216 protein-coding genes, 1 tRNA gene, 11 pseudogenes, 1 riboswitch and 3 other annotated features (2 of these 232 cut by a window edge) are annotated in these 230,686 nt (G+C 36.0%); of the genes and pseudogenes, 71 read left to right on the top strand and 157 right to left on the bottom strand.

The annotated features are described in order from the left end of the window. The 6 genes from potD to inhA1 all read right to left on the bottom strand — a co-directional run. A protein-coding gene (gene potD / locus AC1Q8N_RS15815; protein ID WP_000772499.1) for a spermidine/putrescine ABC transporter substrate-binding protein PotD crosses the window boundary here: on the bottom strand, positions 1 to 125 show its 5' end (the start). The gene continues 925 nt to the left of window position 1, outside the view; 125 of the gene's 1,050 nt are visible here — the first part of the coding sequence; it begins with the start codon at positions 123 to 125; the stop codon falls past the left edge of the window. Positions 126 to 163: 38 nt separating this feature from the next. Then, positions 164 to 964 (bottom strand): spermidine/putrescine ABC transporter permease PotC, encoded by an 801-nt coding sequence (gene potC, locus AC1Q8N_RS15810; RefSeq protein ID WP_046958247.1) that lies wholly within the window; start codon positions 962 to 964, stop codon positions 164 to 166. Positions 965 to 970: 6 nt separating this feature from the next. Beyond that, positions 971 to 1,819, bottom strand: a complete 849-nt coding sequence (gene potB, locus AC1Q8N_RS15805; protein ID WP_000715495.1) for a spermidine/putrescine ABC transporter permease PotB — start codon at positions 1,817 to 1,819, stop codon at positions 971 to 973. Then, positions 1,816 to 2,799, bottom strand: a complete 984-nt coding sequence (potA, locus tag AC1Q8N_RS15800; RefSeq protein ID WP_000720323.1) for a spermidine/putrescine ABC transporter ATP-binding protein PotA — start codon at positions 2,797 to 2,799, stop codon at positions 1,816 to 1,818. The genes potB and potA overlap by 4 nt, the downstream gene beginning before the upstream one ends. 233 nt (positions 2,800 to 3,032) lie before the next feature. Further along, entirely contained in the window at positions 3,033 to 4,400 is a 1,368-nt protein-coding gene (locus AC1Q8N_RS15795; RefSeq protein ID WP_048545054.1) for an aldehyde dehydrogenase, read from the bottom strand. A gap of 172 nt (positions 4,401 to 4,572) precedes the next feature. Then, positions 4,573 to 6,960 carry a M6 family metalloprotease immune inhibitor InhA1 gene (gene inhA1, locus AC1Q8N_RS15790; protein WP_001035922.1) on the bottom strand — a complete coding sequence of 796 codons (2,388 nt, stop codon included), beginning with the start codon at positions 6,958 to 6,960 and terminating at the stop codon, positions 4,573 to 4,575. A gap of 341 nt (positions 6,961 to 7,301) precedes the next feature. Between inhA1 and AC1Q8N_RS15785 the strand changes: the two genes are divergently transcribed. Then, positions 7,302 to 7,436, top strand: a complete 135-nt coding sequence (locus AC1Q8N_RS15785) for an anti-repressor SinI family protein (protein ID WP_000276217.1) — start codon at positions 7,302 to 7,304, stop codon at positions 7,434 to 7,436. Between the two features lie 79 nt (positions 7,437 to 7,515). Further along, a complete protein-coding gene (locus tag AC1Q8N_RS15780) occupies positions 7,516 to 7,839 on the top strand; it encodes a helix-turn-helix domain-containing protein (RefSeq protein WP_000578885.1) in 324 nt (107 codons plus the stop codon). 72 nt (positions 7,840 to 7,911) lie between these two features. On the opposite strand, the gene calY is transcribed toward AC1Q8N_RS15780, so the two are convergent. The 6 genes from calY to AC1Q8N_RS15750 form a co-directional block, all read right to left on the bottom strand. After that, positions 7,912 to 8,505, bottom strand: a complete 594-nt coding sequence (calY, locus tag AC1Q8N_RS15775) for a biofilm matrix protein CalY (RefSeq protein WP_000053728.1) — start codon at positions 8,503 to 8,505, stop codon at positions 7,912 to 7,914. 296 nt (positions 8,506 to 8,801) lie between these two features. Continuing rightward, positions 8,802 to 9,587, bottom strand: a complete 786-nt coding sequence (locus tag AC1Q8N_RS15770) for a DUF4047 domain-containing protein (protein WP_493521276.1) — start codon at positions 9,585 to 9,587, stop codon at positions 8,802 to 8,804. Between the two features lie 134 nt (positions 9,588 to 9,721). Continuing rightward, positions 9,722 to 10,309 (bottom strand): CalY family protein, encoded by a 588-nt coding sequence (locus AC1Q8N_RS15765; protein ID WP_098068926.1) that lies wholly within the window; start codon positions 10,307 to 10,309, stop codon positions 9,722 to 9,724. A 62-nt stretch (positions 10,310 to 10,371) separates the two neighbouring features. Then, the gene (gene sipW / locus AC1Q8N_RS15760) at positions 10,372 to 10,941 is read right to left on the bottom strand and encodes a signal peptidase I SipW (protein ID WP_048545063.1); all 570 of its coding nucleotides are present in this window, start codon (positions 10,939 to 10,941) and stop codon (positions 10,372 to 10,374) included. Between the two features lie 191 nt (positions 10,942 to 11,132). Next, the gene (locus AC1Q8N_RS15755) at positions 11,133 to 12,419 is read right to left on the bottom strand and encodes a D-alanyl-D-alanine carboxypeptidase family protein (RefSeq protein WP_493521275.1); all 1,287 of its coding nucleotides are present in this window, start codon (positions 12,417 to 12,419) and stop codon (positions 11,133 to 11,135) included. A gap of 155 nt (positions 12,420 to 12,574) precedes the next feature. After that, entirely contained in the window at positions 12,575 to 12,802 is a 228-nt protein-coding gene (locus AC1Q8N_RS15750) for a hypothetical protein (RefSeq protein ID WP_000251864.1), read from the bottom strand. A gap of 405 nt (positions 12,803 to 13,207) precedes the next feature. On the opposite strand from AC1Q8N_RS15750, the gene AC1Q8N_RS15745 reads away from it, so the two are divergent. Both AC1Q8N_RS15745 and AC1Q8N_RS15740 read left to right on the top strand, forming a co-directional pair. Beyond that, a complete protein-coding gene (locus tag AC1Q8N_RS15745) occupies positions 13,208 to 13,432 on the top strand; it encodes a hypothetical protein (protein ID WP_063260295.1) in 225 nt (74 codons plus the stop codon). 187 nt (positions 13,433 to 13,619) lie between these two features. Next, positions 13,620 to 13,692: transfer RNA gene (locus tag AC1Q8N_RS15740), tRNA-Val, on the top strand. A 62-nt stretch (positions 13,693 to 13,754) separates the two neighbouring features. On the opposite strand, the pseudogene AC1Q8N_RS15735 reads toward AC1Q8N_RS15740, so the two are convergent. The 7 genes and pseudogenes from AC1Q8N_RS15735 to AC1Q8N_RS15705 all read right to left on the bottom strand — a co-directional run bounded on the left by AC1Q8N_RS15735 (position 13,755) and on the right by AC1Q8N_RS15705 (position 16,714). Beyond that, positions 13,755 to 14,350, bottom strand: a pseudogene (locus AC1Q8N_RS15735) (hypothetical protein). A gap of 157 nt (positions 14,351 to 14,507) precedes the next feature. After that, positions 14,508 to 15,053 carry a hypothetical protein gene (locus AC1Q8N_RS15730; protein WP_493521274.1) on the bottom strand — a complete coding sequence of 182 codons (546 nt, stop codon included), beginning with the start codon at positions 15,051 to 15,053 and terminating at the stop codon, positions 14,508 to 14,510. An 81-nt stretch (positions 15,054 to 15,134) separates the two neighbouring features. After that, positions 15,135 to 15,404: a hypothetical protein gene (locus AC1Q8N_RS15725; protein ID WP_098047518.1), complete on the bottom strand. Its 270-nt coding sequence runs from the start codon at positions 15,402 to 15,404 to the stop codon at positions 15,135 to 15,137. Between the two features lie 18 nt (positions 15,405 to 15,422). Next, positions 15,423 to 15,779, bottom strand: coding sequence for a hypothetical protein (locus tag AC1Q8N_RS15720; RefSeq protein ID WP_098077802.1), 357 nt, complete (start codon positions 15,777 to 15,779; stop codon positions 15,423 to 15,425). Positions 15,780 to 15,913: 134 nt separating this feature from the next. Further along, on the bottom strand, positions 15,914 to 16,096 hold the full coding sequence (locus tag AC1Q8N_RS15715; RefSeq protein ID WP_001178300.1) for a DUF3976 domain-containing protein: 183 nt from the start codon (positions 16,094 to 16,096) through the stop codon (positions 15,914 to 15,916). A 28-nt stretch (positions 16,097 to 16,124) separates the two neighbouring features. Continuing rightward, on the bottom strand, positions 16,125 to 16,502 hold the full coding sequence (locus AC1Q8N_RS15710; RefSeq protein WP_064476765.1) for a hypothetical protein: 378 nt from the start codon (positions 16,500 to 16,502) through the stop codon (positions 16,125 to 16,127). Between the two features lie 2 nt (positions 16,503 to 16,504). Next, positions 16,505 to 16,714, bottom strand: coding sequence for a helix-turn-helix transcriptional regulator (locus AC1Q8N_RS15705; protein WP_000428506.1), 210 nt, complete (start codon positions 16,712 to 16,714; stop codon positions 16,505 to 16,507). Between the two features lie 823 nt (positions 16,715 to 17,537). Here AC1Q8N_RS15705 and odhA point away from each other — a divergent pair. From odhA to AC1Q8N_RS15680, 5 genes are all read left to right on the top strand, one after another. Next, positions 17,538 to 20,405: a 2-oxoglutarate dehydrogenase E1 component gene (gene odhA / locus AC1Q8N_RS15700; protein WP_048545078.1), complete on the top strand. Its 2,868-nt coding sequence runs from the start codon at positions 17,538 to 17,540 to the stop codon at positions 20,403 to 20,405. A gap of 132 nt (positions 20,406 to 20,537) precedes the next feature. Continuing rightward, positions 20,538 to 21,797, top strand: a complete 1,260-nt coding sequence (gene odhB / locus AC1Q8N_RS15695; RefSeq protein WP_000569906.1) for a 2-oxoglutarate dehydrogenase complex dihydrolipoyllysine-residue succinyltransferase — start codon at positions 20,538 to 20,540, stop codon at positions 21,795 to 21,797. A 125-nt stretch (positions 21,798 to 21,922) separates the two neighbouring features. Then, on the top strand, positions 21,923 to 23,842 hold the full coding sequence (locus AC1Q8N_RS15690) for a putative thiazole-containing bacteriocin maturation protein (protein WP_048545080.1): 1,920 nt from the start codon (positions 21,923 to 21,925) through the stop codon (positions 23,840 to 23,842). Continuing rightward, positions 23,839 to 25,788, top strand: coding sequence for a TOMM precursor leader peptide-binding protein (locus AC1Q8N_RS15685; protein ID WP_262720978.1), 1,950 nt, complete (start codon positions 23,839 to 23,841; stop codon positions 25,786 to 25,788). Before AC1Q8N_RS15690 ends, AC1Q8N_RS15685 begins: the two co-directional genes overlap by 4 nt. Before the next feature lie 16 nt (positions 25,789 to 25,804). Then, positions 25,805 to 27,346, top strand: a complete 1,542-nt coding sequence (locus AC1Q8N_RS15680; RefSeq protein WP_493521273.1) for a SagB family peptide dehydrogenase — start codon at positions 25,805 to 25,807, stop codon at positions 27,344 to 27,346. Positions 27,347 to 27,376: 30 nt separating this feature from the next. On the opposite strand, the gene AC1Q8N_RS15675 is transcribed toward AC1Q8N_RS15680, so the two are convergent. The 3 genes from AC1Q8N_RS15675 to AC1Q8N_RS15665 form a co-directional block, all read right to left on the bottom strand. Continuing rightward, complete coding sequence (locus AC1Q8N_RS15675) at positions 27,377 to 27,787, bottom strand: DUF3908 family protein (RefSeq protein WP_000996802.1); 411 nt, start codon at positions 27,785 to 27,787, stop codon at positions 27,377 to 27,379. 239 nt (positions 27,788 to 28,026) lie between these two features. After that, the gene (locus AC1Q8N_RS15670; protein ID WP_262720980.1) at positions 28,027 to 28,515 is read right to left on the bottom strand and encodes a GNAT family N-acetyltransferase; all 489 of its coding nucleotides are present in this window, start codon (positions 28,513 to 28,515) and stop codon (positions 28,027 to 28,029) included. A 100-nt stretch (positions 28,516 to 28,615) separates the two neighbouring features. Beyond that, positions 28,616 to 29,950 carry an FAD-dependent oxidoreductase gene (locus AC1Q8N_RS15665; protein ID WP_079245213.1) on the bottom strand — a complete coding sequence of 445 codons (1,335 nt, stop codon included), beginning with the start codon at positions 29,948 to 29,950 and terminating at the stop codon, positions 28,616 to 28,618. A 199-nt stretch (positions 29,951 to 30,149) separates the two neighbouring features. Here AC1Q8N_RS15665 and AC1Q8N_RS15660 point away from each other — a divergent pair, with 199 nt between their 5' ends. Next, on the top strand, positions 30,150 to 30,578 hold the full coding sequence (locus AC1Q8N_RS15660; protein ID WP_048545089.1) for a hypothetical protein: 429 nt from the start codon (positions 30,150 to 30,152) through the stop codon (positions 30,576 to 30,578). Positions 30,579 to 30,718: 140 nt separating this feature from the next. Here the strand turns inward: AC1Q8N_RS15660 and AC1Q8N_RS15655 are convergent, their stop codons facing one another. After that, on the bottom strand, positions 30,719 to 31,501 hold the full coding sequence (locus AC1Q8N_RS15655; protein ID WP_048545090.1) for a zinc ribbon domain-containing protein: 783 nt from the start codon (positions 31,499 to 31,501) through the stop codon (positions 30,719 to 30,721). A 196-nt stretch (positions 31,502 to 31,697) separates the two neighbouring features. Between AC1Q8N_RS15655 and AC1Q8N_RS15650 the strand changes: the two genes are divergently transcribed. Continuing rightward, a complete protein-coding gene (locus AC1Q8N_RS15650; RefSeq protein WP_493521272.1) occupies positions 31,698 to 32,531 on the top strand; it encodes a hypothetical protein in 834 nt (277 codons plus the stop codon). A gap of 14 nt (positions 32,532 to 32,545) precedes the next feature. Here AC1Q8N_RS15650 and AC1Q8N_RS15645 read toward each other — a convergent pair whose 3' ends face one another. The 10 genes from AC1Q8N_RS15645 to trpE all read right to left on the bottom strand — a co-directional run bounded on the left by AC1Q8N_RS15645 (position 32,546) and on the right by trpE (position 41,738). After that, the gene (locus tag AC1Q8N_RS15645) at positions 32,546 to 33,229 is read right to left on the bottom strand and encodes a DUF2278 family protein (protein WP_098077788.1); all 684 of its coding nucleotides are present in this window, start codon (positions 33,227 to 33,229) and stop codon (positions 32,546 to 32,548) included. Positions 33,230 to 33,319: 90 nt separating this feature from the next. Next, positions 33,320 to 34,819: an L-lactate permease gene (locus AC1Q8N_RS15640; RefSeq protein ID WP_098077786.1), complete on the bottom strand. Its 1,500-nt coding sequence runs from the start codon at positions 34,817 to 34,819 to the stop codon at positions 33,320 to 33,322. A 116-nt stretch (positions 34,820 to 34,935) separates the two neighbouring features. Further along, on the bottom strand, positions 34,936 to 35,295 hold the full coding sequence (locus AC1Q8N_RS15635) for a DUF4029 domain-containing protein (RefSeq protein WP_087984759.1): 360 nt from the start codon (positions 35,293 to 35,295) through the stop codon (positions 34,936 to 34,938). A 74-nt stretch (positions 35,296 to 35,369) separates the two neighbouring features. Then, on the bottom strand, positions 35,370 to 36,146 hold the full coding sequence (gene trpA / locus AC1Q8N_RS15630; protein ID WP_098077783.1) for a tryptophan synthase subunit alpha: 777 nt from the start codon (positions 36,144 to 36,146) through the stop codon (positions 35,370 to 35,372). Between the two features lie 3 nt (positions 36,147 to 36,149). After that, entirely contained in the window at positions 36,150 to 37,343 is a 1,194-nt protein-coding gene (gene trpB / locus AC1Q8N_RS15625) for a tryptophan synthase subunit beta (protein ID WP_048545101.1), read from the bottom strand. After that, entirely contained in the window at positions 37,340 to 37,954 is a 615-nt protein-coding gene (locus AC1Q8N_RS15620) for a phosphoribosylanthranilate isomerase (protein WP_098077780.1), read from the bottom strand. Before AC1Q8N_RS15620 ends, trpB begins: the two co-directional genes overlap by 4 nt. Then, complete coding sequence (trpC, locus tag AC1Q8N_RS15615; RefSeq protein ID WP_098847086.1) at positions 37,951 to 38,712, bottom strand: indole-3-glycerol phosphate synthase TrpC; 762 nt, start codon at positions 38,710 to 38,712, stop codon at positions 37,951 to 37,953. The genes AC1Q8N_RS15620 and trpC overlap by 4 nt, the downstream gene beginning before the upstream one ends. Position 38,713: 1 nt before the next feature. Further along, entirely contained in the window at positions 38,714 to 39,739 is a 1,026-nt protein-coding gene (gene trpD / locus AC1Q8N_RS15610; RefSeq protein WP_098077774.1) for an anthranilate phosphoribosyltransferase, read from the bottom strand. Further along, the gene (locus tag AC1Q8N_RS15605) at positions 39,736 to 40,323 is read right to left on the bottom strand and encodes an aminodeoxychorismate/anthranilate synthase component II (protein ID WP_098077772.1); all 588 of its coding nucleotides are present in this window, start codon (positions 40,321 to 40,323) and stop codon (positions 39,736 to 39,738) included. The genes trpD and AC1Q8N_RS15605 overlap by 4 nt, the downstream gene beginning before the upstream one ends. Further along, a complete protein-coding gene (trpE, locus tag AC1Q8N_RS15600) occupies positions 40,320 to 41,738 on the bottom strand; it encodes an anthranilate synthase component I (protein ID WP_142346254.1) in 1,419 nt (472 codons plus the stop codon). Before trpE ends, AC1Q8N_RS15605 begins: the two co-directional genes overlap by 4 nt. Before the next feature lie 52 nt (positions 41,739 to 41,790). Next, positions 41,791 to 42,035: a binding site (T-box leader), on the bottom strand. A 42-nt stretch (positions 42,036 to 42,077) separates the two neighbouring features. Then, positions 42,078 to 42,315, bottom strand: a binding site (T-box leader). A 306-nt stretch (positions 42,316 to 42,621) separates the two neighbouring features. Here trpE and putP point away from each other — a divergent pair. Together putP and AC1Q8N_RS15590 are read left to right on the top strand one after the other, a co-directional pair. Beyond that, on the top strand, positions 42,622 to 44,100 hold the full coding sequence (gene putP, locus AC1Q8N_RS15595; protein WP_098077766.1) for a sodium/proline symporter PutP: 1,479 nt from the start codon (positions 42,622 to 42,624) through the stop codon (positions 44,098 to 44,100). 162 nt (positions 44,101 to 44,262) lie between these two features. Further along, positions 44,263 to 44,661: an Ig-like domain-containing protein gene (locus AC1Q8N_RS15590; protein ID WP_098077763.1), complete on the top strand. Its 399-nt coding sequence runs from the start codon at positions 44,263 to 44,265 to the stop codon at positions 44,659 to 44,661. Positions 44,662 to 44,685: 24 nt separating this feature from the next. Here AC1Q8N_RS15590 and AC1Q8N_RS15585 read toward each other — a convergent pair whose 3' ends face one another. After that, positions 44,686 to 45,081, bottom strand: a complete 396-nt coding sequence (locus AC1Q8N_RS15585; RefSeq protein WP_098847083.1) for a PH domain-containing protein — start codon at positions 45,079 to 45,081, stop codon at positions 44,686 to 44,688. 75 nt (positions 45,082 to 45,156) lie between these two features. Next, on the bottom strand, positions 45,157 to 46,068 hold the full coding sequence (locus tag AC1Q8N_RS15580) for a DMT family transporter (protein ID WP_000808244.1): 912 nt from the start codon (positions 46,066 to 46,068) through the stop codon (positions 45,157 to 45,159). Between the two features lie 203 nt (positions 46,069 to 46,271). Between AC1Q8N_RS15580 and AC1Q8N_RS15575 the strand changes: the two genes are divergently transcribed. From AC1Q8N_RS15575 to exsF, 6 genes are all read left to right on the top strand, one after another. After that, entirely contained in the window at positions 46,272 to 47,003 is a 732-nt protein-coding gene (locus AC1Q8N_RS15575; protein WP_060489369.1) for an alpha/beta hydrolase, read from the top strand. A 92-nt stretch (positions 47,004 to 47,095) separates the two neighbouring features. After that, positions 47,096 to 47,614, top strand: coding sequence for a YjcG family protein (locus tag AC1Q8N_RS15570; protein ID WP_000765870.1), 519 nt, complete (start codon positions 47,096 to 47,098; stop codon positions 47,612 to 47,614). Position 47,615: 1 nt separating this feature from the next. Further along, positions 47,616 to 48,038, top strand: coding sequence for a GNAT family N-acetyltransferase (locus AC1Q8N_RS15565; protein ID WP_493521271.1), 423 nt, complete (start codon positions 47,616 to 47,618; stop codon positions 48,036 to 48,038). A 99-nt stretch (positions 48,039 to 48,137) separates the two neighbouring features. After that, entirely contained in the window at positions 48,138 to 50,204 is a 2,067-nt protein-coding gene (locus AC1Q8N_RS15560) for an ATP-dependent helicase (protein ID WP_098077761.1), read from the top strand. Between the two features lie 142 nt (positions 50,205 to 50,346). Further along, positions 50,347 to 50,817 (top strand): spore coat protein CotY, encoded by a 471-nt coding sequence (gene cotY / locus AC1Q8N_RS15555; protein ID WP_048545119.1) that lies wholly within the window; start codon positions 50,347 to 50,349, stop codon positions 50,815 to 50,817. 167 nt (positions 50,818 to 50,984) lie between these two features. Beyond that, positions 50,985 to 51,488, top strand: a complete 504-nt coding sequence (gene exsF / locus AC1Q8N_RS15550; protein WP_000492942.1) for an exosporium protein ExsF — start codon at positions 50,985 to 50,987, stop codon at positions 51,486 to 51,488. 77 nt (positions 51,489 to 51,565) lie between these two features. Here exsF and AC1Q8N_RS15545 read toward each other — a convergent pair whose 3' ends face one another. After that, positions 51,566 to 51,751, bottom strand: coding sequence for a hypothetical protein (locus AC1Q8N_RS15545; RefSeq protein WP_048545121.1), 186 nt, complete (start codon positions 51,749 to 51,751; stop codon positions 51,566 to 51,568). 101 nt (positions 51,752 to 51,852) lie between these two features. Further along, complete coding sequence (locus AC1Q8N_RS15540; RefSeq protein ID WP_000899655.1) at positions 51,853 to 52,212, bottom strand: DUF1360 domain-containing protein; 360 nt, start codon at positions 52,210 to 52,212, stop codon at positions 51,853 to 51,855. A gap of 125 nt (positions 52,213 to 52,337) precedes the next feature. Here AC1Q8N_RS15540 and exsY point away from each other — a divergent pair, with 125 nt between their 5' ends. Beyond that, a complete protein-coding gene (gene exsY, locus AC1Q8N_RS15535; RefSeq protein ID WP_001277740.1) occupies positions 52,338 to 52,802 on the top strand; it encodes an exosporium assembly protein ExsY in 465 nt (154 codons plus the stop codon). Positions 52,803 to 52,850: 48 nt separating this feature from the next. Here exsY and AC1Q8N_RS15530 read toward each other — a convergent pair whose 3' ends face one another. The 10 genes from AC1Q8N_RS15530 to AC1Q8N_RS15485 all read right to left on the bottom strand — a co-directional run bounded on the left by AC1Q8N_RS15530 (position 52,851) and on the right by AC1Q8N_RS15485 (position 60,876). Continuing rightward, entirely contained in the window at positions 52,851 to 53,390 is a 540-nt protein-coding gene (locus AC1Q8N_RS15530) for a spore coat CotO family protein (protein WP_493521270.1), read from the bottom strand. Positions 53,391 to 53,531: 141 nt separating this feature from the next. Beyond that, positions 53,532 to 54,302, bottom strand: coding sequence for an enoyl-ACP reductase FabI (gene fabI, locus AC1Q8N_RS15525; protein ID WP_000421885.1), 771 nt, complete (start codon positions 54,300 to 54,302; stop codon positions 53,532 to 53,534). A 109-nt stretch (positions 54,303 to 54,411) separates the two neighbouring features. Beyond that, entirely contained in the window at positions 54,412 to 55,266 is an 855-nt protein-coding gene (rfbD, locus tag AC1Q8N_RS15520; protein ID WP_493521269.1) for a dTDP-4-dehydrorhamnose reductase, read from the bottom strand. Positions 55,267 to 55,277: 11 nt separating this feature from the next. Next, complete coding sequence (rfbB, locus tag AC1Q8N_RS15515; RefSeq protein WP_098047544.1) at positions 55,278 to 56,249, bottom strand: dTDP-glucose 4,6-dehydratase; 972 nt, start codon at positions 56,247 to 56,249, stop codon at positions 55,278 to 55,280. 15 nt (positions 56,250 to 56,264) lie between these two features. Further along, positions 56,265 to 56,810, bottom strand: a complete 546-nt coding sequence (rfbC, locus tag AC1Q8N_RS15510) for a dTDP-4-dehydrorhamnose 3,5-epimerase (protein WP_048545130.1) — start codon at positions 56,808 to 56,810, stop codon at positions 56,265 to 56,267. Positions 56,811 to 56,818: 8 nt separating this feature from the next. After that, the gene (locus AC1Q8N_RS15505; protein WP_098077755.1) at positions 56,819 to 57,556 is read right to left on the bottom strand and encodes a sugar phosphate nucleotidyltransferase; all 738 of its coding nucleotides are present in this window, start codon (positions 57,554 to 57,556) and stop codon (positions 56,819 to 56,821) included. Positions 57,557 to 57,570: 14 nt separating this feature from the next. Continuing rightward, positions 57,571 to 58,251, bottom strand: coding sequence for a glycosyltransferase family protein (locus AC1Q8N_RS15500; protein ID WP_098077752.1), 681 nt, complete (start codon positions 58,249 to 58,251; stop codon positions 57,571 to 57,573). Positions 58,252 to 58,263: 12 nt separating this feature from the next. After that, positions 58,264 to 58,950 (bottom strand): glycosyltransferase family protein, encoded by a 687-nt coding sequence (locus tag AC1Q8N_RS15495; protein WP_048545136.1) that lies wholly within the window; start codon positions 58,948 to 58,950, stop codon positions 58,264 to 58,266. Continuing rightward, entirely contained in the window at positions 58,947 to 59,636 is a 690-nt protein-coding gene (locus AC1Q8N_RS15490; protein ID WP_098047546.1) for a class I SAM-dependent methyltransferase, read from the bottom strand. Before AC1Q8N_RS15490 ends, AC1Q8N_RS15495 begins: the two co-directional genes overlap by 4 nt. Before the next feature lie 139 nt (positions 59,637 to 59,775). Then, positions 59,776 to 60,876, bottom strand: a complete 1,101-nt coding sequence (locus AC1Q8N_RS15485) for a glycosyltransferase (RefSeq protein WP_098047547.1) — start codon at positions 60,874 to 60,876, stop codon at positions 59,776 to 59,778. Between the two features lie 165 nt (positions 60,877 to 61,041). On the opposite strand from AC1Q8N_RS15485, the gene AC1Q8N_RS15480 reads away from it, so the two are divergent. The 7 genes from AC1Q8N_RS15480 (at position 61,042) to AC1Q8N_RS15450 (ending at position 68,358) form a co-directional block, all read left to right on the top strand. Beyond that, positions 61,042 to 61,884 (top strand): BclA C-terminal domain-containing protein, encoded by an 843-nt coding sequence (locus AC1Q8N_RS15480; protein ID WP_493521268.1) that lies wholly within the window; start codon positions 61,042 to 61,044, stop codon positions 61,882 to 61,884. Between the two features lie 122 nt (positions 61,885 to 62,006). Further along, positions 62,007 to 62,852, top strand: a complete 846-nt coding sequence (locus AC1Q8N_RS15475; protein ID WP_493521267.1) for a TylF/MycF family methyltransferase — start codon at positions 62,007 to 62,009, stop codon at positions 62,850 to 62,852. 140 nt (positions 62,853 to 62,992) lie between these two features. After that, a complete protein-coding gene (locus AC1Q8N_RS15470; RefSeq protein ID WP_098077744.1) occupies positions 62,993 to 63,751 on the top strand; it encodes a class I SAM-dependent methyltransferase in 759 nt (252 codons plus the stop codon). A 6-nt stretch (positions 63,752 to 63,757) separates the two neighbouring features. Further along, positions 63,758 to 64,693: a glycosyltransferase family 2 protein gene (locus tag AC1Q8N_RS15465; protein WP_098642672.1), complete on the top strand. Its 936-nt coding sequence runs from the start codon at positions 63,758 to 63,760 to the stop codon at positions 64,691 to 64,693. Positions 64,694 to 64,839: 146 nt separating this feature from the next. Continuing rightward, the gene (locus tag AC1Q8N_RS15460) at positions 64,840 to 66,000 is read left to right on the top strand and encodes an FtsW/RodA/SpoVE family cell cycle protein (protein ID WP_000654715.1); all 1,161 of its coding nucleotides are present in this window, start codon (positions 64,840 to 64,842) and stop codon (positions 65,998 to 66,000) included. A 74-nt stretch (positions 66,001 to 66,074) separates the two neighbouring features. Beyond that, entirely contained in the window at positions 66,075 to 66,815 is a 741-nt protein-coding gene (gene prpE / locus AC1Q8N_RS15455; protein ID WP_098077738.1) for a bis(5'-nucleosyl)-tetraphosphatase PrpE, read from the top strand. A 154-nt stretch (positions 66,816 to 66,969) separates the two neighbouring features. After that, on the top strand, positions 66,970 to 68,358 hold the full coding sequence (locus AC1Q8N_RS15450; protein ID WP_048545151.1) for a peptidase G2 autoproteolytic cleavage domain-containing protein: 1,389 nt from the start codon (positions 66,970 to 66,972) through the stop codon (positions 68,356 to 68,358). 48 nt (positions 68,359 to 68,406) lie between these two features. Here the strand turns inward: AC1Q8N_RS15450 and AC1Q8N_RS15445 are convergent, their stop codons facing one another. Genes AC1Q8N_RS15445 through AC1Q8N_RS15430 form a run of 4 tightly spaced genes read right to left on the bottom strand, consistent with a single transcriptional unit; the run spans position 68,407 to position 71,172 of the window. Further along, positions 68,407 to 69,300, bottom strand: a complete 894-nt coding sequence (locus AC1Q8N_RS15445; RefSeq protein WP_001079117.1) for an RluA family pseudouridine synthase — start codon at positions 69,298 to 69,300, stop codon at positions 68,407 to 68,409. Positions 69,301 to 69,315: 15 nt separating this feature from the next. Then, positions 69,316 to 70,113, bottom strand: coding sequence for an NAD kinase (locus AC1Q8N_RS15440; RefSeq protein ID WP_000673190.1), 798 nt, complete (start codon positions 70,111 to 70,113; stop codon positions 69,316 to 69,318). 18 nt (positions 70,114 to 70,131) lie between these two features. Next, the gene (gene yjbM, locus AC1Q8N_RS15435; RefSeq protein WP_001081480.1) at positions 70,132 to 70,770 is read right to left on the bottom strand and encodes a GTP diphosphokinase; all 639 of its coding nucleotides are present in this window, start codon (positions 70,768 to 70,770) and stop codon (positions 70,132 to 70,134) included. 30 nt (positions 70,771 to 70,800) lie between these two features. Continuing rightward, entirely contained in the window at positions 70,801 to 71,172 is a 372-nt protein-coding gene (locus AC1Q8N_RS15430; RefSeq protein ID WP_001179996.1) for a UPF0738 family protein, read from the bottom strand. 146 nt (positions 71,173 to 71,318) lie between these two features. On the opposite strand from AC1Q8N_RS15430, the gene AC1Q8N_RS15425 reads away from it, so the two are divergent. The 4 genes from AC1Q8N_RS15425 to AC1Q8N_RS15410 all read left to right on the top strand — a co-directional run bounded on the left by AC1Q8N_RS15425 (position 71,319) and on the right by AC1Q8N_RS15410 (position 73,773). Continuing rightward, on the top strand, positions 71,319 to 71,897 hold the full coding sequence (locus AC1Q8N_RS15425; protein WP_098077730.1) for a CYTH domain-containing protein: 579 nt from the start codon (positions 71,319 to 71,321) through the stop codon (positions 71,895 to 71,897). A gap of 180 nt (positions 71,898 to 72,077) precedes the next feature. After that, a complete protein-coding gene (locus AC1Q8N_RS15420) occupies positions 72,078 to 72,476 on the top strand; it encodes a globin domain-containing protein (RefSeq protein ID WP_000043382.1) in 399 nt (132 codons plus the stop codon). Next, positions 72,476 to 73,369, top strand: coding sequence for a ClpXP adapter SpxH family protein (locus AC1Q8N_RS15415; RefSeq protein WP_000360672.1), 894 nt, complete (start codon positions 72,476 to 72,478; stop codon positions 73,367 to 73,369). Before AC1Q8N_RS15420 ends, AC1Q8N_RS15415 begins: the two co-directional genes overlap by 1 nt. Before the next feature lie 230 nt (positions 73,370 to 73,599). Further along, complete coding sequence (locus tag AC1Q8N_RS15410; protein WP_046957017.1) at positions 73,600 to 73,773, top strand: hypothetical protein; 174 nt, start codon at positions 73,600 to 73,602, stop codon at positions 73,771 to 73,773. 129 nt (positions 73,774 to 73,902) lie between these two features. Here AC1Q8N_RS15410 and pepF read toward each other — a convergent pair whose 3' ends face one another. The 4 genes from pepF to mecA all read right to left on the bottom strand — a co-directional run bounded on the left by pepF (position 73,903) and on the right by mecA (position 79,405). Next, the gene (pepF, locus tag AC1Q8N_RS15405; RefSeq protein ID WP_097917812.1) at positions 73,903 to 75,729 is read right to left on the bottom strand and encodes an oligoendopeptidase F; all 1,827 of its coding nucleotides are present in this window, start codon (positions 75,727 to 75,729) and stop codon (positions 73,903 to 73,905) included. Between the two features lie 50 nt (positions 75,730 to 75,779). Continuing rightward, on the bottom strand, positions 75,780 to 77,024 hold the full coding sequence (locus AC1Q8N_RS15400) for a competence protein CoiA (RefSeq protein WP_098630547.1): 1,245 nt from the start codon (positions 77,022 to 77,024) through the stop codon (positions 75,780 to 75,782). 80 nt (positions 77,025 to 77,104) lie between these two features. After that, complete coding sequence (locus AC1Q8N_RS15395) at positions 77,105 to 78,649, bottom strand: cardiolipin synthase (RefSeq protein ID WP_000799209.1); 1,545 nt, start codon at positions 78,647 to 78,649, stop codon at positions 77,105 to 77,107. Positions 78,650 to 78,721: 72 nt separating this feature from the next. Further along, complete coding sequence (mecA, locus tag AC1Q8N_RS15390; RefSeq protein WP_000350711.1) at positions 78,722 to 79,405, bottom strand: adaptor protein MecA; 684 nt, start codon at positions 79,403 to 79,405, stop codon at positions 78,722 to 78,724. Between the two features lie 342 nt (positions 79,406 to 79,747). On the opposite strand from mecA, the gene AC1Q8N_RS15385 reads away from it, so the two are divergent. Further along, positions 79,748 to 80,422, top strand: a complete 675-nt coding sequence (locus AC1Q8N_RS15385) for a TerC family protein (protein ID WP_000362605.1) — start codon at positions 79,748 to 79,750, stop codon at positions 80,420 to 80,422. Between the two features lie 49 nt (positions 80,423 to 80,471). Here AC1Q8N_RS15385 and spx read toward each other — a convergent pair whose 3' ends face one another. Then, a complete protein-coding gene (gene spx / locus AC1Q8N_RS15380) occupies positions 80,472 to 80,867 on the bottom strand; it encodes a transcriptional regulator Spx (protein WP_000258267.1) in 396 nt (131 codons plus the stop codon). 595 nt (positions 80,868 to 81,462) lie between these two features. Between spx and AC1Q8N_RS15375 the strand changes: the two genes are divergently transcribed. Next, positions 81,463 to 81,666: a hypothetical protein gene (locus AC1Q8N_RS15375; RefSeq protein WP_000559978.1), complete on the top strand. Its 204-nt coding sequence runs from the start codon at positions 81,463 to 81,465 to the stop codon at positions 81,664 to 81,666. 30 nt (positions 81,667 to 81,696) lie between these two features. Here the strand turns inward: AC1Q8N_RS15375 and AC1Q8N_RS15370 are convergent, their stop codons facing one another. Next, positions 81,697 to 83,343, bottom strand: a complete 1,647-nt coding sequence (locus AC1Q8N_RS15370) for a peptide ABC transporter substrate-binding protein (protein ID WP_048545164.1) — start codon at positions 83,341 to 83,343, stop codon at positions 81,697 to 81,699. 352 nt (positions 83,344 to 83,695) lie between these two features. Between AC1Q8N_RS15370 and AC1Q8N_RS15365 the strand changes: the two genes are divergently transcribed. After that, positions 83,696 to 85,141, top strand: coding sequence for an MATE family efflux transporter (locus AC1Q8N_RS15365; RefSeq protein WP_046957012.1), 1,446 nt, complete (start codon positions 83,696 to 83,698; stop codon positions 85,139 to 85,141). Between the two features lie 144 nt (positions 85,142 to 85,285). Here AC1Q8N_RS15365 and AC1Q8N_RS15360 read toward each other — a convergent pair whose 3' ends face one another. The 5 genes from AC1Q8N_RS15360 to AC1Q8N_RS15340 form a co-directional block, all read right to left on the bottom strand. Beyond that, positions 85,286 to 86,221 (bottom strand): ABC transporter ATP-binding protein, encoded by a 936-nt coding sequence (locus AC1Q8N_RS15360; protein ID WP_000166340.1) that lies wholly within the window; start codon positions 86,219 to 86,221, stop codon positions 85,286 to 85,288. Then, entirely contained in the window at positions 86,214 to 87,257 is a 1,044-nt protein-coding gene (locus AC1Q8N_RS15355; RefSeq protein ID WP_000854346.1) for an ABC transporter ATP-binding protein, read from the bottom strand. The genes AC1Q8N_RS15360 and AC1Q8N_RS15355 overlap by 8 nt, the downstream gene beginning before the upstream one ends. 18 nt (positions 87,258 to 87,275) lie before the next feature. Then, a complete protein-coding gene (gene opp3C / locus AC1Q8N_RS15350; protein WP_000974096.1) occupies positions 87,276 to 88,292 on the bottom strand; it encodes an oligopeptide ABC transporter permease in 1,017 nt (338 codons plus the stop codon). Beyond that, the gene (gene opp3b / locus AC1Q8N_RS15345) at positions 88,289 to 89,218 is read right to left on the bottom strand and encodes an oligopeptide ABC transporter permease (protein ID WP_000534165.1); all 930 of its coding nucleotides are present in this window, start codon (positions 89,216 to 89,218) and stop codon (positions 88,289 to 88,291) included. The genes opp3C and opp3b overlap by 4 nt, the downstream gene beginning before the upstream one ends. Positions 89,219 to 89,345: 127 nt before the next feature. After that, positions 89,346 to 90,977 (bottom strand): peptide ABC transporter substrate-binding protein, encoded by a 1,632-nt coding sequence (locus AC1Q8N_RS15340; RefSeq protein WP_046958314.1) that lies wholly within the window; start codon positions 90,975 to 90,977, stop codon positions 89,346 to 89,348. Between the two features lie 319 nt (positions 90,978 to 91,296). Between AC1Q8N_RS15340 and AC1Q8N_RS15335 the strand changes: the two genes are divergently transcribed. Then, positions 91,297 to 91,677: a DUF3899 domain-containing protein gene (locus tag AC1Q8N_RS15335; RefSeq protein WP_001044992.1), complete on the top strand. Its 381-nt coding sequence runs from the start codon at positions 91,297 to 91,299 to the stop codon at positions 91,675 to 91,677. Positions 91,678 to 91,782: 105 nt separating this feature from the next. Beyond that, positions 91,783 to 91,999: a binding site (T-box leader), on the top strand. A gap of 74 nt (positions 92,000 to 92,073) precedes the next feature. Continuing rightward, positions 92,074 to 93,063: a tryptophan--tRNA ligase gene (gene trpS / locus AC1Q8N_RS15330; RefSeq protein WP_000110998.1), complete on the top strand. Its 990-nt coding sequence runs from the start codon at positions 92,074 to 92,076 to the stop codon at positions 93,061 to 93,063. Between the two features lie 281 nt (positions 93,064 to 93,344). Here trpS and AC1Q8N_RS15325 read toward each other — a convergent pair whose 3' ends face one another. The 7 genes from AC1Q8N_RS15325 to AC1Q8N_RS15295 form a co-directional block, all read right to left on the bottom strand. Next, positions 93,345 to 94,091 (bottom strand): YjbA family protein, encoded by a 747-nt coding sequence (locus AC1Q8N_RS15325; protein ID WP_000966116.1) that lies wholly within the window; start codon positions 94,089 to 94,091, stop codon positions 93,345 to 93,347. A gap of 143 nt (positions 94,092 to 94,234) precedes the next feature. After that, positions 94,235 to 95,023, bottom strand: a complete 789-nt coding sequence (locus AC1Q8N_RS15320) for a DUF2268 domain-containing putative Zn-dependent protease (protein WP_048545170.1) — start codon at positions 95,021 to 95,023, stop codon at positions 94,235 to 94,237. Positions 95,024 to 95,129: 106 nt separating this feature from the next. Beyond that, positions 95,130 to 96,368 (bottom strand): beta-ketoacyl-ACP synthase II, encoded by a 1,239-nt coding sequence (gene fabF, locus AC1Q8N_RS15315; protein WP_000412643.1) that lies wholly within the window; start codon positions 96,366 to 96,368, stop codon positions 95,130 to 95,132. 31 nt (positions 96,369 to 96,399) lie between these two features. Further along, complete coding sequence (gene fabH, locus AC1Q8N_RS15310) at positions 96,400 to 97,332, bottom strand: beta-ketoacyl-ACP synthase III (protein WP_001100551.1); 933 nt, start codon at positions 97,330 to 97,332, stop codon at positions 96,400 to 96,402. Positions 97,333 to 97,563: 231 nt separating this feature from the next. Next, positions 97,564 to 97,740 (bottom strand): ComZ family protein, encoded by a 177-nt coding sequence (locus AC1Q8N_RS15305; RefSeq protein WP_001003337.1) that lies wholly within the window; start codon positions 97,738 to 97,740, stop codon positions 97,564 to 97,566. A gap of 53 nt (positions 97,741 to 97,793) precedes the next feature. Next, entirely contained in the window at positions 97,794 to 98,666 is an 873-nt protein-coding gene (locus AC1Q8N_RS15300; RefSeq protein ID WP_141519986.1) for an NAD-dependent epimerase/dehydratase family protein, read from the bottom strand. Positions 98,667 to 98,695: 29 nt separating this feature from the next. Beyond that, a complete protein-coding gene (locus tag AC1Q8N_RS15295; RefSeq protein WP_048545174.1) occupies positions 98,696 to 99,430 on the bottom strand; it encodes a lipase family protein in 735 nt (244 codons plus the stop codon). Between the two features lie 156 nt (positions 99,431 to 99,586). Between AC1Q8N_RS15295 and AC1Q8N_RS15290 the strand changes: the two genes are divergently transcribed. Further along, on the top strand, positions 99,587 to 99,769 hold the full coding sequence (locus tag AC1Q8N_RS15290; RefSeq protein WP_001211113.1) for a YjzD family protein: 183 nt from the start codon (positions 99,587 to 99,589) through the stop codon (positions 99,767 to 99,769). Between the two features lie 37 nt (positions 99,770 to 99,806). On the opposite strand, the gene clpB is transcribed toward AC1Q8N_RS15290, so the two are convergent. Together clpB and AC1Q8N_RS15280 are read right to left on the bottom strand one after the other, a co-directional pair. After that, complete coding sequence (clpB, locus tag AC1Q8N_RS15285) at positions 99,807 to 102,407, bottom strand: ATP-dependent chaperone ClpB (RefSeq protein ID WP_048545176.1); 2,601 nt, start codon at positions 102,405 to 102,407, stop codon at positions 99,807 to 99,809. A 199-nt stretch (positions 102,408 to 102,606) separates the two neighbouring features. After that, positions 102,607 to 102,786, bottom strand: a complete 180-nt coding sequence (locus AC1Q8N_RS15280; protein WP_000531420.1) for a YjzC family protein — start codon at positions 102,784 to 102,786, stop codon at positions 102,607 to 102,609. A gap of 491 nt (positions 102,787 to 103,277) precedes the next feature. Between AC1Q8N_RS15280 and AC1Q8N_RS15275 the strand changes: the two genes are divergently transcribed. The 3 genes from AC1Q8N_RS15275 (at position 103,278) to AC1Q8N_RS15265 (ending at position 104,530) form a co-directional block, all read left to right on the top strand. Continuing rightward, positions 103,278 to 104,087: a Cof-type HAD-IIB family hydrolase gene (locus AC1Q8N_RS15275; RefSeq protein ID WP_001041227.1), complete on the top strand. Its 810-nt coding sequence runs from the start codon at positions 103,278 to 103,280 to the stop codon at positions 104,085 to 104,087. Between the two features lie 104 nt (positions 104,088 to 104,191). Further along, positions 104,192 to 104,332, top strand: a complete 141-nt coding sequence (locus AC1Q8N_RS15270; protein WP_000516816.1) for a hypothetical protein — start codon at positions 104,192 to 104,194, stop codon at positions 104,330 to 104,332. After that, positions 104,333 to 104,530, top strand: coding sequence for a DUF3813 domain-containing protein (locus tag AC1Q8N_RS15265; protein ID WP_046957006.1), 198 nt, complete (start codon positions 104,333 to 104,335; stop codon positions 104,528 to 104,530). A 25-nt stretch (positions 104,531 to 104,555) separates the two neighbouring features. Here the strand turns inward: AC1Q8N_RS15265 and AC1Q8N_RS15260 are convergent, their stop codons facing one another. Beyond that, positions 104,556 to 105,413 carry a YitT family protein gene (locus tag AC1Q8N_RS15260; RefSeq protein WP_048545180.1) on the bottom strand — a complete coding sequence of 286 codons (858 nt, stop codon included), beginning with the start codon at positions 105,411 to 105,413 and terminating at the stop codon, positions 104,556 to 104,558. Between the two features lie 100 nt (positions 105,414 to 105,513). On the opposite strand from AC1Q8N_RS15260, the gene AC1Q8N_RS15255 reads away from it, so the two are divergent. Together AC1Q8N_RS15255 and prsA are read left to right on the top strand one after the other, a co-directional pair. Continuing rightward, a complete protein-coding gene (locus tag AC1Q8N_RS15255) occupies positions 105,514 to 105,645 on the top strand; it encodes a DUF3941 domain-containing protein (RefSeq protein WP_001120851.1) in 132 nt (43 codons plus the stop codon). A gap of 129 nt (positions 105,646 to 105,774) precedes the next feature. After that, on the top strand, positions 105,775 to 106,632 hold the full coding sequence (gene prsA, locus AC1Q8N_RS15250) for a peptidylprolyl isomerase PrsA (RefSeq protein WP_048545182.1): 858 nt from the start codon (positions 105,775 to 105,777) through the stop codon (positions 106,630 to 106,632). Positions 106,633 to 106,644: 12 nt separating this feature from the next. On the opposite strand, the gene AC1Q8N_RS15245 is transcribed toward prsA, so the two are convergent. The 10 genes and pseudogenes from AC1Q8N_RS15245 to AC1Q8N_RS15200 all read right to left on the bottom strand — a co-directional run bounded on the left by AC1Q8N_RS15245 (position 106,645) and on the right by AC1Q8N_RS15200 (position 119,957). After that, positions 106,645 to 106,935: a hypothetical protein gene (locus AC1Q8N_RS15245; protein ID WP_493521316.1), complete on the bottom strand. Its 291-nt coding sequence runs from the start codon at positions 106,933 to 106,935 to the stop codon at positions 106,645 to 106,647. 392 nt (positions 106,936 to 107,327) lie between these two features. Further along, the gene (locus tag AC1Q8N_RS15240) at positions 107,328 to 107,804 is read right to left on the bottom strand and encodes a hypothetical protein (protein ID WP_048545187.1); all 477 of its coding nucleotides are present in this window, start codon (positions 107,802 to 107,804) and stop codon (positions 107,328 to 107,330) included. A gap of 270 nt (positions 107,805 to 108,074) precedes the next feature. Further along, a pseudogene (locus AC1Q8N_RS15235) lies at positions 108,075 to 108,773 on the bottom strand (RHS repeat-associated core domain-containing protein); the annotation flags it as partial. Between the two features lie 47 nt (positions 108,774 to 108,820). Next, positions 108,821 to 109,138, bottom strand: coding sequence for a hypothetical protein (locus AC1Q8N_RS15230; protein WP_257146647.1), 318 nt, complete (start codon positions 109,136 to 109,138; stop codon positions 108,821 to 108,823). A 205-nt stretch (positions 109,139 to 109,343) separates the two neighbouring features. Next, positions 109,344 to 109,586, bottom strand: a complete 243-nt coding sequence (locus tag AC1Q8N_RS15225; protein WP_048545189.1) for a hypothetical protein — start codon at positions 109,584 to 109,586, stop codon at positions 109,344 to 109,346. A gap of 9 nt (positions 109,587 to 109,595) precedes the next feature. Next, positions 109,596 to 110,555: pseudogene (locus AC1Q8N_RS15220) on the bottom strand (RHS repeat domain-containing protein); the annotation flags it as partial. Positions 110,556 to 111,321: 766 nt separating this feature from the next. Continuing rightward, positions 111,322 to 111,590 (bottom strand): annotated as a pseudogene (locus tag AC1Q8N_RS15215) (RHS repeat-associated core domain-containing protein); the annotation flags it as partial. Positions 111,591 to 111,775: 185 nt separating this feature from the next. After that, a complete protein-coding gene (locus AC1Q8N_RS15210; protein ID WP_493521266.1) occupies positions 111,776 to 112,138 on the bottom strand; it encodes a hypothetical protein in 363 nt (120 codons plus the stop codon). A 16-nt stretch (positions 112,139 to 112,154) separates the two neighbouring features. After that, a complete protein-coding gene (locus AC1Q8N_RS15205) occupies positions 112,155 to 118,817 on the bottom strand; it encodes a DNRLRE domain-containing protein (protein ID WP_493521265.1) in 6,663 nt (2,220 codons plus the stop codon). 285 nt (positions 118,818 to 119,102) lie between these two features. Further along, positions 119,103 to 119,957, bottom strand: a complete 855-nt coding sequence (locus tag AC1Q8N_RS15200) for a CvfB family protein (protein ID WP_048545203.1) — start codon at positions 119,955 to 119,957, stop codon at positions 119,103 to 119,105. A 239-nt stretch (positions 119,958 to 120,196) separates the two neighbouring features. Between AC1Q8N_RS15200 and AC1Q8N_RS15195 the strand changes: the two genes are divergently transcribed. Beyond that, positions 120,197 to 120,688, top strand: coding sequence for a YajQ family cyclic di-GMP-binding protein (locus AC1Q8N_RS15195; RefSeq protein ID WP_001040146.1), 492 nt, complete (start codon positions 120,197 to 120,199; stop codon positions 120,686 to 120,688). 529 nt (positions 120,689 to 121,217) lie between these two features. Here AC1Q8N_RS15195 and AC1Q8N_RS15190 read toward each other — a convergent pair. The 3 genes from AC1Q8N_RS15190 to AC1Q8N_RS15180 form a co-directional block, all read right to left on the bottom strand. Continuing rightward, positions 121,218 to 122,105 (bottom strand): helix-turn-helix domain-containing protein, encoded by an 888-nt coding sequence (locus tag AC1Q8N_RS15190; protein ID WP_493521264.1) that lies wholly within the window; start codon positions 122,103 to 122,105, stop codon positions 121,218 to 121,220. A 214-nt stretch (positions 122,106 to 122,319) separates the two neighbouring features. After that, positions 122,320 to 122,547, bottom strand: a complete 228-nt coding sequence (locus AC1Q8N_RS15185) for a hypothetical protein (protein ID WP_048545209.1) — start codon at positions 122,545 to 122,547, stop codon at positions 122,320 to 122,322. A 45-nt stretch (positions 122,548 to 122,592) separates the two neighbouring features. Continuing rightward, positions 122,593 to 123,894, bottom strand: coding sequence for an alpha-amylase family glycosyl hydrolase (locus tag AC1Q8N_RS15180; protein ID WP_048545211.1), 1,302 nt, complete (start codon positions 123,892 to 123,894; stop codon positions 122,593 to 122,595). A 212-nt stretch (positions 123,895 to 124,106) separates the two neighbouring features. On the opposite strand from AC1Q8N_RS15180, the gene AC1Q8N_RS15175 reads away from it, so the two are divergent. Beyond that, positions 124,107 to 125,339, top strand: a complete 1,233-nt coding sequence (locus tag AC1Q8N_RS15175) for an ammonium transporter (RefSeq protein WP_048545213.1) — start codon at positions 124,107 to 124,109, stop codon at positions 125,337 to 125,339. 275 nt (positions 125,340 to 125,614) lie between these two features. Here the strand turns inward: AC1Q8N_RS15175 and katB are convergent, their stop codons facing one another. From katB to asnB, 3 genes are all read right to left on the bottom strand, one after another. Beyond that, complete coding sequence (katB, locus tag AC1Q8N_RS15170) at positions 125,615 to 127,081, bottom strand: catalase KatB (RefSeq protein ID WP_048545215.1); 1,467 nt, start codon at positions 127,079 to 127,081, stop codon at positions 125,615 to 125,617. Between the two features lie 54 nt (positions 127,082 to 127,135). After that, positions 127,136 to 128,095, bottom strand: coding sequence for a ferrochelatase (gene hemH, locus AC1Q8N_RS15165; RefSeq protein WP_098077704.1), 960 nt, complete (start codon positions 128,093 to 128,095; stop codon positions 127,136 to 127,138). A 188-nt stretch (positions 128,096 to 128,283) separates the two neighbouring features. After that, on the bottom strand, positions 128,284 to 130,131 hold the full coding sequence (asnB, locus tag AC1Q8N_RS15160) for an asparagine synthase (glutamine-hydrolyzing) (protein WP_098642667.1): 1,848 nt from the start codon (positions 130,129 to 130,131) through the stop codon (positions 128,284 to 128,286). A 239-nt stretch (positions 130,132 to 130,370) separates the two neighbouring features. Here asnB and AC1Q8N_RS15155 point away from each other — a divergent pair, with 239 nt between their 5' ends. Then, positions 130,371 to 130,925 carry a DUF2777 domain-containing protein gene (locus AC1Q8N_RS15155; protein WP_098077698.1) on the top strand — a complete coding sequence of 185 codons (555 nt, stop codon included), beginning with the start codon at positions 130,371 to 130,373 and terminating at the stop codon, positions 130,923 to 130,925. Positions 130,926 to 130,981: 56 nt separating this feature from the next. On the opposite strand, the gene AC1Q8N_RS15150 is transcribed toward AC1Q8N_RS15155, so the two are convergent. After that, positions 130,982 to 131,350, bottom strand: a complete 369-nt coding sequence (locus tag AC1Q8N_RS15150; protein ID WP_098049105.1) for a YisL family protein — start codon at positions 131,348 to 131,350, stop codon at positions 130,982 to 130,984. Between the two features lie 150 nt (positions 131,351 to 131,500). Here AC1Q8N_RS15150 and rocD point away from each other — a divergent pair, with 150 nt between their 5' ends. Together rocD and AC1Q8N_RS15140 are read left to right on the top strand one after the other, a co-directional pair. After that, positions 131,501 to 132,691: an ornithine aminotransferase gene (gene rocD, locus AC1Q8N_RS15145; protein WP_000616656.1), complete on the top strand. Its 1,191-nt coding sequence runs from the start codon at positions 131,501 to 131,503 to the stop codon at positions 132,689 to 132,691. Between the two features lie 104 nt (positions 132,692 to 132,795). Further along, positions 132,796 to 133,080, top strand: coding sequence for a hypothetical protein (locus AC1Q8N_RS15140; RefSeq protein ID WP_046958323.1), 285 nt, complete (start codon positions 132,796 to 132,798; stop codon positions 133,078 to 133,080). Between the two features lie 35 nt (positions 133,081 to 133,115). On the opposite strand, the gene AC1Q8N_RS15135 is transcribed toward AC1Q8N_RS15140, so the two are convergent. Beyond that, the gene (locus AC1Q8N_RS15135; protein WP_176519562.1) at positions 133,116 to 134,015 is read right to left on the bottom strand and encodes a fumarylacetoacetate hydrolase family protein; all 900 of its coding nucleotides are present in this window, start codon (positions 134,013 to 134,015) and stop codon (positions 133,116 to 133,118) included. 246 nt (positions 134,016 to 134,261) lie between these two features. Here AC1Q8N_RS15135 and AC1Q8N_RS15130 point away from each other — a divergent pair, with 246 nt between their 5' ends. From AC1Q8N_RS15130 to gerPF, 7 genes are all read left to right on the top strand, one after another. Continuing rightward, a complete protein-coding gene (locus AC1Q8N_RS15130; RefSeq protein ID WP_000462847.1) occupies positions 134,262 to 134,441 on the top strand; it encodes an aspartyl-phosphate phosphatase Spo0E family protein in 180 nt (59 codons plus the stop codon). Between the two features lie 93 nt (positions 134,442 to 134,534). Further along, positions 134,535 to 134,756, top strand: a complete 222-nt coding sequence (gerPA, locus tag AC1Q8N_RS15125; protein WP_001111187.1) for a spore germination protein GerPA — start codon at positions 134,535 to 134,537, stop codon at positions 134,754 to 134,756. 14 nt (positions 134,757 to 134,770) lie between these two features. Further along, on the top strand, positions 134,771 to 134,977 hold the full coding sequence (gene gerPB / locus AC1Q8N_RS15120) for a spore germination protein GerPB (protein ID WP_001012513.1): 207 nt from the start codon (positions 134,771 to 134,773) through the stop codon (positions 134,975 to 134,977). A 68-nt stretch (positions 134,978 to 135,045) separates the two neighbouring features. Then, the gene (gene gerPC / locus AC1Q8N_RS15115) at positions 135,046 to 135,660 is read left to right on the top strand and encodes a spore germination protein GerPC (protein ID WP_001070746.1); all 615 of its coding nucleotides are present in this window, start codon (positions 135,046 to 135,048) and stop codon (positions 135,658 to 135,660) included. Between the two features lie 6 nt (positions 135,661 to 135,666). After that, positions 135,667 to 135,861, top strand: a complete 195-nt coding sequence (gene gerPD / locus AC1Q8N_RS15110) for a spore germination protein GerPD (protein ID WP_001052804.1) — start codon at positions 135,667 to 135,669, stop codon at positions 135,859 to 135,861. 15 nt (positions 135,862 to 135,876) lie between these two features. Continuing rightward, the gene (locus tag AC1Q8N_RS15105) at positions 135,877 to 136,263 is read left to right on the top strand and encodes a spore germination protein GerPE (protein ID WP_000902337.1); all 387 of its coding nucleotides are present in this window, start codon (positions 135,877 to 135,879) and stop codon (positions 136,261 to 136,263) included. A 42-nt stretch (positions 136,264 to 136,305) separates the two neighbouring features. After that, a complete protein-coding gene (gene gerPF, locus AC1Q8N_RS15100; protein WP_001141566.1) occupies positions 136,306 to 136,521 on the top strand; it encodes a spore germination protein GerPF in 216 nt (71 codons plus the stop codon). A gap of 81 nt (positions 136,522 to 136,602) precedes the next feature. Here the strand turns inward: gerPF and AC1Q8N_RS15095 are convergent, their stop codons facing one another. From AC1Q8N_RS15095 to AC1Q8N_RS15070, 6 genes are all read right to left on the bottom strand, one after another. After that, positions 136,603 to 136,890 carry an RNA polymerase alpha subunit C-terminal domain-containing protein gene (locus AC1Q8N_RS15095; RefSeq protein WP_098077692.1) on the bottom strand — a complete coding sequence of 96 codons (288 nt, stop codon included), beginning with the start codon at positions 136,888 to 136,890 and terminating at the stop codon, positions 136,603 to 136,605. A 12-nt stretch (positions 136,891 to 136,902) separates the two neighbouring features. After that, the gene (gene addA / locus AC1Q8N_RS15090; RefSeq protein ID WP_098077689.1) at positions 136,903 to 140,628 is read right to left on the bottom strand and encodes a helicase-exonuclease AddAB subunit AddA; all 3,726 of its coding nucleotides are present in this window, start codon (positions 140,626 to 140,628) and stop codon (positions 136,903 to 136,905) included. Next, complete coding sequence (addB, locus tag AC1Q8N_RS15085; protein ID WP_098077685.1) at positions 140,625 to 144,140, bottom strand: helicase-exonuclease AddAB subunit AddB; 3,516 nt, start codon at positions 144,138 to 144,140, stop codon at positions 140,625 to 140,627. Before addB ends, addA begins: the two co-directional genes overlap by 4 nt. A gap of 116 nt (positions 144,141 to 144,256) precedes the next feature. Then, positions 144,257 to 144,820, bottom strand: a complete 564-nt coding sequence (gene lepB / locus AC1Q8N_RS15080) for a signal peptidase I (RefSeq protein WP_048545235.1) — start codon at positions 144,818 to 144,820, stop codon at positions 144,257 to 144,259. 56 nt (positions 144,821 to 144,876) lie between these two features. Further along, on the bottom strand, positions 144,877 to 145,470 hold the full coding sequence (locus AC1Q8N_RS15075) for a TVP38/TMEM64 family protein (protein ID WP_000347517.1): 594 nt from the start codon (positions 145,468 to 145,470) through the stop codon (positions 144,877 to 144,879). A 979-nt stretch (positions 145,471 to 146,449) separates the two neighbouring features. Further along, positions 146,450 to 147,031: a competence protein ComK gene (locus tag AC1Q8N_RS15070; protein ID WP_048545237.1), complete on the bottom strand. Its 582-nt coding sequence runs from the start codon at positions 147,029 to 147,031 to the stop codon at positions 146,450 to 146,452. A gap of 284 nt (positions 147,032 to 147,315) precedes the next feature. Here AC1Q8N_RS15070 and AC1Q8N_RS15065 point away from each other — a divergent pair, with 284 nt between their 5' ends. Further along, the gene (locus AC1Q8N_RS15065; protein ID WP_000391436.1) at positions 147,316 to 147,501 is read left to right on the top strand and encodes a hypothetical protein; all 186 of its coding nucleotides are present in this window, start codon (positions 147,316 to 147,318) and stop codon (positions 147,499 to 147,501) included. Between the two features lie 231 nt (positions 147,502 to 147,732). Here the strand turns inward: AC1Q8N_RS15065 and cspA are convergent, their stop codons facing one another. Beyond that, on the bottom strand, positions 147,733 to 147,936 hold the full coding sequence (gene cspA, locus AC1Q8N_RS15060) for an RNA chaperone/antiterminator CspA (RefSeq protein WP_000301521.1): 204 nt from the start codon (positions 147,934 to 147,936) through the stop codon (positions 147,733 to 147,735). 373 nt (positions 147,937 to 148,309) lie between these two features. On the opposite strand from cspA, the gene AC1Q8N_RS15055 reads away from it, so the two are divergent. Continuing rightward, positions 148,310 to 149,101 carry a phosphotransferase gene (locus AC1Q8N_RS15055; protein WP_098077676.1) on the top strand — a complete coding sequence of 264 codons (792 nt, stop codon included), beginning with the start codon at positions 148,310 to 148,312 and terminating at the stop codon, positions 149,099 to 149,101. 119 nt (positions 149,102 to 149,220) lie between these two features. On the opposite strand, the gene aceA is transcribed toward AC1Q8N_RS15055, so the two are convergent. From aceA to AC1Q8N_RS15000, 11 genes and pseudogenes are all read right to left on the bottom strand, one after another. Further along, on the bottom strand, positions 149,221 to 150,498 hold the full coding sequence (gene aceA / locus AC1Q8N_RS15050; protein WP_404518769.1) for an isocitrate lyase: 1,278 nt from the start codon (positions 150,496 to 150,498) through the stop codon (positions 149,221 to 149,223). Between the two features lie 22 nt (positions 150,499 to 150,520). Beyond that, the gene (gene aceB / locus AC1Q8N_RS15045; RefSeq protein ID WP_098077673.1) at positions 150,521 to 152,110 is read right to left on the bottom strand and encodes a malate synthase A; all 1,590 of its coding nucleotides are present in this window, start codon (positions 152,108 to 152,110) and stop codon (positions 150,521 to 150,523) included. A 217-nt stretch (positions 152,111 to 152,327) separates the two neighbouring features. Then, positions 152,328 to 152,954, bottom strand: a complete 627-nt coding sequence (locus AC1Q8N_RS15040; RefSeq protein ID WP_306472354.1) for an S-layer homology domain-containing protein — start codon at positions 152,952 to 152,954, stop codon at positions 152,328 to 152,330. A 381-nt stretch (positions 152,955 to 153,335) separates the two neighbouring features. Further along, positions 153,336 to 154,238: a DMT family transporter gene (locus tag AC1Q8N_RS15035; protein ID WP_074651410.1), complete on the bottom strand. Its 903-nt coding sequence runs from the start codon at positions 154,236 to 154,238 to the stop codon at positions 153,336 to 153,338. Between the two features lie 212 nt (positions 154,239 to 154,450). Beyond that, complete coding sequence (locus AC1Q8N_RS15030) at positions 154,451 to 155,242, bottom strand: methyl-accepting chemotaxis protein (RefSeq protein ID WP_412678042.1); 792 nt, start codon at positions 155,240 to 155,242, stop codon at positions 154,451 to 154,453. Positions 155,243 to 155,398: 156 nt separating this feature from the next. Further along, a pseudogene (locus tag AC1Q8N_RS15025) lies at positions 155,399 to 156,178 on the bottom strand (MCP four helix bundle domain-containing protein); the annotation flags it as partial. Positions 156,179 to 156,314: 136 nt separating this feature from the next. Then, positions 156,315 to 157,583: a M48 family metallopeptidase gene (locus AC1Q8N_RS15020; protein WP_141519984.1), complete on the bottom strand. Its 1,269-nt coding sequence runs from the start codon at positions 157,581 to 157,583 to the stop codon at positions 156,315 to 156,317. Between the two features lie 134 nt (positions 157,584 to 157,717). Then, the gene (locus tag AC1Q8N_RS15015; RefSeq protein WP_098077664.1) at positions 157,718 to 157,906 is read right to left on the bottom strand and encodes a hypothetical protein; all 189 of its coding nucleotides are present in this window, start codon (positions 157,904 to 157,906) and stop codon (positions 157,718 to 157,720) included. Positions 157,907 to 157,917: 11 nt separating this feature from the next. After that, positions 157,918 to 158,217, bottom strand: coding sequence for a DUF2101 family protein (locus tag AC1Q8N_RS15010; RefSeq protein ID WP_048545250.1), 300 nt, complete (start codon positions 158,215 to 158,217; stop codon positions 157,918 to 157,920). 25 nt (positions 158,218 to 158,242) lie between these two features. Continuing rightward, complete coding sequence (locus tag AC1Q8N_RS15005; protein WP_141497524.1) at positions 158,243 to 158,605, bottom strand: hypothetical protein; 363 nt, start codon at positions 158,603 to 158,605, stop codon at positions 158,243 to 158,245. A 1-nt stretch (position 158,606) separates the two neighbouring features. Beyond that, on the bottom strand, positions 158,607 to 159,461 hold the full coding sequence (locus AC1Q8N_RS15000; RefSeq protein WP_098049084.1) for a CPBP family intramembrane glutamic endopeptidase: 855 nt from the start codon (positions 159,459 to 159,461) through the stop codon (positions 158,607 to 158,609). Between the two features lie 135 nt (positions 159,462 to 159,596). Here AC1Q8N_RS15000 and AC1Q8N_RS14995 point away from each other — a divergent pair, with 135 nt between their 5' ends. Both AC1Q8N_RS14995 and AC1Q8N_RS14990 read left to right on the top strand, forming a co-directional pair. After that, entirely contained in the window at positions 159,597 to 160,301 is a 705-nt protein-coding gene (locus AC1Q8N_RS14995; RefSeq protein ID WP_048545258.1) for a response regulator transcription factor, read from the top strand. A gap of 9 nt (positions 160,302 to 160,310) precedes the next feature. Beyond that, positions 160,311 to 162,053 carry a sensor histidine kinase gene (locus AC1Q8N_RS14990; RefSeq protein WP_493521263.1) on the top strand — a complete coding sequence of 581 codons (1,743 nt, stop codon included), beginning with the start codon at positions 160,311 to 160,313 and terminating at the stop codon, positions 162,051 to 162,053. A 202-nt stretch (positions 162,054 to 162,255) separates the two neighbouring features. On the opposite strand, the gene AC1Q8N_RS14985 is transcribed toward AC1Q8N_RS14990, so the two are convergent. Continuing rightward, complete coding sequence (locus AC1Q8N_RS14985) at positions 162,256 to 163,158, bottom strand: AraC family transcriptional regulator (RefSeq protein ID WP_098077655.1); 903 nt, start codon at positions 163,156 to 163,158, stop codon at positions 162,256 to 162,258. Between the two features lie 340 nt (positions 163,159 to 163,498). Here AC1Q8N_RS14985 and AC1Q8N_RS14980 point away from each other — a divergent pair. Both AC1Q8N_RS14980 and AC1Q8N_RS14975 read left to right on the top strand, forming a co-directional pair. Further along, positions 163,499 to 163,933: pseudogene (locus AC1Q8N_RS14980) on the top strand (RNA polymerase sigma factor); the annotation flags it as partial. A 5-nt stretch (positions 163,934 to 163,938) separates the two neighbouring features. Beyond that, complete coding sequence (locus AC1Q8N_RS14975) at positions 163,939 to 165,063, top strand: anti-sigma factor (RefSeq protein ID WP_493521262.1); 1,125 nt, start codon at positions 163,939 to 163,941, stop codon at positions 165,061 to 165,063. 34 nt (positions 165,064 to 165,097) lie between these two features. On the opposite strand, the gene AC1Q8N_RS14970 is transcribed toward AC1Q8N_RS14975, so the two are convergent. Then, positions 165,098 to 166,075 carry an HD domain-containing protein gene (locus AC1Q8N_RS14970; RefSeq protein ID WP_493521261.1) on the bottom strand — a complete coding sequence of 326 codons (978 nt, stop codon included), beginning with the start codon at positions 166,073 to 166,075 and terminating at the stop codon, positions 165,098 to 165,100. Between the two features lie 325 nt (positions 166,076 to 166,400). Here AC1Q8N_RS14970 and AC1Q8N_RS14965 point away from each other — a divergent pair, with 325 nt between their 5' ends. Then, positions 166,401 to 166,769, top strand: coding sequence for a DUF5412 family protein (locus AC1Q8N_RS14965; protein WP_098077647.1), 369 nt, complete (start codon positions 166,401 to 166,403; stop codon positions 166,767 to 166,769). A gap of 33 nt (positions 166,770 to 166,802) precedes the next feature. On the opposite strand, the gene AC1Q8N_RS14960 is transcribed toward AC1Q8N_RS14965, so the two are convergent. Continuing rightward, positions 166,803 to 167,909 (bottom strand): metallophosphoesterase, encoded by a 1,107-nt coding sequence (locus AC1Q8N_RS14960; RefSeq protein ID WP_098077644.1) that lies wholly within the window; start codon positions 167,907 to 167,909, stop codon positions 166,803 to 166,805. A gap of 146 nt (positions 167,910 to 168,055) precedes the next feature. Beyond that, positions 168,056 to 168,973, bottom strand: coding sequence for an alpha/beta hydrolase (locus AC1Q8N_RS14955; protein ID WP_098132608.1), 918 nt, complete (start codon positions 168,971 to 168,973; stop codon positions 168,056 to 168,058). A 169-nt stretch (positions 168,974 to 169,142) separates the two neighbouring features. On the opposite strand from AC1Q8N_RS14955, the gene AC1Q8N_RS14950 reads away from it, so the two are divergent. Beyond that, a complete protein-coding gene (locus AC1Q8N_RS14950) occupies positions 169,143 to 169,688 on the top strand; it encodes a TetR/AcrR family transcriptional regulator (RefSeq protein ID WP_071721578.1) in 546 nt (181 codons plus the stop codon). A gap of 54 nt (positions 169,689 to 169,742) precedes the next feature. Here the strand turns inward: AC1Q8N_RS14950 and AC1Q8N_RS14945 are convergent. From AC1Q8N_RS14945 to AC1Q8N_RS14865, 17 genes and pseudogenes are all read right to left on the bottom strand, one after another. Next, positions 169,743 to 170,587: pseudogene (locus AC1Q8N_RS14945) on the bottom strand (YxiH-YxzG fusion protein). A gap of 108 nt (positions 170,588 to 170,695) precedes the next feature. Further along, on the bottom strand, positions 170,696 to 171,298 hold the full coding sequence (locus AC1Q8N_RS14940) for a hypothetical protein (protein ID WP_098077635.1): 603 nt from the start codon (positions 171,296 to 171,298) through the stop codon (positions 170,696 to 170,698). A gap of 106 nt (positions 171,299 to 171,404) precedes the next feature. Further along, positions 171,405 to 171,929 carry a hypothetical protein gene (locus AC1Q8N_RS14935; RefSeq protein WP_098077632.1) on the bottom strand — a complete coding sequence of 175 codons (525 nt, stop codon included), beginning with the start codon at positions 171,927 to 171,929 and terminating at the stop codon, positions 171,405 to 171,407. A gap of 126 nt (positions 171,930 to 172,055) precedes the next feature. Then, entirely contained in the window at positions 172,056 to 172,667 is a 612-nt protein-coding gene (locus AC1Q8N_RS14930; RefSeq protein WP_255258483.1) for an Imm26 family immunity protein, read from the bottom strand. Positions 172,668 to 173,037: 370 nt separating this feature from the next. Continuing rightward, positions 173,038 to 173,505 carry a hypothetical protein gene (locus AC1Q8N_RS14925; protein ID WP_098068675.1) on the bottom strand — a complete coding sequence of 156 codons (468 nt, stop codon included), beginning with the start codon at positions 173,503 to 173,505 and terminating at the stop codon, positions 173,038 to 173,040. Between the two features lie 4 nt (positions 173,506 to 173,509). Continuing rightward, positions 173,510 to 174,706 (bottom strand): annotated as a pseudogene (locus AC1Q8N_RS14920) (RHS repeat domain-containing protein); the annotation flags it as partial. Positions 174,707 to 174,774: 68 nt separating this feature from the next. Continuing rightward, positions 174,775 to 175,020, bottom strand: a complete 246-nt coding sequence (locus AC1Q8N_RS14915) for a hypothetical protein (protein WP_000033133.1) — start codon at positions 175,018 to 175,020, stop codon at positions 174,775 to 174,777. Positions 175,021 to 175,022: 2 nt separating this feature from the next. Continuing rightward, positions 175,023 to 175,748 (bottom strand): annotated as a pseudogene (locus AC1Q8N_RS14910) (RHS repeat-associated core domain-containing protein); the annotation flags it as partial. 111 nt (positions 175,749 to 175,859) lie between these two features. Continuing rightward, positions 175,860 to 176,177 (bottom strand): ribonuclease E inhibitor RraB, encoded by a 318-nt coding sequence (locus tag AC1Q8N_RS14905; RefSeq protein WP_141519982.1) that lies wholly within the window; start codon positions 176,175 to 176,177, stop codon positions 175,860 to 175,862. Between the two features lie 11 nt (positions 176,178 to 176,188). Further along, complete coding sequence (locus tag AC1Q8N_RS14900) at positions 176,189 to 177,034, bottom strand: leucine-rich repeat domain-containing protein (protein ID WP_098077624.1); 846 nt, start codon at positions 177,032 to 177,034, stop codon at positions 176,189 to 176,191. 123 nt (positions 177,035 to 177,157) lie between these two features. After that, positions 177,158 to 183,913, bottom strand: a complete 6,756-nt coding sequence (locus tag AC1Q8N_RS14895) for a DNRLRE domain-containing protein (RefSeq protein ID WP_493521260.1) — start codon at positions 183,911 to 183,913, stop codon at positions 177,158 to 177,160. Positions 183,914 to 184,256: 343 nt separating this feature from the next. Then, positions 184,257 to 184,442: pseudogene (locus AC1Q8N_RS14890) on the bottom strand (S-layer homology domain-containing protein); the annotation flags it as partial. Positions 184,443 to 184,555: 113 nt separating this feature from the next. After that, complete coding sequence (locus AC1Q8N_RS14885) at positions 184,556 to 184,807, bottom strand: hypothetical protein (RefSeq protein ID WP_000435469.1); 252 nt, start codon at positions 184,805 to 184,807, stop codon at positions 184,556 to 184,558. A 113-nt stretch (positions 184,808 to 184,920) separates the two neighbouring features. After that, complete coding sequence (locus AC1Q8N_RS14880; protein ID WP_098077618.1) at positions 184,921 to 186,453, bottom strand: fatty acid--CoA ligase family protein; 1,533 nt, start codon at positions 186,451 to 186,453, stop codon at positions 184,921 to 184,923. Between the two features lie 161 nt (positions 186,454 to 186,614). Further along, positions 186,615 to 187,043, bottom strand: a complete 429-nt coding sequence (locus AC1Q8N_RS14875; protein ID WP_098068671.1) for a hypothetical protein — start codon at positions 187,041 to 187,043, stop codon at positions 186,615 to 186,617. A 296-nt stretch (positions 187,044 to 187,339) separates the two neighbouring features. Next, positions 187,340 to 188,329: a lipoate--protein ligase gene (gene lplA, locus AC1Q8N_RS14870; protein ID WP_493521259.1), complete on the bottom strand. Its 990-nt coding sequence runs from the start codon at positions 188,327 to 188,329 to the stop codon at positions 187,340 to 187,342. A gap of 9 nt (positions 188,330 to 188,338) precedes the next feature. Continuing rightward, positions 188,339 to 189,073 carry an MBL fold metallo-hydrolase gene (locus AC1Q8N_RS14865; protein ID WP_098077612.1) on the bottom strand — a complete coding sequence of 245 codons (735 nt, stop codon included), beginning with the start codon at positions 189,071 to 189,073 and terminating at the stop codon, positions 188,339 to 188,341. A 179-nt stretch (positions 189,074 to 189,252) separates the two neighbouring features. On the opposite strand from AC1Q8N_RS14865, the gene yhfH reads away from it, so the two are divergent. Beyond that, complete coding sequence (gene yhfH, locus AC1Q8N_RS14860; protein WP_000567010.1) at positions 189,253 to 189,381, top strand: protein YhfH; 129 nt, start codon at positions 189,253 to 189,255, stop codon at positions 189,379 to 189,381. Positions 189,382 to 189,419: 38 nt separating this feature from the next. Here the strand turns inward: yhfH and AC1Q8N_RS14855 are convergent, their stop codons facing one another. Beyond that, positions 189,420 to 190,436, bottom strand: coding sequence for a LacI family DNA-binding transcriptional regulator (locus AC1Q8N_RS14855; protein WP_000103725.1), 1,017 nt, complete (start codon positions 190,434 to 190,436; stop codon positions 189,420 to 189,422). Positions 190,437 to 190,633: 197 nt separating this feature from the next. Here AC1Q8N_RS14855 and AC1Q8N_RS14850 point away from each other — a divergent pair, with 197 nt between their 5' ends. Further along, positions 190,634 to 191,575, top strand: a complete 942-nt coding sequence (locus tag AC1Q8N_RS14850; RefSeq protein WP_048545298.1) for a helix-turn-helix transcriptional regulator — start codon at positions 190,634 to 190,636, stop codon at positions 191,573 to 191,575. A 92-nt stretch (positions 191,576 to 191,667) separates the two neighbouring features. After that, a complete protein-coding gene (locus AC1Q8N_RS14845) occupies positions 191,668 to 192,174 on the top strand; it encodes a DinB family protein (RefSeq protein ID WP_493521258.1) in 507 nt (168 codons plus the stop codon). 113 nt (positions 192,175 to 192,287) lie between these two features. On the opposite strand, the gene AC1Q8N_RS14840 is transcribed toward AC1Q8N_RS14845, so the two are convergent. Further along, complete coding sequence (locus AC1Q8N_RS14840; RefSeq protein WP_048545303.1) at positions 192,288 to 192,797, bottom strand: GNAT family N-acetyltransferase; 510 nt, start codon at positions 192,795 to 192,797, stop codon at positions 192,288 to 192,290. A gap of 124 nt (positions 192,798 to 192,921) precedes the next feature. Between AC1Q8N_RS14840 and AC1Q8N_RS14835 the strand changes: the two genes are divergently transcribed. Further along, positions 192,922 to 193,275 carry a PH domain-containing protein gene (locus tag AC1Q8N_RS14835; protein ID WP_116442971.1) on the top strand — a complete coding sequence of 118 codons (354 nt, stop codon included), beginning with the start codon at positions 192,922 to 192,924 and terminating at the stop codon, positions 193,273 to 193,275. Positions 193,276 to 193,309: 34 nt separating this feature from the next. Here AC1Q8N_RS14835 and AC1Q8N_RS14830 read toward each other — a convergent pair whose 3' ends face one another. The 4 genes from AC1Q8N_RS14830 to AC1Q8N_RS14815 all read right to left on the bottom strand — a co-directional run bounded on the left by AC1Q8N_RS14830 (position 193,310) and on the right by AC1Q8N_RS14815 (position 197,571). Next, positions 193,310 to 193,615, bottom strand: coding sequence for a DUF2087 domain-containing protein (locus AC1Q8N_RS14830; RefSeq protein WP_141519981.1), 306 nt, complete (start codon positions 193,613 to 193,615; stop codon positions 193,310 to 193,312). A 36-nt stretch (positions 193,616 to 193,651) separates the two neighbouring features. Further along, positions 193,652 to 193,867 carry a hypothetical protein gene (locus AC1Q8N_RS14825; RefSeq protein WP_098077602.1) on the bottom strand — a complete coding sequence of 72 codons (216 nt, stop codon included), beginning with the start codon at positions 193,865 to 193,867 and terminating at the stop codon, positions 193,652 to 193,654. Positions 193,868 to 193,968: 101 nt separating this feature from the next. After that, complete coding sequence (locus AC1Q8N_RS14820; RefSeq protein WP_493521257.1) at positions 193,969 to 196,782, bottom strand: YhgE/Pip family protein; 2,814 nt, start codon at positions 196,780 to 196,782, stop codon at positions 193,969 to 193,971. Positions 196,783 to 196,998: 216 nt separating this feature from the next. Beyond that, positions 196,999 to 197,571, bottom strand: a complete 573-nt coding sequence (locus AC1Q8N_RS14815) for a TetR/AcrR family transcriptional regulator (protein ID WP_327957915.1) — start codon at positions 197,569 to 197,571, stop codon at positions 196,999 to 197,001. A gap of 326 nt (positions 197,572 to 197,897) precedes the next feature. On the opposite strand from AC1Q8N_RS14815, the gene AC1Q8N_RS14810 reads away from it, so the two are divergent. Further along, entirely contained in the window at positions 197,898 to 198,752 is an 855-nt protein-coding gene (locus tag AC1Q8N_RS14810; protein ID WP_493521256.1) for a hypothetical protein, read from the top strand. A 96-nt stretch (positions 198,753 to 198,848) separates the two neighbouring features. Here the strand turns inward: AC1Q8N_RS14810 and AC1Q8N_RS14805 are convergent, their stop codons facing one another. After that, the gene (locus AC1Q8N_RS14805; protein WP_048545317.1) at positions 198,849 to 199,148 is read right to left on the bottom strand and encodes a hypothetical protein; all 300 of its coding nucleotides are present in this window, start codon (positions 199,146 to 199,148) and stop codon (positions 198,849 to 198,851) included. A 104-nt stretch (positions 199,149 to 199,252) separates the two neighbouring features. After that, positions 199,253 to 201,619 (bottom strand): DUF6359 domain-containing protein, encoded by a 2,367-nt coding sequence (locus tag AC1Q8N_RS14800; RefSeq protein ID WP_493521255.1) that lies wholly within the window; start codon positions 201,617 to 201,619, stop codon positions 199,253 to 199,255. A gap of 241 nt (positions 201,620 to 201,860) precedes the next feature. Here AC1Q8N_RS14800 and AC1Q8N_RS14795 point away from each other — a divergent pair, with 241 nt between their 5' ends. Continuing rightward, positions 201,861 to 203,213, top strand: a complete 1,353-nt coding sequence (locus AC1Q8N_RS14795; RefSeq protein ID WP_262720819.1) for a DUF4026 domain-containing protein — start codon at positions 201,861 to 201,863, stop codon at positions 203,211 to 203,213. A gap of 43 nt (positions 203,214 to 203,256) precedes the next feature. On the opposite strand, the gene hemY is transcribed toward AC1Q8N_RS14795, so the two are convergent. The 4 genes from hemY to AC1Q8N_RS14775 form a co-directional block, all read right to left on the bottom strand. Next, the gene (gene hemY, locus AC1Q8N_RS14790) at positions 203,257 to 204,678 is read right to left on the bottom strand and encodes a protoporphyrinogen oxidase (RefSeq protein WP_098068667.1); all 1,422 of its coding nucleotides are present in this window, start codon (positions 204,676 to 204,678) and stop codon (positions 203,257 to 203,259) included. A 19-nt stretch (positions 204,679 to 204,697) separates the two neighbouring features. Further along, the gene (gene hemH, locus AC1Q8N_RS14785) at positions 204,698 to 205,633 is read right to left on the bottom strand and encodes a ferrochelatase (RefSeq protein ID WP_493521254.1); all 936 of its coding nucleotides are present in this window, start codon (positions 205,631 to 205,633) and stop codon (positions 204,698 to 204,700) included. A gap of 14 nt (positions 205,634 to 205,647) precedes the next feature. Further along, on the bottom strand, positions 205,648 to 206,694 hold the full coding sequence (gene hemE / locus AC1Q8N_RS14780) for a uroporphyrinogen decarboxylase (protein ID WP_048545327.1): 1,047 nt from the start codon (positions 206,692 to 206,694) through the stop codon (positions 205,648 to 205,650). Positions 206,695 to 206,883: 189 nt separating this feature from the next. After that, a complete protein-coding gene (locus AC1Q8N_RS14775) occupies positions 206,884 to 209,001 on the bottom strand; it encodes a transglycosylase domain-containing protein (protein ID WP_098049020.1) in 2,118 nt (705 codons plus the stop codon). A gap of 127 nt (positions 209,002 to 209,128) precedes the next feature. On the opposite strand from AC1Q8N_RS14775, the gene hmoB reads away from it, so the two are divergent. Then, the gene (gene hmoB, locus AC1Q8N_RS14770; protein WP_098049018.1) at positions 209,129 to 209,632 is read left to right on the top strand and encodes a heme-degrading monooxygenase HmoB; all 504 of its coding nucleotides are present in this window, start codon (positions 209,129 to 209,131) and stop codon (positions 209,630 to 209,632) included. Positions 209,633 to 209,801: 169 nt separating this feature from the next. On the opposite strand, the gene AC1Q8N_RS14765 is transcribed toward hmoB, so the two are convergent. From AC1Q8N_RS14765 to AC1Q8N_RS14730, 8 genes and pseudogenes are all read right to left on the bottom strand, one after another. Beyond that, positions 209,802 to 211,217 (bottom strand): PH domain-containing protein, encoded by a 1,416-nt coding sequence (locus tag AC1Q8N_RS14765; RefSeq protein WP_098068663.1) that lies wholly within the window; start codon positions 211,215 to 211,217, stop codon positions 209,802 to 209,804. After that, positions 211,210 to 211,686, bottom strand: coding sequence for a PH domain-containing protein (locus AC1Q8N_RS14760; protein WP_001182711.1), 477 nt, complete (start codon positions 211,684 to 211,686; stop codon positions 211,210 to 211,212). Before AC1Q8N_RS14760 ends, AC1Q8N_RS14765 begins: the two co-directional genes overlap by 8 nt. A gap of 74 nt (positions 211,687 to 211,760) precedes the next feature. Beyond that, the gene (locus AC1Q8N_RS14755) at positions 211,761 to 212,057 is read right to left on the bottom strand and encodes a protoporphyrinogen oxidase (protein ID WP_098068694.1); all 297 of its coding nucleotides are present in this window, start codon (positions 212,055 to 212,057) and stop codon (positions 211,761 to 211,763) included. Between the two features lie 157 nt (positions 212,058 to 212,214). Next, positions 212,215 to 213,372, bottom strand: a complete 1,158-nt coding sequence (locus tag AC1Q8N_RS14750; RefSeq protein ID WP_493521253.1) for an RNA-guided endonuclease InsQ/TnpB family protein — start codon at positions 213,370 to 213,372, stop codon at positions 212,215 to 212,217. Beyond that, positions 213,369 to 213,945, bottom strand: a pseudogene (locus AC1Q8N_RS14745) (IS607 family transposase). Before AC1Q8N_RS14745 ends, AC1Q8N_RS14750 begins: the two are co-directional and overlap by 4 nt. 299 nt (positions 213,946 to 214,244) lie before the next feature. Beyond that, a complete protein-coding gene (locus AC1Q8N_RS14740; RefSeq protein ID WP_098643112.1) occupies positions 214,245 to 215,210 on the bottom strand; it encodes a hypothetical protein in 966 nt (321 codons plus the stop codon). A gap of 730 nt (positions 215,211 to 215,940) precedes the next feature. Then, a complete protein-coding gene (locus AC1Q8N_RS14735; protein WP_493521252.1) occupies positions 215,941 to 223,254 on the bottom strand; it encodes a SpaA isopeptide-forming pilin-related protein in 7,314 nt (2,437 codons plus the stop codon). Positions 223,255 to 223,313: 59 nt separating this feature from the next. Beyond that, positions 223,314 to 223,406, bottom strand: a riboswitch (cyclic di-GMP riboswitch). Between the two features lie 171 nt (positions 223,407 to 223,577). After that, the gene (locus AC1Q8N_RS14730; RefSeq protein WP_098079700.1) at positions 223,578 to 224,114 is read right to left on the bottom strand and encodes a TetR/AcrR family transcriptional regulator; all 537 of its coding nucleotides are present in this window, start codon (positions 224,112 to 224,114) and stop codon (positions 223,578 to 223,580) included. Between the two features lie 332 nt (positions 224,115 to 224,446). Between AC1Q8N_RS14730 and AC1Q8N_RS14725 the strand changes: the two genes are divergently transcribed. Beyond that, positions 224,447 to 224,830: a hypothetical protein gene (locus AC1Q8N_RS14725; RefSeq protein WP_431096983.1), complete on the top strand. Its 384-nt coding sequence runs from the start codon at positions 224,447 to 224,449 to the stop codon at positions 224,828 to 224,830. Between the two features lie 65 nt (positions 224,831 to 224,895). On the opposite strand, the gene AC1Q8N_RS14720 is transcribed toward AC1Q8N_RS14725, so the two are convergent. From AC1Q8N_RS14720 to AC1Q8N_RS14695, 6 genes are all read right to left on the bottom strand, one after another. After that, positions 224,896 to 225,165: a CPCC family cysteine-rich protein gene (locus tag AC1Q8N_RS14720; RefSeq protein WP_098079704.1), complete on the bottom strand. Its 270-nt coding sequence runs from the start codon at positions 225,163 to 225,165 to the stop codon at positions 224,896 to 224,898. 183 nt (positions 225,166 to 225,348) lie between these two features. Continuing rightward, positions 225,349 to 226,002, bottom strand: a complete 654-nt coding sequence (locus AC1Q8N_RS14715; protein ID WP_048545365.1) for a DUF975 family protein — start codon at positions 226,000 to 226,002, stop codon at positions 225,349 to 225,351. A 192-nt stretch (positions 226,003 to 226,194) separates the two neighbouring features. Continuing rightward, complete coding sequence (locus tag AC1Q8N_RS14710) at positions 226,195 to 227,634, bottom strand: PH domain-containing protein (RefSeq protein ID WP_098079706.1); 1,440 nt, start codon at positions 227,632 to 227,634, stop codon at positions 226,195 to 226,197. Further along, entirely contained in the window at positions 227,627 to 228,103 is a 477-nt protein-coding gene (locus AC1Q8N_RS14705) for a PH domain-containing protein (protein ID WP_098079708.1), read from the bottom strand. The genes AC1Q8N_RS14710 and AC1Q8N_RS14705 overlap by 8 nt, the downstream gene beginning before the upstream one ends. Positions 228,104 to 228,182: 79 nt before the next feature. Beyond that, positions 228,183 to 228,350, bottom strand: coding sequence for a hypothetical protein (locus tag AC1Q8N_RS14700; protein WP_000783808.1), 168 nt, complete (start codon positions 228,348 to 228,350; stop codon positions 228,183 to 228,185). Between the two features lie 2 nt (positions 228,351 to 228,352). After that, a complete protein-coding gene (locus tag AC1Q8N_RS14695; protein ID WP_000164863.1) occupies positions 228,353 to 228,934 on the bottom strand; it encodes a TetR/AcrR family transcriptional regulator in 582 nt (193 codons plus the stop codon). 156 nt (positions 228,935 to 229,090) lie between these two features. Between AC1Q8N_RS14695 and AC1Q8N_RS14690 the strand changes: the two genes are divergently transcribed. Continuing rightward, complete coding sequence (locus AC1Q8N_RS14690; protein ID WP_075310498.1) at positions 229,091 to 229,243, top strand: sporulation protein YjcZ; 153 nt, start codon at positions 229,091 to 229,093, stop codon at positions 229,241 to 229,243. A gap of 39 nt (positions 229,244 to 229,282) precedes the next feature. Here the strand turns inward: AC1Q8N_RS14690 and ecsC are convergent, their stop codons facing one another. Beyond that, positions 229,283 to 229,990 (bottom strand): ecs operon protein EcsC, encoded by a 708-nt coding sequence (gene ecsC / locus AC1Q8N_RS14685; protein WP_000634124.1) that lies wholly within the window; start codon positions 229,988 to 229,990, stop codon positions 229,283 to 229,285. Between the two features lie 13 nt (positions 229,991 to 230,003). Beyond that, a protein-coding gene (gene ecsB, locus AC1Q8N_RS14680; protein WP_098079714.1) for an ABC transporter permease EcsB crosses the window boundary here: on the bottom strand, positions 230,004 to 230,686 show its 3' portion. 529 nt of this gene lie beyond the right edge of the window; 683 of the gene's 1,212 nt are visible here — the last part of the coding sequence; the start codon falls outside the window, past its right edge; the stop codon is at positions 230,004 to 230,006.

Here is a 230,686-nt window from a genome sequence, read left to right as displayed (position 1 = left end):
TCATCAAAATTGTCAGCCCAGCTATAAATGTTTAACTCTTCTTTCTTTTCACCACAACCAGCAAGTACACCAGCAACAAGGCTAAAGCTAATTGCTGCGCCGGCTAATCTTTTCATTAATTTCATCGGTTTATTACCTCCTCGTACTTTCTATATCGTTCGTATTATAAAGGAAGGTGTCCTCCGGAGTTTTCTTCACCATCTGCACCTTTGTTACGGAAGATTTCAGATAGAACCATTAATCCTACGATAGCCACAATTAAAATTGTAGAAAGTGCATTAATTTCTGGTGATACTCCGCGCTTAACCATACTGTAAATGTATAATGGCAATGTTGTTGATCCTGGTCCTGATACGAAGAAACTAATTACAAAATCATCAATTGATAATGTGAATGTTAATAATGCGGCTGAAATAACCCCTGGTGCAATTGCTGGGAACGTTACATAACGAAACGTTTGCCACGGCGTTGCTCCTAAATCATTCGCAGCCTCTTCTAAATCACGTCCCATACCAGAAAGACGCGCTGCTAAAATAACGACAACAAATGAAATACTAAATGTAATGTGCGCAATAATAATTGTTATTTTGCCAAGTTCCATACCTAATTGACTAAATAAGATAAGTAAAGATAATCCCATTAAAATATCAGGAATTAAAATTGGTAAATACACAAGACCGTTAATAGCCCCTTCATAGCGATATTTATAACGATGTAATGCAATCGCGAAAATCACACCAAGAACTGTCGTTACAACCGTCGTTACGATCGCAATCGTCATACTATTTACAAACGCATCAATAACATCTTGCTTTTGAAATAAATCTGTATACCAATGGAATGTAAAACCTTCCCATTCCGCATTAATGCGAGAATCATTGAAGGAATATACCATTAAAACCATCATTGGAAAATACAAGAACAATAAAATTAACCAAGAATAAGAAACTAAAAACTTCTTCATCTTTGCCTATTCCCCTCCGTTCCCATCATATTTATATACTTTCGTTGCACGATAATATAAGTAAATTAACAGAACAGAGAATAGAACAACAATCATAGATAACGCAGATCCAAACGGCCAGTCACGCGCTCCTAAGAATTGATTTTGAATTACGTTTCCGATTAACGCTACTTTCGATCCACCCATAACGTCTGATACAACAAACATTCCGATAGAAGAAACAAACACTAAAATAGAACCAGTAGCAATCCCTGACATCGTCATTGGTACTGTTACATTCCAAAATGCCTTTGCTGGTGTTGCTCCTAAATCATAAGCTGCTTCTAGCTTACGCTTATCAAGCTGCTCAATCGCTGCATACACCGGTAAAATCATAAATGGTAATAAAGAATAGACCATTCCGAGTATTACAGAAGGTGTGTTATATAGTAAATTTAAAGGTTCACTTATAATACCTAGTTTCAATAGCAATGTGTTTACAAGACCTTGTGAACGTAAAATAACAATCCATGCGTATGAACGAACAAGGAAGTTAATCCAAAACGGGATCGTTGCCAATAATAAAAGAATTGAACGGTATTTGCGATCAACAATTGTAATTGTATAAGCAAATGGATAACCAATTACTAAACAGATTACTGTTGTAATAACTGCAATCTTAACAGTTTCCCATAACGTTCCCATGTATAGTGGATCAAACACACGAGCTATATTCTCTAACGTAAATTGCATTTCCACTGTCCCATATGCCCCGCGCTGCATAAAGGCAAATGCCAATACAAACAGAAGGGGAATTAGGAAGAAGATTAACAGCCACGCGACTGTCGGTAGTGCGAGTAATTTCCCTTTTTTCAATTTAAGGTCACCTCGTCCTCTTGCTCCCAGCCTACGTATACATTATCTCCAATGCTCCACTGCGCTGCTTCTTCAGCAGTTTGATATGCCATTAGTAATTCTGATGTTTTCTCGTCACGTACATACAGCTTTTCCATATTTCCAACAAACTCAACGTCTTCAATATGTCCAAGATGGTATTCTTTTAAAATCGGCTCTTCAACCGAACGTACTTTTACGTTTTCAGGGCGAATTGCTACATAGCCTTCCCCGTTTTTCACAATATTATTTTCACCGATAAATGTCGCAACGAACATTGTTTTCGGCTTATTGTAAATTTCTTTCGGCGTTCCAATTTGTTCAATATGTCCTTTATTCATAACGACAATACGATCACTCATGCTCATCGCTTCTTCTTGATCGTGCGTTACGTATATGAATGTAATTCCTAAATTACGTTGTAAGTTTTTCAATTCACGTTGCAAATCTTTTCTTAACTTAAAGTCTAACGCCCCAAGTGGCTCATCTAGTAATAATACACGCGGGTTATTTACAATCGCTCTCGCAATTGCTACACGCTGCTGCTGTCCACCAGAAAGCTTTGCAGGTTTACGATTACGGAACTCAAGTAACTGCGTTAAACGCATTGCCTCTTCAGCACGCTCTTTCTGCTCTGCTGCCGGTACTTTCTGCATTTTCATACCGAAACAAATATTTTTCTCCACATTCATATGTGGGAATAGCGCATAATGTTGGAACACTAAGTTCATATGACGCTTATATGGTGGCAAATCGTTAATCTTTTCATCATCTAATAAAAGATTCCCTTTAGTTGGCGTTTCAAAGCCTGCGATCATGCGAAGTAACGTTGTTTTCCCGCAACCACTCGGCCCTAAAATCGTTAAAAATTCCCCTTCTTTAATGTCTAAAGAAAGAGGTGGGATAATCACTTGATTTCCAAAATGTTTTTCTACTGCTTCAACTTTAATAATCTTTTTCATTTTCCCGTCCTATCTACCTTAAATTTTAATTTTTATATTCATGAATAAATATTTATGTTCTATAGACTATTTTTTGTTTCGATCCAAACAAAAATGGTTGTTTAGCGTTCTCTTCTATTCTTTATGTAGTATGTTTGATTCATTTTTGCATGATACACATGTCGAACAGAAAAACCCCTTCCATTACGAAGGGGCTATTATCATACGGCTACGCCTACTGATAAACACCATCATCATTTTAACAACTTTCGTATGAATTTTAAAGCACTTTTTGTAGAAGAGTAACGAATTTTCATATCGAATGCCGTAGATTGGGCTAAAATGCTTTTATAATGTGAAAAAGTCCGAAAACTTTCTTCCCCATGATAACTACCTAATCCACTACTTCCAACACCACCAAAAGGTAAATATGGCGTTGCAAGATGATAGACAACATCATTAATACAGCCTCCGCCATATGAAATATTACTTGTCACTTTCTTTTGTACTTCTTTATCTTCAGAAAATACATATAACGCTAACGGCTTCGGATGTTGCTGGATTGTTCCAATTACCTCTTCTATGTTGTCGTATTCTACAATTGGTAAGATCGGACCAAAAATTTCATCTTCCATAACAGTACTTTGCCATGTAACATTTGTTAACACTGTTGGTTCTATATGTAAAGTTTCTTTTTTATAGTTCCCACCGATTACCGTTTTACCATCTTTCAAAAATGAACATAAACGTTCAAAATGACGTTCAGTCACAATTCGTACATAATTGTCATTGTTTAGTGGATCTTTTCCATACTGCTCCGCAATTTCGTGTCGTAATGCCTCGATTAACTGTTCTTTCACCGAAGCATGCACATACATATAATCAGGCGCTACACACGTTTGCCCTGCATTTAAAAACTTACCCCAAACAATTCGTCTTGCTGTTACATCTATTTTTGCATCTTTATGTACAATGCATGGGCTTTTTCCCCCAAGTTCTAACGTGAGTGGCGTCAACCGTTTCGCTGCTGCTTCCATCACAACTTTTCCAACACCGACACTACCTGTAAAGAAAATATAATCAAACGGTTCCTTTAACAATTCCGTACTCTTTTCTACACCGCCTTCTACTACCGCTACAAGCTCTTCTTGGAATAATTGCTCTAACATCCTCGTAAGTACTTTGGAAACGTTTGGCGTTAACTCTGAAGGCTTTAAAACAATTGTATTTCCAGCCGCCAACGCTCCTACAAGAGGTGCAATTGCTAATTGAAACGGATAGTTCCACGGTGCAATAATAAGTGTCACACCGTACGGTTCAGGAACTACTTTCCCCTTTGATCCAAAATGAGTGAGTGCTGTTCGAACCCGCTTCGGTTTACTCCACGATGAAATATGCTTCAATTGAAAGGAAATTTCTTTTAATACATATCCAACTTCCGTTGTAAACGACTCATGAACTGACTTATTTAAATCTAATTTCAATGCCTGAAATATTTCTTCTTCAAAACTCTGAATGCCTTCATAAAGCTTCTTCAAATTATTCTTTCTCACTTCTACACTTCTCGTATGGCCATTATAAAAATATGCTTTTTGTTTATTTACAATAGAAGAAACACTCATTCATTCACCTTCTCCCACTATTTTTTATCCAATTCTTTCATTATTTATATAGACTTCATATATAATAAATTTCTATTCGTAAAGTTACATTATATATAATTTCTTCTTGCATATAAAATTCATTGCTCACAAAAAAACTACCGAAAGAAAATCTTTCGGTAGTTTTACTGTATTAACGATATAAACGAACAGCACCAGCAGAATTATCATCAGCTTGTCCTACTACTTCAAACTTCAGGCCAAGATTCGGTAAAATACGTCCTGCATCTGGAATCTGTTTATTAATATACGTTTTCGAATCATCAAACTTCGGTACACCTGCTAAGCCATTATACGTATACGTTCCGCGCGTTGGAGATACAACTTTCCAAGCTGGCGTTTTATCAAATGAGAACGCCGCATCAGCGATTTGGAATCGTGTACTACTTGCTACTGTTGGTTTACCATTTAAAGTTCCAACAATTGCTTCTGGATGTGAATCAACTACGCCAAGGAAACCATGTCCTGGATGTAAACCAACCCAGTTATCTGTATAAGCTGAGTCTGCATACCATACAACCATACCTGTGTTGTATTCTGGACCGCGAGCATATTTCAATGCGTTATCCGAACCAGCATAGTTTCTCCACTCTACATAATAGTTATGTTTTTTCTTCTCTGTTCCATTAGATACAGCGAATCCATCTAATTTGAACTGCGGTGTACCTTCTGCATCATCAGAGAATACTACTTTACCATCTACATTTAGTGATGCATTATCAAGTAGGAAACCGTTTAATGCTAAACCACCATCTGTAATGTACTCAAATGTTAATTTTACTTTCTTACCTTTGAATTGGCTTAAATCGTATGATTTGTCAATCCATTTTCCATTTGTTGAATGTGCATTTCCACTATTTGCTTTCTCACCAAGTTTTTCGATTAATGTTTGCTGACCATCTTCTGTTACAGCATGTACTTCAAGGAAATCATACTCTGCTTCAATTTCATACAATGACTTGAAATCAAATTTCGCAGTCGTTGCATTTGTTAAATCGAACAGTGGCGTCTCCATTTTTGTGTGAAGATTGTCACCTTTTGTGCTGTAGTAATACTGCTTACCAAATGCTGGAGCAATTGTTTTTATATCTTTATCTGGCAAGTTAACACGAATCATACCTGGGCGGTTAGATTTCGTAACACTTTGGTCTAAATATGTTGCTAGACCGATACCTTTATTTAATTTCTCGTAATCTACTTCTACGATATTTGCCCAGTTACCACCGATTGTTTTTTGGAAAAACTCTTTATTTTGTGGTGAGAAACTCGTTGGCGTTGTTCCTGCAATGTTACCAGCCCAGCTTCCGCCACTCATAACAGACCAAGCTTGAATTGGTTCACCGTCACCAGTATAGTCTGTATCATACTCATCTGGAAGACCTAAATCATGACCATATTCATGTGCGAATACACCAACTGCGCCATCTTCTGGTTCAATTGTGTAGTCGAATGCTGCGATCTTTCCGCCCCAATATGGAACTTTCGCTTGTGTACCTTCAATTGGGAATGGTTTTGGTCCAACAGTCCAGCGATGTGACCAAATTGCATCGTCACCTAATTTACCGCCACCTGCTTCTTGTCCAACACCCGCATGGATAATCATTAAGTGATCAATTAAACCATCCGGTTGTTTTTGATTTCCATCGCCATTTACATCATATTGATCGAATTGGTCAAACTCTGATAAATCAATACCGCTATCTACAGCTGCTTTTAATGCATCTTTTACTAAATCACGTGGTCCTTTTGGCCCTTTATTATCATGACCTGTCGCACCATCTGCACCGTAATCAGCAGCTTTACCAGGAACTGTTAACCATTTTGTAACTGTTCCGTCTACTGTATAACTACCGCCAGATTGCTCTTCGTAATATTGTTTAAACGTTTCGATTTTGCTGCCATCCTCTAATGCGAATGGCTCATTACCGAATAACATTTTTTCATAATGTTCTTTGTTAAAATCGTCAGTATACATATAACCAGGTTCTTTATCAATATTGTTATGTTTAAAGTCAGCGTACTCTACAAGTAAAACGAGTACTTTATCTTTACGAACTTCACCGTTATATTCTTTTCCCTTTGCTGGAGAAGTTGGTACTTTACCATTTAGACCACCCTTAACTGGGCCTGTTGCTGCAGGTGTTCCTGTTGCTGGTTTGTCTAACTTTTCTTTCGTATCAGCTTTCGCATCTTTCACTTTCTTTAAAAAGTCAGATGCTTCTTTCGTAAGTGGGTCCCCATTTGATACTTCTTTCCCAGGATTTTCACCCTTTTTGTTCTCTACGTATTTTTCGACGGCTTTCTTTGTTTCTGTCTCTGAAGCCTTCGAATCAATTACCCCACGGTTTTTTAGCGCATTCGCTAAACGTTCTTCTGGAATTAAATGATCATCGACTGGACTCGTAGCTGTCTTATTCACAGGTGTTTCAGCATATGCAGACTGGCCACCCGCTCCGAATGAAAGACCTAACACAGCTGTCAAAGCGATTGATGACAAAACTTTGAACGGTTTCTTGTTCATCCCTTATTTCCTCCCCTAATAAAAAATATGTATTACAAATTGAATTTTATTAAAAATTCAATATTTTTTCAATATTTAGTTATATTATGTAATTTTTTTAACATATTTGTAAAAATTCCATAGTTAGCATACGAATATATCACAATTCAACAATGTTTTCTGAAAATATTGAAAATATTTGTCAGAAACTTTATAATCGCCATAGAGGGAATTTAATGGGGATTTTATCTTTGTTTTATCTACAAAATATTTGATAATTCACTATATAAAACACAAAATACGATTGCTTATCATATATTCTGTAGCAGCAGTTATGACCGATAATTAGGGAGGAATTACATTTGTACAAAGATAAGACTGACGCACTGGACCAAGAATGGATTGATTTAATACTTGAAGCTCTAGACGCTGGTATCGCCCTGCAAGATATCGAACATTTTTTCCAACGTATGAAGCCATCCAGTCAGGCTCAATAGGCTTGTTCTTTTTAACGAAGTTTATGTTATAATAATGACATCATAAGACGACTACATATTGATAGAAAGGTGCGCAAATATGATTGGAGAACGTATAAAACGCCTTCGCTTACAAAAAGGTATTTCATTAACTGAACTTGCCGAAAAAGCTGGTGTTGCTAAATCTTACATTAGTTCTATAGAACGAAATTTACAAAAAAACCCTTCCATTCAGTTTCTTGAAAAAATTGCAGCAGTTCTACAAATTCCAGTTGATACTTTACTTCATGATGAAACAACAAAGGAAACTAATCTAGACTCCGAATGGACACAGCTTGTTAAAGATGCAATGAACTCTGGTGTCTCCAAAGAACAATTTCGTGAATTTCTTGAATTTACAAAATGGAAGCAAAATCAAAAATAATAATAGAAAGAAGTGCTAACAACCAGCACTTCTTTTTCTTTATAAAAAAAGCGGGGGATACCCGCTTTTTTATTATTTTTCTTCGCCAGCTTCTTGGTTAGCATTGAATGTCCATTCTAAATTCAATGAATCACCTTGGAAGATATTTTGTTCTTTCCCATTATCTACAAATTCAAATTGTACCCACAGATAATCCTCTGTGCCTGCTTCTAATCCACCCTTTTCTCCCCACTCAGGAGCAAAGATGTCTTTAGCTAAAAGATCTGGATCAGCATTTTGTAAATCAGCTAAAGTTGTTTCATATACAGGCTCACTTTGTTTATCCCAGTTCCAAAGGAATTTCACTTTAACGTGCTTACCAAAGTCTTCACCAGCATTATCGCCTTTTGCATCTTTCACAGTATACTTTGTCGCTAGTTTAACGTCTTTAATTGTTAATGAACCGCTATTCTTTAATAAGAACTCTTTCTTAATAGAATCCCCTGGTTTTAAATCTTTAATATCTACAAGCGTTTTAGGGTCTAATGTAAGATCTAACGTCCCAGCTGCAAATGTATTGTTCGATACTTCTTTATCGCTAAAGTAAGCGAATGTTCCTCCACCAATTAAAGATAACCCCAATGCTGCTGATGCAACTCCCATACCTAATTTCTTTTTCAGACTCACAATCAATTCCCCCTAGCTGTTTTTTATATTTTTGTCTCTTATTTTTCAATAAGAGATATAAAGAAAACTATATTAGCTTAGCTAATGTTCGTTCTCTTTTAAAAACCTTAAGTTCATTATAACGAACATCACTCTATAAATACAACAAATATTTATTAGTATTTTCAATTATTTTTATTTCTCAATATTATTTCGTTTTTTCTGAATTCTCATGTTTATATTTTAAGAAATACAATAAGTGCGGGGGCAAATACTCCCTCACACTCATATACATCATTTTTATACCGGTCGTCAGTTTATTCTGATGATTTCTCATTATGATCCGTGGTAGTAGCCTTTTCATGAGTTCCTTGCTCAAGTTTTTTAGCTGTCTCTACTTGTTTCTGCTCTTCTACCTTCTTCTGTTCTTCTACTTTCTTCTGTTCTTCTACTTTCTTCTGCTCTTCTACTTTCTTCTGCTCTTCTACTTTCTTCTGTTCTTCTACTTTCTTCTGCTCTTCTACTTTCTTCTGTTCTTCTATTTCATTCTGTTTCTTTACTGTTTCATCTTTTAATAGTTTTTGTAAAGTCTGAATTTGTTCATCAATAGCTTGCAAACTAACTTCTTTCACGATATAATCTCGCTTCTCTTTTATACTGAGAAAACCTTCATTCACATATACGGCCACTTGTTGAATCGATTCACTTTTATTCACTTTTAATTCTTCTTGTATTTGATTATAAGGAGTTTCTATTGCAGTATATACATTTTGCAGCGCTTCCTCCTCAGAAGCAATTTTCTCACGTCCTTGTTGCCACACTACAATTGCCTGTTCAATTTCTTCTCTAGAAGTTACTGCCAACTTCCCCTTCATTTCTCCATACTGATGCTCAATAAACTGTTTATGTTTCTCAGCTTCCTCTTTTAACGTATCAACTGTCTTTGGAAATATAATCGCTGTAGAAAGAGCGGCTTCCACTTTCGTTTCATGAATAAATGCAGCTTCTGTATACGTCATTATTTGAGAGCCTAAATAAAACGTAATGGAGCACATACAAGGCAATATAAGCATTTTTTTTAATTTGCGAGGTGTTTTCAGCATCTTAATCTCTCCCATCGAACAAGATGTTCTCTATATAGAACATTACTTTTATTATAATAAAGAACGATACAAAATGATAGCTATATACTAGAAAAATAGAAAAAGGGCTATCCATTTGATAGCCCTTTTTCATATTATTTTGTTTCACCTTCTGTTTGTTGTGCATCAAACGTCCAAGTTAATTGTAACTTATCACCCTGGAATTCATTTTGATCTTTTTTATTATCAACGAACTCAAATTTCACCTTGAATTTATCAGATTTACCTGCAGAAATACCTTTTTCATCCCAGAACCAAGCAGCTAAATCATTATCTACTGCTGTAAGTGTATCACCCTTCAATTTATCTAATGTAGTTTGTTTCACAATCGTCTCATGCTTATCTACATTTTTTAAGAATGTTACTTTAATATGTTTACCAAAATCATCTTTATTATCTTTCTTCGCATCTTCTACACTATAGTCTGTTTTTAATAGAACTTTTTTAATATCTAATGTACCTTTATTTTCTAATTTAAATTCTTTTTCAACTGTATCACCAGGTTTTAAATTCGATACATTAACAACTGTTGATGGATTTAATGCTAAATCCAGTGTACCAGCCGCAAATGTATTGTTTGACACTTCTTTATCACTGAAAAATGCAAATGTTCCTCCGCCAACTAATGCTGCCCCTAACACTGCTGATGCGATACCCATACCTAATTTTTTCTTTAAAGTCATGTCCATATCCCCTTAATCTATATATTTGTTAACTTCCTAAACGGAAAGTATAACCAAACAAACTAGACGGATTGTTCTACTTTTTTCTCTTTCTTTTCCCCTTCAATGCTGCGAATCGCACCAAAAATAGAAATCGCGGAATAGCCCAGTAAAAAGACCCCTGGAATAATAAGAAGCAATGCAGCTCCAGCCTTTGAACTAGCATAATTTAATGCATATCCTGCATAAGGAACTGTAATATCCGCATATTTCCCAATGACATTCTCCGCACGTACTGGTTCTAAATCAGGGCCGTTGTTGTTATCCCCTTTTGTTTCATACGTTACTTTTCCATTTGTATCTTTCACACCGATAATACGGTGAGTGATAATTTTTTCATCTTTCTCTTTAAAGGTAATAACATCACCTTTTTGATATTTCGAACCATCTTTCGTCGGTTCTATCGCAATGATTGATCCTGTTAAAAATGTCGGTTCCATCGATCCTGATAGCACTGATTTAAATTGATATCCCAGCACTGTTGGATCTCCGCCACTCGCTTTTGACGAAATAACTATAAAAGCTAGAAAAACCATTAATGCAAATAAAACAAACGAGATAACGTTGCTAATCACTTTCCAAATTAATTTCATCGTCTCTCTCCCTCTCCGTTGTTTTATATTATTTGGAGTATATAATACTAAATCAGTTCTTTAACAAGAACACAACTAAATAATATAACGAACAACTCGTAAATGCAATAAGAAAATTTACAATTATTAGTTATTTTACATATACAAAAAAGACTGTGACAAAGTCTCTTCACAGTCTTTTTACTAGTAATTTATTTTTCTTCTGATTTCATTTCTGTTGTATTTCGGCGTAGCACTACAAATAAAATGGCTCCAAATAGTACAGCGGCACCTATCCCAATGCTTATTATTTTCAAATTTGATTCATTTACTTCAGGCGTAGCCGTATCTTTTTTAGGCATCGCAAAAGTAACATCTTCTTTTGAAAGAACATTTATCGTCGCAATTGTTTGATTATTTTTCGTGATGTCAACTGCACCAACTACCTCACCACGATGAATTCCTTTATGATACAAAGAATCTTTATCTAATGAAGCCGCACGGAAAATCGTCCTCACATTTTTACCTTCATCTTTCTTAAGCATAAGCTCTGCACTTTTTTCAAGCTCGCTATCAATATCTTTATTTAAATACGTTGCCTTTTGATGCCAGCTATGTTTATCTAATACAGTTTGCTTCACAAATTGACCGAAAGAATAATCCGCCATCTGCTTCAAATCTTCATAAATTTCAGGTCTTTGGGAAGCCATTACTACATTTATAATGCGATTGCCATCCTTCTCATTTAATAGAACGAGTGTATTACGCGCTTCATTTGTAAAACCCGTCTTCCCGCCAATGCTATATGGATTTTCAAAATAAGTAGACTTATTAAAAATAGAAACCGTCTGGCTAGATGTCGTAACCGTCGTCCTTTTCGTATTCATCGCTTGTAAAATCTCAGGATACTTTTGTACACCTCTCGTAATCATAGCCATATCATACGGCGTCGTATAATGGTTTGGATCATGCAATCCATTTGGCGTTACAAAGTGACTATCTGTAGCCCCTAATTGCTTTGCTTTCTCATTCATCATATGAGCGAACTTCTCAACATTTCCGCCAATACGCTCCGCAATCGCATATGACACATCATTTGCACTCAGCACCATTAAAATCATAAGCGCAGTATTTCTATTAATCGTCTCACCAGGTTGAAATTCAATTTGATAATTACTCTTCTCTTGATCTAATGCTAATTGTGAAAACGTAAATTGATCCTCTGGCTTCGTATGCTCCATAAGTAAAATCGCTGTTAACACTTTCGTCATACTAGCCGGAAATGCACGATGATGTGCGTTTTTGTTATACAAAACATCTCCAGTTTTTGCATCAATCGTAGTTGCAAACTGACTAAAAACATTTGGTCCTTCCGCAGGTGGTGGTGCCACTTGTTCTGGATTCACTCCAACATTCGTCTCCGCACGTAACGTCATAGGTGTCAAAAAAAATAAACAAATAACGGTAATAAAAGCCAAAACTTTCTTAAAATTTACCATATGACTCTCCCTTTTCACTATACTCTCACAGTTTAAAAACTGAATCTACCAATCCATATGTAATTTGTATTAAATTGGAAGAATATTCACTGTTTTTTACTATATCATATTTTTACGATGAAGAACATAAATATACAATAAAAAATAAGAAGGAGTTATTCTTTCTTATCCTTCTCATCAATCAACGAATCTATTAACTTTTGGCTAGCTTCTTCAGGCGTAATCTCATCTGTCATCCCCATAAACGACCAACCTTTAGAATCGACCCACTCAACAAACTCTTGTAAAAACTCATCATGTGTAACATCCACATCAAGAATTGAGCCATTAATCGAAATCGTTCTATTTCTAGATACGCGCATCTTGAACGTTTTTCTTACCATTACAATAATTCTCCCTCTACTACTGAATATTTATAAAGTGAAACTTTAATCAGCCTTCACCAATCGGGCTTTTACGAGCAGCCTGCCACCACCTAACTTCTTTGCTTTCGCTAAATTTTGAGGTGGGGATCTTACCGTCCGCAAATAGCGGGGTAAAATAATCTTGTATCTCTGTTATACATGATTTTAAGTAAATTGTAAAAAGGATATATTGGCCAATTTGCATATTAAACCCGAAAATCTATCATCCTGCCAAAATATCAAATGATATGGAATTGATCAGAAATGACTGAATAGATCCACATAAAAATAAAACAACTTCCATTTTATCACACCAAATACAAATGACTTTCGTACAATGAAATGGACTATACTACAAGAAACCTTAAAATGAGGAGGAACTCTATGGCGCGTTGTACGTATTGTAAAACGAAGTGGACAATAAAAGATGTATGGTCAATACTCGTGACATTTGAAAAAGATTGTCCGTATTGTTTCGGAAGACAATATCTATCAAAGAAAACATTGAACGCTATGCCAGAACTTATAAGCTTACCTTTACATTTCTTATTCCCTTTTCTTGTCGATTTAAGTGATGAGGGTCCTTTAGATTGGTATCGAAAAAAATAATATAACCGCTTTATTCGAACCCACTCTTCATTATATTCTCTCTTATATATTCCTTAATACACAACTAGCATAATTCCAACTACTTTCCCTTTAAATGATTAATATAAAAATGTTGTAAAATTTCAGTCAATTATATATAATTGCTTTAGCATACAGATTAAAGATGCTGTTACATACGCATTTTGAAGATCCCGTAGCTCAGCAGGGAGAGCGCCACCTTGACAGGGTGGAGGTCGTGAGTTCGAGCCTCTCCGGGGTCATAAAAAAAAGAAACCATATCAACCTTCTACGTGATATGGTTTCTCTTTTTTATGTAAGTCAATCACTTCCCACCAAACATCTTCTCCAAAGACTTCACATTAGCAAACAATACTTCTTTCAAGTTATCATCTGCAACGATTTTATAGTCGCCATCTTTGTTTTTCTTTAAGTTCAATGTAACTTCGCGAGTTGCCATGATTGCATCTTTATCTGATAAGTGTTTGACGATTGCTGATGTCATCGTTTTTCGATTGCTTTTTCAGACTGTTCTTTGTCTTCGCTAAATGCGCTAGCAAAGGCCATTGGCATAACTTCTCCCATTGCTTTTGTTACAGCAACAGATAGATCAGCAGATGTAATTTCCACTTTCACTTCTGCTTTGTCATCTTTTTTCGATACTTCTTCTAGTTTTTCAAATTTAAAGTTTTTTGTAATTGCACTTAGCATTGCTTTTGCCTCAGCATCATCTGTTTTTTCATTTAGTTTGTTAAATTCCTTGTCACTCTCAACAAATGTACGAGCCTTTTCTATATCACCTTTTTGTATCGCTGTTAAAAATTCTTCTGTAGTATCTTTCGGATTTGCACACCCTGCTAAAACGCCTACTGTTAATCCTACTACCATCATTAACAGTAATAGTTTCTTTATCTTTTGCATGATCATTCTCCTCTTATCTTTTCTAGTAAGTCATCACTATATAATAGTATAAAACTGACATTACAAACATTTTTTAGTATAGCATTTATATGATTCCTTTTCTATTCATTCCCAAAAGATAAAGAGCCTTGCAGCTTTCCTACAAGGCTCTTTTCTATCAATCCGTATCCGTGGCACAGATGAACCACATTTTCTGCTTCTTACTATCTAACACCATCCAAGTAGCATCCCACGCAACATCATAAAACCAATCTGTCCAAGGACTATAGCTTTCAAAAACTTTAATATCTTCGTATCGATCTTGGAACATATATTGACATAGATTAACTGCTAATTGTTTTGCGATAACTGGTCGTTCCTTACATGTTTCATATGCTCCGCCCGACAAAATTTGAGCGGCAATGCTACCATCAAGCATGACTGCCCATTGCTCTTTAAAACGAAACTTATATTTTTCTGACGTATGTATTTTTAACTCTTCTAAGCTATTGATTATATCTAAAGAGTTACAGATTCTTCTAAAGAAGTGCTCGTGTCCATCTTTCCAATATGGTACTTCTTTGAAAAAATTTTCGTTATGTACTTTAAAACAGCTTATAACCGCTCCGCCATTTACGTTTTGTTCCTTGAATGTATGTATGAGTTTCTCAATAGATGAGTCATTCGTTTCTATTTTTTCAAACGTTCCTGTTTTCCATCTCATAACGCCCACTACTCTCTATTAAAAATTTGTTTCTTCATTATAAATAGCAAAATAAAAACCAGCAACTTTAAGATTGCTGGCTTATCTCTTATTCATATTCGAAAAAACAATAACAATTGCTCCAATTATATAATGCCCCGCTACCATCCACATACTCCGATCAAAAATCATAAGTGACACCCAAAGCGATATATTAATAGCAGCAAATACTACATATAAAATGAAATCTTTCTTTTGTAGCGCCTCTCTATTCATTACAATGTAAATCGCACCGATAGGAGGAAGGATGAAACAAAGGAAAAAGACAAACATTTTTCTTAACGACCATAGATATGAAGTTACTGTCTGCATAGGAATCTCCTTTTCACTTTATAGTACTTTTAACATTAGCCTCACGATTCTATATTCTTCACCATCAGGCTCCTTTATGATTAAAGGTGAGTGAGGTTCTGTTTCTTCTATCATTGTGAATACTTCTGTTTTTTCTTGTACTATGTTGGATTCACTGTTTTTAGTAGGTTTTTTACTTGTTTCAATTTTCTTCGTTACTTCTCCAAGCCTTTGTCCAACTTTTTCAGCTTCGGCAGGTTCATTCGTAACGTAGTATTCTTGATCCTCCCATACTAACATAGGTGGCACTTGTTCTCGTTTGTTACATATTATATAAGTAATACTAGCTATAAGTAGTAGGCATGTTAATAAAAAGAAGATAGTTTTTTTATTCATATACTATGCTCCCTATCTATCATTTTATTAAATTATATAATATCCATTATATGTAGTAAATGGATGTCATGGGAATTTTCGGATTTTATATCAAAAAGAAAAACCTTACTACAGTAAGGTTCCATTTTTATATTCTATAGTGATTGATTTATTAAAACGATCATTACGATAATCGCTATAAACATAACGACTAAACAGCCGATCATTTTATAAAAGCCTCTTTTCGTTAACGTCCCACCTTGAACGTCTTTCCGAATAAATAAGAATACGGCTAAAAATAATACAAGCCCAATGCCAAAAGCATACATCATTTGCATATGTTAATCTTCCTTTCTCTCTTCCATCTTAATATCTTTTCGATAAAACAACAAATGAGATAAAAACTGTACTCATCGTAAGTGCCATAAGTATGTTTAATAGTTCAACCGCAGATAGTGTAATTACGTGTAGATTTAAACCGAAAGAGAAAAGAAGGTAATATGCCGTTAGCGCAAAAAAGCTGAAGAACATTCCTTTATAACGAATGAGTTTCATTCGCTCATCTTTTTCTTTAAATTGCGGATGTAAGTAACTTAAGCAGAAACACATAATCATCATCGCAAGTACTGTATACGTTGGAGCCGGTGGTGCGGAATGCGTCATTATGCCCGCTAATATCATGGTTCCACTCATAATAAAGAAAATAATTCCCATAATTAAAAAGTACTTTTGTGAATAATTCATCCCTATTCCCCCTCTTCTTTTCCTTCATAAATAAATACATGTTCTATCGTTGTCTGAAATGTTTTCGCTATTTCAAATGCTAATGGAAGTGATGGATCATATTTTCCTTTTTCAATTGAAATGATGGTTTGTCTGGAAACTCCAAGTTTCTCAGCCAATTTTTCTTGAGACAGTCCAAATTTTTTTCGGTATTCGACCATTTTATTTTCCAAGGAAATTTCTCCCTCCTCCCTTATATCGAGTATATATGTAAAGTAAACTTTACGTCAAGTTTCCTTTACATTCATTTTGTTTATTTTTCGTTCTATTTATATAGAAGGAACTTTTTCATTTTCAGCACGTCTATTTTGAAATGAAACATGGAACACTGTAATGAACCGTTACTATATCTCCTCCTCTCTATTTTTAAAATTTAATATCTCCCTATTTGTTTTATCCTTTTAAAATATTTCATTTATTTCTTTATTCCACGAAATGCGTTATTGGTTTTACGGTGTTTTTCGGCATATTTATAGAAACTAACTGTTTATGAAGCATTTTTTATGTTTAGCAACTTTTTTTGTAGAAATCCTTCACTTTCCTTTCAATATTTAACACTATCTAAATAAAGTTTACGATAAATTCATAATTTTTTATTTTTTATACTATATTCCGTTATATTGTTGTATAATATCAATGAAAGCGCTTATTATTTCAATATACATAATTCGAACTCTTTTTTATCGAAACATTCTAATTATTATACTTATATTTACATGCAACAATTTTAGTTATTTGTATAGGTATACCAAATATATCCACACATTTTTCTGTAAAATTACTTTATAACATGAAAGATTAACTTGGGTGATAAGTTATTGTGAATGTTTTTTTACAAAACAGATAAGTAATAGTGTTTGGTATTATGTAAATTATTGTAATAACATAAGAGTAAAGAAAACATTTACATTGATTATTGGTTCATCAATTATTGAAAAGAGCAAAATGCACCTTTTGTATGGAAAAAGGATTATATGCATTGGGAGGTTTAAACAAATGACGAGGAAGAATACAACGACAAACCCTTGGGCCAAGTTCCATGGTCCGAACCTTGGTTATGTTATTGAGCAGTATGATCTTTACGTAACTGGAGCAGGTTCTGTTGATCCGGAATTACAAGAGCTTTTTGAAATTTTTGGAGCTCCTTCGTTTCAAGATAATGTCGTAACAGGGGACAACACAGCAACACATTTTTCTCCTCAAAACACAGGGAACATTGAAAAAATTCTTAAAGTCGTTCAGCTTGTTGAACAAATTCGTTCTTTCGGGCATACGTTGGCTCACATCAATCCGATGGAAGATGCTGCTAATGGACAATCTCTTCTTGAGAAAGCAATGAACGAACTGAGCGATGCTGACTTGAAAGCGATTCCAGCAAAAACAGTATGGCAAGATGCACCAGAAGGTATTCACACTGCACTTGATGTAATTCATAGATTAAAAGACGTTTATACAAAATCTTTAGCTTATGAATTTTCTCATATACAAGATAGTGAAGAACGCGCGTGGTTGCATCAAATGGTGGAATCAAATTCATTGCGTCAACCACTATCAAATAAAAAACGAACTGCTCTTTTAAAACGTTTAACAGCTGTTGAAGGTTTCGAGCAATTCTTGCATAAAACATTCGTTGGGCAAAAGCGTTTCTCTATCGAGGGCGTTGATATGCTTGTACCTGTTCTAGATGAAATTGTTCTCGAAGGTGCAAAGGGCGGCGTAGAAGATGTCATGATTGGTATGGCTCACCGCGGTCGTCTAAGCGTACTTGCACACGTATTAGAAAAACCATATAGTCACATGTTTGCTGAGTTCAAACATGCAAAAATAGAAGGCGCAGTGGCAAATTCTGGATGGACCGGCGACGTGAAATACCATTTAGGTAGAGAACAAGTCGTTAGTAACGAAGAAGTTAGCACTCGCGTTACATTAGCAAATAACCCAAGTCACCTTGAGTTCGTTAACCCTGTTGTAGAAGGTTTTGCACGTGCGGCTCAAGAGAATCGTAAAAAATCTGGTCTTCCAGAACAAGATACTTCAAAATCATTCGTAATTTTAGTTCATGGTGATGCTGCATTCCCTGGTCAAGGTATTGTATCTGAAACGTTGAACTTAAGCAGATTGAACGCGTACCAAACAGGCGGAACAATTCATGTTATCGCAAACAATGCAGTTGGCTTTACGACTGATAGCTATGATTCTCGTTCTACGAAATATTCAAGTGACCTTGCAAAAGGTTTCGATATTCCGATTGTTCACGTGAACGCTGATGATCCAGAAGCTTGTCTTGCTGCTGCTAACCTTGCGATTCAATATCGTACATTGTTCAAAAAAGACTTCTTAATCGATTTAATTGGTTACCGCCGCTACGGACATAACGAAATGGATGACCCAGCAGTTACGCAACCACAAGTGTACAAAAAGATTAAAAATCACCCGACTGTAAGAGCGATTTATGCAGATCAATTACAAGCTGCTGGTGTTCTAAATGCAGATGAGGTTGAAACAATGACTCAGTTTATACAAGAGCAATTAAAATCTGACTATGCACAAGTACCGCCAGCTGATACGAGCGCTGCAACAATTGACGTTAAAGTGCCAGATGTTGTTGCAAAAGGCATTCAGCCAATTGATACTGGTGTTGAGATTGACTCACTTCGTGCAATTAATGAAGGTCTACTATCTTGGCCAGAAGGCTTTAACGTATATCCGAAAGTAAAGAAAATTCTTGAACGCCGTAAAGACGCTCTTGAAGAGAACGGTAAAATTGAATGGGCACTTGCTGAGTCATTAGCATTCGCTTCTATTTTACAAGAAGGTACGCCAATTCGTTTAACTGGTCAAGATTCACAGCGTGGTACATTCGCGCACCGTCATATCGTATTACACGATACTGATACAAATGAAACATATTCGCCATTACATCGCTTGCCAAACATTAATGCATCCTTCTCTGTTCATAACAGTCCGTTATCAGAAGCTGCTGTTGTTGGTTATGAGTATGGCTATAACGTATTCGCTCCAGAAACTCTTGTTATGTGGGAAGCGCAATATGGTGACTTCTCAAATACTGCGCAAGCATTATTTGATCAATATGTTTCAGCAGGAAGAGCAAAATGGGGTCAAAAATCTGGTTTAGTTCTTCTATTACCGCACGGTTATGAAGGTCAAGGACCAGAGCATTCTAGTGCACGTCCAGAGCGATTCTTACAGTTAGCCGCTGAGAATAACTGGACAGTTGCAAACTTAACGAGCGCGGCACAATACTTCCATATTTTACGTCGTCAAGCATCTATCTTAGGAACAGAAGCTGTTCGACCATTAGTATTGATGACGCCAAAGAGTTTATTACGTCACCCACTTACGCTTTCAACTGCTAGTCAGTTAAGCGAAGGACGTTTCCAACCTGCTCTAGAACAAGAAAACCTTGGCATGAAACCAACTAAAGTAAAACGTCTTGTTTTAAGCACAGGTAAAATGGCGATTGACTTAGCAGCAGAAATTGAGTCTGGTAAACATGAGTATAACTTAGATGAAGTTCATGTCGTTCGTATTGAACAGCTGTACCCATTCCCTGCTGAGAAAGTTCAATCTATTATTAAACGCTTTAAAAACTTAGAAGAAATTATTTGGGTTCAAGAAGAACCTCGTAATATGGGCGCATGGCATTACATGGCTCCAATTCTGTTCGAACTTGCTGGAGATAAAGTGAAAACAGGTTACATTGGACGCCCAGATCGCTCTAGCCCATCTGGTGGCGATCCATTCGCTCACAAAGCTGAGCAAGAACTAATTGTTGCACACGCTTTAGATGTGAAGTATAACTTCCGTCAAGATAAACAAGAAATTGAAGTTTTCAGCAACTGAAAGTAACAATGAAGGTTTCTAGCTTGTTCCCCGGGCAGATTTTCTGCCCAGGGGCAGGCTAACAAATGGAGATTACCGAAGACAAAAGAAGAAAAAACACACCGTTAGGCAAATAAGGGGAGGACATTTAAAATGATCGAAATTAAAGTACCTGAGCTTGCAGAATCTATTACTGAAGGAACTATCTCACAATGGCTTATCAACGTAGGCGACAAAGTTGAGAAAGGTGGCAGCGTTGTTGAGCTTGAAACTGATAAAGTCAATGTAGAAATCATTGCAGAAGATTCAGGTATTGTATCGAAGTTACTAGGCGAACCTGGGGATACAGTTGAAGTTGGTGCAACTATCGCAATTTTAGATGCAAACGGAGCACCAGTTGCAGTAAGTACACCTGCACCGGCTGCTGAACAGCCAAAACAAGAAACAACTGAAGCACCGAAAGCTGCGGCACCAAATGCTGAGCAAACTACAACTTTACAAGGTTTACCGAATACGAACCGTCCTATCGCATCACCAGCTGCTAGAAAAATGGCTCGTGAATTAGGTATCGACTTAAACGACGTACGTAGCACAGATCCACTTGGACGTGTGAGACCACACGATGTACAAGCTCATGCTGCAGCTCCAAAAGAAGCACCAGCTGCTCCAAAAAGTCCAGCTCCTGCTCCAGTTGCAAAAACGGAATTCGAAAAACCAGTTGAGCGCGTGAAAATGTCCCGCCGCCGTCAAACAATTGCAAAACGCCTTGTAGAAGTTCAACAAACATCTGCAATGTTAACAACATTTAACGAAGTTGATATGACTGCAATCATGGAATTACGTAAAGAGCGTAAAGATGCTTTCGAGAAAAAACATGATGTACGTCTTGGCTTCATGTCATTCTTCACAAAAGCAGTTGTTGCAGCATTAAAACAATTCCCATTATTAAATGCTGAAATTCAGGGCGATGAGCTTATCATTAAAAAATTCTATGATATCGGTATTGCAGTAGCAGCTCCAGATGGATTAGTTGTTCCAGTTGTACGCGATGCTAACCAATTAAACTTCGCTGAAATCGAAAGCGAAATTCGTAATTTAGGTATGAAAGCACGCGATAACAAACTTTCATTAAAAGAGTTACAAGGTGGTACATTCACAATTACAAACGGTGGTGTATTCGGTTCTCTAATGTCAACACCAATCCTAAACAGCCCACAAGTAGGTATTTTAGGAATGCACAAAATCCAAGTACGTCCAGTTGCAATTGATGCAGAACGTATGGAAAACCGTCCAATGATGTACATCGCTTTATCTTACGATCACCGTATTGTTGATGGTAAAGAAGCAGTTAGCTTCCTTGTTGCTGTTAAAGATATGCTTGAAGATCCAAAATCATTATTATTAGAAGGTTGATAGATTAATAATCTATTACAGGCTGTAGAATGAATTATTCTACAGCCTTTTTTTATTGCGTTCATATGGGACAAATTTCATAACATAAGCTAATAATGTATGCCTAAAACGTAAGGAGGATTAAAATGAATAACCTTCCAATTGATGCAAAACTTAAAGCAAATAAGGATACTTTTTTCCTCCCCGACTCAAACGGGGGTGTCTATTTTCGAAATAATGCCAGTTCATTTCGTATGGACGGTGATGGAATTTACAACTGGATTGAAAAATTAATGCCAATGTTTAACGGGAATTATTCTTTAGCAGAAATAACCGATGGTCTCCCTCTCCCCTATCAAAATCGTGTATTTGAAATTGGAGAGATTTTATATGAAAATGGTTTCGTTCGGGATGTAAGTCAAGATGCACCTCATGAATTAAATAGCGCATTACTTGATAGATACGCTTCACAAATTGAATTTTTAGAAGCTGATTCTCATTCAGGCGCTCTAAAATTCGAAACGTATCGCGCGGCAAACGTCCTTATAATTGGTTCTGGAGATATGCTTACTTCCTTAGTTTCTTCTTTATTAGAATCAGGATTACCTACCTTTCATTACCTTGTTACAGATTATGAGGAAACAAATTACGATCGCATTCATGAGCTAGTAGAACTTGCACATGAAGTTGATGATCATGTCCTTGTTCAGGAAATAGATACGACAATTGATCGTCCCCTGCATGAAGTGTTCGAGCCTTTCGACTGGATTTTGTATGTTTCTCAAAATGGAGATATTGAAGGCCTAAGAGCAGTTCACACGATTTGTAGAGAAGTAGGAAAGAACTTCATACCTGCCGTCTGTTTATCAGCACTTGGTATAGCCGGCCCTATCGTAACAGCTAATCGTGAAGAATGCTGGGAATCCGCATGGCATCGGCTACATGAAACGACTTTACAAAATGAACATTCATCAGCATCATTTTCACCACTTCCATCTGCAATGTTAGCAAATATAATCGTATTTGAATTACTTAAGCATGTCGCTGATGATTCCTACCGAGAAAAAGAACCACAATTCTTTTTATTAAATTACGAAACACTCGAAGGAGCATGGCATCCTTTTATAAAACATCCTCTCGCAACTGATGAAAGTTTTACAATTGATACGATAGAAAATCTTTCTGAACAACTTGAGCAGCGGTCCAACCAACATACCTCAACTGATTTATTCCGCTTTTTCGACTCATTAACTTCTAAAGAAGCTGGTTTATTCCATGTATGGGATGAACAAGATTCATATCAATTACCGTTATCACAATGCCATATTCAAGTAGCTACTCCACTATCAGATGGTCCTGCTTCCCTCCTGCCTCTTATGACTTGTGGTGGTTTAACTCATAATGAAGCGCGCCGAGAAGCTGGTTTAGCAGGAATTGAAACATATGTAGCGGAAATTATGCACCGCCTTATTCCTGAACATAATGATATCGGTATTGGCGCTGGAGAAACGATGACAGAAGGTGTATACCGGGCGCTACAACAACATTTAAATAATAAATTGTATGAGCGGCAGTCACATATGCTAGAAGAAATTACGACGATTGATTTAACTGCAATTCATGATAAACATTGTAGATTTTATTACGATGCTCTCTCTACAATTCATGAAACACCTAAAATAGCAGTAAGTGAAGAGATTCTCAGCTTTCCTGTCGTTTGGGTCGGTATAAATGATCGCTGGTACGGTGCATCTAATATTAATATGACGTTAGCCTTACGGAACGCACTACAACTATCACTACTTCATATTCAAAATGAAGAGACTCCTTACAGAGCTAATATCTTGCCTGAATCCTCTATTATTTTATATGACACGGATTCTTTTAGAGTGGAAATACAAGCGGAAGAAGAAGTTCCAGGTGTGCAATCTGTGCAGCTTGCCTTGCAACATTTAGAAGAACATAATTTTTATCCATTCGTGTTTGATTTAGCCATTGAATCATTTTTGAAAGAAAACTTAGATGGTGTGTACGGTGTATTAATTGCAAAGGAGGACAGTCTATGACTCAAAATATATTGCTTATAGGAGATGGCTTACTTGCAAACTATGTACATGATCAACTATGCAAACAATATTCTATCATTCGCCAACATAACCTTACAGAAGAACTCCCTGAAAATATTCATCTCGCTCTCGTATTACATGATGGCTCTCCTTCTACTATTCATCATGATGCCGAGCTAATGTTTCGATCGAATCATATTCCATGGCTACGTGCATTCACTTCATTTGGTGAAGGTATTATCGGTCCTTACATTCATCCTCTTGCAACTGGCTGTTCCAACTGCTCTGATGGACGCCGATTTATCGCTGGATTTGATCAACAAGAAATGTGGGCACTACAGCGGAAATATGCGTTAAAAGCAGATAATGTAACAAGGCGTGATGTACGTGCCACCCAAAATGGTATGTTACAAATGTGCCATCTTATTCGTGCAGAAACAGAGAAAATATTAACTCATAACCATTCTTCTTTAGAAAATGAACTCATTTTACTAAACTTACAAACACTGCAATGTACGCGGCATTCTTTTCTTCCCGATCCGCTCTGCCCTGTATGTAGCAATTTGCCTGATGATACGGCAGATGCAGCAACGATTTCGTTACAACCGAGCTTAAAAACAAGCGAAGCAACATATCGCTGTCGTTCCATTCATGAACTAAACACATTTTTAACGAGAGATTATTTCGATTATCGCGTCGGTATGTTGAACGGAAAAATGCAGCATTCTTTATTACCATTTGCTGACGTTATTATAAACATGCCATTAATGTTTGGAAACGAAGGTGTTGCAGGCCGAACTCATTCATTTGCAATGAGTGAAGCGACTGCTATTTTAGAAGGTTTAGAACGATATTGTGGTATGTCACCTCGAGGAAAAAAGACAAATGTACACGGCAGTTTTCGTGAGTTAGAGGATCATGCACTTAATCCCCTCTTGCTCGGTGTACATACAAATGAACATTATAATCGGAATAGTTTTCCGTTTAAACCGTTTGATCCTGACTATGAACAAAACTGGGTATGGGGCTACTCTTTATTACAAAACCGGCCAATTTTAGTTCCTGAATCAATTGCTTATTATAGCCTCGGTCATCGAGATGCTTTCGTGTATGAAACATCAAATGGATGTGCAATTGGTGGTAGTTTAGAAGAAGCAATTTTTCATGGCATTTTAGAAATTGTAGAGCGTGACGCCTTTTTACTCACTTGGTATGCCGAATTACCTCTCCCTCGCCTTGATCTTAGTTCAGCAAATGATACGGAATTACAATTAATGATTCAGCGGCTATACACGATTACTGGGTATGAATTACATGCTTTTAACGCAACGATGGAACACGGTATCCCAAGCTTATGGGTAATTGCGAAAAATACGCGTGAAAATGGAATGAACGTTGTTTGTGCGGGAGGCTCTCATTTAGACCCTGTCCGCGCTTTAAAGAGTGCCATTCATGAAATAGCAGGCATGTTACTAATAGCAGACGATGAACTCGAACAAAAAAGAGAGCATTACGAAAACTGCTTACAAGACCCTTATCTCGTAAATAAAATGGAAGACCATAGTATGCTGTACGGATTAAAAGAAGCAGAAGAACGTCTTCACTTTCTTTTACGTGACGATGCACCGATGCAATCATTCCAAGAAATGAATGCATTACAATCAGTTGATCTAGATTTAACATCCGATCTTCATCAACTTTTAAACCGTCTGCAGCAATCTGGACTTGACGTAATCGTTGTAAATCAAACAGTACCTCTTATAGAAAAAAACGAATTACATTGTGTAAAAGTCATTATTCCAGGCATGCTACCGATGACGTTCGGCCACCATCTCACTCGGGTTACAGGACTGGATAGAGTATATACTGTGCCGATGACACTTGGATATACAAACGAACCTTTAACGAATGAACGATTAAATCCACATCCGCATCCGTTTCCATAGTAAAGGAGGGGATTCTATGCAGCTGGATACTTTTTTACATCATCTTCATTTTTCTATAGACGAAATTATGCCAAACCATGAAGTGGACTGGGAAGATGCACCGCTCCCTTATAAATTATATCGAAATGTCCCTATCATTCCACTCTCTTTAGAAATCCCATTATCTTTACCTAACTCTTCTACTACACCTACTTTAAAAGAGATTGGTCATTACCTTTGGTCCTCATTTGGTTTAACACAGTTATGTCAGCTAAATAGCGAGAAAATTTTATTCCGAAGATCTATCCCTTCAGGCGGCGCTTTATATCCAAATGAATTGTATATATATTTAAAGATTGATGATTATCCACACGGTATTTACCATTACGACGCTGCGCACCACCGACTTATTTTACTTCGCGAAGGAAATTTCGATTCTTACATTACAGAAGCACTTGGCAACCGTTGTAACATACAGTCTTGTTTTGGCGCTGCATTCGTATCCACTATGTTTTGGAAAAACTACTTTAAATACAATAATTTTTCGTATCGACTTCAAGGATTAGATAGTGGTGTTCTCATCGGACAATTACTTGCATGTGCCAAACAATTCGGTTACAAAAATGGCGTATACTTTCAGTTTCTAGACCGGGCAATCAATCATTTACTCGGACTGTCAGAAGGCGAAGAAAGTGTGTATGCTGTCGTTCCTTTAAGTACAGAACCGCAAACGAATTGGTTTCACAATGATTACCGTGAAAATAAAACAGTTACTTCTCATGAGTTGTTACAGCAAATTCCGCCGTTAGCACACGAACATTTCGTTCGCTCAAAACATGTAAATGAATATCCAATGATAACAAAAATAAATGAAGCTTCTATGATTGAATCGACAGCACACTTCCAAACACTACATCATGAAGAGCACTATCAACATCATGCGCACGCTGTACAGTTGCCGCAAGTAGAACGGTTATCGTATGATTTCTTACAACTTTGTAAAGAACGGTATTCCCCTGATGCTGACTTCACTTTAACGAAATGGGATGCAGCAGGGCTCGCTACTTTACTACAAGAAGCGAGCCTCGCCTTCCCTTATTACAACGACCTTGATGGTAAGTATGTAAATGAAAATGCGCGCGTCTCCTTATATGGATGTTTTTATAACGTAAAAGATATAGAAAACGGCGCTTATTCTTATAACAGCAAAAATCATTCCATACAGCCACTTCGATATGGAGACCTTCGTTATCCCCTTCAATCCAGTATGACGATGGATAACGTAAATCTTTTTCAAGTACCGCTTTGCCTACATGTAGTCGGAAAGAAAGATTACTATACACGTGCATTAGGCTATAGAGGATACCGTATTCACCAAATGGAAGCTGGCATACTCGTTCATAACCTCGTTTTCGCCGCAACCGCGATGAGGATGGGCGGGCATCCATTACTAAGTTTTGATACAAATTCATGTGATCAGTTATACGGGATAGATACTGGAACTGAAACGTCTCTTATTCAAATTCCTGTTGGGGCGTATCGAGCACGGAATTGGTTAAAAGGGGATTTGCTTAATTAGAAGCACGCCGGTGGACGGCGTGCTTTTTTACTAGATTAATTTAAAAATACTCTTAATTTGTCTCGCGAATAACCAATTTTTCGTACCGTAGTTATCATTTAAACTATCTAAATTGATAGATTGTCCGTTAGCAAACTTTAATTCTAACGTTGTATTTTTGTCATTTGTTTTTAAGTTGCTATGTGTAATTGCTTCATACTTTAATTTTTCGATTTCAACATATTCATCTTTTTCTTGTCCAATCACGACATGATCTTGGAAGAAGAACAATACTTCTACTTTCTTACCGAAACAAAATACATTTTTCGTATAAATTAATGTCGCATTATCAAGTCCGACGCATACTTCTTTCATTTCTTCAACAACGTTTCCAAAGTCTTCTTCCTGTCTTGCGTTTGATTCAGCAATCCATTCTTCGATTGTTTTCATGTTAATTGCCATACTGTGCCCCCTGGTTCGTTCATTGCTTTATTAAAAAATAAATACTATATGAAAATATAAGCGATAAGTACTATGTTTTCAAGGGCGAACGGTATATTCGAAATAAAGTGAAACTTTAATTAGTAGAGGTTTTCTTCATCCCCCACTGATTATCAGCCCTCACTAATCGGGCTCTTACTGCCCGCAAATAGCGGGATAAAGTTAAATTTCAAATTAATCTATTAGAGGCACCGATTTCATTATATTTTAAAAGTTTGAACGAGACATTCTTCATCATCGATTAACTTTGTTTTTTCATCAAATTCGATGTTTAGCTCCCTATATACTTTCTTCCAAAAAGAAACAGCTGGTACATTTTTCACAAGTTCGATAACGAAATATTGTCCTCGTTTCTCTTTTAGTACATTCTCAATAACTTGTTTACCGATTCCTTTTCCCTTGTACTGATTCAATATGAAAATGTCATTAATACAAAAGTCATTTTCTTTTTTCAAAAATGGACGTTCCAGTAGTAATAAAAATCCTACAATATCATTATTACTTTTAATAAAATACGGAGTGATTCCGTCATTTTCCCAAAACATGTACAAATCTTTGTATTCAAAAAATCCATTTGCCCCAATCTTTATATTAGGAGTGAATGTAGAGAGGTCATGAAGATATAGTGCATATAAATTACGTAATATTTCTTTTTCTGATTCTTGAACTGTTTGAAGTGTTACAAACATTTTTAATGATCCCCTTCCCTATATATAACTATTTCCAATTCGCTTCTTTCGCCAAAAATAATGATTCCCCTTTAACGAAAAAAATAGCACTTAAAAAGTGCTATTCTGCTCTCCTTGCCGCTTGCTGAATTGGATCCCAAACGCTGTTATATGGTGGTGCGTAACTTAAGTCGACATCTTCTAAATCGTGAATGCTCATTTTATTGAAAAGTGCCATTGCGATCACATCAATTCGTTTATCTACACCTTCTTCTCCAATTACTTGTCCACCTAATAATTGTTTCGTGTCAGAACGATATAATAATTTCAAGTAAAGTGGTTTCGCATTAGGATAATAGCCCGCCATATTTGTGGAGTCTACTTTGACTGTTTTATACGGAATATGTAGCCCTTTTGCTTCTTTTTCATTTAAACCTGTTCTTGCGAGCGTCAAATCCATAAATTTAATAATGCCTGTACCTAACGTTCCTTTAAAAGCTCTTCGTTTATCAAGCATATTCAGTCCTGCAAGTCGGCCTTGTTTATTAGCAGTCGTTCCGAGCGGGATATGATCATGAATTTCCTTTATAACATGGTAATGTGTTGCGCAATCACCAGCTGCATATACGTCCTGCACATTCGTTTGCATATATGCATTTACTTCGATTGCTCCTTTATAATTTGTACGTATATTTGTTCCTTCAAGAAAATCAGTATTCGGCTTCACTCCAACCGATACTAAAACAAGATCTGCTTTATACGTACCTTTATCCGTTTCAATTTGTTCCACTCTTTCATTTCCTTTAAATGCTTTCACATTTTCATTCGTTAAAATTTCAATATTGTGTTTATCTGCTTCTTTATGTATATATTCAGCCATATCTGCATCATAAATCGTACCGATATGATCATTTCGCTCAATCATTCTTACTTTCTTACCAAGTTCGACGAATGTTTCTGCCATCTCCAGTCCAATCGCACCACCGCCAATAATGGTTACATCTTCAACTTTATTCGTTTCTAGCGTTTTTAATATACGCTCAGCATCTGGAATTGTTTTTAAAAGATGAACGCCTTGCAAATCTCGGCCTTCCCACTCTGGCATAACAGGACGTACGCCAGTTGCAATTAATAAACGATCGTACGGAAATTCAAAAATATCTTTCGTCTTCGTATGCTCTGCGTACACCACTTTCTTTTCCGTATCTACTTTCGTTACTTCATGTCGTACTTTCGCATCAATTCCATATTTATCACGAAACGTCTTCACATTTCGCGCAATTAATTTTTCCGTTGAAGCGATAGCACCACTAATGACATATGGTAACCCACACTGCGCGTACGAATAAATTTCACCTTTTTCTAACGTTACAACAGTTGCATTTTCATCGTTTCTAACAATTTGCATAGCTGCGCTCATACCAGCTGCATCTCCGCCAATAATGACATAGTTCACTTTACCACTCCTTCTTTTCTACATACTCTTTACGTTTTCCATATTTTTCAGAAATAACACCTACTTCCATTGTAAAGAAAGATAATTTCATCTTCAAATTTGGTGCACAAAACTATGCCTGAATAGGTAGCCGTCGTGTCTTATAAATAATATGTTTAATATGCTATAACAGTAACTATCGAAAGTAGGTGAAACATATATGTGTGCCGGCCTTCTCGCTCAAACTCCAGAGGAACCGCAAGAACCGAAACCCGCCGTGTCACTTGACCAAGAATTTTCCATTAACGCAACATTATACAGCGCTCGCGCTTGGTTATCTAATGATGAAACCTTCGCACAAACGATTTGGAAAGGCTCTCACTTCGCTTCAGCATCACACGCTGGCAAGTCTATCTTACCAATCGGTACTGTAAAAATTTTAAACTTATCTGATGATACAATAACAGTTACTGCATCATCAGAATCAGATGATGCTCTCAAAATAGTGGTACCGCCTCATTCTGAAGGTGTGTTAACATCTAGTGCATTATCTGATGTGCAAGCAAGTACATCAGGAGGAGCAAGTAAAGTCACATTCCTCTTTCATATCTTTTTTTCAAGGGATCCTGGTTCAGCTAAAAAAACATAGAAAAGGTACAGTTGTGCACTGTACCTTTTTCACGTGTTCTATTCTCTTGATTTGATTAGTTCAACATTATAAGATTCAATCTTCAAACTGAGTCCCACACTTTGTACATACATACATTCATTCATTCAACCACCTTTTCTTTAGAGGCCAGTTAATCCCTGTGTAAAGGCTCGAATTATCGTGCTAATGTAAGACCACAGTACAATGAATGTTGCAATTCCGATTAAAACATTTGCGATAAGAAGTGTGTAAATAGGATCTAATCCGCCGTTATCTAATTTTACTATAGCTACAATTATACTAATTCCCATATATGTTGTAGCCAACCCTAATAAGATTGGTAAGAAGATTAATAAAAAACTAAAAAGAAAAGAAAGAACTAATATAGCAATAGCTGGCGTCGCTATCGTTCCCCATATACCGAATACTTCAAGAAACGAAAAAGGTGATTTCATCATCTTACCACTTACAAAAATAATAAATCCGACAAATAAAGTTAAAATTAGTAAAAATAAAAAGACCTTTATAGACTCGCCAAAGAAAGAAGGCGTAGATACATCCGGTGCAAATGTTCTTTTAACATTCGCCGCTACGCTCATGATTCTATAAAAAATACACGCTCCTAAAAAACAAATAAGTACAAGGCTTGTAATTCCATTTCGCACTTCGATATTGCCGCTTTTTATACTGGCAGACGGTGATTTAAAAGCATTTTTAAAGAACTGAAAATAGCCACTCGCAAACCGCTTCGCCTGCTCTACCGTTTCATTGGGGCGAGTTTCCTTTGCCTTTGCTACGTGTGCTTGTTCTGGCCCTTCTTCTTGGCCACTACTTGCCACTACTTCCTCCGTCAACGAATGTCCACAATTCCCGCAAAACTTTGCCTCTGCTGCATTTTCCGTCTGACACGCAGGACATTTCATTCTCTTATCCCTCCTTGAGCAGATACCATATAGGGTGTTACAAATTCAATATATGACTTTGTACATAAAACATGACTACAAGAAAAAGATTTTGAAACCCTTCTTTCAAATGAAAATATATGTGCTAGCAATCTTGAGAAATAATGCTATTATGAAACAGAGCAAATAACATTTTTAACAGATTGGATGACAGGCAATGGAATTGGTAAACTCAATTTTTCAAATACTCCTTACAAGCGTAATCCAATTATTTTCCTTAATTGGCGTTATCATTGTAATTGGATTTCTATTAGGCTATTTAGAATCTCTCACACGAATGTATTGGTCGAGAGCTTTCGGAAGAAAAGGATTCCTTTTAACGGCTTGGATCGGTGTTCCTATTCATGAACTTGGACATGCCATTATGTGTGTACTATTTCGTCATAAAATTGTAGCAACGCAGTTTTTCCCAACAGATACAAGTCAAGGTGCTTTAGGCTACGTACAACATCAATACAATCAAAAAAGTGTATATCAACGAATTGGGAACTTCTTCATTGGAATCGGTCCTATTATTTCCGGTATTACTGCGTTAATCCTTTTAATGCGCTATTTCGTACCAAATTCATATTTCTTATTTAATACAACTCTCGAAAAAACAATCGCTTCTACTTCTATTAATATAGAAATGGTTCAAAACATACTTTTATCGACTTTTGTATTATTGAAAAGCTTATTTACAATAAGTAATTTATTAAATCCTTCTTTTTGGTTATTTTTATTTATCGCCATTTGTATTTCTGCACATATCGCTTTAAGTAAACCAGATATTAAAGGATCAATAGACGGTGTTATCGTCATGTTTATCGTATTATTTTTATTCAACATAATAGCAGGACTATTTCAGTACGACAGTAACCAGCTCCTTGGAAAAGTGATGAAGTATAATATGTACCTCATTGCGTTTTCTAGTGTGGCTCTGCTGTTCTCTTGTATTTCTACACTTGTTAGTTTGGGATTTTATAAAATAAAAGGAGGGCGTTCTTTTTGAACACCCTCTTTTCCTCAATTATTTCTCTTATAATCACACTGCTCAACCGGCACACGAGCATGTCCTTCTTCATCTGTACACCATGACTGCGACTGAAAGGCAAGAAAGATCCCGGTCCATTCTTCTTCCTTTTCAAAGTGAATGAGTATTCCCCCGTCTTGCCATATACCATTATCACCTTTCCATTTCTCTACATTCCCTTGATTCATGTGAATATCATGTATACCGTTTCCTGGTTTGAAATGAAAATAGGAATCTGGTGTATTTTCTTCTGGTCCCCATCTTTCACCGAACGCATAAATAGTTGCCTTTTCTTCTATCGCTCGTTTTATATAACGTTCTATTTTTTCGTTTAAATCATTATCTGTTCCTGCTTTTTCGGGAGGTAAAGGAATCATTTGTTTTGAGTCAAATAGATTTCCTCTTACATAATCTAAAGCCACTTTCGGCTCATTATTTTTTACTTCCGTAAAACCAAATGGTAATGTCGATAAAATATGAATCGCCTCTGACCTAATATTGTTACTCGCAAAATATAAAACTTCTGACGGATAACTTTGCGATTTTACGTTAATTGCAATACGATAATCTACTCCTGTCTCTCCCTGTAAATGAACTTGATAATGAGGTGTTTTCCCTTTTCCAATCTTTGATTGTATAACTGTACCTTTTAACACACCGTAGTTTTTTAGGGGCATACATTTCATCTCCTATTCATTTAGTAGAAGCTTTACATAATAAAAACATTATCCAATCATAAAAAAAATCCTCCTATGTTAGGAGGATTTTTAATTTCTCAACATATACCAAACACTAACCTCTACCACTACAAGCAACACCGCACCAAAAATCATTAACGTCGTCTTCTTTAATAGTTCATTTTCACGATACGGTATATTACATAAATAAGCACCTAACGTAATCCTTGACGGGCAAGCGATTGTCGCTACTGACGATGCTGTGTTTTGAAGTGTTGTAACGTATTGCCACGGAAGTGCTACGTTTTGCGCAGTTTGCATTTGTAGTTTGATGAACATCGCATTTGATCCTGCATTACTACCTGTTAAAAAGCCACCGATTCCACCGATAAACGGAGCAACGAAAACGAAAAATGGACCGAATGTTTCACCAGCTGTTTTTGCCAGTAATGAATGCATGCCAGATGCACCCATTAGTTCTGAAATGGCGATAAACATTGTCGTCGTAATCGCAAAAGGAATCCATTGTTTTATCGTTTGCGAGATTGATTGTTTAATAATATGAGATGGAATACGGAAGAAGATAATAGTAAATAAGCATGTCATACCGAGCCAAAATCCTGGTGAATATAGTAGCTCTAGCTTGTAAGAGTATGATTTCAAATCAAGAACGGCATATGATCTGAATACATCATGTAATGCTGGTACGAGGCGAGAAAGTAAAATACAAACTGTTAGGAATATATAAGGGCTAATAATTTTTATAATAGATACTTCTCTCTCCGTTGTAGCAGCATGTTCTGTTATTAGGTTTTGTTCGTTTTTTCCTTTTAATTTAACGATAAGAAAGCCAAATGTAATTGTAACGATAGAACTTAATATACCTGCAAGTTCAACACTTACGTATGCGTTAGAAAGATAGATTCCGAGAGAAAATAATAAAAAGAAACCGAATCCTTCCTTCCACTTTTCAATCACCGCCTGCCAGCCACCTACAATGTGTAAGGAAAGAATGACAAAATAAGCAAACATCGGAATGCTTAGTAGTGCTGTATTTGTGCCAAGTGTTGTAAGGGGCATGTTTATAAGCTGCGAACCGATAATTGTACCAGTTGCCATTGCCCCCCATGAACTAGCTAGTAAACCAATAAATGAAAGTAGTACAGCTTGAAACGGTTTATAGCCTAATGATAGAAAGATCGGTGCTGCAACCATGAAGCCAATTCCGAATCCACTTACTGATTCGATTAGCGGACAAATACCAAAACACATAAGGAGCATTTGTAATAAACGATCGTGCGTCACTTCTTCTAGAAAACGTGCTACTTGATCGATGTACCCCATTTTATTCATGAGGTGAAATAAAAAAATACCGAAAAACAACACGTACCCGACAATAAAACAAATTAACCAACCTTTAATCGTTGCGTGCACAGTTTCACTTATCCCTAGTTGAAACGTTGGCGAGAGTAAAACGATTCCAACAGACACAACGTAAGCAATTAAAGAGGATCGTAATGACGTTTGTTTAAATAAAAATAAACAAATGAAAATCATCATAATTGGGATAAGTGCCAACAATATGGCCATGTTATCATCTCTTTTCATTAAAAATACAATTTTTAACTATTATATAACAGATGACATAATTTTCAATTGTTTTTACTACAGATTCAAAAAAGGAGCCATTTAGCTCCTTTTTTGAATCACTCCCATTTTCTTTTATCCTGAAAAACGCTCTGCTGTCCAACTATTTTGTCTAATACAACAAACACAATATAAGCACATATTACTTGCAATACAACATTTCCAAATTTCATTAATTCAAATGAATGGATCCAGCGAAATAATTCGTTTAATAATACAATCGAAACGATACTAAATAGTTCTATACTAATCGAAAATATACATATTTCTAAAATAGATTGCTCTTGAATGCGATTTAAGTTGGAAAAGATGAATACATATCCTAAAAATAGAGCCATTACCTCTATTTTCGTCATGCTAATGAGCCAAGCGTATAATGGTACAGTTAGAAGAAGATATAGTAGTTTACGTCTTAGCATGCTTTCTCACCCTCTAAGTTATATGTATTTTCTGTATATTTTAACATTTATTACGTAAAACAAAAAGAAGAGACTTATGCCTCTTCTTTTTGTTTTGTTGCCTGTATTAATTCACATATTTCTTCTCGCTTTTCATTTTCTAACAGCTCGATGACTTTACTTCCAACGACTACTCCATCACATATTGTAATCATTTCTTCTACATGTTCCTTCGTTGAAATACCGAACCCTGCCACTACCGGTAAATGTGTATGTGATTTTACTTTTTCTAAGTAACTATGAATCTCACCTTTAAAGTTTTGACGTACTCCTGTTACGCCCGCTACTGTAACAGCGTAAACGAACCCTTCCGATTCACTCGTAATTTTTTCAATTCGCTCAATTGGGCTCGTTACTGTAACGAGTGGAATTAGCGCAATGTTTGCCTCTCGAAGTAACGGGGCAATAATATTTTGTTCTTCATACGGTAAATCCGGAACGATCATACCGTCTACACCTGCTTCTATACAGTTTTCGATGAATCGTTCTTTTCCGAATGCGAGTACTGGATTTAAATATGTCATGAGTACAAACGGAATTTGTACTTTTTTCCTTACCTCTATTAATGCTTGAAAAATGCCTTTTACTGTTACACCGCTATCTAGCGCTCGTTTCCCTGCTCTTTGAATCGTTGGACCGTCTGCGACTGGATCTGAAAACGGAATACCGATTTCAACGATACTTGCTCCTGCTTCGTCTAGAAAACAAATTCTTTCTTTTAATTTTTCAAGGCCACCATCTCCGCCCATTACGTACGGAATAAATGCTTTCTTACCATTTTCAAACGCTGCTTTAATTTTTTCTACTCCCATTTTTTACACCTCTTCCATATAACTTTTTATACTCTCTACATCTTTATCCCCGCGGCCAGATAAACAAATGACAAGCCCTTCGTCTTTCTTCATTTGCGGCGCTAATTTTAATGCGTATGCGACAGCATGTGAGCTTTCTAACGCCGGAATAATCCCTTCTTTTTTCGTTAATAATTGAAATGCTTCTAACGCTTCTGCGTCTGTTATCGAATGATAAGAAACGCGGCCAATATCTTTTAGCAAGCTATGTTCTGGCCCAACACCTGGATAATCGAGTCCCGCTGAAATAGAATGCGCTTCTTGAATTTGTCCTTCTTCATTTTGCAGAAGGTACATCATCGATCCGTGTAAAACACCAACGCTTCCTTTCGTTAAAGTCGCTGCGTGCTTTTCTGTGTGAACGCCTTTTCCAGCTGCTTCTACGCCGTAAAGAGCGACTTCTTCATCGTGTACGAACGGATAAAACATGCCCATCGCATTACTACCACCACCAATACATGCAACGACTGCCTCTGGTAATTTCCCTTCTAACGCTTCATATTGTTTTTTCGTTTCTTTCCCAATTACACTTTGGAAATCACGAACAATTTGCGGGAATGGATGTGGTCCAAGAACGGATCCCATAATGTAGTGTGTATCGTGTACATGTGAAACCCAGTAGCGAAGCGCCTCGTTTACCGCATCTTTTAATGTGCCGCTACCTGCCGCTACGCTTTCTACTTTCGCTCCGAGTAATTCCATTCGGAACACATTTAATTTTTGACGTCTCACATCTTCTTCTCCCATAAAGATGACGCATTCTAATCCGAGTAGGGCACATACAGTAGCTGTTGCAACTCCGTGTTGTCCTGCTCCTGTTTCAGCGACAACTTTTTTCTTGCCCATTCGTACTGCAAGAAGTGCCTGACCGATTGTATTGTTAATTTTATGAGCTCCTGTATGGTTCAAATCTTCACGTTTTAAATAAATCTTTGCACCGCCGCAATACTTCGTCATATTTTCAGCGAAATAAAGCGGTGTTTCTCTTCCGATGTACGTTTTTAAATAATGATTTAATTCCTTTTGAAACCCTTCATCTTGCATTGCTTCTTTATATGCTTCTTCTAGTTCTAATACAGATTGCATTAACGTTTCTGGAACGTATCGTCCTCCGTATATACCGTAATGACCTTTTTCATCTGGATATGCGTAATTCATTTGGAACACTCCTTCGCTTTTATAATAAATTGTTTTATTTTCTCTACATCTTTCTTTCCTTCTGTCTCCACTCCGCTACTTACATCGACCATGTATGGCTGAATCGTTCGAATCGCTTCTTCTATATTAAGAGCGTTTAACCCACCAGCTAATATCGTTTTCTCTCGCGACTCTTTTGGCATATGTGCGAGTAACTCCCATGAAAATGTCTTTCCATTTCCCCCCTGAAACTTTTCTTTCGGACTATCAAACAATATATAATCCGTTTCATATGTTTGAGCATTTTTCATATCACTCTCTGAAGTTACCCCAATCGTTTTTATAGACGGAATATTCAATCTTCTAATTTGATGATTGTCTTCATCCCCATGTAGTTGCACATGTGTTAACCCGCAATCATCTGCAATTTTCTCGATCACTTCTACTGATTCATTTACGAAAACACCAACCTTTAACACGTTTGTTGGAAGCTCCTGAATGATTTCTTTCGCTAGCCTTGGAGTAATTTTCCGCTTACTTTCTGCAAAAACAAATCCGAGTGCATCAGCTCCGTATTCGCAAGCACGTTTTGCCGTTTCAACATCAGTGATACCGCAAATTTTCACTTTCATATGTTCACCTTACAATCTTCAAAAAAGGTATGAATAGAAGATGATGTCATAAGTGCTTCTCCAACTAATACACCTTTCGCTCCAGCTTTTTTAACACGGATAATATCTTCCTTTAAATGAATCCCACTTTCACTAATCCAAAGTAATTTCTCCTCGTTTAATCGTTTTCCAAGCTTTTCTGTTTGGCTTAAATCGACTTCGAATGTTTTTAAATTACGGTTGTTAATACCGATAACGTGCGGATTTAATTGAATTGCAATTTCTAATTCCTGCTCATCATGAACTTCAACAATTGCTTCTAATCCTTTTTCTAGTACGTAGCTGTACAGCTCTTTTAATTTTTCTTTCGTTAACGCCGCTACGATTAGTAAAATAATATCTGCACCAGCTTCATACGCTCTATCAATTTGAATCTTATCGATTATGAAATCTTTACATAAAAGCGGAATGTTACTCTCTCTTCTTGCCGTTTGTAAATCATGAAACGATCCTTTAAAAAATTGACCGTCTGTTAAAACAGAAACTGCTCCTGCGCCGCATTCTTCATATGTTTTCACTTGTTTTCGTACATCAACGTGTAAATTAATATCTCCTTTTGATGGTGATGCTCGCTTTACTTCTGCAATGACAGTAAACTGCTGTAACGCTTCTACAAGTGAATGTGTCTTTCTAATTTCTTTTAATGGTGTATACGTTTCATATAATGCCGCAACTTCCTTTTTCTTTTGGTCTACAATTTTGTCTAAAATCGTCCCCACTTTAATTCACCCTTTCTAATTTTTCATTGCTTGCTGCAATTAATAAGTTTAGTTTGGCTAATGCTTTTCCAGAGTCAATGCTATGTGCCGCTAGTGTAATTCCTTCTTCGATCGTTTCTGCTTTTCCATTTGCGAAAAGGGCTAGACCTGCATTGAATAAAACTGTATCGCGGTAAACATTCTTTTCTCCGCTTAATACTCCGAGCGTAATCTTTGCATTTTCTTTCGAATCCCCGCCTCTAATCTCTTCGTTTTTCACTATTGAGAAACCATATTTCTTAGGTTCAATACTCGTTTCTACTATTTCATTATCTTTCAAAATGACAACATAATTCTCTCCTTGTAATGATGCTTCATCTAAAAATCCACTTCCGTTTACGACAAGCGCTTGTTTTCTGCCTAGTTTCTGTAATACTTGCGCAACTGGTAGTAACATATCTCGTTTATAAATGCCGACAAATTGTGTTTCTAAATTTACCGGATTTGTTAAAGGACCAATTAAGTTAAAAATCGTCGGCACATTCAATTCTTTTCTTATTTTCATAATGCGTCTTAATGCTGGATGCATCGCTGGTGCAAATAAAAATGCGATGCCGACATGCTCTAATAAATAATCAATTTCGTTTGGCGTACTGCTAATATTTACACCGAGTTCTTCTAATAAATCTGCACTTCCTGTTTTACTAGAAACAGCTCGATTACCATGTTTTGCAACCTTTACGCCAGCTCCTGCCAGTACAAATGCCGATGTTGTACTAATATTAAACGTTTGGGCACCGTCACCACCCGTCCCACAATTGTCCATCGCTCCTTGTATATGGTTCGAAAACGGTAATGCCTTTTCACGAAGAGCTCGAACAAGGCCGTATATTTCTTCTGCTGTTTCACCTTTCGCTTTCAGTAATACTAAGAAAGCTGCAATTTCACTCTCCAATATGTTTTCATTTAATAAAAGAAGCCCTGCTCTATACATCTCCTCTTCTGTTAAATGTTGTCCCTCCACTAATTTACGAAGATAGTTATTCATACTCTTTCCTCCTCCTTCACTTCTGTTAAAAAGGCACGTATTAACTTTCCACCTTCTTCTGTCGCGATTGATTCCGGATGAAACTGTAATCCGAATAGCGGATAATAATTGTGACGAACTGCCATAATTTCTCCATCGTCCATCGCTGTCGCTAGTATGTCAAAACACTCTGGCAAGCTCGTTTGCGCTGCAACAAGGGAATGGTAGCGCATCGCCGTTAATGGCTGTGTTACATATGAAAAGATTGAAGTTCCATTATGTTTTACACGTGATGTTTTACCGTGTTTAATGCGTCCTGCTCTTACAATGTCTCCTCCAAATGCTGATATAATTGCTTGATGACCAAGGCAAATACCTAATATGGGAACGTTCTTATAAAAATGACGAATCACTTCGATACAAATGCCAGCATCCTCTGGTTTTCCTGGTCCTGGTGATAGCACAATTCCTGTTGGATTCATCCCTTCTAACTGTTCTATCGTTATTTGATCATTTCTAACGACTACAATATCTTCTTCGTATTCACCTAACAGTTGATACAAGTTATATGTGAATGAATCGTAATTATCAATTAGTACAATCATTTCATTACCTCCAATAGTGCTCTCGCTTTATTTAACGTTTCTTCATATTCAGCTACTGGGTCTGAATCATAAACAATTCCCGCTCCTGCCTGAACGTATGCTTTTTCATCCTTTACAACCATCGTTCGAATGGCGAGCGCCATATCAAGGTTCCCTGAAAAACTAACGTATCCAACTGCACCTGCGTATACATTTCTTTTTTCATTCTCTAGCTCATTTATAATTTCCATCGCTCTAACTTTCGGAGCTCCCGACACTGTTCCTGCTGGTAGGCAATACGCTAATGCATCAAATCCACCCATTAGTTTTCGCAATGTTCCGTAAACTTCAGATACAATGTGCATAACGTGAGAGTATTTTTCTACTTTCATATATTTATCTATCGTCACGGATCCAATTTCACTTACTCTGCCAATATCATTCCGACCAAGATCTACAAGCATCATATGCTCCGCTCGTTCTTTCTCATTTTCTAACAGTTCTTTTTCAATTTCCGCATCTTGCTCCTTCGTTTTCCCTCTCGGCCTCGTACCCGCAATTGGATTCGTCATCACCTTATCTTCTCTAACTGATAACAAACTTTCTGGCGAAGAACCGAGTACAACATAATCTTGAAAATCGATATAGAACATATATGGTGATGGATTGGTAATTCGAAGCTTTCGGTATAACGCGAATGGATCACCGATACATTCGCTTTGCAAACGCTGAGATAATACGACTTGGAATATGTCCCCGGCCCGAATGTATTCTTTCGCCGTTTCTACCATCGTGCAAAATTCTTTTTCTGTTATAGAAGAAGTGAATGATAATGTTGATCTTATTTCAGTTACTTCTGCTTCTTCTCCTTGTAACACTTCCTCTTTGTATACTTGCAATCTTTCATATACTTCTTCATAAGAAGCTGCATCATCTTCCCTGCATACATATACAAATGATAATTTTTGGCGTAAGTGGTCATACACGATAAACTCACGGTACAGTAAAAGGTGTACTTCCGGAATATTCAATGGATCGTGTAAATCTTCTCCAATGTTTTCATATTGCCGAATGACGTCATAACCAATATAACCAACTGCTCCTCCGCAAAACGGGAATGGACTGTCTACTTGAGCTGACGCGATTTCTTCTTCTAACACTTGTAATACGTTACCTTGCAACTTTTCTGCCCTGCCGTAAATCGTTCGTTCTACTTCCGTACCAACACTTTTCACTTCACCATATGGATTACATCCTAAGTAAGAATAGCGTCCTTTATCTTGATGAAGCTGCGAACTTTCTAATAAAAACTTTTTCTTTCCTTTCATACGTCTATATAAAGAAATTGGCGTAATGCTATCTCCTTCTTCTTCAGCGATTACTAAAAATGCTCTTCCCTGTTCTTTTTTCTTCATAAATTCCTCTTTTGTCATCATGCCTTTCACCTCAATCTGAAAAATAAAAAAGTCCCCTACATATCGAAAATATGTAGAGGACGATAAATTTACCGTGGTACCACCTCATGTTGGACGCAAAAGCATCCCGCTTTGTTCAGGTACAAAATATATACCTTATCCTTGTAACGGCGGAACCCGGGTTGCCTACTGAAAATAATTGTTCAGCATACCTCTCGTAAGCCCATTCCGTATATAGCACCGCACCGGGCTCCCACCTATCCCCGGCTCTCTGTAACGTCTCCAATATACGTACTCTTCTTACTTCAACGATTTCATTTATTTAATTTTTTGTACACAAAAAGGGAGTACTCATCCTATAGAAAGGACGGGTACTCCCGTGGTGCCACCTTAATTCGTTACGAATGTAACGCACTTTACCGTATCAAAAACAATACGTGTCTCTTGTATCGATGAGATCATGTCGCCAAAGCCTACTTCTTTCGTTTCGGTTTGGAAGCTCCGAAGCCCATTCCACATCAATCCCATACTGATTCGCACCAACCATCAGCTCTCTGACATGTTCATCATGTGTACTCTTCTTCATCAACGCTTGCATTTTTTTAAGTTGCACTCATTATAGACCTGACTTTTTTCACAAGTCAATACTTTTCAAAAAAAAATATTTTTCTTTCCTTTCAATATTATATTGACAAAACAACCTCTTTTTATGTAAATATAATAAATACTCTATTAAAAATAAGGTTTTTTGTATGAATATTATATATTAAAAAAATAAAATGATGTCAAAAAACGCTTACATTTCTGAAAATTCGTATTTCTGTATGGATTTTTCAGAATAATCATGATAGATTATAAATATGCATAACGCATCAAAAGACATGACAAAAGGAAGGGGAACTACATGAGTACGCAGATGTTAACTTTAACTTCTATCTCTATTTACATGCTCGGGATGTTAGTAATTGGCTATTTCGCCTATAAACGAACGTCCAACTTAACAGATTATATGCTTGGCGGGCGTACACTAGGCCCCGCAGTAACAGCATTAAGTGCTGGAGCAGCTGATATGAGTGGTTGGCTTTTAATGGGCTTACCCGGTGCAATGTTTAGCGTTGGATTAAGTAGTAGTTGGATTGCGATCGGCCTAACATTAGGCGCATACGCAAACTGGATCTATGTCGCTCCTCGCTTACGTACCTACTCTGAAATTGCAAACAACTCTATTACTATCCCAGAATTTTTGGAACACCGTTTCCACGACAAATCCCATATGCTACGCCTAGTATCTGGACTTGTTATTATGATATTTTTCACGTTTTATGTAGCTTCAGGATTTGTCTCTGGCGCTGTATTATTTGAAAATTCATTTGGACTCAATTACCATGTTGGTCTTCTTATCGTTGGTGGAGTTGTCGTAGCTTACACATTATTTGGTGGATTTTTAGCTGTAAGTTGGACAGACTTCGTGCAAGGAATCATTATGGTAGTCGCTCTTATTCTTGTTCCAGTCGTAACAATTATGCACGTAAATGGACTTGGTCCAGCATTTGAAACAATTAAATCTATCGATCCGGCATTATTAGATATTTTTAAAGGTACTTCTGTATTAGGAATTATTTCATTATTCGCATGGGGCCTTGGTTATGCTGGACAACCACATATTATCGTACGCTTTATGGCGATTTCTTCTGTAAAAGAAATTAAAAGCGCACGACGTATTGGTATGAGCTGGATGATTTTCTCTGTTGTCGGAGCTATGTTTACTGGCCTTATCGGTATTGCATACTATTCAAAAGCAGGTTTAAAACTTTCTGATCCAGAAACGATTTTCGTTGAACTTGGCACTATTTTATTCCATCCACTTATTACTGGATTTTTATTAGCAGCTATTTTAGCAGCGGTTATGAGTACAATTTCATCTCAGTTACTCGTTACTTCTAGTGCTATAACAGAAGATTTATATCGTACATTCTTTAAACGTTCTGCTTCTGATAAAGAACTTGTATTTGTCGGTCGTATGGCTGTACTTGTTATTGCATTAGTTGGGTGCGCATTAGCGTTTAAACAAAATGATACGATTTTAGCTCTTGTTGGATACGCTTGGGCTGGATTTGGTTCTTCATTCGGACCTGCTATTTTATTAAGCTTATATTGGAAACGTATGACGAAGTGGGGCGCACTTGCTGGCATGATTTCTGGTGCCGCTACTGTTATTATATGGACTCAGTTTAAATTCTTAAAAGAATTCTTATATGAAATGATTCCTGGTTTCACTATTAGTTTACTAGTAATCGTAATTGTTAGTTTACTAACACAAGCTTCAAAAGAAATTGAAGAGCAATTTGAGGATTTCGAAAAACAACATAGTCATAATCTATAAAAGAAAGCTCTGCTGTTATCATATCAGCAGAGCTTTCTTTTTATGAAAGTTCGACAATCTTCTACTCGAATTTAACAATTTCTTTATGTTTCGTTAAATTAAACATAACACTACTCCTTTATAGTAGTACTATCAGCACTTATACAGAAAGGGGACTCCAACATGTTAGCAGCTTTCCAGCAACAACAAACACGAAAATTTTCACCTATTACAAATACTTCTGCGTCTTGTTTGAACGTACAACCTAATCCACCTAAAATTTCAATCGCTCCTTCTGTTATTTCAGTCATTGGTGTTCATATGGAAAAAAATAAGTTGAAAGTAAGAACTGGACAAAGCACTGATTTATCAGCTTCCGTTTTGCCAGTGCAAGCAACGAATAAAGAACTTATTTGGACAAATATGAATGCTGATGTTATCACAATGTATCCAAAAGGTGATACGGTAACGATTACTGGAAAAAGTGCCGGAAGAGCAGTCGTAATTGTCACAACTACTGAAGGAAAGTTCCGTGACCTTTGTATTATTCATGTACAACCTTATATGACAAATCCAAAGTAAAAGAGTGGCTTTCTAGCCACTCTTTTACTTAATTTCAATGTGTGAATTTTTACTTGTAACAAGATTGATGAATTGGTCTTTATCTTTAGGAGAAATAACTTCTGTTTTATGTGCGCCGTAAACAATTTCAAGTCGATCCAATGACAATGCATGAGCAGCTATTGGATTTTTCGTATTTGAAATTTGTTTTATATCTCGTATAAATATGCTTTTTTTAACGAGACCTGATCTAATTGTAATTGTTTCTTCTCCGACGATGTATTTTGTCGAAAACCAACTCCACATAAATAATATTGCTAACGGAATTGTAAAAAATAAAAGAAAATACTCTTTTCCTGCAAATAGAGGAGCAAAACACGCCCCAATGATAACGAAAAAAATCGGATATAACCATATATCTTTTTTTGATGGAAATTCCATTAAACTTCCCTTCCTCCCCTATATTTCTGTAAAACAAAAAGAGAAGTATCACAACTTCTCTTTTCTCCTCTAACATTATAATTCCTGTGTATACGCCGGCTCATTTACTACATTTTTTGCTGTTCGTTTTTGTTGCTGTAGTAAGAAAACAGATACACCAAACAATACGAGCATGCTACCGATAATTTGCATGGCATTTAGTCTTTCACCGAGTAAGAAGAACGCTAATATAGATGCTCCAACTGGTTCACCTAAAATACTCATTGAAATTGTTGTTGCATTTACGTAGTTTAATAACCAATTATTAATGACGTGTGACACTGTCGGCACAACCGCAAGTAAAAGAAAAACGGTCCAATCCCACTTCGTATAACCTGTAAAAGGCACTTGCAATACTATATTATAAATCCCCATAAAAATACCTGCGAATGCAAAAACTGTAAAGCTATAAATCCAATGTGATACTTTCTTTACTGTTGTTTGCCCGATAAATAAATAACCGACAACCGCTATTACACTTAAAAAGGATAATATATCTCCATAAATTGCTTGTTCACTTAATCCTAAATCTCCCCACCCAATACACATTACGCCTAGTATCGCTATTCCCATTGTCGCAATGGCTGAGTATGTTGTTCTTTCTTTAAATAAGAAAAAACCTCCAACTAAAGATACGATTGGTTGAAGTGCTAAAATAATCGTCGAACTAGCAACTGTCGTATGCTTTAAAGATTCAAACCACAAAAGAAAATGAAGCGCTAAAAAGAAACCAGATCCAATTAAAAATCCCCAATCTTTTATTTGAATCTTACTAAACTCTTCCCTTTTTTTCCAAACGATAGGCAGCATAATAAGTACGATAATCCATAATCGATACATACTTAATATGGAAGATGGTGCTGAGGACATCTTTACAAAAACTGCTGCGAATGAAATGGCTATAATTGAAATTGCTAATGGTAGTGCGATTGATCTTTCTTGTTTCAAATTCCGTCTCCCCTCTCACCTGTCAAAAATCCCACTTCATTATATCCGTTTTCTTTTATAACTTAAATACTAATTTTTTAGATTCTTCGTACCATTATGGTAAAATAGAAACGAAAGCACCTATTAGTGAATATTTCTTTCTTTTTCACTACAAGCGTCGCTCTTACAATCATTACAGTAAATTTTTATTTAGGGGGATCCACATGAATCAAACAATAGGGAGAATTGAAGAAATTTCATTTTATAGCGCATCACTTCAAGAAGATGTTACACTTCTCGTTTACTTACCAGTAAATTACACACCACTGCACAAACATACAGTTGTAATTGCACAAGATGGTAGAGATTATTTTCAGCTTGGTAAAGCGCACCGTGTAATTGAGCGCCTTCGTGAAACTGAAGAAATTGACCGTACAATTATTGTCGGTATTCCATATAAAAATGTACACGATCGTAAAGAAAAATATTTCCCAAATGAAGTGAAAAACGCTGCGTATATTCGTTTCCTTGCTCATGAACTTGCACCATATATCGATGAAAATTATCCAACGTACCAAATGGGAAAAGGTCGTGTGTTAATTGGTGATTCTCTTGGCGGGACAGTTTCCTTCATGACTGCACTTATGTATCCGCATACATTCGGTAAAGTCGTTATGCAATCACCATTTGTGGATGAAACAGTGATGAGCTTAGCAAAAGACTTCAAAAATCCGGAGGCGCTAGACCTTTATCACGTCATTGGGACAGAAGAAACAGCCGTAAAACGCACTGATGGACAAGTATCCGATTTCGTAGGGCCGAACCGTGAGCTCAATACGCTTCTGACAGATAGAAATTTCATCACGCATTACGAGGAGTTTGAAGGTAACCACACGTGGAAATATTGGCAAACTGATTTACCGAAAGCTTTCTCTCATATTCTATCAATGAAATAATAGAGAGCGGTATTCAGAATAATTTGATATAATAGATTAAGAGATTTATTTTCTCAAAATCTAACTAGACTTACAAAGGGAGGAATTGGAACATGAAATTAGGCATTGTAATTTTTCCATCTAAAATGATTCAAGATAAAGCGAACGGATTGCGTAAACGTTATGATCCGCACTACGCATTAGTTCCGCCACATATTACATTGAAAACACCCTTTGAGACGCAAGATGAACAATTAGAATCGATTGTAAAAGAATTACATACAATCGCAAGTAAAACGAACCCTTTCACCCTTCATGTCGGAAAAGTTGGTTCATTCGCACCTGTTAATAATGTTCTTTATTTTAAAGTAGAAAAAACACCTGAACTTACTTTCTTAAATGAGGAAATGCATAGCGAATTCTTTATACAAGAACGCGAGTACGCTTTCGTACCTCATTTAACAATCGGACAAGGCTTATCCGATGCTGAGCATGCTGATGTATTAGGTCGATTACGTATGAAAGATTTCTATTATGAACAACCAATTGATCGCTTCCATCTTCTATATCAATTAGAAAACGGAACGTGGACTGTATACGAAACATTCCACCTTGGAAAGGGGAACAACTAATTTGCACGCACAGATCGTACAAACGGACGAACAACTAAGAGATGCATTCTCTGTACGTAAACAAGTATTTGTAAATGAACAAAAAGTTTCTGCTGACGAAGAGTATGATGAGTTTGAAGAAACTTCAAAACACGTTGTTATATATGATAATGATGTTCCAGTTGGTGCTGGTCGTTTTCGCATACTGGATGGAATAGGAAAAATGGAACGCATTTGCGTACTAGCTTCCCATCGTAAAAAAGGCATTGGAAAAATTGTTATGGATGCACTTGAAGCGTATGCGAATGAAAACTCGCTATCAAAATTAAAGCTACATGCCCAAACACATGCTGAAGATTTCTATAAGAAACTTGGATATGTAACGCATTCTGATGTATTCATGGAAGCAAATATTCCTCACATCGTTATGATAAAAGAATTGTAATTTGAAAACAGGAGGTATCCCCTCCTGTTTTTTACATTGCTATTTTCTTTTTCTTCCGCTAAAGTTAAATGTTGATGCTATAGTTTTGAAGGTGAATATATGACACAAGAAAAATTTTCACAAAAATCATTAACGCACGCTGATATTCCGCGTGCAACATACCATATTCCGAAAACATCTACCCATTTAATTATGGAAGAAGATGCAGATGCGGCGTATTTTCGCGCTCTCGAACAACAAAATGTTTTTTTAAATGAAAAACAATTAGAGGCTGTGCGAACGACAGAAGGCCCTGTCCTTACATTGGCTGGTGCCGGAAGCGGGAAAACATCTGTTTTAACAACCCGCGTAGGTTATTTAGTAAATGTAAAACAAGTTCATCCACGAAATATTTTATTGCTTACATTTACACAAAAAGCAGCTGAAGAAATCCGAAACCGTGTAGCAAATTTACCAGGTATGAATCGTGCTGCAAGTAGCTACGTTGTTGCTGGTACATTCCACTCTGTCTTTTTAAAATTGCTTCGTAGTCAAGGATATAATCAGCAAATTTTAGCAAATGAAAAACATAAACAAATTATGATAAAGAAAATCTTGAAAGAATTGCGTCTAAAAGACGATTATGATGCTGAAACAATGCTCGCTATGATTTCACTTGAGAAAAACAAATTGAATCGTCCGAAAGATGTAACAGCAAAAACACCCGTTGAACAAGAATTTAAAGAAGTATACGAGCGTTTTGAAGAAGTGAAACAACGATATAATTATATTGATTTCGATGACATCTTATTAGAAACATATTATATGTTAGAAAATAACGCTCCTTTGCTTACCCAATTACAACAACGTTTCCACTATATTGAAGTAGATGAGTTCCAAGATACATCGTATGCACAATATGAAATTGTAAAATTGTTAGCCACGCCAAGAAATAATTTATTTATCGCGGGTGATGACGACCAGGCGATATATGGCTGGCGAGGAGCAAGTCACCAAATTATTTTATCTTTTCCAAAAGAATTTGATAACACTACGATTATCGCACTGAATACAAATTATCGATCCAATCCTTTTATCGTCGGACTTGGAAATGAAGTTATCAAACTAAATCAAGAACGTTTTGATAAAGAGCTATATTCTGTGCGTGAAGAAGGTGTACAACCTTTTTACGCAAGACCTGCTACGACTCTTGATGAAGCAAATCAAATTTTGCAGCTCATTCAAGAAAAAGTAGATAGCGGCGAACGCAACTATAAAGATTTTTGTTTACTGTATCGCACACATTCTGTAAGCCGTTCGTTACTTGATCAGCTTACAATTCACAAAATCCCATTTATTAAGCACGGGGCGAGTCAATCATTTTATGAACATTCTTTAATTAAGCCTGTATTAGATCATTTAAGACTGGTGATTGAACCGTTTCGACTAGAATCACTTTCAAATATATTGCCAACTATGTATATCGGGCGTGATGATTGTATTTCATTTATTGAACGTGAACAATGGAAATATGGTGAGGGGCGGTTCCCTTCTCTTCTTCATTTCTTATTATTAAATCCGAGCTTAAAACCTTTTCAAGTAAAAAAGGTAAATGAGCGTATCGATTTTATTAAATTTATAAAAGAATTAGAACCGAAAAAAGCATTAAAAGAAATTATTCATGGTAAAGGAAAGTATTTAGAGTACTTACAAAGTAACGATCGTTCTTCCTTTACGATGCATAAAGATATACAAGAAGAAATGTTAGAAGAATTAATGGAGTCAGCAACTCGTTTCACCGATATTCCAGCTTATTTACAATTTATTGATGAAGCAATTCAAGGTCAAAAAGAAATGGAAGCATTAAAAACAATGCCGGAAAAAAATGCTGTTTCGCTTATGTCTATTCATAACGCAAAAGGCCTTGAATTTCCATGCGTCTTTTTACTTGGAGCGAGCGATGGTATTCTTCCCCATACTTCTTCTTTAAAAGATGCAAATGATCGTGTTACAGAGACTTCTGAAGCTTTAGAAGAAGAACGTCGACTACTTTATGTCGCAATTACACGTGCGAAAGAAGAACTTTACATTTCCTCTCCGCAATTTTTTAGAGGAAAAAAATTAGATATATCTCGTTTTTTATATACTGCGCGAAAAGATTTACCTGAAAAGACATCCACTAAATAAGGATGTCTTTTTTTATATTGCATTATGTACATCCCTACTATATAAATTCCCTGCTTTTATCGTAAGAATTAACGTAATATCAACCATATCTCATTCATATTGTAATAGTGTATGTCAGAACTCACGATAAGGAGTGAACATAATGAGCTGCAATTGTAACGAAGACCATCATCACCATGATTGTGATTTCAACTGTGTATCGAATGTCGTTCGTTTTATACATGAATTACAAGAATGCGCAACTACAACATGTGGATCCGGTTGCGAAGTTCCATTTTTAGGTGCACATAACAATGCATCAGTAGCGAATACACGTCCTTTTATTTTATACACAAAGACTGGAGAACCTTTTGAAGCATTTGCACCATCTTCAAGCCTTACTAGTTGCCGATCTCCCATTTTCCGCGTAGAAAGTATAGATGATGATGACTGTGCTGTACTCCGTGTATTAACTGTAGTTTTAGGTGATGGTACCGCTGTACCACCTGGTGACGACCCAATCTGTACATTTTTAGCTGTACCAAATGCAAGACTAATATCAACCTCCACTTGTATTACTGTTGATTTAAGTTGCTTCTGCGCTATTCAATGCTTACGCGATGTTTCTATATAAAACTAAATACTGATTTAAGCATGGATTGGGTGGCAGAATTATCTGCCACCCAATCCATGCTTAAAGAGTATTATTATGTAAATTTCTTAAAATTGGGAACTTGTCTAGAACATAGAACCTGTCCCTTTCATTAACTGAAAGTAGAAACAGATAAAGGAGTGAAAAACATGTTCTCTTCTGATTGCGAATTTACTAAAATCGATTGCGAGGCGAAACCAGCTAGTACACTACCTGCCTTTGGTTTTGCTTTCAATGCTTCTGCACCTCAGTTCGCTTCACTATTTACACCACTACTATTACCTAGCGTAAGTCCAAATCCAAATATTACTGTTCCTGTAATCAACGATACAGTAAGTGTCGGAGATGGTATTCGAATTTTACGAGCTGGTATTTATCAAATTAGTTATACATTAACAATTAGTCTTGATAACGTACCTACTGCACCAGAAGCTGGTCGTTTCTTCTTATCATTAAACACGCCAGCTAACATTATTCCTGGATCAGGTACAGCAGTTCGTTCTAACGTTATTGGTACTGGTGAAGTAGACGTATCCAGTGGGGTTATTCTTATTAACTTAAATCCTGGTGACTTAATTCAAATTGTACCAGTTGAGTTAATTGGAACTGTAGACATCCGTGCAGCAGCATTAACAGTTGCTCAAATTAGCTAGTAAAAAGCGGTATTTCTAATACAGAAATACCGCTTTTTATATGTATAATAAAAAACACTCACAGTAGCATGAGTGTTTCATTCTTCATAGTGTTTTATTTTGTTCTTCTTTTTCCCACAATTACATCCCTTTTTCTTCACAAATCCTTGTTGTTGTAATTGTTCTTGATATGCCTGTTGTTGTGCATGGTGCTGTTGCTGTATTTGATACCATTGCTGCAGGTCATATGAATTTTGCCTTGGACTATTACTCACAGCAAACATCTCCTCTACTGTCAATTCTGTCTATTCACTATATGAACAACTCTTTATTTCCGTTCCCTCATTCTTTTAAACTCCGCTTTTTCTCGTACTATGAAAATATATTATTCTCCCATAAAATATCCTGTAATCGTTTCAATGATTGCCGCTGCTCCTGCAATAGCTAATAATGCAAGTAAAGGCTCTGCAACGATAGGAATCCAATTATATAAAACTAATAAAAAAGCACTAACCCATACACCTGTACACCAATAACAGCTTAATAATTCGCCAACCCATTTTCTTAATCCTTTACCTTTTACTTTTGTAAAAGTTGATATACTTCCATCTGGCTCTGTAATCTCTAACTCATCAATAAACGGTCTTCGCAAAAAGGCTGTAATTTTATCATAAACAATTAAACGAGTGAGCCTAAAGGCAGCTAACGCAAAAATAAAAAATAAAAGCCAGCTTGTAAACAGCATGATTCCACCTTCCCTTATCTTCTTTCGCCTATTTAAAAAAAAAGGTCTTGAGATTGTGACCAAATCTCCTCGACTCCAATATCTTATTAATGTAAATACAAACAAGAAGATAAGGAGTGACATTAATGAGTTGTAACGAAAATAAACACCATGGCTCTTCTCATTGTGTAGTTGACGTTGTAAAATTCATCAATGAATTACAAGATTGTTCTACAACAACGTGTGGATCTGGTTGTGAAATCCCATTTTTAGGTGCACACAATACTGCGTCAGTAGCAAATACACGCCCTTTTATTTTATACACAAAAACTGGAGAACCTTTTGAAGCATTCGCACCATCTGCAAGCCTTACTAGCTGCCGATCTCCAATTTTCCGTGTGGAAAGTGTAGATGATGATAGCTGTGCTGTACTACGTGTATTAACTGTAGTTTTAGGTGACAGTTCTCCGGTACCACCTGGTGACGATCCAATTTGTACGTTTTTAGCTGTACCAAATGCAAGATTAATATCGACAACTACTTGCATTACTGTTGATTTAAGTTGTTTCTGTGCGATTCAATGCTTACGCGACGTTTCTATCGTTAAGTAAACTAAAAAACTATTGGGGTGGTAGAAGCTTTCTACCACCTTTACATATTTAAAAGCCGGCCATACTAATCGATTGGATATCATCTATAGACAACTTAATATCTCTCATACTATTTTGCGGCATAATAGATACAATGCCATTACGATACGATATGATCGATCCCACATAAGAAACTGTAACTGTTTTTATTCTGCACCTTACTTTTGGAATGTAATGAGGGCGGTTTAATAAAAAATGAATTTTTTCTTCATTATTCATATCCTTAAATGATTTATTATACGGGACAGTTCTTACTGGCCCTTGCTGTTCTTGTTCTGCGTGTTCTTCTTTTTCCTCTTCTTCTATTTTTTCTTCCACTTGCTGCTCTTCTTGTTGTTCTTGTTCTATTACCGCTTCCACAGCACTGCTTACAATATTTTCATTTCTATTACTTTTCTCTTTTTGATCTTCATTTTCAAAGTTTGTCAGGATAATCCTTTTTATTTTTGGTGCAGTAAGTTCTAAACTTACTTGCGTGATATATAACAACGGTTTTCCAACTGTTGAACTTTTATTTTTATTCTTCACACTCGTCCCTCCCACTTCCATACGTAGCTGAATAAATCGTGTACTATTATAGTTATATTCATCACGTGGTAAGAACTTTCGTTAAAAATCGTTCTTTCTAAGAACAAATAAAAAGGACAATCTCAGCATTTAGAGATTGTCCTTTAAAAATTAATATTATATTTATCCTAGAATATGATACCCTGAATCAACATGAATGTTTTCTCCTGTTACGCCGCGTGCTAAATCACTGAATAAGAATACTGCTGTATCCCCAACTTCTTCTGGAGTTGTTGTACGACGAAGTGGTGCGCGCTCCTCAATTTCTCTTAAAATTGAGTTAAAGTCGCCTACGCCTTTTGCAGATAACGTACGAATTGGTCCTGCAGAAATAGCGTTAACGCGAATGCCGTGTTGGCCTAAATCGTTAGCTAAATATTTTACGCTCGCTTCTAATGAAGCTTTCGCAACACCCATAACGTTATAGTTTTTCACAACGCGCTCGCCGCCAAGGTATGTTAACGTTAAAATATTTCCGCCTTCTGTCATTACTTTCTTCGCTTCTCTTGCTACAGCTGTTAAAGAGAATGCACTAATATTTTGTGCAAGTAAAAATCCATCGCGAGAAGTATCTACAAATTCACCTTTTAAATCATCACGATTTGCAAAAGCAATACAGTGTGCAACACCGTGAATTGTACCAACCTCTTGCTTGATTGTTTCAAAGCAAGCTGTAAGTTCTTCATCATTTGTTACATCACAAGGTAATACAAGTGATTCTTGTCCTTCTAATGTGTCCGCTAATTCACGAACGTTTCTTTCTAAACGTTCTCCTGCATATGTGAATATTAATTTTGCACCTGCATTATGCAAAGAGCGAGCAATTCCCCACGCAATACTTCTTTGGTTCGCAACGCCCATAACAACAAATGTTTTCCCTTGTAATAGTTCCATGATATATCCTCCCAGAATTGCTTATACTTGTTATTAGTACCTGATACTATAATTATAGTACCATAAAACCTCTTAAAGGCAAACAAAAAAGTCATTAACTTAAATTTTGTTAATGACTTTTTGTTTCTATAAAAAACCGCTCTAATCCTTCTTCCCAAAAAGGCATTTGTGAAAAACCATTTAATCGTAGCATGTTATGTTGGAAAACAGAATATTTCGGTCTAGCTGCCGCCGATCCAAATTCTTCGGTTGAAACAGGTAATACATTCACTTTCATATTTGCATCCGAGAATATTTTTTTGGCAAATTCAAACCAAGAACATGAGCCTCTATTTGATACATGATACGTACCGTATAAAGAAGTGTGAATGAGCTTATTAATCATCACATTTAAATCCGCCACATAAGTAGGAGAACCAATTTGATCCGCTACAACAGATAATTCTACTCTTTCTTTTCCTAACCGCATCATCGTTTTCACAAAATTGTTTCCATACTTACCATATAACCACGATGTTCGAACGATAAAATATTTATTATGTAACTCTTTGACAAACTGCTCTCCCGCATACTTAGAAGCCCCGTATACATTTATTGGTGATGGATTATGAAACTCATGATAGCCATCTGGTCTGTCACCTTGAAATACATAATCGGTACTAATATAAACTAATTTCGCCCCTACTACTTGTGAAGCAACCGCTACATTTCGAGCTCCTATTGCATTTATTACATAAGCAAGGTCTTGTTCTTTCTCAGCATGATCAACCTTCGTATACGCTGCACAATGAATAATTATATGTGGCCTTATTTCTTGTACCACTTGCTGCATTCGGGATATATTTGTTATATCTAGTAACTTTTTATCAAATGGATATATGTCATATTCTTCAGCATTTAACTCTTCTTGTAGTTGCTTTCCCAATTGACCATTTGCTCCCGTTATGATAATCCGCTCTTTCATTTATATGCCCCTTATTTTTCTTTTAGTGGTTTCCACCATTCTATATGATGTTCATACCATTCCACCGTTTCTTTTAGCCCCTGTTCAAACGTATACTGCGGTTCCCACCCGAGCTCATTCTTCATCTTTTGTGCATCAATCGCATAACGACGATCATGCCCTAAACGGTCTGTAACATACGCAATATCTTCTTTCGTTTTTCCTAAGAGAGAGATAATTTGTTCCACAACATCTACATTGGTTTTTTCATTATTTCCACCTATATTATATACTTCTCCTATACGTCCCTTATGCAGAACAACGTCAATCGCACTACAATGATCCGTTACATGTAACCAATCTCTTACATTTAATCCATCGCCATATAACGGTAGTTTTTTTCCTTCCAGCGCATTCGTAACCATTAACGGAATTAACTTTTCAGGATATTGATACGGCCCATAGTTATTGGAGCAACGCGTTACTATAACTGGTAATTGATATGTTTTATAATAAGATAAAGCTATCATGTCGGCGCTCGCCTTGCTTGAAGAGTATGGACTATTTGGAGCTAACGGGGTTTCCTCGGTAAATCGCCCTGTTTTCCCTAAAGAGCCGTACACCTCATCTGTTGATACTTGCACGAGTTTAATATGTGGATATTTTTTTACTAATTCTAATAATGTGACTGTCCCAATTACATTTGTATCATAAAAAGGGATCGGATTTTCAATACTACGGTCCACATGTGATTCAGCTGCGAAATTTACAATCACATGGACGTCTCGCTCTTTTATGACATGCTCTAGCAGCTCTCCATTTTGAATTTCCCCTTTTACAAAAGAGTAATTAGGATACCCTTGAAGAGACTTCACATTATTTAAATTCCCGCTATATGTTAATGCGTCGTAATTAATAATTTTATATGTTTCATAGCTTTGTAACATGTAATGAACAAAGTTACTTCCAATAAATCCAGCCCCACCTGTTACTAATATATTCATAAACAACTCTCCTACTCAAAAGCTATCTTCACATTCCTGAAGCAACGGTAATATTCGATCTTTGTCAGACAAAATAGGATTTGTTACCGGCCATGGAATTGCTAATTCTTTATCTTCCCAAAGTACCCCTGAGTCATGATCAGCACTATAATACTCATCTACTTTATACATAACAATAGTATGCGGCACAAGTGTACAAAAGCCATGTGCAAATCCTTTTGGCACTAACAATTGCCGATGATTATCCGCGCTTAAAATATATCCTCTCCACTGTTTAAACGTTGGTGAATCTTTTCGCAAATCAACGATAACGTCATAGATTGCTCCTTGCATAGCTTGAATAAGTTTCGTTTGTGCTTTCGGATTTTTTTGAAAGTGTAATCCCCGAATCGTTCCCGCTTCTGCTGAATAAGAAACATTATCCTGCACAAACGAATACGTAACCCCTAATGTTTCTAGCACCTTCTTATTATAACTTTCAGTAAAAAAGCCACGCTCATCTCCAAATAACCTCGGTTCTAACAATTTTGCGTCGGTAAAGTTTGTTTCTACAACTTTCATATTCTCACCTATTCTCCGTTAAACTGTTTACCAAAGTTTATATCCCGCGCTAACGTATTCGCCTTTTGAAGAGAAATATGAGTTCCCGCATCAGTCCACCAACCGCTCATTTCATTATAAGTAAGTACCCCTCGTTTTAAATACCAATTATTAATATCAGTAATCTCAAGTTCTCCCCTTGCAGAAGGTTTTAATTCTTTTATATAAGAAAAAACTTTCGAATCATACAAATAAATTCCTGTAACTGCATAGGAACTTTTCGGCTCTTTCGGTTTTTCTTCAATTTCAATTATTTTTCGGTTTTGAATGTTTGCTACACCAAATCTCTCCGGATCATCTACAGATTGCAGCAGTACTTTCGCACCTTCTTTTTGATTTGCAAACTCTTCAACATAAGGACCAATGTCATCAGAAAAGATATTATCCCCTAATATAACTACCATGCGATCATTCCCAACGAAATTCTCACAAAGCCCTAATGCTTGTGCAATTCCGCCAGCCTTATCTTGCACACGATACGTAAAGGACACGCCAAACTCTTGACCGCTCCCTAAAAAACTAACAACATCCCCCATATGCTCTTTACCTGTAATAATCATAATATCTGTAATCTCGCATTGTTTTAGTTTATATACCGCATGATAAATCATTGGGTAACGTCCAACAGGAAGCAAATGTTTATTCGTTACTTTCGTTATTGGATATAATCTCGATCCAGTTCCACCTGCTAAAATAATTCCTTTCATCCTGCATCTCTCCCTTATGATGGAGATAGTATATCTTTGTAATGTTCTACAAACACTTTCCGATACTTCTCATATGTATCCGCATCAAACTCATCCCCGTTGTAATGAATACACCATAAATTTGCTTGATTAGGGATACCAATTAAATAACCCGCTTTTTGAAACTCTAAAGACTGCGACACATCATAAAAGTGGAATCCTTGAAACAAGTCTTCTCGCCATGGAATATCATATTGTGTAGCCATTAATAATCCATCAATTGCCTGAACTGACATAAATGATTGATTCCCATAAAACAGCTGATCCAAATTTAATAGTTGATAATTCTGTCTTCTGTACTCAATCACTTTCCCTACTAAATTTTTCCCTTCCCACCATATCCCGTTACTCGGTAAAAACTGCGCACCAGCTACGCCAATTAAACCAAGTTTTTCGTTATCTTTAAAAAGTGAAATGAGTGTATAAAACATCTCTCGATTAATAAGATAAGTATCTTGATGTATATAAACCTTATACTTCGCGGGATATGCAAGTGCTCGATTATATGCACTTGCCATACTTTTCGCATCCCGTATCGGAAAAATTTGTACGACATAACCAGGGGGAACAAAAAGGTTTCGTATTTGTCTCTCGCATTGTTCAAATAGCTCTTCATTATTTATACAAACAACGACTAATATTGTATGATCTTTCATTTTGTAGCCCCTCTATTCGTCTTGATTTACATCTGACATATAGTGCTCCACAAATATCTTTCTATACTTTTCATAGTTCGTCATATTCACATCAATATGATAATGAATGCACCACGCATCACGCTGTACAGGAACCCCCACTGTATAGCCAGCTTTTCTAAATTCAAATGATTGGGACACATCATAAAAGTCAAACCCATCAAACAAGTCTTCCCGCCACGGAATATCGTATTGCGTTGCCATCAATAAACCGTCAATACATTCAACGGGCATAAATGTTTTTGACTCATGGTACGGTTTTTCTTGACTGGCCATATAAAATAAATCATTCATATAACCAATTACTTTTCCAACAACTCCTCTGCCTACATTCCATGTTCCATTTGGAGGAACATATTGGGCTCCAACCATACCAATCATTCCAAGATGTTCATGTTCCTGAAACAATTGAATTAATCCGTATAAAAATCCCATATTTACAATGAAAACATCTTGATGTATATACACTTTATATTTCGCTGGATGCGAAATCGCTTTATTATATCCGCTCGTCATACTTTTTGCATTCCGAATCGGCATAAACTGTATCGTATATCCTGGAGGAACTGGCAATTGTAATATATGTCGCGCACATTGTGCATACATTTGCCGATCATTTATACACGTAACAAATAATATTGTTTTATCTGCAGCACTCATAATTGTGATTTTTCTGCTTCAATAATATATTGAAATACAACCGTCTCAGCCATGAAGCCACTTCCAAGACGATATTTTTTACAAATTCCATATAATTCCTCAATAAGCGGTTCATACATTTTATGATCAACATATACACGATCTACTTTACTAATTGAATAGCCTGCTTTTAAAAACATTCGTAGCATTTCATTAAATGTAAAGAAACGAATATGTGTTTTATCTAATAAACCATATTCTGTATACGTCCAATTTCCAGCAAGTAAGGGAGCTAATACTGAAATGTGTGAAACGTTCGGGATACTAGCCAAAATCACACCATTTTGCTTTATATATGGTTTTACTTTTTCTATTACAGCCCACGGATCAAATAAATGCTCTAATACGTCACCAAATATAATGCAATCAAATTGCTCCTCCTCATACGGCATATCCATTGTTTCTATATCTCCTAAAACAACATGATCTAGTTTTTCTTTTGCTTGTTCTGCCGCCTCTGGGAATGCCTCTATTCCTGATACACGTGTGCCATTTTCTTTTATGGCAGCTCCCAGTGCACCACTCGAGCAACCGATATCAAGAACTTCTTTCCATTCCTTTTTTATATGTTTTAATAAATTCGGATTCACTGCATTATAATAATGCCCGGACTTTTCTTCGTATAAAGAATTTTTTGGGGAATTCATTTTACACACTCCTTATGCAAATTGAATTTGAAATATAAATCTCATCTAAAGTCTATAGATGTAACCAGTACTGGTTACATTGCCGATACTTTACTATATAGCCAATCTATTAGAGTTAGAATCGTAATAAAAACGCAACCTATAACGATTTATATTGTTCATCAAAAACACTCCGAAAATATTTGCGATTGTATTCAATTGCAGCATTATTCGGAACATAAGAAGCTGCTAATTCATTGTAATAATAAGCTTTATCTTGCTCGCCTAACTTGCTATAACAAATACACATTTGTAAATAGGGAATCCATGTGTAGCTAGCTGGACTGTGAAAAGGACTCTCTGTTGCCATTGTCACTTCTGTTGCAAGTTTAAACCAAAAAATTGCTTCATTGTATTTTTGTTGATCCATATATATATATCCTATTCTTGTACAATTCTCTCCTCTAGGGACATCATACCGAAATGACTTTACACAAGATTCAACTGCCTTCTCCCACATTCCAAGCTTTGCATAGCAATCTCCTAATTTACCACATGCATAAATTTTCTCTTCATACCAACCTTCGTCTTGATTAAGAAATGTTTCATATAGCAGAACTGCATCATCATATTTTTGATTATCCATAGATTCATTCGCGTAATAAAACAAATCTCTCGGACTCAATTCCTCTCCAGCTGCTACAGCATCTTGAAAAATTTTCAAATTACGATTCGTTACTTTCTTTTCTTTCTTATGTGTAATCGCCACATTACTATTAAAAATCTCACCAAAAATAGCTAAATACTCATGCACCTTTCCAAACCATTCAAATTGTTTTTCACGCTTTACAAGCCGATATCTTTTTGTACAGTATAAAGGTTTCCCATTAGAATCCATTACAAGATGATAAGGCATTGAAACAGCATCAACATTAGGATCTAACTCTCTTTTTAATAACTTCAATGCCTCTTGAGCGTCTTCTAATAACACATCATCAGCATCTAGCCATAATATATATTCTTGCGTTGCTTTCGAAAAAGAAAAATTTCTAGCTGCCGAAAAATCATTAATCCATGGAAAGTCATATATGTTAGAGGTATATTGAGCTACAATTTCTTTCGTTCGATCAATGGAACCTGTATCAACTATAATAATTTCATCCACAATTTTTTCCACTGCGTCTAAACATCGACCTATTGTATTTTCCTCATCTCGAACAATCATACATAAACTAATTGTAATTCCTTGCTTGTTCAACATAATCACCCTCTTCCAAATCAATCATATGTTATACATACAATAAACTTTCCATTTTTTTAACTTGCACAAGCTGTTTAAGATTTCTTTTCAATAATTCAAATGTCCGTGTCATTTTCTTCCGGTTTTGCATCTACTATATAATGAACGCTTTATGGAGGTGAATTTATGTCAAATAATAATTATTCAGATGGATTAAATCCCGATGAATCTTTATCAGCTAGTGCATTTGACCCTAATCTTGTAGGACCAACATTACCACCAATACCACCGTTTACCCTTCCTACCGGGCCGACTGGACCGACTGGACCAACTGGGCCGACTGGGCCAACTGTACCAACTGGACCTTCTGGACCAACTGGACCGACTGGGCCGACTGGACCGACTGGACCGACTGGACCAACTGGGCCGACTGGGCCAACTGTACCAACTGGACCTTCTGGACCGACTGGACCAACTGGGCTAACTGGTGCTACTGGACCAACTGGTGCTACTGGCGCTACCGGTGCTACTGGACCAACTGGTGCTACTGGCGCTACCGGTGCTACTGGACCAACTGGTGCTACTGGTGCTACTGGACCGACTGGGCCAACTGGACCTTCTGGCTTAGGACTTCCAGCAGGATTGTATGCCTTTAACTCAGCTACAGTTTCTTTGGCTCTTGGGATTAATGATCCAGTACCATTTAATACCGTTGGATCTCAGTTTGGTACGGCAATTTCTCAAATGGATGCCGATACTTTCGTAATTAGTGAAACTGGCTTCTATAAAATTACTGTTATTGCTTATACAGCGGCAGTAAGTTTATTAGGAAGTCTTGGAATTCAAGTTAATGGAGTTAATGTACCAGGTGCGGGCACAAGCTTGATTTCACTTGGAGCTCCTATCGTTATCCAAGCCATTACACAAATTACTACAACACCATCACTCGTTGAAGCAATTGTTACAGGAATTGGATTATCACTAGCTCTTGGTACAAGTGCATCAATTATTATTGAAAAAATCGCTTAATTTTGTACGTAGCAGTAAAACTGATATCAGTTTTACTGCTTTTTCATTATTAAATTCAATCATTAAATCTTTCTTTTCTACATAGTCATAATGTTGTATGACATTCCGCAGGAGGCACTTATATGGAAAATAAATCAGCTGTCCAGCTTTATCTCGAGTTATTAAAGAAAACAATTTTATTTGAAATATGGTTAGAATACGAACCATACTTACCTGCTTCGTTACATATATCTAAAGAGCTATCATATGAACCAGTTACAGTTCCACTTCCTTTATTTCTTAAGCAATACGTAGAAAATCACAATTTAAAAATCGTTGATCCTAACGTTTCAAAAAATGCGCGTCAAGGTGGCAAGGATTGGCCAAGAGCAGCACACAGTATGGTTGGTCGAAAACGTATGAATCAATTACATGAGGCTATGGAAACTGTTGTAAGGGAAAATATAGAAGGTGATTTTATTGAAACTGGTGTATGGCGCGGAGGATCATGCATTTTTATGAATGGTTTTTTACAAGCAAACAACATTACGGATCGTACTGTGTGGGTTGCCGATTCGTTTGAAGGTCTGCCAGCACCTAATTTAGAACAATATCCGAAAGATTACGGTGATTATTTGCACACATTCGATTACTTACGAGTTTCTTTAGGAACAGTGCAAGAAAACTTTAGAAAATACGATTTATTAAATGATCAGGTGAAATTTTTAAAGGGTTGGTTTAAAGATACCTTGCCTTCAGCACCGGTAGAAAAAATTGCAATTGCTCGCCTTGATGGTGATATGTATGAATCAACGATGGATAGTCTTGTAAACTTATACGATAAAGTTTCAACAGGCGGCTATATTATTATTGATGATTACGGATTGGTAACATGCGCAGAGGCTGTAACAGATTTCAGAAATGAAAGAAACTTACAAGCTCCTATTACTAAGATTGATGATTTCGGTATTTATTGGCGAAAAGAATAGAATATAATTTTATTTTTTGAGGGGTTCTATTACACTACTTATTCATAAGAACTAATTGTGTAAAGTTCCCCTCACTATAAATGATTAACTTATATATACAATAGAAATCCCCTACTTTACCACAAGGACGGAGTGAATGTATGAACGAAAACGAGAAAAAAATCACATTAATTCCACCCCCAGAACTTGTTCAATATGTAGGTGGTGATTTTGAAGAAGTTGGAAAAGAATTTATGCAGTATTTTATTGAAATTGGCAATTTAAAATCAAATGAAACAGTGTTAGATGTAGGCTGTGGCATTGGCCGAATGGCGGTTCCATTAATGAATTATTTAAGCGATGAAGGTACTTATTATGGATTTGACTTATTCAATGCGGGAATTACATGGTGCAAAAATAACATTTCTACACGCCGTAACAATTTCCATTTTGAACATGTCGATATATATAATCAATTCTACAATCCCGATGGAAAAGAAGATGCTTCCCAATACAAGTTTCCATATGAAGATGAATCATTCGATTTTATTTTTTTAACGTCTGTATTTACCCATCTCCTTCCGAAAGAATTAGAACATTACGTATGCGAGATTGCACGAGTTCTGAAAGAAGATGGGAGATGTTTTATTACTTTCTTTTTAATTAACCCTGAATCATCCTATTACTTAAATGCAGGACTAAGTACGTTAGGTTTTTATCATCAAATTGACAATTGTTATGTTCTAAATAAAGATATCCCTAATTTCGCAGTTTCCTATCCTGAGGAAGATATTCGTGCCCTATTAAATAAACATGGGCTAGAAATACAGTCCCCCCCTCATTATGGTTCATGGTGTAGCAGAACTGAACATACAAGTTATCAAGATATTATTCTTACACAAAAAATTTCTGAAAGGTAGTTATATATGAATACTATGAAAAATCTACCTCTCGTTTCCATCCTTATTCCCACCTATAACCGACCACATTATTTTAAAATTGCTCTAGAAAGTGTATTAGCACAAACGTATTCAAATATTGAAATTATTGTAGGAGACGATAGTACAACTAATGAAACAGAAAAATTAATATACAGACATTATTTACATAAACATAAACATATAACGTACATTCGAAATGCCTCTACTTTAGGACAATTTCATAACGCCCTTACGCTCTTAAAACAGTCAAAAGGAGAGTACATAAATTTCTTAATGGACGATGATATATTTTATAATAATAAAATCGAAAAAATGATGTTTTATTTCCAACAAGATTTAAATAAAGACATTGCACTTATCACCTCCTATCGTACTTGGATTGATGATAATGGAGATATAATTGAACAACATCCCTCCATGAAAAAATTATATGATGAAGATACTCTACTAAATGGGAAAGATTTTGGAAACCGTATGCTTATGTCAGGACAAAATATTATCGGTGAGCCTACAATCGTACTCTTTAGAAAAAGCCTATTAACGGAACCTTTCGGCACTTTACATGGCAGAAAATATGGTTGTAGTGTTGATATGGCCTCTTGGCTAAGTTTACTTTCAAAAGGTGATGCGATGTATATAACTGAGCCCTTAAGTTCATTCCGTCTTCATACTGGACAGCAAGTACGTCACAAATTCCTTGAGGGCTGTGAAGATTTTTCTCAGCTCGTTTTAGCTTCGAAAAAGTATGGTTTCTTACAAGACACTAAATATTATAAAAAAGGTTTGATAAGAGCTTACGGATGGTATAAAAATGCGGTCAAATTTTACGATCTATTTCCAAACCTCATTCCAGATAAAAATACACATGCACGACTTTCTTATTGTTTAAATATCATTACAAAAGAGCTCCGTGCAATATAGTCCATCACAAGGGAGGAGCTATTCCTTCCTCGTGATGTATGACTTCCCACAAATAGTGGAATAAATGTATGCATAGTCTGCTTGTATATTATTTTTATCATGACATGATCCATATACTTACTAGGCGATAGAAAGGAATACATACATTGAAAGATCCAAATTCTCAATATCAAATAGACTACGTATTACTATTCATCTTATTTGCCATTGGGACTGTTAGTTGCTTTGCAATTGCAAGTGCACAAGCCTCTTTACCACCATTTTTGCAAAGCGTAAATTTTGTATTAAAGCAAATCCAATGGTACTTCATTGGATTTATAGCCATTGGTATGATTATGATTATTGATTTCGATCGTTATCAAAAAATTGCTTGGTATTTATATAGCTTTGCATTGGTACTACTTATTGGACTAGAACTTCAAGTACCAGGTGCCGTTACAATTAAAGGTGCTACCGCTTGGTACAGGCTTCCCGGCATCGGAAATTTCCAGCCGTCTGAAATCATGAAATTGTTTTTAATTATCGTCACTGGACGAATTATAGCAAATCACAATGAGAAATATTTTTTCCGGACAATACACGGCGATTTTTTATTACTCGGAAAAATATGTGCAACAAGTTTGCCACCCCTACTACTTATTGCAAAGGAACCTGATTTAGGAAACACAATGGTAATTTCAGCTATGCTCGCAGCAATGATACTAGTTTCTGGTATACGTTGGCGTTTTATTTTCGGATTAGTTTCCGGTATTTTTGCAGCTGGCGTTACATTAACGTATATTTTTTTTACTCACACAAAATTCTTTAAAGCACACATTTTACAAGAATATCAACTAAATCGCTTCTACGGCTGGTTAGCGCCATACAAATATGATGCACAAGGCTATCAATTAAGACAAGCTTTCTTAGCTACTGGATCAGGGGAAATGCAAGGAAAAGGTTGGGAAAATGGGCAAGTATACTTTCCAGAACCACATACAGATTTTATTTTCACCAATGTCGCTGAGCAATTCGGCTTTTTAGGCGCAAGTGTCATTATTTCACTTTTTTTCCTACTTATTTTCCGCATGATTCATATCGCCTTAGAAAGTAATGATCCTTTCGGTAGTTACATCTGTGCTGGTACAATCGGAATGTTTACTTTTCAAGTATTTCAAAATATCGGGATGACCATCGGATTACTACCTATTACAGGAATTACATTACCCCTTATGAGCTACGGAGGAAGTTCCTTACTCACATACATGATAGCGATTGGATTCGTTTTAAACGTTCGCTCAAGAACGAAAATCTTTATGTTTAAATGACGAGCAAAAACAGTATATTTTTATCTCTATCCTTTTTTAGATATACTAATGAAAAATATGGTGGAGGTTTAAATATGAAATTTGACATTATAGGGGATATTCATGGATGCTTTCAAGAGTTTCAAGATTTAACGACGAAACTCGGATACAACTGGAATAGTGACCTGCCGTTTCACCCTGACCAACGTAAGCTTGCATTTGTTGGTGATATTACAGATCGCGGCCCTCATTCATTACGTATGATTGAAATTGTATGGGAACTTGTCATAAATAAAAAAGTAGCTTATTACGCTCCGGGAAATCACTGTAATAAACTATACCGTTTTTTCCTTGGGCGTAATGTGACAATCGCTCATGGACTCGAAACAACTGTTGCCGAATATGAAGCACTGCCTTCTCATAAACAAAACATTATAAAAGAAAAATTTATCACCCTTTACGAGCACTCTCCTTTTTATCACGTACTCGACGAGAAAAGGTTAATTGTATGTCACGCTGGAATTCGGCAAGATTACATAGGAAGACAAGATAAAAAAGTACAAACCTTTGTATTATATGGCGATATTACAGGAGAAAAACATGCTGACGGCTCTCCTGTCCGTCGCGACTGGGCACAAGAATATAAAGGAAAAGCTTGGATTGTATATGGACATACACCCATTAAAGAACCTCGCTTCGTAAATCATACAGTCAATATTGACACTGGCGCTGTATTTGGTGGCAAACTAACCGGACTACGTTATCCTGAGATGGAGACCGTTTCCGTCCCTTCCTCCCTGTCTTTTGTCCCTGAGAAATTTCGCCCAATTTCATAACGACCCTTATTTAGATATCATTCACAAATTACGAGGATTACCGTATCATTTAGGCGGCTCTCCTATAAAAACTAGGTAAAGTAATTAAAAAAAGATGCAATAAAGTGCATCTTTTTTTAATTACACGGCATATACTGTCGCAGGAGGTGACAGAATGAAGAAAAAATCTTCTAAACAAAAAAGAAAATGCCCGCCTTTTTATCTGCCCATGTACGGAATTAACAACTGGTGCAGCATTCGAGCTGCAGCTTTAGAAGAACCGGACGGACAAGGGGCTTCCCCCAAAAACAAAGCTAAACCAAAATATGTCTCTTTAGAAAATGCTGTAATGAGCCGCATAATCGATAATAGAAAAACAAAGATGCAGCAAAAAAATAAACCTCACTCTACTCACACTGAACAGGTTGTGCCTTCTGAGCAAACAGAGAAAAATACAGAAGAAGACATCCCTGTAGCAATAAATAAAAAAGCAGAATCAGAAATTCCAGCTGCTATTATAAATCAAGTGAAAAAAATAAGAGAAGCATTAGCACCATCCAATGATATACAAACAGAAAAAACGATTATAATTCAAACTCCTACACCTGAAAATACAAAAGTAAAAAAAGGGGGACGATATGCACATGCAGAGGGGCTTCACTCTAATGCAGAGGGTACAGCTTCACATGCAGAAGGACTTCTTACACACGCAAAAGCTTCTTTCTCTCATGCGGAAGGATCAAAAACGAAAGCAACTGGACATAGTTCCCATAGTGAAGGAAGTGAAACGACAGCAGGTGGCTCTTATTCTCATGCGGAAGGTAAACATACAATCGCTTTAGGCGAAGCAGCACATGCAGAAGGAACCGCGACTATCGCTAACGGATTCTCTTCTCATGCGGAAGGTAATCATACATCAACAGCTCATTTTGCAGGTAGCCATATTATGGGGCGCTTCGGCACAGCAGAAGAATCTTATTCTTGGTTTATTGCAAACGGCACAAATGAAACCGATCATAATATCGGTGCAAAGTGGCTTGCTCATAATGGGGAAATGTATATTGATGGCGCTTCTTACAATGCAAGTGGAACTGATTTTGCACAAATGTTTGAAACAACAGACAATAATTTTATTGATGTAGGTTATTTCGTTACATTTAGTAGCGAAGAAAAAATTCGGATCGCTACTTCAAACGATTCATTCATTTTAGGAATATCTAGTGCAACCCCCGCCCTTATAGGAAATAGCGGTGCTTTAAGTTGGCAAAAACGCTATAAAACAGATAACTTTGGAAAACGCCAATATGTACGTACGGAATCGCAAGACATACAACCTCTTTTAAATACAGAATGGGATCCAACTTGCAAATATATAGCAAGAAAAGATCGTACCGAGTGGCTTCCTGTCGGATTAATTGGACAAATGTTAGTACGCGATGACGGCACTTGCGAAACGCATGGATATTGTCGTCCAAATAACGATGGCATTGCTACAAAATCCGAAAGTGGCTTTTTCGTTATAAAGCGCACGGGTGAAAATCAAATTTTAATATTATTCCGCTAAGAAAAAAGGGAACAAAATTCTTCGTTACATAAGAATTTTGTTCCCTTTTTAAGTATGCCTTAATACCTCTTCCATATCGCTTGGAATCGTTGTAGTGAAAGACATTTCCTTCTCTAAAATAGGATGATAAAACGTCAAAGATGTACTATGAAGTGCTTGACGTTTTATCACATCTCTTCTTCCTCCATATAAATCATCACCAAGTAACGGGTGGCCTATATGAGCCATATGTACACGAATTTGATGCGTTCTTCCGGTCTCAAGCTCAAGTGATACATGCGTCTTATGATTGGCGCTATCCATCACTCTAAAATGAGTAACTGCTCTTTGCCCATTTTCACAAACGGTTCGCTCAATAATGCTATCCGATTTTCGTCCAATCGGTGCATCAATCGTTCCTTCTCGTTCTATCATCTCACCGTGAACAATTGCTTCATATGTTCTTTTCACAGCTTTTTGTTGATGCTGTTTCGATAAAAGATGATGCACGAAACGATTTTTTGCAATAAGCATAAGCCCTGAAGTATCACGATCTAATCTTGTTACGATATGCACCGTACTTGCAAGATGCTGCTTATCATAATGAGATAAGAGCGCATTCGCAACACTACCTGCCGGATGTTCTCTAGACGGAATCGTTGACATGTTCGCCTCTTTGTTTATGACAAGAACCGCATCATCTTCATATACAATACATAAAGGGATATCTTCTTTAATCATCCCTTCACTTCTTTCTTCCACTGGAAAAAAGACACGTAATTCTTCACCAGCTTGCAACTGATGACGAACACTGGCATGTTGATTATTTACTTCAATAGCTCCGCCGCGAAATTTTATATCCGTTAAGGCGGCTTTAGAAATCCCTTTTGTTTTTAAAAATTCTCTAACTAAAGTTCCCTCTTCAGCCGATTCTATATCCCATTTCAATGTAAATCTGTTCAAATATATAAACCCTTTCTATTTATCTGCAACAAACGAGTCACGAACTCGTTTCCAGAACGGGAACGGACGGAAACGAACAAATCGTACTTTCTCATTTGCAACGCGATACTGGATTGATTTCACATCTTGATGAACCATCGTTAAATGGTCCACCGTAATTTGTAAGTTCATTCCTGCAGCCGGCTTCAACACACATGTATGATGCTTCGGCAATACGAGTGGCGAGCCTACAGTACGAAACACACGGTTATTAATAGATGCCATTTCTGCAATTTGAATCGCTTCAATAGAAGGGTGAATAATAGCTCCGCCAAGCGCCTTATTATACGCCGTACTTCCCGAAGGAGTAGAAATACAAAGGCCATCCCCGCGGAACGTTTCAAAGTACTCTCCGCGTATTTCCACTTCTGTTACTAATGTACCTTCCGCACTTTTAACAGTTGCTTCATTCATCGCCAAATACTGTGACTCTTTACTCCCATTCACATAGCGAATAATCACTTCTAAAAGCGGATATTCCACCACTTGGAATGGTGTTTTAGCAATTGCAATTACTAATTTCTCTACTTCTGTCGGTAACCAATCTGCATAGAAACCTAAATGCCCTGTATGTACACCAACAAATGCTGTTTCATCCAATCGATTATAATAACGATGAAATGCATATAAAAGCGTTCCATCTCCCCCAACAGAAATTACAATATCGGGTTCCTTTTCATCCATTATAAATCCAAAATCTAGCAAGTATTCTTTCATCGTGCTTGCCAGTGTATCTGATGATTGATCTCCCTTTGACATAATTGTAAATTTCATCGCCCAACACCCTTTAGTTTATGATTCGGAATCTTTCGTTTCTTGTTTTCTTGAAAAAGCTTTCTGCGCTTCTTGAATCTCAAGACGAATAGAAGACATTTCTTCATCTAATAAAAACGCCGCTTCCGCTGCGCGTTGCAAGCGTATTTTAATATCTTCAGGAAAACGTCCACTATATTTATAATTTAAAGAATGCTCAATTGTTGCCCAAAAATTCATTGCTAACGTGCGTATTTGGATTTCTACCAATACTTTTTTTTCTCCTTGAATCGTTTGAACGGGGTAACTAATGACAACGTGATAAGAGCGATAGCCGCTATCTTTCTTTTGCGTGACATAATCACGTTCTTCCACGATTTCAAAGTCATTCCGTTTTCGAAGATATTCTACAACAGGCTTAATCTCATCAACAAATTGACACATCATTCGAAGGCCCGCGATGTCTTGCATATCTTCTCTCAGCCGATCTAGCGGTACATTTCTCTTCTCCGCTTTATCAATAATACTAGCAACCGACTTTACCCTTCCTGTTACAAACTCAATTGGAGAATGCTCTGTTAACATTGCAAATTGAGTACGCATTCCTTTTAGTTTCACTTTCAGCTCTGCCACCGCTTGATGGTAAGGTGCTAAAAATTCTTCCCAATTTCGATTCATTTCAACCACCACCAAAATCAATCCATTTGCTTATAGAAATACTTTTTCTACAGCAGTTACTAGTTCTTCTCCGTAATTTGCATTACCTTCAATATTTTCAACTAAATATTCTACTTCTTCTTTTAAATTTTCTAATTCCATTTCAACGTCATTCACACGAACGAACATTACTATATCGTTATTCATCGCTTCATGCATTGCTTCCCAGCATGTGTGCGGAATACTTACATAAATGAAAGATGATTCGTTTTCTAAAATATATAAAAATGATAAATTGTCTGAGTCTACAAGTACGTGATTACGCGCACTTAACTCCTTTACCTCTATTTCATTATTTTCCGCACAAAAAATAAGCGCATTCTCTCTCTTTTCTACGCTCTTAACTTGAATTTTATTTTGCATGCTCTAACTCCTCCATCTCAACTTCCTGTCTTACTTAACAGTATTATTGTATCATAACATGGACGCAAACAAATAAAACATTGAACCAAATTTATGAAAAAGCGATAATGTGTAAAGAATTATTTTTTAAAAGGAGCGCGCATACAATGACACAAGAAATTGAAATTGAATTTAAAAATATTGTTACAGAAGAAGAATTCGATACATTATGTAAATCATTCTCTATTGAGGTATTTACGAAACAGGTGAATCACTACTTTGAAACACCGGGCTTCTCGTTAAAAGAAGCTGGCTCTGCACTTCGTATTCGTCATAAAGGAGAAACTTATACATTAACATTGAAACAACCTGCAGAAATCGGCTTGTTAGAAACGCATCAAGTCGTAACAGAAGACGAAGCAAGAATGATGATGGAAACAAACGTAATCATTCCAGGGGCTGTAATGGATCAACTACACAAATTACAAATTCCTGTTTCCACTTTAACTTATATGGGTAGTTTAACAACTGAAAGAGCCGAAACACTATTTGAAGGCGGAACGCTTGTCTTTGATCATAGTTTCTATTACAATCACGATGATTATGAAATTGAATTTGAAGTGCAAGATGAAGAAACAGGAAAAGCTGCATTTATTCATTTATTAAAACAGCACGACATACCAATCCGTCATACAAATAATAAAGTAAAACGCTTTTTCCTTGCCAAACAAAACAAAGCACGCTAAAGTGAAAATTCCACTAGTGAATACGTTCTACTAGTGGATATATCTCACTTTTTAAAAGGAAAAGATTCTTTTACATTTGAAAAATAAGCAAAGAACGTTATGAAGGCTGTTTATTTGCCCTCTAGAACATTCCATTGCTACAATAGATATACATTTCATGGAAAAAGGAGTTTATAAAGGATGAGCAAGCAACCGATGACACCATTTGAAGCAATTGGCGGTGAACAATGCATTGCAATATTAGTAGACACGTTTTATTCCTATGTCAGTAAACACCCTGACCTATCTCCCATCTTCCCGGATGATTTAACAGAAACCGCTAGGAAGCAGAAACAATTTTTAACGCAATATTTAGGTGGTCCTAATTTGTACACTGAAGAACATGGTCATCCTATGTTAAGAGCACGCCATCTTCCGTTTGAGATTACGCCAAAACGAGCAGAGGCTTGGCTATCATGTATGGAGCAAGCAATGGATGACACAGGAGTGCACGGTCATATAAGAGAGTTCGTTTTTGAACGTTTAGCGTTAACTGCTCAGCATATGGTTAATACTCCAAACGAAACAGGTGAAGTGTAATGGATAAGCAGGAAGCAACGCATATAAATATGCCATCTCCTTCCGCATGCGAGCATAAGTCTGTAGAAGCATATTTATTTATTGATCCACTTTGCAAAGATTGCTGGGAAATTGAGCCCTTTATTATTAAACTATGGCTTGAATACGGGAAATACTTCTCTATTCGTCATATCGTAACAGGAAAAGTGGATGGAACGAACGCTTCCTCACACAAATGGAATAAACCTGCTAATATTCGATTTGTGTGGGAAAAGACAACAAGTTTACAAGGTTTTTCATGTGATGGAAAGGTACATATGCAAGAAGCATCGTCAACACCATATTTAGTTTCGATGGCAATTAAGGCAGCGGAGTTACAGGGCCGAAAAGCAGGTTCGAAGTTTTTGCGAAAACTCCAAGAATACATTTTCCTTGAAAATGTATCAAACCCTGACTGCGAATTATTACTTGCATGTGCAAGAGATAGCGATATTGATGTAGAAGAATTTAAAAAAGACCTACATTCCGCTAGCGCAAAAAAAGCTTTCCAATGTGACTTAAAATTTACAAATGAGATGCATATTACAGAAATACCTTCTCTCGTATTCTTTCATGCGAATTCAGATGAAGAAGGTATTAAAATCGCTGGAACTTATTCCTACGACGTATACGTACAATTATTGAAAGAACTTGTAAAATGTGAAATCGAGCCAGAACCATTACCACCTTTAGAAGTGTTACTAGAAGCAACGCAATTTATATCTTCAAAAGAAGTAGCATTTATATATGACTGCTCGCAGCAAGAGATCGAGCGTGAACTGAAAAAATTACAACTGAAACGAAAAGTACAAATGATTGACGTAAAATGTGAACGTTATTGGAAATGGATAGCAAAAGAAAAAGACCTGGTGTAAAACACCAGGTCTTCTTCTTTACGGCTTATAAAAATATTAAAGGGGATGGGAGAAATTTTCACGTTCAAACAAAGGGGTATATGTTTGTATGTGAATTCGTTCACGCTTATTATATTACAAGATTCGACGTCAGATGACAACCCCTTTTGTCGAATTTCACACTTTTGTCACATTCTAAACGTTTTCATTTCTGAATAAGCTATAAAAAAGCTATTTTGGAGGTGTTCCGTATGAAAAAAACGTATATTTTACTTATCTTACTAGCTGTCATCGTTTCTTTTTTCTTGTACATCCTCTCTCTACTACAAGCTTTTCCTAAAATTATTGCCTTCCCTCTTTTATTTGGAGTCATTGTCATCGCTCTCTCTTATTTCAACCATAAAAAACGATTTAAAGGGTTTTAACTACAAAAATCACCTGTAAAACTGCCTTCTAATTTAGAAAAAAGAAAGAAATTCACCTTATTTTTTCGACAAGTATCGACAAAAATATTTAAAACAAAAAAAGACGAGGTAAATTCCTCGTCTTTACAATTACTTCTCTTCAAATAATAATGCTTCTAATTCATTTAATTTCTCTTCAAATACTTGCAATGCTTCTTTTACCGGTTCTGGAGATGCCATATCTACTCCAGCTTTTTTCAGCACTTCAATTGGATAATCTGAGCTTCCTGCTTTTAAGAACTCATTAATGTAACGTTCTACTGCTGGTTGCCCCTCTTCTAAAATTTGTTTAGATAAAGCCGTTGCTGCACTAAATCCTGTTGCGTATTGGTATACGTAATAGTTGTAGTAGAAGTGCGGAATACGAGACCACTCTAAACCAATTTCTTCATCGATTACTAAAGCATCACCGAAATATTTCTTATTTAAATCATAGTAGATCTCCGTTAACATGTCTGGCGTAACCGCATGTCCTTCTTGTACTTTCTTATGAATAATATGCTCAAACTCTGCGAACATCGTTTGACGGAATACAGTACCACGGAATCCTTCTAAATAATGATTTAATAAGTATAGACGCTCTTTCTTATCTTCTGTCGTTTTTAATAAATAATCGTTTAGAAGTGCTTCATTACAAGTTGATGCTACTTCCGCAACGAAGATTGAATAATCACCGTATACGTGCGGCTGCGTCTTTCTTGTATAGTAACTATGCACGGAATGACCGAACTCATGAGCAAGTGTATATAAATTATTTACATTATCATGCCAGTTCATTAAAATATACGGATTTGTTCCATATGCACCAGATGAATATGCTCCGCTTCGCTTTCCTTTATTCTCATACACATCTACCCAGCGATTTTCATATGCTTCTTTTAAAATGTCAACATACTCATCACCAAGTACGTTTAAAGACTTTAATAACATGTCTTGTGCTTCTTCATACTTCACGTTCATTTTCACTTCTGGTACAAGTGGTGTATATAAATCATACATATGAAGCTCATCAAGTCCTAGTGCACGCTTACGAATATCAATGTAACGATGTAGCAAGTGTAAATTATCATTTACAGATTCAACAAGTTGATCATACACCGCTTCAGGAATATTATTATTACTTAATGCCGCTTGACGTGCAGAATCGTATTTACGAACACGCGCATTGAAATTATTACGTTTCACAGCTCCGCTTAACGTGCTTGCAAATGTGTTCTTATATTTCCCGTACGTTTCATATACAGCTTTGAATGCATCTTCGCGCACACGACGATCATCACTTTCTAAAAACTGAATGTAACGACCATGTGTAATTTCCACTTCTTCTCCATCCTCACCTTTAATAGATGGGAATTTCAAATCCGCATTATTCAACATACCAAATGTATTACTTGACGCACTCATTACTTCAGATGCTTCTGCTAATAGAGCCTCTTCCGCTTCAGATAATACGTGCGGGCGTTGACGCGTAATTTCTTCTAATGCATGTTCATATACACTTAAGTCTCTATTTTCTGTCAAGAATGTTTGCAGTGTATCTTCTGAAATCGATAAAATTTCAGGCACAATATATGCTGTGCTACTAGATACTTGTGAATATAAATTTGTTGCGCGGTCATTTAATGCTTGATACACAGAGTTTGTTGTATCTTGATCGTAACGCATATGTGCATATGTATATAGCTTACCTAATCGCATTGAAATTTCGTCTTCATATTGCAATGCTTCAAGTAAATTGTTCGCAGAGTCACCAAGTTTCCCTTTAAATTCAGTTAACTTCGGTAATAGCTCTTTAATGGCTTGGAATTCTTTTTCCCATTCTGCATCTGTTTGGAAAATATCTTCTAGTCGCCACGTACTTGATTCTTCAATCTCTTTGCGATCTGGTAACGTTTTTGCTGTGTTTTGTTCAGACATCCTTTAAGCCCTCCTTTAAATATCTCTACTTACATACAATTCGATTTTTCTTATGTAATTCCTTCACGATCAGTCTTTATTATATCCCCTTTTCCTTCTCTCATGTTGTACTTTGCCTCAAATAAAGATAAGGCATACGTTAAGTAAATTTCATCATATTTTATAACTTCCTCCTCTGTTTTTAACATAACTACTTCTCTTTTTTTCCGGTACTTATAAGTCCCTACTTTCTGCAATACACCTGCATAACATAAAAATGTCATATATTCAGCAACTGCTACTTTCCATATATGCCGTGAAAAGTACGGGAGCATGCGCCTTTTCGTATACGTTTTCACATAACTACATACATATTGAAGGGAAATACATTCCCCTACCGTAAGCTCACCTATACATTTTATATATAGAAAAGCTTGCCATGTAAATGGATTTGTTTGAAAAGCAAATGAGGACGGGAGTGGCACACCAATTTCAGAAGGAAAATTTGCTGGGGTACATTTACATTGATATAAAAGGCGTAATAGTGACTTATGATTGTAATTCCAAATCGGCAGAGCATTTTGCCGAAAATAGCTCTTTCGCTTTTTCCATTCCTCACCTAATGTTTCTTTTCGGAAAGAGACGGGAGAAAAGAGCATTTCAAAAGTAGTCGTTTCAGTTGGTAAATAGATAATATGTGAGAAAGAGACGCTTGTAGAAAATGAAGTGAGAAACGCGCATTTCATAAATGATTTTTGTTTCGAACAGAAGAAAATAAGAAATGGCTGAGGATAAGATTGTAAGGAGAAAGCCATAAGTGAGGAGAATTTCATCCAATATGCTGATTGCCTTTTCAATTGATTTCCACCAATGATCCAAATAACCTGTATACCAGCTCGCCAATACGAATAGGTTCGTTTGTACAGCTGCTCTATAGAGAGATTGGCGCATTGGTATTCAATCGCAATTGTTCTCCCTGCTCTCTCTATGAAAATATCTGGTCGTTGCTGAATTTCTGGAAGATAGTGCTCTATATACACAGGAAAGTTTTGACGTTTGAACCACCTATATAACAATTCTTTACCGTGCATATGATACATAGATTCTGCTTCATAAAAGGCAAGACACGCGTCCATTTTCTTATGAGCAAAATGCCAACTTTTTTGTTTCCCTAATTTCATTTGCACTTCCTTCCCGCAAGCTATGCAAAAGAAGCTTTCCTTTTTACGCATACGATGTAAAAGCTCTTCATCATGATGATAGAGTAGATGGATTTTTTCTCCGTTTTCTCTTTTGGCGATAAACATCGGAATCACACCCTTTCAGCTCCTTATATTCTACAATTTATTACAAATTCCTTTTAAAAAAGAGATGTCCCAATTTCGGACATCTCTTTTTATAATAAAGGTGATAATAATCGATACGTCGATTCAACAATTCGTCTATGAAGACGCCTTTTATGAAAACGATCGACATGAATTTCACTTGATTCTTCTATATCCTCTTTATAATCTTGAACAAGTTTTCGAATGCTGTCTGTATCATATAAAAAGGCATTTACTTCAAAGTTCAAATGAAAACTTCTCATATCCATATTAGCAGTCCCAATTGAAGCTAAATCAGAATCGACAATGACAACTTTACTATGAAGAAAGCCTTTTTCGTATTCATATATCTTTACCCCTGCATCTAAAAGCTCTGGGAAGTACGATCTCGATGCGTAAAAGACGGTGCGCTTATCAGGCTTACTCGGCATTAACAAACGGACATCAATACCTGCAAGTGCAGCTACCTTTAATGCGGATAAAATATCATCATCTGGAATGAAATACGGCGTCGCAATCCAAATTGATTTCCGTGCAGATGAAATCATGGCAAAGTATAAATGTTTAATTGTTTCCCATTTATTATCTGGTCCACCTGCAACGAGCTGTACGCCTCCCCAATGATCACCCTCAACTGCTTTCGCTTGTAAATATTCAGGGGCCAGCACAGCCTCACCAGTCATATAAAACCAATCTTGAAGGAAAATAAGTTGCAAGCTTTGAACAGCTTCACCACGCAAATATAAATGCGTGTCTCGCCAAAAACCGAAATATTTATCCTTCCCTAAATATTCATCACCAATATTTAATCCACCGACAAATCCTTCATTTCCATCAATAATAACGATTTTCCGGTGGTTTCGATAATTAATCTTATCGTTTAAAATCGGAAAGCGCACAGGGAAAAACGGAATCATTTCTACTCCTGCATCATTCAATTCTTCAATATATGAATTCGATAATCTAAAACTTCCAACCGCATCATATAAAAAACGAACGACAACACCTTCTTTTGATTTCTGTATTAAAATATCTTTAATTTCTGTTCCAAGTTTATCATCACGCACAATGTAATATTCCATATGAATGTGGTGTTTCGCTCGTTTTAATCCATCTAAAATGGCCTGAAACGTTTCATCTCCATTTGTTAATGTTCTCGTTTCAGTTTGAAATGAAATATTTAAAGCGCCTAAGCGGTCCGCTAAACGAAATAACAGCTCTTGGTGCTTATGATTGCGCAAAATCCGTTCTTCGTAATCTTCATGCCCTTTATATTGTAAAAATGCTTGTTCATCGAGCAACGCCTTCTTTTGGAACATTCTCTTCCTCCGAAAGTTCTGTCCAAATAATAAATAAGCGAAGAATCCAAATACCGGAAAAATACCTAACACAATGAGCCATGTAAGTGTTTTAGACGGATGACGGTTCTCTAAGAAAATAACGCAGCCAATTAAAAATGCAGATACCGTAAATAAAATACTAATAATACCTAAAATCGAAACATCTTTTATACCAATTACATCCGAATAAAATGCTACATCAATAAACATACGTAACGAAACAAATAACGCGAACAATAGTAAAACAAAGAAAATCAACTTTAACGTATTTTTCATCTCTTACCTCCTTACTAAGAAAGCTTTCCTATTCTTCATATAAAAAGCCGATTTCATACTACAGAAATCGGCCTACGTTTTAGCAGGAAAATTATTGCGAATTGTTTCAAGCGCATGCTCTTTCACAATTTGTTTCCCATACTCACTTACACGATGAATTGTTAAAGTTGATTCTTCTCCGTATTCTAAAACAATACTTAAAATACGATCAATTTCTTCTTCATCATGTAGCACTTCATCGAATTCCACATATACATAATAGCGGTTCTCAAATGAATACAGCTCATCTTTTATATCTTCAAAGATAAGACGGTGGCTTAATGAAATGACATCTTCAAAATCATTAAATTTAATTAAAAATCCAAACGTACCATCTTCGTTAAAGTTTGTTCCTGCTTGTTCCTCTACCTCTTCCACTAATTCTTGCTGGAATAATGATTCAATGCCTTCATCTAGAGGAATGTCTATAATTTTATCTACACCTATTGGTAGTTCTAGCTTTTGTCCATCCTTTGAAAGCTCTGCTTTCGTTACAAGTACTTCAATCCCTTTATCAACTGCTTGCACTTGAATCCATAATGGTCCATCAATAAAGAAATCATCATGATCACGAGCTTCGTCCATCATCTCCCAAAAGAGCTCTTCACTTCGTTCGCGGTCATACCAAATTTCTTCACGATTAAACCCTCTATCCTCTATATCAATGTACGTAATAAAAAATTTCATCGTATGGTCATTAATTCTTTCAATATCCAAAATACAACTCTCCCTTCCTGCTTAGAATTGTTATGAAGGGATTCCCCACTCATATGACAAATCAATAGATTCTTGTACTCTCATTTTATGATAAGATTCTCCAGAATGGAAATAAAATCGATTTATTTTACAAAAATAGTTATATGCCTATCTTTATTCGACCATCTACACAAATATATCATTATAGCGATTTCTCACTCATGAAAAATTTGGACATACATTTCCACCCTCCCCCGTACACTGTAATAAAGTGAAACTTTTATTAGAGAAGGTGATTTAGTCTCTCTCTTCACCACATACATACAGTTCGCTTATTAAAACATCATAAATGGAGGCAGACGAATGGACTTAGAGTTTTTAACATCTGTACTAATGATTGTCGGTATCGATGTTGTATTAGGTGGTGACAACGCAATCGTCATCGCACTAGCTAGTCGAAATTTACCTGAATCGAAACGAAATAAAGCCATTTTGATTGGTACTCTTTTAGCAATCGTACTAAGAATTATCCTTACTATACTAGCTGTCTATTTACTCGACATTCCATTTCTACAACTTATCGGGGGCGTTTTACTTACATTAATTGCAGTAAATTTACTAACTGATAATAGCAACGATCTTTCTGCTATTCAGGGGAAAACAACTTTATTTCAAGCTGTGCGTACAATTGTATTCGCAGATCTCGTTATGGGGTTTGACAACGTTATTGCCATTGCAGGTGCAGCTCACGGAAGATTTTTACTCGTAATAATCGGCTTACTCATTTCTATCCCGATTATTATTTGGGGCAGCAAACTTATTTTAATACTTATGGAACGCTTTCCATTCCTCATTTATTGCGGAGCAGCGATTCTCGCCTATACAGCAGGAAAAATGGTTACACATGAAGACAGACTTGCAACGTTCTTTCATAATAATCCAAATTTCACCACAAGCATGCCTTTCTTATTCATTTTCACTGTTCTATGCATCGGTATTATCGTGCAACAAGTTCGATTACGAAATGTGAAACATTAAAAAAAACCTTCTACTATATAATAGGTAGAAGGTTTTCATATTATTATAATTAATTTACAAGACGCTGTGCTTCACGTAATTGAAACGTTCTTACTGTACGTGGTAAGAAACGGCGGATTTCGTCTTCATTGTAACCTACTTGAAGGCGCTTCTCATCAATCATAATTGGACGACGTAAAATCCCTGGATAGTCACGAATCATCTTATATAAATCTTGAAGTGGTAAAGACTCTAAGTTTACATTTAATTCTTGGAAAACTTTCGAACGAGTAGAAATAATCTCATCCGTTCCGCTTTCTGTCATACGTAAAATCTCTTTAATTTCCTCAATCGTTAATGGATCTGAGAAAATATTACGTTCTGTATAAGGAATATGATTTTCCTCTAGCCATAATTTCGCCTTTCTACAAGACGTACAGCTTGGAGAACTATATAATGTTACCATACAAAGCTCACTCTCCTTAAAGAGTACAAATTCTGTACTAATTACAGTTTAAATTTCTAAATTCAGCAATTTTTTACGATACCTTGTCTTATAACAAAGTGCAAAAAATCTCATTTCATGTAAGCAACAACTTTGAACAAACAACAATTACTTTTAATAAGTAACTTCTATAATCATTATACAATAGATTTTGCAAGAAATATACAGTAAATTTCCTTCTAATTGAGAAAACCCTTCCGTGTATTCAACTGCTATGTAACATGATCACACTCACTTCAGCTGTAATTTAACAATAACCTTCAACCCTCTTAATACTGGCTTGTCATAGATTTTTCATGTGATATACAGTTATTTCCCCATAATCTTCTCTATGAAAAAGAGAACGTTTTCTTACCTTTTCTTCATAAATCAATTAAGAAATGTAAGACTATACAAGTGAGAATTAAACGGAACACTTGTTCTTATTCTAACAAACATCCTCATCCATGTCTATACGATTTCTAAAATAAATCAATTATTTTTTCTGACATTTCTTTCTTTTTTATCTTTTATCTCATACAATAAACATACAGACAGGCAAAGGGGGAATTTGCAAATGATTGCTTTTTTTATTGATTTTGTCACTGTTGCTGCCCTCATCATCGGAATCACAGCATTGATTGGTGTCATTACAAATAGCATTGGTGAAAAACTCTTTGGCGGAAAAGAAAAGATGAAGTTTGTTAATAAAAGTTTGGATGTACAATCCGGCTGGAACCAAGTTGGCGGGAAAGGCATTTATAAGAAACGTACGTATTAAAAAAAAGCAGGCGGTTAGCCTGCTTTTTTCTTATTTCTCTACTGACGCCCATTTAAAGCTTAAATCACCGCCATATTTATGGTTGTACATATTTTTAATTGATTCTCTTTGTATATATGCTCTACCACGTTGATATACTGGAACAATCGCAGCGTCATCAAGTAACATTTTCTCTGCTTCTAGTAAGTTTTTCCAACGGGCATTTACATCGCTTCCATCTTTCTTCGCTTTCATGATAATTTCATCATATTTCGGATTAGAGTATTTCATTTTATTTTGCGATCCGTCCGTCACAAACATATCAAGGTATGTAACTGGATCTGGGAAGTCTGCACTCCATCCAGAGAATGACATGACAAAATCGCCTGCATCTTCTAGTTTTAGTTTTTGCGCGAATGGTTGTTGTTTAATTTTCACTGTTAAACCTGGTAAATTCTTTTCTAACTCACCTTTTAAATATTCACCTGTTTTCTTCGATAATTCAACATCTTCATTTAATAGCTCTAATTCAATTTCATTTTTACCAAGCTCTTTTTTACCAGCTTCCCAATATTTCTTCGCTTCTTTCACGTTTGGTTTTACAATATCTCCATTTACAGCACGGAAGTCTTTTTTATCCGGCCCTTTAATGAAATTATCAGGAATTAATCCTGTCGCTGGCTTAGAACCGTTATTTAATAATGTATCAACGAACGGTTTACGTTCAAAAGCAAGTGAAATTGCTTTACGAATATTTTTATTTGCTAACGCTGGATCTTTTTGATTTAAACGAAGGAAGAATACAGATGTATCTTCTACTGTTTGGAAATCTGGTTTTCCTTTATATTTATCGATGAACTCCGCTAATAACGTCGCTCGATCGACTGCGTTTGTTTCATATAAATTAATTGGTGTAGACGTATCTTTAACAATATTAAAGTTTACTTCCTCAATCTTCACTTCTTTATTGTCCCAATATGACGCGCTCTTTGTCATTTTAAAGCTACGTTCATGTTGCCAATCACTTAATGTAAATGGTCCGTTATAAAGTGTTGTATTCGCTTCCAAACCAAACTTCGTACCTTGTTCTTTTACAAACTTTTCATTCACAGGATAGAAGATTGGATATACCATTAAATCTACAAGGTATGGAATTGAATTGTCTAATTCCACTTCTAATGTATGATCATCAATCGCTTTTACGCCTAATTGATCTGGGCTCATCTCTTTTTTATTAATTTTCTCTGCATTTTTTATATCATACATAATGTACGCTGATTTCGCAGCTGTATCTGGGTTAATTGCTCTTTGCCATGCGTATACGAAATCTTTCGCCGTCACAGGCTCACCATTTGACCATTTTGCGTCTTCACGTAATGTAAATGTATATTTTTTACCGTCTTCTGACTTTTTAAATTCCTTCGCTACACCAGGAACTAGCTTATCATCTTTTCCTAAACTGTATAAGCCTTCCATCGTATTAGTCATTACTCTTGAAGAAACCGCATCAGCTGATAACGCTGGATCCATCGTTGGAATTTCTTGCGTTTCAATTAGATTAATAACTTGCTTCGCACCGCTTTTCCCGCTATCCCCTTTTGCGTTCGCTTGCGGTTCATCTTTTTGGTAGCTACATGCCCCTAACATCATGCTCATCGCTACTGTTGATACTACAAAAACTGGCATCTTTTTTTTCATACTTCCACCCTCCACAAAAATGTTAGCCCTTTCATTTTCAAACAAAAAGAAATATATATATGTTCTAACAATTCATATTATACACACAAATATATTTTTTGTATATTTATATTTCTATTTTATTAAAATTTTCTGTTAAAAAATAAACCTTTGTAAACGTTTCATATTGCTGATTATCCTTACTAAAGTGTTGAAAATGAATGTTTTTATATTTTTCTAAATTATCAGAGAAAAATAATTTTTATATCTCATAATACTTTGTGCATAATTATCCTTCTCTTTTTATCATAAAATAGCGCTCCCTTCATAATAAAGATATGTAGGTTAAAATGAGTGCAAAGGATAAGAAAGTATGTTACGATACACCTTGCTAAAAATAGATATCGGTAAAGAGGGGACGGACATGGCAGCAATTCAGGCAAAAAACGGGCCGACAGAGAAATTAAGTTTATTCTTATTAACATGGCCTATTTTTCTAGAAGTTTTTCTATTTATGTTAATGGGGATCGCTGATACTTTCATGTTAAGTGCATTATCAGACGATGCTGTATCTGGGGTTGGTGCAGCGAATCAATATCTCCATATCGCTATTTTGGTACTAGAAGTCATCGGGAACGGCGCAGCTATCGTCGTATCTCAATACCTCGGTTCCAAACGTTTTATGGAAGCATCTAAAATATCAGCTTTAGCCGTCACATTAAATTTAGTGGTCGGACTCATTATAAGCGCTGGCTTTCTTTTATTTTCAAAACATATGATGATGGCAATGAACTTACAAGGCGATGTACTCATGTATGCGCAAAACTATTTATCCATCGTCGGAGGCGCTATTTTCCTTCAAGCTATTATTAATTCATTAGCCGCAATTATCCGCGTACACGGCTTCACAAAGCAAGCGATGTTTATTTCACTTGGAATGAATATTATTCATATCGCTGGAAACTACGTACTCATTTTCGGGAAATTTGGTTTCCCAGAACTCGGTGTACAAGGGGCTGCCATTTCTTCTGCTGTCAGCCGACTTATCGCACTTATCGTTTTCTTCTGGTTACTGTACCGCGTTATGGAATACCGTGTGAAATTACAATATTACTTCACCTTATCAAAGGAATACATCGGAAAAATTTTAAAAATCGGGATTCCATCTGCATTTGAGCAGGTTATGTATCAAGCTTGCCAAATTGTCTTCTTATACTATGCAACATACTTAGGAACGGAATCATTAGCGGCTAGACAATACGCTACGAACATTTCTATGTTCACTTATTTATTCGCGATTGCGATCGGTATGGGAACAGCCATTATTATCGGACGCCTCGTTGGCGGTGGTGAAAAAGATGAAGCGTATGAACGCGTATGGAAAAGTGTAAAATGGGCAATTGGCGTCACTTTATGTATGGTCGCTCTCGTCGTTACATTCCGTACACAATTAATGGGACTATTTACAGATAATCCGCACATTATTACGCTAGGTGCGTCAGTTCTTTTACTAAGTGTGCTACTTGAAACGGGACGTACGATGAATATCGTCATTATCAATTCACTTCGCGCAGCTGGTGATGCAAAGTACCCAGTTTTGATCGGAGCATTCTCTATGGTGTTAATGAGTTTACCACTCGGTTACTTTTTCGCCTTCCATTTAGATATGGGGCTCGTTGGTATTTGGTTAGCGATTGCTATTGATGAATGGACACGTGCCATTATTATGTTCTTCCGCTGGAAAAGTAGGGCGTGGGAACGTTATGCACTCGTTAAACCTGAAGAACAAGAGGAAATTGTTTCTGTTCAAGCACAGTAACACTCGTTTAATTAAGGTGTAGTCATTCGTAAAGGAAACTTATATCTGCGATTCTTTAAATATATCGACTTACCGAGAAATGTTGACAAATCTATTATATAGTAGAAAAAAGCCAATCTTCTTAACGGAAGATTGGCTTTTTTATTATTGATAAATCTCTTTATATTTCTTATACTCTGCTTCAGAACATAATACGAAATGTCCTGGGCGAATTTCACGCATTGTTGGTGCTTCACTAGCATAATCATGCTGAGATGGATCGTATACGATACGTTTACGATTGCGCTCATAATCTGGATCTGGAAGCGGAATTGCTGATAATAGTGATTTCGTATATGGATGAATTGGATTCGCATATAACTCTTCACTTGTTGTTAGCTCAACGATTTGACCACGGTACATTACGCCGATGCGATCACTAATGTATTTTACCATTGATAAATCATGGGCAATGAATAAGTATGTTAAACCTTTTTCCTTTTGTAACTTTTTCAGTAAGTTTACAACTTGCGCCTGGATTGATACGTCAAGTGCTGAGATTGGCTCATCGGCAATGATAAATTCAGGCTCTACAGCAAGTGCGCGAGCGATACCGATACGTTGACGTTGTCCACCTGAGAATTCATGCGGGAAACGGTTTGCGTGCTCTTTATTTAAACCAACTGTAATTAATAATTCATGAACACGGTCCATACGCTCTTTTTTGCCTTTTGCTAGTCCATGAATATCAATACCTTCTGCAATAATATCCCCTACTGTCATACGAGGGTTTAATGATGCATATGGATCTTGGAAAATCATTTGCATTTTACGGTTGAATTTCTTCAGCTCTGCACGTGATTTTTTACCATGTACATTTTCACCATCGAACAACACTTCACCAGCAGTTGCATCATATAAACGAATAATCGTTCTTCCAGTTGTCGATTTACCACAACCTGATTCTCCTACAAGACCAAATGTTTCTCCGCGGTAAATATCAAATGAAATATCATTAACCGCTTTGACAACACCACCACTCACGTCGAAGTGCTGTTTTACATTTTTTACTTCAATTAATTTCTCACGTTGTTTAGTCATGTTGTTCACCTGCTTTCATTTGAAGAATGCGTTTTTCAACGACTGCCGGTGGTTTTACTTCTGGAGCTTGCTCGTGAAGTAACCAAGTTGCCGCATAGTGTGTATCACTTACTTTAAATAAAGGTGGGTCCATTTCAAAATCAATTTTCAATGCCTGTGGATTACGTGGTGCAAAAGCATCTCCCTTTGGCGGCTTTAATAAATCTGGAGGCGTTCCAGGGATTGCGTATAACTCTTCTTCTGAACCATCTAAACTTGGCATAGATGCGATTAAGCCCCAAGTGTATGGATGTTTTGGATTGTAGAAAATTTCATCAACCGTTCCAATTTCAACAACTTTACCTGCGTACATAACTGCTACGCGGTCCGCAACGTTTGCCACTACACCTAAGTCATGTGTAATGAAAATGATTGCCGCTTCTGTTTTTTGCTGAATGTCCTTCATAAGCTCTAAAATTTGCGCCTGAATTGTAACGTCTAGGGCTGTTGTCGGCTCATCGGCAATTAATAATTTCGGGTTACAAGCTAACGCCATCGCAATAACTACACGCTGTCTCATACCACCTGAGAATTGGTGAGGATATTGTTTTAAACGCGCTTCTGGATTCGGAATACCTACAAGGTCGATTAATTCTAACGCAACTTTACGTGCGTCTGCTTTACTCATCCCTTGGTGTTTAATAAGACCTTCCATAATTTGATTCCCAATTGTCATCGTTGGATTTAATGATGTCATTGGATCTTGGAAAATCATCGCGATATCTTTCCCGCGCACTTGCTGCATTTCTTTTTCTGTCAGTTTCGTTAAGTCACGACCTTCAAATACGATTTCACCGTTTTTAATACGCCCTGGAGGATTCGGAATTAATCCCATTAACGCTTTAGAAGTAACTGATTTACCAGAACCAGATTCTCCTACAATCGCTAATGTTTCTCCTTTTTTTAAATCAAAAGTAACACCGCGTACAGCTTGTACTTCACCTGCATGTGTATCAAAGGAGACTTGCAAATCTTTTACCTCTAGCAATGTTTTCATTTTTACTTCTCCCCTCTTTTACTTACGCATTTTTGGATCTAACGCGTCGCGTAATCCGTCTGCCATTAAGTTGAATGCTAAGATTAACATACTGATGACAACCGCTGGGATGAACATCATATGTGGATACGTTTGAATTGATTTATAACCGTCATTTACAAGAGAACCAAGTGATGCGAATGGTGGCTGAATACCTAAACCGATGAAGCTTAAGAATGCCTCACCAAACACTGCTGTTGGAATTGTAAACATTGTCATTACGATAATTGGTCCCATTACGTTCGGGATTAAGTGTTTTACAATTAATTGTGTATTTGTTGCACCTAATGTACGAGATGCTAATACATATTCTTGATTTTTTAATTTCAGGATTTGTCCACGAACGATACGTGACATCCCTATCCAACCTGTAATCGCCATTGCTAGTGTAATTGACCATATACCAGATCCCATAATGATTACCATTAAAATAACGATGATTAAGTATGGAATACCGTTAATAATCTCCATAACACGTTGCATAATATTATCTACTCTACCGCCATAGAACGCTGAAATACCTCCATAAGCAACCCCAATTACTAAGTCAATCGCCGCTGCTAAAAGAGCGATATATAATGATACACGCGTCCCTTCCCATGTTCTTGTCCATAAATCACGGCCAAGATCATCTGTACCAAACCAGAAATACTCTTTAATATCACGTTTTTCATATTGGTCAACACCATATTGATCCGTACCGTCAAATGGTAGCCAATGAACATTTTCAATAACAGGAATTTTCGGTGGTAATTTCGCACGACCTAAGTCTTGCTCTTTATAAGAATGCTTACTTACCATCGGTCCTAAGATTGCTAGTAATATAATAAGCGCTAATAAAACGAAACCGAACATTGCTCCTTTATGTTGGAACAAACGTCTTCTTACATCTTGCCAAAACGTTAAGCTTGGACGGGCAATGACTTCATTATCAACATTATTTTGATTGGCTTGTTGAAATAAATCTGGAGATAATTTTTGTACATCTTTCATCATTTTTTCCCTCCCGCTAAACGAATACGAGGATCAATAATTCCGTATAAAATATCGACAATGAAAATAACTAAGATGAAAATCGCACTATAGAAAATTGTAGTTCCCATAATAACTGTATAGTCATTCACTGTAATAGATTTAACGAACTGTTCCCCTAGTCCTGGTACAGCATAAATTTGCTCAATAACTAATGTCCCTGTAATTAAACCTGCAACCATTGGTCCTAAAATTGTTACTACTGGAATTAACGCGTTACGAAGTGCGTGTTTAATAATGATAACGCCTTGACTAATTCCTTTCGCTTTCGCTGTTAAAATGTAATCAGCTTGCATAACTTCAATTAACTCTGCACGAGCAAAACGTGCGATTGTTGCGATAACTGCCATCGATAAAGCGATTGTAGGCATTACGGTAAACTCTGGTCCTTTCCAGAATGCTACTGGGAACCACCCAAGTTTTACCCCTACGAAATATTGTAGTAATGCGGCGAATACGAACGATGGTACCGACATCCCGAGTACGGAAATAATTGTCGCCCCATAATCGACCCACGTATTGTTACGAAGTGCCGCAACGATTCCTAAAATTAAACCGATAAATGTTCCTAATATAATCGCTTGTAAACCAAGTTGTGCTGATGGTCCAATGCGATCCACAATCATATCTGTTACTGGACGGTTATCATATTGGAATGATACCCCTAAATCACCTTTTGCTAAGTTACCTAAGTAACGTGCATATTGAACTGGTACTGGATCATTTAAGCCATATTTTTCAAGAATGATTTCTTTTTGTGCCGGTGATAGTTTCTCCTGGTTTTTAAGCGGAGAACCCGGAAGTAATTTCATCAAAAAGAAAGTCAGTGTAGTAATTAAAAATAATGTCAAAGCCATGTACACGAAACGTTTTAATACATAACGTCCCATAGTCAAGCACCTCCCCGTTTTTCTCAAAAGCAATAAGATAGTTTAAAATATTCTTACTTTTATTTTTTTAAAATAAGAGCACATGCCCATCATAGGCATATACCCTTATTCATGATGGAAACCATTTTTAGTTTTTTAGTTCAACCCACTTATAGCTAAATTCTCCGCCATATTTATGTTCTAATAGGCCAGTAATTGAGCCACGTTGTAAATAAGCTTTTCCGGGTTGATATACTGGAGCAATCGCTGCATCTTCAAGCAGTTGTTTTTCTGCTTGTAATAATGCATCCCAGCGAGCTTGTACATCAACTTCTGTTTTCGCTTTTTTAATTAAATCATCATACGCTGCATTTGCGTAATTTACTTTGTTTTGCGCATTACCTGTCGTATACATTTCAAGGAATGACATTGGATCCATATAATCTGGACTCCATCCCGCGTATGACATTGCGTAATCTCCACTTGCTTCAAGTTTTAATTTTTGTGCAAATGGCTGCATTTTTGTTGAAACTGTTAAACCTGGTAAGTTCTTTTCAAATTGGCCTTTTAAATACTCTCCGATTTTTTTAGCATCATCAGTATCAAAGTTTAATAGCTCTAACTCTACTTTGTCTACACCAAGTTCTTTTTTACCAGTTTCCCAGTATTTTTGCGCTTCTTTAATATCCTCTTTTATAAGCTTTCCGTTTTCTTCACGGAAGTCTTTTCCATTCGGACCTTTTGCTAAGCCTTTCGGAACAAAACCATATATCCCCTCTGAACCATCGTTTAAAATAACTTTCCCGATATTTTCACGCTCAAAGGACATTGCAATTGCTTTTCGGATATTTTTATTTGCTAAAAATTTATTCTTTTCATTTAAGCGAATAAATTGTGTAGATGGTCTCTTAATCGTTTTAAAGTCAGCATCTGATTTGTATTTGTCTACAAACTCTGATGTTAAGACTACACGATCAATTGCTTTCGTTTCATATAAATTTATAGCAGTTGAACGATCCTTAACAATATTGAAGTTTATTTCCTCAAGTTTTACTTCTTTATTTTCCCAATACGTTGGATTTTTCTTAAGTTGGAAACTTTGTTCATGCTTCCATTCATTTAATACGAATGGACCATTATAAAGTGTCGTATTGGATTCTAATCCAAATTTTGCTCCTTGTTCTGTTACAAACTTCTCATTCAAAGGATACAATGTTGGATAGACTGTTAAACTTACAAAATAAGGAACAGGGTTATCTAATTCCACTTCAAGTGTATGATCATCAATTGCCTTTACACCAAGTTCTTCAACTGGTAATTCTTTTTTGTTAACTTTCTCCGCATTTTTAACATCAAATAGTATGTAAGCAAACTTGGCACCCGTGTTTGAATCTACAGCTCTTCGCCAAGAATAAACGAAGTCTTTCGCTGTTACAGGTTCACCATTAGACCATTTCGCATCTTCACGTAACTTAAATACATACTTTTTGCCATCTTCTGATTTCTCATAAGATTTAGCGACACCTGGAACAAGCTTATCGTCTTTCCCCAGACGATATAATCCTTCCATTGTGTTATTCATGATGTTAGAAGATGCTGCATCTGTTGATAACGTCGTATCCATAGTTGGGATTTCAGCTGTCTCGGTTAGATTTAACACTTGCTTGTTTGAGGATTTTTCTTTTGCGCCTGCTTTATTATCCTCTTTTTGGTAACTACAAGCTCCTAACATACTGACAGTCAACGTCGATGCAAGTAATAACGGTATCTTTTTCTTCATGTTGTGTTGCCTCCCCTAATTGCACTTCCTGTACCCTCACTTGTAAAAAAGTAGAATTGAAAGAATAATCTCCAAGTTTCTACAATTTTCATTATACATATAATATAACAATTGTGAATATAGTTTTTTGTTTTTTTGTTAAAATTTTTAATAAAATGTTTATTTTTTTATTTTTTTGTAAAGGGATACGTTAACATTGCTACCATCATCTTGAAATCAGACCTTTAATTGCGTATAATTTTCAAAAAATTAATTCTAGTACATATTATAGCTTTTATAGTATAATAATTCTAGTAATATTTTGACGGAGGGGAACATTTTGAATAAAGTTTTTTTTCATACTTGTATACTAATTTTCATAGCGATAATCGCTTCTAGTATTGGCGCATTCCTCGTTTCATCGCAATTTTTGTTGAATTTTGTCAATATATCGTTTTATGTCGCACTATTTTTTATTCTTATAGGCGGTTTTTTATTCATATTTCAAAATGGATTTTTTAACGTAACAATTTACGCCTTCCAAAGAGTATTTGGTACGAATAAAAAAATTGAGTCTTTAATTGAAGAAGTAGAGGAACCTGTCGATAAGAAAGAACGTATTTATAAAACATATTCATTCAAATGGACGTATCCAATTTGCATTACCGGTATCGTTCTTGGGTTGTTCTCGACCCTCATTAGTTTTACTATTTTGATGTAGTTTGCAAACACTATCCCATATGATATAATAATCAGCAAAACATTTTGTTATAAAACTTTAGTTCTTTCATATTAAAAGAGCTTAAGTAACAATAAATAAATTTACATGTATGCGATGATAAAGAAGAGTACATATTGAGGCAATTTCAGAGAGCTTGTGGCTGGTGTGAACAAGTAATTGCGCAGTATGGAATGGGCTTTTGAGCACCAAACCGAACCGAAAGTAGTAGGCTTTGGCGTTATATCCAAACGTTATTATGGATTAGAGAGATTTCACAGTAGTGAAATAATTAGGGTGGTACCGCGGTCCATTCGTCCCTATAGTTTTTGGGATGAATGGGCTTTTTTGTTTGCCTTCCCTTCCCCATCACGCATTCAAATTTAGGAGGAATTACTTATGTCAGTTATCTTTTCTGGTATTCAGCCGAGTGGAACGATTACACTTGGAAACTATTTAGGAGCTATGAAGCAATTTACAGAGCTTCAAAATGAACACGACTGTTATTTCTGTATTGTAAACCAACATGCGATTACAGTACCTCAAGATCCCGTACAACTTCGTAAAAACATTCGCAGTCTTGCTGCACTTTATGTAGCATGCGGCATCGATCCTGAAAAAGCTACTTTATTTGTACAATCAGAAGTACCAGCACACGCTCAACTAGGATGGATTATGCAATCAGTTGCTTACGTTGGAGAATTAGAGCGTATGACGCAATATAAAGATAAATCTTCTGGTAGAGATTCAGTTCCAGCTGGATTACTAACGTATCCACCATTAATGGCGGCTGATATTTTACTTTACAACACTGAAATCGTACCTGTTGGTGATGATCAAAAACAACATATGGAATTAACACGCGACCTAGCAGAGCGTTTCAACAAACGCTTCCGTGAAGTGTTCACTGTTCCTGAAATTCGTATCCCAAAAGTAGGAGCTCGCGTTATGTCATTAACAGAACCTACGAAAAAAATGAGTAAATCTGATCCGAATCCAAAAGCAATGATCAGTATGCTTGATGAACCAAAAACAATTGAAAAGAAAATTAAAAGTGCTGTAACTGATTCTGAAGGTATCGTGAAATTTGATAAAGAAAACAAACCTGGAATCTCTAACTTATTAACAATCTACTCTTCATTCTCTGGAAAAACAGTTGAAGAAATAGAAGCAATGTACGAAGGAAAAGGATACGGAGACTTCAAAGGCGACCTAGCAGCAGTAGTCGTAGAAGCAATTCGTCCAATCCAAGACAAATATAACGAACTAATCAACTCACCAGAACTAGACGAAATTCTAGACAAAGGTGCAGAAAAAGCAAACCGCGTTGCATTCAAACAACTACGCAAAGTAGAAAACGCAATGGGACTAAGTAGAAAACGTAGGTAACATATAAAGCGGAGGCAGCTCGTTCAGCTCTGACTGGCTAAGGTTCTTTCGCATAGAAGACGCTTTTCATCTTCTTATGCGGAAGGTTCTTAGACACGAAGAGCTTGCTGCCGGAGCTGGATTTCTATATAAAGCGGAAGCGGCTCGTTCAAAATGTGAGGGGGATGGAGCTCCTGACGTAGAGGCGGGTTTTGCCTCGCAGGAAGGCGCGAAGCCACCGAACATTCTTGCCGCTGGAGCTAAGTTACAACAAATTAAAAAAACCGCCAATTGGCGGTTTTTTAATTTACCTTTTGCTCGTTTTCCATTTCCCATAACTTTTCAAAAAATGGCTGTCCTTTTACGAGACGCTCGCATAATTGTTCGTGCTTCTCAGACCAGCCTGTTTTCGCCTCGTCATACAGTTTAGCCCAAATATCTTCAAATTCCATATGTTGAACCATTCCATATGCTGATGGATCCCACTCTGTGAACCAATAGCGAATTTCTGCTGTGTTTTTCGTTGTATGTAATTGATCTAACGCCATAAATAATAATTGTTTCAGCTGTCTTTCTTTACGAGTTAAGCCATTCATAATGAAAGGTGATGGTGATAAAATATGATGTTCTTTTTCCATTTCTTCTACTTGGAACTCATACTTTTCTGCTTGTACGTTTTCTACCATCTCATATACCATCTGCTCTTGGCGCGGTATAAGTCTACTCTTTCGAATTGGTACATTGTAACCAATTGTGTCAATCGCAATAATTCCTTTTCCATCTGTAACAACAAAGCAATACTCTTGCTGCAAACGTTCATGATTTTTACGAATATATGCCTTATGATGTACGTCTTCCAACAATTTTTGTGGAAGCTCTAACAATTCGTCCTCGATGTAATGATATAATGTGGCATCTACTTTTAATAATGGCACTTGATCTAATAGCTCAATCGTATCATCTTTCCGCCATTCGTAAAAATGACAAACGTTATACCCATTCTCTTCACCTTCAAACCAATTTACCCATACATCATGTAGATATAACATTCATTACCCCTCACTTCACTACTGTTTGTATCAATCATTATGTTCAATTTTTCTTAACTTTATTCCACCTAAGGAAATATATTCTAATTATTATTTTTTCTTCTATTAATACTAAAAAAAACAGGAAATAGAGCTCCTGTTTTTTATATATGAAATGTATTTGCTTTATTCAATATTTCTTTTGCATCTATAGATAATAAAGAAAGTGTATCTTCTCCTTCCAATGTTACACAATCTTTGACAATATGAAATCCAAGCGCATAACCAAGCATCTTCGGATAAGAGTGAAATCCATTTAATAAGATGTCGTGCTCCCTTGTTCCTCGTTTTATACTTATTCTTTCATGTACAACATTTTTCCAATAATAAATAGCCTCTTCTTTTGAAAGATACGTCGTCCACGGTGCATTGTTTTTTTCTGAATATCTTTCCGTTACCGCTTGCTCAGCTAGCCCTTCCATAATCATCGTATCAAGTAATGTATATTCTGTTTCTTTCGTCTCAATTTGATGTAACCTGCATATGTGATGATATTCATGCGCCAATAACACCTTTAATTCTTCCACCGAATTCCGTCCACATACGAATAAGAAAATAACATGACGCATAGATAATCCAGCCCTACCGTTATACTCTTCTTGTACAGTTCGATTATATGAATCTGATAATAAAATAAAGACAGGGACATCCGGACCTTTTAACCAATTTTTTAGTTTCTCATACTCCGTACGTAACTCTTTCCAAACTTCCTTTTTCTCTAACTCTTTAACTTCTTGTTCTCCCCGTATAACTGGGCGGTACATACCTTTAGAAATTAAAAAGCGATACAATCTTTCTTTTGGCAGCGGGATATACTTCGTAAACTTTTCACACAGCTTTTCTGGACGTCCATAATATAGATGTAACCACTCAGCAGTTTCAACAATCCCCATCTTTATCCCTCCTTTTTCTTATGTATATGCAAAAGGAGAAAAAGGCGTAAAAATAAATAAGGAGTTTTTTCGCAATATAGTGCGAAAAAACTCCTTATCTCATCTATTATTTATACGATTTAAATACTAATACTGCGTTATGACCACCGAATCCTAGTGAGTTACTTAATACTGCATTTACTTCTTGTTGTCTCGCTTTATTCGGTACGTAATCTAAGTCACATTCTGGATCTGGTGTTTCATAGTTAATTGTTGGAGGGATTACTCCGTCTGTAATTGATTTAATTGAGAAGATCGCTTCAACAGCACCAGCTGCTCCTAATAAGTGACCTGTCATTGATTTCGTTGAGCTAATTGCTACTTTGTACGCATGCTCACCGAACGTTTCTTTAATTGCCATCGTTTCATACTTTTCATTCGCATCCGTACTTGTACCGTGCGCATTAATGTAATCAATATCTTCTGGCTGTAGACCTGCATCTGCTAAAGCTTGACGCATTGCACGCACGCCTCCTTCACCGCCAGGAGCCGGCATTGTAATATGGAATGCATCACCAGTTGCACCGTAACCAGCGATTTCCGCATAAATGTGAGCACCACGAGCTAATGCGTGCTCTAATTCTTCAAGAATTAAAATACCTGAACCTTCACCCATTACGAAACCGCTACGGTTTTTATCAAATGGACGGCAAGCTGTTGCTGGATCTTCATTAAATGTTAATGCTTTCGCTGAACTAAATCCTGCAAATGCCATACTTGTTAACGGCGCTTCTGCTCCGCCTGTTATCATTGCATCAGCATCACCGCGTTGAATTGCTTTAAATGCATCACCAATTGAGTTTGCACCAGATGCACAAGCCGTTACAGAACAAGTGTTAATTCCTTTTGCTCCTGTTGCGATCGATACTTGACCTGCTGCCATATCTGGAATCATCATTGGTACGAAGAATGGACTCACGCGGCGCGGACCTTTCTCAGTAAAAATCTTAAATTGTTCTTCGTATGTTTCCATACCGCCAATACCAGAACCAATCCATACACCAATTCGAGGTCCGTTTTCTTCTGTAATTTCAAGCTTTGCATCTGCAACTGCCATTTTCGCTGCTGCTACTGCATATTGTGTAAAGCGATCCATACGGCGCGCTTCTTTTTTATCAATATATTTCTCGACTTCAAAGTCGTTAATTTCTGCTGCTACTTTTGCTGGAAACAGTTCCGGATCAATTCTTGTAAGTCGTCCGATTCCAGATACACCCTTTTTAATGTTTTCCCACGCTGTTTCAACATCTGTTCCGATCGGTGTAACAGCTCCTAGTCCTGTAATTACGACCCTCTTTTTCTCCATACAAAATACACTCCTTTTTTTCTCTCAGTCCTTATTTACCCCAACGAAGAGCAACTGCTCCCCATGTTAATCCGCCGCCGAAACCAACAAGTATAATTAAATCACCATCTTGAATACGTCCATTTTGCAATTCCTCTACCATTGCAATTGGAATTGAAGAAGCTGATGTATTACCAAACTTTTCAATTGTCATACTCATTTTTTCTTGTGGTAAATTTAATCTCTCTCTTGCAGATTCCATAATACGAATATTCGCTTGATGTGGTACTAAAAAATCCACATCCTCTTTCGTAAGTCCCGCTTTTTCTAACACGCGAAGACAGGAATCACCAAGTTGGCGAACAGCAAATTTAAAGACTTCTCTGCCGTTCATCATAACATACTCGTCTTGATAAAGATGCTTACCGCCGCTTCCGTCTGCTCCTAATTCGAAAGATAGAACGCCTCTTCCTTCTGAAACAGCCCCCATTACGATAGCACCGGCTCCGTCTCCAAATAGTACTGCTGTATTTCGATCATTCCAGTCTACAATTTTAGATAGTTTATCACTACCAACTACTAATACATTTTTATAAGTTCCCGTTTGAATAAATTGCTGCGCTGTAATCATTCCGTACATAAAACCAGCACACGCTGCACTTAAATCCATTGCGGCTGCGTGTTTTGCGCCAATGGCTTCTTGAATGACACAAGCTACTGCTGGGAATGCGCGATCTGGTGTTACTGTTGCCACTAAAATCAGGTCGATATCCTCTCCGCTAATCCCGGCATCTTCAAGTGCTTTTTTAGAAGCCTCTACCGCCATATATGAAGTATCTATTGTATCATCGGCAATGCGTCTTTCTGCAATTCCCGTTCTCGTACGAATCCATTCATCCGATGTATCTACGATTTTCTCTAAATCGTGATTTGTGACTACTTTTTCTGGCACATATCTTCCGATCCCTAAAATGCCCACGTTCACATCGCAGCCCTCCGTTTTATATCAATTATTATGACTTGGTACTAATTTTAAAACATAAATGTATTTTTGTCTAGAATATATTTCAGTTAGAACATAAATCCAGCATTATTCACTTTATTGTTTATTAAAAGAAACAGAAACATACCTTTCCTGTTTCTTTTGAAATATAAAAAGGCCCGAACCGCTTCTATCCACGGTTCGAGCCTCTCTTCCCTTCCAAAAAAGAAGGTTTTATTCTTTATCTGCTTTCCCAAGCTCATATGCTTCGTTCATAACTTTCATCAATAACTCTAATACTGGTTGTGCTTTCTCCATATCAAGCGCAATTCCATTCGAATCTAAGATGGCCTTTGCTTCTGGTAAATGCTTCATTGCGATTTGTAAAAATTGCATGCTTTTCTCATTCATATTATGTTCTTCCTCTCCATTAAAACTTTCACATACATAGTGTAACACGCTCGCTATCCTTCGTATAACTCTTTATATTTTTTCATATGTGCCAATTGTTTATTTAAACCGTATTCTAACGGGGTATTTCTTTTTATCGAAATAACCTCGACAGCATCATTTCGTTCTTCCTCATTCTTTTTATTCACTTTATCCGCTGCACGTAAAAGGTTCATACCTTTTTTCCATAATGACTTTTTACCACTAAGTAAATTGTATATGCCGAGATGCTCCGCGTTCATTCCATTGTCCCATAAGTATTCACATACATCTTCCACGTACAATAGATCACTTCCATTTTCCTCGCTCGCATAACGGCACTCTTTCTCATCCAGTTCTGATAAAATGAGCTGATGATACATCATAAAAGATGGTTGCCATGGCCCATATAATGTAGGAACTCGAAATACACTATATGGTGCCTCTCCTTTTTTCAATCCTTCTTCCACTTTCAAAAATAAACGTTTATTTTCAGATTCATCTGCGTTTCCTACTTCAATAGAAGAAATTAGATTTAACTTCACTTTCTGCTCTGCACACAGCCTTATAATCCGCTTTAAATACTGTAATATAACTCTTTCATTCCGAAAACCACTTTGTTGATTTGGCTCATACAAGCAAAAGTAAACAGTATCGAACTTCTCTCCTTCTACTGATCTCCATCCATCTTCATCTCTTATCGAATAATACGTAAATAACGCATTTCGTCCAATCAACAATAACTTCTCTTCATTAATTTTTTTCATATTCTCGAATTCATCAAAATCAAGACCGTACACTTCTACTTCTTCTGCAATCATTTTATTCACAAGGTGATAACCTACAAACGTAAGTGCACCTATAATTAGCACGCGCTCCATACCACCAACCCTTTCTCCTTGAAACAAATAGCTCCTCATTTATGTATATGGGAGCTTCACAATTCTTCTTCATATTTTTTAAAGAAATCAGTCGTTTGCCTAACCATTTTATATTTCACATCTTGCAGATGGAATAAGACAGAAGTATCGCATTGATTGAATTGCCTCATTTTCTCATATTTACGTAACAACTGTTTTCTTCCTCTTTTTTCTTGTGTTGATACGAAAACTTTAACAGGTACACAAGACGGAAGAAGCGTAAATGATTTCTTATTTATTTTGGATTCTAATTCTTCTTCTTTGGAATCATACGCCAAACTTAATTCCTTCACTAATCTTTTGTAAAAAAACTTATGCTCTTTTTCAAACTCCACATATTCTGGTAAATCTAAACACGGATTTAACATAATGACAGAGCGTATACATTCAGGGTATTTGTTCATCATTTCAAGTGCTACAAGTGCACCCATACCATCTGCCATAATGTGCATTTTCGCATTTAATGTCTCTTTTCTCAAAACAACGTCATATAAACGTTTTGCTAGACGAACAGATTGGTCGTTTCCCCAATGTCTTCCGTATAAATTAGAAGAAAAGACCGTGTAGCCTTCCTCAATAAGGCCATGTAAAAAATAAGATCTACCTGCATGCTGTGTCCATAAACTTGTACCATTCTCAATAAAGTAGTTATAATCACCGAGAAGCATAACAGAAAATCCATTTGGCTTCTCCGGTAAATAAATGACACATGGTTCTTTTTCTAAATAAAAAAAACGTTCCGTAATACTCATTTTTCCCCCGCCTTATTTTCTAAACGTATAAAAGTACTCTTCTATAATGTATGAGCGGAATGCAAATTTGCGTTGAAAAATCTACAAATATTTTTCTATATTCTTTTTTCAATTGTGTTACAATAAGGACAGATTGAACGAATAGAGGTGTAAAATATGCGTTTCATTTGGGCATTAATTTGGTCGTTCGCGCTTGTACATATGATGAGCTACGTAATCGGCTCTATGACTGGCGGTACATACGATTTTAACCAAGCGTCTATTTTCTCGGTTGTTCTTGCGGTGTTAGTACTAGCAATTTCAGCTACAATTCCAAACGAGCCAGTAGAACAACACTAAAAAAAGAGTCCGGATTTTATCCGAACTCTTTTTTATTTTACTTTACATGAACGACTAATTCGTTATTTTCTACATCAACAACTACGTGACTGTTATCAGTAATTGTTCCTGCAATTAATTCTCTCGCTAATTTCGTCTCAACTTGACGCTGTACATATCGTTTTAATGGACGAGCTCCGTACATCGGATCAAAGCCAGCTTCTACAACAAATTCTCTCGCTGCGTCTGTTAATTCTACTGTAATATGACGGTCAGCTAAACGACCTTGTAATTCTTTTACAATTTTATCAACAATACCTTTAATTTCATTCGTTGTAAGAGGTTTGAATAAAATAATTTCATCGACACGGTTTAAAAACTCTGGTCGGAAATGTCCTCTTAATTGCCCCATTACAAGTTCTCTTGATTCCTCTTTAATTGAGCCATCTGCTTCTAATCCATCTAACAAATGAGCAGATCCAATATTTGAAGTCATAATAATAACCGTGTTTTTAAAGTCTACTGTACGCCCTTGCGAATCTGTAATGCGTCCATCATCTAACATTTGTAATAAAATGTTGAATACTTCTGGATGTGCTTTTTCGATTTCGTCTAACAAAATAACTGAATACGGTTTACGTCTTACCGCTTCTGTTAATTGACCGCCCTCTTCATATCCAACATATCCAGGAGGCGCACCAATTAAGCGTGACACAGCATGTTTCTCCATATACTCAGACATGTCGATACGAATCATTTGCTCTTCACTATCGAATAAAGACTGCGCTAACGTTTTTGCAAGTTCTGTTTTACCAACACCTGTCGGTCCTAAGAAGATGAAGGAACCAATTGGACGGTTCGGGTCCTTAATACCAGCGCGTGCACGAAGAACTGCGTCTGATACTAAGCTTACCGCTTCCTCTTGTCCGATGACACGCTCTGATAAAATTTGCTCTAAGCGTAGTAATTTCTCGCGTTCACCTTCAACGAGTTTTGCGACAGGAATACCAGTCCAGCGTGAAACAATATCAGCAATCTCTTCTTCACTTACTTCCTCACGTAACAAACGATTTTCCTGTTTATTATGTGCGCCCATTTCTTCTGCTTCTTTTAACTCTTTTTCAATTGCAGGAATTTTCCCGTGACGAAGTTCCGCTGCTTTATTTAAATCATAATTACCTTCTGCTTCTTCTAATTCACGGCGCAGACGCTCTAAATGTTCACGTAAGTCACGCACTTTATGAATATCTTCTTTTTCTTTTTCCCATTTCGCTCTCATACCACTTGCAACTTCTTTTAAATCCGATAATTCACGTTGCAACGTTTTCAGGCGTTCTTGGCTACCAAAGTCCTTCTCTTTTCCAAGAGCCGCTTCTTCAATTTCCAGCTGCATAATGCGGCGCGTTACTTCATCTAATTCTGTTGGCATAGAATCAATCTCTGTTCGAATTGTTGCACACGCTTCGTCAACAAGATCGATCGCTTTATCTGGTAAGAAACGATCCGAAATATATCGATCTGATAAAACGGATGCTGCTACAATCGCGCGGTCATGAATATTTACACCATGATAAATTTCAAAACGCTCTTTTAAACCACGTAAAATGGAAATTGTATCTTCAACAGTTGGTTCTTCTGCTAATACTTGTTGGAAACGTCTTTCTAGCGCCGGATCTTTCTCAATATATTTACGATACTCATCTAACGTTGTTGCCCCGATACAATGCAGTTCACCACGCGCAAGCATCGGTTTTAACATATTTCCTGCGTCCATCGCACCTTCTGTCTTACCAGCGCCGACGATTGTGTGAAGTTCATCAATGAATAATAAAATGCGACCTTCACTCTTTTTAATTTCATTTAATACAGCTTGCAGACGCTCTTCAAACTCACCACGGAATTTCGCTCCAGCTACAAGCGCACTCATATCTAATGCGAAGATTGTTCTATCTTTTAATCCTTCTGGTACATCCTTCTTCACAATACGCTGTGCTAATCCTTCAACGATTGCTGTTTTACCAACACCGGGTTCACCAATTAAAACCGGGTTGTTTTTCGTTTTACGTGAAAGAATGCGGATTACACGTCGAATTTCACTATCGCGACCGATAACAGGATCAATTTTCCCTGCTCTCACTTCCGCCACTAAATCACGACCATATTTTTCTAACGCTTCATAAGTTGCTTCTGGATTTTGACTAGTCACTCTTTGATTCCCCCGAACTGTCATTAAAGACTGTAATAAGTTATCTTTCGTAATGTGAAATCTTGTAAGTAATTGATTTATATCGCCTTTTTCTTCTGAAAAAGCAAGCAATACATGTTCAACTGAAATGTAGTCATCTTGCAATTTCTCTGCTTCTTTTCCTGCTCTTACAAGTAGTTGTTGCAGAGCACCTGTTATATATAATTTTCCTACTTCTGCACCGCTTCCCGTTACAGAAGGTTTTTTCTTAATTAAACTTTCGGCGCCTTGCTTTAACGCTTCTATATCGACATTCATTTTTTGAAAAATACGCACTGCTAATCCATCTTGCTCTTCTAATAATGTAAACAAGAGATGAACAGTATCTACTTCTTGATGATGATGAGATACCGCTAAAGATTGGGCACTCATAATCGCCTCTTGTGTTTTTGTTGTCATTTGATTTAAGTCCATCTTTACAGCCCTCCAAATGTTTGACTTTCTTTGACCTTTGATTTGATTATACGCCAACTGACTTTTTTATACAATAATTTTGCTTATGTATTCTCAAACTTATTATTGGAAAAAGAAAAAGGGAACATTCATTATACAACTGAAAAAATATACGCAATGCGTAACGACAAAAAAGCCGCAATAATAATTGCGGCTCCTGTTACGGTTTTCTTTTATATGTCCACTGACGGTTATGATTCGCGTTATCTGGAAACTTTTCACCCGCAGTTAATTTCACCATTTGCGGATCTTTTACCATACTTCCTGTTTCACCAATTTCTACGTAAATACCATCGTTTGGCGCTTTTTGTCCAGAACGAAACCTGCGATTTTGTCCCATTTCCATTCTCCTTCCATGACGTCTTTGCCTCATTAGTATATCCATTTTAAAAGAAAGCTTTTCTGTCATGTTTAGGAAACAAGTACTACATTTCGTTCTTGTACATATACATGAATGACACAAGCTTAGGAAGGGATTTCTTTCCTATTTGTAGAAAAAAAGAAACCAACCTACTATAGGCCAGCTTCAAAGGAGAGTCAAACATATACGAGAAGATTACATGTTCATTATAAGCCTCATCATACGAGCAATGTAACCCTTTTCACAATTTGTACATAATGAAAGAAACATTGTTTGAACTTTCTAAAAAGATATTGACTTTTCTTAATTTCCAGCGAGAAATAGTAGACACCGCAGCACTTTGCGACGTAAGATGGATATATAGTGAACTTTCCATCTTTGGTGTTCTCACCCAGTTTAACCTCTTATTTCTGCATATTAAAAACGGAAATACAGATAGAAACAAAAAAATTATTATAAGAGGTGAAATTATGAATAAACAGCATTTAATCGCATTAGACTTAGACGGCACTTTATTGACAGACAACAAAATAATTTCCACTCGCACAAAACATACAATTGCAAAAGCAAAGGAACAAGGACATATTGTCGTTATTTCAACAGGACGTCCATTCCGTGCTAGTTTTGATTACTATAAAGAACTCGGTCTTAATACACCAATCGTAAACTTTAACGGCGCTTACGTACATCATCCTCTTGATTCAAAATGGGGAACACATCACTCTCCTCTTGAGCTAGCAACAGCGCAAGAAATTGTCCGAGCTTGCTTTGATTTTGGCGTGAAAAATATATACGCTGAAGTAATGGACGATGTGTATGTTCGTGAAATTGATGAAGATAAAAAACATATTTTCGAATTCGGTTCTCCAAATATTTTTACAGGAGACTTATTAAATACTCTAAACGATCATCCAACCTGCTTATTAATTGACGCACATGACGAGCATTCCAGTGCAATTCGTCAACATTTAACTGATATGCATGCTGAAGTAATCGACCATAGAAAGTGGGGCGCACCTTGGCCGATTATTGAAATCGTAAAAAGCGGGTTAAATAAAGCTGTCGGATTACAAAAAATTTCTAGTCATTACAACATTCCACAAGAGCGAATTATCGCTTTCGGTGATGAAGATAACGACTTTGAAATGATTGAATTTGCTGGTCATGGCATCGCAATGGGTAATGCAATTCCTGAATTAAAATCACTCGCAAATCATACGACATTAACGAATGAAGAAGATGGTATTGCGCTATATTTAGAAGAGGTTCTTGGGTTGTAATCTAAAAATTCCCTGCTTATAGTTTTTCGCCAAACGCTCATACTATAATTAGACGCCGGATTATCGCGTCGATTGTTTTCAGCTAAATAAAGGGGGTTTTTCGAATGGGTAAAAAGAACAAATCAAAACGTTTTATCCAACAAGGAGCCGATGCTGTTATGAAGCATGATGCAAGATTCCCGTACCGTGGTACATTAGCTGAGGCAGAAAAGGCGAGAAGTAACTCTTCTTTTGGAGGGGTTTAAATGGGGAACTTACTATTCCAACAAGCTAGAGATGCCGTTGCAAATGCCGTCACTTGTTCAAGCGGTACTGAGCAACAAGATCTCGTATATAGAGCAAAAAACGCTTTGCACTCTGCTTATGCAAACTCTTCAACAGCTGAAAAAGTTCAGCTACGTGAAATGCAGGAGCAATTGCAAAATATTACGAATTTACATTAAAAAAGAGGACCAGCTTTGGTCCTCTTTAATCTTTTCGAAACAAGCCAAACACCCCAACCGTCTGTAATACGTTTGTAAATGCACCTGGGTCCACTTGCCTAATAACCCTTTCTAATTCATATAACTCATAACGCGTAATAACAATCATTAACATTTCCTTATTTTCATTTGTATAAGCGCCTGTTGCTGGTATAGTTGTAATCCCCCTCACTAAGCGAGACTGAATCGCCTTTCGTACATCTGCCCCATTCTTCGTAACGATTAGTGCTGTAATCTTCACATGACGCGTATGAATCGCATCGATAATTCGTGTTGACACATACAAAGTCACCAAAGTATATAATGCTTTTTCCCATCCATACACATAGCCAGCCGCAATAATGATCAGTGCATTAAAGAAGAAAAAATACGTACCGACAGGCTTATCTTTAATCTTTGATAAAATCATGGCGATAATATCTAAACCACCTGTAGAAGCCCCCCACTTCAACGCAATCCCTACCCCAATCGCTGAAATAATCCCACCAAAAATCGCATTTAATATAATATCGTTCGAAACCGCTCTAACCGGGATGATTTCTAGAAACAAAGTCATAAATATGACGCAAAGAAAACTAAAAAAAGTAAAGGCCTTTCCAACCTTTTTCCACGCTAAAATAACGACGGGAATATTAAACAAACTAAACAATACCCCCGTTGATATGTGAATAGATAAAAAGTCCCCTAATATTTGTGATAACAATTGAGACAATCCAGCAAAGCCACTCGCGTACACTTTCGCTGGCGTTAAAAATAAATTCATTCCAATCGCGTTTAACAAACCTGCGACAATTACAACGATTAACTTCTTTATAAGTTCGGTATAATTCAACTTGAAATCCATTTCTAATCCACCTTTATTATTCATGAATGCACTGCTATACATAGTCTTTACGAAAAAGGAAATGATAAACGTACAACGGTTAGAAATGGAGTTGATACATATGCCACATACGAGTGATAACGACAAAAAAGCACGCGATAATAATGCAAAGCGTACACAAAAAAATGAGCAAGAACAAAAAAATATTCAGCAAGGTAAGCGTGCCTATTCTAAAAAGACTGATCACCTTTGATCCCATCGTACATCAACAATATTGTTGATGTACTTTTTTACATTTTACAGGGAAAAAACATTAAAAATTCACTTCATGTTCACTTCTATATTCTACAATAGCGATAACATATTCGGATGAGGTGTTGGCATGAGAGGGAAACACATTTTTATTATTACTGCACTAATAAGTATATTAATGCTAGCTGCTTGTGGACAAAAAAACAGCTCAGCTACAGTCGCTACAGCAACAGACTCAACCATTACGAAGAGCGACTTCGAAAAACAGTTGAAAGATCGTTACGGAAAAGACATGCTATACGAAATGATGGCACAAGACGTTATCACGAAAAAATATAAAGTATCTGACGATGATGTAGATAAAGAAGTACAAAAAGCGAAAAATCAATATGGAGATCAATTCACAGCAGTACTCGAAAACAATCGTTTAAAAGATGAAGCTGATTTCAAAAATCAAATTAAGTTCAAACTTGCTATGAATGAAGCAATTAAGAAAAGTGTTACAGAAAAAGACGTGAAAGACCACTATAAACCAGAAATTAAAGCGAGTCATATTTTAGTAAGTGACGAAAATGAAGCGAAAGAAATAAAGAAAAAATTAGATGCTGGCGCTTCATTTGAAGAATTAGCAAAACAAGAATCGCAAGATCTACTATCAAAAGATAAAGGTGGAGACCTCGGATACTTCAATTCAGGCAGAATGGCGCCTGAATTTGAAACAGCTGCCTATAAACTAAAAGTCGGACAAATTAGCAATCCCGTTAAATCACCAAACGGTTATCATATTATTAAATTAACTGATAAAAAAGATTTACAACCTTACGATGAAGTGAAAGACTCCATCCGTAAAAACTTAGAAGCAGAACGTATTGCCGACCCTACATTCAGTCATAAGTTAATACAAAAGGAATTAAAAAAGGCAAATATTAAAATAAACGATAGTGAATTGGAAGATACGTTTACTCTTGCGCATGAGCAAGGGAATTAAAAAAGCACGATCTTATTTAATTAAATAAGATCGTGCTTTTTTATCTTTCATCAATATTTTCAACTTTGTCTTCACGCTTTTATAATGCCAATTGATGTGATCTAATTCTATCTCCACTTCAATTAGCCCATCTATTAAGTCTTCTTTAGATTGCTGAGAGTTTATAATATTTTCAAGTGATTTTTCAAAAATTTTACTACTCTCATATATATCATTTAAATCGACCGCTAATATTTCACGTTCTTTTTCAGGAGATAATACGGAAAGTCTTTTTATTAATTGTTCTAGTACATTATCTTGCATTATCATACCTCCCTTCTCCTCATGGATTGGTTCTATTACCGTCATAGAAGAATAAGTAATTTAAAATAAAAAAGTGTATCTCAAAATCAAACTATTTGTTTAGGTTTTGAAATACACCGAATAGACTTTACTTTTCTTTTTCAAAAATACTAGCTAATATTCCACTAATCATCAAAGAAATCATTAGTAATACATTCATTGTATTACTAATGAACGACCTATATGGAGTAAAGGTTGCTATGAATAGATATATTTGACTCACTACTAACACCGTGACCACTTTATATTGTTCTTTTTTAACATAATCGCTAATACAACTGCAATTAAGCCAACATTATATACACCAATAAATATCTGTGTTATCTCAATTTTACTAATCTATCTCTTCCTTTTTAAAAATCCAATTTTTTAGCGGACTTGAAATAGTCTTGAAATTTATCATCTATGTCCTCATCTTTACTTAAAAGAAGTGTTACATACGAATCCCAACAAACAATCTCAAGAACAGCATCAGGATACTGTATTACAGGATGCCCATTCCAAAAGCTCTTATTTCCATTTGCATAAGGCTCAACGGATAATTGATTAACATTAATATTTATTGATTTGTCAATCGCAGTAAAGACTCCCCAAATAAATTGTATTTCATAAACATCAATAAATTCAGTTAATTCTTCTCCTGTTATAAAAATTATATCCTGATTTACAATAGGATGAGATTCTATCTTTCTACTTTCAGAGTTAACTACATACTCTAAATCTGTTATTAACCAATTAAACTCTACTTGTCTACCTTGAAATGCTTCGAATATTACCTTTAAATCTGTATGATATTTCATTTCTTTTACATCTTCTAGAATAAAATTCAATTTTCTCCTCCTTAATAGTGTCTAGACATTCCTAGCACCACTATATAAATCGAGTTTAACTTTCCTACATCCAAATTTAGTGATTAATCAAGTTATTATAATTCACAAAAACGCTTAATTCCCCTTACATGATTTAACAGTTACTTCTTCTTAGGAGGCCTCTTTCCTTTATTCACTGCTTGAGGCTTTCCCCGTTCAACCTTAGTTTTTCCTTTCCATTTCCATATATGTCTATGGACGGGCCATGGATGCGTTTTGGGATTACCATGGTTACCATAATCTATGTCTTTTTTTCACTCGTCCTGTACCATCAAAATGACGAATAGTTTTGTCACCTTTTTTCGTAACTATAACCTTGGTCCCATTTTTAGGCCCATATTTAGTAGATGTTTTTGAGGATTTTTTGTTTCCAAACCTTTGTTTTATCTGTTTTCCAAGATACCAAGCGCCATAAGCTCCACCAACTGCTAATGTAGCTATCAATGCCGCTTGTCCAAAACCTGGAACAAGATATATCCCCGCCGCAATAGCCGCATGCCCATCAGGATCAACCTTCATTACCGGATTATTATCCCCATACGTATACCCATTCATTGTAACCGGGTCATCTTCATCACCCGGATCTGGATCCACCGATAAGAACACACCATGCTCCGGATTATAATAACGGGCAATCAAATAATACATGCCAATCTCTTTATCATACATGTATCCTGCATATCCGAATGGATTGTCCGCTGCGATTCCTTTTGCTTCACTCTTTAGGACGTTCCCCCATGCATCGTATTCATAGCTTGCGACTATTTGCCCATCTTTGTCGGTCATTGCTATTACGTCACCGCGCGGGTTGTAGTGGTAGTATACCGATTGTCCTTGCGATTCCATAGCAAAGCGCGTGCCACTTGTAGCATATACATATTGACAAAGTATAGTTCCATTTCCATATAATGTATTGATGGTGTCACTATTTCTTGTGCCTTGTATATATTTTTATAGAAATGAATTTTTTAGTTTATTCAACTTTTACGTAGAATATATCTTTCAGGGGAACCGCTCACCTGCTCAGATTGAAAATATAATAATTTATTCGGTATACATGAAATTAAGCAAGGTAAACCACGCCACATAACTTTTTCTATTGCACATTCTAATTTCATAAAACTCCCATCAATTTCACTAATAAGGGACATTACGTAACAAAAATCATTTGCTCCATATTTTTTTAATTGAGTTGATATTCCCTCAGCGTATACCATATTTTTTGGAATAGCTTCAAAATACATAGAATTTAAGATAGTATCATAATTATGCGCCAGACGGCCTAATGCCGTCATTCTTTTTTTGGGTGAAGTTAGTTCAAAAATAATTCTATCCTGGATTTTTTTAGGGAAAAGCTCCTAACTATTAGTTGTTCATATTCTTTACCCATGTATCTTTTATCCTCCTCTATTCTTAAAGAATGAAGATGTTATGTTAAATAAAAAAGTGTACCCCAAAATTAAACTAACTGTTTAAATTTTGAGATACACTGAGTCAACTTTACTTTTCTTTTTCAAAAAAGCCAGCTACGATAAAAAGCACACATAAAGAAAATACAACTAAACATTTAACCTTCCAACTAAAAAAATCAAAATAAGAAGTAAAAGCTATCAAAATCATATAAACTAATAATATTAACACTACACTCAATCTCTTATATTCTTTTGCCCTCCAAGTAATAATTACAGCATATATAATCCAGCCAAAAGCAAAAACACCATAAATAATTTCACTACTAGACATATACCGCTCCTATCTCTTACTTTTCTTAGAGTTTCTTTTAGGATTATAATTTTTATATGCTGTTTTATACCCTTTATAATATCCATCTAAAAATACTCCTGCATCTGGAAGAAATCCATATACCCCCAAAGCCTTACTCCCCCTCATAATTAGTGCTTTAGTCGCTGTTTTTTTCGCATTATTCACAACTACATGTTTTCCGACTCGATTGCCAACTTTTACGCTACCTGCTTTTTGTTTGGATTGTTTTATAGATCCAGACCAACCTGCATATCCAGCTATTCCAAAAGGCATAACCTTCCCCGCTATGTTACCAGCTCCAGAAAAATTGAAACCATAGCTCTCAACCCAACTTTTTATTCCCGCTCTTACTCCCCTATCATTGGCATAAGCCGTTCTCTTATCATAAACCCACAATTGTGTCGTTCCCCAAGGACGATATGCCCAATGCCCATCCGGATCCACCATCATTACCGGATTATTGTCCGCATACGTATATCCATTCATTGTAACCGGATCATCCTCATCACCCGGATCCGGATCCACCGATAAGAACACACCATGCTCTGGGTTATAGTATCTCGCGATCAGATAATACATCCCAATTTCTTTATCATACATGTATCCCGCATATCCAAATGGGTTGTCCGCTGCGATTCCTTTTGCTTCACTCTTTAAGACGTTCCCCCATGCATCGTATTCATAGCTTGCGACTATTTGTCCGTCCTTGTCGGTCATTGCTATTACGTCACCGCGCGGGTTGTAGTGGTAGTATACCGATTGATCTTGGATTTTCATTGCTAGGCGGACGCCGTCTTTGTTGTAAACGTATTGACGGAGGACTTTTCCGTTCCCGTCTGTTTCGTATAGCGGGTTAATGCTGTCACCATCGTAGAAGTAACGGGTTACTTGTCCGTTTACGTTCTTTTCACCTTTTCTCGTTAAGGCAACAAGTTGATCTATCTCGTCCTATATAAGTAAGGACATAAAGTTATGTCCCTACTTACTATCATCGTACTTCCAATCAACTACACAATTTCTATTAATAAAAGAAATCACCTAGTTTTATAAAACACAAATGAGCAACAAACAGCCAGCGCAAAAAAGAATAAAATCAAAATTTTAATACCCCAACTTAAAAAGTTAAAATATGGAGTGAAGATTATAACTATTATATATACGAGCCATATTACTGTAATAGTAAACGGAATGTATTCTCTTGATTTTAAGAACATTATTGACAAATATAAAATCCAACCTATCCCTATACTCCATGTAATAATTGCTCCACCTTCAATAAAAAACATCTCCTATCTTCTTTTTTTCTTCTTAGGCCTATAATTTATATAGGCTTTTTTATACTCTTTTTGATATTCATACAAGAAGATGCCTGCGTCCGCAGCAAACCCATATACTCCTACAGCTTTACTACCTCTTACTATAGCAGCCTTTATTGCTTGTTTACCTGCACCTTTCAACACACTTTGCATCCCTTTTCGATTTCCAACTTTTACTTGAGATGCCTTTACCTTTGATTTTGTTTTAGATTGTTTCCACCCTTTAGATGCTCCCGTTATAAATGGTCCCAATTTACTAACAAAATTCCCTCCACCCATAAGATTAAAACTATAGCTCTCTGCCCAACCTTTTATTCCTGCTCGTACTGCTCTATCATTGGCATAAGCCGTTCTCTTATCATAAACCCACAATTGTGTCGTTCCCCAAGGACGATATACCCAATGCCCATCTGGATCCACCATCATCACCATACGTATACCCATTCATGGTAATCGAATCATCCTCATCACCCGGATCCGGATCCACCGATAAGAACACACCATGCTCTGGGTTATAGTATCTCGCTATCAGATAATACATCCCAATTTCTTTATCATACATGTATCCCGCATATCCAAATGGGTTGTCCGCTGCGATTCCTTTCGCTTCGCTCTTTAAGACGTTACCCCATGCATCATATTCATACATTGCTACAACTTCTTTATTTTAATTTGTCATCGCCGTGATACATATAAAGAAAGAAGAGCCTTTATTCACTCTTCCTTCTACAAATTCATTTCTCTATTTATTCCTCATCCCCTTCTACATCACATGGTAACTTTTCATGTACTTCATTCATACACACATTTAACAAATGAATCTTTCTGACCACTAACTTTTCTGGTGGTATATTAATAGCCTCTAAAAGCAAATTGAATATACATGTAAGTACCAACACCATAAATAACAAAAGCAACTATAGTAATTATCCATTTTTCAGCACTTTTTTGTACATACTTCGAGCATGCCCAAATAAGAAATAAAATAATTAATTGAATTGCAGCCACTTTTGAGACAGCAATTATAGTAGTTTCCGTAACAAATACTATCCATATTCCTATTAAAATACGTGTGACTTGAATAATAAACAAGATCCTACTATTAGTAATACTTTCTTTAATACTAATTACATTACTTTCTTGAAATAAAACAATCAATATTAAAACACATTCTAAAGCCAAGATAGCAGCAAATTCTAAAATTTCTATAAGCACATTTAACCCCTCTTTATTAACGTCTTCCTACTGCATTCGAAATCCTCATAAGTTTCGCTTTCGTTGAATTTTTAAATGCTTTTTCCCTTTGTTTTTTCGCTCTTTTCATTCCATCTAGCCGAACCCCTGGATTCCTTTGGATATGTTTTCTAGGATTCTGCATGAATCGTTTTGCATTGCTTACACCTTGTTTCATTGCAGGTGTGAGACTTCTTTTTTGAAAAACTGCTCTTCCCAAACCTTTAAGAGGACTCATAAAGCCCAAAATCCTTCCTGCTCCACCAGAAATCACCCCTTTAACCGCTCCATATCCCGCTGCTTTAAGTCCTCCTTTCCATGTGTATCCCTTATTTCTATTTTTATATAGGTACATTCCAACTTCCCAACCAGCACCTATAGCAGCACTACCAACCCACCAAGCAACATGTCCATCAGGATCGACCATCATTACCGGATTATTATCCGCATACGTATATCCATTCTGTGTTACTGGATCATCCTCATCACCTGGATCTGGATCCACCGATAAGAACACACCATGATCTGGATTGTAGTAACGAGCGATCAAGTAATACATACCAATTTCTTTATCATACATGTATCCCGCATATCCGAATGGATTGTCCGCTGCGATTCCTTTTGCTTCACTCTTTAGGACGTTCCCCCATGCATCATATTCATAGCTTGCGACTATTTGTCCGTCCTTGTCGGTCATTGCTATTACGTCACCGCGCGGGTTGTAGTGGTAGTATACCGATTGACCTTGTATTTTCATTGCTAGGCGGACGCCGTCTTTATTGTAAACGTATTGACGGAGGACTTTTCCGTTCCCGTCTGTTTCGTATAGCGGGTTAATGCTGTCACCATCGTAGAAGTAACGGGTTACTTGTCCGTTTACGTTCTTTTCAATACGACGGTTTTCGTTGTCGTATTTATATGTTGCGAACGGTTTGGCTTCCCCTTTTTTCGTTACAGCAACAAGTTGGTCTGCTTCGTTCCATGTGTATGTGTATTTCCCATCAGATGTACGGTTACCATTTGCGTCATACGTTAACGATTCGTTTCCGAATTTTAGAAGTTGATTTCCTTCGTTAAATGTTGCGATTACTGATTTTGTTTCTTTTCCATTTTCTGTTACTTTCACACTCGTACGATTGCCAAATCCATCATACGTGTAGTCTCTAACTGTTCCATTTGGTGTAGATTCTTTTAATAATTGATTAATTGGATCATATACATAATTTGTTTCCGTTATTTTCCCATCAGGACTTTCATGTTTAATCTTCGTACGGTTTCCTGTTTTATCATACTCATATTTCTCTAATAGTAGCATTTGCTTTGGTGTTGCAATAGCTAAATCCGATAGTTTCCCTGTTTGATCATAATTATACGTTGCACTAGCATCATTCGGTGCGATATACGTACGTACGTGGCCGTTCTCATCATAATGGAAATTATAATGTGCCCACATTTCATCCCAAACAGATGTGTTTTGATCTAAAGCATTATATTCATATTTTATTTTACTGTTATACCCACCGTGTGTAATTGACTGTTCTTTTAACTTTTCTGTTTTGCTATTTGCTTTATCATGATATGCCCAATCAATTTTCCCACCTCGGCTATCCGTTATACTCGTGATCCGATCTGCTGTATCATATGTTTTGCTTTTTTCAACCCCATTTACGTGATCTTTCACTTTCGTTTCTTGCCCATTAGCATCGCGTTCGAATGTAAAGGCATCTTTTCCATTTCGCTTTTCACCCATAATGCGATCCGCTGTATCATAACCCCATTCAATCAGTGAGCCATTTGGCATTTTCGTTTTTGTCTTATTTGCATTTGCATCATATTCATATTCAATGCGACGATTTAACGCATCGATATACGTTGTAATTTTATTATCTACATCATACTCATATTTGTGTGTTTGTGTTTTCCCACCAAACATTATAGATTTTTCAGTTGTATTGCCATTATGATCATAATTATAACCAACAGAAGTTCCATTTTTTAATGTCACTTTTTTAAGTTGATTATCTTTATTGTAATCGAAAGATTTTGTATTCCCTCTCTCATCGGTTTCTGACTTTTTATTTCCGACTCCATCATAAGAAAAAGCTATTTTATTTCCTTCTTCATCATACGAAGCTGTTACATTTCCATCGTTGTCATATTCATTTTTGACAAGCACATTCCCTTCTAATAACCGAATATCATCAAACCATACTTTTCCTTTGTTTTCATTTCTAAATAACAAATAAGTATCGATATGTTTAATCGGCTTTGTCGCTGGAATGAATACCGCACTACGATTCCAATCATTCGTTCCATTCGGAAACATAGCTGTAAAATTGGCAGTACTACCATCTTGATACGTTACATCTGCTCGTACTGCATAATCTTTCGATAATTTTTCTCCTGCACTATTCTCTACTTTCTCGGATTTTGACATAGCAGTTAAAGTTAAGTTTTGTTCTTGTTTTTGATTTAGTACAACACGACTTTGGTAACTAATGTCCTTCTGATTATATTGTAAGTTTTCTAATACAATAGAAGAACCACCATGAAATCCTTCTGTTGCTATATCTTTTCGATTACAATTTTCCGGACAATTTCTAGTCCAATTCGGAACAGATCCAGTTTCCGAATACTCTTCAAAACTACTATTTACAATTGGATTAAAACTAGATGATACATCTCCTTTTTCAAGCTGCAACTTATCAAACCAAGCTGCTCCACTTACAGATTCTCTTTCATGTTCAATGACTAAATGTATTTTTGCTTTACTTGCCTTATCTGTCGTTTTAAACGTCAATTGACGATTCGACCATCCATTTTCTGATTTTAAATTATTTGAGCGATGGTCGAACCAATCCGTTCCACCAGTCGGATTTCCGTTTTCATCTAAGAACATGACATTAAAATAGGCATCTGCATTTTTCAGTGTAGTTTTCACCATACCCGTTAATGTATAGTTCGTATTAGGTTCTACTTCTACCTCCTGTGCTATTGCTGTATACCCCCAAGAACTAGCCCCAGTTATTTGCGCAGTTAGCTTCAATGAACCTGAGCCACCAAGCCCACCCGGTGCTCCTTCCACATCCTTTGTCATAGAGCCCTTACTATCTTTATTCACCATTGTCCAATTTTGTAATGTGTCCATTTCAAAGCTTGGATTTTTTAGAAGGTTTCCTCCTACACCAATATTTTTACTCGTTTGAATGACATTCCCAAATTTATCATACTGTTTTACTTCAGCTGTTTCGGAGACATGATTTGTTTCTGAAACAGCTGCATTTGCTTGTTGATACGCTATAGTAGTTTTCCGATCTTCTACATCTGTCGCTTTAATAACATCATTATTTTTATTATATTCAAACTTTTCAGTCCCTGTTGGATCTGTTACAGAAGTCACATTACCATTGTTATCATACGTGACTGTTTCCACTTGATTTTTAGGCGTTGTCGTTTTCTCCAAGTGATTCGCTTTATATTCATATGTTGTCGTTAACTTTAATTGCTCTGCATCTACAACTATTTTTGCTGGATTACCAGCTTGATTATAGCTATGCACCGTTTTACGAGCTTTAGCATCCGTCAACGTTACCTCTTTAGCTACATCGTTATAAGATAATACCGATTCCTTTCCTAGCGGGTCTGTTACCTTTACTAATTTATTATTTTCATACGTATATGTCGTTTTATATGGTTTTGTTTCCGTATGTTTCGGATCAAACGTATAACGTAGTTTTCCATTCTCATAGCCATAACGATACTTCTTTCCTTCTGGTGTCGTAGATCCTACTAACTGATCATTTTCGTATTCGAACGTTACAGTTCTATTTTCTGGCCCTATAAATTGAGAAACGAATTTCCCTGTATACGTAATAGTAATAGTACGTCCTGATGCATCTGTAATCTTAATCGGCCTTTGATTTGTATCATATTCATACTTCACAACATTTCCAAAGCTATCTTTCTCTTGTTGTACTTTTCCTTGCTTTGAAAATGTTATAACAGATTGATCTTTATCTTTTAATTCAAATCCATCAGCTATTTTCTTTACTTCTAAATGAATACCATTAGGTGCTTGATATTGATTATCACCTGTTTTAGTAAATAGTAATGTGGATTTGTCTCTCGTTGTATATAAAATATTTCCAGAAGATTCTTCTTTAATCACTTCTTCTAATGAACTATGCCAGCCTTTTCCGAATAAACCAGTTCCGGTATCTTGACTATTATACGTTCGATCAATAGATACACTCGGGCCTTTTCCAGACAGATTAAAATCCGTCTCATCCATAACAAAGTTTCCATTAATAGCAGTAACCTTTCCGCCAATTACATTCACTGCCGCCCAATAATCTTTCGTGCCAAGCCAAGAAACTTCATTCGAAAAAGTTGGTGTAAACTCTTGTGAAATTTCACTTTCTGCATGACCCGCTTTACTATACGCTGTTACCCGGAACCAATAGTTTTTGGAACCACCATATATACCACCAGAATTGCGGTAGACTGGAGATGGATCTAGCGAAAGCTCATTTCCTTTTTGGTCATGATGAAATTGATATTTCCCACTAGAAATTTCCGCTTCTGTCGGCCAAATATTTTGTCCTTGCGTTGTCCAAGTTGTTGTATTACCAACATCAAACGCTTCATAGTCTTTCCCGTTATAAATCCATACTTTATAACCACTTGCCTCTGGTACAGGATCCCACTTTACTGATACATATCCTGTATTACTACCCGGCCCATTTGTATAAGCTGATCCAGATGGCCTCTTTACTTGCTCTAGCGGAACATAGGAAACTGTTTCATCAGACAGCGGACTATCACCGTATGGATATTCCGCTACAATTCGAATCCAGTACCCACGAGCTGAACTATAATCCCCATATGGGCTACCTGCCAAATAAGCATTTTTGTACATTGGGCCAGGGCTTACGGAAAAATCCGTCCCCTTTCCATCTTTATGAAACTCAAATTTCCCTGCATTTATTTCATCTTGTGTAGGGAAGATTTTCTTATCTTTCGTACTCCAACTTGTTACATTTCCGACAGGAATATATTCATAGTCATATCCATTAAAAATGGCAACTTTATATCCTTTTGCACCTTGAACTGCGTCCCATTGTATATTGAAATGCCCTGATTCACTTCCAGTTCCATTCGAATACGCTTGTACCCTCGGTTTATTCAATTTTTCATATGAATAATTAACCGCTAAATATGGCGCATTCGAACCATTTTGAGCTGCGACAAATTTCTTCCAATGCGTCTGTCCATTTCCGTTAGCATGTAATTTGAATCCATAATTCGGTCTCGTTCCATCTACCCACGCTTTTACTGTATTTGTTACATTAAATTGCGCCCACTTCCCCCGACCTACATTTGTTTGAGCAATATTATTTGATCCTGGCTTATTACTCCAATTAATATTAGAAACATTCCAATTTCCCGTTACTTCATCAAGCCATACACCATTTGGGCTATCCCCGTAATAATGCCATATAGCATACGTATGAAATGTTGCACTTTGAATTGTTGCGCCTTTTAAATTAGAAATATCAGGTTTAATAAAAGCATCATTTGTGCCTGTTCCTGCATTAAAATAACCGACTTTTAACGTATATGCCTTTTGTCCTTCATCCCATAAACTACCGCCTGAATAATTAATATTAGGATCAGCATTTGATGCATATGCATTTTCAAATCCCCTTACCGTAACCGAGGGATCTATAAAAACAGGATACTTACGTTCGGCTGATTCTAACCATTTTGGATCTGCAGTAACTGTTAAATTGTATTTCTTCCCCCCAGCAGGAGTTATCTCATATTTCACATCTTGAGATGTAACAGCTTCTCCGGATTCCTGATTAATATTTGAGTCAGCCATATAAGGCTTTGGTAGTACAAATACATTCTCCTTTTTTTCATTTTGAAAAATAATAGAACCATCTTCTTTTAAACTCGGCTGTAAATCTGTCTGTAATTCGAATGAAAAAATGTGATGCCCTGTATATTGATGAAGAACGAAGTCTTCCTTTACATTTTCATTAAATGTTGTACTTTTTAAATCAATACTTGGAAAAATCCCTTTATACCATACTGTATTCTCTTCATGCGACGCTGTAACAGCTGTCGGTTTTAATTCACCCTTCTCACCACGTGCGCCTGTCAATTCATACTGAATCGTATGTCCATCCACTTCGAATTGAACATACTTTCCATCCTTTACTACTTTCTCAAACTTCGGCTTTAATGCTGTATTTTCTGTTACGATTTTTTTATCTGGTGATTCTACTAAATTAGTAGAAACCTCTTCTAATTTCCCATTCTTTTCTGCATGAATTGGTTCCGTATATATTTTTTTAGTAAACGTACCATCTTGATTATCAAAAACCTTTTCTGTCTCCGTCCGTTCTTCTACAACTTCAGTCGGCTTAGCTTTTGCATTCGCATTTTTTTGTTTTATCTGATCTGGATGTGGAGCTGGTAATTCCTTCTCGTCTTTCTGTTCTACTTGTGGACTCGGTTCTGAATTTGGCGACGGTGTAAACGGCGGTACCGTTTCCGCCAGTCCATTCATCGGTATAGAAGTAACAATTAATGCAACTACCATAAGCTGTATGAAGTACCTATACCACTTTTTCTTAACTTGCTTCTTTTCCATACATTCACCCCTAATTCGCATCGGTTTTATTCTTACAATTAACAATTTAAAGAATTTTCCGAGGGGCTTCAACATAAAAACGACAATATTGTGACATTTTTTCTAAAAATGTATATTTTCCGACAATTTACCATTTTATATTCCTTTTTCCTTATAAATACAGTAAAATATTTGTAGATTAAACGTTTTATTACACCTTATTTACTTTTTATCTACTTTATAATAAAAAAGAACTATCTCTTCTCTTAAAAATTTAGAGAAAAAATAGTTCTTTTTTCATTCACTTTATTTCTTAAAGTAAGTCCAACCTTCTTCTTGGTAAACCTTTTCTTCTTTCATCAACTTACCAAGTGCGCGCTTAAATGCAGCTTTACTCATGTTAAAGCGTTCTTTAATATCTTCTGGATGGCTCTTATCCCAAAACGGCATTGCTCCGCCTCGTTCTTCCATATATGCATAAATTACAGTAGCATCATCTTCCATTCCTTCTTCTTTACGAGGAAGAAGTGAAATGTTAATTGTACCGTCATCTTTCACATCAATAATACGGCCCGTTACACGTTCACCGATGCGGACTTGTTCTTTTCTTTCAGTATGGTGTAAGAAAGCACGGAAATGCTCATCAGTTAGTATGAATGAACCAACTTGAAGTGAACGATACACACGTCCATTTACGTTTTTATTACGCATAGATGGCGTCGCATCTACGATAATTTCTTGCATATCACTGTCTCTTGCGGGAAGAGCGATAAGGCGATCACGATTCGTTAATTTTAACGTACAATATAATTCGTCTCCAACCTCTGGCCATACTGGCATATAAATCGGGAACTCATCAGCTGGGATTAGTATATCTTTTGATACACCAATATTAACAAACACACCTAAACTAGGAATAACTTCTACAACCTTTACCCAGTTCCAATCAAAAGTTGTAATAAGCGGCTCCTTCATTGTTGCTGAAATACGATTTTGGTGATCAAGGTATAAGAATACATCAATCGTATCGCCTTCTGCAATTTCTCCAACTAATTCGTTTTTATGTAAGAAGATTTCTTCTTCTTCATTCCCAACCATATAGCCGATTTCCGTTTCGCGTAAAACAGTTACCTGTTCAATCGATCCTAATTGTAAATACATATTTTTTAATTCCCTTCTATATATATAAAATTAACTTTTTTATATTTTTTATCATTCCAAACAAAAGTTAATTATAACACGATTTTTCCTTTATTTGTCCAACTGCCCAAAATTCAATATAATAAAATGAGGTTACATAAATATAAGTATGAAAACACTTAAGTCTAGGCTCGTTTTCAGCTATACTTTAGTATGTACAGTACATAAAAAGATTAGAAATTTATTTGGAGGTGCTAACTATGGCAAAAGATAGTTCTTTTGACATCGTTTCGAAAGTAGAATTACCTGAAGTAACAAACGCAATTAACATCGCATTAAAGGAAATCCAAAACCGATATGACTTTAAAGGAAGTAAAAGTGATATTAAATTAGAAAAAGAAGTACTTGTTTTAACTTCTGACGATGAGTTCAAATTAGACCAAGTAAAAGACGTTCTAATTTCTAAACTTGTAAAACGTAACGTTCCAATTAAAAACTTGGATTACGGAAAAGTTGAAGCTGCGACTGGTAACACTGTTCGCCAACGCGCAACACTTCAACAAGGTATCGATAAAGATAACGCGAAAAAAATTAACAACATCATTAAAGAAATGAAATTAAAAGTAAAAACACAAGTACAAGATGACCAAGTACGTGTTACAGCGAAAAGCCGTGATGACTTACAAGCAGTTATCGCAGCCGTTCGCAGCGCTGATTTACCGATTGACGTACAATTTATTAACTACCGCTAAAAAGAAAAACATCCTCTGTGCAGAGGGTGTTTTTCTTTTTAGCTTGTAGAGAAAATATTACAAAGTCTAAGCTTACGAGCAATCAGATTTTTAGAATGGGTATTTAATTATTATGCATAAACGAAGAAGGTCCTTTTAATAATCGGCGCAAAAACCTCTCTCCCCACTCAAATGTAACAAATTATGAGTATAAGAATATTTTCCACCCTTTCATGTAATGTAAAATTAGTAAGGAATTTATTTTATGAACAAATGTTAATTAAAAAAGAGTTAGAAGTGGTTATTTGAAGAAATTAATACTATGTTTTTTATTAACTACATTCTGTCTATATATTGCAGGGTGTTCTAATAATATAACTACACCCGGGGATACACCTAAAACTTCAACACCTGCGAAGTGTAAATACATCAACAAAGCTTGGTATAAGAAACCTATAAAATGTAATAATTGATGATATAAGTTATAAAAAAGACACCATAAGGTGCCTTTTTTATAGAAATTAATAAGATATTCATCAGAAATTATGAGTCATTTTTTATTTTGTTTTTCAAAATATTTTTCTTTAACTATTTTGATCAGATTTTCTTTTTCTGTTAGTTCAAAGATAAATAATGCTTTTTTCATGTTATCAGCTACATCTTCTTCATTATATTGTTTCAGCTTTAGTAAATTCCAAGATTTCCCATAATATAATTCACCTAATAAATATAACGTGTTTAGATTAATAGCTAATTTGATACCCATATCATTGTATTTTATTGCCTCTTCATGTTGATTTGCATGACCTAAAATTTTGGCTAAATTAAAAATGATTTTTAATTTAATCTCTTTATCTCTAGGAAAATCTAACTTATTAAAATTAGTTAAACATCTTCTTAATATATTAATACTCTTTTCATACTCTTTATTTTCCCCATAAAATATAGCCATTGACTGCATAATATCTATTTCTCTTTCTGATAAAAAATCACCATTCGTTACAGTTAGTTTTAATGCACTATTTAAAAGATTTAAAGCAGTTTTTATTGATGTATTTACATGAAATATAGCAATTGCTTCATGCCATATTAGAAATTGTTTATCTTCTTTTAACTGGAAATTACTTTCGTTTTTCTCTTGTTTCACTATTTCGTAAAGTTCATTATATTGTTTTTGCTTTATACAGTCTCTCATTACATATTTTACATTTTCTACATACTTTAGTTTTTTGTTTTGAGTTAGTGCGAAAATATTATTTGGATCAATACCAAGTCTTTCAGATAACTGATATAACAATATACTAGATGGATAAATTATACCTTTTTCTATTTTGCTAATTTGACTTTGTGAACATATTCCATGACACAATTCAGATTGTGATATATTCTTTTTCATTCTAAGTTCTTTAATAGTAATACCCAAATCGTAAAATTCCATTTTTCCTCCTCAAATATAACCCTCAATGAGTATCAGAATATTTTTTCACCCTTTAATGTAATGTAAAATTAGTATAGTTGCAATTATTGTTTGTTCTAACGATCTGTTCACTTCTTTGCTCAGCTGCATTTCGAGGAGAGAGTCTTACTTCACAAAAAAACAGACTAGGGAGAAAGTTTTCTCCTTAGCCTGTCCCACCGAGATTTCGCATTTATTAAGAGCAACACCATATTGCTTTATCAAATGATTTTTTAGGTATGTATACTTTATCATTTTCGATTTTGTATTTTATATCGTTTCTCTTCAGAACTGCCGTATCAACAGAATGAATACTATCGCCCCACCGAACAAATTCCCCATCATCACGCTTTTCCCAAAAATAAAAACTTACGAATACGATAAAAACACATAAGCATAGAACGAACCACTTCTTTTTCCGCAAATACCTCACCACCTTAAACTGAAGAACTACTAAAAAAAACGCTACTCATTTCCGTCTCTTTTTAACCGCAATTAAAAAAGCAATAAACAATACGTTCACACCGACGATTAAAGAGATAAATAGCCAATTCACACCTGTTTCCCCGTTAACTTTATATACATTTGATTCTTCACGCTTTAAAACAAGATAAAACTTTCCGTTTTCTTCTCTTATAATTTCATCTTCTAACAATCCTCGTAACTCTTGTTTTTCGCCAATTGCACTTACAGGTAAAGCAACTTTTTGTGTTTCTTTCGTATTATTAATCGCTACTAATGTTACTTCATCTTTATACTTTCGTTTCAGTACACTCATTCCATCTTTATCGTATAAAAGCTCAAACGTTCCATGGCGTAAAGATGGTCTCGCTTGTCTAAGCTCACCGAGTTTCGTTATGTGCTGCACAAATTTTTCATCTGATTTGAAATCCATTAATCGTCTATTATCCGGGGTATCCCCTCCATCTAATGCAATTTCAGTCCCGTAATAAAAATTCGGAATACCTGGTGATGTTAATAAATAGGTAAGGGCTAGTTTCAAACGAGATGGTGGATAATTCATATTCTCTTTTGCAATACGGGCAAACCTTTTTGTATCTTGATTATCTAAAAATGTAAAGGATTCCCCTTCTTTTTTACTCACATCATATAAAGGTTTCACCGATACATCCACTTTAGAAAACGATTCTACTATTTTTTCGTTATATCCACTATCTTCCTTTGTCATAATACGAAAATCTTTCTTTATCACTTGCATATCTTTTTGCACGTCATCCCAGAAAGAACGCGACTTTTTTTCACCATGTATCACATAACTTCCATCTAAATCGACTTCTTTGATCCACCATTTCATCGCGTCGATAACTTGTTGTTCGTTTTCTCCAAGCGGAAATTGTAATATAACTTTCATCCCTTTTGCATGCGCTTCTTGTACAAGTTCTTTCACATCATTTTCTGTTCCGAAATGTTCATTTACCTTTTGAAAATTTTGCACATCTAACCCATCGTACTTTCTACTTTCAAAAAACGGTGAAAGCATAACAGTCGTAAAACCCATTTCTTTTATGTAATCCAGTCTTTTTATAATCCCTCTTATATCTCCACCCTGATATCCTTCTAAATTGCCAACTTCTAACTGTTTGTCATTTTTCGGTTCTCCATTATTGAAGCGATCAATCATAATGGAATATACGACTTCGTCTCGCCACTCTCTTTTTTCATCTGCAAACGTATGTATTGGCACAAACAAAACGACAGCTAAACAAAAACAAATAAATAGTTTCCTAGTCCGTATTTTCCTCACACGCATCCCCCATGTTTTTTAATTGTAAGAATATTATACCAATTTTCAGAACGAATCACATACGTTGATTTCATTCCCTCAAAATATTTCATGTTAGATTTTCTAACATGAAATATAAAGTTTTCTGAATTTTTAGTTGATTTTTCATTTCATTTCGAATATGATATAAAACATAACAAACCGATGTTATTTTTCCTAACATCATAGGAGGAGAGAGAATGAATACAGAAGATACGGTTTTTATGTTTGTAACGACAGTAATGGTCATGTTAATGACACCAGGATTGGCACTTTTTTATGGGGGCATGGTTCGCAGTAAAAACGTACTCAGTACGACAATGCATAGTTATAGTGCAATGGCTATCGTTTCGATTCAGTGGATTGTGATCGGCTATTCTTTATCATTCGGACCAGATTGGCACGGACTTATCGGTACACTCGATTGGTTCGGTTTAAACGGAGTTACCTACGCACCAAATCCAGACTACTCATCTACTATTCCTCACAATTTATTTATGATGTTCCAACTCATGTTCGCCATTTTAACTCCCGCTTTAATTTCAGGTGCATTCGCCGAAAGAATGCGATTTTCTGCTTTCCTTATTTTCATCCTTCTATGGACAACAATCGTTTACAATCCTGTCGCTCATTGGGTATGGGGCGTTGGCGGATGGCTAAGAGAACTCGGCGCATTAGACTTCGCTGGTGGTAACGTCGTTCATATTACATCTGGGGTCGCCGGCCTTGTATTAGCTATTTTCCTCGGAAAACGAAAAAACATAAACGGTACTTCTCCTCACCATTTACCATTTACAATGTTAGGCGCAGGCTTACTATGGTTCGGCTGGTTCGGTTTTAACGTCGGAAGTGCATTATCTTTAAACGACGTAGCTTTAACCGCATTTATTAATACAAATATAGCAGCAGCTGCATCCGCATTAACTTGGATGCTTTCAGAATGGTTCTTCCAATCAAAACCGACTGCGATGGGAGCTGCTTGCGGTGTAGTTTCCGGTTTAGTCGCTATTACACCAGCTTGCGGGTTCGTTACACCTTTCTCCGCTCTTCTTATCGGAGCAATTGGCGGCGTATTATGCTTCGGAGCAGTCTTTTTCTTAAAAACAAAATTCGGATACGACGATACACTCGATGCATTCGGATGCCACGGTATCGGCGGGACTTGGGGCGGTATTGCAACAGGACTCTTTGCAACTACTACTGTAAATGCTGATGGCGCTAACGGATTATTTTACGGAAACGCTGCTTTACTGTTTAAACAACTGGTAGCAATCGGCGCAACATATGCATTCACGATCATCATGACGTACGCCATTATTAAAGCGATTAACTTCTTCCTCCCTGTTCGGGTAGATGAACACGAAGAACATATGGGACTTGATATTTCGATGCACGGGGAGAAAGCTTATGAGTATACTGAGCGGGTGAACTAAAAAAGAGATGCAATCTATTGGTAATAGATTGCATCTCTTTTTATTGTAGTTATTGGCGTTGCATACCCCAGCTGGTATTACGGCGGATATATCAGCGATTATTCGGATATATCGACGATTTTTAAACTATATCGGCGATTATTTCAATATATCGACGTTTCGACACGATATATCGATTTACCAATAAATTTCGACATGACAAAACTGCAAAATACTCCGGCGTAACTTTACATACATACAAAAAAGACGACCGTTTAACAGTCGTCTTTTCCTACTTATTTCGGAGCATTTCCTACATATTGCGTAATATCAACATTTAAAGCTTGCGCTAAACGCATTCCGTAATCGTGATCTGCACGGAAGAAGTTACAAATAGCTAGTAATTTCGTGCGCTCATTTACGTCTTTTAAGTCATTTGTTAAGTTTGCAATTAAATTGTCTTGCTCTTCTTTAGAGAATGAACGGTAACGCTCACCTGCTTGTTTAAAATCATTTGGTTTGTCAATTTTTTCACGAGATACGTAGCCTTCTACTTTCATAGTTGAATCGCGGTAAGTTGGGTCTTCAACTGGATTTTCCGCATGACGGCTCGGTTCGTAGTTAATTGTAGATGGGTTTTGATTGATTTGCATCGCACCATCGCGTTGTTGGTTGTGAACAGCTGCGTACGGGCAGTTTACAGGAATTTGTAAGTAGTTTGCACCAAGACGGTAACGCTGTGTATCTGGATAAGAGAATAAACGACCTTGTAATAATTTATCTTCAGATGGTTCAATACCATTTACAGTTGCACTTGGAGAGAACGCCACTTGCTCTACTTCCGCAAAGAAATTTTTCGGATTACGATTTAACGTCATCGTCCCCACTTCAATTAATGGGAAGCGATCTTCCGGCCATACTTTCGTCGGATCTAATGGATCGAAATCTAAAGAATCCGTTTCATCTAGTTGCATCACTTGTACGTGTAAATCCCACTTCGGATAATTTCCTTTTTCGATTGCATCAAACAAGTCACGAGTTGCATGGTTGAAGTCTTTTCCTTGTACTTCTTGCACTTCTTTTGCACTTAAGTTACGTACACTTTGCTGTGGTTTCCAGTGATATTTAATGTAGACGATTTTACCTTCTGCATTAATCCATTTAAATGAGTGAACACCGAAACCTTCCATTTCACGATAACTTGCCGGTGTACCGTAATCAGAAAATACCCACGTCATCATATGTGTAGATTCCGGGCTTAACGTCATGAAATCCCAATAACGATCTGGCGTTTGAACATTTGTATCAGGTGCTGGTTTTAAAGAATGCACCATATCAGGGAATTTAATTGCATCACGAATGAAGAAGACGGGTAAATGGTTACCTACGATATCGTAATTTCCTTCTTCTGTATAAAATTTAACAGCGAACCCACGTGGGTCACGAGCTGTTTCCGGAGAACCTTGACCATGAATAACCGTTGAGAAACGAACAAATACAGGCGTTTCAGTTCCTTCATTTTGTAAAAATGCTGCCTTCGTATATTGCTTCATGCTGTTTTTCGTTACGAATACGCCGTGAGCACCTGCACCACGCGCATGCACAACACGCTCTGGAATACGTTCACGATCAAAGTGAGCTAGTTTTTCTACTAAATGATAGTCTTCTAATAATACCGGTCCACGGCGACCAGCTGTACGAGAATTTTGGTTATCTCCAACCGGAGCACCTTGGTTTGTTGTTAAGCGATTATTTGGATTCATCTAGGGGATCCTCCTCTTTCTTAATAATCATTATTTGTTTAAAATTATTATAAACTAATTATTATTTAAAATTAGATTCTTGTCAACTATTTCCTTCATTTTTTTGGAAACAATTTCAGCTAAGCAATCAATAAATACAGATTGTGAATTTGGCATATTCGGTCTAAAGTATGCCACGTTTAATTCATCAGTTACAACTTTACATTCGTAATCATTGTCATATAAAACTTCTAAATGCTCTGCTACAAACCCAACCGGACAGTATACGAAAGATTCATAGCCATGCTTTTCAAATAAATCTCTCGTTAAATCTTGCACATCCGGACCAATCCATGGATCAGACGTATTTCCAGCACTTTGCCAACCCGTTGTATAGTTTTGAATATTGGCAGCCTCTGCAATTAAATCTGCTGTATGCTGCAATTGCTCCACATAAGGGTCTCCGGCTGCAATAATTTTCTCTGGTAAACTATGTGCTGAAAAAATCACGACAGCTTTCTCTTTATCTTCAATCTTTGTAAATGTTTCTTTTAGTTGCTCTGTCCAATACGAAATAAATTTCGGTTCATCGTACCATTGTTCAATCGGTTCAATAATAGGCCCACCAATTTCTTCCGAAAGACGAATAGCACGGTCATTATATGCTTTAATGCTAAATGTAGAATAATGCGGTGCTAATACGATACTAATCGCCTGCTCAATTCCATCTTTCTTCATCTCTTCTACTGCATCTTCTATAAATGGAGCTATATGTTTTAATCCTAAGTAACAAGTAAATTCATACTCTGTAAATATTTTATTCATTGAATCTGTTAATTTATGCGCTTGCTCTTTCGTAATTTTTGCAAGTGGTGAAATTCCGCCAATCGCTTTATAGCGTCTGATTAAGTCTTGGAGTGCTTCTTCTGAAGGTTTATGCCCGTGGCGAATATGTGTATAGTACGCTTCTACATCATCTAATGATTCTGGCGTTCCATACGCCATTACGAGTAAACCTATCTTTTTCTTTGTCATCTATATCACACCTCAATTTTATAAATGAGAATCTTTTTCAAGAACGTTTGTTTCCAATTATAACAACTAATAATAAGTATGTCAAAATAATTATTCTAAATAAGTATTATTTATAATATGATTTTAAATTTTATTTGATAATTTATTTAATAAAAAAGCGACTTACTTTTATGTAAGCCGCTTTTCTTCTATTCTTTAATATTTACCCCATACTCTTTAAACCAAACATGGATTTGCGCTAAATGAGCTAAAAGCTGCGGACCAGTCATTAATTGACCGAACCAAGGGGATTGAAATGCACTGCCGCCTGACTCAATTAATCCGCTAAGCTGTTCTTTATCAAATAGTTCGTGTAAAATTGAGCCTTTATCCGTTAATAAATCTTGTAGCCATACTGTTACTGCTTTTGTATAGTGCGGATTATGTGTTTTCGGATAGGGGCTCTTCTTTCTATATAAGATGTCATTTGGAAGTAATCCTTCTAACGCTTTACGCAATAGACCTTTTTCGCGGTTTTTATACATTTTCATTTCCCAAGGAATATTCCACGCATATTCGACAAGTCGGTGATCCGCAAATGGAACGCGTACTTCTAAGCTTGCGCCCATACTCATACGGTCTTTTCTGTCTAATAATGTTGTCATAAACCATACCATGTTTAAATAAAATAATTGTCTTCTTTTTGCTTCTAGCGGGCTTTCTCCCTCTAAAACAGGAACTTCTTGAATGGATTCTTCATAACGCTGCTGTACATATTGTTGTAAATTTAATTTATTTCTCCATTCTTTCTTTAGCAGTTGTTCACGTGCTTCTGTAGAGCGCATCCAAGGAAATGCACTCGATTGCAAATCATCTTCTCTATAAAACCACGGATAACCACCAAATATTTCGTCTGCACATTCCCCAGATAAACCGACGACAAAATCTTGTTTAATTTCACGGCAAAACCATAATAATGACGAATCGATATCTGCCATACCAGGCAAATCACGAACGATTACTGCTTCTGTTAAATACTGTGCTAATTGTTCATTTGAAATGACGCAGCGATGATGGATTGTTTGAAACGTCTCAGTCATCAAATGAATAAATGGTGCATCTGAATTCGGCTGGAACGCATTCGCTTTAAAGTATTTATCATTATCTTCGTAATCAACAGAATATGTGTGTAATTGCCCTTTTCCTGACCTTGCGTATTCTTTCGCAGCAATCGCTGTAATGGCGCTCGAATCTACACCACCTGATAGAAAAGTACATAGTGGTACATCAGAAACGAGCTGCCTTGTAATCGCATCTTGTAATAAAAAGCGTGTTTTCTCTACTGTTTCTTCAAAGGAGTCTTCATGTTTTTTGCTTTCTACATTCCAATATCTCCATATACATAAACCATTCTTTGAAAATGTCATCGCATGACCTGGACGTAATTCTTTTATACCAGCATAAATACCATGACCAGGTGTTCTAGACGGCCCAAGACCGAATATTTCGGATAACCCTTCTAACGTTACTTCCGCCTTCACATCTGGATGCGCTAATATCGCTTTTAACTCTGAACCAAATAGTAATCGCCCACTATCATATTTATAAAATAGCGGTTTTACACCTAGTCGATCTCGCGCAATAAATACTTGTTCTTTCTGTTCATCCCATACAGCAAACGCATATATACCGTTTAAATGATCGACACATTCTTCTTTCCATTCAATATACGACGCTAATAGCACCTCCGTATCAGAATGACCTTTGAACGTATATCCTCTTCTTAATAATTCCTTTCGAATATCTTCTGTATTATACAATTCACCGTTATAGCAAATTGCATAATTCGTTTCATCTTTTAAACAAGTCATCGGTTGTTTACCACCCTCAGGATCAACAACGATTAACCGTTTATGCCCAAATGCGACATTGCCTTTAATCCAAACTTTATTATCATCCGGGCCACGCTTTGCTAACGTCTCAGCCATCTTCGTAACGACGTCCCGTTCTCCTTCTAATGAGCGTTTATAATCCACCCATCCTGTAATCCCGCACATACGAATCATCCTTCCATCTTATTTCTTTTCCTAAACAAGCAGTAATCCACACCTTAGAGGTGCGGATCAAAAAAATGACAAACTTGACGATAATCTACTATCCACATACGGAATAGCAGTTTCACTCAGTAAAACGTGTTTTATTGTATGCCCACCTATGTCTAGGTGTGTCTAGTTATAAAGAATGCACGAACTGTCTATAACAGAAATAACTACTTTTTATAAAGGAGAAATCGTGTATGATACAACGTAACCATATTTTATATAACCAGCCTCGCGCTCATACAGTCGGTAATGTAGAATATATAAACAATGAATGGGTATTTTTTGATGATGAAAATGATGAAGCATTTTTATTAGAAGATATTGCCGAAGATGGCTTTGAGATTTTATATAACAACAACTGGCTACCAGCTCGTTTCTATGAACAAGACGTATTACAAATCGCCAACGAACAGCACCATTTACAAAACGGAGAAATGATACGAATTCGAAAAAAATTACTTCTTAGCTATACGGAATGGCTTGAGGAATTACCTGACTCTGTCTTTACATTATTAACCGAATCATTGCAATCCCTTCATTACTCTTTATATGATTGCATGTATTGTCATAATTATTTATCTTTCTTACCGAAAGAGGAAGCATGCGGAGGAGTAAATATTCTTTTGTTTGATAACGAAGATATGATTTGTACATTGCAGCACCATTTTGTTCGTCACGCTACGTCAAATAAAAACATGTTTCGTTTTACGAAAGTAAACGGAGAAGAGTTGCATATCGATGCAACATAAAGTAAAAAAAACCACCTTATCTCCCAAGTCTTTGAGATTATAAGGTGGTTTTATTTTTATTTGAATACGTACCAGCCAAGTGGTAATTTTAGTCCTAAGTATAATACTGCTACTAGCGCAACAATAAATAAGCCCCAAACCGCCCCTGTTGGTTTGTTTTTGCTCATTTTTACAAGAACCATTTCCATTCCACCGATAACTAAAATACCGGCTAACATTTTCATGCCGTACCACATGTGCATGCTACCTGTTGCTGTCTTCACAATACTCATGTACAACATGAATCCTGTCACAATAATGAAGATATACATTAGGCGAAGCCCCATATGTACACCTTTACCTTTTCTTCCTGCTGAATAAAGTGAATACGCAACGAAGAATAAAATTAAACCTAACGCCCATGCTGTAATATGCATATGTACCATCGTATCCCCTACCTCCTCTTTTCACACTTTTTCACTCTATATGATAACATGTTCATTTATTTTCAGGAAATGTTTCGCTTTTTTACATTTAAATGATATAATATTTAGAGTATTTACAAACTTCTTGTAATAACAAAAGGGGGAACAATCATGATTCAAACTAAGGATATTATCGAACTTACAGACACATACGGAGCAAATAACTATCACCCACTTCCGATCGTTATCTCTAAAGCAGAAGGCGTTTGGGTAGAAGATCCTGAAGGAAATCGCTATATGGACTTATTAAGTGCATATTCTGCAGTAAACCAAGGTCATCGTCACCCAAAAATTATTAACGCTTTAATTGACCAAGCTAATCGTGTTACGTTAACTTCTCGTGCTTTCCATAGCGATCAATTAGGTCCTTGGTACGAAAAAGTTGCGAAACTAACTAATAAAGAAATGGTACTTCCAATGAATACAGGTGCAGAAGCTGTTGAAACTGCAATTAAAACAGCTCGCCGCTGGGCTTATGATGTGAAGAAAGTAGAAGCAAACCGTGCTGAAATCATCGTTTGTGAAGATAACTTCCACGGCCGTACAATGGGTGCTGTTTCTATGTCTTCAAACGAAGAGTACAAGCGTGGATTCGGTCCAATGCTTCCTGGCATCGTTGTAATTCCTTACGGTGATTTAGAAGCGTTAAAAGCTGCTATTACACCAAACACAGCTGCATTCATTTTAGAGCCTATCCAAGGTGAGGCAGGAATTAACATCCCACCAGCTGGTTTCTTAAAAGAAGCTCTTGAAGTATGTAAAAAAGAAAACGTTTTATTTGTAGCAGATGAAATCCAAACAGGTTTAGGCCGTACTGGTAAAGTATTTGCTTGTGATTGGGACAATGTAACTCCTGACATGTACATACTTGGTAAAGCACTTGGCGGCGGCGTATTCCCAATCTCTTGCGTAGCAGCAAACCGTGACATTTTAGGCGTATTCGAGCCAGGTTCTCACGGTTCTACATTCGGTGGTAACCCACTTGCATGTGCTGTTTCTATCGCGGCTCTTGAAGTGTTAGAAGAAGAAAAATTAACAGAGCGTTCTCTTCAATTAGGCGAAAAATTAGTTGGGCAATTAAAAGAAATTGATAACCCAATGATTACTGACATTCGTGGTAAAGGCTTATTCATCGGTATCGAATTAAACGAGCCAGCTCGTCCTTACTGCGAACAATTAAAAGCAGCTGGTCTATTATGTAAAGAAACACACGAAAATGTAATTCGTATCGCACCACCGCTAGTAATCTCTGAAGAAGATTTAGAGTGGGCGTTCCAAAAAATTAAAGCGGTATTATCATAATAATAAAGAGGTTGTCCTACATGTTGGGACAACCTCTTTATTTTTTTAGTAGTTTACTGTAAAATCAGATTGAATATTCAGTTTATTTTACAGGGGGTAATTGTATGCTTTTGAAATACGGCAAACATATTAACTATTTAGCTACTATTCTCATTTCCATTACATTCATCGGATTCCTATTATCTATAACGTTACTCAGGTACTACTCAACACCTCATACATTCATGCTACTTAAAATCTCATTTTGGGCTGCTGTTTTCCTTACAGCTATCGGTTTTGGCCGCGAAAGAAGTTCTCTTGCCGTTATGCTAATCGGGATTTGTACGTTAATACTCATCGGATTATATATTTTTGCTATTTTAGATTTTTTCAATAACCCATGGCCATAAAAAAGAGCTATCTATTAATAAGATAGCCCTTTTCTTCATTTCACTACATTTCGCAAAGTACCAATTCCTTTTACTGTAATGACCACTTCATCACCCGCATGCAAAAACTTCGGTGGTGTGAAACCTTTTCCGACACCAGCCGGCGTTCCTGTTGCGATAATATCGCCTGGCTCTAACGTCATTCCTTTACTTATCGTTGAAATGATTTCTTCTATTGAAAAAATCATTTTATTTGTATTTGAAGTTTGTCTTACTTCCCCATTTACTATTGTTTCAATGTGTAACGCATTTGGCGTTTCAACCATTGATTTATGAATTAGATACGGTCCCATCGGACAAAATGTATCGAAACTTTTTCCAAGAAAAAATTGTTTATGTTTCCTTTGAATGTCGCGAGCAGTTATATCATTTATAATGGTGTAACCAAAAACATGCTCAAGCGCTTTTTCTTTTTTTATTTGTTTCCCTCGCTTACCAATGATGATAGCTAGTTCTCCTTCATAGTCTAGTTCATTCGTTGCGTGGGGATGACTATTAATTTTTTCATTCATTCCAATAACTGTCGTTGGCGCTTTCGTAAAGATCATTATATTTTCTGGAATTGACTCTACTCCGCCCATTTCTATCGCATGCTCACGATAGTTCTTTCCAACGCAAAGAATATTCTTCCTTGGCCTTGGAATTGGTGCTAATATTTTCACCTCAGTTAACGGATAATACGCCGCCCCTTCATTTTCCTTTGCCCAATTTACAATATCACATATTTTTTCAAAGCATTCGGTTCCTCTTTCAATACACTCTAACATTGTAATCGGAATCGTAACCTTTTCCCCTTTTTGTCTTTGCGCTTCTCTTACATGCAATACCTTTTCTTCCTCTTCATCCACAATACCTACAAATACCTTTTCATCTTTTTTCGCCGTTACCAAACGCAATATTTCCACTCTCCATCCTAAAACTCATGACCTTTAATTGTATTCGCATCCGTTAGAAAAAAACCTTCTCATGCACGCTAATTTTTACAATATTCTTCTCATATTCTATTCGTTACTCCTTTATATTTGGCATAAAATGTAGAAATTTTACTTTTTTTAGCGAAGGTGTTTCTTTTTTATTGGTTTTTTGTATAATATGTACTACATATATACTAAAAATTTCATTTAGAGATGGAGCCGATTTCAATGTTTGAGCAAGCGATTGAAAAAAAACGTGAAAAAATGATTTATTTTGCTGAACGCTACGGAATGACTTCTCAAAAAACAGTGGATTGTAGCCAAGAACTGGACAGGCTCTTAAATGTAATTTGGCATGTACATACGGATTTTCACCCTAATCAAACACTCAATACACACACGCAATAACGTGTGTGTTTCTTTTATAAAAAAAAACACATTTTATTGAAAACGCCCATACAATAGTAGAAAAGAAAATTTTAAAAACGAAAGGTGTTTTGTATGCCAGCTATGGTCGGACATATTCGTATCGTCAATATTGGATCAAGTGGTATTTTTCATATTGGAGATGTATTTGCGATTAGGCCTATTAGTTATTCACGCGCTTTTGCTGGGGCCGGCTCTTTTAATGTCGGAGATAACGTTTCTGTCTACAATTATCAAAGCGCAACGACTGTCAATGATTCAGATGTAATTGATCAAGCGATAATTGGCTCAACTTAGAGGAGGCGATTGCATTGAATTTTTATGTAAACCAAAGCATCATCATTAATAGCATTAGAATTGATAGCATTACAACCTCTTCTGTATTCCAAATTGGTACTGCAGGAAGTATTAAAGCTCTATCGAAATTCTCAAATAGCGGTGGATTTACAGAGCCTCTTCGCCCATTGCAGGCGAAAGGACAAATTATTTCTATCAAACCATCAACTAGTTCTTCTTAAGACATCCTTGTCATAAATATATAGCAGGAATATTTTTCCCCTCCCTACTGAAAAGGAGGTTTCACAAAATGAATCAAGATATATATACTTACTTACACCAACTTCAACAAGCTCTTCAAGCACAACAAGCAACCATCCTTAACCTAGAAGATCAAGTTCGCCAACTCCAAGAAGAGCTTAACGAATTAAAAAATCGCCCCTCCTCTTCTGTAGGAAAAGTGGAATACAAATTCGATCAATTAAAAGTAGAAAATTTAAATGGCACTTTAAATATCGGTTTAAATCCGTTTTCAGCAAAAGGACAGCAAATTGAAGATTTCCAAGTGGATACAGAAACATTAAAAGTAAATCCTGAAACAGATACAAACCCAGATTTTTACCAAGGCATCCTTCAAGAAATGCATCGTTACTTAGATGAAGAAGCCTATAATCGAATTCTCCATTTTGAACAAGAAGAGAGAACGCCGCTCGATGAAATGTATCGACAAATGATGGTTGATGACATAAAAAAACAGATGGAGCATAGACTTCCTTATTATTTATCACAAACGCAATCCTATGAAGGGATTTCAACAGATCCAGATTATTTACGGGATATCATTATTCAAGCAATGAAGCATGATATCGACAAAGCTTTCCTCTCTTTTATTCAACACATACCGGGCAATTTCCGAAAGGAGTAAGTATGTATGAATCTTAACGTTGTAAATCGCGAATTAAAAGTAGGCCAAATTAAAATGAACGGTGTATCGTCGTCCGCACTCTTTTTAATTGGGGATGCAAATTTCCTCATACTATCTTCTATTCTTGATACACCATTTGAAACTGTTACAGAGGGTCCATTTGTACCATTAGTCACAGATGTCCCTCCTACTCCAGGTTAAGGAGACTGAGAAACTATGTTACATCATGTGTCTGTTGTCCAAAATGTTTCTATTATTTCTTTAGGGATTAGTGCCGTATTTCAAGTTGGAGATGCCAATCAAATGGAATTAAAAAGTAGAGCTCTTGCCGTCCATAGGGAAATTCCTTGTTATATAAAAGACGAAGGCCGCTTAGACGCATTTGAAATCTTTACAGATGAACACATCACAATCCCAAAACGAACGACAGATGTAAAATTAAACATTGTAAATGAATGCCCTTTTATTGAAGTAAACAATGTTGAATTGCGAACACTTTTAAATTCTGGTTGCTTTCAAATTGGAAATGTTGATTATGTTTTTAATAACTCTCGTATTATGCAAATCCGCCAATATATTACGGATGAACCTTCCGCACAATAATTCATATAGTAATTAAAAAGCTTAGTAAAGTAGGTGGATAGTATGCCTTCTGTTGTTGGAAATCTCGTCGTTCAAAACAGTAATGGTTCGTTCAATTTAGGGGATTTTTATAACGTGTCTCCGAAAGAAAATACGAAAGCTTATAATGGTTCCGGAGCTTCCAATGTTGGATTTGTCGTGAATACGTTTAACGGTGTTAGCGCAACAAATACGTTTGATTCTGATGTGGCTGATCAAGATCAAATTGGAACAGCGTAAAAAAAAGTAGGAGAATATCTCCTACTTTTTTCTTTTACCTCATTCAATATTATCAAAAACTCCACTGTTTACTGTTTCATTTTATTTAAATGATAACCCCTTCTCCTCCAAAGCATTTCTAAGCTTCGGCAAGGATGCTGGACCCATACCATGTAGTTTTAAAATCTCTTTTTCACTATACTTTGAGAGTTCTTCTATCGTGTGAATTCCATGGTGCTCTAACGCATTTCGTGCTGGTGATGAAAGAAGTGAAAGAAATCCTGTTTTTGGTTTCTTTTCTTTCTCACAGGTTGGGCAAGTTGGACAATCGCTACTTTTATAATATTCATGTCCCTGTTCACAAGTTCTTAACGTTTTTTCCATTGCCATTTTCAAGTCCCTCTATTCCTCAACTTTGACAACATGATTGCCATCAAAGAAATATAAGCATTTCTCTTTCACAGGATGTTGCAAGCTTTTTTCAAGCGCCTTTGCATATAACGAAAGCTGTACTTTATATCGATCTTCTAAAATTGGTTTCGCTTGATCGAATCCGCCTGGGAACTTCCCTTCAATCGTATCCGTTTTGAAGTCGATTAAAGTGATACCATCTTCCTCTTCAATCATGCAGTCGATAACCCCTTGGACAAGAATTGTTTCGTCACTCTTACCTTGCCAATCTTGATACGCCTCTTCTGCTGCAAGCATCATCGTAAATGGCACTTCACGCTCAACGCTTTTCGCCGCTAATACCCTTTTACCTAAGTCACTGTCAAAGAATGAAATGACTTTTTCAATCGCTATTTCCTCTGCTTGCTCGAATGTTAATAGCTCTTTATTAACCATGCCACTAATTTGCTCCCGAATCACTTCTTCTGTAATCGGCTTCTTCAAATCAACATGCTGCATAACAGCGTGAACTGCCGTACCTCTTTCAGCATACGTTAATCCTTTTTTCTCCATAAAACGAGGACGTGTTTTAATTGGCGCACGTAGTTTTTTAATAAAGGCATTATCGCTACCTTCTTCTGATTGGTAGTTTCTTTTTATTTCTGTAACAGACTGTTTCGCACGGTGAGATGTTGCTTCCTCATATCCGTACTTCCACATTAATCTGTCGTACACTTCTTCTTTCCGTTCACTTTGCAAGGGAACAGCTTTTTTCTCACGAAGTGCTTCTAACAATTCTTGTTTCTCTTCTTGAACCGGTTCCGGTGCAAGTAACGTTTTGCCGTCAACAACTTCTACTTTCCAGCTCGTGTCATATCCATAGATTTCACCCGGAATGCTTCCTTGTCCTAATTCAAGAAGCATTTCACTATCACGATGTCTATATAATGAAGGTGCAATCCAGTCTAAATAACAAGACGCTCCGGCACGTATATGGTCTGGTAATAACCATTCACTATGCTCCCTTGCATCGAGCCATTTTTCCATTTCTTTATTGGCATCTTTAACCGTTCCAATTAAAATTAACTTCTCTTTCGCACGCGTTAACGCTACGTATAACACGCGCATTTCTTCCGCGATTAATTCCATTTTCATTTTACGCTTAATTGCTAGTTGCGATAATGTCGTATATTTAATTCGTTTACGAGGATCGATAAATTGTGAACCGAAACCGAAGTCTTTATGCAGTAAGAAACGTTTCATTAAATCTTGTGTATTAAAACGACGACCTAGTCCCGCTACAAATACGACTGGGAACTCAAGTCCTTTACTTTTATGAATCGTCATAATACGAACAACATCTTCTTGTTCACCTAAAGCTCTCGCAGTTCCCATATCATCACCGCGTTCTAAAATACGCTCAATAAAGCGTAAGAAGCGGAATAATCCTCTAAACGATGTTGCTTCATATTGTCTTGCACGGTCATAAAGTACACGCAGGTTTGCTTGCCTTTGCTTTCCGGCTGGTAAACCGCCAACAAAGTCATAATAACCTGTCTCACCGTACACTTTCCAAATTAAATCAGAAAGTGACTGTTGACGCGCGAATTCACGCCATCCTTGCAGTAAGTTATAGAACCACTCTAATTTATCATGTAGTTCTTGCTCTTCTTCAAGTGGTGCCCCTTTTAAGAATGTGCTCATTACTTCATAAAACGAACCTTTCTTCCCGTGAGCACGAAGCGTCGCAAGTTCCCCATCATTTAACCCAACGATTGGTGAACGAAGTACGGCGGCAAGCGGAATATCTTGCATCGGATTATCGATCACGCGGAAGACGTTCATCATAATATTTACTTCTGTCGCTTCAAAGTAACCAGTCGCAAGATCAGCGTATACTGGAATTCCTTGCAGCTTTAACTCTTCCATAATTTGCGGCGCCCATGGCATAGAGCGAAGTAAAATAACGAAGTCGCGGTATTGTACAGGGCGCATACTATCCATTTTACGATCATACACTTCATAGCCTGAATCAACCATCGCTTTAATACGCTGCGCCATAAGGCGAGCTTCAAGTTGCGCTTTTTCTACTTCCGCACCTTCTTCTCCGTCTTGCACTTCTTCTTCCGTTTGCTGAATACATAGTAGTTCAGCTGCTACATCTTCACCTTCTGGATAGCTAGCACCTAACTTTAATTCAGCGTCAGCATCATAGTCGATTTCTCCGACTTCTTCGCCCATAATTTGTTTGAAAATAAAGTTCGTACCTGCTAACACTTCATGACGGCTACGGAAGTTTTTCGCTAAATCGATTTTCATTCCGCCGTCTAATCCTTCTTGCGTAAAGCGTTTATACTTTCCTAGGAACAGGCCTGGTTCTGCTAGTCGGAAACGATAGATCGACTGCTTCACGTCACCTACCATGAACAAGTTCCCTTCACTCTCAGAATCTTTCGTTACGAATTTAATAATGGATTCCTGCACAAAGTTCGTATCTTGATATTCATCGACTAGTACTTCAGCAAATTTATTACGATATTGAAGCGCTACTGCTGATAGCTTCATTTCACCATTTTCACTTTGTTCACTTAAAATTTGTAAGCAGAAATGCTCTAAATCTGTGAAATCGACCATTCCTTTATCCCGCTTCATCGCTTGGAAACGCTCTGTAAATACTTTTACAAGCTGTACGAGTTTTTCTAATACAGGATGCATATCTTGAAAATCTCGTAAGAAACTTTCAGGTCTACGGCTAAATAACTCTTCTTGTAATTTCTTCACTTCATCTTTCGCTTTATTACGAAGAGAGTCTACTTGTTTTACAACATCCTCGTTGTAATCACTTTTCTTAATACGCTTTAACGTTTGCCACGATACATTTTGCATCGCTTCATACACACTTGTCCATGATTCACGAGCAGCTGATGATAACGTTCCAAGTAAAACTACATCAGCTTGCAGTGTTTCAACGCGGGGCGTCGGACCGTCAGGAAGCATTGCAAGTTCAGTCGCTTTACGAATATGTGTCTCTGCTGTTTCAAGCTGGAATTTCACATCTTCTAATAAGTAAGAAGCGTACACTAGATCTTCAATTGTCTTTCCTTCCACGTCGTATGCTTCTACTAATTTATCGAGCCATTTTTCCGGATTTGGATGCGCTCTTGATTCTGTATGAAGCGCTAAAATCATACGCTGTAAGTCATCATCACTACGGTCACTCGTATAACGATCAACGAGTTCAAAGAAAATACCATTATCTTCAATTCCGTACTCTTCTTCTAATATGTCATCTAATACTTCTTCTTTTAACAGTTCATTTTCCGTTTGATTCGCAATGCGGAAACGAGGATCCACATCAAGCATGTAATAGTATCCTCTAATTACTTGTAAACAAAATGAATGGATTGTCGAAATAGCAGCTTTATTTAATAAGCTAAGCTGCTTTCTTACGTGCTGCGATCCTGGCTCATCAATTAATACCTTTTCTAACGCTTCCCCAATTCTGTTTTTCATCTCTTGCGCCGCTGCATTCGTAAATGTTACAACGAGCAGGCGGTCGACATCGACTGGGTTTTCTTCATTTATAATCTTTTTAATAATACGTTCAACTAATACTGCTGTTTTCCCTGATCCAGCTGCTGCCGCGACTAATATATCACGTCCGTTCGCTACAACCGCTTTCCACTGGTCATCCGTCCACTGACTACCTTCTGGTTTTTTAGGCCAATTTTCAATCATTCTCCGCCAACCTCCTCTCTAATTTTCTCCATCGCTTCGTTATCTTTCATATCTTTTAGCGTACGGAACTGGTTATCTTCGAGTGATTCATCGAACTGACAAACAGATTTGAAGTTACAGAACGTACACGCCGCTTTATTCCCCTTCTTATAAGGAGCAATATCAATAACGCCTTCTGTAATGTCTTTTCCGATATTTTCAAACGTATGGTGTACGTATTTTTGAAGTACGTTAAACTCTTGTTCACTTGCAATACTCGAACGCGCACTAAAACTGCCATCTTTTTTCAAACCAGCAGAAATAATATCAGAGCTGCCTGTTGAAAGTTTGTTATCCATTAAACGAACAACATCAGCATCTCCTAGTACAAGTCCTTTCATTTTAAATTTCTTTAAAATTTCTTTCTCAATTTCTGCTTCAGATGCGTCACCCTTCATCTCAACAATCGGGTTATGAATATGGAAGTACAGTACACCAGCCGGTGATGCAGTACCTCCCTTTTTCATCCACGTATGTGCATTCGAAGTAACAACATCTAAATACGTTAACATTTGAAGTGCTAATCCGTAATACACTTCCGTTAAGTCTAACGCTTTTGAACTTGATTTATAGTCAATAATACGTAGGAATGTACCGTTTTCGTCTTCTGCCTTATCAACACGGTCAATACGACCAACTACTTCCATCTTCACACCATTTGGTAATGAGAATTCCATCGGCGGAAGCGATCCTGTACCGCCCATACCGAATGGCACTTCTAAATCAACTGGTACGAAACCGCTTGACTTCGCATGTTCACGAAGAATGATCGATGTACGGAAAATGATTTGTTGTAGTTTTTGTTTTAAATAGAAATGACGATTTGAACTTAATAAAATTTGTCTTTGTAATAACGGTGCAATCTCTTCTATTACTACAGCCGAAAGATGCTCACACTCTTTTATTGATAAATCCGCCCAAGTACGGTTTTCACGTAATAGCCTGTCTGCAATTCTCTTCAGCGCTGCATGGAATAGTTCCCCGATATCTGGCGCATCCAATTTGAAAATGTCACGCTCTCTTAACGATAAACCGTGCTGCGCGAAATGAGCATATGCGCAACGGTTAAATAGTTCCATACGAGATACGCTTCCTTTTATTTTATCTCCATATAAATCTCTACTTACAACTGTACTTAGCTTTTGCGCACGATTTCGGTAGAATAAACTTGATAATACGCGGCTACTTTTTTGTTTCCATTCATCTGAAGTTACGTAGAAGTTATATACATCCCACCAAAAATCTAAATTCCCTTCAAATCCATATCGCTTCCACGTTTGAAGTTGCTGCATAACATATGACAACGTTACTTCTGGCGTTGCTACGTATGAAATTTGTTCTAAACGTGATAAATCATTTACGTCATTTGTAATAAATGTATCTTTCACATCAGGGAACATTCTTTTTATTTTCTTAATAAAGCTAGACGCAAGTAACGTCTTCCCTTCCTCATCTGCAAGCGGGCATGAAATATATAATTTCTCAGTTGCTCTCGTTACCATTTGGTACATAACGAACTGTTCTTCTAATAAGGTTTGTCTCGTCGTTGGTGCTAATTCGATACCTGCAACGCTAAGAACTTCTCTTTCCTCATCAGAAAGCATCCCTTCATCCATCGGTGCTGCTGGAATTACACCTTCATTCACGCCAATGACAAATGTTGCTTTCACATTTGATAATCTAGAACGATCAATATTCGCAATTAACACTTGGTCTAATGACGGCGGAATGTTTGCGAATTGAAGCGCCTCAAGCCCTGTCGACATAACGTCTGTGAACATAGAAAGTGACATTTTCTCTTCGCCAAGCATTTCAACGAACGTATCAAGAAGACTCATTACTTCTTCCCATACTTGCTCATGATCTGTCGCAAATAAGAAATCTCCGCTCTCTTCTGCACGAACACGTAATGCTTCTAGTTTTTTCGGAACATCAAGCTCTTCTAAAAATAAGTAAACAGCTTCGCACATTTGCATCACTGTTCCCGCACGTTTCAGCCTTTTTTGCATACGAGTAACAGGCGTTCTTACAACGTCGCGCAGTCGATTTATTTTCTCTTCCATTTCACGTTCACTGTCTGTAATCATCCCGTCTGTATCGTCAAGAGAACGATAGCGGCGATACATCCATGGATCTTCAGAAGTCCATCTCTTCCCTTGTACACCGTACGCTAAACAGTAGTTTTCAAACTCATCCATCTCTTCGCGCATCGTTTCTTTTCTTACGTCTAATGGATATAAAAGCTCAGTTTTCACGCAGCGAAACACTGCATCATAACGCCAATTCCCACTAATAATCTCTAGTGCAGAACGAATACATTCTACTAGCGGATGATGTGACATCGGGCGTTTTTCATCGATGAAGTGCGGGATATTATAATCTGTAAATAACGTTCGCATCACATCGTAATAACTTTCCCCATTACGAAGAAGAACCGCAATATCTCGGTAACGATAGTCTTCGTCCGCCACAAGTCTACGAATTTCACGAGCAACACCTTCTACTTCAGCTCGTAAATTCGCGGCTGTACTAATCGTTACACTTGCTTCCCCGTGAAACTTTTCATTTGGTCGTGCTTCATAATGCGTTTCTAAATGCGCTAATGCTTGCGAATGAAAACGTGGTTGTTCCATAAGCGGAATCGTTTTTTCAATTTCTATCTTCTCTTCACGTGCTACTTGTATTATTTTTTCATACGTTAACGTCGTTTCATAAAATAAATCTAGTTCATTTACTGGCTGCGCTAACGTTTTTTCATCTATCGTTAACGTGATCGTAACTCTCGCTCCGCAAATCATAAGCTGTCTTACAATTTCTAGTTCTTGCGGTGAAAATGAATGAAATCCATCTATATAAATTTCAGCCCCATTTACATATTCAGACTGTGGAAGCTTTTCGACTAGCAATTGTAGGTAGTCTTCTGAATCCAAATATTTCCCGATTAAAGCACGTTCAAAATCATCATATAATAGTTGTAAATCATACACTTTATTCGCTAATAGCTTTTGTTCTGCACTGCTACTATGCGCATCTAATTGTTGCCACATTTCATATACGTTCGATGGCGTCACGTTGTAACGTTTAAACTCCGCAATCATACTACCAAGATGTTCAAAGAAACCGTTTTGCTCCGCTGCTTTTTGGAACACCGATAATCCATCTTTACGAGACTCTACAATTTTACGAAGTAACATATGTACGCCTGCTTCATCAATGTGAAGACGACTCGCTCCGCCAACTTCTTGCAGCACCTTCCACGCTAACCGTGAAAAACTAAAAACTTGTGCCCGAATAGAACCTCTAACATCCTCACTATCAATTAACGCCTGCTGTGTTTGGAATGTCATCTGTTCTGGCACAAGATATAATATTGTTTCCCCTCTTGGGCGCTGCTTTAACTCTTCTTGCACTTCGTGTAAACAAAGTGTACTTTTTCCACTTCCCGCTCTACCAATCACAAATCGAAGTGACATGTAACCCCACCTTTCACTTACATAACGAACGTTAGTTTGCTACTATAATTGTATTATAGGACACGAAAAAAGACAAACAGAGTAGTTTGCCTTTTTCTATACTTCTATCTATTATATCAACCTTTTGAAAAATTCGTTTGCACCTCTTGAATTGGCCAATATCGTAAATCAACTTTACCGACAACTGTATCAGCTTTTACAAATCCAAAGTGTCTACTATCCCAGCTTCCGAGTCGGTTATCGCCTACTACAAAAATATATCCAGGTGGTACCGACTTTTCTTTCGTTAACTCTTCTAGTTTAAAATCACCTGTTAGTTGTCGTCCATTTGTCTCTTTCTTATACGTCTCTAAATAAGGTTCATCCACGAATTGTCCGTTTATATACAGTTTATCATGCTTATATTCAATTTGATCCCCAGGTAGACCGATAATTCGTTTTACGTAGTCCTCTTTTTTATTCGCATGAAACACAACAACATCAAACCTGTTCAAGTCCCCTACTTGATAACTCACCTTATTTACAACGAGCATATTGCCATCTTGCAATGTCGGCATCATTGACTTCCCCTCTACAACGTACGTTGAAAAGAAAAACGTTCGAAAAAATACAGCTAATAATACACCAATTAAAATTGTTCGTATCCACTCTATGCCTTCTTTTTTCAAAGTTTTCTTCATCAGCTTCTCCCCTTATCCTTTAATAATGAAGCTTTCCTTTACAAAGAAGACTATTCTTAATGTAGTTCTAACTTTACTTCGATTTTCTTACCGACATACCATAAAATAAAAATACCAATTGCTACAATGACTGATTTCACCGGATTATGAATAAATGACATTAAATCATGACCGATATACGTTAAAATAAAAATCATCACAAGCTTTCCGAACGCGAGCGCAAGTCCAAACTGCTTTACACTAATGCGAGATAAACCAGCGACAACATTTATAAGCGCAGACGGTGTAAACGGAAAACAAAATATGACGAAAATTGGCGCAAACCCTTTCCTTTCAATCCACCCCATTGCCTTTCGTACTCTCTCATGCTTATTTACAAAAGAAAAGAAACGACTTCGGCCAAAATGGCGGATAATGAAAAAGACAAGTAAGGCGCCCATTACTGATCCAAGCCAAGAATAAAGAAAACCGAGCCAAAATCCAAATGCAACAGCATTCGCCAGTACAAATACGATGAGTGGCAATGCCGGAATCAACGCTTCTATCATCGGTAAACCAATACCAAGAAGTGGTCCGAACGCTTTATAGCTTTCAACAATATGATCCATATTTTCTGGTGAAAAATACTCTTTGATTGTCTGAAAATCCATTCTACACTTTACCCCTTTACTCTAAGTACTACCTCTACTGTATCATCGCTTATATGAAAGAGGAAATGGTAGATACGACATATGGAGATGTAATTATTAAGTTTCCATATCTTCCATTAGAATTCCTTCATTATTATGCTATGATAATCTATCAATATTCGACAATATTTAGAAAGAAATACTATATAGTGGCACTCAATATTTTTCAAAAACAACTTTGTTGCGCATAATGAGGTTTTTATATCAACAATACACCTACCTTTTAATTAATTAAAATAATATGAAAAACAAACCTTACACTTTAATTTTGTATTCTCTCCAATTATTAAAGAACTAGTAGTTTTATAATTTAGTAAGCAAAAATAATAAAAAGGACTACTTCAAAATTATAATTTTGAAGTAGTCCTTTTTGAATTTCAATTTAATTTTAATAAATAACGTTTAATTATTCTTTTTATCCTTAAGAAAAAGAATTACAGAAATAATTACTAGAACAATAACTATGGCATCTAAAACATATGATACCGTTGTACTTAAACTCATTAATTTCATATTTATAAGCCCTGCATACAAACCTACAAATATCATTAATAAATCGTATATCTTTTTTAATTTTAAATAACGAATTACAAAAAACACTGAAAAACTAAAGAAGAAAATCGTACTGATGATAGTCATATTTCACTCCTATATCATTATTCAAAACAAGCAGAATAAATACTTCCTAAAGCAAAGAAATCTAGCAACGCTTGTTTAGCTTCTGGTCCCGCTGCACTTGCTGCTTTTTTCATATTTAATACCCACTTTCTATTTTTTAATTCTATAATTTGAAATCGATATAATCTCTTTTAATATTATATTATAAAAATATATATATTCTCCCGAAAAATATATGCGTCTTTCCGAAATGTATTTTTCGGAAAGACGCATATATTAAAAGACTCAATACTATTTTTTAAACTACTTCTAAAATCCTTTTTTACACATCTTCTTCTCTAACAACATACACTCTCTCATAAGCCGGTCTTAATGTCGATTCATCCCTTTGATCAATCTCTTTAAAACAAGGGTTTCCTTGTTTTTTTCTACGATCTTCATATTCAGTACGCAATTTCGCTGTACGATTTTGTTGATTTTCAAAACTACTTTTTGATATTTCTAATTTCACAGCAAAGCCATTTATAAATCTAACAATAACATTTCCATCTTTTAACTCTTTATTACTTTCAATATAAAACTGAGACAACCAAGAGCATTCTTTTCTAGAGTAAGAATAAGTAGGAAAAAAATAAAGTTGATCTGCCGGACTAATCGCAATCGGTGCTTTATGTGTAATATGAGTTAACTCTTTCGTTCCTTCTTTTCTGCCTAAGAAACTAGAGCCATGCTTGCGGCAACTTCTTTCTATAATATCTAGAGGCTTTTGAAATACGAAAAAGGAATCTTCCCTCTCAACAACTCGTGTAACAATTTTCTTTTCACTTAGAATAACAGGAAGTAAGGCCATTGTATTTTTATTTACCACATAGTTTTCAACATAACGTTCTACTTTACTTTCCATATTCTACTGTCTCCTTTTTTTCCATTTATATTAGCAGCTGCATATATAATTTTAGCATCTACGAAAAGGAATAGGTTTACAGATTCCGCTTTTTTACAATACTTTATCATTTATCAAACATCTTCCAAATTATAAAATAATTATATAGTGATTCCATAATTTAAAACCTATACAAATGCATATATACTACCTATAAATATTTACAACTGCTTCTTCATTTTTCATCATCACGACAATTAACTTTGCTATAATTAAAAGGAAAATCCAATAAATGGAGGTCCACTATGGAAGAAAAAGAAATGCAACCAACGATTCAAATGAAAAACAGTAGCATTGTGATCGTGAAAAACTCAGCTAGCATTATATTCGGCTTATTTTTCATTCTACTATTTTTTGCAAAGCCTTTTCGTAAATCGAAATGCCCTGAATGTAAGAAACGCGCGAAGAAAAAGGTTGAAAAAGAAGAGTAAAAGGCCTTCCATTTCGGAAAGCCTTTTATTCTTCTTCATCTTCAAAAAAAACGACTATTTTTTCTTCATCTAAAACGAGCGAATGAGATTTCTTCAATCGTATTGTGTAGGTCTACTTTATTCCCACTACGAACATCGAGTATTACTTCATTTGTATACTTTTCCATCGTATATTACAACAAAAAAAGGGATGGCAGCAGCCATCCCTTTTTTCCATAATAAACTATAAAATTATAGTTTGATTACGTTTTTAGCTTGAGGTCCACGGTTACCATCTTCGATTTCGAAGCTAACTTTTTGACCTTCTTCTAGAGATTTGAAACCTTCAGTTTCGATTGCAGAGAAATGTACGAATACATCGTTTTCGCCTGGAACTTCGATGAAACCGAATCCTTTTTCGTTGTTAAACCATTTTACTTGTCCTGTTACTGCCATAATTATTTCCTCCTAAAGAAAACACAATTTATTTTAGTCTTCCTGTATAAAAAAAGAATCCACACATTATCAAACACGAAACATAAACTAGTTCTCACATACTTTTTCTCGTTCGTTTTTCGGCACTTGATAATATATGGATTGCTTAATTTAACTATTCAACTGACTTCATCATAGCATACTTAAAATGAAATGTACAATCTTTTTTGAAAATAACTGACAAATTAAATTGATTGTACATTCGTAAATAATTGATTTTAGTATGTGCGGATTTCACTATGAAGTGAACACAAACATCATTTGAATACGATTACATCCCTTGTTCTGAAGTGTTACAATATAATCGTACAGTCGTTATATTGGAGGGGATTATATGTCAAACTACACCAACGAAGAAAAGCTTACAGGGGGAAATGTATCAAATGTGTATCGTTCTGAAAATACTGTTCGGCGAGAATTAAAGCCAGGTAGTGCAAAAATTCATACATTATTACAACACTTAGAAAACAAAGGGTTTCATCATGCTCCAAAGTTTTTAGATGTAGATGAAAAAGATAGAGAGATTTTATCCTTTATTGAAGGAGACGCTGGGAATTATCCGTTAAAAGAATATATGCGATCTAATGATGTTTTAAAGGAAATAGCAAAGATGCTCCGCCTTTATCATGATGCGGTAAGTGACTTTCCCTTATCAGATGAATGGCAACCGATGGATCTTACTCCAAATAACATTGAGGTTATTTGCCATAACGATTTTGCTATATATAACATTATTTTTCATGACGAGAAACCAGTAGGTATTATTGATTTCGATGTTGCTGCTCCTGGTCCGAGAATTTGGGATATCGCTTATACGCTTTATACTTGTGTACCTTTAAGTAGAGTGTATTATACAGAATCGGGTGAGGCAGTTCATTATGAATCGGCACAACATGCTAGCCGTATGAAAGAAAGAGTGAAATTGTTTGTCCAGTCCTACGGTAAAAGTATGGACGAAGATTACTTAGGAATAGTGTTACTACGATTAGAAGCATTATGTACATATATGAAAAGAAAAGCACAAGAAGGTGACTTGAATTTCCAAAGAATGATTGATGAAGGACATTTAGAGCATTATGAGAAAGATATGCAGTTTATTCGCGATCATAGAGCTGAGTGGATTTGATAATATCGTCTTTTTTGTCGGTAAGTCGATATATTTGAAAAACCGTTGATGTATTTCCATTTACTCTCGAATCGTTCCGAAAATAACAAGGGCACCCTTCAAAAAGGTGCCCCTTCCTTTTATTTCGTAAACTGTGCTTCTTCTGTAGATCCTTTTAGCGCTGTCGTTGATGAAGTACCGCCTGTAATAACTTGAGCTACTTCATCAAAGTAACCTGTTCCTACTTCGCGTTGATGACGAGTTGCAGAGTAGCCGTGTTTTTCTGCTGCGAATTCTGCTTGTTGTAGTTCAGAGTATGCTGCCATGCCGCGCTCTTTATAGCCACGTGCTAATTCAAACATGCCGTAGTTTAATGAGTGGAATCCCGCTAGTGTTACGAACTGGAACTTATAACCGTAAGATGCGATTTCTTTTTGGAAGCTTGCAATTGTTTTTTCATCTAATTTTTGTTTCCAGTTAAATGAAGGTGAACAGTTATATGCAAGCAATTTCCCTGGATGCTCTTTATGAATTGCATCCGCAAATCGTTTTGCATCTTCTAAATTTGGTTCAGATGTTTCGCACCAAACGAGATCTGCATAAGGAGCGTATGCTAAACCACGTGCAATTGCTTGATCAAGACCTGCTTTCGTACGGTAAAATCCTTCTGGAGTTCTTTCACCTGTAATAAACGCTTGATCAACCGGATCGATATCGCTCGTAATTAAATCTGCTGCATCCGCATCTGTTCTTGCAACGATAATTGTCGGTACTCCCATTACGTCTGCAGCAAGGCGTGCAGAAATTAAATTACGCACCGCTGTTTGCGTTGGTAGTAATACTTTTCCGCCTAAATGACCGCATTTCTTCTCTGAAGATAATTGATCTTCAAAGTGCACGCCAGATGCACCTGCTTCAATCATACCTTTCATCAGCTCAAATACATTTAATTGTCCGCCAAATCCAGCTTCTGCATCTGCTACAATCGGTACGAAATAATCTGTATCACCGCTTCCTTCCATATGCTGAATTTGATCCGCACGTTGAAGTGTTTGATTAATTCGTTTTACTACAGCAGGTACGCTGTTCGCTGGATATAAACTTTGGTCTGGATACATATGGCCAGAAAGGTTCGCATCTGCTGCTACTTGCCATCCACTTAAATAAATTGCTTTTAACCCAGCTTTTACTTGTTGCATCGCTTGGTTTCCTGTTAATGCGCCAAGTGCATTAATGTAATCTTCCGTATGAAGCGATGCCCAAAGCTTTTCAGCACCGCGGCGCGCTAACGTATGTTCAATATCAATTGACCCGCGCAGGCGAATTACATCTTGTGCCGAATATGGGCGTGTAATCCCTTTCCAGCGCGTATCTAATTCCCAACTCTCTTGTAATTTCTCAATTCTTTCGTTTTTCATTTGTTCCATCCCCTTTTCGTTTTTATAAAATTTCATAACCCGGTAATGTTAAAAATGGTACGAATTCATCATTCCGAACGAGATTTGTAAACAACGTTGTCGCCTCTTGGAATCTCCCTTTCTTAAAGGCTTCTTTACCAATCTCTCTTTCTATTTTTGCTAGCTCTTCTTCTTTTAACTCTTCCATCAATTCAAGCGTAATATTACGACCGTCATGTAGCTTTCCACCTTCATGACGAATCCATTGCCATACTTGTGCCCTAGAAATTTCCGCTGTTGCCGCATCTTCCATTAAGTTATAAATTGGTGCTGCTCCCCGTCCGCTTAACCAAGATGCGATATATTGAATACCTACGCTAATATTCAGGCGAAGTCCCTCTTCTGTAATCGTTCCCACTGGTACTTCTAATAAATCCTTTTCTGTAACATGTATTTCTTCACGTTTTCTAAAAATTTGATTCGGGGTTTTCATAATGTGATTAAATACTTCCATCGCAACTGGTACGAGTCCCGGGTGGGCAACCCAAGTCCCGTCATGACCGTCTAAAGCTTCGCGCTCTTTATCTGCACGTACTTTTTCAAAAGCTGCTTCATTCGCTTCTGGATTGTTTTTAATCGGAATTTGTGCTGCCATTCCTCCAATGGCTGGCGCATTACGGCGGTGACACGTTTGAATGACTTTCAAAGAATACGCGCGCATAAATGGCGCCGTCATCGTGACTTGCGCTCTATCTGGAAGTAAAAATTTATTATGTTTACGAAAGCTCTTTAGAAAGCTGAAAATATAATCCCATCTTCCGCAATTTAACCCAGCAGAATGATCTTTAAGCTCATACAAAATTTCATCCATTTCAAACGAAGCGTGAATCGTTTCCAGTAACACCGTCGCTTTAATCGTTCCGTTTGGAATACCGATATATTTTTGAGCAAATACGAAAACATCATTCCATAACCTTGCTTCTAAATGGCTTTCCATTTTCGGTAAGTAAAAGTATGGACCGCTTCCTTTTGCTAAAAGAGCTTTCGCATTATGGAAAAAATAAAGTCCGAAATCTACTAAGCTACCAGACATATTCTTCCCATCAACTTGCATATGTTTTTCTTCTAAATGCCATCCTCTTGGACGCACAATTAATACTGCTGTTTTACTATTTAAACGATATTCTTTTCCGTTTTCATTTTTATATGAAATCGTTCCCTGCACTGCATCTCGTAAATTTATTTGACCTTCAATTGCATTCTCCCAAGTTGGTGAATTCGAGTCTTCAAAATCTGCCATAAAAAGATGCGCTCCTGAATTTAAAGCGTTAATAACCATCTTTCTATCTACTGGTCCAGTAATCTCTACGCGGCGATCCTCTAAATCTTTTGGCAATTTGGCAATTGTCCAATCCGCTTCACGTATGCGCTTTGTTTCTTCTAAAAACTTCGGAAACTCTCCTGCATCAATTCTCTTTTGTTTCTCCGCACGCTTTTGTAAAAGTTCTATGCGGCGCTCATTGAAATTTTCATGTAGTTCCTTTAAAAAACTAAGCGCCTCAGGTGTCAATATTTCGTTGTACGCCGGTAACATTTCTCCGGGCAATGTAACCCGTGAAGTTTGCGTCGACATATTAGCATCCCCTTCTTAAACTGTTTTATAACAGATTTGATTTTATGTTTTATATTATATAACAAATCTTCAGAAAAGGAAGTTTTTTTTGAAAATTCATTTCGTTTTTTTTTCAAAATACCTTTCTTTCGCGCTTTATCCCATACAAAAAAGGCCACTGTTATACAACAATGACCTTTTTGTATTATTTTTCAAATATTACTTTACTGGTTAAACCTTATTGCTGTCCTTGTTCCATATCATGCAAAATTGCTTTGTATAAAAACTGTGCGTATTGCTCTCTTTTTACTTTCATGGATAGGCCGAATTTATTATCTCCGATTCCCGCTGTAATACCATTTGTTTGTATTGCACTAATTGCATTCTTTGCCCATGAATTTGCTGAAACATCATTAAGCGTATGAGATCCCTTCGCCTGTAAATCAAAAGCATTCGTAAGCACTTGCGCCATTTCCGAACGAGTTAACGTTGCTTTCGGTCTAAAGTTTCCATGCTCGTCTCCCATAAAAATTTCTAGTTCCGTTAAAGCTAATATCTCTTCAATAAAGTTTGTTGAGTTTTCATCGATATCCCCATATGGGTTTTCATATTCCCCTTGTTCTTCTATATCAAATACACGATAAATTAAAGCTGCCACTTGCTCACGTGTTGTAAGGTCTCCAACACCATACTTTCCATTTCCGTATCCAACTATAATTTTATTATAAGCTAAATCTAAAATAGCATCATATGCCCAAAATCCGTATGGAACATCCTCAAATACGATCGTTTCCGGATATTCTTCCGCTTTTACAGGGGCCACATTCGTCCCTGCAAATATACCGCCTACCATTGTCGCAATCATCATTACACCCAATATTTTTTCTTCATTGTCCTCTCCCTATTTCCATTTTATGTTAAATAGAAAAATAATAGATAATACGAAGTTATCCATACTACATATGAAGTATTTTCAAATAAAATGAACTTCATTATTTCAGGAGTATTAATTTGTTGGTGAATGTAAGATAAAATGCAAATCTTCTAGAAGAACCATTTCGACTACCTCTCTGCTCTATACCTCCTTCTTTCTTATTTCAAAAAGGAAGCTTTCACATCTAAGGTACTATATATTAAAAATTCTACAATCTCTTTGTGAACTCCTTTACATTTTTAAATTTCACTTTATTGACACAAAAAGACGCAAATAGTATATATGCGTCTTTTCAATATCATTTTATTCAAATTACAAAGTAGCACTTTCCTTCATCGATAAATCCTTCTCTGTTCCCTTGCGAAAAGTAAATGCCATTCCTACAAATATAAGAACAATCCCTACTACTTGCATACTAGTCGGTCTAAACCCGGTAAAGACTGTATCTAATAATATTGCAACCGCAGGATCTAAAAACACTAATACAGAAATTAATCTCGTCGATAAACCTCTTAAACTGTCAAAAAATAAGTAATATACAAATCCCGTATGTATAAGTCCTGTTGCTGTAATCATCATCCAGTTCATCTCTGTTAACCCTTGAAACTTGCCAAAATCTACGAATGGTAGCAATAAAAATATACCTAAAAACGTTTGTAAAAATGTCATCGCATATGCGCTCGTATGCTGAATTCCTTTTCCTAATAAAGTGGTAAAAGCATAAAATAACGCTGCAAGAAGTGCCCATACCATTCCAGATGACATTAATTTCTCTAACGACATACTACCGTCTACTCCAGCTACTAAAACGGTACCGATAAAACAAATGACAATGGACATAACCGCAAATACTGTAAGTCTCTCTTTAAATACAATACTACCAATCATTAATACGATAATGGGGGCAAGATGGTACACTGAAATCGCAATTGTAATCGACATAACTTCAAACGCTTTAAATAAAAATACCCAGTTAAAAACGAGAAATACGCCGCATGCTAATATTTGCATTACTTCTTTTTTATTCCATTTCTCACTTTTATACTGTCCTGTTACGAGCCAACACAATGCTAAAAATATAGTTGCACAAATGCAACGAACGAATACTAATTCAAAAGACGGTAAACCTGTTTGAGTAGAAAAAAATCCAATTGATCCGAAAATAGACATCGAAAGGATCATTTTTATAGCCGGCATTGATTTTTTATTGAACACCCTTTCTCTCCTCCTATAAACTATCTTTTACAAATGAAAAATCTCCAAAACATTACGTATTATTATATATTACAATCGGAAAATTGTAAAAAAATAGAATATATTAAGTGACAGCTGCACAAAATTCCCATAAAAAAATCATCCTTTGTTATATAGGATGATTTTTTTATTTATTGAGTGGAATTTTTCTATATTAAAACTTAAATATACTACTACTTTTGAAGAGTAAATTGGGCAACTATTTGTTTTAATCCTCCTGCTGCATTATGCATCTGTTCAATTGAAACCGAGATCTCTTGAACAGATTTTTCTTGCTGTTGAATAGACTCTTTTACCCTATCAGTGCGGTCAGATGATCTTTGGGATATTTGAGCCATGTCTTCTGCAGAAGCCGAAATCTCCTCACTACTCGCTGCAATTTCATCTGTAGACATAGATACCGTTTGAATTTGCTCAGATACTTGCTGTACTTTTTCTGTAATTTTTCCAAATACTTTTTCTGTATGCATTACTACTTGTGTACCTGCCTGTACCTCCTTATCTACTTTCCCCATCATATGTACCGTATGGTTCGTTGTTCCCATAACTTGAGTAATAAGCTTCTCAATTTGTTTTGCAGAATCACTAGATTGTTCTGCTAATTTTCTTACTTCATCTGCCACAATTGCAAATCCTCTACCACTTTCCCCAGCACGAGCAGCCTCAATTGCGGCGTTTAATGCTAATAAGTTAATTTGAGAGGTAATACCTTGCATAACATCAATGATTTTAACAATTTCTTCTGATTGTTCTTTCATAGTCTCTACTTGTTTCACACCGTTATGTACTGAATTTTGGATTGTATCCATCTGTTGAATCATTTGTTTCATTAATTTGTTACCACTCTCTGCATCTAATGCTGATTGAGCAGACAATTCATTTACAGAGGATGATGTATTCACTATACTCTGCATTCCTTGTGTCAACTCTTCCATCGCACCCGCAGTTTGCTCCATTGCCTGCATTTGGCCCTCTGCGCCATTTGCAACTTCTTCAATATCTATCGTGATTTTCTTCGCTGCACCACTAGATACTTCCGATGCAGATACTACTCCGTCTGCATGTTGGAATAAAAGCTGAATATTATTCTCTACTTCTTGCATATTTGTTCTTAGCCCTGCAATCATTTCGTTAAAATCACTTACTAATACACCTAATTCATCCTTAGCATTATACTCACCATGTACAGTTAAATCTCCTTCTTTTGCTCTTTCCATCATACGACTAACCGTTTGTAAAGGAGCAACTATAAGCTTGCTAATAATATAGCTTACTATACATATAATGACTGTAGTAACTACTACAAGAATGATAAAAGTAATAACGGACCGATCTATCATTTTTTGAGAATCTTTAAATACTTGGTCAGCTAAATTTGAAACATACGCTTCTAGATCTACAGCATAACTAGCTAACTCTACTCCCTTCAGTTTTAATTCCTTATGAAATTCGTTTACCATTTGAGATTCATTTGTTACCTTCGCTTTATCAAACAACTTCTTATATGTCTCCATATAACTTGGCAAAGATTCCTTCATCTTCTGAAACAGCTCATCCTCTTGCTTACTTAAATTGAAGCCATCATCATATTCTTTTAATAAAGAATCATATTTTTCAAGATCCTTTTCAATATTACCAATAATCCCCTCTTTATTTGTCCCCTCATTTGGTGACGCTGTAATTAATTCTAGTAAGTTATACTCTAGTGAATTTTGTGTACGAAGCATTCCTTCTAATAAAACTACAGAATGTTGATAATCATCTACTACAACCTCTGTATCGTGCTTAATCTTGTTAATAGAATTAATTGCTACACAGCTCATAATTACCATACCTAAAACTGCTAATGAAATAAGCGATAATAATTTATATTTCACTTTTAAATTTTGTAAAAAATACATTTTTCCACCTTTATTCCTTTATATATAGATTTTTAGAATTTTATAGCTTATTATTTACAAAATCACAATAAAAAGCAATGATAAATATTCCCAATATCAAACTTATATCTCTATAAAGAAAGAAGTAGCATAATCGCTACTTCTTTTTGCTTTGTTTCTCATATTGTTCAAACGTATGAATTCTTTCGAAAATTGGTGGATGTGTGTATAGGAAAAACTTCACTAACGCAGGTGGATTCACTTGGCTTAAACTCGTTTTTGATAAATATTGAAACGTTTTTACACCAGATTTCCCGTCCTTTGTCATGTCTAAAGCATATTGATCTGCCGCTCGTTCTTCTATACGAGAAACATAGTTTGTTGCTGGTTGTGATGCAAAAGATAATAAAGAGGAAATTAAGAAAAACAAAGGTAAAATTGAAAAACATGCTACTTTTGAAATTTGCAGCGTATCTCCCCATTTTCGAATACACATATTTATAATACGGCTAATTAAATACATCCCTATAAACGATAGCAACACATAACTCGCAACGCCCCAATATATATGTTTCATAACATAATGCCCTATTTCATGGGCCATTATAAATAAAATCTCTTTATCTTTTAATTGCTTAAGTGTTGTATCCCACATTACAATACGAGCGTTAGGGCCAATTCCTGTTACATATGCATTTAATGCATTCGTTTTTTCCGACATATTTACTTCATATACATGTTTAGCTGGAATATCAGCTTTTTCTGCTATCGCTAAAATTTTCGTTTCTAATTCTTTATTTTTCAGTGTCGAGAAGTCATTATAAAGCGGATCAATAACGACCGGCTGTATAAATGTTAAAAAGATTGTAAATGGAACAGAGAGTGCCCATCCCGCTAGCCACCATCTCTTCGGGAATTTACGGATAAGCCATAACAGAACAGTAACTACGATTAACATAGTCGCATAACTTTCCCAAAAACCGATAACATGATCTTTTATCCAGCTTTGTGTACTTTGCGTTGAAATGCCGTAATCAACGGACACTTTTCGGCTAATCCATTGCATCGGCAGGGCAAGAACTGTTGTGAGTAGTGATAAATAAAAGAAATAAATCGCAACTTGCAGGACACTTATTTTCGTCGTTTCCTTCGACCATTTCTCAAACTTTTTTGAAACACCGAGCACAAGTACAAATAATAAAATAATCCATTCAAGAGGCGTCGCTAAAAAATATAGTAAATTTTTCACGCGCGAATAATCTTGGCTTAGCGTAAGCTCTCTTGCATTCATAAACGTTTCTGGATCTGCACTCGTTCCTTTATACATGTCCGGAATAAGTTCATGATTCCATCCAAATAAATACCAATATATAAATAACGCAAACCCAACGTACAAAAAAAGTGACCACCCAATAACCTTCCTCACGCTATTCCCTCCTCTATGCTGCCTGTCTATTATTATTGTAAGTTCATACATGCTAAATTAGAACAAGCTTATTACGCGAATTGCTCGCGAGCCTTTTATTTACATAAAAAAACTCTTCTACAAATAGAAGAGTTTTACCTACTTTTAGACACTTTCTTCGGTTCATACTCTGGGATAAGAAATATACTTACAACCCAACATATGAAACCAGCGCCTTTTATATAGCGTATATATTCATAGTCTTGAAAAAATAACGTCGTTACAATAAGCGTAAAAAATCCAATTAAAACTAGTACGTATCCTATTTGCTTCTTAGATAACATAACGTTCCTCCTTAAGGAAGTACATCCACTAATAAACTAAAATCTTGTAAAGAAAAAGAACTATATTTCATAATACCTTGCACAGCTAATAGTAAAATAAGACCGGTCACACACATATAATTAATGCTTTCTTCACTCTTTTTTTCAGCAACTACTCCGCCACTTATACATAATATTCCTAGCAAATGGAGTGCTAAATACATAAAGAAATAAGCTTCCTCCCAGCGAAGAATAACATTGACTGTCGTGATCAGCACAATACTAAGCAAAATCAAATAAAGAAACTTATTTGACGATATTGTTTCATTCATATAATTTTATACATCCCTTTCAAATTTAGAATGAATGATGTTTCAAAGCTATAAAGTAAATGATTGTTTTCATACTATAAAACAAAAGGAAAGCCACTATTACTTTCTCGAATACTTTATGAACCCACATATACTTCTCTTCATTTTTTCTGAAGATGCGCTTCATCATTTCTTCTACAATTAGACCAAATATTAGTAAAACCCCTAACACAATAAGAAGAGAAATAATATTTTCTTTTACATGAGTACTAGAAAATAAGTAATACTCCGGAAACACAATCGTATCTACTACAGGTTGAAACCAATGACAAACGCTTTTATCACACATATCTGTAATAGACGTAGCATCTATAATGTCTTTCAATATTTTTTCAATCGTCTTCTTCATCTCATTTACTCCCCACTACATCTGAAAAGCTCTTTTCCTGCTCTACATATATAGCTGGCATTTCTTTATTCCAATATTTGCGGTTAACAAATAAAAAGATAAGTACTAAGTTTAATCCTGTTATAAAAATAATAAGTCCTGGAAAGAACGTCGTATAATTTGAGAAATCTGCAAAACTCATTATCTCTTCTTTATTTATTAGAAAAGAAAGGCCAATTACAAATGCATTGTTTAACATGTGAATAGCAATTGGCATGAGTAAGCTATTCGTACGAATATATACGATTGATAGTACAACGCTAAATACAACTGCGCCTAGGAAATCAACATGTAACAACGCAAACAACATCGCTACTACAATAATCGCTATACTCGTTCCCCATTTTGCTGCAAAGCGTTGCAGTAAAAATCCACGAAAAACAAATTCACCAATAATTGGCGCAATGAATACGACCATAATAAATTGATATACATATCCCCCTGTACTATCTATAATCGGTTCACGTAACGCGTTCATAATAAATGCCGGTGTAATCCATGCAAAACTATACATGTACAAAATAAGATATCCATAACTAAACACGCATAACATAATCGTAATGTATAAAACTTGAACCAGGTTAAATGTTTCATTTCTATTAATAAATAATGAAAATGAAACACGGTGTTTTCTATATTCAAAAAAGATCCACATAATCGGCAGAATATAGAATATAAGAATATTTATAAAAGTAGAATTTTGCATATGAAATGTATTTTCTATCAATTCATTACTGGCTCTTGCAACTAAAGTTAATAGTGCAAATACAATTAAAAAATATCTAGCTCGCATCGTTTGAAACGGATTCACACTCATCTCCTCCCCTATGTTACTTTTATCATATCATTTGATTCTTAATTTTTTGAGAAAGAAAACCTTAAAATTTCCTTAAAAATTCCATAAGTTACAGAAAGATGATATGATATTCGAGGAAATTAGGAGGGGTTTTTTATGTATGAAGCAAATATTTTGCTCGTTGATGATGAAACAGCAATTTTACAATTACTAACTACCATTCTTGAAAAAGAAGGTTTTTCTCATATTACAACTGCAACATCAGCTGAAATGGCTTTATCTCTTACTCAGCAAAACGATTACGATTTAATTATTTTAGATGTCATGCTTCCTGGACAATCTGGATTTGATATTTGTCCGGTCATTCGCCAAAAAACAGATTGTCCTATCTTCTTCCTCACAGCTAAAACATCTGATTTAGATAAAATATCAGGATTTTCACACGGTGCAGATGATTATATTACGAAGCCATTTAATCCACTTGAAGTAGTAGCTCGTATGAAAGCACAACTCCGAAGACATATGAAACAAGCAGTACCACACGAACAAAAAGCACAATCCAGTTCCTTTGGTAGATTTGAAATTGATCGATATTCCGCAGAGCTTACAGTAAATGGACATGTTGTCGAATGTTCCGCCCAGCTATTTCAGCTATTACTCTTCTTTTGCGAGAATCCGAATTACGTATTTTCGAAAGAAGAAATATACGAGAAAGTTTGGGGAGCACCTGCCTATAATGGCGATGATAATACCGTTATGGTCCACATTCGAAAACTACGTGAAAAAATTGAACAAGACCCAAGTAAACCAGAATATATAAAAACCGTTCGCGGGCTTGGCTATAAGTTCATTACAAAGTAGGGTGACGATATGAACTTTAATAAACGACTTATTATCCAGTTTATCATGCAACACGTATTTGTTTTAGTTACATTACTGATTGCTGTAGTAGCGGCTTTCACGTATTTAATTTTTCTTGTTACGAGTACTTCATACGAACCGAACATTCCAGATGCTGAAAATTTTATGATTGCAAGATACATTTCTTCAGAAGATGGCGATATTTCGTTAAAAGCTGAAGTAAAAGACTTAATTAAAGAGAAAAATGATTGGATTCAAGTTGTGGAGGAAAACGGCAAAGTTCTCTATCACTTTAATACGCCTAGTGACGTGCCAACATCTTATACGAAATCATCATTATTCTCGTATATACAGAATCATATAGAAAGTCCTTATACATTTACATATTGGGAAATTGAATTAGAAGAAAAGAACGTACTTGTTATTTACGGCGGTATGTTAAAAAGCAATGTATTACTGAAAACGATCCAGAAAGAGCATCCTTCTGTATCTACAGATTCATTCGCATTAACAGAAGAAGAAAAACAGTTACTTTCTAAAGAAAAGGCTACTCTTCAAATCTTTAATAGTGGCGGCGAAGAAGTATTCTCCTATCCAGATGGAAAGAAAAAACCGTTTTCTGTCATACAAGCTGCTCTTAGCGAAAAGGAACCGTGGAATCATAAAGAAAACACGTCTAGCTTTTACGACACAAATAGCAATCATCTTCTCGTTGTAACTGCCAAAAATGAGTACTACTACCCAGATGATGAAATAGACGATGTATTTGCTAAAAAGTTTCTAATCGGATGCGGATTAATCCTTCTTATCGTATTTGTTTATTTAGTCATTCTTTCTATTTGGTACGGTAATAAATTTGGAAAACCGTTATTACATGCGATGCGCTGGCTTAAAAACATAGCTGGCGGAAAGTATGAAGAGCCTGTTAGTAAAAAAGGGAAACCTGTCAGGTTCCGGCGATCTGGTAAAGAAAAATGGTCATTTCGCTTATTTAGTGATGTAACAAATTCACTAGAGCACCTTTCTATTACACTCAAAAAAAATGATGGGATGAGGCAAATATTGCAGCAAACACGTGAGGAATGGATTACTGGGCTTACACATGATTTAAAAACACCACTTAGCTCTATATATGGATACGCATTATTACTAGAATCAAAGCAGTACAACTGGACTGATCGTGACATTCAACAATTCGGCAGCGTTATGAAAGAGAAATCGCAATATATGACGACATTAATTGATGACTTAAGCTTAACGTATCAATTAAAAAATAACAGTCTTCCTGCGCAGCACGTAAACATTGAAATGAATCAATTCGTCCAAAAAGTATTATTACAATTCATTAATAATCCAACACTTCAAAATCAAAATATTGAATTCGTACCAAGCTCAAATAAAATTCAATATTTCATTGAAGAAAAATGGTTCCAGCGTATTATCGAAAACTTACTCGTAAACGCTGTAAAACATAATAATGAAACGACAAACGTCATCGTAAAACTTTCACAAAACGCTACTTCATTTACACTATCTATTTCAGATAATGGAAAAGGAATGGATGATAAAACGAAAGAGCTTCTATTTGAGCGATATTACAGAGGAACAAATACAGAAGAAAGTAACATCGGAACTGGACTTGGCCTCGCTATTACGAAACAGCTCGTTCATGCTCATAACGGAACAATTTCTATTGACAGCGAACTCAGAAAAGGAACGACGATTACACTTGTGTTCCCGTTTCATTCGTAGAAAAGGCGCTATGTGGCGTCTTTTTTCTTTTCTGGGAGAGTTCAGCGGTAAATGAAATTATATCGGCGATTTTCTGAATATATCAGCGCAACTCAAAATATATCGGCGATTTTCTAGATATATCGACTTACCGACAAAAAACGACAAATATAGCAACCTATATTAAAAAAGCGAACCACTCAGTGGCTCGCTTTTCTTTCTATTACTTCTTCTTCACCGGTATCCAAAGTTCTACTTGAGCGAACTCACTCTTATCTTCGTGGCAACGTTCATCGTATAGTTCAAACTCATTAACGCCACAATGTTCATATCCTGAATGCGGGAACCATTCTGAGAACACTGCATTCCACGTTTGATGAATAGACGATACCATTTCTTCATGAGGAACTTTCGGCGTTGTAAATACAGCATATGTCGCTGCTGGGAAAGTACGCTTCGCAACTTCATTTGGTACATTTTCAAAGCCTGTAACTTCCATGCCGATAATATAAGTGAAGTCGCCTGTTTCTAAATTAAAATCAGTACATAATCCAAGCTCTACCCATTGGTTCGTATCTTTACGATTCGGAATCGTTGTTCCAAGATCTTTCTGTAAATATTCTTGCCAAAATGCTGGGATGTCTTGATGGTTTTTCCCTTCTTTACTTGTCGTCTTCAGTTCATAGCCCGCCATTAAAAATTCTGGTTTATTTACAATACGATATTCCATTTGTATGCCTCCTAAATACGGATTTAATTTTCTTTGTTTTACATTTACGCTGTAATACATCGGCGTTTCAATTTCTTGTTTTCGATATTCACTCGGTGTCATTTGAAATAATTTTTTAAAGGCTCTCGTGAACGTTTCGTGAGATTGAAAGCCATGCTCAAATGCGATATCAATAACTTTTTCATCCGTATGAGAAAGTTGATAAGCTGCCCGGGCTAACCTCCTCTTTCGAACATACTCCATTACTGTATCACCTACTAACGCCTGAAATACACGATGAAAATGCGACTCAGAAAAACCTGCAATGCGTGCTAAATTACGCAGCGTCTGTTTTTCCATTACATCTTCCTCAATATAATCAATTGACCTTTGAATTTGTGTTTCATAGCTTTCCATCTCTGCTCACCCGCCTTATATGTATTATGATAAAAGAGAATCCTATCCAATTCTTGACGTTTTTTACTATATTTTTAAAAACAAATGTAACTGTTTTATATGTATTTCGTTGTTATGTATGAAGGGAGGGAAATGTAGTGAAACGCAAACAATCATTAGAAGACATTTACTCCGAGCATATGCACGACTTATCCCACTTTAATGGGCAGTAAGACCCCCACCTCAAAATGCAGCGAAAGCAAAGAATTTAGGTGGGGGATCAACTGCCCATAAAAGTCCGATTGGTTCAACTAATAATCAGTGGGGGATGAAGAAAACCCCCACTGATTAAAGTTTCACTTTATTTCGCTATCTTCTCTCCCTTACCGGAGATTCCCACTATGCGGAAGATCTCATGCAAGAAACTTTTTACCGAATGCTCGTCCATATTGACTATTATAAAGGAGAAGAAATTAGACCGTGGTTATTTACGATTGCCTACAACGCCTTTATCGATTGGTATCGAAAAGAAAAAAGATATAAAACAACGACAATTGCAGAATTCCATTTACCAAACGTACCAAGTACAGAGCACTCTTATTTCGTAAAACATGAGATTGCTAGTTGGTTAGACAGTTTATCTTCGCTTCCCCTTGAAAGACGAAATGTCCTACTACTACGAGATTACTACGGATTCTCGTATAAGGAAATAGCAGAGATGACTGGTCTCACACTTGCGAAAGTGAAAATTGAATTACACAGGGGACGAAAAGAAACGAAAAGCATAAAGGAGTGATCAGGATGGGTTGTACAGAGTTTAAAAAACTGTGGGAAAAGTACGAAAACGGAACGCTCACGCATGATGAACAAGAGCAGTTAGAAAGTCATATTGAGACTTGTGAAGAGTGTGAAGCGCATTTGGATGAATTGCTTGCGAAAAGTGAGCCGATAAAGAAAAGGTTACCACCACAAAATTTGAAAGTCCCGTTTTGGAGAATAAAGTGGAAACATCGCTTACAGACGCTTGGTTTCATCCTATCCATTTGTATCGTTATATATATAATCGGTGGAATATTATCTGCCTTTTATTTTCAATCTAATAACGATAAAAGGTTAGAAGAAATACGAAGTGTTCCCTCTCTTGCACTTGAAGCAACTATCCCAAATAGCCGCGTTATGGGGGGCGGAACGAATGTAGAAGCCTTTTTCCGTACGAACAGCCACTTTAATGTAGTAAAAACGGTCGGTAAAAAAGAAATACCACTCGGTACATTAGAAACGAGTAGCTTCTTATCATCTGTAAATGTCCTAAATAACTCTTGGATGAATACATTCTATCAGCCAAAGCTCTTCTTTGTTCACCCAAAAACAGAACAGGGTGATTATTTAAAGGAATCTTCAAAAAAGGTATGGGATACACTTGCAAAAGTACATGAAGGGACCGTTGCAGAAATCGCAATTTCTTTTGACAAAGCTTACACTTTAAAGGAGCTAGAACCACTTTTATATAACGTATTTGAAGCACAAGAACTCCCTCCAACTCCTTTATGGTACGCTTTAGATACGGGACAAGAAAAAACAAATGTAGAAGACCACATCCTACATGGCGGAGAAGCTATAGGATTTCCAGAACATATAAGATTCCTAGATAGTGACACAGAGAATCAGAAAACGCCCGAAGATACAGTTATTGAAATGATACGTATTCTTTCTACACATACAGAAACGGTAAGTAAAATAGCTATAATTCCTGAGAAAGAACTAAAATTAGATAAGCGCTATCAGTATGTAAAAGATAACGGCGTTAAAGTATACGGCATGGTCATTACTGGCCCGTCGAAAGAGTTATTAAAATTACAAAACTCACCGAATGTGCGTTATGCGACTCTTGGAGATATTGAGGTTTGGAATTGGTTTGATTATTAATGAGGAAAAGGAGAGCAAAGATATGCTCTCCTTTTTAATCCGAAATCACTTTCACATACATCCCTCTCACCGCTTTTTCATAAGTGACCTCACTCATCTGTCTTATGTTTTCTGATACGACAGACGATAAAACAACTTCACCTTCACGAAGTAACGGCGGATCAATGAGTCGGACTTTATTTTTCTGATACAAATCATAATCGTTTCTATCTTCTTTTACGTTTACATTCGAATGAATTTTTCTTAATAAAGCATGTACTTCTGAATCATTACACTGCTGCAATTTCGAAATAAGCTCATCATCTTCAAGAAGAAAGTCATCTGCATGAATAATCCTTTTATGAAGAGCTAACTTTAGCGTTTTCGCTAACATGTCGTTTCCGTAAATATTCATTGGCTTCATAAAGAAATCAATTACTTCTTTGTAATACGTTTCTGTAAACCATTCTGCCATTTCGACACTTTGAAGAACCATTTTCCCATCTACAGCAATGACATCCTCTAAAAAACTGTGAACTTCTTCTAAAGAAACATACCCATATGTATACATATCTCGTAACGTATAATCCACTCGGTCTGCACATAATTCTGGTGCTGACCTTTCCAGTAACGTCCATTTCGAATCATCTAACAACATGTCTTCATAGTTATAACCATACTTTGAAAGAATCGCTGGAATTTCTGAGTTTTTCACAACAGAACTAAATATCTCTTCATGATAACTTTCATTTCTATTATCAAAAACGTAATCAATCACGTGGGAAAACGAAGTATGTGATACGTCATGCAGTAAACCTGCAATTTGTTCTTCCACTGAACCACCAAGTTTCTTAATTAACAACATAACGCCAACAGAATGATCAAAGCGCGTTACATTCCATTTCTCATTTATTAAGTAGCTTGCGCCATTTTGATGAATACCTTTCAGCCTTTGTACAGGCCTACTTAAAATTAATTCTTCTACTACTTTATCCACTTTAAATTCACCGTATAGTACATCTGATATAAACACTTATAATCCCCCTTTATTTCAGCAGCGTCTTTTAATCGTACCTTTTTTATAAAATCGATATCAATATAAATTATAAATATATTGATATCAAAGTATAAATGTCATTTATACATGTCTGTTATTTCTTTTAATTCATTTGTTTTTATTGAGCGCTCCTTATGTGGAGCCTTTTTTCATTGAAAAATTTGTGGACTTTCATTCCAAATCGTGAACAGGACGCTAGAAATAGAAACGGACATATTCCGGTGAGGAAAAGGAGAACATTGCCAGTTTTATTCCTTTTTGATTTAATACATATATAGCCATTAAGGGAAAGAGGGGAAACATGAAAAAGATTTTCTTCACCATTCTATTCATCATGATTGTATTCATTAGTTTAGGATATTGGAAATTCTTTACTTTATCTGGGCTTTCAGGCGGTGAAAAGATTCAATCCATACACTCACCAGATAAAACATATACTTTGCATATATACAGGCATAATGGCGGCGCAACGACTAGCTTTGCTATAAGAGGAGAGCTTGTAGCAAATAATAAAAAATTTATGAACAAGAAAAATATATACTGGAATTATCGTGAAGAAGATGCAACTGTACAATGGTTAGACGATCATACAGTAATGATTAATAATCATAAATTACATGTAGAGACGGACACGTATGATTTTAGAAAAAATGAAAGAGAAAAGGACTGACATTTATCAGTCAGCCCTTTTCTCTTTATCCCACTATTCAAACGTAACTTCCACCTGCACAATCTCAGATCTACTTCCCAGTCTTAATGGTGGTCCCCAGAATCCGAAACCAGAAGAAACAATCGCGTGGAATGCACCTTTTTGTGCGTATCCCCAGTCTAATTCGTACATTCTTCTCGTTACAATATGATTCGGCGCCATTTGTCCACGGTGCGTGTGGCCGGATAGTAGTAAATCGACGCCAGCCTCCGCTGCTTGTTTCAACTCGAATGGTTGATGATCCATTGCGATAACTGGCATAGATTTATTTACCGTACTCATTAGATTTTCAAAGCTTTGACGATCTCGCTCTGTTTTATCTCTTCTTCCGACGAGGTAAAATTGATCTTCAATTGTAATCACTTCATCTAACAGAATACGAATATCAATCTTATCCATCTCTTGTAAAAATTCAGGAACTGCTCGTCCGTAATATTCGTGGTTTCCTAACACACCATATACGCCTAATGGAGCTTTCATTTGTTTCATAATTGGTCCCATATTTTTTTGAATGAACACACCTGGATGGTCATCGATAATATCACCTGGCAGTAAAATAATATCAGGCTCCATCTCATTTACATGACGGACAAGTCTTTTTAAATGCGAAACGCCAGATAATTTACCGAAATGCATATCTGAAGCCATCGCAATGCGTAAACTTTTACGTCCCTCTACTTTTTTCGGGATGTGCACCTCATATTTTCTTACTACTGGGCTATATGCGTTGAATACTCCATACGCAAAAATAAAGATGAACGCAAGTAACACGGCCGTTCCTGTCCAAATAATTGCCGTCTCTTTCTCCACCCCAAACTGTAGAAGGAAAACTGTAATATCAGCAAGTGGCAATAACATAAGCGCGTATTGTATGACCGCAAACCAAATTGAACCGACTGTTCGTAGAAATGGCAAAAACTTAAACACTTGCACAAGAATATACGCATATGAAATAAAACCGACTACGAAAGCGTAATATCCCCAAGATTCCCAGCCGAACACCGCATGAAGCCAAACCCAACCGTTCCAGCCGATGTAAAACATGAGTAGTGTGTATACAAGTAACATAGTAAATATATTGAAATAACGAAGATTTTTCACAGTCAGCCTCCTTCTTGATTTCTTCTATTATATCTTGTTATGCACGTTTAACGTAAATATTAAGCACAGCAATCTTCACAATAAAAACCTCTAACTGCTAGATGCAAACCTAACAATTAGAGGTGCAATTCAAAACAAAATTATTTTTACAGATTTTCTTTATAGAAACTTGTTAATTTTTCAACTGCAATTTTTACTGGTTCTGGTTGGTCATATAAATCGTAATGACTCGCACCTTCCACAACAAGTAAATCTTTTTTCTCTGAAGCTGCTTTCTTATACAGCTCATGACCATCTTTATAAGAACCGAATGCGCCTTGCTTACTGCCGACAATAATTTGCAGCGGCTGTGTTAATAATGTATCTGCTAAATGGAACGCATCAAAACCAATTACCGATCCCATACTCGTAAAGTTTAACTTATTTGGCGAATTCACACTTTGACCTCGCGGCGTTGTGTAATACTCAACTGCTTCTACAATATCTATATCCGTCATACCTGCTGCCTTTAATTCCTCCTCATTTTTAGGAATCCAGTTTGTAATCATTGCCTCTGCTCCGCGCGCTTCAGAAGTACGTTGTTTACCAATCGCCTCTAACACCCCGATTGGATCCGCTTCACGGTTTAATCGGCCAATATTTGCACCAACAACTGTGCCAACTGCTTTAATGCGGCGCTCTGTCATTGCGGCATTTACCGCATAACCACCGCCTGCACAAACCCCTAACACACCGATGCGTTCTTCATCTACATAAGGAAGAGTAGTTACATAATCTACCGCTGAGCGAATATCTTCAACTCGCACAGCTGGTTCTTCCATATATCTCGGTGCCCCTTCACTTTCACCTTGATACGATGCATCAAACGCAAGCGTTACATAACCTTGTTCTGCTAACTTCTCCGCATACAATCCTGCTGTTTGATCTTTACAACTACTACCTGGATGCACACAAACAATCGCTGCATTTTGTTTCTTTTCCTCAGCACCTACAGGAATATTTAAAATACCTGCAACTTGTAATCCTCTTGCATAAAAATGAACATTTCTTTTCGTAACTGCCATATATAAAACCACCCTTACTTTATTTTTTATTTTACACTTGTGAGAGTTAATACTCACGTGTATATTTATAATAAAGCGAGCAACCACTTGTTTCAATGACCACATTTACGCATTTGGGTGATAATACACACATAACGAAATATGTGTATCAATAACGGAGGAACATCATATGGAGAAAATCGATAGAAGAATTATAAAATCACAAAACGCCATTCAATCCGCATTTATCGAAATGTTAATTGAAGATGGCTTTGATGAAATTACAGTAAAAAACATTACAGAAAAAGCAAACATCGGAAGAAAAACTTTCTACCTACACTACCTAGATAAATACAATTTATTAGACAAAATTGTGGACGACCATTTAAATCAATTAAGAGAAATATGCGATATAAAACAAACAAAAGGCTATATAGAAGGAACTGTCATATGGTTTGAATACTTCAAAGAACACAAACCATTTTTCGCAGCATTATTTAGAAGCAACAGCACATTATCATTTCAGAAAAAGTTCCTAACGTTCATCATGGGGGAACTAGAGAAAAAACTAAACACGAATACGTCAGTAAATAAAAACATCGATAAACATATCGTTTTAAAATTTTTAGGAACAGCTGTCATGGGCATTTTGGAATCTTACGTGTTGGATGAGATTGATAATGATGTTGAGTATGTTGCAACGCAGGTTGGGGAATTGATGAAGAGAAATATATAAAGGTTATGAAAAAGTGCACCCAGATTGTTGGGTGCACTTTTTATATTTATCACCTCACATATTAATTGCATCAATATAATACAGCCTATCGTCCGTCTGAAAGTACATAACAGATTCGCGGCTATAATAAGTACCAAATTGAATCGGTGCTCCAAGTTCATTACGAAGATTTATATGATGCACATGATTATTATTTAAATCATAAACAACCAACTTTTTATCTTGCGTAATGAATACTACTTTATCTTGAGCAACTGCAAAACTTTCCGACCGTATTTCCTTAATTACAGTTATTTCATTCCAAGACATATGAATTTTTTTATCTTTCATTTGAACTAAAGGAAATTCTGAATAATAATAGAGCCAAACGTCTCCATCTATAACGTTCATTGCATAACAATCATCTATAGGCGGAATATCGTACTTATCAACAAATAAATCATAATCATTAAATACTATGTTCCCTTGAGAATCAAAAGCAACTATACCATTTACTCCAATTGGGCACTCTCCGAAAACCCCTTCATCACAATAACTAACCCATATATCTTCATTCACATCAACCTGACAATCTTGAATCCCTTCTCCGGCATAAAACTTACAATATTCACTTCCGTCTGCATTATAAATAACTGCGTTATCACCTTCATAATTAAATATAAGCAACCATCTCTCTCCGATTCGTTGCATAGAACAGATTCAACATCAATATCCACATTTAAATTGAAACTCTTTATATGTAAATTATTTTTATCCAAATAAATTATACAAGGCTGATCCGTATCATTTTGTACGAGTAACATTACATTTTGTTTATAATCCAAACTCATTTTTTTAAACTGATACGCTTCAACAATGTACTTAAAACTTTTTAGCTCTTTACAGACGATATCTTTCATATAGATGAAAATCCTCTCATTGATTCTAAATATAAAAATTGTAAAAAATGCACCCGAAAGTTCGAGTGCATTTTCATTCTCAACGTAAAAACTTCTATAGCTTTTATTTTAATCCATAATCCGTTCTTCCGCATAACAAACAAATACTTGCTTTTCCGAACGTAAAGATACTATATAATACTCATCTTCAAAATGCCCTACTATATACCCCATTTCCCCCGCTAGTTCAATTGTTTCTTTATTAAAATATACTCTTGTCCGATCAAATTTCATATGCTTTATGATACGCTCTAACTCATTTTCGTTTATTTCTTTTTCAGAGAAAAGAAACATGAGGCTCCCCTCCATACATACTGGGGAAATCACATCGAAAATATCAGTTGCAGGATCATAATGATTAATTAAAATTGTGCTCTTCACGGTCGATTTTTTCCAGTTTAGCTCTTTTAATTCTTTTTCCCAAATGTAATTTTGCACCTTTGTTAATGCTTCTTGAACCCCATCACAATTCACTAAAAGATATAAATGAAATTTCGACATCATTGTTTCCATAAATCGTTCCATACCTGTATCAACATCAACTACATATCTATTTATTGTCGATAACAAATTCAAGATGTTATCATTTTCAAAATTATCATGTTCATCTAACACTAGAAAATATCCGTTATTTTCCGTTGCAGGTTTGTGTATTTCAATGTACGTATCCATGTTTTCTCCTTAAAAACAAATTTTTACATTACCATGAAATATATAAAGAGAGAAGAGCTTATACTCACCCTTCTCTCTAACAACTTTATCTTTCATTACTCTGTCTCTATATTTCTAAATTGTTACTAACAATTGTTAATAATGCACCATCATATTGAATAAAAGCACACGCCGATGATGGGACTAATGTGATTTTAGGAACAAAACACTTCCCCATTACATACTCTATAACCCTATTTTGAGTTATTTTTTCAAATTCAATATGAACCTTTTCTCCAAAACAAATTATAGCTAACGTGTTTTCTATACTTACACTATAAAATAAATTGATAATATAAAGTATTTCTTTCGTTCGTATAGATTCAAAAACAAAGAAAATATTATTCTTTCCAAGATCTAAAATCTTATAGAAAATATTTTTAGAATCTACTTCCTCTTTAAAATGTAATACTTCTGATTTCCCTACATGTATAATGAATTGATGAATCCTCTGTTGAAAAATCAAATTCAAATTATCAATATTAAAATCATCGTTACTATTTAAATCCGTTTCATATATGTCAGTAAAATTATCCACCCGATATATATTACTATCTTCAATACACTGAACTCTTTTGAATTCAAAGTTCATCTTATCATTCCCCTACATGTATAAATTCGCCATACAAATTTATTTCGCGATTTTCATAATAAAGATCAATACTCTTAGCTGGAGAAAATACATATTACTTTATAGTACGGACAAAAATTGCTATCCTCATTTATACTCAATTACAAAGTTTCTATTAGCAAGTATCTTTTCTACAAATTCCTGTTTCTCTTCTAATTTATATTCCATGCAGAAATCTACCAAATGAGAAGTAGACCAAGTCACATTTCGAACTGGATTTCTCCTAGTATTTTCATTTATTTCTCCCATTATTTCCATTTCAAAAATAACCTTAAGAGTATAATCGTCAAATACCATTCCATTAAGCATCAAAGCTGTTAAAATGTTAGCATTATCGATATCCTCTTTAGTAGGCACTGTTTTCAAATGCAAATCAAATATAAAACATAAAGGAAACACGTCTTCCATCAATTCAACAATTTGTCCAAAGAAATATGTTTCATTTGGTAAAGGGATAGAAGATACATCCCCAACTTTCCATTTTTGTTTTTTAGGTCGTTTCCAAGATCCTATGAACTGCTCATACTCTCTTTGATTCGTAAATGTAAATTCTTCGTCTATAAGTTCATTCACTAAAATCGCAACTTGTAACAACGTCTTCCCATTAGTTGAATATATTTCTACACAATCGCTCTCTGAATCAAAACGGACTTTACCTTTTATTCCCGCTTCTTTAACTTGATTTCGTATAAAAACCATTGCATCATAATTTGTCTCTAAATCTAAAATCCGGTATAAACATACGAATTTTCCCGACCTGTAACGTATAATTTAATTTATTAAATAATACTGATTCCATTTATTCTCTCCTATAACACTCTAACTGTTTTTCATTTAAACCATTTTCTTCCAATAATAAAACCCTCTTATTGATTCTACACATAAAGGTTGTAAAAAAAATGCACCCCAAAATTCAATTTATATATAAAGAAAGAAGAGCCGGTACCAGCTCTCCTTCCTCCTCGACTGCTTCTACATCGATACGAAGTACCCAGCTCATGAAGATAATAGTTATTATATACATTTCTTTCAATCCAAAAGGATTTCCTTTCAAATTTCACTAACGCTTTTATAATTCATCTTCTACATAAAATTCCGCATTTTGAAAACTGCTTTTAAATCTCTCTATGCTATAGTTATCATCACTTGCAAACATTAAAATTGACGTATCAAAAAAACCAAACTCCATTACTGATCCTGGCAACGTTAAATTGTACTCATCTTTCCAATACTCTCTGTTTTCTGTGATAATTGGAGTTTCTGGAATATTTCCGAGGCATTTTTCATTTCCTTTCTCCACAGCAATCACTACTCCAAATATAAGTAACACTTCATACTCTTTCAAAAAGCTATAAAGATCTTCACCTGAAATATAAAATTTTTCTTGCTCAAATATGGTATCCATCACTTCAGATTCACCTTTAAATACATGCGGCACCATATCTGCAAATATCCAATCATACTTGCTCATATCCTCAAATATAAATGAAAGCATTTCGTTTATATATCCTATCTCTTCTGCTAAATACAATCTCATAGTATCACCATTTCTTTTTTAATGGATACCACGCACTATGTGGTTTTTTCTTTTTCCAATTCCAATAATGTTTATGAGGAACTACAGGGTGTGCTTTAGGATTATCATGATCAGTATAATCTATATCTTTCCATGCTTTCCCTTTATGATCATAATACCGCTTTTGATATAGTTTTCCGCGTTTAATATGATACGTTATACTATTTTTCCTTGCTCCTTGTGTCGGTAAATTTCTTTGATCAAATACTACCTTTCTCTTCGGTGTCCCAATTTTCCCTTTATATTTCACCGTTTGCTTTACAGCACGCTTAGCCAATTGTTTACCAACGAAACGCCCTACATGTGGAGCTACAATTCTTGCTCCATGTATAGCTAATGGAACAAACCATGCTAAATGCCCATCCGGATCCACCATCATCACCGGATTATTATCACCATACGTATACCCGTTCATCGTAATCGGATCATCCTCATCACCCGGATCAGGATCCACCGATAAGAACACACCATGCTCAGGATTATAGTAACGCGCAATCAGATAATACATGCCAATCTCTTTATCATACATGTATCCTGCATATCCAAACGGATTGTCTGCTGCGATACCTTTCGTATCACTCTTTAATACGTTACCCCATGCATCATATTCATACGTTGCTACAACTTCTCTATTTTGATCTGTCATCGCGACTACATCACCACGTGGGTTGTAGTGATAGTATAGCGTTTGACCTTGTGCTTTCATTGCCAAACGGGCGCCATCCATAGAGTATACATATTGGCGCAGTACAGTTCCACTTCCATCTGTTTCATACAATGGGTTAATACTATCTCCATCATAGAAATAACGTGTTACTTTTCCATTTATACTCTTTTCAATACGACGATTATCATCATCATACTTATACGTTGCGAATGCATTGCTTTCACCTTGTTTTGTGATAGCTACAAGTTGGTCATTTTCATTCCATGTATACTTGTACTTTCCGTCTGATGTACGATTGCCATTCGCATCATACGTTAACGATTCGTTTCCGAATTTGACAAGTTGATTTCCTTCATTGAATGTTGCCGCTATAGATTTTGTTTCTTTTCCATTCTCTACAACTTTCACACTTGTACGGTTTCCAAATCCATCATATGTGTATGATTTAGTTGTTCCGTTTGGTAGTGTCTCGTTTAAAATTGAATTCATTGGATTAAGATCCAAAAAGAAAGAAGAGCCAATATTGGCCCTTCCTCCTACAAATTTATTATGCACCTGAACTATTAAGGAAGTAAATCTCCAAATACATCAATCAATTTCTCTAAATCCCTACCAAAATCATTAATATTATCCTGTTCATCAAAGCCTTTTTCAATTAATTCATCTGCTAATATATCTCTCAACTCATGTATAGTTTCAATTTCTAATATACTAAAGTCCCTACAATTTACAATCCACAATAGCTCAGGCTGCTTTTCCTTTAATATCCTTTGCAATACGCCTTGCACATCACTATTAAATTTACTCACGCTTATTTTTTTCCTTTCCGTGTATATTTCGTTCCTCTAGCAAAAGTCGTTACGACTTTTCCCTTCTTATTTAAAACGACTACAGCTTGTTTACTAGTATATTTAATAGTTCCACGATCTTTTTGTATAGCCCTCTTACCTGACTTAACTGTATGTAAGATCGCCTTTGGTGACACCCCTAATCCGTTATTACGACTAATCGCTTGGTTTAGCCCATGTTTTGTATATCCAGTAATTTTACCTGCTACTGCTTTCGTATTCTTGTACTTTAATGGTTGCTTTATTGCACGTTTAGCCAATTGTTTACCAACAAAACGACCTACATGCGGAGCAGCGATTCTCGCCCCGTGTACAGCGACTGGAATAAACCACGCTAAATGACCATCTGGATCAATCATCATCACTGGATTATTATCACCATACGTATACCCATTCTGCGTAACCGGATCATCTTCATCACCCGGATCAGGATCCACCGATAAAAACACACCATGCTCTGGTTGATAGTATCTTGCAATCAGATAATACATGCCAATCTCTTTATCATACATGTATCCCGCATATCCAAATGGATTATCTGCTGCGATACCTTTTGCGTCACTCTTTAATACATTACCCCATGCATCGTATTCATACGTTGCTACAACTTCTCTATTTTGATCTGTCATCGCAACTATATCACCACGAGGGTTGTAGTAGTAGTATAACGTTTGTCCTTTTGATTCCACTACCCAAAATCCATTTATACATAAAGAAAGAAGAGCAGATAATAGCTCTTCTTTCTACAAATATTTCTTTATCCAGTCTAATTTAGCATACTATCATAAATAAACTTATTCTTAGACAAATGTCCCCCAACCATCTGTATATCCACCAAACTCTTCACTTAGGGTACTCAATTCCTTTTGCATCTCTACGATATCCTCATAAATTAAGAACATTTCTTTAGAACAAGTACATGTCCAATCTTCAAATTCTTCATTAAAATCTAATTCACAATTTAAGCCCAATGCTTGTAATCTAACAAGTATTTTTTCTCCATTGTCTTGATCAGGAGTTGCAATAAAGAAATCTACTATGTGTTTTTTATTAAAATCTACACCCTGTTTATATAACATATTTAATACTTGTCCATCTTCATCTTTTGGGAATTTCATTATAATCCCTCCTATATACAATTAAAATCCTTATTTTTATGCGAATAATGTCTCTTATCTGTAAAGCTAACAAATTCGATCTTTTCACAGGCACTAAGGTCACCATCTACAATATTGCTTCCTACAAAAGAAAAATGCTTTAATCTATCCAAAGATTCTATAAAACTTATTGTAGGCATATCCCCACAACTTAAAAGTTTTAGGGTCTCTAAAGACTTTAAATATTGAATAACGGAAAAATCTTCGATATTTTTACAGGATTCAATTTCTAAATCATATAATTTTCTACTTCCGTATTTTAAATATTCTATCGTTTTTAATGTACGTAAATAATTTAATTTTAACGAATTTAGACTCTCGAAATTTTCCACGCCACTAATTGAATCTATTTTAGATTGTGTAATTCTTAATTCCTCTAATTTCCGCAAATTTTTCAATTCATTTAAATCTCTATTTTTAGGGCTGTATTTCCATAAAGAAAGTGATTTTAAATTAACAAGTTCTTGTAAGCCTGTCACCTTTTTATTGCAATACATAGACAAGCTTTCTAAATTTGTTAATTTATTTAACTCTAATTTGTAATTAGACTCAGCTACTGATAAATCCTTAAGATTTTTCAGATCATATATACTCGAAATATCTTTTAAATAGATACTATCTAACGATAGGTGAATGATACTTTTACAATCCTTCAAAAAATTTAAATCTTCCATTTCATAATACATATCATTTATTTGTACTCCAAAAACATTAAATGTATTTATATATTCTATACACTCCTTTAAATTTTTTTGAGATACCAGCACTGTTTCACCATATATGTCTTCCCTTACATAAAAACCATTAATATATTTCATGTATTATTCCTCAATATCATTTTTATTTAATATATTTTTCAAATAAATTAGTAAAATTCATAAAAGCGAGCTGAAACAACCCGCTTTTATAGTTATACAAATTCAAAATTCGACTTTCAAACCCTATCTTCTTCTACTACTTTGTTGGTAATACTTTTTCTTACCAGGACTATTTATTTTATTATATAACATTTTATTATGTGGGAAACCATTTTTCCTCATTATATGATACTCTCTTATAAATGCACTGTTACTATTTTTTGCTGGTTTCCATGCAATAGAAACCGGTTTGGTACCATATGCTTTTTGTTTGTCTTTTGCTGACTGTTGAGCCCTCGCTCTAGTTCCCTTTCCAATATACCTATATCCCTTTTCGAAATCAATAACATACGTCCCTGGTTTTTTCTTTATGTTATTAAGTCTTTTTACATTTTCTTTATCTATACGCATTGCTTTTCTTGCTGCTTTAAATACTTTAAGCTTTGGACCACCTATTGCACCTTTAGCGGCAGCCATAGCAATTCCCTTTGCGCCTTTTCCTGCTTTATATGCACCATATCCATCGTAAATTGCAAAACCAGCATTAATTATTAACGTTGGTGAATGACCATCTGGATCCGTCATCATCGCAGGATTATTATCCGCGTACGTATAACCATTTTGCGTGACTGGATCGTCGTCATCACCTGGGTCAGGATCTATCGATACGAACACACCATGATCTGGATTATAATAACGTGCCATCAGATAATACATGCCAATCTCTTTATCATACATATATCCCGCATATCCAAATGGATTGTCTGCTGCGATACCTTTCGTATCACTCTTTAATACGTTACCCCACGAATCATATTCATACGTTGCTACAACTTCTTTATCCTGATTCGTCATCGCAACTACGTCACCACGAGGATTATAGTGATAGTATAACGTTTGACCTTGTGATTTCATTGCCAAACGTGAACCATCTAGCGAATATACATATTGACGAAGAACATTGCCATTTCCATCTGTCTCATATAACGGACTAATACTATCTCCATTATAAAAGTAGCGTGTTACTTGACCATTTACACTCTTTTCAATACGACGATTATCGTCATCATATTTATAAGTCGCAAATGCATTGCTCTCACCTTGTTTTGTGATAGCTACAATCTGATCATCTTCGTTCCATGTATACTTATACTTCCCATCAGATGTACGATTTCCATTCGCATCATACGTTAACGATTCGTTTCCGAATTTTACAAGCTGATTTCCTTCATTAAATGTTGCCGCTATAGATTTTGTTTCTTTTCCATTCTCTACAACTTTCACACTTGTACGGTTTCCAAATCCATCATATGTGTAAGATTTACTTGTTCCGTTTGGTAGTGCTTCATTTAATAATTGGTTAATCGGGTCATAGACAAAGTTTGTTTCTGTTACTTTTCCGCCCGCACCTTCATGCTTGATCTTCGTACGGTTACCGGATTGGTCATATTCATATCGTTCAGAAAGTAAAATACTATTTGACGTACCTACTACTAAATCTTTAATTTTGTTCGCATGGTCATAGTTGAAGGTAGAACCTGAACCATTTCCAGCTGTGTACGTACGAACATTTCCTTGATCGTCATAATCAAAGCGATACGTTTGAGAACCGTCTGTCACACGAATGTTTTGATCTAACGTGTTGTAGTCATACGATACTTTATTTGTGTATCCGCCTTGCGTTACTGTTTGTTCTTTTAGTTTTTCTGTCTTACTGTTTGCTTTATCGTGATATGCCCAGTCAATTTTTCCGCCTCGGCTATCTGTTGCGCTTGTAACGCGGTCAGCCTTGTCGTATGTTTTCGTGCGTTCTACGCCGTTGACAAGATCTTTCACTTTCGTAACTTGTCCATTTTGATCACGTTCAAATGTAAATGAATCTTTTCCATTGCGTTTTTCGCCAACGACGCGATCTGCTGTATCATATACAGATTCTAAAATAGAGCCGTTTGGCATTGTTGTTTTAATCTTGTTTGCATTTTCATCGTACGTATTTTCAATACGACGGTTTAACGCATCAATATACACTGTATTTTTATTATCTACATCATATTCATATTTGTGTGTTTGCGTTTTCCCACCAAACATGACAGATTTCTCTGTTGTATTTCCATTATGATCATAACGATAATTAACAGAGGTACCATTCTTTAATGTAACCTTCGTTAATAGATTATCTTTGTTGTAATCATATAGTTTTGTATTTCCTTTTTCATCTGTCTCGCTCTTTTTATTTCCTGATGCATCGTATGTGAATGTATTCTTCTGTCCTTCTTCATCATACGCAGCAACAACATTTCCATCGTTGTCGTACTCGTTTTTAATAAGAGCGTTACCTTCTAGTACACGAATATTATCGAACCAAACTTTTCCTTTATTCTCTCTTCTAAATAGAAGGTAGACTTCCATACGCTTAATTGGTTTAGTGGCAGGAATGACAACTGCACTACGATTCCAATCATTTGTACCACTTGGGAATTTTGCCTGATAGTTCGTACCACTACCATCTTGATAATACACATCTGCCCAAATAGAATAATCTCGTGAGAGCTTATCTGATGCAGTATTTTCTACATTCTGAGATTTAGACATCCCTGTTAATGTAATTGTTTCTGCTTTTTGTTGGTTTAAATGTATATGCGCACCATAGCCTACATCTGAACCACCATATTGGCTACGTTCTAATACAATAGACGAATCTCCTGTAAAGCTTTCCTCATGGGAAGTATCTTTCGGATCACAACTTGATCCATTGCCTCGAATCCATCCTGGAATACAACCTTTCTCCGTCATATTCTCTACACTACTATTTTCAATTGGATTAAAGCTTGAAGACACTTCTCCTTTTTCAAGTTGCATCTTATCAAACCATGCAGAACCACTTGAATCTGCTCGATTATAATCAACTTGTAGATATATTCTAACTTTTTTCGTTTGGCCTGTCGTCTTAAAAGTTACTTGGCGATTCGTCCAATCTTTCTCGCCTTCTATCCTGTTATGACGCGTATCAAACCAATTATTTCCACCATCAAGAGGATTTCCATCTTCTTTTAACAACTGAACATTAAAGAATGCACCAGCATGTGTTAATGATGTTTTCATCATCCCACTTAATGTATATGTTGTATTTGGTTCTACTACAATATCTTGAATCGCACTATGATATCCCCAGCCAGTATTTTGCGCCTGTACAATCATTCGTAATGATGAAGATCCGCCCAATCCACCTGGCGCAAAGATTGTATCTTTTCTCAATGCTCCTTGGCTATTACCCTTTTCTTCAGTCCATCTCTGCGTATCATTCATCTCAAAACTTGGATTTTGAATTAGGTTTTCACCTGTCCCTAACTCTCTCGTTGTTTCAATTGGATTTCCAAACTGATCATACTGCATGAAAGATGATGTATTTGCTGCTTGGTCAGTTTCAGAGACTTCTGTATTTGCAGCTTTATAGGCAACTGTTGTTTCACGATTTTCGTTATCTGTCGCTTTTATAATTCCGTTGTCTTTATTGTATTCAAACTTCTCAGTTCCCATTTCATCAGTAACAGAAGTTACATTCCCATTACCGTCATAGGTCGCTGTTTCTGTTTGATTTTTAGGAGTTGTTGTTTTTACTAAATTGTTTGCATTATATTCATACGATGTCGTTAAATTCAGTCGTCCCACATCTTCAACTGTTTTCACTGGATTTCCAGCATCGTTATACGTATAAACAGTCTTACGTCCTTTAGGGTTCGTTAACGTAACTTCCTTCGAACCTGTATTATATGCTAATGTCGTAGCTTTACCTAATGGGTCCGTTACTTTTACTAATCTATCATTCTCATATGCATACGATGTTTTATATGGTTTAGCATCTGTATGTTGTGGATCATAAATAGATGTTAGTACCCCATTATCATATCCGTATTTATATACTTTTCCTTCTGGTGTTGTAGAAGAAACGAGTAAATCTCCATCATACTTAAATGTAATAGTCTTGTTATCTGGACCGATTACATTTGCTGCTTTTTTATTATTACCATCATATTGTACGACTAACTCTTTACCAGAAACATTCTTTACTTTTGATAAACGGGATTCACCATCATATTCATACGTCGTCGTGTTTCCATATTTATCTTTTGTATACTCAATACGCCCCTGTGCATCACCAGATTTATAGAATGTAACAGTTTGATCTTTATCTTTTATTTCATATCCGCCTGATACTTGCTTAATCTCTAAATATATACCAGTAGGAGCTTGATACTTATTGTCTCCAGTTTTAGTAAATGTAACATTTGCTCCGTTGGCAGAAATTAACAGTAAGTTTCCATTTCCGTCGGCCCAAATTCTTTCCTCTAATCCACTCGACCAACCCGTACCAAATAGACCTACCTTTTTACTTTGGCTATTATACGTTCTTTCTACTGATACGTCCGGTCCGCGCCCTGATAATGTAATATCTTTCTCACTCATGATAAAGTTACCATTTGTAGCATTGACTTGTCCGTTTAAAACGGGAATAGATGCCCAGTAATCAAACATCCCCATAAATCCAAAGTCTTGGGAGAATTTAGGTACAAATTCATGAGAAATTTCACTTTCAGCATGCCCCGCTGTACTATACGCTGTTACACGGAACCAATAGTTTTGCGCACCTGCATAGATTCCACCAGAATTCTTATACACAGGTGATGGATCAACTGCTAATTCTGCCCCTTTTTTATCATGATGAAGTAAATATTGACCTTTTGCGATTTCATCTTTCGTTGGCCAAATCTTCTCATTTTGCGTTGTCCAATTCGTTTTATTTCCGACATCGAACGCTTCATAATCTTTTCCGTTATAAATCCAAACTTTATATCCAGATGCTTCAGGAACCGGGTCCCATTTCAATGTCACATATCCTGTTGCCTTATCGGTCGCATTAATGTAAGCTGAACCATCTGGCTTTTTCACTTGCTCTAATGGAATAAATGGAACTACTTCATCTGAAAGCGGGCTATCACCAAATGGATATGTCGCAACAATACGAATCCAATAACCACGTCTCCAACTATAATCTCCATAGGGACTACCTGCTAAATGAGCATTTTTATAAATTGGCCCTGGATTAACTGGTGCTTCTCCACCACTACTTGTACCATCTGTATGGAACTCAAATTCCCCTTGTGCAATTTCTGCTGGCGTCGGGAAGATTTTTTTATCTTTTGTCGTCCAACTAGTCACATTCCCAACAGGAATATATTCATAATCATACCCATTAAAAATAGCAACTTTATAACCTGTTGCTCCTGGAACTGCATCCCATTGTAGATTGAAGTGACCTGAACCACTACCACTACCATTTGAGTAAGTTTGTACTCTTGGCTTATTCGGTTTTGCGTAAGAATATTTCACTTCTAAGTACGGTGCATTTGCTCCGTTTTCAGCTGCAATAAATTTTTTCCAATGGTTTTGTCCATTTCCGTTTGCATGTAGCTTAAAGCCGTTATTTTGTTTTGTGCCTTCCACCCATGCTTTTACTGTATTTGTTACGTTAAATTTTGCCCATTGTCCTCTTGTTACATCAGCATGCGCAATATTTGCAGAGTTCGGTTTATTATTCCAGTTCACTCCACCAACATTCCAGCTACCTGTAACTTCATCTAACCAAACACCATTTGGTTGATTCGCATAATAATGCCAAACTGTATAGGCATGGAATGTAGCACCTTCAATCTTTGCACCTTTTAAATTTGAAACATTCGGTTTAACAAATGCAAAGTTTGTTCCAGATGACCCATCATAATACCCTACTTTTAACGTGTAAGCATTTTGACCGGAATCCCAAAGTTTTCCTCCTGAATAGTTTACAGTTGGATAGGCACTTGCAGCGTACGCATTTTCAAAGTTACCTAGTTCAACAGAAGGATCCACATATACCGGATATTTTCGCTCTGGTGCTTGTAACCACTGCGGGTCTGCGGTAACAGTTAATGTATATGTTTTTTCATCTTTCTTCTCAAGATTGTAACGAACCGCATCTGACGTTACAGCCTCACCTGATTGTTGATCCACATTTGAATCATTCATATACGGTTTCGGTAATGTGAAGACTTTTTCTTTTTTCTCATTTTGGAAGTCGATTGAACCATCTTCCTGTATATTCGGTGTTAAATCTGTTTCTAATGCAAAAGTAAAAATGTGATGTCCTGTATATTCACGTAATACAAAATCTTCTTTTACGTTTTCATTAAACGTCGTACTCTTTAAATCAATATTCGGGAAAATCCCTTTATACCAGACTGTATTATTTTCATGTGTTGCAGTAGCTGGTGACGGCTTCACTTCACCTTTTTCACCATTTGCACTCATTAATTTGTACTGAATCGTATGATCTTTTACTTTAAATTGAACGTACTTTCCATCTTGTGCTGTTTTCTCGAACTCTGGTTCTAATGTTGTATTTTCTGTTACAATTTTTTCATTTGGTGCTTCTACTAATTTCGGTGAAACCTCTTCTAACTTTCCATCTTTCTCAACATGAATTGGTTCCGTATATACCTTTTTCGTATACGTACCATCATTATTATCGAAAACTTTTTCTGTTTCCGTTCTTTCTTCTACAATCTCAGTCGGATTTGCTTGTGCTTTAGCCTTATCCTTCTTTAACTGATCTGGATGTGGAGCTGGTAACTCCTTTTCCTTTTCCTTTTCCTCTTTCTTTTCTGTTTCTGGCCTTTGTTCTGAATTTGGAGATGGTGTAAACGGTGGTGCCGTTTCTGCCAATCCATTCAGTGGTATGGAGGTAACAATTAATGCAACTACGATAAGTTGGATTAAGTACCTATACCATTTCTTTGCTTCCATAAACTCACCTCGCTGAAATATTTTTAACATATATAATGTTACATATCACAATGTAAACAAACGAAAGAGTAAAGTAAATATAGTTTTAAAGTTTTGAAGATTTCGTGCACAAAATCCGACAATTTACCGACAATATTATAATTGTTATTCACAGAAAATTAATTTTATATTATAATACTTCATTTATCTTGGTATAGATTTAAATAAAGTTTATCGAGCCCCTTATTAAAAGAGGCAATACTTTCTCCACCTTTATCCCATTAATAAACCCCTCAACAAAAAAAGCACACAATCTATTCACAAAAGTGAACGTTGTGCGCCTTCATTTCTCATTCCGTTTCATTTATTTCTTCAACTTATCCGTCTTCGCAATAAATTGTGCTGCTTCTGCGCGGCTTACCGCTTTATCTGGAGCCCAGTCATTATCTGTTCCAACTGAAATGTTTTCTTGGATTAAAATATTGGCATACTTCGCACCCCAATGATTGTTTAAGTCAGCAAATTTTTTTGGTAGTTTCATATTTTCATTTGTTTACTTTTTATAAGTTTTAAAAATAACATAGTATGTATCAGCTGCTTTTATATAAATATACGCAACGCAACTACTTAATCGATAATCATTATCAATTAAGTGCAAAAATATCATCTCCTGCACAAATATGCCTTTCGTTCATTTTTAAATAGTAAATAATGAGCCGTATGAACCTTTCTCTCTAAATAATCAATAGAATACGAGCTTGATGGATCGACTAAATCACCTATCGCACCTGAAAGATGATCAATGACTTGCTGCAGTATTTCTAAGTTTTTCTTCTCACTTTCAGCGTTCATTTCATCCATAATGTCACAAATAAGATATTGTACTCGCCGCAAACGTAATTCCTTCTGCTCCACTTATATCTCCTCCTTATTAGTCATATTACGGTTTAAATATATGGTGCTCTAGCTTAACCAATTCTAAAAAATACAAAGGCAACCACCTTCATAAAGATGGTTGCCCCCCATTTTTAAACTTGCATCGCTTTCTCTTTTAACGCTCTTCTTAACAACTTACCCGTCGTATTCTTCGGTAGCTCTGTTAAAAACTCAATACTCTTTGGTACTTTATATTTTGCTAAATGTAACGTGCAATAATACATAAGTTCCTCTTCTGTTACGTTAGCTTGTTTCAAAACGACGTATGCTCGTACTGCTTCTCCTAAGTTTTCATCAGGAACGCCAATTACGACAACTTCTGCTACAGATTCGTGTGTATATAATACTTCCTCTACTTCACGAGGGTATACGTTATAACCGCCAACTAAGACGATATCTTTTTTACGATCAACGATATAGAAGTAACCTTCTTCATCCATTTTCGCTAAGTCACCTGTATACAGCCAACCATCTTTCAATGTCGCTGTTGTATCTTCTGGCGCGTTATAGTATCCTTTCATAACGTTAGGTCCGCGAACAATTAATTCACCGACTGCACCGACAGGTACTTCTTCCCCAAGTTCGTTCACAATTTTATTTTCTACATGCCAAATATTTGTACCGATTGACCCAGGTTTACGCGGACGATCTAGCGGGTTAAAACAAGTAACTGGTGATGCTTCTGATAAACCGTATCCTTCTGAAACGATTACGTCAAAACGTTTTTCAAAGTTTTGCAGAAGAGCAACTGGCATTGACGCACCACCTGAAATACAAAGACGAAGCGTCTTCACATCTTCTGCGCTTGCTTCTTCGAATAAATATAAATAATTGTACATCGTCGGTACACCAGCAAAAATCGTTGGCTCGTACGTACGACAAATACGGAATACTTCTTTCGGACTAAATTTCGGTAACATTAAAATAGTTGCTCCGTTCACAATCGGTGCATTTACCGCCACTGTTAAGCAAAATACATGGAACATTGGCAAAGCCGCAACGACGCGATCATCAGCAGTATATTGTAAATACGACGCTACATCGCTCGCATTACTATATAAGTTTTTATGTGTTAACATCGCACCTTTCGGTTTTCCAGTTGTACCTGAAGTGTATAGAATAACCGCTACATCTTCTTCATCTAATTCTGGGCCTTCAAAAGTTAAATCTCCAGCCCCTATCATTCTCGTAAACGTTTTCATTTTTTCGGTTTCTGTATAGTTAAAATCTGATGAGGTTTCGCATATGATGATGTTTTCAAGTGAAGGAAGTCTTGTTGTAAGAGATTGTATAACAGGTAGAAGGACGTCGAGTACGATGATTGTTTTTACATCTCCATTTTGTAAAATATAATGCATTTCGTCTGCTGTATAAATTGGATTAACTGGAATGACAGTTGCTCCAGCTTTCATTGTTCCGTATAAACCGACCAAAAAATGTGGTGAGTTTCCAACAACTAATGCGACATTGTCCCCTTTTCCAATGCCCATTTCTGCTAAATTGCCAGAAAACCTTGTGACCATTTTGTTTAATTGGTCATACGAGACCGACTGATCCATAAATATATAAGCCGGTTTATCCCCCTTCTTTTTCGCCGTTTCAGCCAAAGATTGAACGAGATTCACACAAACCCCACCTTTATAAAATTTAGAATATTTAAAAATTCTAAATTAATTATATTAAAAGAAAATTAAAGTAGCAAGTGATATTCCATTAACTGCATATAAACAGATCACCTCCTCTTAGTTTACTTTGGAAGGATAAGGGGATTTTGTATGCAAGTAATTTATGAAACTAGGCCAAAAATCATTTCAGGATAATATGCACTCATCTTTTCTCTAAGTTTAGTAAGTTCCTCTTTATTTAACGTCGTGTGCTCTCCAAACAAGTTAATCGCGTCCGCTCCATCTTCATGAAAATACAACGTAACATATAATGTCGGTAACCCTGTATTGTCTTCATCTATTGAAAAAACGACATCTGGTGTCTTATTAACAGTGCTGAATGTTTCATTTCTTTTCCACTTCTTATTTTGAAACATGTCTTGTATTTCCTGTATCTTTCGTCTGTTATCTGTATGCGTAAAATATATAACATTATCTTTCGCTGGCTTTCCAATCGATAAAAGTGTGCGACTTGAGGACGTTTCATCGTTACAAGCTGTCATTCCGATGACGAAGCTGAGTAATAATACAACGTACATTACCCTTCTCATTTCAATTCGCCTCCTTTTGAATATATATATTCCTTTATAAGGAGCAAATGTCCTGTGATTTTATGGTGAATGAAATTATATAAACGATTTTCCGAATATATCGACCACAACTCGAAATATATCAGCGATTTTCCATATATATCGACTGCAACTCAAAATATATCAGCGATTTTCCATATATATCGACCGCAACTCGAAATATATCAGCGATTTTTGAAATATATCGACTTACCGACAAAACGCGATAATCTACGCAAAAAAAAAGAGGCTGTCCGTTACGGCAGCCTCCCTTATTTTTAGAAGAACAAATGTAAGAAATCTTCTGTTGTAATATTACCAAAGTAGCGTTTAATATCTACGCCTTCTAAAGCTACAGTGAATGCATCTTTATCAAATTGTACACCTGTTAGACGCTCTTCAATGTCATGCACATCTAATGAACCGAAGAAGTCACCGTAAATTTTACATTCTGTTACTGTTCCTTTTTTCACTTCAAGACGAACGTCAACTTGTCCAACTGGGAAACGGTGTGAATGTTGTAAGTTGAACTTCGGAGATTTTCCGTAGTTCCAATCCCAATTTTGGTAACGTTCTTCAGAAAGTTTATGGATCTCTTTCCAATCATTTTCTGTTAATTCGTACGTCGGAATTTCTGTTTCCCCTTCAAAAATTGTTCCTAGAAGAAGTTGTCTAAACTCTTCTGTCGTCATTTCTTCGTTTAGGAACTCTGTAATATTCGCAACGCGGCTACGGATTGATTTAATGCCTTTTGATTGAATTTTATCCATTTTTACTTTTAACGCTGATACGACGTGATCGATTTCAGAGTCAAATAGTAACGTACCGTGACTAAACATACGACCTTTCGTTGAGAACTGCGCGTTACCTGAAATTTTTCTACCTTCAGCTAAAATGTCGTTACGACCACTTAGTTCTGCATTTACGCCTAATTTACCAAGCGCTTTCGTTACAGGCTCTGTGAATTTTTTGAAGTTGCTGAAACTGTCTCCATCATCTTTCGTAATAAAGCTGAAGTTTAAGTTTCCTAAATCGTGATATACTGCACCTCCGCCTGATAGACGGCGAACGACATGAATTCCTTGTTCTTTTACGTAATCTGCATTAATTTCTTCTACTGTGTTTTGGTTTTTACCAATGATAATGGAAGGTTCGTTAATGTAGAACAGTAAATATGTTTCGTTAATATCTAAATTCTTCACACAATATTCTTCAATTGCTAAGTTTATTCTAGGATCTGTAATTCCTTTATTATCAATAAATAACATTATATCACCTCATGAGTTCCATACGTAGCCACTATGCGCTAGCATAATATGGCCACTGAAAATTTGTTTTGCTTCTGTTACTAAATCAGATGTGTTGCCTGTATGCGATAAGTGCGTTAATAAAAGTTCTTTTACATTTGCATCTTTTGCAATACTTGCCACTTCTGTACTATTCATATGCCCTGCTTTTGCAGCCTCTTGATGTGCATACATATTACACTCACAAATGAAAAGATCAGCATCTTTTGTGAATGGAATGAATTCAGGAATATAACTGGAATCTGCGCTATATACTACAGCGTCACTACCAGCTGTAATACGCATCGCAAAGCATGTAACAGGATGAACAGTTTTTAAGAATGAAATCGAGAACGGTCCAACTTGAAGTGTTTCTTCTGGGTTGTACGCGATTCCTTTCGTATGTGGTTCATGCGTTAAAGACTGGAATCCATTCTCGTCAAACGTATGACCGTATATTGGTAATTCCGGTAGTTGTCCCTTTGTCGCACTCGTAATTAATCTCGCATATTGCAATACCCCAATGTCTGCAACATGATCGTGATGATAATGCGAAAGTACAACTGCATCTATATCAGATGGTGTTATATATTTTTGAAGCTGTGCTAGTACACCACTACCACAGTCGACAAGTAAACGAAAACCATCGTGTTCAAACAAATACCCCGACGTTGCTTCTCCCGCTTCTGGAAAGCCGCCCCAAAAGCCGACAACAGTCATTTTCATATGTATCCATCCTTTCTAAAACCGAGTAGGAATGCATGTTTCACTTACATCCTACATTGTTAACTATAATCCATTTCCTAAACTTTTTCATTAATTTTCATTTTGTTATAAAACAGTTGTTGACTTTTGTTTTTTGTACTAATACAATGATAGTAAGAAATGGAAATGGAGGGATTGACATGATCGATCAACCAATGGAGTTTTTCAGAAATTTACCAACAAAAACTTGTGCACATTGCGGGAAAGAAATTGATGAGCAGCACGAAGCATACCATAACAAATGTGATGACTGCGTTCACGAAGAATAGTAGTTTATGAACATAAAAAACCTAGCAGACATAGTCTACTAGGCTAATAACATCGTATTCTTCTTCATCGTTGAACCTTTCACCAAGAGCTCCAGTTCAAACTCATATAATTCTTTTTGTCGATAATTTTTCGTATGGATTTTATCCATCATGAGGTCGACAACTTTTCGGGCCATCTCATCGATTGGCTGTTCAATTGTCGTAATACCTGGCTCTGTAATCTGTGATAATATTTGATTATCAAAACCGATAACAGCGAGATCATCTGGAATGCTCCAGTCATGGCGTTTTGCCTCTGAAATGATTCCAGCTGCAACCTCGTCGCCTCCTGCCAAAATCGCGGTAGGATTTTTTTTGTCCTTTAATACTTCATGAAATATTCTCTTTCCATCATCCCAAGAGAAAGCGTTTTCAAGAAAATCGATCGCTTCTACTTGGCGGCTCTTCTCCGTTATGGCACGTAAAAAGCCCATTTTTCGCTGTTGGCTAACCACTTTAGTTTCGTTTCCACGGCAAAAAATAAGATTACGATATCCTTGTTCTAACACATGCTTAGCAGCTATGTATGCTCCTTGTGCATGATCAAACTTCACTGTCGGAACATTTGCTTCCTCAATATATTCATTACATAACACGATTGGACCGTGCTGTAAGTATGGCTCTACATCTTCCCACGGATTTTCTAGTGAACATAGAATAATCCCATCTACTTGTTTCGTAGATAATAATTGTAAATACTCCATCTCTTTTTCCGGTAAATATCTTGTTTGACAAATAATCAGTTTATATTTATGTTCAGAAGCAGCAATCTCGATTGCTTCAATAAATCGACTGAAGAAAGGATTTGTAATCCTTGGAACTAGCACCGCAATTGTTTCCGTCTTTTGTTTACGAAGCCTTCTCGCCGCAGAATTAGGAACGAAACCTAAATGCTTCATTGCTAATTGAACCCTTTTTTTCTTCTCATCTGAAACATATGGATGATTATTGATTACCCTAGAAACCGTTGTCCTTGATAACCCCGCTAATTTCGCCACGTCCTCTATAGTCGACACGAAATTCTCCCCCTTTGCATGAAAACGTTTTCTTAAACTGATTATATAGTATATTATTGGAAACTGCAATATCGGTTGTTATGATTTTACTATATTAATATTATACATAGGGAAAAGTATGTTAATGGGAGGGAAATTTATATTAGTTTTAGAAGTTTACAGGAGGCATATTTATTAAAGATAAAAGGAGATATTTCATGAATCGGACGGATCGTTTATTAGCTATATTAATTGAGTTACAAAGAAGACAAACTGTTACAGCACAAAGCTTAGCAGAAAAATTTGAGACAAGTATAAGAACGATTTATCGAGACATGGATGCACTTAGTGAATCTGGCGTCCCACTTTTCGCCATGCCCGGCCACGGCTACTCATTAATGGATGGTTATTTCCTACCACCCATTCAACTTACGCCTGAAGAGGCTGTTACTCTTTTATTAGGCGGTGATTATATCGAGAAAACTTTCACTTCTTCTTTTTCTGTACATGCACGATCAGCAAAAGAGAAACTTGAGGTTATCCTACCTACTGATCAACAAAAGAAAGCCCAGGAATTACGAGGAACTTTTCGTTTCCTTTCTCCTATATTTTCACATCAGCAATCTGAACAAGAGAAGCTGGAAAATCAAATTTTCTTATTGCAAGAAGCTATTCAAAAAGAACAGGCTATCTCTTTTTCTTATCTGAAACCGAGAGAAACTACAAAAATAAAACGGACCGTTCATCCTTACGGATTAGTCAATATTTCAGGGATTTGGTACATCGTTGCCCATTGTTTACTTCGAAAACAAATACGTAATTTCCGTTTAGATCGAATGGATGGACTACAACAAGAACAAGAATTCTTTACAAAACCCGAAGACTTTTCTTTGCAAAAATATCAGCCTGAAAGCAACCGTACTGTGATGATTCATTTATTATTCCCAGCCCATATTGCACATAAAATTATTGAATCACGATACTTCTTTATAGATTCATACGAGCATAGAGAAAATGGTTTTCACGTCTTTTTGAAATCAAGAAACATAGACGAAGTATTTCAATGGGTATTAAGTTGGGGAAGCCAAGTACAAGTACTTGAGCCAAAAATTCTTTCTGAGAAAATCCGTGACGAAGCAAAGAAAATGTTACAACTTTAATTATTGCATTTCACTACTGACATAATGTTGTCAGCATTACTTCTTTATAGTAGGGAGTAACAAATACATTTTCATAAAAAGGAGTTAGTGATATGAAAAAATTTGAAGAGTTAGCAACGTACTACATAGAGGAATTAGAAAAGTACTCTATAGAACAATTTAGGATGAAGCCTTCTCATGAGGAATGGTCTCTCGATCAAATGTATAATCACTTAATTTCAGCTACACGCATGCAGTTAAATGCAATCGTGAAATGCAGAACTGAAGCGCCTTCTGCAACTAACCCAAAAACGGATATGGGCGAAAAGGTATATATGATGGGAGCTTTCCCAGACATAAAAATCAAATTACCAGATCTTCCTGGATATACGCCTGAAAACCCAGCTAATAAAGAAAACGTACAGAAACAGCTTCTAGAATTAATTACAATTGTAAAAAACATAGAGCCAACACTTTCTTCTATCCCAAGTAATTGTAAAGTCGAACATCCCGGGCTTGGTTACTTACATGCAGCAGAATGGTTCCAGCTTATTTCTATGCATTTTGCACATCATCTGCGCCAGAAAGAGCGATTAGAACTTAAGGTTTGTTGTATGTAAGCACTTCTACTAAAAAGAGACTGCCAATATTGGCAGTCTTATCACTAAAATATGCAACGTCTATATGATGACTCATAAAGTCTCACTTACTATCAATAGAAAACTCCTTTATTTTATTCAAGATAAAGCCCCATCAATACGTCATCTCCATATGTTCCATCTTCATATTTAATTTGTTTTCTTTGTCTTCCTTCTTCTACAAATCCCATACGTTTGTACACCTTAATCGCTCTATCATTAACAGAAACTACGCCTAAACAAATTTTCTCTAAACCTTTCTGCTCTTTAGCCCAACTAATAAGAAATTCAATTAGTTTCGTACCAATGCCTTGATTACAGTACGCCTCCCTAATCCCCATTCCCATTGTACCTGCATGTCGTAAGCGTTCTAGTTCATATCGATTGAAAATTAAAAAGCCAACCACTTTTTTATCTACTTCATAAACTATGTAAAGATTACCTTTTTCATTACTTTTCCGTATCTTTTCTCTTTCTGCATTCATATCATTTGATAATTTCTTTGGAGATACTATGAAAAACTTTGTAGTAGTTTCCGATAATATAATTACTTTTCTAATATCTATAATTGATTCTGCATCAACCTCTTTTGCTAACCGTATCATTGAATCACCTCGTACTTTTTCTTTTTAAAAATAATATTACAACTATAAAACGCTCAATATGCAATATTACATATTGAGAATCTTTTTACTCTTGATACAATATTCGTATATCAAAATAAAAGGAATGTACACAATGAATCCAATCTTAACAGCTGCAAAACAACTATTACATAAAGACGAAGTTATTATATCTACTTTAAATTGTTCACTTACTGGCTATATGATTACGCATAAAGTTCCGCATCCAGGCATGCTACTGGCTACTGATAGAAGGCTTCTCTTTTATGGAAGGTCTAAAAATACATTCATTGCCGAATTCGAGTATAAAAAAATTGTATCTATAGAAACGAAGAAAAGAATCTTTGATAAAAAAATAATATTTTACTATGAAGATGAATATATAACGTTGGGATACATTACAAGTTTAAATATTGAAGAGTTCTTAGACTTACTAAAAAAAAATGCACAACTAGCTTAAACTCGTAATCAGTGGGGATTTCCCCGCTGATTCATTATTTTAACTCCTCCCACTTCGCCCAAACCTCTCTCCCATTTATATGGTACATATTATCCTCTCGATCCATAAATCCGTGCACAATAAACTCACGTCTAATCGTACAGAAATCATCGTGATATTGTTTTATAAATGTATTAATTTCTTTTTCCGTATATTGATTTTCAGCGTTTAACTTTCTAATTAAATGCTCTAACAATACTAGTTTTTTCTTCTTTTGACCTGGAATCGATTTTAGGCGGTCCTCTTTATCGAAAAAGTTACGAATCGTCGTATCCCTGAATTTCATTTCACTTTCAGTCATTTTGTTGTCCTCCATTGATTTTTATACAATAAAACTTTATTGTTTGTCCTTACTATTCTTCTTCATTCTTTCACTTACAACATCCATAAGGTAATACCCGCTAATTAGCACATAGTAAACTAAAAGTATTCCTAGTGCATCTTTCATATTTATATATTTTTCTTTGTGAAACAAGATAGGTGAAAGGGCGTAAACAAGAAAGATGATTAGCGGATTTACGATAGAATAGTAAGTAAGATTTCCTTTCATCATATCAACTCCTCTGTAATATACTTCTGTTCAAATCGTTGCAATTCCTGTCCTTTTATTTAGCCCTACATTAAAATAAAAAAGCACCGAAAAGGTGCTTTTTTCTATGCTTCAACCGATTGGTTTTCCGCAATATTTCTAAATTGTCGTTTGTGCATCCAAGTTAAGGATGCGATTGTTCCAAGTGATAGTACCACGATGAAAATCATGAGTATTCCTACGTTTTGCCACATGAAGTTAAAGTCTCCACTTGATACGACTGCTTTCAATCCTGATACAGAGTATGTCATCGGTAACCAAGCATTGAATGGTTGTAAAAACTTCGGAATCAATTCTAGCGGGAATGTTCCGGCACTTGTTGTAAGCTGAATAATTAATGTAATGATGGCGATGAAACGTCCTGCATCACCAAATGCTGTTACTAAACATTGAATTAATGCGATAAACGCTAAGCTTGTAACGATGCTAAAGAGTATGAAATACGGAATACTTTGTACTTCTACACCTAATCCGAATAGTAATATAACATCCGCTACTACCGCTTGAATAATACCGACTGATAGTAATACGCCGAACTTACTAATAAACCAACTAAATCCTGATTTCGGAACGCCAACTGTATCACGTAATGGATATACGATAGATAATAGTAATGCCCCAACAAATAAACCGAGTGATAAGAAATACGGTGTAAATCCAGTTCCGTAGTTTGGAACTTCCGCCATTTTCTCCGTCTTCACTTTTACAGGACTTGCAAACATATCATACGTTTTATCCGTCCCTTTCACTTCACCAGTTTTCTCTGCCCCTTCGCCAAGTTTCTTAGCAAGTTCACCGGAACCGTCGTTTACCTTTACGAGGCCATCCGTTACTTTCCCTGATCCGTCTGCTAGTTTATTTACGCCGTCGATTAGCTGGGCTGAGCTAGTTGACATTTTATTTAGACCACCATTTAGAGTACCTAAGCCAGTTGTTACTTGACCGGAGCCATCTGCTAATTGATTTACTCCACCTGTCATTTGGTTTGCTCCTACAGATAATGTACCTAAACCGCCTGTTACTTGGCTTGAGCCATCTGCTAATTGATTTACTCCACCCGCCATTTGGTTTGCTCCTGCGGATAATGTACCTAAACCGCCTGTCACTTGGCTTGAGCCATCTGCTAATTGATTTACCCCACCTGCCATTTGATTTGCTCCTGCAGATAATGTGTCTAAGCCGCCTGTTACTTTACCCGAGCCATCTGCTAATTGATTTATCACATCAATTAATTGACCGGATTCGTTTTTAAATTTATTTGCGCCTTCTTTAGCAGTATTTAACTTCGCACCAAACCCTTGAAATTTTTCAACAAACCCTTTTTGTGCACTGGATAATTGATCAATACCAACAGTTAAAGATTTTAATTCTGCTGGATTTGGTAGTTTGCTTTGCCCATAACCTGTTTTTTGATCTATTTCACCTTTTAATTGTTTTACTTCTTCATTTAATTTATTTGTTCCACCCGCTACTCCAGCAGCTTTTTGCTGAACTGTCGCTGTATTTTTTACAGCACTTGTTATGAATGGTTGTAACTGCTCTTGATATTCTTTCGGTAAACTTTCAATTTGCTTTTGTAAATTCGCTACATCTTGCGCTGCATTTTTTGCATCTCCTGCTGTTGATTGCGTAAATTCATTTAACTGATTTACATTCGCCTCAGCTCCATCTATTTTCTCATTTACTGTATTCAATATAGAAGGGCCTTTCGACTGCATTTCCTCTAAGCCTGCAGCAGACTTTTGTACGTTACTATTTAAATCTTGCAATCCCTTTTGAATTTCTTGAGACCATTTTTCTAATTGACTTTGCCCTTCAGCAAGTTTTCCCATACCATTTGATAGATCAGTTGTTCCTGTTTTTAATTCACCGGATTTACTTACTAATTGGTTCAAACCACCGGTCACTTTCTCAGATCCATCATGTAATTCACCAATTCCTTTTTGCATTTCACCCGTTTTGCTATTTAACGTATTTAAACCGTCTGTTACTTTTCCAGAGCCATCTACTAATTTTCCGATACCTGTTTGCATCTCACCTGTTTTACTATTTAACGTATTTAAACCGTTCGTTACTTTTCCGGAACCGTCTAATAATTTCCCGATACCTATCTGCATTTCACCTGTTTTGCTATTTAGCGTATTTAAACCATTTGTTACTTTGCCTGACCCATCTACTAATTTATTAGATCCATCTGCTAATTTCTGAACTCCATCCTTCATCTCTCCAGACTTCCCTTGAAGTGTATGAAGGCCATCTGTCACTTTACTTGAACCATCATGCAGCTCACTTGATCCGTCGTGTAGTTTGTTTGCTCCTTCCTCCCCATCTGCTAATCCTTTTGAGACGTCTTGAATGGAATCAAACATTTTCTCTGCATATGTTTTCGTTAACGTACTTGATACTTCACCTTTAATTTTTTCAATGGCTGTTCCGCCAATTTGTGAAGATAAGAAATTTAAGCTTTCGTTCGGAATGTATTCTAAGTTTAATGGTTTTGGATCATCTTTTAATAACGTTGTAGCGTTACTTGAGAAGTTATCTGGAATGCGTACTAACATGTAATACTTTCTGCCTTCCATTCCTTTTTTCGCTTCTTTTTCACTTACAAATTCCCATTTAAAACTCTTATTGTCTTTTAAATTATCAACGAGCCCTTTTCCGACCTCAATTGGTTTCCCATCAAATACTGCACCTTTATCTAAATTGACTACCGCAACTGGTAAATCATCTAACTGTTTATACGGATCCCAAAAGGCCCATAAAAACATACCCGCATATAAAATCGGTACGAATAAAACAGCGATAATTGGAATTAATATTTTTTTACTTTTTATAATTTGTGTGAACTCTTTACGAAGTAACTGATTTCCTTTCATCATTTCTCCCCCTTTTTAAAATGACCAAAATGTTCAATTGGTCATTTTTACCCAAACAAAAAGGCTATACTGATTCATACATATGCCTTATCCCCGAATTTATACTATGCAACTTTTTCTTCATATGAAGTGAATATTTCTATTATCCCTCCCTAAAATAAATATATGACCATTTTGTTCAAGTGGTCACTTTTTTATAATAATAAAAGGATTATCTTAGTTTGACAATCCTTTTAATAAATAAAGTTCAAATAATTCTGCAATTTTTTCTTTTTCTAGCGGTTCATGATTTTTTTCCCAATCAAAAATAAGCGATACGTATAAGCGAAGCATAATAAATGCTGTAATTTCTGGATCACATTTGCTAATCTCACCTTTTTCAATCGCAATCCTTAAATACGATTGAATGACAGAAACGATTTCCACATCTACTTGTTGCATCACTTCTTGTACTTCTTTCGTTCCCATATCACGCTCTTCTTGAATTAACTTAATCATGAGCTGATGTTCTTTTCTGAATTCTAATATGCTATATAATGCTCTATGTACATTTTCAAAAAATGAAACATCTGAACGAATTGCATTTTCTGCAACTTGCTTCATTTCTGTAATTAAATTAGAAATAATTTCGCCAAATAGCTCTTCTTTATTTTTGAAAAAAGTATAAATCGTTCCTTTTCCTACATTCGCTAACTTCGCTACTTGATCCATCGTTGTTGCTTTATAACCGAACGCTGAAAAAGACTTTGTTGCAGCTTCAATAATAGAACGTTTTCGATCTATCGCCACATCGTCACCTCCAAAAATGACCAATTGGATAATATAGTCAATCAGTACATCTTTGATATTACCACACGCTTACATTGTATACAAGTTCTCTTTTTTATTATTTCCAGCATAAAAAATTCCAGTCAAGTTATATATTACTGTCCATAGTGTATCAGAAGAAAAGAGAAAAGGAAAAGGTGTTCTTAAGATATACAATTAAACCTTACTTAACAACAACAAATTTCCCTTTTTTCAAATAATCAAATAAAAAAACAAGAAAATGTTTACATTTAATAGTAATATAGAAAATAGACAAGTTTATCAAAATAGTGGAGGCTTTTTCAGTCATGATGCGTGCGCTTCGTTTAAATATAAAGCAAGCTTTTTGTAGTCGTATTTCTTTAATTATTATGTTTAGTGGATTCGTTCTTATTTGTATTTATCACTATTACTATGTAATTCGTTATTTAGGAGACGCAGCGAGTGGACCTATTTCAACAGATATAAAATGGATCGGATTTCGCGACAATGAAATGGATGTTTATTTATTATTAATGCCAGTTATTGCGAGTTTCCCCTTTAGTACAAGTTACAATTCGGATAAGTCAGATGGTTTTAAACCGTTTGTGAGTAAGGAGATTTCATTATTTCCTTATTCAATAATGAAATATATCGTTACGTTTTTTTGCGGAGGATTTCTTTATACATTTCCATTCATCTTATCGTTATTATTTTGCAAATTAACCATTCCAGACGGAACACCTACGATTGGTTCAGGCATCATAAATGCTGATGGAATGTTCGCAAACCTATATTTCGATGCACCTCTCACTTACATTACTGTATATATCGGAATTAATTTCTTATTTGCAGGTTTAATGGCCCTTTTAGGACTTGCTGCATCTGTATGGTCACAAAAGGACTATATGGCAATTCTCTTTCCATTCGCAGTTGCCTCCATTCCGTACGTCCTGCTAAATACAATACTTCCTTCAATAGGCGGAGCACCTATTCATTTATATGATCCGAAACAACCATTGCAAGGCATGTCACCGTACATTTTAACGATGCAATGTGCTTTCTTCCTTCTCGTTAGCTTATTCATGTATATACAAGGAGTAAAGCGGGATAGAAAAAAATATAGAAGAAGACTGCAAAAAAGAGATCGGTGTAGAAAAGCGTTTCAAGCAATTTCAGACTAAATGATTGAATGAATAAGAGCGTAATTCCCTAAGTTAGTTTAGGGAATTACGCTCTTATTCTCATTTACATTTATCAATCTTATAATCATCTCCCCTTTACGGCGTACCTGCCAATCCCCATAAAATAACGACCGCCGCAAAATAAATCGCTTTAATACCTACAACTGAACATAATAAAATAATTGCATATGTACTTAATTCTCTTCTTGCACCTATTAAAGTAAAAATGACTGCCAAACTAAACGTTACATAGGACGATGCTGTATGTATTAAGTTATATGTAATATCCAAATTTTGAGTAAGTCCTGTTACCTCCGCTACAAATTGGAGCATGACGATTGTACTAAAAAAAATCGCAAGCTGATTTATTAATTTTCCATTTAACCACGCTTGCATCTTTAACCTCCTCATTGTAAAAAGCTGAATTTTCAATTAATTTTAACATGATTTTTACAGAAAAAGAACGCTCAGTATATCTCTAAGCGTTCTTTCATGACTATTTAAGAAGCTTTCTTCAAGTCAATTTGAGCAAGTACTGGGTCGTGGTCACTTACACGTCCATGTTCTTTCATAATGTTTGAGTTTAAGTGTACTGGGTCTACAATTGTGTGTGGTGCGATGTTGTTTGTTACTAAAATATGATCTAACACTTGTGCATTTCCTTCATGAATGTACGTGTAGCGGTTCTCTTTCGGCACTGTGTTTAACATATTTTTTAAGTTTGTTCCTTCTAGTGCTTTTAGTGGTTTAGCGAACTCAAAATCGTTCATATCCCCTAACACAACAACTGGTGCATTCGTGTTCTTTTTCTGAATTCCTTGTACGAATTGATTTACTTCTTGCGCTAACTGAATTCGTTTTTCTTCACTCTTTAATACGAGCGGCTGCACTTTTCCAAATGGCGTTGCATCTCCTATTTTTGAGTTTAAGTGATTTGCAACGACAACAACGTTTTGTCCTTGGAATGTAAATTCTGCTGCAAGCGGTTTACGTGTACTTTCAAATAATGAACTTTCGTCTCCAATACGAACGACATTTTTATCAAGTAACTTCGGTACTGCTGCTAATTTCACGCGTGATGGGTTGTAGAAGAAACCGACGCGAATATTCGCTCCTGGTGCTCCCCCGTCTAGATTATTGTTCGGAGCAATTTCTACATACTCATACTTCGGTCCACGAATTTCTAAAACCGCATCAATGATACGTTTTGCGCTTAACGAAGCATCTGTTGTACCGTCATTAATCGTTCCGTTATTATCTTGCATTTCCTCTACACCGATAATATCTGGCATTTTTAAGTTGTATTTAATAGAATACGCTAACGCTTTTACCTTTTCGTCTGTTGTTTCTTTTTTATTCGCCGAGAAGTTTTCAATGTTATATGTAGCAACTGTTAACTTATCAAGACGAGGCTGAATATTCGCCCCTACTTGCTTAAATCCACCGTCCACTACAGATGGTAATTCCGTTATTGGTGCAATGCGGAACGCACCGTAATCATATCCGACTACCCCTGTTATATCTCCAGTGAAAGTATCTCCTACTTTCGCTACATAATCGCGAGGTACTTTTACAGAAAGACGCTCTGGGTTTAATTGATTTTCATCTAATACAGGTGTGCCATATTTCGTTACGACTTTATTTCCGCCATTTTCTACTGTTACATATAAATTTCCGTTTTTCTGAGGTGCAATAATTTTTGGCGTTGGCATCGTAACACGCATACCTTCTATACTTTCATAAAAATCGATTGCATCTTCATTTGGATCAAATACACCGAATGCATCATTATCGATAATTTGATCAGGGATTTTCACACCGTTTTCTCCAAGTACAATCGGTGCTGGTAATGGTTGATCGTTTGCGATTACAGCAACGCGGCTCGCCTTAATTTCGGTCGTCGTTAAGTCTGTGTCAAACCTTTCTGCATATCCAGGTCCAACATATTCTTCTACTACTCCATCAACTTGAATAAGATTTCCTACTGCTACATTCGCATCCTTTTTGTACACATACATACCTTCTGAAGTAGCTGGATCATTATCTGGCTGATTATCTTCTATATAAAAACCATTTTTATCAAGCGCTGTTACAACGCCTTCCACATTGTAGACTTTCTTCCCGTTATAAGGAGAAATATGTGATTTGCCTTGAATATCATGAATACGAACCTGTTCATTGTTTACGATAGTAAATGAAAATGTGGAAATCGCTGAAGAAGTAAGCCCTTCTTTCTCTGCAATTGCTTTAATCACACTATTTTCATTCACTACAATTCGTCCGTTATAACGAACACTCTTATTTGTAGGGTTAGAGCCATCTAACGTATAGTAGATTGTTGCTCCTTCTGTATTCGTTGTTAATGTTACCGCTGTGCCCTTCGCAACTTCTCCGCTACCAGGCGAAGATACTACATCGCTAACACGGTTTTGTCCTTCCCCTTGAAACTTATGAGCCGTTACCGATTTTAAACCTGGGCTACTAAAATATAATTCAAGCGTCCCTGTTAAACTAACTTTCTTCCCGATATTTTCAGGATGATCTTTCACGTTTACTGCCGCTCTCACATCACCCTTTGGCAACTGAACAGGCATGATTTTGTCTGGATTCGTCTCATTTGGCGAATCTGCAATTGCTACGTTTGTATCATCAAACTTAGCCGGATCTTTCGTGTATTTAGAAGGACTTTGCGTATATCCAACGATGTATCCTTCCACTGTCCCCTTCGTTTTCCCTTGCTGTTTAAATACTTGAATTGCTTTTTCTACTGACATAGAAGTATTTTCTTCTGCTTGTACTAAAGTTCCAGTAAATGAAAGCAATAGTATGAATGATAAAAAGACACTTAACAATTTCTTCACAGCCATTTTCCTCTCCCTATTTCATATTTTCTCAGCATTTCTATCATATCAAATGATTCGTTATATAGAATGGTATTTCGACAAGTTTTACAAAAAATTTATTTAATTTACAAGCTTTCAAACTATAATACAAAATAATAATTTTACACCTTCTACGAATGCGCTCTATAATGTTAGAGAGAGAAAACAGAAAATATCGAAATTTCATTGGCATGTAAAATGGATTCATTTGAATAGGAGTGATTGGATGGAAGTGCAAACAGAAACATACCGCGCAGCTATGAATGGAACATTAGAACGTCATTTTTCAGATATGATTGCCGTTATACCAACTAGAATTACGATTGAACAGTTAAAACAGCGGCTAGAGACTATCTCTACTAAAGTGGATGAATTAAAAATTATTTACAGTGATGAGACAAGCCTTATTGTTGAGTTACATATGGATGAAACAATCATACCGTATGAACTGCATATTGATGAAACGAGCGATCCAGAAGAATATAAAATGTACAATAGACAAGATTCTACAATCGTAGATCGTAATTTTGAAGATGCTGCTTATGGCACTGAAATTTTCGCTCGTACGCTATTTGTAGGCGATGTGCTGGACTGCTTTTTCCAGCAGTTACAGTTTTTATGGAACCTCGCTCCAGATTTGTTATTTGTAATCGATTCAAGTGCAGCAATGAAAGTAATATCTAGAAGCTATATTGAATATCACGTTGAAAATGAATTATTACCTGACATTCCTGACTTGTATGTTATTCATTCTGTTTATGAAGACGATAAAGAAGGTGAGCCTACGCAATATTGGTTTCATACACATGGCCTTTTAAGAGCAGGCGTAACAGAAATAGAATTAATTATTCCAAATCGCATTTCATCCTACTACGGCATTGGTGATCTCTTTCAAACATTTGCTAATAATGCCGTTGAGAATGGACAAGTCCCTATGAATGAGCCTATCGTGATCGCGCATAGTCAGCAAGGTTCTATACATACAGTAGCTGTTCCATGGGAGAAAGGATTATCTTATATTGGGCATAAAACGAGTATGGATCAATTATCTTCAATCGAGGATGAAGAAGTAAAGCTACAGCCAATTGATGCACAAGACACATTCTTAGGCGGCATGGATGACCGAGATGAATACCATCAATCTCCATCCGTTCTCTTATTCCAATTTAATACTTCAGAAGAATGTATCGAAAGCTTTTTCAAAGAACATGAGGAAGCTACAGGGCTTATGTTCTATAAAACAAATAGTGAAACCGATCGTATGGCTTATAATGCAAAGAATACTTTCGGGTATTTCAGCAATATTTTTCACATTGAACAATCAAATGAAGATTTTCGTTTCCTCGCTAAGTTTGGTGTCTCCTACGAAGAGGGAAAAAGTGAACATATGTGGTTTGAAATGCAAAACATTACGGAAGACTTCATTCAAGGAATACTCATTAACGAACCATATTTTATAGAAGATATGAGTGAAGGAAATAGTTATCATTTAGATTTTGATAACTTAACAGAATGGGTTATTTATGCAGGAGATGCCGTTATAAAGCCAAATAACTTATATATGTTTATTGGTGAATAAGTAACAAAACGCCTTCAATGTGATTGAAGGCGTTTCTTATATTTTATTGTGCGAGTAATTCCGTCTCCATTACTTTTTCCAAATGAGATAGTACACGCTTTGCGGCTTTCTCACCTTGATCAATACAGTCCGGAAGACCAGAACCAGCGTAAGAACTACCTGCCAAGTATATACCTGGCAACTCTTTTTCCATAAATGTTGTGAGTTTCTTCATTCGCTCGTTATGGCCTACTGTATATTGGGGCATCGCTTCTTTCCAGCGACTTACGACTGTAAACTCAGGATCCTCTGTAATATCCATCGTCTTTCGTAAGTCTTCTAGTACAAGCTGAACGAGTTCCTCTTCTGTTTGTTCTACAACCGCTTCATCACCAGCACGACCGACGTAACAACGAAGAAGCGTTTTTCCTTCTGGTGTTGTATGTGGCCATTTTTTATGTGTCCACGTACATGCTGTAATTGTGTAGTCGCTATTTCGAGATACGACAAACCCTGTGCCGTCAATATCGCGCTGAATGGCTGATTGCGGGAAAGCCATTGCCACATTTGCAACTGATGTAGACGGAATATTGCGGAAGAAACGAAACTGCTTGTACTGTGCAAACATAGATGGCAATACTTTATGTGAGCTTGCCACTACGACCGCGTCCGCTTCTATTTCTTTTCCGTTACTAAGAGTAATCGTGTAAACATCACCAAGTTTTGCAACTTTTTCAATGCGAGTTCCCTTTATTATCGTACCTTCATGTATCTTCGCTTCGAGAGATTCTACTATAGATTCTAAACCTGTTTTCACTGTTTGGAAGATTCCCTTTTTCGGTTCAGATTTCTCTTTTTTCAGAGCAAGCGTACGCATACCGAGTGAAATACTGCGATGTTTCTGCTCAATTTGATACATTTGCGGGAATGTTGACATTAAGCTCATTTCATCGATATCCCCTGCATAAATACCCGATAGTAATGGTTCTATTAAATTTTCAACCACTTCGTTGCCGAGGCGATGTCTGAAAAAATGCCCGAGTGATTGGTCAGATACTGGCTTTGACCTGGGCATTAACAGATCAAAGCCAGCTCTTAGTTTACCAATTGGGGAGAACAGCCTGGAAAATAGAAACGGCGTAATTTGCGTTGGAATTCCCATCATCGATCCGCTCGGCATTTTATGTAACCGATTGTTTACGAGGATAAATGATTGACCGGCCTTATTATTTACAAGTTCATCACCAAGACCTAATTCTCGCGCCAGTCTAGAGGCACTTTCTTTTCGTGCTAAGAAAGAATCCGGTCCGCGTTCAATTGTAAATCCATCTTTTCGAACGGTTTGAATTTTCCCACCAAGTTTACCAGATGCTTCTATAAGTAATGTATCGATCGGCAAGTTCTTGTCATGAATATCTTTTTGTAAGTTATACATTGTTGTTAATCCTGTGATACCACCGCCGATGATTACAACTTTTTTCCTCAAGCATGCTCCCCCTTTCTTTTTACAATACAGATTCTTTTTTCTTTAATACAACATCTGTTAAAGAGTCAATAAATGCGTCCGATGCATTTGGCATTTCTGGACGATAATATTTTGCGCCAATTTCATCTGTTACAACTTTACACTCAAAGTCATTGTCATATAAAACTTCTAAATGTTCCGCAACAAATCCAACTGGTGCATATACGAATGAAGTATAACCGTGCTTTTCATTTAGTTCTCTCGTTAAATCTTGTACATCTGGACCAATCCAAGGATCTGGTGTGTTTCCTGCACTTTGCCAGCCTACTGCATAGTTTGCTACTTCCGCTCCGCGCGCGATATAATCCGCCGTTTCATTTAATTGATCTGGATATGGATCGCCAAGCGCGATAATTTTTTCTGGTAAGCTATGTGCAGATACGATTAATACTGCTTTTTCACGCTCTGCTTCTGACATACCGTTATATATACCTTTCACTGCATCAACCCAGTACTGGATGAATTTCGGTTCTTTATACCAGCTATCAATGCCGTGAATTGTTAAGTTTCCAAGTTTCTCAGCTTCTTCTTGTGCTCGTCCTACATACGATTTCACGCTAAATGTAGAATAGTGTGGCGCAAGAACAAGTGCGATCGCATCTTGTATACCGTCGTTATGCATATCTTTCACTGCATCTTCAATGAACGGTTCGATATGTTTTAAGCCAAGATACATATGGTACTCTACTTCATCTTGTACTTCATTTAAACGCTGTTCTAACTTTTTAGCTTGCTCTAATGTAATAGTAGCTAAAGGAGAAATACCACCAATTGCACGGTAACGCTCTGTTAGATCCTCTAGCATTTCAGGACTTGGCTTTCTTCCTCTACGAATATGTGTATAGTAACGTTCAATATCTTCTTCTTTATATGGCGTTCCGTATGCCATTACAAGCAAACCAATTTTCTTTTTCATACAGCAATGCTCCTTTACTTCGCTAACTGCCCTTTAGAGTATTCATGAATAAATGTAGTTAAACGTTTTAATGTATCTGGATTTACTTCTGGGAATACACCGTGTCCTAAGTTAAAGATATAACCAGGCTGTTTCATCCCTTGATCTAAAATACCTTTTACATGTTCTTCAATAACAGACCATGGTGCAAGTAAGAATGAAGGGTCCATATTACCTTGTACCGCCTTATGAACGCCGCGTGCACGTGCTTCTTCGATCGGTAAGCGCCAATCTAAACCTACTACATCAAGCGGTAAGTCGTGCCATTCATTTACTAAATGCGCAGCTCCTACGCCGTGCATAATCATCGGTACACCCATCGTACGAACTTCTGCAAAAATACGCTCCATTGCTGGTTTAATAAATATGCGGTAATCTGCTACATTTACTGTTCCAACCCAAGAATCGAAAATTTGAACCGCTTTTGCTCCTGCGTTAATTTGCGCTTTTAAATATGTAATAACCATATCTGCTAGCTTATCCATTAAAGCGAACCAAGCTTTCGGCTCTGCATACATGAACGCTTTCGTATTATGATAATTACGAGATGGACCGCCTTCAATCATATAGCTCGCTAATGTAAATGGAGCTCCTGAAAAACCGATTAACGGTACGTCTAACATTTCTGTCGTTAATAAACGAATCGTATCTAATATGTACGGTACGTCATCTTCTGGATTGATTTCCCCTAGTTTTTCTACGTCTTGTAAAGAACGAATTGGATTATCAATAACTGGGCCAATACCTGATTTAATTTCTACATCCACACCAATTGCAGGTAGTGGTGACATAATATCTTTATACAGAATTGCTGCGTCTACGTTATATTGATCAACTGGTAACTTTGTAACGTAAGCACATAACTCTGGATTGTGTGTAATTTCAAATAAAGAATACTTTTCTTTTATCTTTCTATATTCCGGCTGCGAACGACCTGCTTGACGCATATACCATGCTGGTACATAATCAGTACGTTCCCCCCTACATGCTTTTAAAAATGTCTCATTTATAGTTCTTACCAAGACCCTTGCTCCCTTCCTTGCCAATGCTTTTGCTCTAAATACGTTCTATTCCGATATTTATCTTTTTTTACTATACAGCTTGTAAAAACAAAATGCATAACATTATGTACGTTGTTCATGAAATTGACACAAACATTCGTAAAACCGCTTACTATTTTCACAACATTCTTATTATAGCACAGAGAAAAACTATGGTTTAGCTACTTTTGACTTTTCTCCTTCACGTTTCGTTTGTGTGTTATATGGTACAACGTAAAAACTCGGTTTTGAAAAGATGTTAACGAACTTTTCCTCATATTCTCCGGCACCATTTACAGTGCCTACATGCGTATGAACTCCGTTTTCCACTCTATAAATACGATACATAATTCTTTCATCTGGAAGTGGTGTCCAGCTTAATTTTGCTTTAAATAAACCGAAAGGGCTAAACGCTAATTTCATTTTCACATCTTCAATCTTGCGCAAACGAATCGGAGCACCGATTGTTTCCACACCTTCTGGTTTCATAAACTGCTCTTTCTGTTCTACATTTGCCTTCGTTAAAATTTTCTTAAACAATTTCGTTGCTGACGCACTTTCTCCTTGCAACTGATGCTCTTTATCCGTACGGTCATAACCAATCCAAACAGCACCTACTAAATTTGGTGTATAGCCGACGAACCACATATCTCTAGCTCCATTTTCGTCATTTGGCAAGGAAGTTGTACCTGTTTTCCCAGCTAACGCCCCGCTATATACACCGGCTTTCGCTGTCCCTTCCTTTACAACTCCTTCTAACATTTTCGTCATATACCACGCCGTTTGTTTCGAGAATATTTTCGTTTCTACTTTTGGCGATTCTCCAATAACTGCACCGTGTCTATTTAACACTTTATCAATAACGTGCGGCTCAATAATAGCACCATTTGCTAAAAACGCACGATACATTTTTACAAGATCAAATGGTGAAACACCATTTTTCAATCCGCCAAGCGCTGTACTTAACCCTGCGTCTGCAATATGAACATTTCCTTTCTCTAAATATTGCTTTCCTTCTTCTACCCCTAACTCATTTAATAAAGAAACTGCCGGCACATTTGCTGACTCTAAAATCGCATCGTACATCGTCATTTCTTTCGAATATGAATGGTTATAATTTCGAGGTTCATAGCCTTCAAATGAATTTCTTTCATTCGTCAATAAAGAATACGGATTATACTTTTTCGTTTCGAGTGCTGGTGCATAGACGATAAGTGGTTTTAGCACAGAACCTGGCTGTCTTTTTGCGAAAATACGATTAAAGCCTCTCGGGACGTACTTTCTTCCGCCAATCGCCGCTTTAATTCCGCCCGTACGATTATCCATTAATAAAAAAGCACCTTGCGTCCCCTCTTCTTTCCCAGGGAAATTCCTTGCATCTTGAAACTGGTTATACGCTACCTTTTGAATCTTTTCATCCATCGGTACGACAAACGTATATCCTCCGCGCAGTACTTCTTGATGAGACAATCCGTATAAACGAGCTGCTTCATCTATAACCATATCAATATACGGCATATATGCGAGTTCATTCTCATCTAAGTTTTTATAAAGAGCAATGGTCTTTCCTTGATAACGTACGCTATCTTCGGCAGTCAAATAGCCTTGTTTATGCATAAGTGACAATACGAGATCACGGCGCTCCTTACTCTTCTCTGGAGAGAAATAAGGTGAATATCCATTTGGTGACTTCGGAAGACCTGCAAGCATCGCTCCTTCTTCTACTGTTAAATCTTCTACATTTTTATTAAAATACAACTTTGCTGCTGCTTGAATACCGTAAGCCCCATGCCCAAAATAAATATGATTCATATACATTTCAAGAATTTGTTGCTTCGTATATTTTTGCTCTAATTGAAGGGAAATTGCGACTTCCTTCAATTTACGCGTAACTGTTTTTTCACGAGTTAAAAAAACGTTTTTAGCGAGTTGCTGCGTAATCGTACTACCGCCTTCGACCTTCTCTCCAGCTAATGTATCTTTATAAAGAGCACGGAATATAGACGGATAATCAATTCCTTGATGCTCATAAAAACGAGAATCTTCCACCGCAATAAACGCCTGCTGGACATGCTTTGGAATTTGCTCGACTGGTACGAGATCTCTATTTTCTACATATAATTTCGTAATCTCTTTCCCTTTCTGGTCAACGATACGTGATGAAGAGTGGAAAACGAGCTGCTTTTCATCCATCATATAGCCACCAGCTAACACAATAAGTTTATAAAGTACAATCGCTAATACTAGCGTTGCGAATCCACCTAATAAAGTCCACTTTACTTTCTTCATACATCGGCCTTCTTTCCAAATGATGGTACATTTATTATTTGAAAAAGAAGTATCTTTATGTATATAATCTTCGAAGTTTTTTAAGAGAGTTGATATAATAGAAACAAACCATTAAGGGGGCATTAAAATGAAGGCTATTATTTCATACGAAACACCTCTAGAACAAGCACATTTCACTGCAAAAAATAATGAAAAAAATATGTTTTATAAAGAAAATACAGAAGAATCAGTAGAATCAGCGCTTCAATATGACGTACTAGACGCTGTTGGAGAATTTAAAGGACAACCTGGCTATATCGTTTGTAACAACATTTCTGTAACAGACGAAGGTCGCCCAGTATTTGAAAACCGTTTTAAAAACCGCGCAGGCCTTATTGAAAACGAACGCGGTTTCCAAGCAATCCGCGTTCTACGCCCATTAAGTAACGATACATATGTCATCTTAACGATGTGGGAAACGGAGCAAAACTTTAAAGATTGGACAGAATCACGTTCATTCGAAAATGCTCATAAAAAACGCCCTGCACAAGCGGAAGGACAAGCTCAGGCTCAGGTGCATCCACATGCAGAGCAGCAGAAAAGTATTTTCTCTCGTCCGTCATTTGTGACTACTTTTGATGTGTTAGTTTAAGGATTTTTGTACTGTGGTTTCTCCAAGGCTGCGGTACATGAAATTATATTAGCGATTTTTCGAATATATCGGCGCAACTCGAAATATATCAGTGATTTTTCAGATATATCAGCGATTTTTGAAATATATCGACTTATCGACAAATCACGACATAAAAAAGGAAACACCGTTACGCACCGGTGTTTCCTTTTTCTTTATACCAATTATATATACGAAGCGAATCTTTTTTTCTCATATGCTTTACTTCATAACCGCGCCCGGCTACCGCTACAAGAGTTGTACATAATTCATCTTTTCTTTGAAAATACGATTGATCATAACCTACTGCTTGAACATGTCTTCTTCGCATTATTCCTGTATATTTCGAAAAATTACGATATACAACCGTTAGTTGATTTTCTCTTAATTCATAACCACCACTTTTATATCTAGCATACGCAAGTAACGAAAACACGATAAATAACGGTAAAATAACAAACAACGCAATATATTGTTTAAAATATATACTCACGCTGGCAATTAGAACTGTGAGTATGATACTTATTAACCAGCCCATAATGAAATAACGACGCAACGCTGTTTTTGGTAAGTGAACGATCTCCGCTTCGATTTCATAAGGTAACTCTAAATATGTGAGAAGGGGCTGTACATCTTTTTTCTTCATAAATGGATGCAACATTACTTCGTTACTTGCTGCTCCAATACTTTGAATTGCTTCCACTTCAACAGCACAATAGCCAAACGGCTGGCGAAGCATACCTTCTTTTACAGTAATTGCTTGAATGCGGTGCAATTTTAAGACAAACTCTTTCTTTTCAAATAATCCTTGAACGATACGAATCTCTTCCCCTTTTCGCTCAATTTTAAAGTTTGCATATTTCAACACATATCCAGCCGTGGAAATAATCCATGAAATTACCATTAAAATTAATGCAATTACAATTAGTTTATAAACACCGTTTCCCATCACATACGCTTCTACTTTACTTGTGAATCCTTCAGGAAGAACAAAATCAAACTTTGTGTAAAGAAGTACTAGTCCAGAGAACACTAGTCCGAACCGACCAGATGTAATCGCTGCGGCTAAAACCTCTTTCGCTGTTAACTGATAAACCGTCTTGCTTTCTTCCTCTTCTATTTCTTCTTTTACAGTAGTTTCTTTCTTATGTAATAAAGAGATTAAATGTTTTGCCTCGTCTTCTTTAATACCAGCCAACACCACTTCTGGTTCATTACCACCACCCGCTACTTCTATATTTAACTTCATAAGTCCGAGCATTTGATAAATGATGTTAGAAGACGTACTAACATTTTGTACACGCTCTTTATTTAAATAGCTTTCCTTCTTTACAAAAACACCGTGCTTTATATGTAAAATATTATTCTCAATCCAGTACACTTTAAAATACCATTTAATTGCAGAAAAAATAGCCATGATGAATAAAACAACCAAAAGGAAAAGATAAAATAAATACCAAGGTTCCACTTGTTCATCAGGTTTAAATAAAACAAGAATAATAAGTGGCAACAAACTCGCAACCCTAATACCTAACAATATCGTGATCGGATGTTGCCTCTTATACATCCTCATCACTCACTTTCGCAAGTTCTCCAATTTGTCTTTTCAGCTGCTCTGCTTCTTCCTTCGTTAAACCTGGAATACTATGAGAAGTTGCTGCTGTGGAAATATGTAATTCTGCTAAATTATACTTTCTCATAATCGGGCCTTGTTCAATCGTTACGTGCTGCACACGAATCATCGGAATAAGTACGCGTTTTACAACGAACATTCCCTTTTGTATCTCAATCTCTTCTTCATTTAATCTGTAACTATAATAACGTTGACGTAAATTTGGAAACACGAAATAATCAAGCGGGATAAATGTAATAGCGCCTGTTACCAATAAGCCAAACAACCAGCCCCACCAGTTAAAATTGATCATAAAAAAGAAATACGCAATTACGACTGCTAGTATAACTGCCGCCCCAATTAAAGCGTGGATTCGCCACACTTTCAGCATATTAGAATGAATCTCCCTTTCTAACGGCTGCATCTCATCACTCCAATTATATGAATGTATTAATTATATATTAGTTGGTATATACATATTTGTAAAATTATAGTTTTCTACATCGTATCAATCATTTCCTTAAAATTCCCTTCATTAATCGAATACACTTGAAACTGAATGTAATCTATTTCATTTGTATTCGGACAGGCATATGGCAAAATGTTAAATTTAGAAGCAGATCTTCCTAACATATCTACAATCATTAGAGAAGCGTCAATATATTCGAAATCCACACGGAATACTACCGCTTCCCCTGTAAATTCATAATCTTTAATCGCATCATAAGACTTATTCGCACTAATTAACATCACCTTGAATAGTTGGTTTAAATTTTCTGGTTTAAAATTAATCATATACGCAGCTGCTACTAAAAATATAGACAAATGTATATTCTTAGAGTATTCCTGCTTCTACGTGCCCTGCCTCGCTAATCACTTGCTACTACAGTTTGCTATGACACTCCACAGGCGTAAATTCCGATGTAGCCCACCGTACATATATACAATCTATTTACGTTAGTATTGTATATTTTTTTGCTTGTAAAAGGTTGATCGCTGCGTTCAAATCTCTATCCATTACATTGCCACATTCACATGTATATACTCGGTCAGATAGTTTTAAATCCGCTTTCTTTTGACTGCAACATGAGCATAGCTTTGACGATGGATAAAACCGGTCTACTTGACGTAATTCAATTCCATATTCCTCACATTTCGTCAAAAGCCACGTTTTAAAAGCAAAAAAAGACTGCTTGGCAATTGTTTTAGATAAATGTTTATTCTTCATCATACCTTTCACATTCAAATCTTCCACTGTAATAAACGTTGGCTTGGTTTTCACCACATTCGTTACAATAGACTTTACATACTCTATTCGAATATTCGCTAATCGAGCATGCAACTTTTGCACTCTAAGAACATTTTTATCTATATTCACTCTTTTATTAGTAACAGATTTTTCACCTCTCTTTTTTAGATTTTCAAATTTACGTGCTAAAGAGCGTTGTTCACGTTTTAACCGTTTTTCTATCTTTTTTACTTTTATTGTTTTGTTGATGTTTTCATGAACGATACCATCGCTACGTGTAGCAAAATCCTTCACTCCTAAATCAATCCCTAGACCTATTTTATTGAGTACTAACTTTGTTGCCATTTCTTCCAATTCGCAAAGTACAGATACAAAATATCTTCCTGCTCTTTGATATACTGTGCCACTCTTTACAGTTGCATTTTTAGGGATATACCCATATTCTTTTAACCTTGTCCAACCAATTGTGGGGATTTTTACTCTATGTCTTTCTACTGTCCAATCTGTTTTGTTGTTTTTCGGAAAGTAGCACTTCACATCTTGCTTCCTCTTTTTTTTATATCGTGGAAACTGAGATAAACCTTTAAAAAATCGCTTAAAAGCTTTATCTCCATTCATAATCGCTTGTTTTACCGCTTTGCTCGACACTTCTTTAATCCACTGATCACACTCTTTTGTATGAATGTTGTTTAGCCATTTGGAAAAGTCATAGCCACTAAGAAATTTCCCCTCCGACTCATATGCCTCTTTATTTTTAGAAATATACAGGTTATATACATATAGACACACCCCAATAGTTTGACGGATTTTACTAACTTGTTCAGTTGTCGGTTTGATTTCTATTAAATATGCTCTTTTCATAAGTCTCCATCCTCCGACATTTTCTTTTTGTATTTTCTCAACCCACATATTCTACAGCTAAATACATGAATGATAGATATTAAATCCTGAACAAGTTCTTCTTGAGGAGATAGTTTTTCATTGTTAACAATCATAATTTCCACTCCCATTTTACGAAGAAACTCTTCAAACCAATCATATCCAAAACGTACAAATCTATCTTTGTGTGCAATGATGATCGTCGAAATATTTCTTTCCATACAACTGTCAATCAGGTTTATTCCACTGTTTTCTTTTGTAGTTTAATCCGCTACCAATACCTTTGATAACTTTATCTACAATTATCCCTCGTGCATTTGCGAAACTCAACCTGATTTTCTAAATCATCTTTCTGACCTGGATTTGAATAACTACTTCGCCTACTTTATTTTCTTCTTGAATACTCATATATTCCTTATACTGTTCTTCTGTATAGTATCTTCTTCCTTTTTGGTTTCGCTAAGCAGGTAAAACACCTTGATTGTCCCACCTTTGCAATGTCTTAACAGAGACATTAAGCATTTCTGAAAATCCTTTTGGTTTATATTGTTTCATAATTACTTTTCACTATATATGCCTACTTTTGTCTATGTTTTTGTTTACTATTTCTTTCTCCTTTTTTTCAATAAAACACTATGAAAACAGTGTAATCTTATACTTTCATAGCTTTACACATCAATTATATAAAAAATAAAGCTAGTTTTTTATATATTTTTTGATATAATTACATACGGGAAACGGGAAGAATTTTGTCTTCCCTTGTGTTTTTATTTGCATCTAGTACTTTTGCTAGATGCTTTTTTTATGCTAAAAAAGGTACCCTCATATACTTTGAGGATACCTTTTCCATCAATTTAGTGCATTTCAACGATTGTACCATCTTCGAATACTTTAAATACACCAGTAAATCCTGGTCCACCTGCACCTTCTATTTTATATGTCGTACGCACTCTTATTTGATAATATTTCTTTCCATTCTCTACTTGCGTATTTTCTAGCGTGTAATCATAGTCTTCTTTATATTCATTTTTAATATATGCTTTCGCTTTCTCAAAAGTAAATGCATCTTGAGTCTTTCCTGTCTCTACTTTTTGATTCTTTTCTGCCTCAGTTTTGCCGTTCTTTTCTGTTACTGCCTTTTGATTTTTTTCTACCTCAGTTTTGCCGTTCTTTTCTGTTACTACCTTCTGATTTTTTTCTGCCTCAGTTTTTTGAGTCTTTTCTGTTGCTACCTTTTGATTCGTTACTACATTTGTTTTTTGTGCCTTCGCAGCTTCATTCTGTGCAGTTTTTTCTTCTTCATTCATTTTAGTAACTAACCCTACCGCTTTTTTATTATATTCTTCAAGGTTTTTGTTATCTTTTGTTTCTGCAACTAGCTTATTTAAGATCTCTTTCGCTTCTGCATAATTTTTCTTACTTATTAACTCTTCACTTTTCGTCAGTTGCTCACTATACTTCTTGTTTTGCTCTAAGATGGCTAGTAATGCTGTGCGTTCTTCCTTTGCCTGTTTTACAAGCGTAGCATTTCCATTCTTCATGTTCTCTACTTTTTCAAATGACTTGATTGATTCTTCTATCTTTGTTTCTTCTTTTAACTTCACTGCTTCAATCATTACTTTCGTTTGTTCTACAAGCATCTTTGCATCTGAATCGTCTTTTTTCTCATCTAGCGCTTTTTCAAATGATGATAATGCATTTTTATATTCTTTATTCGTTAACGCGGTCTTCCCTTCATCCATTGCTTTGTCAAAATTTCCATTACTACACCCAGCTAACATTAAAAACGTAAGTCCAATTACCATTAATAACTTTTTCATTTTTTCTCCTCCTATATATCCCTAAAACGATAACAGCATATGTATAAAAGTCTGTGTAGTAATTAGACTGAAAATAAAGATGTACTTTGTGTGTGGGAAAGGAAGTACATTTCATTTACTATCATTACTTAAAACTCCCAAATAGTTGGTAGTTGGTTTTCTTCTTCTTTTAAAGACAGAAAGGAATTTTAATAATGTGCGTAAAGCTCTCACCAGGCTCTTTACTACACACACTCTTATACACATAGAAAAACTATTTTTAGGTTGCTATTTTTTTAGCTTTACATATTTTCGTAACATAAAGAAAAACAAAAGAAAACAAACCGTAACATAAGTTACCGTTTGTAACTTTTCTGTAACACAAATGTAACATAAGGTTTTTAAATATACAATAGTTTTTTTTACATTATTTTCCCCTATCTATATTTCAAGGTGTTAATACAGTGCTAAAACGAGTTTCATCTCCCACCTGCTATTGGACTATCATCCTTTGAATACTTTAGGAAAAAGCCCTCTTTCTTAAAGTACTCAAACAAACATTACGAAGGCCTTTAACCTTTTATTTTCACATTAAATATATATAGTTTTTTTGATATAACAATATTAAGAAAATAGGACGAATTTTTTCTTCCTTTTTGTTTCTATTTGCATCGTGTTCTTTTGCTAAATGTTTTTTATGCCAAATAAAAAAGGTATCCTCCAATACTTTGAGGATACCTTTTCATTTTTATTATCTCTGCTGTTTTCTACCTAATACGAGCAATCCAAAACTCATCATGATAAGAAGTGCTCCCATATATGGTTCCACAGGCATTTTCTGTCCTGTTTTCGGTAATTCTTTTTCAGGCTTCTCTGGATTCATTGTTTCTGGTTTCTCTGGATCCGTTGTTTCTGGTTTTTCTGGATTCGTTGTTCCCGGTTTCTCTGGATTCGTTGTTCCCGGTTTCTCTGGATCCGTTGTTTCTGGTTTTTCTGGATCCGTTGTTTCTGGTTTCTCTGGATCCGTTGTTTCTGGTTTCTCTTGGCCTGGTGGTGCTAAAGAAGTCAATTTGTTTAATACTTGTAATTGAACTGGACTTATCATTCCTTTTGTAATTTCAAATGGAATTGGATTAGTTAATTTTTCATAACCCTTTGGTGCTTCTACTTCTACAAGTGTGTAGTGACCTACAGATAAGTCTGAGACTTTCGCTTTTCCTTCTTTATCTGTTGTTACTTTCGTTACTACTTTTCCTTTTTCGTCATGAACTTCAAACACTGCCCCTGATAATACATGCTTACTTTCAGCAGCCATTTTTGTAATTTCTACTGAACCTTTGTCTAACTGTTCATTCTCTACTTTTAATAATAAAACTTCTGTCATACCTTTTTTGATTTCGAATGATACTGGTTCTGTTAGTTTTTTGTAACCTGGTAAACTCTCCGTTTCTACTAATTTGTATTTTCCTACTGATAGATCTGAAACTTTCGCTTTTCCTTCTTTATCTGTTGTTACTTTTGTTACTACTTTGCCTTGTTCGTCTTGTACTTCGAAGACTACACCTGCTAATGCTTTTTGACTATCTTTATCTACTTTTGTTACTTCTACATTTCCCTTGTCTAACATTTCATTTTCGACTGTTAAAGCAAGAGATTTTGTCATGCCTTTTTCAATTTGGAAAGTAATCGGATCTACTAATTGCTTATATCCTTTTGGTGCTTTTACTTCTACTAGCTTGTATGTTCCAACTGATAAATTAGTAACTTGTGCGTGTCCTTTTTTATCTGTCTTTATTTTAGCGACTACTTGTCCTGCTGCATCTTGAATCTCAAATACTGCATCAGCTAAAGCATCTTTCGTTTCTTTGTCTACTTTTGTAATTTCTACATTTCCTACATCCACTAATTCATTTTCTACAGTCAATTGTAATGCTGTAACTCTACCTTTTTCAATTTCGAATGAAATTGGCTTTTCTAGTGGTTTGTATCCTGCTGGTGTTTCTACTTCTACTAACTCATACTTTCCAATAGATAAATCTGAAACGTTTGCTTTTCCTTCTTTATCCGTTGTTACTTTCGCAACTACTTTTCCTTTTGAGTCACGTACTTCAAATACAACATTTTCTAATGGTGCTTTACTGTCTTTATCTATTTTTGTGATTTCTACATTCCCCGTATCTACCATTTCATTTTCTACAGTGAACGCTAAAGATTTTGTCATACCTTTTTTAATTTCAAATGGTACAGGCTTTTCTAATTTTTTGTAGCCTGGTAAACTCTCTACTTCTACTAGCTTGTACTTTCCTACTGATAAATCTGCAACTGTTGCTTTTCCAGCTTTATCTGTCGTTACTTTCGTTACTACTTTGCCTTTGTCGTCTTGAACTTCAAAGACTACACCTGCTAACGGTGCCTTATTATCTTTATCTATTTTTGTAATTTCTACATTTCCCGTATCTACCATTTCATTTTCTATTTTTAATGATAGAACTTCGGTCATTCCTTTTTTAATTTCAAACGATACTGGCTCTGTTAATTGTTTGTAACCTGGTAAGCTTTCTTTCTCTACTAATTTGTACTTTCCTACAGATAAGTCTGCAACTGTTGCTTTACCATTTTTATCTGTTTTTACTTCCGTTACTACTTTGCCTTTTTCATCTTGTACTTCGAAAACTACGCCTTCTAATGCTTTCTGACTGTCTTTATCTACTTTTGTAATTTCTACTGAACCTTTATCTAACTGTTCATTCTCTACTTTTAGTGATAAAACTTCTGTCATACCTTTTTTGATTTCGAATGATACTGGCTCTGTTAGCTTTTTGTAGCCTGGTAAATTTTCTGCTTCTACTAGTTTGTAATTCCCTACAGATAGATCTGAAATTTTCGCTTTTCCTTCTTTATCTGTTGTTACTTTTGTTACTACTTTGCCTGCTTCATCTTGGATTTCAAAGACTACGCCTTCTAATACTTTTTGACTATCTTTATCTACTTTTGTAATTTCTACTGAACCTTTATCTACTAGTTCATTCTCTACTTTTAGTGATAAAACTTCTGTCATACCTTTTTTGATTTCGAATGATACTGGCTTCGCTAGTTTTTTATATCCTGGTAAGCTTTCTACCTCTACTAGCTTATATTTTCCTACTGATAAATCAGCAATTTTTGCTTTTCCTTCTTTATCTGTCGTTACTTTTGTTACTACTTTGCCTTTTTCATCTTGCACTTCAAATGTTACGCCTTCTAATAACGCGCCACTTTCTTTGTCCACTTTTGTAATCTCTACTGAACCTTTATCCAACAGTTCGTTCTCTACTTTCAATGATAAAACTTTCGTCATACCTTTTTTGATTTCGAATGATACTGGTTTTTCTAGCTTTTTATAACCTGGTAAACTTTCTACCTCTACTAATTTGTAACTTCCTACAGATAGATCTGAAATGTTTGCTTTTCCTTCTTTATCTGTTGTTACTTTCGTTACTACTTTACCTTTTTCATCTTGTACTTCAAAGACTACGCCTTCTAATACTTTTTGACTGTCTTTATCTACTTTTTTAATTTCTACTGAACCTTTATCTAACTGTTCATTCTCTACCTTTAGTGATAAAACTTCTGTCATACCTTTTTTGATTTCGAATGATACTGGCTCTGTTAGCTTTTTGTAGCCTGGTAAATTTTCTGCTTCTACTAGTTTGTAATTCCCTACAGATAGATCTGAAATTTCCGCTTTTCCTTCTTTATCTGTTGTTACTTTTGTTACTACTTTGCCTGCTTCATCTTGGATTTCAAAGACTACGCCTTCTAATACTTTTTGACTATCTTTATCTACTTTTGTAATTTCTACTGAACCTTTATCTACTAGTTCATTCTCTACTTTTAGTGATAAAACTTCTGTCATACCTTTTTTGATTTCAAATGATACTGGCTTCGCTAGTTTTTTATATCCTGGTAAGCTTTCTACCTCTACTAGCTTATATTTTCCTACTGATAAATCAGCAATTTTTGCTTTTCCTTCTTTATCTGTCGTTACTTTTGTTACTACTTTGCCTTTTTCATCTTGCACTTCAAATGTTACGCCTTCTAATAACGCGCCACTTTCTTTGTCCACTTTTGTAATTTCTGCTGAACCTTTATCTAACAGTTCGTTCTCTACTTTCAATGATAAAACTTTCGTCATACCTTTTTTGATTTCGAATGATACTGGCTCTGTTAATTGTTTGTAGCCTGGTAAGCTTTCTTTTTCTACTAATTTGTACTTTCCTACAGATAAGTCTGAGATTTTTGCTTTACCATTTTTATCTGTTTTTACTTCCGTTACTACTTTGCCGTTTTCATCTTGTACTTCGAAAACTACGCCTTCTAATGCTTTTTGACTATCTTTATCTACTTTTGTAACTTCTACATTACCCTTGTCTAACATTTCATTTTCGACTGTTAAAGCAAGAGATTTTGTCATGCCTTTTTCAATTTGGAAAACAATCGGATCTACTAATTGCTTATATCCTTTTGGTGCTTTTACTTCTACTAACTTGTATGTTCCAACTGATAAATTAGTAACTTGTACTTGTCCTTTTTTATCTGTCGTTATTTTAGCGACTACTTGTCCTGCTGCATCTTGAATCTCAAATACTGCATCAGCTAAAGCATCTTTATTTTCTTTGTCTACTTTTGTAATTTCTACATTTCCTGTATCCACTAATTCATTTTCGACTGTTAGCTTTAACGCTGTTACTCTACCCTTTTCAATTTCGAATAAAATTGGTTTTTCAAGTGGTTTGTATCCTGCTGGTGTTTCTACCTCCACCAACTCATACTTCCCAATAGATAAATCTGAAACGTTTGCTTTTCCTTCTTTATCCGTTGTTACTTTCGCAACTACTTTTCCTTTTGAATCACGTACTTCAAATACAACATTTTCTAATGGTGCTTTACTGTCTTTATCTATTTTTGTGATTTCTACATTCCCCGTATCTACCATTTCATTTTCTACTTTTAATGATAGAACTTCGGTCATGCCTTTTTTAATTTCAAATGATACTGGTTTTTCTAACTTTTTATAACCAGGTAAACTTTCTACCTCTACTAATTCATACTTTCCTACAGGTAAATCTGAAACACTTGCTTTTCCTTCTTTATCTGTCGTTACTTTTGTAACTTCATTACCCTTTTCATCTTGTACGATGAATGTTACTCCCGCTAACGGTGCTTTATTATCTTTATCTATCTTTGTTATCTCTATATTTCCCGTATCTACCATTTCATTTTCTATTTTTAATGATAAGACTTCGGTCATGCCTTTTGTAATTTCAAACGATACCGGCTCTATTAATTTCTTATAACCTGGTAAACTTTCTTTTTCTACTAATTTATACTTTCCTACTGATAAATCATCAATTGTTGCTTTTCCATCTTTATCTGTTGTTACTTCTTTTACTACTTTATCTTTTTCATCTCGTACTTCGAAGACTACGCCTTTTAATGCTTTCTGGCTGTCTTTATCTACTTTTGTGATTTCTACTGAACCTTTATCTAACTGTTCATTCTCTACTTTTAATGATAGGACTTTCGTCATACCTTTTGTAATTTCAAATGACACTGGCTCTGTTAGTTTTTTATAACCTAGTAAGCTTTTCGTCTCTACTAATTTGTACTTTCCTACTGAAAGATCTGAAACGGTTGCTTTTCCTTCTTTATCTGTTGTTACCTCTTTGACTACTTTATCTTTTTCATCTCGTACTTCGAAAACTACGCCTTTTAATGCTTTCTGGCTGTCTTTATCTACTTTTGTAATTTCTACTGAACCGTTTTCTAACTGTTCATTCTCTACTTTTAATGATAGGACTTTCGTCATACCTTTTGTAATTTCAAACGATACTGGCTCTGTTAGTTTCTTGTAACCTGGTAAGCTTTTCGTCTCTACTAATTTGTACTTTCCTACTGAAAGATCTGAAACGGTTGCCTTTCCTTCTTTATCCGTCGTTACTTTTCTTACTACTTCACCTTTCTCATTTTGGACTTCAAATTCGACATCCGCTAATGCTGAACCGTTTTCTTTGTCCACCTTTGTAATTTCTACATTACCTTTATCTGTCATTGCATTTTCTACTGTTATTGGGAATATGCCGTCCCCTGTTACATTTACTTCGAATTCTGTTTCTTTTAATTGGTATCCTTCAGGCGCTTTCGTTTCTTTTAAAATATATTTTCCTGGCGCTAACGGTTTAGAAATTGCCTTACCATCTTTATCTGTAATAATATGCTCAACTACTACACCATCTTTTACTATATCAAACTCTGCATTTGCTAATGGCTTTTCACCATTTTCCGAATCAATTTTCTTTAATTCAATTTGACCCTTTTGTATAGTATTTTTAATTTCAATTGTTTTTGTTTCTCCAGCTTGAAGTGTAACCTCTACTGGTTCTTTTAATTTTTGATATCCTTCTGGTGCTACTGTTTCATAAATTTTATACGTCCCAGGAGCTAAAGTTTGAGGTACTGAAAAGCCATTTTCGTCCGTTATCAGTTTTGCAACAACTTCATTTGCACTATTTCGAACTTCAAATTCGGCACCTTTTAACCCTTTGTTCGGATTCTCAGCATCTATTTTATGAATCGATACTGTACCTTCTTTTGGAGCTTCAGGCGGTGTAACAGTTACTTCTTTCGATGTTAATGTTTTATCATCAAAATGTAATTCTGCCTTATTAGGAATCTTCTTATCTACGTAAGAAGATAAGTCTGCATTAGCTTTAATTTTCGCCTTAATACTAAGGTTAATTACCTGGTCTTCATATGACTTATAGTCAAAACTCTCACCGAACGTAAATGTTACTTCACTTTTTTGTTTATCTATCTTTAGTGTTCCTTTAGAAGTAATATCTTGGCCATTTTGATCATATACTTTTGCCTCTAATACTTCTAAAACATCCTCTAAATCATCACTAATTACCATTGACGTATAATTAGACGGATTTTTCGGTATATGTGTACCAACTTGGTATTGAATAGGTTGATCCATTTGCGCTAACTGCTGATTCTCTACAAGCTTACCATTCTCATCAACTATATTTTTTTCAATACTAGGTGGATTATCGTCGCCTGAACCGGTTCCTCCCCCACCACTTACGAATACTTCTCCTACTTTTTCTTCAGTTTTAATATTTTTGCCTTCTAATTTCACTGTATTTTTATGAGGCTTTGCAGCAGGATTAGTAATCTTTGTTTTATATCTTAAAATATAACCTTTTGAACTGTCTGGAAATTCAATTGTAAATCCAGTCTTCGTTGCATTGATTTTAATTTTAGATAAATCTGCTGGCTTAATATTTGTTGGTGCATAGCCATCTTCAAATACAGCCTCTTCTAATACTAAGCTATCTGTAATTAATTCATGTCCAGGTCCTAATGTGTCTGTTAATTTAAGATCTTGCATTTCTGTTCCAGTTGCATTTACATATACAAGCCAATCAGCAATGGATGGATCTTCTTGATTATAAGAACCCCATTTCAATAAATTATCTGTATTGGGATGTGGCTTCGGTCTCTCTGTCGTATTATTTACACTTACTTCTTTATTAACGATTTGACCATCAACGTTAAATTCTAATGGAATTTCTTTGACACCATCATATGCTTCTAGCCCAAAGTAGAATTCTACGAATAAAGAACCTTTAACGTTATTCTTTCCTTCTACGTAATCACCCATAGTACACGTCAATAGACCTTTTTTCATCTCACATGTACCAACTGTTTTTCCTTCAGCATCTTTTAAAGGAAAACTCATATTCATAAGATCTTTTCTAAATTCTTTTGGCATATCAATTGTGAATTGATCTCCACTTTTTATTTTTTCTTTAGCTGACCACTTCACTTCTACTTTCATGCCATCTGAGGCTTGATATGGTTCAGACGTTGTACCATCAGTACGGGATATATTAATCTCGTCCACTGGATTTTTTATCACAGCGGCTTGAATAACTGGAGCCCACACATTTAGCACTGAAAATAATACTAGAAAAACTAATGAAACCATCGAAATATGCCTCTTAGTACTTTTCATTTGCATAATTCCCTCCTATTTTTTATATTTATATAATAAAAAAAGACCGTCCGGTTGCATCAAAAATGTGCAACCAGACGATCTTAGTAACCAATATGTATTACCGTAGACTCTAAGCTTTGCGGCCTATCCTTTCGAATAGTGTGCTAAAAATATTTTTTATTCTTTTTTTGTTTCATTTTCCTCTTAAACCAAATATTACTATACCGTCTGGACGGTTATAATTCAATACTCTATAAAATTGTTCTATTTTTCTAATAAAAAAAACAATTCACCAGTGCATTAAATAAGCAATGGTGAATTGTTTTACATTATATAGTTCGTATATTCTATTTATATGAATTAAAAATAAGAGCTTGAATCACTTTTTCTCTTAATTCGGGGCTTAGTCTTCCAACCCCTAAATATTCCGAATACCATAATCCATCTGCCGCTAATCTAATAATTGTGGCACAAACTGAATCTATCTCATCATTTTCTATTTTATTTTGCAGTTGCTGAAATGATTGTTGTAACGGTTCAAGTAATTCAGGTTTTAGCATTAATGCTGCCATCATACTACTCCCCAGCTCTTCTACTCTTCTCTCATTACTTAATCTTTCCTCTACAAAAGAACGTACCCACCTTCCTTTCTTCTCTAAGTCCTCCGCTACTTTACTGTGAATGGCTTCTTGATACTCCTCCGTCCCTTTGAGTATCATCCCCTCTATTAAAGCTTCTTTAGTTGAATAGTGATACAACAATCCACCTTTACTTATCCCCGCCTCTTTTGCTACCGCTTCTAAAGTTAACTTAGCAACCCCTTTACATTGCACAATTTGAGAAGCGGCTGCTAAAATTTTCTGCCTTGTTATACTTATACTCATTCCTTTTTAAAACCCCCATTTCTACTAAATTTATATAAATACGTATCTTATTTTTAATATCGCTGAGTAATAATAAATATTTTCTTTATACCACAAAGGCTTCATTACCTTTGAATTGTTCGTTACTTCTTCTATTAAAAATTTCCATATCATTCAATATGATAACATCAAACACTCACAATTGACTATACATCTATACAATTATATTCGTTGAAAATATATCCATAAACACAAAATGCATACAAATTGATCATCCTTATATATTCAATCTATAATTTAAAGAGGTTTATATGTTCATAAAAATAAAGTGAAATTTTATAAGGATGATTCCATTGAAAAAATTTTCTATTAGTTATTTAATATGCTTACTGGTTTTTTCTGTCATTGTGAACGTTTTACAGTATACACTAGTTCCAAATTATGCTGACTCCTGGGGACCGATTTGGGTATCTATTATTATGTTTCCAATTATTGGAATCATCCCTGTTCTTATCGGTTGTTTATTAGGTGAATTTTGTTATAGAAAAATAAAAGGAAGTCACGAATTAAAAATTGGAATCCCTTTATTTATATTGTTAGGTATTTCTTACAATCATTTACTCTTTATGTGGTTTAACAAAAGAGATTTTCTATCCTTTTATTTAGAAGCTTTTCTGGATACTGTCCTTCCTATTACTGTGTCATCCGTACTGTTTTATCTTGTCAGACGGCGTTAATTCTTTCATCATTACATAAAAAAATGTTATTACTCCTGATAAATTGAGTAATAACATTTTATTTACTAAATTTGCTTCCAACTAGCATCCTTCACATCTTCACTAGTCGGTTTTCTAACTGATCTAACAAAACATTCCTCACAAGCACCAAATGCAATGAAGTTTTTCTGTGCTTGTCTTAACGAGACTTCATTCGCCCCGCCTTCAAAGTCAGGACCGTTAAACTGAACCTCATCATTTTTTCCTATCCTATCATATAAATCAAGTGCCGTTACTGAAATAAAGAAACTTAATATAGAAAATGAATACAGAATTAAAAACTTGCTCGCTCTCATTCACCTCGCTTTTTTGTTTCACATATATTATTCATTATTTTCACATGAAAAAATAGCCCTCTATGCTAAAACATAGAGGGCAGAATTTTTATATAAAAACCTATACCTTATCCTGAAGTGCTCCCCATAAACAGAAGATCTAAACTATCTGTGCCCTATATTCTTTAGGGGGATAGGTGGTTATTAGAAAGTAGTGTCTTCTTTTTTATAATATTCTTTTGAAATCTCTTCATAAAATGCAGCTGATGTCGTGTAGAAATAAGGTACTAACCATAAGAAACCGATTCCTACAGTAAGAATACTTAAAATGAACCAACCTAAGAAACTTAAGCATAGTAAAAAGTAATCCATTTTATGCCCATTCATCATACGACGACTTTCAGTAATCGCTTGATTCGCTGTATATTCTGGATGATCATTCAAAATAAAATATGTCATAGAATAAGAAAATGATTTAATAATACCTGGAATAATAAGAAGTAATGTCCATAGAGTCAAGTATACATACATTAGTAAATATGTTAAAAACGACTTCATCAACTTACTTCCATCGCTAAACCATCTAAATATATGACCAATGCGAGCATCAGTCCCACGAATTGCATTTAAAACAAGATAATAGGCACCTATTGTTAATGGACCAATAACAAGCATTACAATAATACTTACTGTAAGTGAATCACTTGCTTCTTCCCAACCCCAAAATATCGAGAAAATACCTGTGGTTAGCATTTCAACAGCTCCAATAAGGATTCCGACTAATAAGGTTGCCCCTACCGCTAATCCCCATTTTCCTTTTAATGCATCAAGTGCTTCTCTTTTTAACTGACTTATCATATATAGCCTCCTAATACTTTTTCTATATTAGTATACCATTTATATTAAAAATCCCACAGATTTCCTTGAAATAGAAGTATACTACTTTTTCGATATATATGTGCTGTAGCTGTAATAATATATATGGAGGAAGCCCCTCATTTTCCTATAACAAAAAAAGCCTACCTTTCATAATAGGCAAGCTTTTTCAAGTTAATCTTCACTTAATTCCTTCTTATACCAACCCTGCATTCTCTCCGCATCTTCTACTCTCGTATGCTCTAATTTATAATTTGATGATGCGTTAGAGAATTTGTACGTACATAAATCCGCACGGCGCTGGAAATAGGATTGTGTCTTTTCCATTGATTGGACGTGCCTTCTTCTAACAAGCCCTGTATATTTGCCGACACTGCGATATACAAGCGTAATTTGCTCTCCGTTTACACTGTAACCATTTGTTTTAAATGTTGCGTATCCAAGTGTAAAGATGAGAATCGCGAGCGGAATGAATGCCCACATGATGTAATACTTTTCAAAGTATATACTTATTCCAGTAAGCGGGATTGCTAGCATAGCGAAAAAGATGAAACTATCAATGAGATAGCGGCGCAATGCTGCTTTTGGTAATGCAATAATGTTTGTATTCAGTTCATATGGTAGTTGTAAATGTGCGAGTAACTGTTGTACGCGATCTTTTCGAATGATAGGATGCAGTGTAACTTTTTCTTTCTCGTCACCCAGTCCTTTACTTTGAATCACTTCTACTTGTACAGCACAATAACCGAATGGCTGACGTAAAATACTTTCTTTTATCGTAATACCTTGAATGCGGTGTAATTTTAGAACGAGTTCTTTTTTCTCAAGTAATCCTTGCGAAATGCGGACTTCATCATTTCTTCGATTCACTGTGAAATCTCCATGTTTTAGCGCATAACCGATTGTAGATATAATCCATGAAAGGACAATCAAAATAGCTATCATGAAAATCCAGCCATATATATCATGTTCCATTACATACGACTTGACGCCATTCTCTATCCATTTCGGAATGTACTCATCTACTTGGTGATACACGAAAAAGATTAATGAGAATAATAGTCCAAACTGACCAGATGTAACAGACGCTAGCAAAATTTCTTTCCAAGTTAATTTATATTCAGTCGCTTGCTTTTCCTCTGTTACGATTTCTTTCTCGACTACTTCTTCTGATGTTTCTTCTGCTTTCACTTCTGGAGTTGGATCATTTAGCATTGCAATAAGCTCTGTTGCTTCTTCTACTGTAATACCAGCTAAGCTTACTTCTGCATCGTCGCCTCCGCCAGCTGTTTCGATTTGAATTTTCTTTAAGCCAAGCATTTGATACAACACGTTAGAACTTGTATTAATCGTTTGAACACGTTCTTTATTTAAATAGCTCTCCTTCTTCACAAAGAGCCCTTGCTTCACATGTAATACGTTATTTTCGACCCAATATGTTGTGTAATACCATTTTTCAAATGCTGAAAAAACGGTGAGTAAGCCGAATGCAGCGGGAATTAAATACCAAAACGGGAATTTTCCATTTAAGCTAAACATGAAAATAATGAGTGGTATAAAGTCTGTTATTTTTAATTCTAATAACATCGTGATTGGATGCTGTCTCTTATACATCCTCATCACTCACTTTCGCTAATTCTGCGATTTTCGTTTTCAACATTTCTGCTTCATACATCGTTAAGCCTGGGATACTGTGAGAAGTTGCAGCTGTTGAAATGTGTAATTCTGCTAAGCCATATTTCCTCATAATCGGCCCTTGTTTAATCGTCACGTGCTGTACACGAATCATCGGTACTAATACGCGCTTTACGACGAAAAGACCGTGCTGAATTTCAAGCTCTTCTTCATTTAATTGATAACTGTAATAACGTTGACGTAGTTTCGGGAATAAAAAGTAAGAAAATGGTACGAACACAACTGTCAGCCCAATCATTACATACAAAATCCACGCCCACCAATCAAACTTTATCATGAGGAAAAGGTAAGCTAAAATGACGAGAATACCGATTCCTTCTTCAATTACAGCACGAACTTTCCACACCTTGACCATGTCAGGGTGAATTTCATTTTTCAATGGATCCATGTAACCACTCCAAATCTAGTAATCTAATATACGAATACTCTCAATCTATATTTTACATAACTTTACATAAAATTGAAATTTAATCTTCTTTCTTCTCAGGAATAAAATATCCGAACCAAAGTAGCCAAATGAAGCCAATTAACTTCATCCAACTTCCATCTGCTTGAAAAGCTTCAATCATACCTGGTATTTTATAAATCCCAATAAATCCAAGAAAACCGAGCCACCAGTTTTTTTGCATTTTCATTTTTATTCCTCCTTCATTACGTTTTTCACATTTTGAATCCAAATTTCTTTATACTTTAACTGGAATCCCATCAGCATGTAATTACTCATATTATCGATTACGAGCGCTAACGTATGAGCATTTTCTTCCGTTGCATGTTGTGACACAACGTCAAGTTCTACACCTTTCTTCAATAAATCGTGGAAACCATTTAAGAAATCTTCTTGTATTTCAAATAAGCGTTTCTGATACTTTTCATTTCGCGCCGCAGTTACGATGAATTCATTTATAACACGTAATATTCCTTCTTGCCCTTCATACTCAGAGAGCATATGTAAACCATCGGCAATTAATTTTTCTGCAAAGTTTTCTTTCGTATATTGTTCTTTATTGAAATAACTTACGAAATGATACCCAGAAAAAATTTCTTCAAATAAAAAATCAACTAACGCTTCTTTAGAAGAAAAATGATAATAAATAGCCGGTTTTGAAATACCTACCTCTTTCGCGATCATGGAAAGGCTCATTTTCTCAATGCCGTGCTCTGCCATGAGTTTAAATGATGCCTCTACAATGTTTTGCGATGTTTGTAAATTCTTTGTCATACTGTACCTCACTTATTTTTACTTACCGGTCGGTAAGCAAATTATAAAATGAAACGAAATGATTTGCAAGTTAGTTAGAGTGACATAAGGGATTTATTGGTAAACACAGAAAAGTATAAAGTAAAAGCAACATATAACAATAAGGAGGATCTTCCTATGGGACTTGGCGGTAAAGGCGGTAGTGGTGGCACTGGTGGCGGTGAAGCTGGACAAGACGGTAAGAGCGTTAGTAGTGGGTATATAGTACTCATTGTGCTCTTTATCGTATTGATTGTAGTCGGAGTTGGCTATAACGGCATTAACTTCTAAAAAAAGCATCCTACATTACACATGTAGGATGCTTTCTTTCTAATTTCTATTAAGTATTCGCATACGATAACAATTCATCGTCACTTCTCCGAGCCTTTGCAGTAATTGATAGTTCGCATATGCGCCGACCGGGGCACCGATTATCGGTACGAGCTGAAGCATTTTTGCTAAATCGATATAGTCTCGGTACTCTGTTTGGAACTTTTCCCAGTCCATATGATTTTCTTCTTCTGTATCCCACGTTTCGATTGCTTTCCATATTTCTTTTCGGTGATCGTCACTTGAAAAGGCAAGCTGGAAAACGTGAAGGATAAAAAGGCGCTCTTCTTTATCGCTCGTATCAAATCCGTACAACGTTGCTGCATCGAATAAAAATTTAATTTTAATGCCGAGTAAGAGCGGAAAGTCAGCAAGGCCAAGGAGAATACCGCCAGCTCCCGTCCCTGCTCCTTCTGCCGCTGCTATTTTTTTGTACTCATCCATTTTTTTACGTACTTCGTCGTCTCTTCTTTGCAATGACCAATTCGTCTCTTTTAATTTCGGCTTTATAAAGTTTGATCCGGCACTAATCGTTTGCACCATCATCCGAATCGTTTCTGTTAATACTTTTTGCACTTTCGCCGGAATAAGCTGTTGTACTTTCGTCTGCACTTTCTTAGAGAAGCGTGTCATCATAGAAGAATCTTTCATGAATGTAGCTTTCCACTGCTCCAATTCTTTTATAACCTTCTCTTCGTATGTAATCATAGGTTCATTCCCTTCAATTTAAACGCTCAATACGTTTCGCCCCGTATTGATAAACGAAACCGATACTAAATACTATGCTTACGACTAGTAAAATTCCTGTCATCATGAAATCTTTCGTCGCAAGGGCGAATATAACTGTAAATACAACGCTGCCGGTAATAAGGATCGCATTTAATAAGACAAGAAAATCTTTCTTCTTCTCTTCTCCCCCTACCGGATACAAATCAAGCCAAATCTTCATGCGGTGATGTTTCCATAAAGTTAATAACTGATAACCGATTAAGTATAGGAAAATAAGGCTTACGATAAATCGTCCATATAAAAACGGAATGAAGTAAAGAATAACTCCTCCAAGAGCGAGCAAACGCACATATAAGCCGAAATAGTTACCAGATCGTAAAAACGTTCTCGTATATAAGTATAAATATGTACGCTTTTCGCCAATCATCGAAAGAATGAAATCAAGCCATTTTCTACGTGCTACTCTTTCTTTTAATGCAGGTACATCAACGAACATATTCGCGATGCGGTACAACAGCATCATCTTCTTACCTTCTTCAGAAATTAAGTACTCCCAGTTTAGCGGCTTTCCCTTCACCATTTGATGCAGTACTACAAGGTATAACACCATGAGAAGGACGATTCCGCCAACAAAAATAACGGAAGTACGCTCTACAAGGAAGTACACAAATAAAC

Source organism: Bacillus sp. GW823-FHT06B01 (assembly GCF_058952315.1).
Note: the sequence above shows the minus strand (reverse complement) of the source record. Positions and strands in the feature narration are given on the sequence as shown.

Bases quoted from the DNA above. Each gene is read 5' to 3' on its own strand.
- AC1Q8N_RS15765 (WP_098068926.1), bottom strand. From the start codon at position 10,309: ATGACTTTAAAGAAAAAATTAGGTATGGGTATCGCATCAGCAGTGTTA.
- AC1Q8N_RS15645 (WP_098077788.1), bottom strand. From the start codon at position 33,229: ATGCCCCTAAAAAACTACGGTGTGTTAAAAGGTACAGTTATACAATCA.
- prpE (WP_098077738.1), top strand. From the start codon at position 66,075: ATGAAATTTGACATTATAGGGGATATTCATGGATGCTTTCAAGAGTTT.
- potA (WP_000720323.1), bottom strand. From the start codon at position 2,799: ATGAAAAAGATTATTAAAGTTGAAGCAGTAGAAAAACATTTTGGAAAT.
- AC1Q8N_RS14975 (WP_493521262.1), top strand. From the start codon at position 163,939: ATGGGTTGTACAGAGTTTAAAAAACTGTGGGAAAAGTACGAAAACGGA.
- AC1Q8N_RS15040 (WP_306472354.1), bottom strand. From the start codon at position 152,954: ATGATTGCGACAATGGTAGGCGGTATATTTGCAGGGACGAATGTGGCC.
- AC1Q8N_RS14715 (WP_048545365.1), bottom strand. From the start codon at position 226,002: ATGATAAGTCAGTTAAAAAGAGAAGCACTTGATGCATTAAAAGGAAAA.
- odhA (WP_048545078.1), top strand. From the start codon at position 17,538: ATGACGAGGAAGAATACAACGACAAACCCTTGGGCCAAGTTCCATGGT.
- AC1Q8N_RS15560 (WP_098077761.1), top strand. From the start codon at position 48,138: ATGACACAAGAAAAATTTTCACAAAAATCATTAACGCACGCTGATATT.
- AC1Q8N_RS15465 (WP_098642672.1), top strand. From the start codon at position 63,758: ATGAATACTATGAAAAATCTACCTCTCGTTTCCATCCTTATTCCCACC.
- yhfH (WP_000567010.1), top strand. From the start codon at position 189,253: ATGATCGATCAACCAATGGAGTTTTTCAGAAATTTACCAACAAAAACT.
- gerPA (WP_001111187.1), top strand. From the start codon at position 134,535: ATGCCAGCTATGGTCGGACATATTCGTATCGTCAATATTGGATCAAGT.
- AC1Q8N_RS15590 (WP_098077763.1), top strand. From the start codon at position 44,263: ATGTTAGCAGCTTTCCAGCAACAACAAACACGAAAATTTTCACCTATT.
- AC1Q8N_RS14765 (WP_098068663.1), bottom strand. From the start codon at position 211,217: ATGTATAAGAGGCAACATCCGATCACGATATTGTTAGGTATTAGGGTT.
- AC1Q8N_RS15070 (WP_048545237.1), bottom strand. From the start codon at position 147,031: ATGGAAAGTAAAGTAGAACGTTATGTTGAAAACTATGTGGTAAATAAA.
- asnB (WP_098642667.1), bottom strand. From the start codon at position 130,131: ATGTGCGGGATTACAGGATGGGTGGATTATAAACGCTCATTAGAAGGA.
- exsY (WP_001277740.1), top strand. From the start codon at position 52,338: ATGAGTTGTAACGAAAATAAACACCATGGCTCTTCTCATTGTGTAGTT.
- AC1Q8N_RS15290 (WP_001211113.1), top strand. From the start codon at position 99,587: ATGCGTTTCATTTGGGCATTAATTTGGTCGTTCGCGCTTGTACATATG.
- AC1Q8N_RS14875 (WP_098068671.1), bottom strand. From the start codon at position 187,043: ATGAGAAGGGTAATGTACGTTGTATTATTACTCAGCTTCGTCATCGGA.
- trpD (WP_098077774.1), bottom strand. From the start codon at position 39,739: ATGAATAACTATCTTCGTAAATTAGTGGAGGGACAACATTTAACAGAA.
- ecsC (WP_000634124.1), bottom strand. From the start codon at position 229,990: ATGATTACATACGAAGAGAAGGTTATAAAAGAATTGGAGCAGTGGAAA.
- AC1Q8N_RS15655 (WP_048545090.1), bottom strand. From the start codon at position 31,501: ATGAAATGTCCTGCGTGTCAGACGGAAAATGCAGCAGAGGCAAAGTTT.
- AC1Q8N_RS15105 (WP_000902337.1), top strand. From the start codon at position 135,877: ATGTTACATCATGTGTCTGTTGTCCAAAATGTTTCTATTATTTCTTTA.
- AC1Q8N_RS15715 (WP_001178300.1), bottom strand. From the start codon at position 16,096: ATGCAAATGATGTATGCTTTTGGCATTGGGCTTGTATTATTTTTAGCC.
- AC1Q8N_RS15505 (WP_098077755.1), bottom strand. From the start codon at position 57,556: ATGAAAGGAATTATTTTAGCAGGTGGAACTGGATCGAGATTATATCCA.
- AC1Q8N_RS14800 (WP_493521255.1), bottom strand. From the start codon at position 201,619: ATGGCTGTGAAGAAATTGTTAAGTGTCTTTTTATCATTCATACTATTG.
- AC1Q8N_RS15770 (WP_493521276.1), bottom strand. From the start codon at position 9,587: ATGCTGAAAACACCTCGCAAATTAAAAAAAATGCTTATATTGCCTTGT.
- AC1Q8N_RS15750 (WP_000251864.1), bottom strand. From the start codon at position 12,802: ATGGTAAGAAAAACGTTCAAGATGCGCGTATCTAGAAATAGAACGATT.
- opp3b (WP_000534165.1), bottom strand. From the start codon at position 89,218: ATGGGACGTTATGTATTAAAACGTTTCGTGTACATGGCTTTGACATTA.
- aceB (WP_098077673.1), bottom strand. From the start codon at position 152,110: ATGTCGACGCAAACTTCACGGGTTACATTGCCCGGAGAAATGTTACCG.
- AC1Q8N_RS15130 (WP_000462847.1), top strand. From the start codon at position 134,262: ATGTTTGAGCAAGCGATTGAAAAAAAACGTGAAAAAATGATTTATTTT.
- clpB (WP_048545176.1), bottom strand. From the start codon at position 102,407: ATGGACTTAAATCAAATGACAACAAAAACACAAGAGGCGATTATGAGT.
- AC1Q8N_RS14710 (WP_098079706.1), bottom strand. From the start codon at position 227,634: ATGTATAAGAGACAGCATCCAATCACGATGTTATTAGAATTAAAAATA.
- AC1Q8N_RS14895 (WP_493521260.1), bottom strand. From the start codon at position 183,913: ATGGAAGCAAAGAAATGGTATAGGTACTTAATCCAACTTATCGTAGTT.
- AC1Q8N_RS15265 (WP_046957006.1), top strand. From the start codon at position 104,333: ATGGGGAACTTACTATTCCAACAAGCTAGAGATGCCGTTGCAAATGCC.
- rfbB (WP_098047544.1), bottom strand. From the start codon at position 56,249: ATGAATATATTAGTAACAGGTGGGGCTGGATTTATTGGAAGTAACTTT.
- AC1Q8N_RS14965 (WP_098077647.1), top strand. From the start codon at position 166,401: ATGAAAAAGATTTTCTTCACCATTCTATTCATCATGATTGTATTCATT.
- AC1Q8N_RS15745 (WP_063260295.1), top strand. From the start codon at position 13,208: ATGGCGCGTTGTACGTATTGTAAAACGAAGTGGACAATAAAAGATGTA.
- AC1Q8N_RS15720 (WP_098077802.1), bottom strand. From the start codon at position 15,779: ATGAATAAAAAAACTATCTTCTTTTTATTAACATGCCTACTACTTATA.
- AC1Q8N_RS14925 (WP_098068675.1), bottom strand. From the start codon at position 173,505: ATGAGATTGTATTTAGCAGAAGAGATAGGATATATAAACGAAATGCTT.
- AC1Q8N_RS15480 (WP_493521268.1), top strand. From the start codon at position 61,042: ATGTCAAATAATAATTATTCAGATGGATTAAATCCCGATGAATCTTTA.
- AC1Q8N_RS15270 (WP_000516816.1), top strand. From the start codon at position 104,192: ATGGGTAAAAAGAACAAATCAAAACGTTTTATCCAACAAGGAGCCGAT.
- AC1Q8N_RS14830 (WP_141519981.1), bottom strand. From the start codon at position 193,615: ATGACTGAAAGTGAAATGAAATTCAGGGATACGACGATTCGTAACTTT.
- AC1Q8N_RS15635 (WP_087984759.1), bottom strand. From the start codon at position 35,295: ATGCTAAGACGTAAACTACTATATCTTCTTCTAACTGTACCATTATAC.
- AC1Q8N_RS14995 (WP_048545258.1), top strand. From the start codon at position 159,597: ATGTATGAAGCAAATATTTTGCTCGTTGATGATGAAACAGCAATTTTA.
- AC1Q8N_RS14825 (WP_098077602.1), bottom strand. From the start codon at position 193,867: ATGATGAAAGGAAATCTTACTTACTATTCTATCGTAAATCCGCTAATC.
- AC1Q8N_RS14735 (WP_493521252.1), bottom strand. From the start codon at position 223,254: ATGCAAATGAAAAGTACTAAGAGGCATATTTCGATGGTTTCATTAGTT.
- AC1Q8N_RS15650 (WP_493521272.1), top strand. From the start codon at position 31,698: ATGGAATTGGTAAACTCAATTTTTCAAATACTCCTTACAAGCGTAATC.
- AC1Q8N_RS14835 (WP_116442971.1), top strand. From the start codon at position 192,922: ATGTACACAATGAATCCAATCTTAACAGCTGCAAAACAACTATTACAT.
- AC1Q8N_RS15670 (WP_262720980.1), bottom strand. From the start codon at position 28,515: ATGTTTGTAACACTTCAAACAGTTCAAGAATCAGAAAAAGAAATATTA.
- rfbD (WP_493521269.1), bottom strand. From the start codon at position 55,266: ATGAAAGAGCGGATTATCATAACGGGAGCAAATGGTCAATTGGGAAAG.
- gerPD (WP_001052804.1), top strand. From the start codon at position 135,667: ATGAATCTTAACGTTGTAAATCGCGAATTAAAAGTAGGCCAAATTAAA.
- AC1Q8N_RS14720 (WP_098079704.1), bottom strand. From the start codon at position 225,165: ATGAGAGCGAGCAAGTTTTTAATTCTGTATTCATTTTCTATATTAAGT.
- AC1Q8N_RS15430 (WP_001179996.1), bottom strand. From the start codon at position 71,172: ATGCAAAATAAAATTCAAGTTAAGAGCGTAGAAAAGAGAGAGAATGCG.
- AC1Q8N_RS15015 (WP_098077664.1), bottom strand. From the start codon at position 157,906: ATGTTATCTAAGAAGCAAATAGGATACGTACTAGTTTTAATTGGATTT.
- hmoB (WP_098049018.1), top strand. From the start codon at position 209,129: ATGAAGGCTATTATTTCATACGAAACACCTCTAGAACAAGCACATTTC.
- AC1Q8N_RS14795 (WP_262720819.1), top strand. From the start codon at position 201,861: ATGGAAGTGCAAACAGAAACATACCGCGCAGCTATGAATGGAACATTA.
- addA (WP_098077689.1), bottom strand. From the start codon at position 140,628: ATGATTGAAAATTGGCCTAAAAAACCAGAAGGTAGTCAGTGGACGGAT.
- AC1Q8N_RS15490 (WP_098047546.1), bottom strand. From the start codon at position 59,636: ATGAATTCCCCAAAAAATTCTTTATACGAAGAAAAGTCCGGGCATTAT.
- hemH (WP_098077704.1), bottom strand. From the start codon at position 128,095: ATGACAAAGAAAAAGATAGGTTTACTCGTAATGGCGTATGGAACGCCA.
- AC1Q8N_RS15660 (WP_048545089.1), top strand. From the start codon at position 30,150: ATGTGTGCCGGCCTTCTCGCTCAAACTCCAGAGGAACCGCAAGAACCG.
- AC1Q8N_RS15010 (WP_048545250.1), bottom strand. From the start codon at position 158,217: ATGAATGAAACAATATCGTCAAATAAGTTTCTTTATTTGATTTTGCTT.
- AC1Q8N_RS15415 (WP_000360672.1), top strand. From the start codon at position 72,476: ATGGATAAGCAGGAAGCAACGCATATAAATATGCCATCTCCTTCCGCA.
- inhA1 (WP_001035922.1), bottom strand. From the start codon at position 6,960: ATGAACAAGAAACCGTTCAAAGTTTTGTCATCAATCGCTTTGACAGCT.
- AC1Q8N_RS15200 (WP_048545203.1), bottom strand. From the start codon at position 119,957: ATGTATTTACAATTAGGATCGATTGAACAGGTAACTGTTTTACGCGAA.
- AC1Q8N_RS15375 (WP_000559978.1), top strand. From the start codon at position 81,463: ATGATTGCTTTTTTTATTGATTTTGTCACTGTTGCTGCCCTCATCATC.
- AC1Q8N_RS14750 (WP_493521253.1), bottom strand. From the start codon at position 213,372: ATGAAAAGAGCATATTTAATAGAAATCAAACCGACAACTGAACAAGTT.
- AC1Q8N_RS15225 (WP_048545189.1), bottom strand. From the start codon at position 109,586: ATGTCTAGTAGTGAAATTATTTATGGTGTTTTTGCTTTTGGCTGGATT.
- aceA (WP_404518769.1), bottom strand. From the start codon at position 150,498: ATGAAAAACGAAAGAATTGAGAAATTACAAGAGAGTTGGGAATTAGAT.
- lplA (WP_493521259.1), bottom strand. From the start codon at position 188,329: ATGTTATTTATTGATAATAAAGGAATTACAGATCCTAGAATAAACTTA.
- sipW (WP_048545063.1), bottom strand. From the start codon at position 10,941: ATGAAATTAATTTGGAAAGTGATTAGCAACGTTATCTCGTTTGTTTTA.
- AC1Q8N_RS14950 (WP_071721578.1), top strand. From the start codon at position 169,143: ATGGAGAAAATCGATAGAAGAATTATAAAATCACAAAACGCCATTCAA.
- trpS (WP_000110998.1), top strand. From the start codon at position 92,074: ATGTCAGTTATCTTTTCTGGTATTCAGCCGAGTGGAACGATTACACTT.
- hemH (WP_493521254.1), bottom strand. From the start codon at position 205,633: ATGAAAAAGAAAATTGGTTTGCTTGTAATGGCATACGGAACGCCATAT.
- AC1Q8N_RS14935 (WP_098077632.1), bottom strand. From the start codon at position 171,929: ATGAACTTTGAATTCAAAAGAGTTCAGTGTATTGAAGATAGTAATATA.
- AC1Q8N_RS14700 (WP_000783808.1), bottom strand. From the start codon at position 228,350: ATGAAAATGCAAAAAAACTGGTGGCTCGGTTTTCTTGGATTTATTGGG.
- AC1Q8N_RS15360 (WP_000166340.1), bottom strand. From the start codon at position 86,221: ATGACTAAACAACGTGAGAAATTAATTGAAGTAAAAAATGTAAAACAG.
- AC1Q8N_RS15570 (WP_000765870.1), top strand. From the start codon at position 47,096: ATGAAATTAGGCATTGTAATTTTTCCATCTAAAATGATTCAAGATAAA.
- AC1Q8N_RS15780 (WP_000578885.1), top strand. From the start codon at position 7,516: ATGATTGGAGAACGTATAAAACGCCTTCGCTTACAAAAAGGTATTTCA.
- AC1Q8N_RS14955 (WP_098132608.1), bottom strand. From the start codon at position 168,973: ATGGCAGTTACGAAAAGAAATGTTCATTTTTATGCAAGAGGATTACAA.
- AC1Q8N_RS15385 (WP_000362605.1), top strand. From the start codon at position 79,748: ATGGACTTAGAGTTTTTAACATCTGTACTAATGATTGTCGGTATCGAT.
- AC1Q8N_RS14705 (WP_098079708.1), bottom strand. From the start codon at position 228,103: ATGGATCCATTGAAAAATGAAATTCACCCTGACATGGTCAAGGTGTGG.
- AC1Q8N_RS15260 (WP_048545180.1), bottom strand. From the start codon at position 105,413: ATGGATTTCAAGTTGAATTATACCGAACTTATAAAGAAGTTAATCGTT.
- AC1Q8N_RS15585 (WP_098847083.1), bottom strand. From the start codon at position 45,081: ATGGAATTTCCATCAAAAAAAGATATATGGTTATATCCGATTTTTTTC.
- AC1Q8N_RS14845 (WP_493521258.1), top strand. From the start codon at position 191,668: ATGAAAAAATTTGAAGAGTTAGCAACGTACTACATAGAGGAATTAGAA.
- trpE (WP_142346254.1), bottom strand. From the start codon at position 41,738: ATGATGACAAAAGAGGAATTTATGAAGAAAAAAGAACAGGGAAGAGCA.
- AC1Q8N_RS15450 (WP_048545151.1), top strand. From the start codon at position 66,970: ATGAAGAAAAAATCTTCTAAACAAAAAAGAAAATGCCCGCCTTTTTAT.
- AC1Q8N_RS15485 (WP_098047547.1), bottom strand. From the start codon at position 60,876: ATGTTGAACAAGCAAGGAATTACAATTAGTTTATGTATGATTGTTCGA.
- AC1Q8N_RS15030 (WP_412678042.1), bottom strand. From the start codon at position 155,242: ATGCAGGCAATGGAGCAAACTGCGGGTGCGATGGAAGAGTTGACACAA.
- gerPC (WP_001070746.1), top strand. From the start codon at position 135,046: ATGAATCAAGATATATATACTTACTTACACCAACTTCAACAAGCTCTT.
- cspA (WP_000301521.1), bottom strand. From the start codon at position 147,936: ATGGCAGTAACAGGACAAGTAAAATGGTTTAACAACGAAAAAGGATTC.
- AC1Q8N_RS15545 (WP_048545121.1), bottom strand. From the start codon at position 51,751: ATGTTTGCTGTGAGTAATAGTCCAAGGCAAAATTCATATGACCTGCAG.
- AC1Q8N_RS14730 (WP_098079700.1), bottom strand. From the start codon at position 224,114: ATGAGTATAAGTATAACAAGGCAGAAAATTTTAGCAGCCGCTTCTCAA.
- AC1Q8N_RS15620 (WP_098077780.1), bottom strand. From the start codon at position 37,954: ATGAAAGTGAAAATTTGCGGTATCACTGATGTTGAAACGGCAAAACGT.
- AC1Q8N_RS14940 (WP_098077635.1), bottom strand. From the start codon at position 171,298: ATGGATACGTACATTGAAATACACAAACCTGCAACGGAAAATAACGGA.
- yjbM (WP_001081480.1), bottom strand. From the start codon at position 70,770: ATGAATCGAAATTGGGAAGAATTTTTAGCACCTTACCATCAAGCGGTG.
- AC1Q8N_RS15065 (WP_000391436.1), top strand. From the start codon at position 147,316: ATGGAAGAAAAAGAAATGCAACCAACGATTCAAATGAAAAACAGTAGC.
- exsF (WP_000492942.1), top strand. From the start codon at position 50,985: ATGTTCTCTTCTGATTGCGAATTTACTAAAATCGATTGCGAGGCGAAA.
- trpB (WP_048545101.1), bottom strand. From the start codon at position 37,343: ATGAATTACGCATATCCAGATGAAAAAGGTCATTACGGTATATACGGA.
- AC1Q8N_RS15605 (WP_098077772.1), bottom strand. From the start codon at position 40,323: ATGATTGTACTAATTGATAATTACGATTCATTCACATATAACTTGTAT.
- AC1Q8N_RS14840 (WP_048545303.1), bottom strand. From the start codon at position 192,797: ATGATACGGTTAGCAAAAGAGGTTGATGCAGAATCAATTATAGATATT.
- AC1Q8N_RS15640 (WP_098077786.1), bottom strand. From the start codon at position 34,819: ATGGCCATATTGTTGGCACTTATCCCAATTATGATGATTTTCATTTGT.
- AC1Q8N_RS15440 (WP_000673190.1), bottom strand. From the start codon at position 70,113: ATGAAATTTACAATTATGTCAAAGGGAGATCAATCATCAGATACACTG.
- AC1Q8N_RS15155 (WP_098077698.1), top strand. From the start codon at position 130,371: ATGATACAACGTAACCATATTTTATATAACCAGCCTCGCGCTCATACA.
- AC1Q8N_RS15245 (WP_493521316.1), bottom strand. From the start codon at position 106,935: ATGCAAGATAATGTACTAGAACAATTAATAAAAAGACTTTCCGTATTA.
- AC1Q8N_RS15175 (WP_048545213.1), top strand. From the start codon at position 124,107: ATGAATACAGAAGATACGGTTTTTATGTTTGTAACGACAGTAATGGTC.
- AC1Q8N_RS15230 (WP_257146647.1), bottom strand. From the start codon at position 109,138: ATGACGGCATTAGGCCGTCTGGCGCATAATTATGATACTATCTTAAAT.
- katB (WP_048545215.1), bottom strand. From the start codon at position 127,081: ATGAATCCAAATAATCGCTTAACAACAAACCAAGGTGCTCCGGTTGGA.
- AC1Q8N_RS15675 (WP_000996802.1), bottom strand. From the start codon at position 27,787: ATGGCAATTAACATGAAAACAATCGAAGAATGGATTGCTGAATCAAAC.
- trpA (WP_098077783.1), bottom strand. From the start codon at position 36,146: ATGGGAGTAGAAAAAATTAAAGCAGCGTTTGAAAATGGTAAGAAAGCA.
- AC1Q8N_RS15540 (WP_000899655.1), bottom strand. From the start codon at position 52,212: ATGCTGTTTACAAGCTGGCTTTTATTTTTTATTTTTGCGTTAGCTGCC.
- cotY (WP_048545119.1), top strand. From the start codon at position 50,347: ATGAGCTGCAATTGTAACGAAGACCATCATCACCATGATTGTGATTTC.
- AC1Q8N_RS15575 (WP_060489369.1), top strand. From the start codon at position 46,272: ATGAATCAAACAATAGGGAGAATTGAAGAAATTTCATTTTATAGCGCA.
- pepF (WP_097917812.1), bottom strand. From the start codon at position 75,729: ATGTCTGAACAAAACACAGCAAAAACGTTACCAGATCGCAAAGAGATT.
- AC1Q8N_RS14865 (WP_098077612.1), bottom strand. From the start codon at position 189,073: ATGAAAATGACTGTTGTCGGCTTTTGGGGCGGCTTTCCAGAAGCGGGA.
- AC1Q8N_RS15205 (WP_493521265.1), bottom strand. From the start codon at position 118,817: ATGGAAAAGAAGCAAGTTAAGAAAAAGTGGTATAGGTACTTCATACAG.
- AC1Q8N_RS15420 (WP_000043382.1), top strand. From the start codon at position 72,078: ATGAGCAAGCAACCGATGACACCATTTGAAGCAATTGGCGGTGAACAA.
- AC1Q8N_RS15275 (WP_001041227.1), top strand. From the start codon at position 103,278: ATGAATAAACAGCATTTAATCGCATTAGACTTAGACGGCACTTTATTG.
- potC (WP_046958247.1), bottom strand. From the start codon at position 964: ATGAAGAAGTTTTTAGTTTCTTATTCTTGGTTAATTTTATTGTTCTTG.
- rfbC (WP_048545130.1), bottom strand. From the start codon at position 56,810: ATGAAAGTTGTAGAAACAAACTTTACCGACGCAAAATTGTTAGAACCG.
- AC1Q8N_RS15280 (WP_000531420.1), bottom strand. From the start codon at position 102,786: ATGGGACAAAATCGCAGGTTTCGTTCTGGACAAAAAGCGCCAAACGAT.
- putP (WP_098077766.1), top strand. From the start codon at position 42,622: ATGAGTACGCAGATGTTAACTTTAACTTCTATCTCTATTTACATGCTC.
- AC1Q8N_RS15180 (WP_048545211.1), bottom strand. From the start codon at position 123,894: ATGCGTGTGAGGAAAATACGGACTAGGAAACTATTTATTTGTTTTTGT.
- AC1Q8N_RS14820 (WP_493521257.1), bottom strand. From the start codon at position 196,782: ATGAAAGGAAATCAGTTACTTCGTAAAGAGTTCACACAAATTATAAAA.
- AC1Q8N_RS15005 (WP_141497524.1), bottom strand. From the start codon at position 158,605: ATGAAGAAGACGATTGAAAAAATATTGAAAGACATTATAGATGCTACG.
- AC1Q8N_RS14930 (WP_255258483.1), bottom strand. From the start codon at position 172,667: ATGGTTTTTATACGAAATCAAGTTAAAGAAGCGGGAATAAAAGGTAAA.
- spx (WP_000258267.1), bottom strand. From the start codon at position 80,867: ATGGTAACATTATATAGTTCTCCAAGCTGTACGTCTTGTAGAAAGGCG.
- AC1Q8N_RS15140 (WP_046958323.1), top strand. From the start codon at position 132,796: ATGCTTTTGAAATACGGCAAACATATTAACTATTTAGCTACTATTCTC.
- AC1Q8N_RS14985 (WP_098077655.1), bottom strand. From the start codon at position 163,158: ATGGAAAGCTATGAAACACAAATTCAAAGGTCAATTGATTATATTGAG.
- AC1Q8N_RS15075 (WP_000347517.1), bottom strand. From the start codon at position 145,470: ATGGATTTTCAGACAATCAAAGAGTATTTTTCACCAGAAAATATGGAT.
- AC1Q8N_RS14775 (WP_098049020.1), bottom strand. From the start codon at position 209,001: ATGAAGAAAGTAAAGTGGACTTTATTAGGTGGATTCGCAACGCTAGTA.
- AC1Q8N_RS15305 (WP_001003337.1), bottom strand. From the start codon at position 97,740: ATGAATGAGAAAAGCATGCAATTTTTACAAATCGCAATGAAGCATTTA.
- rocD (WP_000616656.1), top strand. From the start codon at position 131,501: ATGATTCAAACTAAGGATATTATCGAACTTACAGACACATACGGAGCA.
- AC1Q8N_RS15255 (WP_001120851.1), top strand. From the start codon at position 105,514: ATGCCACATACGAGTGATAACGACAAAAAAGCACGCGATAATAATGCA.
- AC1Q8N_RS14900 (WP_098077624.1), bottom strand. From the start codon at position 177,034: ATGAAATATATTAATGGTTTTTATGTAAGGGAAGACATATATGGTGAA.
- AC1Q8N_RS15395 (WP_000799209.1), bottom strand. From the start codon at position 78,649: ATGAAAAATACGTTAAAGTTGATTTTCTTTGTTTTACTATTGTTCGCG.
- AC1Q8N_RS15475 (WP_493521267.1), top strand. From the start codon at position 62,007: ATGGAAAATAAATCAGCTGTCCAGCTTTATCTCGAGTTATTAAAGAAA.
- AC1Q8N_RS15295 (WP_048545174.1), bottom strand. From the start codon at position 99,430: ATGAGTATTACGGAACGTTTTTTTTATTTAGAAAAAGAACCATGTGTC.
- AC1Q8N_RS15370 (WP_048545164.1), bottom strand. From the start codon at position 83,343: ATGAAAAAAAAGATGCCAGTTTTTGTAGTATCAACAGTAGCGATGAGC.
- opp3C (WP_000974096.1), bottom strand. From the start codon at position 88,292: ATGATGAAAGATGTACAAAAATTATCTCCAGATTTATTTCAACAAGCC.
- AC1Q8N_RS15095 (WP_098077692.1), bottom strand. From the start codon at position 136,890: ATGGCAATGGAAAAAACGTTAAGAACTTGTGAACAGGGACATGAATAT.
- AC1Q8N_RS15795 (WP_048545054.1), bottom strand. From the start codon at position 4,400: ATGAGTGTTTCTTCTATTGTAAATAAACAAAAAGCATATTTTTATAAT.
- AC1Q8N_RS15355 (WP_000854346.1), bottom strand. From the start codon at position 87,257: ATGAAAACATTGCTAGAGGTAAAAGATTTGCAAGTCTCCTTTGATACA.
- AC1Q8N_RS15325 (WP_000966116.1), bottom strand. From the start codon at position 94,091: ATGTTATATCTACATGATGTATGGGTAAATTGGTTTGAAGGTGAAGAG.
- AC1Q8N_RS14850 (WP_048545298.1), top strand. From the start codon at position 190,634: ATGAATCGGACGGATCGTTTATTAGCTATATTAATTGAGTTACAAAGA.
- AC1Q8N_RS15410 (WP_046957017.1), top strand. From the start codon at position 73,600: ATGAAAAAAACGTATATTTTACTTATCTTACTAGCTGTCATCGTTTCT.
- AC1Q8N_RS14755 (WP_098068694.1), bottom strand. From the start codon at position 212,057: ATGATTAATTTTAAACCAGAAAATTTAAACCAACTATTCAAGGTGATG.
- AC1Q8N_RS15425 (WP_098077730.1), top strand. From the start codon at position 71,319: ATGACACAAGAAATTGAAATTGAATTTAAAAATATTGTTACAGAAGAA.
- AC1Q8N_RS14810 (WP_493521256.1), top strand. From the start codon at position 197,898: ATGATGCGTGCGCTTCGTTTAAATATAAAGCAAGCTTTTTGTAGTCGT.
- AC1Q8N_RS15150 (WP_098049105.1), bottom strand. From the start codon at position 131,350: ATGGTACATATGCATATTACAGCATGGGCGTTAGGTTTAATTTTATTC.
- AC1Q8N_RS14760 (WP_001182711.1), bottom strand. From the start codon at position 211,686: ATGCAGCCGTTAGAAAGGGAGATTCATTCTAATATGCTGAAAGTGTGG.
- fabI (WP_000421885.1), bottom strand. From the start codon at position 54,302: ATGGAACTATTACAAGGGAAAACATTTGTTGTTATGGGCGTTGCGAAC.
- AC1Q8N_RS15055 (WP_098077676.1), top strand. From the start codon at position 148,310: ATGTCAAACTACACCAACGAAGAAAAGCTTACAGGGGGAAATGTATCA.
- AC1Q8N_RS15710 (WP_064476765.1), bottom strand. From the start codon at position 16,502: ATGAATTATTCACAAAAGTACTTTTTAATTATGGGAATTATTTTCTTT.
- AC1Q8N_RS15730 (WP_493521274.1), bottom strand. From the start codon at position 15,053: ATGAGATGGAAAACAGGAACGTTTGAAAAAATAGAAACGAATGACTCA.
- AC1Q8N_RS15190 (WP_493521264.1), bottom strand. From the start codon at position 122,105: ATGGAATTTTACGATTTGGGTATTACTATTAAAGAACTTAGAATGAAA.
- AC1Q8N_RS14905 (WP_141519982.1), bottom strand. From the start codon at position 176,177: ATGAAATTCCCAAAAGATGAAGATGGACAAGTATTAAATATGTTATAT.
- AC1Q8N_RS15690 (WP_048545080.1), top strand. From the start codon at position 21,923: ATGAATAACCTTCCAATTGATGCAAAACTTAAAGCAAATAAGGATACT.
- AC1Q8N_RS14805 (WP_048545317.1), bottom strand. From the start codon at position 199,148: ATGCAAGCGTGGTTAAATGGAAAATTAATAAATCAGCTTGCGATTTTT.
- AC1Q8N_RS15680 (WP_493521273.1), top strand. From the start codon at position 25,805: ATGCAGCTGGATACTTTTTTACATCATCTTCATTTTTCTATAGACGAA.
- AC1Q8N_RS15470 (WP_098077744.1), top strand. From the start codon at position 62,993: ATGAACGAAAACGAGAAAAAAATCACATTAATTCCACCCCCAGAACTT.
- AC1Q8N_RS15000 (WP_098049084.1), bottom strand. From the start codon at position 159,461: ATGAGTGTGAATCCGTTTCAAACGATGCGAGCTAGATATTTTTTAATT.
- lepB (WP_048545235.1), bottom strand. From the start codon at position 144,820: ATGAAGAAAACTTTGAAAAAAGAAGGCATAGAGTGGATACGAACAATT.
- prsA (WP_048545182.1), top strand. From the start codon at position 105,775: ATGAGAGGGAAACACATTTTTATTATTACTGCACTAATAAGTATATTA.
- AC1Q8N_RS15755 (WP_493521275.1), bottom strand. From the start codon at position 12,419: ATGGTAAATTTTAAGAAAGTTTTGGCTTTTATTACCGTTATTTGTTTA.
- AC1Q8N_RS15530 (WP_493521270.1), bottom strand. From the start codon at position 53,390: ATGGAAGTGGGAGGGACGAGTGTGAAGAATAAAAATAAAAGTTCAACA.
- gerPF (WP_001141566.1), top strand. From the start codon at position 136,306: ATGCCTTCTGTTGTTGGAAATCTCGTCGTTCAAAACAGTAATGGTTCG.
- AC1Q8N_RS15685 (WP_262720978.1), top strand. From the start codon at position 23,839: ATGACTCAAAATATATTGCTTATAGGAGATGGCTTACTTGCAAACTAT.
- AC1Q8N_RS15320 (WP_048545170.1), bottom strand. From the start codon at position 95,023: ATGGGGATTGTTGAAACTGCTGAGTGGTTACATCTATATTATGGACGT.
- AC1Q8N_RS15725 (WP_098047518.1), bottom strand. From the start codon at position 15,404: ATGCAGACAGTAACTTCATATCTATGGTCGTTAAGAAAAATGTTTGTC.
- AC1Q8N_RS14990 (WP_493521263.1), top strand. From the start codon at position 160,311: ATGAACTTTAATAAACGACTTATTATCCAGTTTATCATGCAACACGTA.
- AC1Q8N_RS15495 (WP_048545136.1), bottom strand. From the start codon at position 58,950: ATGAGTGCTGCAGATAAAACAATATTATTTGTTACGTGTATAAATGAT.
- addB (WP_098077685.1), bottom strand. From the start codon at position 144,140: ATGTCACTTCGATTTGTGATTGGTAGAGCGGGAAGTGGAAAAAGTACA.
- AC1Q8N_RS14695 (WP_000164863.1), bottom strand. From the start codon at position 228,934: ATGACAAAGAATTTACAAACATCGCAAAACATTGTAGAGGCATCATTT.
- AC1Q8N_RS15500 (WP_098077752.1), bottom strand. From the start codon at position 58,251: ATGAAAGATCATACAATATTAGTCGTTGTTTGTATAAATAATGAAGAG.
- fabF (WP_000412643.1), bottom strand. From the start codon at position 96,368: ATGGAGAAAAAGAGGGTCGTAATTACAGGACTAGGAGCTGTTACACCG.
- AC1Q8N_RS15365 (WP_046957012.1), top strand. From the start codon at position 83,696: ATGTTACGATACACCTTGCTAAAAATAGATATCGGTAAAGAGGGGACG.
- AC1Q8N_RS14690 (WP_075310498.1), top strand. From the start codon at position 229,091: ATGGGACTTGGCGGTAAAGGCGGTAGTGGTGGCACTGGTGGCGGTGAA.
- AC1Q8N_RS15195 (WP_001040146.1), top strand. From the start codon at position 120,197: ATGGCAAAAGATAGTTCTTTTGACATCGTTTCGAAAGTAGAATTACCT.
- AC1Q8N_RS14740 (WP_098643112.1), bottom strand. From the start codon at position 215,210: ATGAAAAAGTTATTAATGGTAATTGGACTTACGTTTTTAATGTTAGCT.
- odhB (WP_000569906.1), top strand. From the start codon at position 20,538: ATGATCGAAATTAAAGTACCTGAGCTTGCAGAATCTATTACTGAAGGA.
- AC1Q8N_RS15340 (WP_046958314.1), bottom strand. From the start codon at position 90,977: ATGAAGAAAAAGATACCGTTATTACTTGCATCGACGTTGACTGTCAGT.